We start from the raw sequence: 230,686 nt of genomic DNA on the forward strand, positions 1-230,686 counted from the left end.
TCAACCGATTTCGTACAGCCAAGGAGATCAAAGAAATCATCAGTCAAGTCAAAACCGGGGAAATTGACATTTTGGTAGGCACACACAAGATTGTCAACAAGGAAATTGTCTTCAAGGACTTAGGCCTGTTGATTATTGATGAGGAGCAAAAATTCGGCGTCAAGGTCAAAGATCAATTGAAAAATCTACGGGTCAATGTGGATGTGCTGACCCTGACCGCTACTCCGATCCCGAGGACTCTTCATTTTTCTCTGATGGGTGCAAGGGACCTTTCCGTAATCGCTACTCCCCCTCCCAACAGGCAACCGGTGACCACGGAAGTTCAGACTTTTCAGGAAGAAGTCATCCGCGATGCTGTCGCCTATGAATTGAGAAGAGGAGGCCAGGTATTTTTTGTCCATAATCGGGTAGGAGAAATCGAAAGTATTGCCAATTTGATCATGAAACTCGTCCCTGATGCCCGTGTAGTCGGTGCCCATGGGCAGCTTGACGGGAAAAAGCTGGAAAAAATCATGGTGGACTTCATCAACCATGAATACGATGTCTTGGTCTCCACTAATATCATCGAGTCCGGCCTGGATATCCCTAATGCCAACACGATCATCATCAATCGGGCCCATATGTTTGGGCTGAGTGACCTTCATCAGATGCGGGGCAGAGTAGGCCGAAGTAATAAAAAGGCCTTTTGTTATTTGCTTACCAGCCCAATGTCCGGATTGACCCCGGAAGCCAGAAAAAGACTTCAGACTTTGGAGGAGTTTTCCGACCTGGGAGATGGATTCAAGGTAGCCATGAAAGACTTGGATATTCGGGGGGCTGGTAATCTATTGGGAGCCGAGCAGAGCGGATTCATCACCGATTTGGGTTTTGAGATGTACCATAAAATCTTGGATGAGGCTGTTCAGGAATTGAAGGAAAATGAATTCGCTGCACTTTTTGAAACCGATCTGAAGGAGAAGGTGAAAGTATTGGTACAGGATTGCACAATAGAGACCGATTTGGAGCTGTTGATCCCTGAAGAATATGTAGGAAATATCAGCGAGCGATTGGGACTTTATTCAAAGTTGGATGCAATTAAAAATGAGGCAGAATTAGAGAAATTCAGAGCTATGCTTTCCGATAGATTCGGACCACTGCCGGAAGTAGTGGGAGATCTTTTGGAGACGGTGAAAGTTCGTTGGCAAGCCGAGAAGCTGGGCATTGAAAAACTAGTGCTAAAGGGCCAACAGATGAAATGCCACTTGTTGCCTTCTTCAAGAGATGACTACTATTCCTCAGCAATTTTCGGGAAAATGATGAAATTTGCTCAGCTCCATCCCAAGGTCTGCAAAATAAAAGAATACAAGAATCGTTTAATTTTCACTATCGAAGGAGTCAAAACGATCCAAAAGGCAGAAAAGGTGCTTTTGGAGATGAATTCTTGAATATTTTAAAAAATTTAACTGGCATAAATATTGTGTTTTCGAATATCAATTTTGCAGATTATGCTTGAAATTGACACTTAGGCAAATATTTGCATCCTGTTTTATAAAATAATCCATTGTAAGTCGGTTTCAATGCCACTATATTAGCCCGTTGAAATTAGACCAAAATTTAAAAATATGCGTCTTAACAAAAAATCTTGGGGAATGTGGGCATCAGCTCTATTGATGCTTTCAGCTGGAATTTTGAGCTCTTGTAATAAGACTCCCGGATATGGCAGAAGAACAGCCAACGACCCCGGAAAGAAAAGTGCCACAACCGGTGCTGAATTCTCATTTGATGAACAAGATTCCACTCAATTTTTTGTCGCCAGAAAAGCTGAGCAAATTCCAGGACCCAATTTGAAATTCATTCAAGGTGGTAGAATGGTTTTGGGATCTCAGGAAGATGACGTAATGGCCTTTAGGGACAACTTGGAAAGAACCGTTTCCATCGCAAGCTTTTATATGGACGAAACAGAAATCACGAACAATGACTATCGTGAATTTCTTTTCTACATGAAAAAACAAGTGAGCGCAGACTCCTTAGCCAAGCTGGAGCCTTCAGAGAATGTTTGGTCCGGAGCCATGTCTTTCAACGACCTTTATCAATCCTATTACTTCAGATTCCCTGGTTTTAACTTTTATCCGGTAGCTGGAGTATCTTGGACCCAAGCCAATGCATATACCAAGTGGAGAACCGCATTTGTTCAGGAACTGGTAAGAAAGGAAAGAGGAATTGACTCTACTTTCACGAAAAATCAACTGATCGAGAGAGGTGTTGCGATGGCAGATTTTAGATTGCCAAATGAAGCTGAATGGGAATACGCTGCCAAAGCGATGATTGGTACTCAATATTTGGATGAAAATCAGGAATACGGCAGAATTTATCCATGGGATGGCAGAGGCGTAAGAAATCCATACAACGTGAAAAGAAAAGGAAAGCAGGGTGACTTCCTGGCCAACTTTAAGCGAGGCCGAGGTGACTATGCAGGTATCTCCGGTAATCAGAGAAATGATGGTGAAATTCTTCCAACCAACGTGTATGATATGGCTCCAAATGATTTTGGTCTATATCATATGGCCGGAAACATGAACGAGTGGGTTTATGACGTTTACAGACCCTTGACTTTCCAGGATGCTGATGATCTTAATCCACTTAGAAAAGATGGGGTTTATGATGAAGAAGAAAATTATGAAACCTCAATGTTTACCGATGATTTGAGAGTATACAAAGGCGGATCTTGGAAGGATGTAGCTTATTGGTTGGCTCCTGGTACCAGAAGGTTTATGCATCAGGACTCTGCCACGAACCATATCGGCTTCCGATGCGCGATGATTTCCATTGGAGAACGCGGTAAGTAATACCAAAAGAATAAATGAAGCCCGGTAGAGATGCCGGGCTTTTTTATGGTCAAAAATGGAAAAGGAAAAAGACGGATTTCCTGTATTCTATGCGAATTCAGCCACATCTTGGAGAGAATGGCTGGAACGAAATCATGCCTCCGAATCCTCCGTTTGGTTGGTTATTTTTAAAAAAGGCAGCCAAGTTCCTAGCCTTTCGGTAAGCGAAGCGATTGATGAAGCACTTTGCTTTGGCTGGGTGGACAGTAAGCCCAATAAGCGGGATGAACAAAGTTTCTATCTTTATTTTTCACAGAGAAAGGCAAAAAGCAATTGGAGCAGAATCAACAAGGAAAAAGTTGAACGACTGATTGAGGCAGGCAAAATGGCTCTTCCCGGTTTAGAAATGATTGAATTGGCAAAAGCATCCGGTACTTGGGATGCGCTAAATGAAGTTGATTCATTATTGGAACCTGAAGATCTAGCCAAAGCCTTAGAATCCAATCCAACGGCCAAAGGATATTGGGAAAAATTTCCTCCTTCTGCCAGAAGAGGAATTTTGGAATGGATTCTTAATGCAAAAACATCTCAAACAAGGGAAAAAAGACTACGGGAAACGATTCGGCTGGCTGAAAGAAACATCCGCGCCAATTCTTATCCCAGGCCTAAGCTCTGATAAATCAAAAAAAGCCTCAAGAGTGATCTTGAGGCCTTTTCGCTTTTTATATCTTTGGATGATCCGATGCTTACATCGTATCCACCTTTTTCTGTCTTCCGGTGTAGCCGAAGCTGCTTTTGCCCACTCTCAGCTCGGTCCTTCTGTTCAGCTGGTGCATCGCAGGCGTACAGGTCACACTGTTGCAGTCGTGGATCGGTCTTGTCTCTCCAAACCACTGGTACTCCAGCCTGTTCTCCTCAATCCCCCTGTTGATCAGGTACTCACGCACCACATCCGCTCTGCGCTCGGACAGCTTCTCGTTGTACTCGTCACTGCCCCGCTGGTCGGTATGTCCCTCGATGTACAGCATCAGATTCGGAAGTCTCCTCAGCATCGCTCCCACCTGCTCCAGCTCCTGCTTGGATACCGATCTGAGCATCGACTTGTCAAAGTCAAAGTAGATCGTCGGGATCTCCGCTATCTCCTCCTGAATCTTCTCAAACAGATCCTCCGGCTGGCAGAAGTCCATGTCCTTCAGCTCCTGCGGAATCTCGTAGCTCTTGGTCGGGTCAGGAAACGCCTCCAGCACCAGCTCCGATCTCCTGTTCAGCTGATGGCTGTCCTCCGAGCACGGCTTCCCGTTCCCGCAGTCATTAACCAACTGGCTCTCTCCGAACCATTCCAGACGGATTCGGTCCGAGCTGATTCCCTTCGCCCCCAGGTACTCGGTCACCGCCTTCGCCCGGTTGTTGGACAGACGGATGTTGTACTCGTCACTCGCCCTGGAGTCCGTGTGGCTGGCCACCAGCAGGTCCAGGAAGCTGTATTTCTCCATCAGCTCAGCCAGCTTGTCCAAGGCCGGCCTCGCGTCCTTGCGGATCGCAAACTTGTCCAGGTCGTAGTACACCAGGTCCACGTGCACCGGCAGCTGATACGGGATCGGTACCAGCTGGTACTCCCGCTTCACCGTGTCCCCGGCAAAGCCTTTCGTCGTGATCGTCTCGTCGGTCAGCGGAAAATAGCCCGGCTTGCTGATCGTGATCCCAAAGTCGCTCTCCGGCTCCAGTTGGGCCGTAAGCTCCCCTTTGCCGTTTCTGGCGGTAGGGACCATGATCCCCTGCGTCTTGTCACGGAACGTGGCCAGGTAGCTCTCCGTGATCACGTTGCCGTTGCAGTCCAGCACTCTGGCCAAAAACTGCTTGTACATCTCCCTGGCCATGTAGATATCGTCCAGTCCCTTGCCGCCCTTTCGGTTCGAGGACAGGTACACTGTCTTGTCCTTGTCTTCCCGGTAGGCAAAGTCATCGGCCAGCGAGTTGATCGGATAGCCCATGTTTCGTGTATTGCTGATAGTGGCTTCCGTATAGTCCGCTTCAAACACATCCATCCCCCCGAAGCCTTCATGACCCGTCGAACTGAAGTAAAACTTGTTCCCCTTGCGGAACGGATGCGTCTCGTTGGCCGACGTATTCACACCGGGGCCCAAAGGTACCGCGCTGCCGAACACCAGACTGTCTCCCGATACGCTGTATTCGCTGTAGTACAGGTCATAGCCGCCCAGACCTCCCGGCATATCCGAGGAAAAGTACAGCCTGCCGGCTTCCTCATCCACATACGGGTGCATCACCGAGTACCGCAGTGAGTCGTTCAGCGGAAAGGCTTTCGCTCCTTCCAGCTTCCCTTCTGCATTCACCTTGCTGTAGTAGATCTCCACCTGCACCATCACCGTGTCCTTTCTGGGCTTCACTTTACCCGGGTCACGGGTCACCGTGTAAAACAGCACCTTCTCCTTCACCGAGTAGCTCGGGTCCGAAAAGCTCTTCGTCTTCGGTACGTCGCTCACCAACGCACTGATGTTGCCTTCCCCGTCCTGACGGTACACCGTGAAGTAGCCCCGGTCGGTGTAGTCGCTCTTCTCCTGGCTGAACAGCTTGTTCCGACCGTCGATCCGGATACCCGGCATCTTGTCCGGATAGCTGCCCCCCCGGTCCGAAACAAAGTACTTGTTCCCCTGGCCGTCTTCCACCATCGAAAAGTCCGACTCCGAGCTGTTCAGCTCTTCCACATTCTCCAGCTTCAGCTTCCTCGCACTCTCCGGAATGTCCCGCTTCTCGATCCCCAGGCTGTCCGCTGTCAAGCCCTTCGCCTGGATAATCGATACCGCTTCCTCAAAGTTGTCGGTCAGTATCCCCGCCCGCAGAAGCGCACGGTAGTCTTCTCCCGTCGCCTCTTCGTAGCCCACCGTGGTCTTCCACCAGTCGTAAGATGCCTGGTAATCCCTTATCTTGTCCTGAGCCAGCGCCGTCTTCCGCGCCGTCTCGTAGTTGGGCTTCTTCGCGTACGCTTCCTTGTACACGTCCAGCGCATGCTGGTAGTTCATCAGCTCCATCTGCTCGTCAGCATAGCGTACTCTCGATTTTTGTGCCTCCGCTATACCCGTGGTCCCGATCAGCAAGCCTGCCGTTATTGTCAGTAGTGTCAGTGTCTTTTTCATAATCAGAACCATCTTTGGTTTTTCATCATTGAAGTCCTAGGTATCATATAGAAGCCCAGTGAAAACTCGTGCGAGTTGCTCCGGTAGTCCTGCAGCACGTTCAGGTTGTGGTCATACGCATACCCGATGCGCAACCGGTCCGTGGCAAATATCTCGATGATCGCCGCTATTGCGTTCCGGCTGCTCAGGTTCTCCTCCAGGTTGTCGTTCCAGATCTTCACGTTGCTCCGGTAACTGCCCCCCAACCAGATCCGGTCGTAAAACAGAAACATCGCGTTCAGATCGTAATTCGTCGGCGCTCCCTTCACTTCCTTGATCAGAAAGCTCGGCTTGAACGACACCGTCTCCGACAGCTCCAGCAATGCCCCTGCTGTCAGGTAGTAATGAAAGTCATGATACGCCAACGCCACATCCTCCCGCTCCAAGGCCTTCTTGCCGATCATGTTGTACACACTGAAGCCCGCATAAAACTTCGGCGTGTGGAAAAACAAACCCGAATTCAGGTTCGGTGTGAACAGGTTCACACGTCCCTCCGGAATCTCCACATCGTTCGGATCATTCGGATCCAGCAGGTCCCCATCGATCATGTACTCGGTCACACCCGCACTCACGCCCAAACCCAAATGGCTTTTCCTACCTGTCTGAATCCGGTACGCATACGTCAGCAAGCCCCCGGTCGTACGCGCTGGACCCAGATTGTCCGACAAAATCGAGATCCCAAAGCCCATCCTCCCCTCGTTCGCACTCAGATCCGCCGTCACCGTGAACGTCTCCGGACTCCCCGGAAAACGGATCCACTGGCTCCGGTACGTCGTCTGGATGTACGGCTCCCCCTTGTAACCAGCATACCCCGGGTTCACATGCAGCCCGTTGAATATGTACTGGCTGAACTGTGGCAGCTGCTGGCCAAAACTACCCCCGGTACCCCAAAGGGATACCAAAAGGGTCAGTGCTATCAATTTAAAAGTCGTTTTCATAAGCGAGAGCAAGGATGATTTTCTAATTCATTTTAAAAGCCAGCTGACTTAGATCTTGTCCTCTAAAAGCAATTTTTTGAAATTCAAAACTTATGGACCATTACTTAATTACTTGGATCCAGCCTTTGAATTCATGGGTTCTTCCTTCCTTATCCACTGCTTTTAGAACATAGAAATAGGTTCCGGCTACCTGACCCGAAGCACTCCAGTCATTTTGATAATCGGTAGCTTCCAAGACATGGTCGCCGTAACGGTTAAAGATCACAATCTCATTGCTGATGAATTTACCCAATCCCAGAATTTCGAAGGTATCATTATCCCCATCTACTGTACTAGGAGTAATTACATTCGGAATACGGAATGGAAGGATTTCTCCTAGATTTTCCGCCTGATTGTCCAAAGGATTGATATCTTCTTCCTCTGATTCGACTCGGGCAATGTTTAGAATTTGTCCAGGGTCACCTGCCTTGACTTTTATCCTGAGAACAATCTGACCACCGGAAGGAACAAATGGAACACTCCAAGTCACTGTGGCGCCATTGACTTGAGGATTTCCAACCTGGATCTGAGGACTGCTCACATTCAGCACATTGGAAGAAATGTAGGTCAATCCTGCAGGGAGAATATCTGTGATTACCACATCAGTAGCCGGAGTTTCTCCAACATTCGTGATCGTCAATTGGTATTCAAATTCATCTCCTTCGTAGATTTCATCAGAGAGACGATCCTTCAAAATGGAAAGATCAACTTGGTCATTTTCTATAATGATCGTGATAATCGCAGGGTCCTCATTTTCAGGGAAGTCTGCCTCCTGTAAGCTGTAAGTTATCTGATAAGTACCCGGTGCGTTTAGCCCAGGAATAATCACCAAGTTGCCTTCTTCATCTACAGAAACTCCAAGCATACCGCCTAGGTCAGTAATCTGAATCAGGACGTCCTGAGGAAGAGGCCTTTCACCATCCAATAGATCATTGGCTAGGATGTTTCCTAAGGTTCCTCCAAAGCTGACAGAGATTGGTCCGAATTGATCATCATTTGCGATGATTTCTTTGTCAGATTGCAGCCTACAAGTAATTCCATAATCAAAGTCGACGATGGATTGGGGTTCCAAGATTTTAGTCTGAATCTGAGGGGTAGTAAATTCGCACACTACCTTGAATCTTGGCTCTTGAATTCTTCCTCCCTGATTTGGAAGGATTTTTACCAAACCGGTAGAAACTAAACTCAATCCGTTTTGGGCAAACTGATCATCAGGGTTAAGAGTGATGGTAAATTCACCCAATGGTTGATTCGAAGGCAATAGATGTTTCCAGAATCCAAATGTTCCGATTTCCTCGGTGGCTTGGTATCCGTTTGGCCCTTGAATCTCCAGATTGGCACCTGAAGGGTTACCGAATCCTGCCTTGTTCAATTCACCAAAGTTTTCCAGCCCCTCGTAGCTTCCATCCCCGTTTAGGTCTATCCATTCCCACTGATTCAAATCAATAGAAAGACCAGGACCTACAAGATTTTGGGTCACTTGATCATCCCCATTGGCATCAAACCATTCATTTTGTTCTGCATCCCCATTCAGGTCATACCAGACAAAGCCCTGGATATGGAGAAGGCCATTGGCTTCTGTTCCAAGATTATATTCAAAATTTTGATTTACATATCTGCAAGTCGCAATAGTAACCTCAGCCATATTTCCATTTACTGCAAACAAGTTCTGGGCCTTGTTGAGATTTCGGTCAAATACCTCAATTCGGTAAGCGCCGGTAGGAATATTTCTTAGGAAATATCTTCCATCCGCATCGGTAAGGGTCAATCGCTGAGAGTTATCAGGGTAAGTGATGATCAACGGAACATTGGCCAGACCCGAATTATCCACCAAATTGATCACTCTACCCGTGAGCAAGGTTGAATTGGCACAGACAACCCGTACTTCCGCAGAATCTGTATCCTCAACAGACTGGTTTTGTGGGTCAATTCCCGTTACGGTAGCTATGTTGGTAATTGGAACTTGTGCCAAAATATCATCCCAAGTAACGGTATAGACCGTAGTCAAACTTACCAATTCACCCACCTTCAAGTCACCAAGCAATGAATCAAGTCCTGTCAATGGATCCGTAATTTGGACATTAATCAAATCCACCACTCCGGTGTTTTGTACCTCAAGTGTATAGGTAATTACTTCTCCCTCGCTTTCCACGGATGATTTGTCTGCAGACTTGGTGATGGAAATTTCAGGCCTCAAAGCAGAAAGATCCAAATTCACGATGGCAGTATCCCTAGCCAAAACCAATTCCAAAGAAGGTCCAGAACCTGTCGCAGTCGCAATATTTTCGATCTGTTTTGCGTCCACGTCTTGTTGAGTAACCGTGTATACTGCACTCAAAGTTTGAGACTGATTCGGAGAGAAAATGCCCAGATTACTTGAAATAGAAAGCATCGGATCCTCTAAAATCACATCTCTCAGTGTAGTAATGCCAGTATTTTGAATTACAAAGGTATAGGTGATCAAATCCCCGACTTTTTCATAAGTGTCTGGATTTGCCGTTTTCGTCAATTCAAGTTTGGATCTAATTTCTCCTCCCACGATTCCCTGTACAAATGCCTCAGCCACATCCGATACTTGTGATCCTGAAGAGGAAACTCCTGTCACTGTGGCAATATTCAATACAAAATTTTGATCGATATCTGCCTGATTTATGGTATAGGTAGTATTGACTGTAGAAGTCGATCCAGGCATCAAAGTACCTAGCTGTTGATTCAGCTGAGTCAATGGATCTGTCAATAGAATTCCGGAAAGAGTTTCATTTCCAGTATTTTCTACAATTAAGGTATAGGTAATTATATCCCCCAACTCGTTGAAATTTCCTGGATTCGCTGTCTTGGTCAAGGCAATTCCCGGAGTTTGGTTGGCCGTCACCGTAGCACTTGCCGTGGCAGTTTGTGCGGATTGGTTTGGAGCGGTGCCTGTCGCCGTAGCCGTATTCACCACGCTACCGTTGTCCACGTCCGTCTGGTTGACCGCATAGTTGGTCGTGACGGTGGCAGACTGGCCCGGAAGCAGGTTGCCCATATTGTCATTCGCATTGGTCAATGGATCCGTAACCGTGGTATTGGTCAAGGTCACGTTTCCGGTGTTGGTTACGATCAGTGTATAGGTGATCACATCACCGGCCTGATCATAGGTCGTCGGACTCGCTGTCTTTGTCAAGGCAATTCCAGGAGTTTGGGTGGCCGTCACCGTAGCACTTGCCGTAGCGGTTTGTGGGGCTTGGTTTGGATCCGTGCCCGTGGCGGTAGCCGTATTCACCACGCTGCCGTTGTCCACGTCCGTCTGGTTGACCGCATAGTTGGTGGTGACCGTAGCAGACTGGCCCGGAAGCAGGTTGCCCACAAGGTCATTCGCATTGGTCAATGGATCTGTGATTGTGGTATTGGACAAGGTGACGTTTCCGGTGTTGGTTACAATCAGCGTATAGGTGATCACATCACCGGCCTGATCGTAGGTCGTCGGACTCGCTGTCTTGGTCAAGGCAATGCCAGGAGTTTGGGTGGCCGTCACCGTAGCACTTGCCGTGGCAGTTTGTGCGGATTGGTTTATCTCTGTGCCCGTGGCCGTAGCCGTATTCACCACGCTACCGTTGTCCACGTCCGTCTGGTTAACCGCATAATTGGTCGTGACGGTGGCAGACTGGCCCGGAAGCAGGTTGCCCACATTGTCATTCGCATTGGTCAATGGATCTGTGATTGTGGTATTGGACAAGGTGACGTTTCCGGTGTTGGTTACAATCAGCGTATAGGTGATCACATCACCGGCCTGATCGTAGGTCGTCGGACTCGCTGTCTTGGTCAAGGCAATGCCAGGAGTCTGGATAGCAGTCACCGTAGCACTTGCCGTGGCAGTTTGTGAGGATTGGTTTGGATCTGTGCCCGTGGCCGTAGCCGTATTCACCACGCTACCGTTGTCCACGTCCGTCTGGTTGACCGCATAATTGGTCGTGACGGTGGCAGACTGGCCCGGAAGCAGGTTGCCCACATTGTCATTCGCATTGGTCAATGGATCCGTAACCGTAGTATTGGTCAAGGTCACGTTTCCGGTGTTGGTTACGATCAGAGTATAGGTGATCAAATCACCGGCCTGATCGTAGGTCGTCGGATTCGCTGTCTTGGTCAAGGCAATGCCCGGAGTTTGGGTGGCCGTCACCGTAGCACTTGCCGTGGCAGTTTGTGCGGATTGGTTTGGAGCGGTGCCTGTCGCCATAGCCGTATTCACCACGCTTCCATTGTCCACGTCCGTCTGGTTGACCGCATAGTTGGTCGTGACGGTGGCAGACTGGCCCGGAAGCAGGTTGCCCACATTGTCATTCGCATTGGTCAATGGATCCGTAACCGTGGTATTGGTCAAGGTCACGTTTCCGGTGTTGGTTACGATCAGGGTATAGGTGATCACATCACCGGCCTGATCGTAGGTCGTCGGACTCGCTGTCTTGGTCAAGGCAATGCCCGGAGTCTGGACAGCAGTCACCGTAGCACTTGCCGTGGCAGTTTGTGCGGATTGGTTTGGATCCGTGCCTGTCGCCGTAGCCGTATTCACCACGTTACCATTATCAACATCCGTCTGGTTGACCGCATAATTGGACGTGACGGTGGCAGACTGGCCCGGAAGCAGGTTGCCCACAAGGTCATTCGCATTGGTCAATGGATCTGTGATTGTGGTATTGGACAAGGTGACGTTTCCGGTGTTGGTTACAATCAGCGTATAGGTGATCACATCACCGGCCTGATCGTAGGTCGTCGGACTCGCTGTCTTGGTCAAGGCAATGCCAGGAGTCTGGATGGCAGGTATTTCTAATCTATCCGTGGAGCTCACCACCCGATCACTCAAATCCCTGCCTCTTGCATTGGCGACATTGAGAATGCTACCATTATCCACATCCTGCTGGGTCACTGTGTAGTTTTCCTGAACAAAGACGACTTGGGTAGGCACGAGCTGACCGATATTTCGATTCAAATTGGTCAACGGGTCAACTACCGTAACGTCAAACAGGGTCTCATTTCCAATATTGGTCACTTCGAGAGTATAGCCAATCACTTGACCCGCTCTGTCGTATTCGATCACATTAGCTGTCTTTTGCAATCGCAATGCAGGGTCCTGAATTGCTCTAATCGTTGCAGTGGCAGTTGCAGTTACGGACTGATTATTTGCCCCAAGTCCTGTGGCAGTAGCCACATTCACTACTGTCCCCTTATCGATATCAGATAGAAGGATTGAATAATTCGCATTTATCACTTGAGATTCAGTCGGAGCCAAGTCGCCCACATTTACCGATGTGCTGGTCAAAGGATCCTCCACCACCACGTCTGTGATGGTCAAATTACCTACGTTAGAAACGGTAAGCGTATATGTGATTTGCTCTCCTTCTGCATTGTATGTGGTCGGGTTAGCCACTTTGGTAAGTCTGAGGGCAGGATTAGAACTGGAAGGTGTAACTACCTGAGCCTGATCACTTACAGGTGTCTGATTCTTCGCTACTCCCGTTACTTCGGCATCGTTGGTTATAGAGCCCTTATCCAAATCCGCTTGAGTAACGGTATACGTTGCAGTCACTACTTCTACTTGACCCGGATCCATAGTTCCTATGTCATCAGACAATCCGGTCAATGGATCTGACAAGACCACATTTTCAATGGTCAAGTTCCCAGAGTTAGTGACAGTCAAGGTGTAAGTGATTACCTCATCCACTGCATCATAGATGTTCAAATCCGCATTCTTGGTCAACTCGATGCTAGGTCTTTGGATGGCCAAAATGGTCTCAGTAGCAGTGGTTTCAAAATTCAACTTATTTGGATCTGTTCCTACGGCAGTGGCAATGTTGACTACTTGACCATTATCCACATCATCTTGGGTAATCGTGTAGACGACCACACCCGATCTATCCTGACCTGGAGCGAGGCTTCCGATATTTACATTGAGGCTGGTCAATGGATCTGTAACCGTCACATTATCCAAGGTGACATTTCCGGTGTTGGTTACTTCCAGATTGTAATTGATGATATCCCCTTCCTGATCGTAAGTCTGCGGAGTTGCTACTTTGGTCAATGAAATACCCGGAGTCTGAACAGCCGTCACAGTAGCGGTCGCTCCTGCGAACTGAGTGGATTGATTTGGATCCAATCCGGTCACCGAAGCCACATTTATTACAAATCCGCGATCCAGATCTTGCTGATCGATCACATAGTTTCTGGAAACTGTAATGACGTCTGCAGGAGCAAATGAACCAAGGTCCTGAGCGGAAATACCCACCAATGGATCATCCAGAATCACTGGATTCAATGTCAGATTTCCGGTATTGGTCACAATGAGGTCATAGCTAATGACATCACCTACCTGGTCATAGGTAGTCGGGCTGGCTATCTTTTGAAGTCCGATTCCCGGAGATTGAATGGCCGTAACGGTAGCCGAAGCCCCAGCAGTGATATTTGCATTGATCACGCTAGATCCGGAAGCTGAGGCGATGTTGACAAACTCCCCTGCATCCACATCCGCTTGAGTTATGGTGTAGCTACCTGTCACCACTGCATTTTCAAATGGAAGCAAGGTGCCTACATCCTTATCAGGGCCAAGAATAATCAGTGGATCATCGATGGTCACATTGGTAATGGTCAAGTTACCCACATTGATCACCGTCAACTCATAATCGATCACGTCTCCGGCTTTGGAGTAGGTAGTAGGGGTTGGAACCTTCGAAAGGAGCAACCTTGATCCCTGCACAGCATTGATAGTCTCGGTAGCGTCGTCTTTTACCGATCTTCTAAACGGATCAAATCCTATGGCTCCTGCTGTATTGACAATGAATCCATTGTCGACATCTGCCTGAGTTACCGTGTAGGAAGTAGTATAAGTCACGCTGGCATTTGGTGCAAGGGATGGAATAGTTTCCTGTAATTTGGTGAGATCATCCAGAACGGTAGTGTTGAGCAAGGTCAGATTGCCTACATTTTTCACTACAATCTCGTAATTCACCACCTGACCTCTGAAGATATAAATCTGGGTTTGGGCAGTCTTAGTCACCTGAATTTTTGGTGCTTTAGTCGTAAATACCCTCTCCTCATCTGTATCCGAGACCACAGTTGGAATAGCAGCAGTGGTGGTGCCGGTTACAGTGGCCGTGTTTGGAATAGAAATCTGGGTATCAAAATCATTCTGATCGGTAGTGTAGCTAGTTGGAATTACCGTGCTAGCTCCAGGGGCCAAAGTGCCCAGATTCAAGTTGTTAATTCCTGTCAGCGCATCGTTGAGTGTCAAATTGACCAAGGTGACATTACCTGTATTGGTTACGGTCAATTCGTATGGAATCACATCACCTGCTTGGACTACAGTATTCACCAGAGCATTTTTGTTCAATGTGATCGACGGGTTTCTACTTGCCGTGGCAATGGCCGAATCCTCATCTCTCAAAGGATTGATAGAGCCAATGCCATTCCCTGTTACCGTTGCGGTATTGGTTACAAAACCTTGGTCAAGGTCATCTTGATCTACCGTGTAGCTAACTGTCACCACAGTGGATGACCCCGGTAAAATATTTGACAGGCTTAAGTCAACAGTTCCAGTCAATGGGTCATTCAACAGGAGATTTTCGAGGGTGAAGTTTCCAATATTGACTACCTCCAATTCATAGTTGATGATATCTCCGGGCTTGCTGTAGGTTTTTTCAATTGGAGTTTTGATCAATTCAAGACCAGCGTCATCCACAGAAACTACAATCGCTCTATCAGTAGCTGTTAGGTTAGTACCGTCTACTGCTACTGCAGTAGCAGTAGCCAAATTGATAAATATCCTCTGCTGCAAGGCATCCAGAGTAACAGTTCTCGCGGCCGATGCAGTGAAAGACTCACCTGGGCTTAGATCTCCTACCACTTGGTTGAAATTGATCAGAGGATCATCTATTTCCACATCTTCTACCGTGATGTTACCCACGTTGGTCACTACAAAGGTGAAAGTGACGATTTCACCGGTATTGACAACAACAGTAGGATTGGCTGATTTTTCCAACTCAATGCCAGGATTGGTGAGAGCGTTAATTCTAACATCATCCTGATCCATAACAGGTCCAGCTGAAGAGGTGGCATTTACCTCCGCCAAGTTTTCAATAAATCCTCTGTCCAAATCCACTTGCGTCACGGTATAGGTGGTGGTATAACTAACCGAGGTACCCGAAGCAGGGGCTGGATCTAAAGTAACAGGAGGCGAAATAAAGCCAGTGAGATTATCAGTCACCACTACATCAGTCAAGGTAAGATTTCCGATATTCTCTACTTCCAATGTGTAGGTGATGACTTCATCTACAGCCTGGAAGGAAGTCCTATCTGCAGTTTTGGTGATTTCTACCACAGGATTTTGGGCCGCAGTAATCAATTCGATTGCCGATTCTCCGACCACCGTACCAAATGGATCCGTTCCGGTAACACTTGCCGTATTTTCTATTTGTCCCAAATCAAGATCCGCCTGTGTGACGGTATAAGTGAGCGTCTGAACCTCACTCTGTCCGGGATCCAAATCAGAAATGGCAATTGGTGCGGCAGCAATCAGCGGGTCTTGCAAGGCAATGGAATTCAGGCTGACATTACCCACGTTGGTGACCGTGAGATAGTAAGTGACTACTTCTCCGGCAATGGAATAGAACTGTGGATCGGCCACCTTCACCAATTGAATAGCCGGCAAAACATCCGCCGGAACAATCAATTGATCCGTTGTTTCCAAGTTTTGATTTTGAGGACCGGTAGCGGTCACTGTCGCTGTATTTTCACGCTCCCCAGCATTCAGATCAGCTAGCTGTATGCTATAGCTACCAGTGACTGTCAAGGTTTCGCCAGGAGCAAATGATCCAAGGTTTGAATTTGTAATTCCTGCGATTGGATCATTAAAGGTCACATTATCCAAAGTGACATTCCCCTTGTTGGTAGCCACTAGCTGGTAATTGATCAAATCTCCTTCTGCATCGAAACTTGATACATCTGCAGTTTTCTCAAGAATGATGGAAGGAAGCTGTATAGCCGTCACCGTCGCTGTGGCAGCTGCTTCCAATGGATTTTGATTGGTGTCCACTGCTGTGGCTGTGGCATTATTGATCACCAAGCCGGCATCCAGATCCGTTTGGGTAATCGGATAAATTCCACTGAGGGTTTTACTTTCCGCAGGTGCAAGTGTACCCAAGGATTGTCCGATAATACCGGCCAAAGGATCATTCAAACTAACCTGATCCAGAGTCACATTACCCGAATTCGTGACTACGAATTCATAACGGATGTTATCTCCCACATTTTGATAAGTGGTTGGATTTGCGGTTTTGGTCAAAGTCAAATCAGGAGTCTGAATAGCCGTCACCGTCGCTGTAGCTGTAGCAAGTTGGGCTACCTGATTAGGATCAGTTCCTGTGACTGTAGCTTGATTGATGACTTGACCTTGATCAATATCAATCTGGGTAATAGTATAAGTCGCGGTAATCACCTGACTGTCTCCCGGAGCAAATGAACCCAGAACTTGAGCATTGATTCCACCGATAGGATCATTTAAGGTAACGGGATCGAGGGTTACGTTACCGGTATTCTCCACAGTCAGAGTATAGGTAATCACATTGCCCACCGCATCGAAGGTTAATGGATCGGCTGTTTTCTGAAGTGAAATTCCCGGAGTCTGAATTGCGTTGACTAGGGCATCATCTGTATCCGAAATGATTGCCAATGTAGGATCAGTGGCTTCCACTGTCGCAGTGTTGGTGACGTTACCCGCATCCACATCTGCCTGAGTCACTGTATAAGTGGTGGAAATGGAAGCCGTTTGTCCAGGAGCCAAATCACCTACCGTCACATCCGTACCGGTAAGCGGATCGATGATCTCTGCATTGCTCAGAGTGACATTGCCGGTATTTTCTACCTCGATAGCATATTCGAGGACATCTCCAGGGGCATCATAGTCTGAAGTAAGTGCACTTTTGACGATTTCAATATCCGGATTCTGGATTGCAGGTATGAACAACAAGTCCAAATCAAATACAAAAGTAAATTTGGGATCGAAACCTTCTGCAAAGGCCAAGTTGATCTTTCCTCCTTGATCCACATCATCTTGGGTAGCAGTATAAGTTACTGTTCTGGTCTCAGTTTGTCCAGGAGCCATTTGTCCGATAGGCAATACCAAATTCAGGATAGGATCCTGAATATCCACAGAGAATAAGGTCACATTGCCGATGTTGCTGACCTCAAAAGAATAGGTGATCAAATCTCCAGCCTGAGTGAATTCACTTACATCGGCAGTTTTGATTACGGTGATTTCTCCGATGATGATACCTGTTACGGTCTCAGAATCCTGCAACTGAAGGATTTGACCTTTTGGCTCCGTCGCCACTACAGTAGCGGTATTATTTACCACACCTGCATCCATATCCACCTGATTGGTGGTATAGCTAGTAGTGACCACTTCTACCTGACCTGGGGAAAGAGTTCCCAAGTTTTGATTGGTTCCGGTAAGCGGATCTGTCACCACCACATTGTTCAGGGTAACATTTCCTGCATTGGTCACCGTCAAAGTATAATCAATGACATCTCCAGCCGCATCAAATTGATTGACTAAAGCAACTTTTTGGAATGTCAATCCCGGATTTTGATTGGCTGTAATGGTTAGATTATCTTGATCCTCAACCTGTTGATTACCTGGGTCCTGAGCAGTCGCTGTAGCAATATTATCTATAAACCCAAAGTCGATGTCGGCCTGCTCTACAGTGTAGATACTGGTCACCTGGATGCTCTCGCCCGGTATCAAAGTACCGAGATTTTGATCTAGGCCTGTCAATGGATCCTTCACCACTACATTGGTCAGGGTCACATTGCCGGTGTTGCTGATGTCTAGGGTGTATTCAATTTCCTCTCCCGCCGTGGTGTAGGTGGATTTATTGGCAGTTTTTACCAACTCAATCACCGGATTCTGAATTACTGTCACAGTTACCGTGGACTGTCTTTCCAAGGTGGCGCTCATTGGATCTACCCCTGTTGCTGTGGCGGTATTGATCACAAATCCAGCATCCAATTCCTGCTGAGTGACTGCATGGGTAGTCGTTCTGGCATTTCCAACATTTGGAGCCAGGCTACCTACATTGACAGATAGATTGGTCAAAGGATCAATCACCGTGACATTAGAAAGAGTCACATTTCCGGTATTTCTTACATCTAGTGTGTATTCAATCAGTTCACCCAAGGTGCTTACCTGAGTCTTGTCTGCCGTTTTCTCGAAGAAAAGATCAGGAGATTGAGTGCCGGTAATCGTCAAAGTAGCTTGATCATTGACAGTCCTTCCAAACGGACTTACTCCTGACACCAGTGCAATATTGACAATTTCACCCGCATTCAGATCAGCTTGATCCACAGAATAAATACCTGTGATAGTTTGAATATCCTGAGGAGCCAAATCCCCGAGATTTTGATTGATTCCAAGTAGGTTATCTGCCAAAACCACATTGGAAAGGGTAAGATTTCCGGTATTTTCTACGACCAATGAGTAATTGATCGCATCCCCAACCGCATCAAAATCTGTCACATCTGCAAATTTGATCAGACTGAGGGATGGACTGGCATCAACCAAGGAAACAGCCCGGTCTGTATCACCGTAAACAACCTGATTTGGACCTGTGCCCTCTGCTCTTGCCACATTACGGATGAATCCTCGGTCCAAATCCCCTTGATTTACAAAATAGCTAGATGTAAATGTTGCGGATTGGGTAGGCTGTAGGAGTCCCAGATTGGTAGTGACACCTAGCAACGGATCCTCCAAATTGACCGGATCCAAGGTGAGATTTCCGGTATTGGTGACGATGAAGGTGTATACCAGTTCTTCACCCTCTTGGGCAAATCTGACTTTATCGACGGTTTTGGTCAGCGTCAAATCACCTGCCTGATTTGCCAAGACTCGCAGGGAATCATTTGCAAAAATTGGCTGTCTAAATGGTGTAAAGAAGATACTGCCTGCTGTATTGTCAATGAATCCACGGTTGATATCATCCTGAGAGACAGTGTAAGGCTTAGTAAAGGTAAGGCTCTGCCCCGGTGCAAGATTTAGATTCCTTTCATCCAGGTTGATTTTTGCATCTACTACGAATCCTCCTGTCAAGGTGAGGTTTCCAGGATTAGAAACGACCAACGTGTAGTTGACTACATCCCCGGCATCATTCACCGTGCTGACATCCGCGGATTTATCCAAGGTAAGTCGAGCATTTCTGAGCACCGGAATTCTGAGCGAAGCTTGATCGGATACCTGAACCCCATTGAGATTTTGTGCGGTAGCAGTGGCCGTATTTGGAATGATCAAAAGATCAATATCCGCTTGAGTTACCGTGTAATTTCTGGTATAAATCAATGGTGGGTCCGTAGGTGCCAAAGCCGCTACCGTTTCATCCAGACCTACCAGTAGATCCACCGTATTCACCTGGAATAAGGTTTGATTTCCTACGTTCTCCACCTCAATGGTGTATTGAATTACCTCCCCGGCGGCACCTATTTGGGCTTTATTTGCCGTCTTGGTAATCTGGATAATTGGATTTTGAATTCCCTGAACAATCTCTGTAGCTTCTTGACGTACACTCGCTCCACTGATTCCTCCACCTTCACCTCTTCCGGTGACGGTAGCGATATTCACTACTTCTCCAGCATCTATATCATCCTGATCCACCGTGTAAGTAACCGAACGTACCACAGACTGACCTACAGGAAGGGTACCAATCGTCTCAGTATACCCGGTATTGCTATCTTCCAATACAAGATCTATCAATGTGACATCTCCTGTATTGGTCACAATCAATTCATAAATGATTTGATCGCCAGGATTTGCATATCCGGATTTTTTGCCGATTGCAAACTTATCGAGCTCTACAGCTGGTCTTCCGGTTGAGATGGCAAAGGCAACGTCTTTCGCACTGATGACTGTTTGATCGGGTTCAGTGGCATTAACGGTTACCTCGTTTCGGATGATTCCATTAGGATCGTCCACATCACTTTGCTGTACTGTGTAGGTAAAGGATCGGGTAATGGATGCTCCCGGAGCCATCAATCCCAAGTCTTCGGAATAGCCGATTCGAGGATCGCTGATTTGAACAGGATCCAGGGTTACATTGCCTGTGTTGGTGATAATGAAATCATAAACCAGCAGATCTCCGTCTGCTTGGAAGATTCTTGGGGTAACCAGCTTTCTAACTTGAATTCCTCCCAATTGAATTCCCTGAACGGTCCAACTGTCTTGCAATTGAAGCGGATTACCGGAAGGACTTTCTGCATTGACCGTGGCAGTATTGATAAAATCACCGTTGTCCAAATCTACTTGAGTGAAGTCGTAGGTAACTTGAACTACAGTGCTTGCACCTGGATTTAAAGTAAGAGTTGGGCTGGTATAACTCAGCTTTGGATCATTGATTACTACATTGCTAAGCGTCACATTACCTGTATTGCTGACTTCCAAATCGTAGGTTACTTGTTGATTTGGAGCAAAGAAGAAGAATCGATCTCCTTGTTTGGTAAAGGTCAACTGCTCGATTTGGTTGGCAAGAACCTCAACAGAATCGATGTCAGAAATAAGACGATTTGCGGGAGATACTGCAGTGACTGTGGCTGTATTAACCAAAGAACCATTATCCAAGTCGGTCTGAGTAATGGAATAGATACCTGTAACGGTGGAGCTCGCCCCTACCTGCAGCTCTCCAATGGACACATTAAGGCCTAGTTTACTATCCACCAATTGGGTATTCTCCAAAGTCTGATTACCGGTATTTGTTACAACCAATTCGTAATCAATAACCTCGTCTACCGCAGAATATGGGCCGTTCGGTGTCGTTTTGAGTAGTGCAATTTCAGGATTTTGGATCGCTCTAACGGTAGCCGAACCGACATCACTAACTGAAGTAGCTGATGGATCTCTACTTACTCCAGTTACAGAAGCAGTATTGACAAACAAACCAGCATCCAAATCTGCTTGCTGGATGGTATAACTGGTAGTGTAAACCTCGGTCTGACCCGGGTCAAGTGTTCCCACAATTACAGTCAGATTGGTTTCGTTGTCGACCAATTCCACCTGATCCAGAGTAACATTTCCAGTATTAGTTACTTCGATGTCATAATTAATTATAGTTCCAACTTGGTCATAAATTCCTTGACTTGGTGTCTTCACCACCTCAATACCTGGATTTAGAGCAGCAGGAACAGTAATCTGGTTGGTGATGGCCTCTTGGGGATTGCTATTCACATCTACCCCCGAGGCAGTAGCAGTGTTGGAGTAGCTACCTGCATCCAAATCCACCTGTGCGACCACATGCCTTGCCGGAACATCGACTACCTGACCAGGAGCGAGAGAAGGTATTGGATTAGTTCCAAGAATTTCTGCCTTAGGATCAGTGATATTGATGTTGGAAAGAGTCACATTACCTGTGTTTTCCACAGAGATTACATATTGGATTTCCTGTCCAACTGCACTGTAAGAGGAAGTTGCTGTCGACTTAGAAGCTGCGATTCCAGGAGTTTGAATAGCAGTAATTACCACCTCATTGGACAAATCCTGCACTGCGACAGACTGAGGGGTTTGACCTGTAGCGGTAGCCACATTGCGGTATTCTCCCGCATCTAGGTCTGCCTGAGTTACATCATGGGTAGCTGTTAGGTTTTTGCTTTGTCCGGGAGAAAGCTTAAACTGACCGGTTGAAACTACTGTATTTGGATCGGTAACCACGACTTTACTGATCGTGACATTACCCCTATTCGTCACCACCAAATCATAAGTAATTCGCTCACCAACCCGGTCATAAGTGGATTGTCTTACACTTTTTACAATTTCCAATACCGGATTTTGCAAAGCAGGTATGGTCACTGTATTTGAGTTGCGAGACAGCAGTTTGCTGTTCGGATCCAAGCCTGTACCAGAGGCAGTATTGATATAGCGTCCAGCGTCAAGGTCAGCCTGGACTACAGTGTGCGATGCAGTCACTGTGGCCACCTGACCAGGGAAAAGGATCGGGATTGGTATACCTGAATTGATAACGGCCTTAGGATCCGAAACCGACAAAGCTGTCAGGGTAACATTTCCGGTATTTTGAACCAAAATGGTATAGTTCAAAACATTTCCGACGGCATCATAAGAAGCTGTACTGCTTGATTTGGTTAGGGTGAAATCCGGTCGCTGAACAGCAGGAACAGTGACTCTATTGGTTTTTCTGGAAATCAGTGTTCCATCTAGTTCCTTACCCTCCACATCGGCAATATTTTCGTATTTACCTGCATCTAAATCAGGTTGAGTCACAGTATGGACCGCATTGACGATTACTGATTGCCCCGGAGCCAAAACCGGTATAGGATTGGCAGTCGGGTCAATTTCTGCCTTGGGATCCGTTATGATCACATCAAACAGGGACACATTACCTACGTTCTCAACTAAGAATGTATAATTGATCACATCACCAACAGCATCATAATTTGGTGTAGAGGAGGACTTAGCTACCTTGAGTTTAGGGTTTTGGGTAGCCAACAGTGTCTTACTATCGGTGGCTGTTAGAATGTTGTTGTTTAGGTCACGTCCAGTTGCAGTAGCCACGTTAATCAATTCTCCTACATCCACATCTTGCTGGGTGGTGAGATATTGGACATCAAAGACCAAGAACTCTCCCGGTGACAACAATGGAATCAAGGTATCCAGCCCTACTTTAGGATCTTCTATTCTGAGATCGAAAATGCTTACATTCCCGCTGTTTTGAGCATATAGGTTATAAGTAATAACCTCTCCCGGTTGGAAGTATCCACTTTGCTGGACACCTTTTCCAAAGTTCAATCCCGGAGTCTGAGCCCCATTAATGATTTCGGTATCACTGTCTGAAATAGAACCTCCATCCGGTTTTTTGCCAACTGCCTCAGCGGTATTGACAATGGTGCCAGCATCAATATCATTCTGATTCACCAGATACTGCTCAGTATAGGTGAAACTTTGACCCACTCCCAGGAAGCGGATAAAGTCATTCAGTCCTGTCTTCTGGTCTGTGACTGCGATATCAGTCAGGTTAACATTGCCATCGTTTCGTATCTCAATAGTGTAGGTAAGGGTCTCTCCGACGGCATTATAGCCACTTTGTTGTGCTCTCTTGTTGACCGTAAGGACAGGGTTGACTATAGCAGGGATCGTGTCTCTTCCGATGGCTGGCGCAAGGTTTCCTTGGGTAGGAGTCCCAGTTGCAGTGGCCACATTGACAAATTCTCCATTGTCTACATCTTGCTGTTTGGTCGTATAGTTAGCAGTATAAGACCATACTTCCCTAGGCTCGAGTTTACCATTATTGTTCAGGTCACCACCTCGGAAGGTAGGGCCTGAAGACACTCCCGGATCCACCACATTGATATTGCTGATGGTCACATTCCCAGTATTGGTCAGGAGCAAGGAATAGCTCAGGGCGGCACCAGGTCGATTGTAATTATTCGGAGAAGTAGTACTTACCTTATCCAATTTCCAGCCTGGCAAAACAAGAGCCGGTACATCTTCGGTATCCTTGACATTGGCAAGGTTTCCGGAAGTCAGTTGACCAGAGGCAGTTACTTCATTGATATATCTTCCCCGATCGAGATCTGCCTGAGTCACCGTGTAAGAAGCCGAATAGGTCCAAGTTTCATTTACATCCAGGAGATTGTTGGTATTGGTATCGCCTGATTGAAGGGTAGGCCCCACACTTGCTCCCGGGTCAGAAACCACCACATTTTTAATAGTGACATTGCCTGTATTGGCAAGTACAATTTGATAATTCAATATTTCACCGACAGCCCTAAAGTTCTTGGGGTTATTCGCAGCGGTCTTATTGATCGTCCATCGGGCATTTATGGTCGCATTGACAGTAGCTTTTCCGGTTTCAGAGATAGAAGCCGAACTAGGCAAAGTGCCGGTAGCTGTGGCAGTGTTCTCAAATTTACCATTGTCCACATCGGCTTGGGTAGTGGTGTAGGAGGTAGTATAGGTCCATATTTCCCCAGGAGAAAGAATGCCGTCATTTCCGGTATCTCCGCCGGTAAATTGAGGAGCAGCTGTCTTCGGATCGGATACAGACAGGTTGGTAACCGTGATGTTTCCGGTATTTTCTACCGTGATCGTGTAATTGATGAGGACCCCAGGAGCGGCAAATTGGCTGATGCTAGGGGTCTTGGTGACCTTCAGTTTTGGATTTTGATTGACAGGGGTTCTTACTGTCTGATTTCGGGTGACCTTACTTCCATCTACCTGTGCGACCAACTCTGCATCATTTTCCACATACCCCCGATCCAAATCTACTTGGGTAACCGTGTATTGAGTGGTGTAGATGATGGTTTGGCCCGGATCGAGTCTAGGCTCACTTTCAGACAGATTTGTCAGCGGGTCATCCGTATTGACTACAAAATAGGATAGGTTACCGGTGTTTTCTACTTTCAACAAGTAGCTGATGACGTCACCTACTTGGCTGACACTGGCCGGAGTGGCTGTTTTGGTAAATCGGATACTTGGGTTTTTAGAGGCAATTACAGTAACTGTTTGCTCATCTTTGATAGGTTGACCAAACGGTCCTCTGGCATTGACTTCCGCAGTATTGATCACCCTTCCTGCATTCAGATCGTCTTGGGTGACTGTGTAAGTTTCCGTATAGGTTTGGCTTGAAGAAACAGATAAGACCGGTAGATTGACATCCAATCCAGTAAGAGGATCGGTAATCTGTACAGAATTCAGCGTCACATTCCCGGTATTGAGGACGATGATGGTATAGTTCAGTAGGTCTCCTGCGGAATCATATCCCTTTTCTGCTACTGACTTCAAGATGTCGATTTTTGGATTTTGGGAGCCATTGAGTTCCACCCCGTCGAAGTCTCTGACAGTGGCGGGAAGAAGAGGGGCAGTCCCTTCTACATTGGCGACATTTTGAATTCTACCGACATCCAAGTCTCTCTGGGTAATAGAATAATCCACCGTGAAAACTTGAACCTCACCTGGAGACATGGTTCCAATGGCATTGGTATAGCCGAGGGTTGGATCCTGCAATAGAACATTTTCCAAATCGACATTCCCATTATTTCTGACCCTCAATTCGTAAGGAACGATTTCCCCAACAAAAGAATATCCGAATGCAAGAGCTCTCTTTTCAAGGTCTATGCTTGGATTGGCAGACCCACCGATAAAGTTAGAATCTCCATCACCCACATTTCCACCATCCGGATCTTTTCCGGTGACGGTGACGGTATTGGTTAGGTTACCCCGATCCAAATCAGCTTGAGTAATGGTATATGTCCCTTGATAGGTCCAAATCTCGGTAGGGTCCAATTTGGAATCATTGTCAGTATCCACCCCAAGGAAGGTCAGTGGATTGATCAAAGGATCATCTACCACTAGATCCGAAATGGAAACGTTCCCGGTATTTCGGACAAGGATCGTATAGGTAATCACCTCATCGACAGTGCTAAAGCTGTTAGGCTGAGCAGATTTAACTACATCGATGGATGGATTTTTAGAGCCGGTTACGATGTCCGTATCTGTATCTGTTAGGGTATCATTATCCGGATCGGTACCGGTAACTGTAGCATTGTTGGTGACAGTACCATTATCCACATCATCCTGTGTGACCGTGTAGGCTCCAGTGAAGGTCCATATTTCTCCCGGATCCAAAATATTATTTCTGCCCGGACCGGATGGAGGAGACAAATCCCCGGATATATAGGTAAGGCCGATCAAATCATCAGTCACCTGCACATTATCAACTCGGGTATTTCCTGTGTTCTGGACAAAAATGGTGTAGGTAAGAATATCCCCAGCTAAATCGTACCCTTGTTGATCCGCTAATTTGGTCAAACTGATGGAATTGGTCTTCGACCCATTCACCGTTACCGTATCCGAATCGGTCAAGGTGTTATTATCCGGGTCGGTCAACTCAACTGAAACCACATTTTGAACGCTACCATTATCTATATCATCCTGGGTAATAGTATAAGTTCCTTGGTATACCCAAGTCTCACCCACATCCAATTTCCCGACAGTAGGTCCATCACCGGATACCAAACTCAAATCGCTTCCGGCTATGATGGAATCGTCAACCGAAACATTGTCCAAGGTCACATTTCCTGTGTTTTGGATTTGGATGGAATAAGTAATTACCTGACCCGGACTATTAAAGCCCGTAGAGGTGGTAGTTTTATTGACCTCAAAAGAAGGATTCTTCACCGGAGTGGAGGTTGCAGAATCAGAGTCAGTGACATCTCCTCCCTGAGAATCTTGCCCTTCGACCGTTGCAGTATTGGTTACAGGTCCATTGTCTACGTCATTTTGGGTGACGGTGTAAGTATTGGTATAGGTGAAGGTTTGCCCGGGAGCAAGGTCACTTACCGGGAAAACTCCCGCCCCAAAGAAAGGATCTGTCAATTCCAAATCGGACAGACTGAGGTTCCCATTATTGGTGACAACCAGGGTGTAGGTCAGCACCTCACCTGCCATAGAATAGGTGCTTGGACTCACATTTTTTGTAAGCTCAACCGAAGGATCAAAAATAGCATTGATGGTCTCATCATCAGTGGCATTCGGAAGGGTTCCTCCAGGAGGTGTACCGGAAGCAGTGGCTGAATTGGTGAAGGATCCTGCATCCAAATCTGCCTGCTTGATGGAATAGGTAGCTGTGTAGGTCCAAATCTCGTTGGGATCCAAGTCTCCGTCTGAATCCGTATCGCCGGAAACGAAACTAGGACCGGTGGTAGCTTTAGGGTCGGAAACTGTCGGATTATCAATGGATACATTTCCGGTGTTGTCTACCAACAAGGTATAGGTAATGGTCTGACCTGCCCGATCGTAGGTTGCCGTGCCGGCACTCTTGGTCAGGGTCCAAGAAGGATTAGGTGTAGCCGTGGCGGTAGCATCATCAGAAATTTCAGGTAGGTTTCCTGCAGGGGATTTGGATGTGGCGCTGACAGAATTGGTAAAACTTCCCGCATCCACATCGGCCTGAGTTACGGTGTAGGTGGTGGTGTAAACCCAAGTTTCACCAACATCCAAAGTTCCAGTATTGGATACATCTCCCGAAACCAAGACCGGATTGGCTGTCTTCAGGTCAAAGAGGGAAACATCTGTGATGCTGATATTTCCGGTATTTTCAACCGATATGGTATAGCTAAGGACATCTCCAGCGTTTTCATAGGTGCCTGGACTGTCCACTGTTTTTTGGATAGTCCAATCAGGCATCTGATCTGCTGGAACAAAAATACTGGCATTGTCATCTTGGAGATTCCCCAAAATCGATTCCCCGGAAACGGTGGCTGAATTGGTAACTCCTCCTTGATCAATATCCGACTGAGTAACAGAATAGGAGGCCTGATAGGTCCATACCTCATCCGGGTCGAGTTTGCCATCGGTATTGGTGTCCCCGGAAGTCAAAGTCAGAGGAGAACCTGAGATAAGAGGATCATTGACTTCCACATTTTCCAAAATCAAATTGCCGGTATTCTCTACTAAGATGGTGTAGGCAATCACCTCGCCGGCGGTGGTGATGGTAGTTTTATCGGCTGTTTTGGAGATATCAAATCTTGGTGTCTGGGCAGCATTGATGGTAAGGTTCCCAACCTTGTCTATGGTAGACCCTGGATTTTTGGGGTCATCTGTAGAAACAGAGGCGGTATTGGCTATGCTTCCGTTTTCAATATCTGTCTGAGTGACGGTATAGGTACTGGTCGCTACGACTGTTTGGCTAGGAGTAATGCTAGGAATGGTCGTCATCAAACCGGTCAACGGATCATCGATCTCCACATCTGTCAGTGTGACGTTTCCAGAATTGATAATCACTATTCCATAGGTGATCACTTCACCGGCCTGACTGTATCCAGTCTTATCAGCCCGCTTGATCACGTTGTAATTCGGTACCTGAACTGCCTGAATGGTCTCATCATCAGTAGCATCTGTAAGGATTCCCTGTGAAGGATTACCTGTGGCTGTAGCAATATTGGTATAGCTTCCCGCATCCAAGTCGGCTTGGACTATGGTGTGTTTGGCATTGTACACCCACGTTTCTCCCGGAGCCATCACCTGATCGTTACCCAAATCCCCGGAGGCATAGGCAGGACCAGGGGCATCTGCGCCCGGATCTGAAACGACCAACTGAGTAATGGTTACGTTTCCTGAGTTGGTGACTCGGATGGTGTAATTCAATACCTGACCCAACTGGCTGTAAGGTTGGCTACTGCTGGTTTTCTGGACGGTCAATTCAGGATTAGGAACTGCATCCACGGTGACCGTATTCGAAACTCCCGGGGTCAAGGTCCCACCTGCAGGAGTGCCGTTAGCTGTGGCCGTATTGCTGTAGCTGCCCGCATCGATATCTGCTTGGGTGACCGCATGGGTAGCAGTGTAAGTCCACGTTTCTCCCACGTCCAATGTTCCCGCAGGAACATTATCCCCTTGAATTGTGGCTGAAATAGTCGTATTCGGATCGGTGAGCGTCACCCCAGTGATGCTGACATTTCCTGTATTTTGTATAAGAATTTGATAGCTAATTACATCACCGACTTGGTCATAGTCAGCTGTTATTGTCGATTTGGTGACTGTCCAGGAAGGATTCTGGACTGCATCCACGGTGACCGTATTCGAAACCGCAGGAGTTAAGGTTCCCCCGGCTGGAGTACCGTTGGCTGTGGCCGTATTGCTGTAGCTGCCCGCATCGATGTCTGCTTGGGTGACGGTATATGAGCCTCCATATACCCAAGTCTCTCCCACTTCTAATTTTCCTGCAACTCCTCCATCTCCACTAGTCAATACTGGTGGAGATAACAATAAATTATCAGTCAAACTGACATTGCTTATGCTGACATTTCCTGTATTGGACAATTGGAATTCGTAAAGGATCACCTCTCCTACTTGAGAATAATCCGTAGCCGATGTTGACTTTGTCAAAGTCCAAGCTGGGCTTTGAATGGCATTAACCGTTACAGTATCTGATGCGGGAGTTGGGGCACCAGCAGCTGAGGTTCCTGTCGCAGTTGCAATATTTTGGAACGAACCTGCATCAAGGTTATCTTGGGTTACCTGATAAGTCAAAGAATAGGTCCAAGATTCACCAATTCCCAAAATCTGATCTGATCCTGTATCGGAATTTGGATCTAGAGTTGGTGTTTGGTTGATGGAAAGGTCTTGGAGGTTTACATTGGAAATGGCAACGTTGCCGGTATTCTCCAAAACAAATTTGTAAACTATGGGATTTCCTGCTGCATTAAAGCTTGGAGTACTGGCAGTTTTGGTAAGTGTCCATGAGGGATTACCTGGACCAGTAACTATTGTAAAGACTGCATCATTAGGAAGGTTGACTCCATTAAATACCGCAATAGAATTATTAAAGGAAGAGGCATCCAATACTGATGGGTTTCCATCCGTAAAGTCCCCATTTCCATCGATATCGATAAGTAGCTTAATCTCATTTGTCTGGGTAGCAGTAATCGATATTCCTGATAGATCAACTGTTAACTGAATTGTTCCTGGATCACCGGTTCGCTGTACTTTCCATTCCCTTTTTAAGCGAAAAGAACCCAGATTTGCAGGTATATTGGTAGTTAGAGTCGTCAATGAATCAGCATTGTGCCCAATCATCAAGAAGTCCCCATCATCTAGGGATGAGGCATTCCGGATTACGATATTTCCTTTTCCTGAAATTCCGGTACCATCTCCATTTCCTGTATTCATACTATTGGAGGATGCTTGGAGCAGCCCTCCTTTATCATCTCTTCCGATACCAAAAATATCGTACTGGAAATTAGTTTTTACAGTTCCCGTCCAAACTGGCTGTTGCTGGCTATTGATATAATCGAAAGGATTTAATCGGTTTCCAAGGGTAATCCCATATTTAATAGCCAAGTAAGATTGAACAATTTTCCTTTCCGTATCAGTCAAAACCTTAGGATATACTACTAGTTCCGAAATATCTACTTCATTAAAAGTGTTGCTATATCCCCCGATTACAAAAGCGAGACTATCACCCGGTGAGCTATAAGAACCAGCTTCAGTTTGTCCGGCAATACCATTGGTATTCAGGGAAAGTGATTTGGTACCATTAGAATTAGTAGTGGAAACCATATCAGTAAGGATAATTTGACCATTTCCGGGGCTAGAAGAAGGACTTGCTGAAAAAGTATTCTGATAGGCAACTCCATTATCTTGAATGGAAATTTTGACTTGGCCGGAACCATTATCCATGGAATAAATCGCATCTCCAGACCCTTTGACTCTATAAACGGCAAACTGAGTTGAAGTTTGTGATGAACCCGACAATCCTAATACCTCTGGTAATTTTTGGGTAATCATTCGGTCATCTACCCCATCAAAAGAAACACTCCTGTTGAAATTGATTTGGTTTACACCACTAGTATTAAGTGTTGGTCTTGCATTTCCCGAGGCATTGGCTAAGGTTGTAAATTGGCTACCGATATTGGCCCATTGGTTGACTGATCCTCCAGTGAAATCGACAGCCTTATCCGCAGCATACCATAGAATACTTTGTGAAACACCACCTGCATCCTGTCGAAGTGTCAATAAAGTGAAGACTGCATTATCGGGCAGGTTGATTTGATTAAATTCAACCACATTGGAGTTGAATGAAGATGCAAAAATTCCATCGACCTGACCATTGGTAAAGTCACCATTGCCATCTCGGTCAACCAAGAGAAGGAAATTAACCGCCGTGGTCCCCGAAACAGTCAACCCGGTCAGATCAAACTTAAGAGTGACAGCACCGACATTTCCTGTTTGTTTTACTTTCCATTCTCTACCCAGTCTTTTTCCTCCAGGCAAAAAGATCGGGAGGTCAGTACCTTGTTCTGTTAAAGACCCATTGTCATGACCTACCATCAAAAATTCTTCGTTGTCTAAGTTGGTTGGATCTTGAATAACCAAATTCCCTTTTCCAGCCTGTCCTGTTCCATCTCCACTGCCTGTATTGATGCTGTTGGACTGGGATTGATTCAACCCGCTGCCATCGTCTTTTCCAATGCCAAATACATCGTGCCAGTACGCAGTATTGTTCCAAAGAACTGTACCATCAGAAGCAAGATAATTTGTAATTGAAGGATCTAAGCTGATACCATATTTAATTGCCAAGTAAGATTGAATTCTGTTTCGCTCGGCATCTGTATGAGAGGCTGGATACATAATCAATTCTGCCATTTGACCGTTGTAATAATCGGGTTGTGCAGGATCCGATGAACGACCGATATATGGGAGTGCAGTAAAGGGATTCATGGCCGAACTTCCCAACAAATTTGCAGTTGCATGAAAGGTACCATCGATAAATGTTTTGTGATTTGTCGGAGTTTGACCTGCCACTATCTCGACTACAGATAATCTAGGTTTAGTTATTCCGACAGCACCACTGGATTGAAAATAGGTCCCTTGATTATCCCCGGTTCGTAGATTGTTTCCTTTTGCAATATATCCTCTATTGGCCGTGCTACCATCCGAAGCGAGGGTAGAACTCATAATGGTAGGTTGTCCGCTCGATGTCCCTAGTTTTGAGACAACATATAAGGTTTGAAAAGTAATCGCAGCATCTCCGGTTAGAAAATCGCCTGCTCCATCAAAATCAATGGCATTATTAAAGTTGATGCCTGAGGCTCCTGTCTGAGGATCTCCGGAAACTGTGAAGGTGTTGATGCCTGCCTGGTCAGCCCAGCCGGTCAGGTTGGCACCGCTGTTGGTGGTACCTGCATCGGCTTTAAGCCATAAAGCAGAGCCGCCTATAGCAGGACCCGCAGTTTGTGTGACAAAGGTAAACACGGCATTGTGCGGCAGGGTTACCGTGTTAAAAGTAAGTATATTGGATGCGTAAGATGCCGGCTGAATTACTGTAACGGTTCCGGTGGTAAAATCGCCATCGCCATCGGTATCGATGAGCAGTTTGAAATCGTTATCCGTGGTTCCGGTTACGGTTAAGCCGGAAGTGTTAAATGTTAAGGTAACGGTGCCCGGGTCTCCGATGCGGCTTACTTTCCATTCGCGGCTGATGCGTTTGGCGTTGGGCAGGGTGACAGGCAAATCGGTGCTTTGCTCGGTGATGGAGGTGTTTTTATCTTCATTATGCCCAATGATCAGAAAATCCAGGTTATCCAGGCTGGAAGGATTGCTCAGTACAATGTTCCCTTTGCCGCTCTGGCCGGTACCATCTCCGCTGCCGCTGTTGATGCTGTTGCTTTGCGGCTGATTAAGCCCGGTGCCATCGTCTCTGCTGATGCCGAAGATGTCATTCTTGTACGGTAGTGGCTGGTCCCAGATGGTGCTGCCATCGGAAGCCAGGTAGGTATAGGTTACGCTATTTGCCAGATTAGCGCCTTTGGTAAGGCCATATTTCAGGGCGAGGTAGCTTTCCACCTTGTTGCGCTCGGTAGCCGAAAGCTGCTGCGGGTAGGTAATGAGTTCCGCCAGTTCCCCGTAAAATCCGTACAATAATATTGAGCTATTCGAAAATCCGGGGTCATTATACACGGTACCACCAACCCTTGGTGTAAAGGTCATGGAAGGAAAATCCGGATTCACCGGAGGAAAGCCGTTCTGTAGAAACACCAGAGCACTATTCACATAAACATCCGTAAAAGTCGGAGAAGTAGATGACCCATAGTTATGCGTATTCATCATGAACTCCTGCGCACTTACCTGGTAGTCGTAGTAAGGTGGGGGATCAGTACCAAAATTTAGGCCTTCGGTAAAAGTGCCGTTTGTAAAAGTTCCCACTTGCGGGTCGTTTCCTCCTGAATACCTGGTAAAAATTCCTACCCCGGAGATGGCCCCGGAAATGGCAGGAAACGCTGTGCTGCCCAGTACCGTGCCTACGATAGTGCCTCCCAACTCGGGGTGTGGGGTATATTTATAAACAGCAAAAGCTTCGGCTACGGTAATCTGGGTATTACCATCAAGGCGATTGGCAGGATCTTGTGTGGGCAAGCTATTACCATCCGTTGGGTTGGTAAAGCCCACCGCGGGGTTGAAGTTTACCTGGTTAGTGGCAAAGGAAATGGTACCGGTCTTGGTAAAGGTGTTGTTGCCGGTTTTGTCGGCCCAGGCAGTAAGGTTGCCCCCGCTTTGGGTCACCCCGTCATCGGCCTTCAGCCACATTACAGTGCCAGCCACCCCGCCTGGGTTATTGTTGAGCGCCCCGGCAATCTGGCTGGGCAGCAGGGGTGCATCCCACACTCGTATGCTGCGCACGGTGCCACCGGTGGTATGTTCGGTAGCCGTGGCATCATTCATAAACAAATCAAACACCCGGTTGCCACCCACCAAATGCGGAACCGAAGAACTCGTATTATCATTTACGTTATATACTTCTGTAACAGTTCCATTGGCTTCCACCACATACAGTTTCAGGTCATTGTTAGAAGCCCTGGTGAGGATAAAATCGTAAAATGTATTGGCCGTATAGTTTACCGCAGTATTGGCAGGAAACGGGAACAACACCAAGTGGCCATCGTTGAAATAGAGGCCTTTGTCGTCCGACAAACCCAGGAATGAAATAATCTTTTTATAACCTGTACCGGTCTGATCATATTCAATCCGGAAACCCAGGGAATAACTGGTAGGATCGGGAATTTGATTGGTGGCCAGTGTAAGACCGCCACCTGGAGAACTGGGCTGTGTCCAGGTCCAGCCGTTAGGATTGGTTTGGAACGAAGAGGTGGCTACGTTATACGGCGTCAGAGAGATGCCCGTGGCTTTGGTGTCGTTCAGATTGCCATTGAACTGGAAGTCGTGGATGAGGTTTTGAGCCTTCAAAAAGGATGAATAAAAAGTTATTAAAATAAAAATCCCGTACACCAGGAACCTATAGAAGGTAGAAAATCTCACCAACTTCATTTTCTCTGAATAAAAGTAATTCATAAAGTAACTTTATAAACGTCCTAAAATAATTTTATGTAAAATTTTAACGCTTCGAATTAATTATAATTAATAGCTATACATTTTTAGATTTTCCCAGTCCAACAATTTAGTAAGCTGATCAATGGATTTACTGTAAGTGGTAAGGGTAGAAGGATTTGCAGGATAGCTGGTCCCATCAAATTGGGCCACCCGATTGGCTCCTCCACTGTAGAGAATCAAGTTTTTCCAGCCATTGGAGCTTTCATCATCCAAATAGGCCGGGTATTTTACCACAGAAAAGCGGGTGATCACATCTCCATGGCTGGTAAGCAGCAAAACCGTACAACCTCCTGATCCGCAGAAAAAAGGACCGGTCATTCCGACCAATATTTCCTGATCTCCGTCTCCGTTTAAATCTACCTGATTGTATTTGTAAGTTCGGCTAAGGGAATCGATCAATCCCAAGGCCAGATCCTCCTTGAATTGATCCAGAAGGGTGAGCTGAATCAATCGCTGGATATTGCTTTGATCTTCGGGGGTAAAGTCAACTGAATCAGTCTCAGAGACCAATGAATCTACCGATAGCTCCTCGGTCACAGAATCAGCCTTTGGCTGACATCTCCAACCCAAAAAAGCTAGAAGAAGAGCGGTCAAAAGCTTTTTAGGCATTTCTGATTAATTTAAGGCAAAAAGGAGAGAATAAAATTTTATTCTCTCCCTAAACTACAAAATAATTTAAAATCTCAATCCGGCAGTAATAAAAATTCCTTTGGATTTACCTAAATCTATCTGATCAATGTCTTTTTGCACATTGGAAAGCGACCATTGATAGGATAGATCCAAATAGAAAATAGCAATATCCAAGCCCGCGCCTGCGAATACCCCCCACTGTGGAGATTCTATTTCATCCTTGTCATAAAACTCACTGCTCGTCCCAGTCACTATCAAGCCTGAAGCCCCTCCGAATACTCTCAATCCGGCAAATGAATCCGCATTACCCAAGACATCGAGCCCTACTGCCACGGGTATTCTCAGACCACTGTAAGTCAGATCCGTCACCGGGGAGGAGGTCGATGTAAAATATTCCACGGAACTGGTCTGATAAAACAGGCCCGGTTCTACGTAAAATTTCTCCCCAAAAGCGACGGATCCGCCAATCTGCCAACCCACCTGACCGGAGGCATCTGTGCCTTCACCGTTGATATTGGTCATGTTTACACCGATTCCAGGCTTGATCTGTGTCTGTGCCTGAAGTCCCACTAAGCCTGCCAAAAACAGGGAGGCTGCAAATAGAAATTTTTTCATAGGAATTAAATTTTGGTTTTTATAAAATTTTCCTAGTTCAATTTCACCAATCCTTTGAGCATCCTATTTTTCTTTGGATGAAAAAAAATTACAAACCCCTGTTATTTTATTAAAGCTGTTATTTTTAGCTGTTATATTTCGTAAATCATGCGATTTGTCATCTTTTCTTTCATTTCTCTAGTGATTTCCTTGCCCTCTTTTGGGCAGGACACGCTTTTTATTGCCAAGCATTCCTTTTCCACTCCGGTAAGAAATGTCTTCGAAGCAAACGGAGAAGTGTATGTCAAAACAGGAGATAAACTCTATCAACTGGAAGGAAATGAGTGGGAGGAACTGGAAATAACATTTCAAAAACCCTATGTTTTTTTCAAGGACCAGTTCTATGAATCGGATTTTATTCCCAATTCTGAACTTTTCGACACCAAACCCATTCAGGATTTGATCCCTCAGCGAGGGGTGTTTATTGCCACAGGCGCCCGGAAAGGTGATCGCCTATTTATCTCAATTGGCTCTTCACTTTTTGAATATGAAATCCGACCGCATTACACCAAAACCTATCACAACAAATCCATCCGGGATATTTTTTGGGAACCGGGGCTAAAAGTGGTTTCTACTTATTCCGGCATTTTTGTCAACGATTCCATTTTATTGGATTATCCCACCTATACCAATGGACCCATGGTGAGGATCGAAAATCGATATTTCCTCCCTTGGGATGAACTGAGTGAGTTTTTTCCTCCGGATTCTTCAGTATTAATCCCTGACGGAACTAGCCCTTTCGCAGGAAAAGCCCGAAAAATCCTGAGGTGGAAAGGGGAGATCTATTCTATGAATACACTCTCAGTCAGCAAGGTAGAGGAAGAGTTTACACTCCATCCCATTCATCAAGGAGATGAGTATCTGGACATGGAGATCTATGGTGATAAAGGACTTTTGATCAGTACAATTTCGGGCACCTGTTTATTATGGGATGGAGAGAAAATCTATCCTATTGCACAAATCCCTAGCCGAATTAGGGATATTTATGTGGCTGGGCAGCAAGTTTTTTTGGCTTCGGACCTAGGAGTCTATGTCCTGGATGAACTCAAACAAGAAACCATAAGCTTGGAGTATTCGATCCCGTATTCGGTTGCTTTGCAGATCGATGGGCTTGGAAATCTCTGGATTGCCAGTGAAAATGGTCTTTATGTAGTAGATGAAGAGTTTGGAAAAGATCCTTTTCTCGTAATCCCACAAGTGGAATTTAATCGGGATGCTATTTTTCTCAAAGAAGAAATCCTCTATGCTGGGGCTGTAGATGGGCTCTATCAGGTCAATACCTATGAAATCAAGAAGGAATTTATCCCAGGCATTGCAGCCACTTTGACGATTCTTGATTTTCGCTCCAAAAATGCCTTTTGGGCATTATTGGGAGGAATTTTTATTTTAGGGATGGTCAGTATAGTCCTATGGAGGAAATATTTCGGGCAGAAAGAAACGGGGACGCAAATGCAGCAAAAAAATGAATTGACCTTGGAAGATTTTAGGTTGGCCATTTTGGAAAACAATCTTTCCACGGTCGATTCAATAGCTGAGAAATTTGACACAAATACCGTCCAACTCAACCGCATCTTTAAAAATTTCGACACTACTCCCGGCAAGTATCTCAAAAAAATCAAGCTGGAATTGGCCTCAAAACTTCTCAGTGAGGGAATGGACATCGAAGAAATCTCCAAAAAAACGGGGTACTCTACCGCATTTATCAAGAAAGAACTCATAAAATGAGAAAAAAGCTGAAGGATTTTCCCTCAGCTTTTTGCCAATCTGTCCAAACTCAACTCTTATTTTCTGTAAATCGGCGTTCGTTTCAATAGGTACTGGAGCGTGATTTTATAGGCATCGGTAGTCGGCCAAAAGCCTGTATGGGACTGAGAATAGATGTTTTCTCCTTTGTCCGTGTAAATATTCATGGATATAGCCGTGGAATAGTTCTGTTGGGAAGAAGAGTAAGTACTCGCACTTCCCTTGCTCGATCCGTTGATAGCCCCGATAAAATTATTTTTGGAATCAGATGAAGTTGAACTTTTTTGACTGTAGGAACTGGAACTACTACTTGTGACGGTAGTCCGGTCTTGAGTGATTGTCCCTTGGATCACATATTCCACTCCGAGGATATTGCAGATCTCTCCCATTGTAAAACCTCTCATATTGCCCTCATTTACTCCATTTCGGATCAGCAGAGCATTCGTTTCATTCACATCCTGAAGGGTTAAAGCACCTATATGCTTGTTCAAATAGGAATATGCTTCCATCTGAACCTGATAGGTAATTTCTTCGCTCGCATTTTGCTTATCGATCAAGTAGTGAAAAGGAAGTATGGCCACCTTATTGTGATGATCCTGAGGCTGATTGAACTCTGGGCCGGGCTTAGCTCCGGCAGGGGCATTTCCGGATTCACTGCTCAAGTTAGGCTTATTGAAAAACTCAATTCTTCCTGAAGCAAAGGTGATCTTGATGATGTCTGATTTTGGGACCTCATAGGTCAATTCTTCTCCTGCGTAGGAGAATTTGATTGAACTTGGGCTGATTTCCTTTACTGTGCCCTGTAGCTCATCCCCGTTGATCTTGAGGATGGTATCTACCTTTTTGTCTTGTGCCAATGCAGTAAAACCGGAAATTACCACAAAGACAAAAACAGGAAGCAATAACTTGATATTCATGAGGCTGGAAGGCTATTAATTTCCCCAAAAAAACCTGAATACAGCAGTAAGCCCAAGTTTGGTTCTTTTTATTATGAAACAGGAGATGTGTTTTTTATTACAATCTGTTATTTCGATTGTAATTTCTAAAAGATAAGAGGCTTGAATCCTGCAAAAGAAGTGGGTTTACCTCCTGTGAACAGTCCATCCAAACTTCAACTCTAAAATAAAATCCCGGTTTTCGGTTTCCAGTGGAGGATCACTGTCCGTATTCAATACATAGTGAATCCCGATATTGAAGTGATTGAGAAAAAGGTATTTTAAATCCAGGCTCAGCGTGTTTCTGATCCTTCCTTTTTCTGTCAGGCTGGGAAAAAAACTCCAGTCGGCCATCCCGTCAAAGTTTTCCCCAAACTTCCCATAGAGGTGTGTACTTAGATTTCCTTCCACACTTTTGAAAATCTGCGGATTTTCAAAATACTGCTCCCTGTTTGAAACCAAGCCTCCGCTAAGTGAAAAAACCTTGTCATCCCGATGAACAATATACCTTCCCATACTGAGCGAAAAATTCCTTCTGAGATCCAAATTCTGTTCTGTAGTGGAAAAGAGCAGATACCTGCCATTAAAAAACCATTCTTTGGGTAAAATATAGGACAAGTTGTAGGTAAAGCTGGATCTGCCAATCACGGTAGGCCCGATGACAGCTGCATAATTCTGGAAGTCAAAATTGGTATCCCATCTGCGGGTACGATACCGGGAATACATCCCTGCCGAAAGCGAAAGGGAGTTTTCAGACTTGGCCCGCGTGAATCCCAAGTCGATTCCCAATTTAAACCGGTCCTTAAACCTCTTTTTTTGGTCCTTCCCTAAGGTGTAAATGTCTTTTTGACGGAAAAAATAAACCGAATCGGCCATTCTTATCCCCACCATATCCTGATGGGTGGAATCCAAAATCAGCTGACCTCTCCAGTTTTTATTTCGTATATCATTGAGCAAAAATCCTTCAGGACTGGATACTTTAGCCACTTCACTCAGCTTGATATCTACCGCGGCGCTTCGATAGGCCGTTTTGAAGTAGATTTTCTCAGCCGTGATTTTTTCGATCTTACCCAGCAAAAGATCTCCATACTTAGTGTACAAACTATCCTGAGCTATTGCATTGCCAAATACACCTATCCACAGAAATCCAAAGAAGCCTAGCCCGAAGAATAGTTTATTCATTCTATTTTACCTATTTCCAAAAATAGTCAAAAGAATGAATTCACTCCTTTAGGGAATCCTCAAGCCGTACACCAAGTTTTTTGGGCAGAGTCTATTCTTCTTTTTATTTTCCCAAAAAAATCATTCGAGATATGAACCCATTTTTGAAAAAACTTTCTCTTTTGGTGTATTTGTGCAGTTTCGCCTGGAGCCTGACTGCCCAAACCACCTACCAAACTCCCCCCGCATCCATCGCAGACCTATTCAATGCACCCGCCACTCCCTCCGTCTCTTTCAACAAGGATGGATCGATGATGATGGTTTTGGAACGATCCGAAGCACCTTCCATTGATGATCTGGCTCAGCCCGAACTCCGAATAGGAGGCATTCGGATCAATCCGGCTACCTCGGGGCCCAGCAGATCGGGAAGTTTTTTCAATGTGAAAATCAAAAACACCCGAAGCGGAGAAGAAAAACAAATCACAGGGTTGCCCCAAAATCCCAAAATGAGTGGCTTTTCCCTTTCTTCAGATGAAAAATATTTGGCATTCACGAATACAGAAGCCTCAGGGATCAGCCTTTGGGTAGTGGACTTATCCACATTTGAAGCGAAAAAGCTTACGGAGCCTATTCTCAATCAGGTTTTTGGAAACTCTGTGGCTTGGATGCCGGACAATTCCATCTTGATCAAAGCGGTAAATCCCCAAAGAGGCTCCATGCCCAAAGCTCCAGCAGCACCTGCCGGTCCGGTCATTCAGGAAACTTCCGGAAATGCAGCTCCCAGCCGTACCTATCAGGATTTGCTCAGCAATCCCTACGATGAGGCGCTTTTTGCCTACTTCATGGACTCCCAATTGATGAAAGTTGGATTGGATGGCAGCAAAACTCCTGTCGGAAAACCAGCCATGATCAAATCCATGGATCTGAGCCCTGATGGAAGTTATTTGTTGATCGAATCCATCCAAAAGCCGTTTTCCTATCTCGTCCCCGCCAGCCGATTCCCCTATTCCGTAGAAATCTGGAAATCCAGCGGAGAGATGGTCAAGACTTTGGCCCAGATTCCGCTGGATGAAGTGAGACCAACCGGCTTTGATGCCACGGTGACCGGACCAAGAAGCATCAACTGGAGAGCGGACCAAGCTGCCACCCTGTATTGGGTAGAGGCTCAGGATGGAGGAAATCCACGAACAGAAGTGGCTGAACGGGATATCGTGTATACGTTGTCCGCTCCTTTCTCCCAAGAAAAGCAAAAGCTGGCATCTACCTCCCTGAGATTCGGAGGAATTGCCTGGTCTGATGATTCCTTTGCGATTTTGAATGAAAGATGGTTTGCGAGCCGAACAGAAAAGAGATCTGTGATCAATCCGTCCAATCCATCCCAAGCACCAAAAGTGATCATCGAGCGGTCTTCAGACGATCTGTACAATGATCCCGGAGATCCGATTTACACCGAAAATCAGTTTGGAAGGAGTGTATTGATGCGAAAAGGAGACTTGCTTTACATGCGATCCGAAGGCGGAAGTCCGGAAGGAAGCATGCCGTTCCTCTCCACCTTCAATACCGCTACCAAAGAGCAAAAAATCCTCTGGAGATCTCAGGCCCCTTACTACGAGCGGGTAGTCAAAGTCATGAATGCCGATGCTACTGAATTTGTGACGTTGAAAGAAAGCACCGATATCCAACCCAATTATTGGCTGGTCAATACCCGCAAGCGAATTGCTCCGATGCAGGTGACCAACTTTGCTCATCCCTACGAGTCCATCAAAGGGATCAACAAGCAACTGGTCACATACAAAAGAAAAGACGGACTGAATCTCTCTGCCGTAGTCTATACTCCAGAGGGATATGATCCTGCCAAAGACGGAAGACTGCCTGTCCTGATGTGGGCCTATCCACGTGAGTACAAGTCAGCAGCTGATGCCGCTCAGGTGAGAGGTTCCAAGTACACGTTCACTCGTCTTAGCTGGGGTTCTCCGATCTATTGGGTGACTCGAGGCTATGCCATCATGGACCAAACCGAAATGCCGATCGTAGGCGAAGGAGATCAGGAACCCAATGATTTCTTTATCGAGCAGCTTGTAGCCAATGCAGAGGCTGCGATCGATCATATTGTAGAAATGGGCATCGGAGACCGAAACAAAATCGCTGTGGGAGGCCACTCTTATGGGGCTTTTATGACGGCCAATTTGCTTTCCCATTCCAACTTGTTTGCTGCAGGTATCGCTCGAAGCGGTGCTTACAACCGGACCTTGACTCCGTTTGGATTCCAATATGAGCAAAGGACTTACTGGGAGGCGCCAGAAGTATATTTCAACATGTCGCCGTTCTCTTTCGCCCACCAGGTGAAAACGCCGATTCTATTGATCCACGGAGAGGCGGATAATAATTCAGGGACTTTCCCGATCCAGTCCGAGCGCTACTACAATGCCTTGAAAGGTCACGGTGCCACCACCCGATTGGTTTTTCTCCCGCATGAGAGTCATGGCTATGCAGCCAAAGAGTCCGTACTCCACACCCTTTGGGAGATGGATACTTGGTTGGAAAAATATGTGAAGAATAGGAAGTAAATGGATTTTGAATAAAATGGGCATTTCTCTAAATTATAGAAATGCCCTATTTTTTTTGAAATACTATCTCAGAGGATTTTGCAAGATTTCTTGCTTGCGAATCTGTTAATTCCACGATGCCTTCTGTCCTATGAATCTCAGCATGTTCAGGATTATCAGATAATGGTTTTGGAAAAGGATAGGTTTGAATTTCTCTACAATAGGCTGTTTTAACTTTGACAATAGCCTTTAACTCAAAGCGTTCTTCTATTGCCCCAACGATTTCAAGTTCATTCCTTTCCGCATCTCTATCCACAGATACTCCCAATGAGTCTTTAAATGCGGCAGAACTTGGTCTATTTTCCTTTTCTTTCCACCAATTAGGATACGGCTTTATAGCCCTGTAAAGTAATTCTTCATCTTTGATAAAATCCTTCTCCATAAAATTCATTAACCTTATAAAAAATCCTAGAAAAATCTATTTTGTCCGAAGACTCTATTTCACCAATTACCTGAAAAAACTTTATGAAATCCTCAAAGATTTCGATTTCCAAATAATCTCCATTTCCTTTTTCGTATTCGAATTGAATACTTTTTCTGGCTGTGGGAAATATTTCAGGTTGTACTCTTAATGAAAATAAAACGGACTTAGCTTTTTCAATTAAAGCATCCGAAAAAGGCTCAGCGTTATTTCCATTCCAATTAAATTCCAATTTTTTGAATTCCTCTAACTTTTCAAGATTTGATTTTAAATCCTGACCGACATGGGAGGAGTCATTGGAGTGGATAACAAAAATATATTTGGAATCTAAATTTGGCTGGGCTAAAGATGTCATAGCCCAAATATTTTGACCAGGGATCCTTTGCACATTTTTACTGGATGCAAGACATGGTTCGAAATCGAGTACTTCAGACATTTTTCTTCAGATTAGATTTTAAACTTTTAATATGCTCTCCTAGCCACCTATGGATATCCTCAGCATGAGCAAGGTTGAGGACTATTCCATTTTCAACAAATCTCACAATGCTGGTTTCATGATCTCCTGGTTCCCGTTCTGCAGTGATTTCACTCAGAACCATCCCTTCTTTAACAGAATAAGTTTGAGAACGAGGAAGAGCCACCCTTTCTAAATAAAAATTAACCACAATCTCTCCTTGAGGGCTAATTCCTCCAAACGCTCCATTTACATACTTTGGATTATAGTCATCCTTAAATATGTATTTGAATTTAATTTTATCAGGCTTGTCCATAATATAAAAGTTATGCTTAAGGTAAGCAGAAAATTTTTCTTATCAATACATTAAAAACTGTTCCAATTTCTAGAAGGTTTCCGATTTAACAATATATCACATCTCCCTAATCAACCCTTTGGCTTGATCAAATGAATAGGCTCCAGCCACTTCTCGCTGATCAAAGACCATCATGTAAATAAACTCTTTTCCAGCCAATTCAGCCCATTTTTTACCCAAACGGCACTTGGCTTCGCTGTCGCTATTATCCCGGTCATCTCCTTTTGTTTCCAAGACAATTACTTTTCCTGACTCGGTATAAATAATAAAATCCGGATAATGATTGGACTTAAAGCCATTGATTGCAAAGCCTCGGCCTTTGACTTGGTTGCGGTGCCAAAATCGAACATTGGGCATTCCGGCTATCTCAGAAATAACCCGAACCTCAAATCCGTTCATCGCTCCCTCGATATCATAAAGGGATTTACTGATGGATGGTCCAGGTTTGCCTGGAATCAAACGTTCAGGAAACTTCCACGCCGGAAGAGCCTCGATTTTTCCAACTGTGACCTGCTTTTCAAACTGTTCTTCGGCATACCTATCTGCATGTGATTTGATTTTTGCTTTGATCCGATCCGAATAGGACAGTCTCCTCACCAAAATATCCCTGAGTTGCTCCTGGGTCATACTTTCTAAAATCCGCTGAAGGTAAAGCTTGATTTCCTGCTCGGGAATCGGATACAAATTCCCGATTGTCCCCATTAATTGGTAAGCGATTTCTTTAATCTGCTTATCCTTGGGCTTTGCCAAAATGTAGTCCACTAAAGGCTCACGAACTATCAAATCCTCAATTTTTACGAAACTTGGAGTGTACTCATTCTTTTTGGCTTCCTGAATATCTACTTTGTAGAGGTCAGACTGGATTTGCTCAAAGTCAATCAGTGTGTCGTATTTGCTCAGCTTGAAATCCTTCAATAAGGATTCCTGGTTGAGCAATACCTGCTCTCCAATTCCAAAAAGTGCATTCGCTGTCACTTTTAGGTGAAATTGAGGAAGCTGAAGAGTGGATACATTTCCTAAAAATGCTTCTCTTATCTGGGCGGTTTTGATTTTTTCTCCCATATCTGCCAATAAAGGAAGGTCTGAATACTCTTCTTTAAGTTTTTGAATTTCTTGATCTAAGCGGTCAGTTTCCTCCGTAGCCATTTTTTCAATTTCTTTTATCGAAGGAAAAACTGGTGACTCACTATCATGAACTTCATCTGGAGCAAACTGAATACGATTCGGGTCAATCGCCTCCTCATAAGGCTCTGCTTCTGTTTCCTCCGGAAAAAGAAAGTTTTCCAATGGCTTTTGGATCACCTGTGTTTTCACTGACTCAGGCATTACATCTTGCTTGCGATAATCCTTGTCACTGAAGCCCGAGGCTTGCAGTCCTTTGACGATATTTTGAAGGGTGTCGTGAAACTTTGCCGAAGCAGTCAACACATAGGAAATGTTGAGCAGGGCATGGGCATGCTTCATCACGTAAGGTTGACGTAGGACTCGGCCCAGAATCTGCTCTACATCCACCGCCGAAGACTTGTCTGCAAGAGAAGCCAAAATGTAGGCAAAGGGACAATCCCAACCCTCCTTCAGCGCATTGATCGTAATTATGTAACGAACAGGACAAGTCTCAGACATCAGGTCGATTCCTTTCAATTCGTCCTTTTCAGCAGTTTTGATCTTTATTTCTTCGTCTGGAATTCCCAAACTCACCAACTGCGCTTTCAACTTTTCAAAAGTGGTATTGTCCTCCGAAGTACGGGGTTGTGCTTGAAAGAGCACTATCGGACGGATGTATTTTCCTCCCGCTTTTCGCTGCTCGATGGCCAGGGCTTCCAGTTTCTGTCGGAGATGCAGCGCCGAACTGATCACTTCCGTCTTGTCGGGATGGTTATAGACAATGACCGGCAGCTTGACCATGTGTTCCTTTTTCAGGGAAATGGCAGGTACCAAACTGACAATATTGGAATTATTCTTCGGGGTAGCGGTTAAATCAAGGACAAAGCTGGGATTGAGATTTTTCAGCATGTCCACGCTCAGTTCGGACTCGGCATTGTGGCTTTCGTCCACCACCACTACCGGATTGAGGCTACGGATCACATTGATGAGGGCGGTCTCATCTGTATCTGGCAAAAGGTGAGAATCGTCTTTGTATTGCGCTGCAAACGTGGCCAATTGACCGTTCTCCTGATAGACTTTTCTGTCTTCCTTCTTTTTGGAACGAAGCGAGGAGAAGCTCATCACCACGATGGTCAACTGCTCGGAAACTACCGTGGGATTAAAATTAGAGCCTTGAAGCAAGTCTTTCTTTTCATAGACATGGACCCGATGGTTGAATAGGGCATTAAGCTTCTGCCTATAAGGATGGTCGGGATTACTGAGGTTGTTTACTGTCTGATCGAGAAGATTACTCCAGGGAACAAGCCACACCACCGCTTTGGGATGCAAAGTATCGAAGGCATCAAAGATCGTCCGGAGTGCATTGACGGCGATAAAGGTCTTTCCGCCGGCGGTCGGCACTTTGATGCAAACGTTGGCTGCATGGGGAATGGTATGCTTGTACGAGGGCATTCCTGTCCCGTCCAGCGGATTGTAGAGTCCCCATTTTTCCTCGGTGTAGGTATCAAATGCCTTTCGGATATCCTTGTGCACTTGGATGGAGTCCAAAAAAGACCGAAGATCGGCGATGACTTGCTGTTGGTAGGGCTTGAGTTCCATGCTTAAAAACGGGTAATGTCTCGTGGGATTTTCTTAAAAATGATGCGGTGCTTCTGCATCAGCGCCTCGGGCAGGAGGCAATTGTCCGCATAGCAGATGTACTGCTCTGCCGGCTGAGTGACCCAGCCGGAGAGTGACTCAAAGTCCAGCGTGGTCAGTCTGTCCTGCTCGTAGATGAAGTAGTAAGCGGTATCTTCCAAAGTCCCGAGGTAGTAGCGATCTGGATGATCGACAGGCGGTATCCACTTCGTACGGGTCTCGGAATACCAGATATAGGAGAGGATATCGGAGATTGCGACGGCCTCGTTCAGATTTCCCTCGGTATCGAAGAGGGCCGGGCCGAGGGCATAAAAGCCAAAATCCCCTCCGGTCCCTTCCACCACCTTGCTGCCACTCCCATAGCCCTGGATGACTCGCCGAACTCGCTCCGCAGTGATGGAGTCCGCATAGTCCTCCATCTCGATTAGGATAAACTTTCGATCACCTCCGTCTTCTTTGTTCAGATTCAGAACAGCATGGGCGGTGGTACCCGAACCGGCAAAGGAGTCTAGGATAATGGAGTCTTTTGAGGTTGAGATTTGTAAAATCCTTTTCAATAATTCTTCAGGTTTTGGAGTTGAAAAATCACTTTCAACATCCGAGAAAATTGATCTCAGCAATCTTCTCCCACTTTGATTGTCTCCTGAAAATTCTCTAGACCACCAAGACGATGGTACTACACCTTCATTTAGTTCGTTTTGAAACTGCTTCAATCTTGGAAATGAATTTCCATCTTTTCCAAAGGATATTTTATTTTCTTGTAAAAGCCTATTAAATGTAGAGACTTCATATCTCCAAACCCTTGATTCAGAAGGGAAAATAGCTTTGCCGGTAATAGGATTTTTAATCGAGTAATATAGATTGGGGCGCTCAAATCGGGTCTTATTACTAGTACAATCCCCAGATGCCCAAGGCCCTCTTGGATCATTATCTGGATTTTTATATCTGGCTTTTTGACCCTCAGATTTCGGAATTAAATTTCTATTAAATCCATCTTTATCATTACGATTTGACTTTTTTTGCTTCGCGTATACAAGAATAAAGTCGTGCATATCTGAAAAATTGATGGCATCATTTTGAGGCGACTGCTTTTTTTGCCAACAGATATTCGCTAAAAAATTATTCCCCCCAAAAATCTCATCGCAAATCAGCTTGAGGTTTGCCTGTTCGTTATCATCAATCGAAATAAAGATTGCCCCGTCTTTAGCCAGCAGCTTATGGAGTAGTTTAAGCCGGGGATACATCATACAAAGCCATTTATCGTGGCGGCTGAGGTCTTCGCCTTCCTTGCCTACGGTTTCGCCCAGCCATTTTTTGATTTTGGGATGGTTGACGTTGTCGTTGTAGACCCAGTTTTCATTGCCGGTGTTGTAGGGCGGATCGATGTAGATGCAGTTGACTCGGCCCTCGTACTCGGGCAGGAGGCTTTTGAGGGCTTCGAGGTTGTCGCCTTGGATGATTTTGTTTTCAGATGGACTGGATTCCGTGTTGAACTCGTATTGCTTCTCGAGTACTCGGTAGGGTACTTCCTGATGGTGATTGACTACTTTTTCCTTGCCTATCCAATGCAGCGTGGGCATAAATCTTGAAAAATGGTTTTGGGTAAAAATAGGGGAAAAAATAAAATTTAGGGCTACTTTTCTTTTTTGAAAAGAGGTGATGAATTCAAGAGTTTTTATCAAAGTCGGCAAAATCGATTTGGCCATTCAATGGGTAGAACAGTCGCTTCTACCCGATTTTGCGGAAGAGGTTGATCGGCTAAAGGAACTGGAAAAGATCCAGTTTCGGATTTTGGAGGCTGATCCTTTTGAGTTGACGGTACGAGTGACTCAAGGTAAGCTATCTGAAGGAGGCCAAAAATCAGGAAAAGAACTTTCAGATTTGGCCAAAGCACTTTTCAGAAAGTACTTTCCATTTCATACGATATTTGCACGGCCTATTCCCTACAGAGAAATCCCTGCTGAGGAGTTGACCGGACAGGTGGTGAGTTGGAAGTTGAGCGAAAAAGGAATTTCCCTGGACAAAATCGGTGAAGAAACAGGAATCCCTAAGCAACAGCTTCATGCTTGGGTCAGTGGTGCGGAACCCATGGATGCAGTTGTCCGGGCGATGTTTTATTACCTGCTCAGGTAAGAACTAGGAAGGAGGTTTGCTTTTTCGCTTGGGATTCGCATTAGCTTCGATTTCCCACTTTTTCATTTCATTTTCCTGCTTCTTCCAATCAAGTTTATGATCCAAATGTGCTTTGAAGAATAGGTATAGAAGAAATCCTAGTGAAATAAGGAACGCAAGAAATGGAGGCATGATGTGCCAAGGTGCACCTAACCCCAAGTATTTTAAATAATCCAGAATCTTCATGTCTTTCAAATTTGAATCCAACATAAGCCAAGCGGCTGAGTAAGATTAGGACACATCTTTTCGAGGTCAGAGGAAACTCGAAAATCCGCCTAATTGCCTCATTTAGGTTACTTTGATTTGGTATTCAAAGGAAGAAGAGTAGTCGGAATACGAAAGGACAAAAATGAAGCATGCCTATTTGAGGCAGCTTGAAGCTCTTTTTGTAAAAATCCAGCACACTAATTAAGACAAACTGGATGTGAAAAGAGGACAAATCTGCCCCCTAAAAAAACTCAGCCCTGCCAAGATTCGAAATCCCGGCAGGGCTTTTTAATACAAAAAACCAAAAAGCCAAAGTGGAATTGTGTTCTTAACTCCGATTTCAATATCATCTTTGACCAAAAAGGAATCCGGGAGATCCTTGATCTGATAGCTCGTTTTGTTTTTTCCTCCGACCTCAAAGCTCCATTTTTCATTGATCAAAAAATCTCCCTTCTCGGCAAGATGAACAGTAGAAACAGCCTTGAGCTGATTGGCAAAAAAGCTTTCCCGAATGGTCCCAACACTGACATTTTCCTCTCCCAGAGCATAAAGCAAATTAGGGTTTCCTAGGTATAATTTCTCAGGCTTGGTGAGAGCCCCAACTCCAGAATTCGGTTTATGGAGGATTTGCAGGATTCTGGCACGATCGAGCAACTCAAACGCTCGAAGCAAGCTGGGCCGTGAGATGCCCGCTTTTTGACTGAGTTCAGACACATTTGGGGTAAAAGGAACTGAGGTGGCGATCAGCCGAATTAACTTCTTTAGCTTAAATACGGTTTCATAGTCCATGTTTTCCACTGCCATAAGATCTACTTCCAGAATCAACTGAACTATTTTTCGGAGCTTTTCGGAATAGATTTCAGTTCCTTCTTTAAAAAATGGATAGGCTCCCCATTTCACATATTTCTGAAAAAGCGCTATCGGCTGGATAGAGGAGATTATTTGGGAAGCAAGTCTGACATGTTCCTGAAGAACCTGTTCAAATGAAATCACGGGAAAGGTAACTCCTGTCTCCAATTCGATAAATTCCCGAAAGGAAAGTTCAGGTAAAAGATAGCTGACGGCCCTTCGACTGAGGTCAGACTCTCCCTTGTAAATCTCCAAAATCGAAGAGGAAGTAAATACCACCTTGAGTTCGGGAAAATCATCATAAACCAATTTGAGTTCTCTGGACCAGTTTGGGTACTTATGAATCTCATCCAAAAGCAGCACTTTCCCTCCACTCAGATAAAACTGGTCTGCCAGTTCTACCATTGAATGCTCCATAAAATAGAGATCATCCAAAGAGATATAGAGGTTCGTTCCATCTGGCTTCAGGTACTTTTTGGCATATTGAAGCAACAGGGTGGTCTTTCCGGCTCCTCGGGCACCCGTGACAGCAATCAGCCGCTGCTTCCAATCGATCTTATCCAATAGAAAGCGACTGAAATCCAGTGAAATTCGCTGAATTTTTGCTTGGGAATTGGTCAATAGCTTTTCCATATTGTAAAATAGATTTTACACAAAAATACATTTTTTGTAAATCACATTTTACAAATTTTAAAACAATTTGTAAATTCAATTTTACAAAATTGATCTGAAAATATTTTGGTGGTTAAGCCCTTTGAAATAAATTAGGGTTTTTGTGAAGGAATTTAGCCCAAATCTGCTTCCCACATCAGGATCAAAAACACAATCCCCAACACAATCAGATACCAGCCGAAAGCGGTAAATCCATGATTGGATACGTATTTCAAAAACAGTTTCTCTGTGACCTTCTCTAAAAAACAGCTAGAGGTAAAACAGTCTATTTCTATTTCTCACAGATGTCTCAGATGAACACAGGTAATGTCATCTGTGAAAATCCGTGTAATCTGTGAGCAAAAAACTCATCCCAAATCCGACCCCCACATAAAGATCAAAAACAGGATCCCCAACACAATCCGATACCATCCAAATGCTGTGAATCCATGGCTGGAGACATATTTCAAAAACAACTTTACCGCAAACCAAGCCGAAACAAATGCCATCCCAAATCCGATAGCTAAAAGACTCAGTTGCTCTTGGGTAAAAGCTAAATCGGATTTGATCAAATCATACCCGCCTGCGGCCATCATGGTAGGTACCGCCAAAAGAAAAGAAAACTCAGTTGCCTGCTTTTTGTCGAGGCCATTGAATACCCCACCGATGATCGTGGCAGCCGCGCGGGAAGTCCCTGGCACCATGGAAAGACACTGGCATAGACCGATGAAAAAGGCGTTTTTGTAAGAAATATCCTCGACTTCCTTAAGGGTTGTCTCCTGATTGACCACTTTTTTGTCAATCAAAATCAAAATCACCCCACCAAGGATAAGTGAAACAGAAACCACGATCGGATTGAACAGGTAGCCTTTGATGAAATCATAGGCCAAAAGACCAATGACTGCTGTGGGTAAGAATGCTGCAAAAAGCTTGAAATAGATATTCAGACCCCGGAAAAACCGCTTGATATACATCAGCGCAATAGCCAAAATTGCTCCCAGTTGAATAAAGACCTCGAAGGTTTTGACAAACTCATCCTCGTGAATACCCATTAGCGTAGAGGCCAAAATCATATGGCCGGTAGAAGAAATCGGCAAAAACTCGGTGAGGCCTTCGATGATGGCAATGATGATACTTTGAAAAAGAGACATGTATTGGTGATTATTTGATCCGGCAAAACTAACAATCTCATCCGGAATCTGGGAAATGAAAGAATAGAAATCAATTTTTAATACTTGTTCTGTTGCCTTTTGATGAAAAAATTCGTTCTTTTTAAACTAAAACTAGCCACACATGAAAAGAATTTTTGCCTCACTTATTGCTTTTTCCTTGCTCGCAATCGCTCAGGCCCAAGATATCAAAGAGACAACACTGAACAGCCAAATCAAGGAAGTAACGCTGTTTCTCTCAGGGGCTCAAGTTTTTGAAACAGCCAGCGGGACTATCCCTACGGGCGAATCAGTAATTAGTATCAAGGGCCTTTCTCCTTATATCGATGAAAAAAGCATTCAGGTAAAAGCTCAGGGCAATTTTACCATCCAGGCAGTCAATAAGAGATTGGATTATTTAAGTGAAAAAGAGGTCGGAGAAAAAGTTAAAGACCTTCAAAAACAGATGGAATCCATTGAAAAGTCTATCACATTGGCCCAAAACAGACTTCAGATTCTATCCAACAAAGCAAGCCTGCTTTCTGCCAATAAAGACCTTGGCGGAACTCAGTCTGGACCAACTATGGCTGAATTAAGAACCGCATTAGAATTTTTTGATGCTGAGCTCACCAAAATCACCGCTGAAGAACTGGAAGTAAAATCCAAAATTATCGAAGGAGAAAAGGAGCTTGAGCTCATTCGCAATCAGATTCTAGCCATGCAGGAGAGCCAAAATAAATCAACGTCCGAAATCCGGATACGAGTAAAAGCTCCTGCATCAGGAAACGGCAATTTTCAGATCAACTATCTGGTAGCCAATGCAGGCTGGTACCCGAAATACGATGTGCGGGTCAAGACCATACAAGACCCCCTCATGATCAACTACAAAGCGGAAGTGTACCAAAATACAGGGGTGGACTGGAAAAATGTCAAGCTTCGATTTTCCAATGCCAATCCCAACCAAAGCGGACAGGCTCCCTTCCTCGAAAAGTGGGAACTGAACTATGCCCGCTTTACCACAGTGAATAAGTTTGCTTTGCCACCTGTACCGGGGCAGGTCAGCGGAGTGGTGCTGGATTCCAATGGAGAGCCCATCCCCGGAGCCACTGTCTTGGTCAAAGGAACCACCATCGGAACCTCCACTGACTTGGACGGGAGGTATTCAATCACCATACCCTCGACGGCTCAGAGCCTTGTTTTTTCCTTTGTAGGGTTTTCTACTCAAGAGATTGCTATCCAAGGGCGCTCCACAGTCAGTGTAAGTATGCAAGAAGATGTTTATGCACTCCAAGAGGTAGTGGTAACAGGATATAGCCAAGAAGCAAAAAAAAGCCTTCAAGGGAGAGTTGCAGGAGTTTCGATTACGGGGAGCAATACTAAGGATAGAGAATCCGCTCCACTTTTGACCAGCTTTGTCGAAAACCAAACCACCGTTGAAATCGAAGTAGCCGAACCCTATTCGATCAAAACCAACGGGGAGCGGACTTTGGTGGATTTGAAAAACTACGAAATACCGGCAAATTATCGCTACACCGCTATCCCCAAACTGGACAAAGATGCCTTCCTCTTAGCGGAAATCACCGATTGGAGTCAATACAGCCTGCTCGAGGGAGAAAGCAATCTGTACTTTGAGGAGGGTTTTGTCGGTCGGTCTATTCTCAATGCTGCCGCACTTCAGGATACGCTTCAAATCTCCATGGGCCGGGATCGCTCGATCGTAATGCAGCGGGAAAAAGTGGATCAATTCTCCAAAAAACGAACCATCGGCTCCAATATCACCGAAAGCCGGGGCTATGAGATCAACCTGAAAAACAATAAATCCCAACCCGTCACTCTCCTGTTGAAGGATCAGATTCCTGTATCGGTCAATTCCAACATTACAGTGACCTCTGGGGAACTCAGAGGTGGAAAACTCGATCCACAATCGGGAATAATCACTTGGGAAATAAGCTTGGCTCCGGGAGAACAGCAGAAAGTTTCTTTCCAATATGAAGTCAAGTATCCAAAAAGTGAACGGATAATTTTAGACTAAACCCAAAAAAGCAGCGGCCAAAGACCGCTGCTTTTCTATAGTATAAACCTCTAATTCAATTCAAATCCGCAAGTAAGCCTTTAGCTACCCAGTGGAAGTTAGGCTCAAGCTTCACCGCTTCCGTCCAAATTTCTTTTGCCTTGGCTTCATTTTCCTTCTCCAGATAGATCATTCCCATCCAAGCCATATTGTCCAAATACATCCAATCCTGCTCCTTTCCGGATTTTTCGAAAGCCTGATTTGACTTTTGGAAAAGAGCAAGTGCTTCGTCTTTGTCCCCACCCCAGGTTTCCGGAGTGAAATATTTATTCCCTGCCATCATTTTTAGTACGATCGGAGAATTGGGAGCTTGGGCAAAGGCTTCCTCCAGCAAGCCTGAGCTCTTTGGTCCCAGAAACATTCCTTTCATCGGACTGTAGGCAATTTTGTACCCATAGAGGGAAGAAAGAAGCGCCTTAGCCTCTGCCCCGTAAGTTTTGGATGAACTCAGGGTTTTAAGTCTTTTTTCCAAGCCGTCCACATAGGCATCAAATAGGCGCTCATCCTGATCGACCATCGTAGCATTGATCAGACCATATTCCATCAGGGCCAGGTCAAAAGAAGTCCTTTCATTGGGCTGAGTCTGATGGGCCTGAGTGGCAAGTGCCACATTTTGCTTCCAGGAATTTTTGTCCTGGGTGAGGTAAGCCTGATAGCTGAGTCGTTTGAGGTCTTGAGGAAAACCCATAGCCATCAATGTGACCATCATTAGGAGTGCGAAGATTCTAGAGTTCGTTTTCATGGTGTAAATTGGTTTATATTGTAAACTTAATTTTGAAAATTTTTTAGGGTAAATAGTTTTTCAGATTTTCTACATATTCCTCGAAAGCTTGGATCCCTTTGGGTGTGATTTGGCAAGTAGTGAGAGGTCTCTTGTCCCGAAAAGATTTTTGGATGGTAATGTATCCTGCCTTTTCGAGCTTGTCGAGCTGCACACTGAGATTGCCGGCTGTGGATTCCGTTTTCTCTTTGAGGAATGTAAATTCCGCCTCTTCTAACCCAAGTAAAAGGGACATGATTGCCAGTCTCAGCTGGGAATGAAGAAGGGGATCTAAAGGCTTAAACACGGCTTTTAAATTTGTTTTTTAACACATATCCCGGCATGAGGTATCCTAAAATCATGGCTATTCCGCCTACTAGATATTGCTCTTCCATGGGCATCAAAAATCCGACTATAGAACCTAGGAACAAAACCAGTCCTCCTATTTTGACGGATTTGTCTTTGATTATCGCTCCGGAACAAAACACTCCTATTCCTGCCAAAATGAGGATTACCGGATTATGATTGAAGCCAAGTACTCCCATAAATGACAAAACGATGATCATCCCGGAAAAAACCGTAATCCAAAGCTGCCCCAGCAATTCATCCAAATGAGATTTAATCCTTGCTTTTCTTTTTTCTCGATATTCATGGACAAAGCTCCAAATAGCAGCAGGAATCACCGCCAACCAAACGACATAAGGCATTTCATATCCTGACTTGGCCAAGAAATAATGCCCAAAATTGCACAAGGCAATAACCCAACCCCAGAGCAATAGCTGAAAGCTTCCATCTCCGGCGGCTTCCTTTTTGGCCTTTTTGATCATCTCCGTGATCAGGGCCAAGGATTCCGAACTGCTTAATTGTTTTTCCATAAACTGTTTTTTGTCTTATCAACGGATCAAATATAAATAGGTTTATTTTATAAACTAATTTATTTCAATTTTTTTTCAAAAATCTCCTCGCCTTTAGTCTCATCTGCCTAACTTTTGAATCATAAGAGCTGAAAACCAAAGGATCAGTCCGTATTTCAACTCTATATTTGATCTACCATTTCTTACTCAAACGTCATGAAAAACCTATTCGATCCCGCTGTAACCAAGGAGCTGATTCAGAGAATCAATCAACTCAAACCTGAGTCACCGGCCCTTTGGGGCAAAATGACGGTGGATCAGATGCTTGCCCATTGCTGTGTGGCCTATGAAATGGCCTACACCAACAAGCATCCCAAGCCCAATGCTTTGATGCGGTTTTTGCTGAAAGCTTTTGTAAAAAAAGGAGTGGTCAATGAGGTTCCTTATCCAAAAAATTCACGAACTGCCCCGGTTTTTATTATTGCAGACCGTAGAAACTTTGAGGAAGAAAAAAGTAGATTGATCAAATATCTGGAACATACCCTTTCCTTGGGAGCGGATCACTTCGAAGGAAAAGAATCTCTTTCCTTTGGCCCCATGACTTCCCAAGAGTGGAATAATCTTTTCTACAAGCACCTGGATCATCACCTGACCCAGTTTGGAGTTTAGTCCCTAGGTTCGCGTTTTAAACATTAATTGAATGGTTATGAAAAAATCTGTTTTTTATTTTCCCCTTTTGCTGCTGACTTTGATTTACTCCTGCACTAGAAGCAGCAGTGATAATTCTTCCAACGATGAAGAATCAACCCAAGAAGCAGGAAATTCATCGCTTCCAGTAGGAGACAATTCCCAAACTTCATTGGATTGGCCTGGCACCTACTTTGGAGTATTGCCATGCGCAAGCTGCGAAGGAATTGAAAACTGGGTTACTCTCAATGCCGACGGAACATTTGAACTCAAGACCAATTATCTGGGCCTGAATGATGCCCGTGAGGAGATTTTCACTGGTACTTTCGAATGGGACCCCACGGGATCTATGGTTCAGCTTAAAGGTCTCATCGGGAATGCTCCCGGAAAATATAAGGTCGGAGAAAACCGGATCTGGCATTTGGATCAGGATGGGAACCGAATCGAAGGGGACTTAGCCGAATTTTATATTCTGCAAAAGCAATAGCCACTATTTGAATCTTACGATCTTCCCATGCGCCTTGGAAGTCATGGCAAAAGGAATGGCTTCGGTAATCTCCCGGAACAGAAGTTCGACGAGTTTTTGCTTCAGAAAACTTCGATTGAGGATAATGCTTACCTCACGGATGGGAGCCTGTCCCTCAAATGCCCGAAGTCGGCTTTTCTCTTCCTCACTTAGTTCTAAAGTTGCCAGCTCGGGCAAGAGAGTCACCCCCTGATAGCGATTGACCATGTTGCGGAGACCTTCCAATGACCCGCTTTCATAGTGAAAGTTGGAATGGCCGGCCATAGATTGATCGCAGAAACTGACTACCTGATCCCGAAAACAATGTCCCTGCTGCAGAATCCAGAGTTCATTTGATTTCAACTCTTCCGGACGAACCGTTTTCTTCTGCAGCAGCGGATGATTTTTGGAAAAGTAAGCGTAGAACTTTTCATAGAACATGGGCTTTTCCAAAATCCCGGGCTCATCCAATGGGGTCACCACAATCCCAAGATCCAATTCATCATTTTTCAAATGCCGAATGACTTCCTCCGTGACCATTTCCTGTACTTCCAGCTTTACGTTCGGATATTTTTCCAAAAACTTCCGGATAAAAAGATGCAACAGGTAAGGTGCCAAAGTGGGAATAATGCCGAGTTTGATCGTGCCTGAGATGTCCCCCTTAAGCTGGGCGACCAATTCATAGATCCCTTTACTTTCTGAGACCACCCGCTTGGCTTGAGCGATTATCTGTACGCCGATTTCGGTAGGAATGACGGGCATTTTGCTCCGATCAAAAAGAATAACTTCCAACTCCTTCTCCAATTTGCTCAATTGAGCACTTAATGTAGGCTGGGTGACAAAGCAAGACTCCGCCGCTTGTCCAAAATGTCTGAACTTATCTACTGCAATCAGGTACTCGAGCTGTTGGATCGTCATTTTGATAGAAATTTTCTATCACAAGAAAGTAAAAAGAATCGAAAAGAGTTCGGTCCCAGCCCATAAAGCCTGCACGGACATCCATTTAACTTCAAGTACAGGACGCTTATCAAAATGGGGAAAGGTAATTTTTCTTAACCGCAGAAAAACAGTAATTTATTTCTCCCTGATTAGAAAAAACAAATCCAAAATAGCTCTTATGAACAATTCAAAATTCTCCAGAAGAAAATTCCTTGGCGCCAGTCTTTTGACCACTGCAGGGGCCAGTTTGATACCGGGCCTTTCATTTGCTTCCGTTACTCCGCTTTTCCAAACAGCCCATGAAAGGGTGAGGCTGGGATTCATTGGCTTGGGAAGGCAGTCCCTGGGATTATTGAACAATTTCATGCGAATACCCGGAGTGGAAGTGGTCGCAGGAGCAGATGTATATGCGGTCAAACGAGAACGATTTGCACTACGGGTACAAAAAAACTTAAGTGAGGCAGGCAAATCCCCCTCAGCACCCAAGCTATATGAAGACTACCTCGAGCTACTTCAAAACCAAGAAGTGGATGCAGTGGTCATCGCTTCTCCCGACCATTGGCATGCCCTGATGGCCATCGACTCCTGTAAAGCAAAAAAGGATATCTACCTTGAAAAGCCCCTCACCTTCACAGTGAAAGAGGGCCAAGAACTCGTCAAAGCGGTCCGCGAAAATGGAGTGGTTCTGGCTGTCGGCTCCATGCAGAGGGCTGCGGTTAATTTCCAAACGGCGGCTATGCATGTGCAAAGAGAAAAGCTTGGGAAAATTTCTCAGGTCTTGGTCCATGTGGGCGACAATCCTTTCCCCAAACCATACACGCACCCCGCACAGCCTGTTCCGGAAGGATTGAACTGGGAAAAATGGTTGGGGCCAATTCCAAGTTTAGCTTTCAATGAGGAACTCAATCCGGGGATTTCTTTAAATCCGGAGCAGAATGAAAAGGCCTGGGCCGGCTGGAGATGGTACAAGGAAACAGGGGGCGGTTTGATGACAGACTGGGGCGCACACATGATCGATGTGGCTCAATGGGGACTGGGCATGGACCGAAACGGACCTGTGGAAATCATTCCGGCTTCAGGAGACTCTCCTTTGACTTATAGATTTGCCAATGATGTGGAAATGCTGATCACCAAATTTGATGAAGGAAGGCAGGGAGTGAAATTCCTCGGAGAAAAAGGATGGATTAAAGTATCCCGTGGCAATTACGATACCTCCCTTGCTGAATTACAGCTAGGGAAAGAACCGGAAAACTTCAGCTTTGGAGCTCACCATGTTGATTTTATCGATTGCATTCGCAAAAGGAAAGATCCGATAGTTCCTGTGGAAGTAGGACACAGTACCTGTACGAGTTGCACGATAGGAAATATCACACAGGACCTGGGTAGAAGCCTAAAATGGGATCCGATTCAGCAAGTTTTCCACAATGACTGGGAAGCCAATTCCAAACTGCACTACGTATACCAAAACGGATACAGTCTTACCTAGAATCCTACCCACACCCAATACCCTATGAAGCTTATTATAAATAGATTACATCTTGCCTTTGTATACTTATCCACATTAGGATTACTCACATTTTGCAGTAAACCTAATGTGGATAACTCTGAATTGGAAGAGCAAACCATCAGGAGTTTTGTAGCAAATCCCGTTGCCGTTCAGGAAAAGGCAATTGGTGTATTGAAGATTGGAGATACTGCTCCTACTTTCAATCTTCCGGATATTAATGGAAAATTTCACCAGTTGGATGACTTCGCGGATAAGGAAGTATTGGTGGTCAATTTCACCTGTAACCATTGTCCCACAGCACAGGCCTACGAAGACCGGTTTATTCAATTGGTCAATGACTATGGAGAAAAGTCGGTTGCCTTCGTAGCAATTTCCCCAAACAGCCCCATCGCCATCTTACCGGAAGAGTTGGGCTACACGGACCTAAGCGACTATTATGAGGAGATGAAAATCCGTGCAGAGACCAAGGGATATAATTTTCCTTACCTCTATGACGGAGACACACATGAGTTTTCCACAGCCTATGGACCAACAGCCACACCCCACGTTTTTGTCTTTGACAAGGAAAGAAAACTGACCTACTCTGGCCGAATCGACGCCAAAGAAAAACCGGGAACAGGAAACTCAGAGGATTTGCGAGCTGCCATCGAAGCTACGCTAAAAGGAGAAGCTTTACCGGCCGAATCTGCTCAAACCCCTGCCTTTGGCTGCTCGATCAAGTGGGCCTGGAAAAATGAATATACGATCAAAACCAATGAGGATTGGCAAAAGCTAGAGGTCACCTTGGAAAAACTCAGCCCGACCGGATTGGCTGATTTGTTGAAAAACGAAACCGATAAATTGCTTTTGGTCAACTTCTGGGCTACTTGGTGTGGGCCTTGCATAATTGAATATCCCGAATTTGTCACTATGCAAAGAATGTATGGCGCAAGGGACTTTCAGTTTGTGTCTGTGAGTATGGACTCACCGGATCAGGAAGACAAACCCTTGAAATTCCTCAAATCCAAATATTCCGCTCTTCCCAATTACCTAATGGATACTGAGGACAAATATGAGGTCATCAATGTCTTAGGAAAAGATTGGAACGGAAGTCTTCCCATCACTTTGTTGATCGAACCCGGAGGGAATGTAGCCTATCGGGTCCCGGGCACCATTGATCCTTTGGAACTGAAGCGGGCGATTGTGGACCATCCGATGATTGGAAGATACTATTGATTTCGGATTTGGGAAATCGGATTGATTCGCCAGAAAAATTATTGGAATCAGGATTGAAAACAAGTAGATTGTATTCAATCCTGTTTTTCGGTATGAACAATTCTGAATTTCCATTCCTCCACCTTTCTCAGCTGCTTTACGCCAGTTCCCGATTGATGATTCAGCGGATTCAAGTGACGCTGAATGAACTTGGTTTGACTTATTTGCAATTTTTGGTTTTGTCCATCCTTTGGGAAGAGGATGGGCTAAAAGTACATGAGCTGGGAACCAAGCTCAGGCTCGACTCGGGTACGTTGACACCACTTTTGAAAAAACTGGAAGCCCAAAACTTACTCAAGCGCAAGCGGGGAGAAGAAGATGAGCGGACGGTCAGCATTCACCTGACTTATCCGGGAAAATCACTTCAAAGCAAAACTTTGGCTGCACTTCAGGTGTTGGAAGACCAACTGGCTTCAGACTTGGGGAAATCAACTGAAAAGTTGAACCCTCATCTGGAAGGTCTTTTGGAAAATCTCAAAACACTAAAAAAGTAACATGGAAAAACTGAACATTGATTACACCGCTGTAGCCATCAATACAGGAGGGCGCAAAGGTCATGTACGCACAGACGACGGAAAATTGGATTTTGATGTGTCTATGCCCAAAGAGATCGGAGGAGACGGAGAAAAAACCAATCCTGAACAGCTTTTTGCAGCAGCCTATGCGTCCTGTTTTGGAGGAGCTTTGGGAGCAGTTGCCAAAAAAACCAGCCTGCGAGATTCGGAAATCAAAGCGCTAGTCCATTTGGGACATTATGGCCCAGACAGCTACGGACTTGAAGTGGACATTGAAGTAAAAATCCCCCATGCCGCATCGCTTGAAGAAGCACAACAATTGGTCGAAGCCGCTCATCAAGTTTGCCCTTATTCCAAAGCCACCAGAGGAAGTATGGTGGTAAGAGTAAAGGCGGTAGAATAAAAAGAAGGTGTCTTTAAGGACACCTTTTCTAATTCTACTATTTTAGAAAAATCGATACCCCAATACTGCTGTCATTGAGCGCCTTTGTCCGAATCCTCCTTGTATTGCCAGGTCAAAATGATTAGACAATGGCATATAAAGTCCCGTCATTACATTCCATCGAATGGGTTCAAAGTTCACTTCATAATCGAGTTTGGTTTCAGGGGATAATTGAAGAAACCCCCGAGTAACCGTCTCGTAATATTGTCCTTGGGCTCCAAGCATGATATTCAATCCGAAAGGGGTCATATATCCTATGGTAGGCATGAATACCTGTGCGAGCTTCGTAGTGTTGGCTTCAAGCACTGATGATGCGACAATCTGATAATTAAATGTGAAATTGAAGTTTCCTACACCTCCTGCTAAAGTGACCCCTCCACCGTAGCTCAAGGCAGTGAGTTCAGACACCAAGGGGAGATAATCAGGCACATCATCCGGTTTCAGCCCCACCAAAAACCCTAATTTTTCTAAAGCACTTTTAAATTCATCTGATAAGAAAAGCTGTCCATCTAAATTGTTCCGTCCTCTTCCTACCATTCCAGAGAAATTAAGGAAAGGAAAAAGCCAAACATCTCCCCGAACCATCTCAATTTTAGTCGTCTGAGGAACTGTAGACTGCTCTAAGGAAAATAAATTGTTTAAAGAAACCTTTTCGCCCCCATTGAGCCCAACGGATAAATCGGTAAACTGAAGAGTTTGGAATTGCTGATGGTTGAGCAAACTAATCCCAACTGGCCTAGGCAAATGGTAACCCAATTTTCTTGCTCCTTTACCAAAAATTGGCAAAGCCCCGCCAAGACTTCCTGATACAGTGACTGATTTGCTGCCCAAGCTAATTTGGTCAGGTTGATTAGTCCAGGAAATAGGCACTCCATTTTTGTCCTTATAGGAGGTGGTTTCTGTAAAAATTTCAGATTTAATGGTTTCTTTCTTGGATTGATACTCATACCTCTCATCTGAAGACTTTACGATATAACCTCCGTTTTCAGGGATTTTTTGAAAATAAATTGTACTCTTGAAAACACCCGATTCAACTTTGTGCCCCATAAATTTTAGAGGCTCGGTATTTACTAATTCCACCTTTTCCAATTCATCCCCGACTAGATAAATTAGACCTTTTACTTTTTCCCCAAATTTTAATTCTGGTTCCAATTTGGATGCATCATATAGAAAAGAGAGCACTACATTGGAGCCATCCTGACTGACTAATGTCAAAGTACTTTCATCATACAAATAGGACTTGGACAAGCGGCTAAAAGAATGCATTTCCTCCACAGCCTTGACCAGTTCTTTCTCCTTAATTATTCGAAGGGAGTCCGGATTGTATTCTATTTGGATGTCCAGACCTTCTTTGAAATTAGGGTCATAATTCAGAATAAATTGAACAGAATCTGCTTGTCCATTTTTAATCCTTTTGGCTACTGTGTTTTGGGCATATGCACCCTCCTGCAGGGTGGCACTCAGGGCCGCATCTAGGATTTTGGGTGAAATCCCTCTAGCTATAAGGTAATTGCTGTTGACAGGTATAGAACTTTGGGCAAAACTTATCCCGAGAATTCCAGTAAGTAAAAGTGTGGTAATGAATCTTTTCATGGCAGATTTCTTTTATTGATAAGAAAAAGCGGTTTGATTAGTAGATTATGTGGTTATTCTTTATGTAGTCTTTCTTCAGGAATTGAGGAGTGAAAATCACAATTCCTATCTCAAGACCAGCCCCGTATGCCCCCTTAAATTGGGAACTGTAGGAAATGGCCGGGACAATGAAATCATTGGGTTCATACCGTAGTCCTATCTTATATTCTGCAGGCGATTGAGCCTGACCTTGTGTACCGTACACCTCTGCAACGATGGCTGTTTTTGGAATGACCTTATAAATAGCCAAACGAGAAGACCAAGTAAATCCCCAGGCAGATTCATTTCGGTCCTTTGCATTGAAATCCACCAAAGCCCCCGGCATGATATCCCATGAAATGGCATTATTCAGTAAGGGAATGGTAATAGGGATGGCAGTCCAAACGTTCTTATGGAGTTGTGTAAACTGAGTATCTTGATAATATCCTGGTGATCTTCCAAACCCAAAGAAAACAGCTACTCCTCCGTTATTTTCCTCATTTGCCCAGAACATGTATTTGGCGTACACGGTGGTAGTAAAATGCTGGACGTAGTTTTCAATACGGTAGTCTCGAAATAAATTTCCCTGAACAAAAAATTCAAATCTAGGAACAAGTGCAAAGGAGCTGATCAGATTGGTACTTCTCTGACCAGTGGAAATCACAAAAGTACCCGTACCATGTGGCATGGTCAGGAAATTATCTGTATTGAATTGCTGGGCACTAACATGGTTTGCCAAGCTTTGAAATAGCAAAAGCACCACAAATAATTGGAAGCATCTCGTCAATTTGCTCCTTCTCATAATGCTTAGAATTCAAATTTGGTCATGAATTGCAACCGAGAGGCGCGACCAAAAGCATCGTTGGTGGTACGTTGTGCGCCCCAGATATATTCTAGGCCTGTTGAAATACGTTTAATCGGGTTATATATAAGATTTAAGTGCCCTATACCTCCCCTTTTCAAGGCAAATGGATCCCTATCAGCTGGAGTTTCTAGCCATCCATACGCGTAATGGATATTGGACGCCCATTGATCAGTCCATTTAAAATTCAACCCCAAACTTGAGGATAAGGCAGGGATGGTTTTCAGACCGTTAGCACTTAAAACTGCATTGGCATTACTTCCTGCAAAGGCTATAATATTTTCTCCTGCTCCTTGACCATAAGACATTCCAAAGGTGAAATAGCCTCTTTTGCCGCTATAATATTGTCTACCTGCAATAGCTCCATTAATCTGCAATGCATTTGGGCTAATCCCATTTAATCCTCCATCCCAAGCCAGCTGGGCTACACTTCCACCCATAAATAAAATCCCCGTTTTCCAGCTATAATCCATTCGCAAGGCCAGAAGTGGCATTTTCCGGATTGCCTTACCGACAAGTTCATCTGGATTTTCTATTCCAAGGAAACTGAGCTGTTCCAAACCAACTGCAAGAAGGATGTTTTCATTCACCTTTTTTTGATATCTCACCTGGACGGTACGACCACCATATAAGGCGTCACCAGCGGCAAAATCAATCATATTAGGCATGGCCTCTAAAAACGAAAGAGTAGTCCAGGTTTGTCCAAAAATAAAATTCCCAACTACCATATAGGCATGTCGTAGCCTGAAACGGGTTTCATCATTAAAAAAATCTCCTTCAATAAATAGTTTGAGCGGAACTTTCCCTTGCTCAATTCTCCGTACATCAATGTTGAATCTGGATTCTTTTGCAAAGAAATTTACGTATCCTGAGTTCCCATATTCTGGCTGTCCTTCTACCGGAATAGTGGACATCAGAAATTGAGAATTATCCAAGGTCCCGTTAAAATCTCCTACAAAATCGGCTTTGAAATAACCTCCAACTTTCATTCTGAGGTCCGTGCCAAACATTGGCCATGAACCTACAAATGACTCATCAATCAAATCAGTCCCTGTATTGAGTAAGTTATTCTCTTTTCTGTCTCCCTCCGGAACGATTTTCAAGTTTAGGTTTACAGAATCTTTTCTGACGGTATCTGCAAGCTCACTACTTTGGCCAAAGCAAAATCCACTAACACCAAGCAGCCATAACCATACTAGTGCAATACTTTTGTGCATAATTTCTTTCATTTTACTGTTCTTAATTTCCTTAAAAAGAATCCTTTTTAGGAAGTAGGCTTGGTTCTAGGAAAAGAATTTAAATTGAATTACTTGTCATCATAGTTGATGATTTCTATGCGTTCTCCGTCCGGTCCAAACACAAAAGCTACTTTTAGTTTGGAGATTTTTGTTGATATCGTGGTAGGAGGCATTATTGATTTAGCCCCAGCCTCAAGCGCCTGCTCATAACCAGTTTCCACCTCATTTACACTAATGGCAAAGTGATTAATCGATCGCTGATTCGCTTGTCTGTCCGCGGTATTTTCATCAAGAATTAATTCTATTACGCCACCCGCTTCATCTTCAATCATGGCACCTATACCGGGAATAGTTTTTGCGTTATCACCTTCGCCAATCGTCTGACCTTCCCAGCGTCCTTTTACTGTAAAGCCGAAGGCGTTTTGATAGAACTTAATAGATAAATCTAAATCGACAACGCGAATACAAACATGATCAATACGCCCCTTTAAAACGGAATTAGATTCCTCACTAATGGAACCCGGATTGCTACAGCTCAATTGAGCTAGAACCAAGGGAATAAATAAGAGTTGTAAGGATTTCATAAAAGAGGATTTCTCTAATCAGAATAAATAGAATTAAGGTTAATTGCGGGAACCAAGTACCTGCCAGCGCTTTTTGCTGGCAGGATCCAAAAGCTGTTCTGGTATATTCTTACTTAACCGTATTCTTATAAATCTTCCCATCCTTCATGATGATCACGAAGTTTTTGTCAGGATCAGTTACCAATTCTAAATTGGCTAAAGGATTACCATCTACTAAAAGCAAGTCGGCGAGGGCGCCTTCTTTCACCACGCCCAAATCGCCGGGGTAAGGATTGCGAGGTCCGCTCAGCTGGAGTAACTCCGCATTATCAGCAGTCGCCATTTTCAACGTTTCAAACGGAGTGTACCACTTAAGCATCGCTAAAAGGAACTGACCATGCTTCTTGCCCAATTCCGGGTCGAACAGAATGTCAGTACCAAATGCGGTTTTTACCTTGTACTTCTTGGCACTGGCGACGGCTTGATCGAGTCCCTTAAGTAGTTCGGTGTATTTGGCAGTGCTTATAGGACTTTCAAACTTCAACGCGATTGGGCCGTCATTCTGCATGGGTTCCATACTCCACCACACACCGTTTTTAGCCATTAGTTGTGCCACTTCGTCATCTATAAAAAAACCGTGCTCCATGGACTTGGCTCCGGCCTCAATCCACATTTTCATAGCGTTTTTTGTGTTGATGTGCACCGCTACATAGGTGTTCCATGACTTGGCTACATCAACAATGGCCTTAGCTTCTTCGAAAGTGTATTCGGTTACGTCCAGGGGATCATACAAGGACGTAACTCCTCCGCCGCCCATGGCTTTCACCTGACTGGCCCCCATACGCAATACTTCGCGTGTACGCTGTATCACTTCAGGCACTCCGTTGGCAATGAGTGTGTTACCAACTCGTTGTTGGTAGTCCAATTCACCTCCGAAGGTAGCAGGGACGTCATTTGGCCCACGGAAGTCACCATGGCCTGCAGTCTGACCAATATATCCACCAGATGGATAGATTCTCGGACCGTTTGTAATGCCCATATCGATGGAGTGTTTCACTGCGAAACTATTTCCTCCTACATCGCGAACGGTCGTAAAACCACGCATCAATACCTTCTCGGAGGCATCCGCAGCAAGGATATTCAGCAAACCGAAGTCAATACCGAGAATAGTACTTACTGGGGCAAAGTTGAACATGGTATGCCAGTGCGCATCAATCAGCCCCGGCATCAGTGTTTTGCCATTGGCATCTATGACTGTGGCTCCTTGAGGAACAGGAATGGATTTGGCAATCTTGGAAATCTTGTTTCCCTCTACCAGCACGCTCATGCCTTGGGCCAATGTTTCATTTTGACCGTCAAAAATAGTGGCATTGGTAAAAAGCACAGTGCTAGGGGGAGCTTGCTGCGCAAAGGAAGGGGCAATTAGACCTACTATCCCAAGTAGGGCCAATCCCATAGTCAAGAGTTTGAGTTTAAATGGTCTCATAGTTTTTGGAATTTGATTGGTTAAATCTTAATGCATGGATATTTTAAACAGTCGAATAATTTTCTCCCAGTTTTACTGAAATAAGGACATGCTGCCACTCATAGAGCATATTGAGCAGCCCTATCAGTTCTGCTTGATCACGGATATTGATGGCAAAGTGGGTTATTGAATTACCAGTATCATTCACCTCAACTACAGATTTTTCAATTCCTTGGAAATATTCCAAAAGATCCTTTTGAATTTTTCCACTCACCCGAATAGAATACAGGCCCGGATAGGAAAATTTGGGGATAGAAGTTTCATTAGCCATATCCATATAAAGGTAGGGGGCTAAAAAATGGATAAATAGCCACTAAAGTGGACATTTTAGGAATCAAAAAGTGGAAAAGGTATCTCCAGTATAGCTAGTCTTTGACCGTTTGAATCAGGTCTTTCATTTTCTTAATAGCCCCAACTCTATTGTTTACCCGCAATTTTTGAAAAATGCGATATAAATGTTTTTTCACTGTATCCAGAGATATATAAAGTTTTTCGGCAATTTCATTATTTCGATATCCTTGAACGACCAAATCCATAATTTCAAGTTCACGAACCGATAAAACCTGCTTTGTTTTTGGCCCAAAACCATTGCTTTTTGAGTGAATAGAAGTGCCTTTTCTTTTGATGAATTGGAATAATTCCATCAATCTGTTTTTCTGAGAGTGAATCTTTGGTAAAAAAGAAATCAAACCGTCAATCTCAAGTCCAGCATCCAGAAAAATTCGAGTGTGTTCTTCAACTTGTACTAAATCCAAAACTCCCTCTAACTCCTTAATAGCCTCTCCAAAATTTCCCCCACGTTCAAAATGAACCGCTTTGAGCAACTTAGCCTGGACCAATAAATTTTTATTGTGTCGTTCTTTTCCCATTTCGGTCAAGATCTCAAGTTTTTGGAATCCAAAATCTTCCTGATGGGTTGATAATAAAAGCTTTACCTCGGTTAATTGAGGGATATAATAGAAAAATACCGGAGGATAAGCATTGAATTCAGAAAGTTTAGCTACCTCTTTGGCTTGATCTAGTTCTCCTCTCCGAAGGAGGACCTCAGTTTTGAAAGCATAAACAAGGCCTGTCAGAGGTTCAATAGTAAGCTCTTTGGCAAATTCTTCGAATCCTTCAAGATTCTGTTCAACTTTTTCCCAATTGCCGATGGCCAATTCTGTCAAGCACTCCAAAAACAGCTGATGAGTTATCCAAAAAGGTCTGCAGGTATATTTAAACAGTCTGACTTCTTCTTGGAACCTATTTACGTTTTCAAGTTGATTAGACAAATAAGATGCATAAGTCAGGGAATAAACTCCGATTATCCAAACATCCCTAAACTGTTCCGGTGAACTCTTTTTTACCAAGGCTTCCCCATCGATAGCTAATTGGGATATCTGTCTTTCCAAAAGATGAACCATGCACCTTCCTTGATAAAGCCTTCTCTGATAATAGGGCTCCAATATTCCTTTCTTTTCAAACTCAAGTTCAATTCTCCTCAAGCCTTCTTTTGCATTTCCCGTGGCTTGCTGCGCAAATGCATACCACCCTATGGCATACTCCCTAAAAAAATTTGGTTCATCCGGAGAAAGAAGTTCTAAACACTTTTTCCCATGGAAAAGAGCCTGATTGAATTCTCCTTGAATGGTTAATAAAAAGGTAAATACTGAATGGTACTCCCCAATAATCTGACTTTGACCTTGGTTTTGGCTTATGGAATTTTTAGCAATCCAATCTTCTGCTTTTTTAAGGTAGTAAACCATTCCAGAAAAATTAGCCTTCTGATCCTGCATCATCGCTTTGGTAATGATCAATTCCAGATGATTCAAAATCGTTTCTTCCTCAAAATTTCCTGTCAACCGGTCAAGCCTAAGGTTGTGCTCATTATTCATGAGATGAAGCCGATATCTTAAAAAAAGCTCGACTGCAAAGTCCATATTTTTGGATTTGAGGGCATAATCCAATGCTTCTTCAAGCACACCTTCGCCCTCAAACCATTTGCTGATAGCCACATATAATTCGGATACTTCTGTTTCGGAAAAGCAAGTTTTTACCTTCCTTCTTATTTCACTTTGGAAAAAATGATGATATCTAAACCAAGTATCTTCATCATCCAAAGAGATTAAAAACAAATTTCTTCGCTTAGACTGTATCATAAACTCTCTCACATTCAGACTTTTCAATTCTGAATCTTGAGCAGACTCTATCAAGTATTCTAAAAGTCCTTGAGAAAACCTTTCAGGCAAACAAGAAAGAGCAAGATACTTTAGCTGGACTTTACCCAAGTCTTGTAAAATGACTTCATTAAATAATTCTGAAATGATAGAATTGGGCTTATTTAGCGATTCAATGACTTTAGTTAATTGAATCCCCCTAGCTAATCCCAAGATCCCTGCTGTAAGCCCTGTCACCCATCCATCTGTCTGCTGGGCGAGTTTTAGTATAGCTTCACGCTCCAAATTAGAAGAGATTGATTTGGCAAGTGCCAGTGATTCTGTCTTGGTAAATACCAGGTCTTTCATTCTCAGCTCATTCATTCTAAACTGAGCTCTTAACTTGGTAAGTTTTAAAGGCGGATCTTTTTGACAGATGATAACCAGATGCAGATTTTCTGAAGGATATTTTAATAAGCCGTTCAAAATCTCATGTACTTCATCATTTACGATGGAGTGATAATCATCCAAAACAAGAACATAGGAACCATCCAACTGGTCAAGATCATTTATCATTGAAGAAATGATCACATTGGCAGTCAAATTTCCAGGGTTATTTTGAAGATACTCGGTTTTAAATTTTTTACCGGGAAAGGACCCTCTTATAAGAGTTACAAAATAATTTAAGAATACCCCTACGTCATTGTGCTCCTGATCTAAAGAAAACCATCCATACCGGTGTGAGTAAATGTCAAGCCATTGGCTTATTAGGATACTTTTACCAAAACCAGTAGCTGCAGAGACCAAAGTTAGAGGATGCTTAAGATTAGTTTCCAAATATTCGATCAATGTGTCTCGAACAACAAATTGATCCCTAACCTTAGGTTTTACTAATTTGGATTTGATGATTTCGAACTCTCCAGCCTCTTTTTTCTTGTTTGAAAAATTATTCTCAACTGACTTTTCCATTTAAAGAATAAATAATTTGTCCTGATTTCAGGTCATTTGTATTCCTAGTCAAAATACAAAAATATCCACCTCATTCAATATTTAAAGACTTGGTTTTACGGTTTGTTTTATTTGAAACGACCTGTTTCTTAGATGATATTTCTGCAATTACAACTTTTAAAAAGAGATTGATAATCAACTTTTCCCTTGTCGGTATCAGTCCAAAAATCAAAACCACTTAACTTCCCGCCAATTCCAATCTTTCCCTATGAAAAAGAATTTACTCATTCTGGCCTTAGGCTTATTCACTACATTTTCAACTTTGGCTCAGCTAAAAACCCCTGAGCAATTCCTTGGCTACAAGCCCGGAGACCGATTTACTCCTCATCACCGGATGGTGGATTACTTTGAGTATGTGGCTTCGCAAAATCCCAACATCAAAATCATCCAATACGGAGAGACAAACGAAAAACGCCCGCTTTTCGTGGCGATTCTTTCCAGCCCGGAAAATATGACCCGCCTAGAGCAAATCCGCACCGACAACCTTAAGCGTACCGGCTTGATGGAAGGCTCTCCGAGCACTGAAGTCCCGATCAACTGGATGTCTTTCAATGTGCACGGAAATGAGTCTGTGGGTATGGAAGCGGCGATTTCTACTTTTTATACACTCGCCGATCCAAACAATGCCAAATCTCAGGAATGGCTCAAAAATCAAGTGGTCATTCTCGATCCTTGTATCAACCCTGACGGTCGCGACCGCTATGCGATGTGGTACAACCAAAAGATGAACACTCGCCTCCAGCCTGATCCACAGTCTATGGAGCACAACGAACCTTGGCCAGGCGGAAGGGCTAATCATTACCTTTTTGATCTCAACCGAGACTGGGCTTGGCAAGTACAGGTGGAATCTCAACAGCGGCTGAAGCTTTACCAGCAGTGGATGCCACAGTTGCACCTGGACTTTCATGAGCAAGGGGTAGATAATCCGTTTTATATGGCTCCGGCAGCAGAGCCTTTGCACGAGCAGTTGACCCCATTCCAGCATGAGTTTCAGGATATTTTCGGTAGAAATACCGCTAAATATTTTGACCAGGCAGGCAAATTTTACTTTACCAAAGAGCGATTTGACATCTTGTATCCCTCCTATGGTGACTCTTATCCGATGTACAACGGCGCCATCGGCATGACCATCGAGCAGGGTGGTAGCGGACGTGCCGGTATCGGAGTGTACAATTCGATCGGAGACACCGTGACGCTAAGCGGACGAATCGCCGGACACTACACCGCTGCGATTTCGGCGGTAGAAGTGACCAGCCAAAACGCCAAAAGACTGGTAGATGAGTTTGCCACCTATTTCAAAACCAACTCCAGCAACCCAAAAGGCAAATACAAATCCTTTGTAATCAAAGGAGAAAGCAACCCAGCACAGCTAGCCAAACTGCTTGAATTGATGGATAAAAATGGAATTCGCTATGGAAAAGCCGGTTCCCGCGCAGGTTTGAAAGGATACGAGTACCAAAGTGGAAAACCAGGAGTAGCTTTTTCCACCACGGAAAATGACATCATCATCAATGCTTATCAGCCGAAGGGAGTCTTGGCTCAGGTGCTATTCGAGCCCAATCCAGTTTTGAATGACTCCATCACTTACGACATCACCAGCTGGGCAATGCCTTATGCTTACGGTCTTCAGGCATATGCTTTGGAAACCCGAATCGATGCGGCAGGTCAATACGAAAAACCTACTTTCACTCCAAATACAACTGGAGCAACTCCTGTGGCCTATCTGGCCAAGTGGGAAGGAACCCGTGATGCGGCCTTCCTTGCCGCTTTGCTCAATCAGAAAATCCGCGTGAAGTATGCCGAGTATCCTTTCACGGTAGAGGGCAAAAGCTTCCCTGCTGGGTCTCTCATCATCACCAAAGGAGGTAATGAGTATGTGGGCAACTTTGATCAAAAAGTGGTGGAAACCGCCAACCGATTTGGAGTGACTTTGGCCACTACGCAAACCGGCTATGTGGATAAAGGAAAAGATTTTGGTTCACCCAATATCCGAGTGATCCAAGCTCCAAAAGTGGCCTTAGTCGGCGGTCAGGGTACATCCTCGCTGAATTATGGAGAAGTGTGGCACTTCTTCGAAAAGGACCTGGACTACCCTCTGGTCAATCTGGATGCCGCCAATTTTGGTTCCTATGATCTCAGCAAGTACGATGTGATTATTCTCCCTTCAGTATTTGGCTCGGGTCTGAATGGCAATGCACAAACCAAGCTGATGGATTGGGTGAAAGCCGGAGGAAAGGTCGTGGCTATCGATGCGGCGGTCAATCTTTTTGCAAACAAGGAAGGCTTCAAGCTGAAGACCTATGATACCGATGAGGAGAAAAAAGCTGCTGAAAAAACTTCCCAAGAAATAGCCAAAGAAGAGCGACTTGAGCCTTATACTGAAGGCGAGCGACTTGACATCTCAGGGGGTACAGCCGGTGCCATCTATGAAATCAAAATGGACGAAACCCATCCCCTGGGCTATGGTACTGGAGGTAAATTCTACACCTTGAAAAACAATTCCAACCGATTTGCCTTCATGAGCGGGGGCGTAAATGCCGGAATTATTGCCGGAAATGATTCCTATCGCACTGGCTTCATTGGGTACAAAATCAAGTCTCAAATGGGACAATCTGTAGTCATTGGAGCAGAAAGACAGGGTAGAGGACAGGTCGTTTACTTTGTGGACAACCCGATCTTCCGCGGATTCTGGGAAAGCGGCAAGCTGATTCTCAGCAACGCGATCTTTATGGTGGGGCAGTAAGGATAAAATTCAGGTTCCTTCTCATAAAAACCAGTCTTTCTCGAAAGAATGACTGGTTTTTTCTATTTATACCTTCAAATTCCAAAAAGTGAAAAGCATTTTTTATCCTATATTAATTGTCTATCTTTTAAAAAATTTCGCATCAGTACCCAATTGGATTACCTATTCTATTTCCAATTTGAATCGGTCAAATGAAAAAATTTCTCTGGATTTTTGGATTCCTTTTCCTTAGTTTTTCCTGTAGCCAAGAAGAAAAAGAAAACAGCACATCCGATCAGGAGCCAGTTTTAGCTCCCGGCTTTTTTGATCTGTCTCAGCTTCCTGATTCACTCCTACCTGTCACTAGGCTTCTGGCTGACTTTCCTCCAGCCAGAATGATCTCCGTCCCAAGTCAGAGTGGAGGATCTATGAGCATCAAAAGTGAATCCGGAGAAGACCAGTCCATTGCGCGTCTAGCTCCGGAAAAGAAAAAGCTTCTGGCCCTCACAGGCCCCAATGGCAATCCGATCCAAGATCCGAACGGAAAGCCTTACTTTTTGGGTGAAGGGGGTATTTCCCAATTCAGAACCTATACCACAGACGATGGACTTGCCTTGGATGGGGTCAACTGTGCTATTTTGGATAGCCGTGGGCACTTATGGTTTGGGACCAACGGCGGAGGTATCAGCCGGTACGACGGGAGCTCATTCACCAATTACTCCACCACAGAAGGATTGGTAGGCAATACTATCCGAAGCATCTACGAAGACAAAAACGGAAATATCTGGATCGGCACGATCACTGGACTGAGCAAGTTTGACGGAAGACAATTCTTCAATTTCACCTCAGAAAATGGACTTGTCGATGATTACGTCTTTGGAATCATTGAAGATAATCAGAGCAACCTCTGGTTTGGGACAGGAGGGGGAGTGAACCGCTACGACGGCACATCCTTCCAATCCTATACCACTGAAGAAGGCCTGGCTGGAAACTTCATTATCACTGTGGGTAAGGACTCCGAGGGGAACCTTTATTTCGGAACCAACGGAGAGGGGATGAGTAAGTATGATGGCAGTAGATTCACCACTTTTTCAGAAAAAGACGGTTTGGCAGGTAATCGGGTCCGAAGTATCGCCGCAGCGGCTGACGGCTCTTTGTGGATAGGAACTATCGGGGCAGGGGTAAGCCGGCTCAGGGATGGAAAATTCGAAAATTTCAGTCTTTCTGATGGATTGGCTGACAATATCATCCGATCTATCAAAGAAGACCGAAAAGGTCAAATCTGGTTTGGGACGGAACGAGGTGTGAGCCGATATGACGGGGAAAAGTTTACCACATACACCCGCGACCAAGGCATGCCAGCAAGTAGTGTTTTGGACATTGTCATGGACCGATCCGGCAAGCTTTGGTTTTGCACAGACGGAGGAGGAATCACACGATTTGATGGCAGTGCATTTACGAGCTTCACTGTCAATCAGGGCCTTGGAGGGAATCTTATTTTGAGTGCCTTGGAGGATAGCCAAGGCAATCTTTGGTTTGGAAGTGCGGGAGGAGGAGTCACCCGCTTTGACGGCTCCGAATTCACTAATTTTTCTCTTTCCCAAGGATTGCCGGGAGATGTGGTTCATGCCATTTTTCAGGACAGGGAAGGCTCTATATGGATAGGAACCGGCGGTGGAGGTCTAAGCAAGTTTGATGACAACACCTTTATCAACTATTCCACCGACCAGGGTTTGCCATCAAATGAGGTTTATTCTATTACTGAAGATACTTCAGGAAATCTTTGGATGGGTACCGAAAATGGGGTCAGTAGATTTGATGGGGAAGGTTTTACCAACTACACAATAGACCATGGGCTGGTTGGAAATGTAGTCCTCAGCCTGCTTCCGGATTCATCAGGAGGCCTGTGGATAGGGGCTGTAGATGGAGGAGTCAGTTATTTCAAAGACAACACCTTTCTCAACTTTACCCCGGATCATGGATTGGTGGATTACGGAGTGATACGATTGGTCTTTGATGAGGACAATAATCTTTGGATAGGTACCGAACATGGGTTAAACCTCCTTCCCAATCAGGACTTGGTGGCTTTACTGAATGGAGAAGATTTAAGTAGAAATCCATTTTTGAAATTCACCAAAGATGATGGTCTGCCTGATGAAGTCATTCTTCAGATCGTCCCGATGAAAAACAAAAAGATGGCCATTGGAACCAACCTGGGGATGGTGTTTTTTGATGGACCGGAAGAAAACGTGAGCGATTTCAAAATCAGCAATCCTGAACTATTCAATTCCAATACCGGCTATCCAGTCAAAGACCTTACAGACGGACAAGATGGAATGTTCCAGGACAGCAAAGGGATTCTATGGGCAGGAACTGGAAGCAACAAGACCGCATTGGTCCGCTTTGATTACGATGCTTTGGTCCGTAATCAAACAGCTCCGGGACTTTTCCTTAAGCAAATCAGAATTAACGAGGAACCCATTTCCTGGCAATCTTTATTGGAAAATTCAGATCCTGCTCAAGTGGAATTTGAAGAAACGGGAACTTTGGGCAAAAAACTCAGCCCAACAGAACGAGCCGCCATTCAGGAAAGATTTAAAAATGTAAGTCTGGAGGGAATAACCCCATTTTTCCCCATACCGATTGGTTTGGTCCTGCCTTACAGACATAATCATCTTAACGTCGATTTTGGGACCAATGAGCTGGCAAAGCCCTTTCTCGTGGAATACCAATATATTCTGGAGGGCTATGATGAAGAGTGGAGCCCCGTCCTGAAGAAAACGAGTGCCACCTTTGGCAATATTCAAGAGGGAGATTACACCTTCAAAGTCCGGGCAAGGTTTACCGGTCCAAGCGAAGGGAACGCCTCTGAGTGGACAGATCCTATTGAGTTTTCCTTTGTGGTTCTACCTCCTTGGTATCGAACCTGGTGGGCCTATGTGATTTATTCCTTGCTATTCCTCTCTTTGATTTACCCAATACACCTCTATCAACGAAATCTGACCATCAAAAAGGAGCAGGAAAAAGCTAAGGAAAGAGAGCTTCAGCAAGCTCGGGAAATTGAAAAAGCCTACTCCAAGCTGGAAGCAGCTCATGAAAACCTAAAATCCACCCAAGCCCAACTCATCCAGCAGGAAAAATTGGCATCTCTGGGTCAGCTGACGGCCGGAATAGCCCACGAGATTAAAAACCCGCTAAACTTCGTGAACAATTTCTCCGGCCTGAGTATGGAGTTTTTGGATGAAATTGAAGAAGAACTCGAAAAAATGGAGCCATCGGAAGCCTTGGAAAATGTGCAAGATCTCCTCGGAGACATCCGGATCAATTTGGAAAAAATCAGGCATCATGGGGGAAGGGCAGATGGTATTGTCAAATCCATGCTCATGCACTCCCGAGGAGGAAGCGGAGATTTTGAGCCAACTGACTTGAATGAATTGATTAAGGAATATGTCAACCTATCCTTTCATGGGATGCGGGCAAATAAAAACCCAATCAATGTGGAAATTGACCTTAAGCTTGCCGATTCATTACCGAAGCTCAAACTCAATTCAGAAGACTTTAGCCGAGTCATCCTGAACCTGACCAAAAATGCTTTCGATGCCATGAGGGATAAGCTGAACAAAGTGGGGCAGGAATACAAACCAGTCCTATCCCTTACGACCCAAGACTTGGGAGATCAGGTGCTCTTGGAGGTCCAGGACAATGGACCGGGAGTTCCTGATGAAATCAAAGACAAGCTGTTGATGCCTTTTTTCACAACCAAAAAAGGAACCGAAGGCACAGGCCTTGGACTGAGTATTACCCATGATATTATCAAAGCCCATCGGGGAACTTTGGATATCACCACAGAAGTAGGATCATGGACTAAATTCAGTATCCTTTTACCAAAAAACTGATCAATACAGAACACCGATGAAAATACTTATTGTAGACGATGAGCGGGATATCGAAGATCTTTTCCGCCAAAAATTCAGAAAAGAAATCCGAAATCAGGGGCTAGAGCTGGTATTTGCCTTTTCAGGACGAGAAGCTTTAGATATTCTTGGCAGTAAAAACCCCCCTCGGGTGATGTATGTCTTTTCGGATATCAATATGCCGGGAATGAGCGGCTTGGAGATGCTCAGTATCGCCAAGGAAAAATTTCCGGAGATTCAGATAAGCATGATCTCTGCCTATGGAGATTCGGAAAATTACAAGAAAGCCATGGAATCCGGCGCCAAAGGCTTTTTTACCAAACCAGTTGATTTTGAAGCCTTGAGAAAAGAAATTGGAGATATTCTGGCAAACAATTGATCCCTCACCATTTGACCCAATATTCCAAAAAGTAAAGACGATATGATTCTGATTAATCTGATTTCACTTTTTCTTTTATACTATCTAAAAAAGTCCCGAGGAAATGCGGCTTTTTCCGATCAGTTAAAAAAACTAATCAACTATGGGATGATTGGAGCAGGAGTTCTGATTGTGATCGGAATAGCTCAGCTTCCCCCGGTATTGCTTTTTGATTTGATTTCTTTTCTTCTGGTCGGAGGAATCATATTTATGATTTTGAATTTCCCTGAGTTGGAAAGTCAAAAAAACCTGGCAGTCACTCCCTTGCCCATCCTGGTGGTCAGGTTGGTAAGCTTTTTACTTGAGACTATTTTCCCGACGACCTACGAATACCTTGAAAATTACATCGCTGCAGCAGGATTTTTTGCCCTGATTTGGGCTGTAACTATGTGGCTAAACCATCGGAAAGAGATGAAAGCTCTGGAAATAGAACGTATTATTTCCAAAGAAAAAGAAAGGCAACTTTTCTTGGCACAAGAAAAGAAACAAGAGCTGGAAAGAATGGTGCAGGAAAGAACTTCTGAAATACTCAATCAAAAAAATGAACTTCAGGAAGCACTGGATCACCTCAGGTCTACCCAAGAACAGCTTGTGCAGCAGGAAAAGCTGGCTTCTTTGGGCCAACTCACCGCAGGGATTGCACATGAGATCAAAAACCCACTGAACTTCATCAACAATTTTTCGGAGCTAAGTGAGGATTTCCTGATAGAAATGGAAGAGGAGCTGGACAAAACTCCGGATAGTGCAGAAAAATCCCTAATCCAGGAACTTCTCGTGGATGTAAAATCCAACCTGAAAAAAATCAGACATCATGGCATGCGTGCCGATAGCATTGTCAAGTCCATGCTGATGCATTCCAGAGGCGAAAAAGGCGAAGTCAAAGAAACGGATCTGAATGAGTTGATACGAGAGTACAGCAACTTGGCCTTTCATGGAATGAGGGCAAATAAAAATCCTATAAACGTGGATGTTCAGCTGGAACTGGATGAAAAAATTACAGCGGTAAAAATCAACGCCGAGGACTTTAGCCGAGTCATCCTCAATCTTGCCAAAAACGCTTTTGATGCTATGCGCGACAAAATAAATATGGCAAATTCAGAATATAAAGCTAAATTGGTAATCAGAACCAAAGACTTGAAAAACAGTCTATTGATTGAAGTAGAGGATAATGGGCCCGGTGTTCCGGAAGAAATAAGAGAAAAGCTTTTAATGCCCTTCTTCACTACAAAAAAAGGGACAGAAGGTACCGGATTGGGGCTCAGTATCACCCACGATATTGTCAAATCTCACGGCGGAAAGCTCGAAATCGAGTCCGAAGTCAATCAATTCACCAGATTTAAAATTTTATTACCCAAGTCTTCCATTTAAATTTTTATACCATGAAAATCATGATCGTAGACGATGAGCAGGACGTAGAAATCCTTTTTGTTCAGAAGTTCAGAAAAGAAATCAAAAGCAAACAGCTAGAGGTCGAGTTTGCATTTTCGGGAGAGGAAGCCCTGGAAAAATTGGGTTCTCCTGAGTCTCCAAATGTGGTTTATGTTTTTTCCGATATTAATATGCCGGGTATGAGTGGCTTGGAACTTTTGGAAAACATCAAGACAAGATTCCCAAAAATTGAGGTAAGTATGATCTCAGCCTACGGAGACAAAGACAACTATAACAAAGCCATAAAATCAGGCGCGAAAGGATTTTTTACCAAACCGGTTGACTTTGATTCTCTGAAAAAGGAAATCAAGGAAATTCTCAATAAAAACTAAGGCTGAGCCATGGCGAAAATCCTCGTAGTGGATGACGAAGAAGATTTGGAGATCCTATTCCGGCAGAAATACCGGCAAAAAATCCGATCCGGTGAGTATGAAATGCTTTTTGCTCTCAATGGCCAACAAGCCTTGGATATCCTAAAAGATCATGGGGATGTGGACATGATTCTCAGTGATATCAATATGCCGGTCATGGACGGGCTGACCTTGCTCTCCAACACCAAAGAAAAAAACCCTCTCCTCAAAACCATCATCATCTCTGCCTACGGAGATATGGAAAATATCCGAAAGGCAATGAATCTGGGTGCTTTTGACTTTGTGACCAAACCGGTGGATTTCCAGGACTTGGAAATCACCATGGAGAAAACTCTCGGATACATCAATCAGCTGAAATCTACTCTTCAGGCCTTAAGGGAAAACAACATCCTGAAAATGTATGTGGACGAAACCGTCCTCAATTTCATGGGAGGCAAAGAGATTGAAACTGCTCTGATGGAAAATAATACCATTGAGGCTACAGTTGCTTTCATCGATTTGGTGGGTTTCACCAAAATATCGGAAAATGAGGATCCCAATACCGTAGTGGGACTGCTAAATGAATTTTTTGACCTGATGGTCAAGGAGATTATCGAAGAAAAAGGCAGTGTGGATAAATTCATCGGAGATGCAGTCATGGCGGTATTCCAAGGGCCTGATCATCTCAGCCGAGCAATAAAAGCCTGCATCGCCATTCGGGACAAAATGGATGCGATTCCGGAATATTCCGAAGCCTCCCATTTCAAACCCCAGGTGTCCATTGGAATCAATTCAGGTGAAATGGTCTCGGGAAATATCGGCTCCAAATCACTCAAACGATTGGATTATACAGTGGTTGGAGATACGGTAAATGTGGCTTCTCGGCTTCAAAATGCTGCTTCCGCAAGTCAAATCTTGGTCCTAGACCGATGTGCAGAGGCTCTTGGTGATGGATTCAAAGTAAACGAAGTAGGAGAACTCAAACTGAAAAACAAAAGCAATCCTGTTAAGGTATTTGAAGTCCTTTCTTAACCAAGTTAAGCACCAGTTATCCTAACAATTTAAAGTATCTAATCCGCTCAATCCCTTCTAATCATCCTAAAATCAAGCACTTCACTTTCGATCAAAGACAGATTTCTTAGCATTTCCCTTAAAATCATCCTTTGGTAAATTCCTTTTACCAAAATCGAAGTGTTTGGATTAGCTTGTTCGCCCAAACCCAATCTGTATGAAAAAACTAACCCAACCGGCTGTATTACTAGCCTTGGGGCTGACAGTCAGTACGGCAGCTATTTTGCCAAAAACCGCTGAATTGTTGTCCCCTCTGGAAGAAAGCAAGGCAATTGCTGCTGACAGTACCGCTAAAGACTCGCTGGACTACCCCAAGTTCAAAGACCTTCCCCTAAAACCCGAGCGCGAAGTCAAATTCACCACTCAAGAAGGAACTTGGATGAGTGTGGATGTCAGCCCCGACGGCAAGACGATCGCCTTCGATCTCATGGGGGATATCTATACCATTCCTTTGGAAGGGGGAAAAGCAACCCCAATTACCACAGGGATGGCCTATGAGACCCATCCCAGATATTCTCCTGACGGAAAGAAAATCCTTTTCACCTCTGACCGTGCCGGAAATGACAATCTTTGGTACATCGACCTAGAAAAAAAGGACACCATTCAGGTCACTAAAGATAAAAACGGCGATGTCCCCGGAGCGCACTGGACTCCGGACGGGAAATATATCGTGGTGGCCAAAGGTCGACGAATCACCAAACTATGGATGTACCATGTTGATGGAGGAGGTGGAATCCAACTCAATGAGAATCCGGCTTCCATGAAGACCATCGACCCATTTGTAAGTCCGGATGGAGAGAAAATCTATTTTTCATGGAGAACTGGGGCATGGAATTACAATGCCATGCTTCCCCAGTATCAAATCGGAACATACGATTTGGACAAAGGAGATATTACCAGCATCACCTCCCGATATGGTTCAGCTTTCACCCCTACCCTGAGCAAAGACGGCAAATGGATGGTATATGGATCCAGATGGCAGGATAAAACCGGCTTGGTGATCCGAGACCTGAGCACTGGAGATGAAAAATGGCTCGCCTACCCGGTGCAGCGGGACGAGCAGGAATCCATAGCTCCACAGGGAGTGCTTCCAGCCATGGCATTCACTCCCGACAGCAAATTTGTTATCGCTTCCTATGGCGGTAAGCTTTGGAAGCTCCCTGTAGACGGGAGTGCAGCCACTGAGATTCCATTCGAAGCGGATGTAAAACTGGCCATGGGCCCTCGCTTGTACTTCAACTACGCCATCAAAGACACCACTCACAAGCTAGCCACTCAGATCCGCGATGCTGTCCCTTCTCCTGATGGGAAAAAATTAGCCTTTACTGCGCTAAACAGACTCTACGTCATGGACTATCCAAATGGTACTCCAAAGCGGATAACCAAAAATGAGTTTGTAGAAGCAATGCCTTCCTGGAGCCCTGATGGTACCCAACTGGTCTTTGTCACTTGGGAAGAAAAGAACGGTGGAAGCATCTACAAGGCAGCCATTTCGGGCAACATGACCACGACAAAGATTTCCTCCGAAGCCGCCTTGTATTCTGGTCCGGTTTGGGGTCCAAAAAACAGAATCGTAGTCTTCAAAGGACCAAAGCGAGCATTGGAAGAGGCAGAAGGGCCTGGTGTCGACGGTTCCGAAGCTGAATTGGTTTGGATTCCTGCTAATGGTGGTCCTGAACGAAAAATCCTTGATGCAGGAAATTATGGAAATGCCCATTTTACTCAGGATACCAGCAGAATCTATCTGAACAGCCCGGGAGGCACACTTCTGAGCATCAAATGGGATGGGACAGACCCTCAGGAACATGCCAAAATCACAGGTATCACTCCTTTTGGATCAGCCTTGGATGACCACTCAGATCACGGCCACATCACTCAGGATGTCCGGTATGTCATGGGAAAAGCTTTCTCCAATGCTGATGCAGTAAATTACTGCATGCTACCTGAAGGAGTCAGCGCTAGGGAACCTCAAATGAGACCTGCCAGCGCCAGCACCATTTTGATGGCCCCGGTAGGAGATAAGGCTTTGGCACAAGTAAATAATAATGTCTACGTCATCACCATTCCTAAAGCTGGAAAAACCCCTAGTATCAATGTGGCAGATCCTAGCTCAAGTAATTTCCCTTCCCGGCAGCTGACCGAGATCGGTGGAGAATGGCCTGCCTGGGAATCCAATGGAAAGAAAGTCCACTGGTCCCTTGGAAACGGGCACTGGGTGTATGATCTGGATCGCGCTGAATATGTCGAGGATTCGGTCAAATCTGCGAAAAAATCCAAAACTCTGGCAGATGCAGACAGCGTAGCTTCGCTTAAGGCGAAAGGCGAAGACGCAGTGAAACTGGCGGATTCCTTGGCAAAAGCTGAGAAAAAGAGAATCGATTCGTTATTCAAAGCAGACAAAGCCTTGGCAAAAGCAGATAGCCTTCACAAAGCACAGCTGAAGGAAAAAGAAACCTACAAGCCAAGCGAAAATCAGGTAAAAGTCTATTTTGCGAAGGACACTCCTAAAGGAAGCATCCTTTTGAAAAATGCACGAATCGTGACCATGAACGGTTCTGAAGTCATTGAAAATGGGGACATCCTGATCGAAAACAACCGAATCAAGGCCGTTGGCCAAACAGGAACTCTTGATGCAGGTTCGGCCAAAGTGGTCGATGTCTCCGGCAAAACCATCACCCCAGGCTTCATCGATACCCATGCCCACATGTGGCCCACCTGGGGCTTGCACAAAAACTCCGTTTGGATCTACGCAGCCAACTTGGCTTATGGGGTGACCACTACCCGAGATCCTCAAACAGCCACTACCGACGTGCTCACCTACGGCGATATGGTGGAAGCAGGGATGGTCCCTGGACCACGGGTATATTCCACAGGACCGGGTGTGGGCTACTGGATGTACAACCTTAAGTCTCTCGAGCAGACCAAGAACGTCCTCAAGCAGTATAGCAAGTACTTCAATACCCAATACATCAAAATGTATCTGGTCGGAAATCGACAACACCGTCAGTGGGTAATCATGGCTGCAAAAGAGCAGGAATTGATGCCGACCACCGAAGGCGGCTTGGATTACAAACTCAATATGACCCAGCTCTTTGATGGCTATCCAGGGCATGAGCACTCCATTCCGGTCTTCCCGCTATACAGCGATGTCACCCGCACTATTGCAGAAAGCAAAATGGCCTACACCCCAACCCTATTGGTGTCCTATGGCGGACCTTGGGCAGAAAACTATTTCTACACAACCGAAAGCCCACTCCATGATCCAAAGCTGAATCGCTTTACCCCATACAATGAGATCAATGAAAAGGCAAGAAGAAGAGTAGGCGGATTGGGTGGTTGGTTTGCTCCAGAGGATCATGTATTCCAAAAGCATGCTCAGGGGGTGAATTCCGTCGTGAAGCAAGGCGGATTGGCCGGTGTGGGTTCACACGGTCAGCTTCAGGGATTAGGCTACCATTGGGAGCTTTGGTCTGTAGCCAGTGGAGATATGAGTAATCTGGATGCCCTACGAGTGGCTACCATTTTAGGCGCAGAGGCACTTGGCTTGGATAAAGAACTCGGAAGTATCGAAGCTGGAAAACTGGCAGACTTGGTCATCATGGATCAGAATCCTTTGGAAAACATCCGAAACACCAATACCATCACCCATGTAGTGAAGGATGGCAGAGTATACGATGGAAATACACTTGATGAAATTCTTCCTACTCCTCGGAAGCTTGACGTGAGTCCTTGGACTAAAGAGGCACCGAAGGTGACGACTTCGGTAAAGGAATAATTGGCACTTTGAAAAATGCAGGCCAGCTAATTTGATGTTAGCTGGCCTTTTTTTTTAATTCAACCACCAAATGGCAGCATTCAATGCTGTCGCAAAAGACACCCAAAGAAGGTAAGGAACCATCAATCCTGAAGCCCAATTGCTGACTTTCTTAAACTGAATGACACAAATCAAAATCATCACCCAAAGCGGAATGATCACCACCAAACCCAATATTGGACTTTCAGCTCCAAAAAAAGCCGGAGACCAAAGTGCATTGAGCCCCAGTTGGACAAAATAAAGCGTCAAAAGCTGCTTTTTCTGAGGATGCTCGCTTTTCCAAATCAGATAGCAAGCGATTCCCATCAACACATACAGCGTAGTCCACATCGGACCAAAAATCCAATTGGGAGGATTCCAACTCGGCCTGTTGATGGTCAGGTACCAGTCTCTCACCGATGAAAAGGTAAAAAAGGCACCCAAGCCACCTGCTAGTTGAGGCAAAGCTAAGCTTACTATCAATTTCAGAGCCTTGGACATCAGATCGTCTCTAGTAACGTACGAAAAGCCACAGCTTTGTCCCTATACCTCTCCTGAGTTTTGGTGCGAAGGATAGCGGCATGCTTTTTCTCATACTCCATCATCTGCTCCATACTGTCTGTGAAGTATTGGATGCAATAATTGGTAGAACCGTCTTCAGACTCATGGAGCAGTCTAAAAAACTTATGGTCATGGAAAATTCCAGTTTCCAAAACCTCAGGAATATGGGTGGACTTCATCCAGGACAAAAAGTCCTCTTCGATGTCCTGAGTTACATTTATCGTGATATTGTACAGGATCATATCCGGAAAATAGGGTTTTATTTACATTTGTTGCCAACAAATACAGCTTTGCAAAGTTAGGAATCCCAAACAGATTCCTTTGCCATCCCCGACATATATGCACAAATACGTACCCTCGAGAGGAGAAAACAGGGTTTCCAGAGAGCTGATTGCAAAAATTGTGATCGTTGTTTTACACCTCGTAGGGCTGATCGGATTGAGTATTCCTGAGTACAGGCCGATGTTTCAGTCTCTTACCCCTGCCCAACTTTTGACTACCCTTTTTATCATTCTTTTTTTCCATCGAGGCTGGAATGATGCATTTCCCATCTTTGCAGCTGCAGCGTTTTGGATTGGATTTGGGTCCGAATTGATCGGAATCCACACGGGCTATTTATTTGGAGACTACGTATACGGACCCGTTTTGGGCCCAAAGCTTTGGGATGTCCCTTTGGTGATTGGGGTGAATTGGTTTATTCTCAGCTATCTCACAGGATCCGTATTCCGAAATATTCCCAACGACTATTATGCTGCCTTTTTAGGTGCAAGTGCCATGACTGCACTCGATTACATTCTGGAACCGGTGGCAGTAGCTTTGGACTTTTGGGCTTGGAAGTGGGAGATCATTCCGATCAGTAATTTTGTTGGCTGGTTTATCATCGCATTTCTGATCCACCTGATTTGGAGAAAAGCCAACTTTGAGAAATCCAATCCTATTTCGGCATTTCTGTTAATCACTTGGATTATATTCTTCACCGTATTGAATTTTACACTCGATATTTGATAGAAAGCTGAAAAAGCAAAATCTTTGTTTTAAAAGGCTAAAAATTCTTTTCTTTAACAAAACTCTCTAAATCTGGTTGTTCTGATAATGATAAAAGCAATTGGTTTCGTCGCTTTAGGTTTTGGATTAATGGAGTTTTCCGGTTGGTTTATTCATAAGTACATTATGCATGGGCCACTCTGGATGATCCACAAGACACATCATGAGCCTTCAAAGTCTTTCTTTGAGCTGAATGATTTGTTTTCCTTACTGTTTGGGGGGATTGCTGTACTATTAATTGTACTCGGTGCGGAGGAATTGGACTATCGGTTTTGGATGGGTGTCGGCATCAGTGTCTACGGGATTTTATATTTCATACTGCATGATGTGATGGTCCATCGTAGACTGAAGTGGTTGGAAAGGCCAAAGAAGGGATTTTTGAAGGGAATCTTCAAAGCCCATCAGGCTCATCACAAAACCAATGCGAAGGAAGATGCCGTTTCATTCGGCTTATTTGTTGTACCCAGAGAATTCTTTAAAGAAGAAGAAAAGTGAGCACGTATTCAATAAAAGATCTAGAACAGCTATCCGGAATCAAGGCGCATACCTTGAGAATCTGGGAGCAACGATACAATCTCCTCTCTCCCAAGAGAACGGAGACCAATATTCGTTTTTATGACGATGATGATCTCAAGCTGATCCTCAATGTAGCCTTGTTGAATGACAATGGCATCAAAATCTCCAAAATCGCCTCGATGAATATGGAGGATATTAGTGAGGAGGTAATGAAACTCACCGAGCGATCCCTCACCCACGATGATCAGATTCATGCGCTGACAATCTGTATGATCGAAATGGACGAAGAGCGATTCGAAAAAGTACTTTCCACCAATATCATCAAACTGGGATTTGAGCAAACCATGCTCAATATCATTTATCCTTTCATGTCCAAGATCGGTGTCCTATGGCAAACAGGAGCGATCAATCCTGCACAGGAGCATTTCATATCCAACTTAGTGAGGCAGAAACTGATCGTGGCGATTGATGGACAGGTGAGCAACGGCACAGGGAAAAAATTTCTTCTTTTCCTTCCAGAGGGAGAGTTGCACGAGATCTCTCTGCTCTTTGCCAGCTATTTGATCAAATCCAAAGGGCATAAGGTGATTTATCTCGGTCAAAGTACTCCTAATGAAGACTTACTTTCTGTCTATAAAGTCCATAGCCCAGAGTACTTACTCACTGTCATCACCACTTCGCCTTCTTCGGAATATGCACAGGATTACATCAATGCCTTGGCAGACCGGTTTTCCCAATCCCAGATTCTGGTCACTGGATATCAGGTGATAGGACAAGACTTGGTTTTCCCTGCCAATGTTAAGCAAATGAACTACATCCGGGATATCAAAGAACTGTTGGAAGAGATAGAACAGGTCCCTCAAGAGAAGTAAGTGGAACAAAATTAAACAAAGCTTAAACAAAGGCATTTTTCTAAAAAGTGCCTTTTTTCATTATTCAGGGGCAATTCAGATCAGTTTTTGGCCATTCCTCCTATTTTGTTTAATATTTTTTAAAATTAATTCCACAAAATGTTTGGTATTTGTTTAATCATTACTAGATTTGATTAAACAAAAACCAAAAGCCATGACGACTCTAGAATTTAGCTACTCTCTCCACAAGCTTTCAAGTTCGTTGAAGCCTTTTGCCCTCAAGTTGACCCGAGATGTCGACGATGCAAATGATCTTCTTCAGGATACCATGGTGAAAGCTTTCACCAATCGTGAAAAATTCACTGAAGGTACCAACCTCAAAGCATGGCTCTATACGATCATGAAGAATACCTTCATCACCAACTATCAGCGAATGGTGAGAAGAGGAACTTTTGTAGATACAACAGATAATCTTCACTACATCAACTCCAGTAATGTGCAGATCGAAAACGGAGTTTTCGGCAATTTCACAATGGATGACATCTACGAGGCCATTGGCAAACTGGATGACGTATACAAGACTCCATTCATGATGCACTATCGAGGTTTCAAATACCATGAGATTGCCGATAAGTTGCAGATTCCGATTGGAACTGTAAAAAATAGAATCCATATTGCCCGCAAGCTTCTCAAAGAAGATTTAATGGTCTACAAGCACAAAAACTAATTTCATGGCACAAAAGCATGTGGTTGTCATCGGGTCTGGATTTGCAGGCCTGTCTGCAGCTACCCATCTGGCCCATCACACTAGTTGTTCAATCACCCTTTTAGAAAAAAACGATTCCCCCGGTGGGAGAGCTAGAAAGTTCGAACACCAGGGGTTTGTTTTTGATATGGGTCCCAGCTGGTATTGGATGCCCGATGTATTTGAAAACTACTTTGCCCATTTTGGTAAAAAGCCAGCTGATTATTACGAGCTCCTCCGACTTGACCCTTCCTATGCGGTAATCTACGGGGAAAACGATATTCTCGACATACCGGCAGATTTGGATGAATTCAAATCCATGCTGGAAAAAATCGAACCGGGGGCCGGGAAAAATCTTGACAAATTCCTAGCACAGGCCAAATACAAATACGAAGTAGGGATTCATGATTTGGTAAAAAAGCCAAGCCGATCCCTTTTGGAATTTGCTTCCCCTGGTCTTTTGGTTGATATGGTAAGGATGGATATCTTTCAGTCCATGTCAAAGCATGTGAGAAAATATTTTTCCCATGACAAAATCATTCGACTGATGGAGTTCCCGGTTTTATTTCTTGGAGAAACAGCCGAAAATATTCCTGCACTTTATAGTCTGATGAACTATGCAGATATAGCTTTGGGAACCTGGTATCCAAAAAAGGGCATGCACGAGATCATCAAAGGCATGGTAGCCTTGGCGGAAGAAAAGGGTGTAAAAATCAGGTATTCCGCCGAGGTCGAAGAAATCGAAATCGAGAAAGGAATTGCCAAAAGAGTACGGCTGAAGTCCGGAGAAAAAATAGATGCAGATGTAGTCGTAGCCGGGGCTGATTACCACCATGTGGACAAGCACTTGGTCAATCCCAAATACAGCAACTACACAGAAGACTATTGGGATAAGCGGGTCATGGCTCCTTCCAGTCTTCTATTCTATTTGGGAATAGACAAAAAACTCAAAAACCTCAGACATCACAATCTCTTCTTTGACGAGCCGCTGGGGCCGCATGCAGATGCGATATACAAAAATCCAAGGTGGCCGGAAAGACCTCTATTTTATGCTTCAGTCCCTTCCATTACCGATCCGACTGTCGCTCCTGAAGGAAAGGAAAATCTGTTCCTGTTGATCCCTCTGGCTCCTGATTTGGAAGATTCAGAAGAGATGCGGGAAAAGTATTTTACTATTATTTTAGACCGCTTGGAAAAAATAACCGGGCAGGACATTCGATCTCATATCGTCTACAAACGCTCCTATGCGCACAGCGATTTCAAGGCAGATTACCATGCGTATAAAGGAAATGCCTATGGATTGGCGAATACGCTCCTTCAAACGGCGATTTTGAAGCCTGGACTGAAAAACAAAAAGGTCCGCAATATGTATTATACAGGACAGTTGACCGTACCGGGACCGGGGGTACCTCCCTCACTCATCTCGGGTCAGGTAGTGGCAGATGAGGTGATGAAAGAAAACAATTTGTAAACAAAATGGTATATTAAAGCAATGGACGCTATCGAGCTTTTTGATCATACCACGCTGGAGTGCAGCAAGCTGATCACCCAACGTTACAGCACCAGCTTTACGCTGGGGATCAAAACGCTGGACAAAAAATACCATTTACCCATCTACGCTATCTATGGATTTGTGCGCTATGCGGATGAAATTGTCGACACTTTTCATGACAAAGACAAGCAGGCGCTATTAGACCGCTTCAAAAAGGACACCTATGAAGCCATAGAATCTCGAATATCTCTCAACCCTGTGCTGCATGCCTTTCAGCTGATGGTCAACAAGTACCAAATCCCTTTGGACTTGATTGAGGCCTTTTTGCACAGCATGGAGATGGATTTGGATTTCAAAACTTACAACGACTCCAAATACCATGAATATATCTATGGATCGGCCGAAGTCGTCGGACTGATGTGTCTGAAGGTTTTTTGTGAAGGAGATGAGCAGATGTACCAAAGACTCAGAGAGCCGGCATGCAAGCTGGGAGCAGCCTTTCAAAAAGTCAACTTCCTCCGGGATATCAAAAGTGACTTTGAAGAGCGGGGAAGAGTATACTTCCCGGGAGTGGATTTTACCCGCTTTGACAAATCGGCCAAGACCTTGATAGAAGAGGATATTCAAAAGGATTTTGACGATTCACTTATCGGAATTGAAAATCTGCCTTCCGGGGCCAAACTGGGAGTGAGGGTAGCCTATCTCTATTACCAAAAGCTATTTGACAAAATCAAAGGGCTTCCGGCAGAGACAATAACCCAACATCGGGTCAGAATCCCCAACTCCAAAAAACTTTCCCTATTAGTCGGAACCTATTTTGAAACCAAACTAGGCTTGCTCTGATGGAAAAATATCTCTATTTCGGCGTATTGCTTTTTGCGATATCCTATCCATTGGCTCAATCATTTGAGCACAGGATACGCTATGCGACCAAATTGGGGGCCTTATTTCCTGGGATGGTCCTTACAGCTCTATTCTTTATCGTTTGGGACGTATGGTTTACCAGGATCGGGGTATGGGAATTCAATCCACGATACATTCTCGGAAGCTACATTTTCAATCTTCCGATTGAAGAATGGTTATTTTTCTTCATCATTCCCTTCGCATGCGTCTTTATCTACGAGGTGCTGATTTATTTTTTTCCCAAAGACTACTTCAAGCCTCTTGGAAAACCTTTTGTATTTGTCCTGATACCGGTTTTATTGCTGTTAGGTATACTCAATTTAGACAAATGGTATACTTCAGTGAATTTTATTATCGGCGCACTCACCCTTCTCATTCACTACCTGATCTTTAAAGATCAGTATTTGGGAAGATTTATATTTGCCTATTTGATTCATCTGATTCCTCTGATGTTATGCAATGGCATATTGACCGGAGGATTGACCGAAGAACCTGTCGTGATTTACAACAATGCAGAAAACTTAGGAATCAGAATTTGGACGGTGCCAATAGAGGATACCATCTATTCCATGACTCTTTTCCTTATGAATATCAGCTTCTTCGAGAAGTTTAGAAGTCAAAAAACAATTGCCAATCTGGAAAGTTTGAAATCCAATGAAGAATCTCCAAGTACATATTGACAATCACTCAGGCTTCTGCTTTGGGGTAGTCTACGCCATAGAAATGGCTGAAGAAATTCTCGACGAACAAGGATACCTGTATTGTCTGGGAGATATTGTTCACAATGACGAGGAGGTCAACCGCCTGACGAGAAAAGGGCTGAAAATCATTGATCATTCGGACCTGCACAAGTTGTATGATGAAAAGGTATTGATCCGTGCCCACGGCGAGCCTCCTTCTACTTATGAATTAGCGATCAAAAACAACCTGACCCTAATCGATGCGAGTTGTCCTGTAGTGCTAAAGCTTCAAAACCGAATCAAAAACTCCTTTGACAAGGACGAGACCATTTACATTTACGGCAAGCATGGACATGCTGAAGTAATTGGTCTTCTAGGTCAAACCAACAACAAAGCAGTCGTTTTTCAGGACATTTCAGAGTTGGATATTCCTTCTCTTCCAAAAAATCTGACACTCTACAGTCAGACTACCAAAAGCACCGACAAATTCTATGAAATCAACGAAATCCTGACCAGCAATGGGATTTCGGTGAATACGAATGATACCATCTGCCGTCAAGTGTCCAATAGAGACAAGGAACTTCGGGATTTTGCCGACAAATTCGACAAAGTAATCTTTGTCAGTGGAACCAAATCCTCCAATGGAAAGGTTTTGTTCAACGTCTGCAAAGAGCGAAATCCAAACACCTATTTCGTGTCCAATCCTGATCAAATAGAAATGGAATGGTTTGCAGATAATGACCGAGTTGGGATTTGCGGAGCTACTTCCACCCCTATGTGGCTGATGGAAGAAGTCAAGGCCAAAATCCTGACCTTCTGATTTAAAATACACCATGAACAGCTCTAAAAGCAGCCAAATCATCGATCCCAAAGGTCTTTTGATTGGGTGGTCGATCATTGGATTGTGGTTTATTTCCTTGGTTTTCTTGCTTACTTGGAAATTTTCCTGGGCCAATCCTCTCACTTATATCGCCATTTTGGTCCAAACTCACCTCTACACAGGACTGTTTATCACCGCGCATGATGCTATGCACGGAATCGTATCTTCTGATAAAAAATGGAACCACTTCACCGGCTGGATTGCTGCTATTTTGTTTTCCTATAATTTCTATTGGAAGCTCTTCCCAAAGCATCATGAGCACCACCGCTATGTAGCTACGGATCAAGACCCGGATTATCATCCTTCGGGGAAATTTTTTATTTGGTACCTGAGCTTTATAAGACAGTATGTGACTATCTGGCAGATTCTACTCATGGCCATTACTTTCAATATTTTGAAGCTTTTTTTACCCACAGAAAATCTGATCGTATTCTGGATGCTTCCAGCGGTTCTTTCTACCCTACAGCTCTTCTATTTCGGGACTTTCCTTCCTCATATGGGAGAAAGCGAAAATAAGCACCATTCAAGATCCCAGTCCAAAAATCACCTTTGGGCTTTTGTCAGCTGCTACTTCTTTGGTTATCACTTCGAGCATCACGACTCACCGGGTACTCCCTGGTGGAGACTTTGGAGGGTAAAAGAGCAACAAACAGCCTAATTCAGTCAATTTTTGATCAAAAATCGGAAATAAGAAAACTTTTTCTCTGAATTCAACTTGTAGCAATAAACCAACTATCCAATGAAATACTGGTATTCTCTTCTCCTATTCAGTATCGTATCATTTCAGGCAATTTCCCAGGGTACGATTCGGGGAAAAATCACCAATCCTGTCAATAATGAGCCTGTAGCATTTGCCAATGTGCTCATCCTGGAGACTGATCTCGGGGCAATCACCGATGAGAATGGAAACTATGAAATCACCAATATCCCTCCCGGACTGTACAATGTCCGGGCAAGCTTTGTGGGTTACAAGACCTCCACTCAATACGAAATCCAAGTTACCCTGGCCCGAGCTGTCCAGTTGGACTTTTCCTTGGAAGAGGATGCCTCTGAACTCTCCGAAGTAGTGGTAGCTAGTGAGTTTACCCGCTCGGATGAGACTCCGATTTCGGTGCGAAAAATCAACTCCAATGAAATCGAACGCTATCCCGGGGGAAACCGGGACATCTCCCGGGTCATTCAGGCATTGCCAGGCGTGGCAAGTACTCCAAGCTTTAGAAATGATATCATCATCAGAGGGGGCGCGCCAAACGAGAACAAGTTTTTCGTAGATGAAATAGAAATTCCTGTGATCAATCACTTTGCTACCCAAGGCTCCTCCGGAGGTCCTACCGGTATTCTGAATGTGAATCTGATCAAAAGTGTAGATGTGATTACCGGAGGGTTCCCTGCAGACCGAATGAACAGCTTAAGTTCCTTCTTCGAGTTTCAATTGAAGGAAGGAAGAAATGATAAAATGTTTACCCAACTCACCTTGGGTGCCAGTGAGTTTACTTTTTCCAATGAAGGTCCTATCGGAAAAAACACCACCTATCTCATCTCAGCAAGGAGGTCTTACCTTCAGTTTCTCTTTTCCGCTTTAGGCCTTCCCTTTTTGCCTACATTCAATGATTTCCAAGTGAAAACCACCACCAAAATCAATGAAAAGACCGAATTGACATTTATCGGAGTTGGGGCTATCGACAACTCGGTACTCAACTTCGATGTTCCGGACGATGAAACCGAGGACGAAAAAGACGCCAGACTTTATCTTTTGGATAATCTGCCCTACACTTCCCAATGGAACTACGCCACGGGCTTGAAATTGAAAAAATTTAGAGACAACGGTTTCTGGACTTTTATCCTGAGCCGAAACATGCTCAATAACAGGTCATATAAGTATTTTGAAAACAACGAGAGCAATCCTGATAACCTGATCTACGATTACACTTCTCAGGAGAGCGAAAACAAATTCAGAGCAGAAAATTCAGTTTTCAAAAAGACCTTTACCCTAAAATACGGGGTGAATTATGAGTATTCCCGCTTTCTGGTAGATACCTATGACGAGTTTACCTTTGCCAGTCAGGGAATCATTCTCAATGTGAATGACAAAACCAATTTTAACTCCTATGGAGCTTTTATTTCGGCAAGCAAAAACTTCAATCAGGAGCGTCTGCTAGTCACAGGCGGTGTCCGTGTGGATGGAAGCGACTTTGGCCAAACGGCCCAAAACCCGCTTAATCAGCTTAGTCCGAGGGTTTCCATTTCCTATCAGCTGAAGCCCAATCTCTACCTCACGGCTAATTCAGGTATCTATTACCAAAAACCACCCTACACCGCACTCGGATTCCGAAACAACGAGGGAGTTTTACTTAATCAGGAAAATGATATCCGATTTATCCGATCCACTCATTTTATTGGTGGTATTGAGCGGGTGATTCCCGAAAAAAACAGGAGATTCTCCATAGAAGGCTTCTACAAGCTCTATGACAATTATCCTTCTTCCATCGTCAACGGTATCTCATTGGCCAATCTCGGTGCTGACTTTGGGGTCATTGGCAACGAGCCCCTACGTTCAGACTCCAGAGGAAGAGCATATGGGCTGGAGTTTCTTGCCCAACAGCGATTGTTTAAAGGATTCTATGGAATCGCTGCGGTAACTTTGGTCAGGAGCGAATTTACCAATCCCAATACGGAAGGTTTTGTTCCTTCATCTTGGGACAACGGAATCATTATCAGCATGACTGCCGGAAAACGTTTCCAGAAAAATTGGGAACTGGGGGCCAGATGGAGATACCTTGGCGGAGTGCCCTATACGCCAATCGATATTGCTACTTCCTCCCAAATCCCCATTTATGACAGCAGACCTCAGGGCGTCTTGGATTTCAATCAAATCAATACGCTTCGGCTGGACGCCTTCCATCAATTGGACTTGCGCGTAGACAAAAAATACTTCTACGAAAAGTGGAACCTCAACTGGTATATTGATATCCAAAACCTGTACAATTTTGAAGCCGAACAGCCCCCGCTTTTAGTTCCTACCCGGGACGCAAATGGAAGGCCCATGGTAGACCCAAACAATCCGGGTAGCTATCAGACCCGTTTGGTAGCGAATACAGCCGGCCGAATTCTACCTACCGTGGGGATTATTGTGGAATTTTAACGTGTTCAATAAACGGAGAAAACAGGAGGTATTTTCTGGGAAAGGTAAGGAGCCAAAGCATCTTTACCTCCCCAAGTTCCTTCCGAATACCAAGGAAAAAATCTGGTAAACATTTGTTCTTTGAAGCCATTAAGCCGGTAGACTTCCCGAACTGCCTCCCCATGAAAAGTCTGCCGTGCAAAGGTTTCCATATACCTGACACTTTCCCAGACCGTAAATGTAGCCTGTTCAACCAAGGGGAGTTCTCCTATCCCCTGAGAAAAAATCAATCCTTGATAGTCCTTTTGTTCCAAACTGATCGGATTGACCATTTTCCAAAATCGGTATAAAAACTCAGGCTTCAAAGTAGCTCGGGTAAGGCTACAAACCAGACCGGAACTATCCAATTCCTGATTTAGCTCCCAATCATTAAACCCACTCCAAGCCCCCCTAGAAGAGGTTGGAGTCATGAAAATGCAATAATTTTCCCCAGATTTTTCCAGAAATTTCATGAACTCAGATCTTGCTCTGAATGCCTTCGCCGCTTCAGCGCTTTCGAAAACCATAAAGAACCCGGAAGCCTCCCATTTGGGCCAAGCTCTATAGCCATGTCCACTCCCTATACCTAGTGGCTTGATAAATTGCAGTCCGGGAAAACTTGGAGTAAAAACTCGGGAAAGAATCATCTGATAAGCTCCCCAAGTTCTTGCCATCGCTCCTTCAAACCTGAAAAGCTGCAAGACAGCGCATTGCCCGGAAGGAAATAGGAGAGAATCCATTCAATTTCAGTTTTTGATACAATGAAAACCCGCTTCAAAATTGTTGGTTTTTTAAGATTTCAAAAATCTGGTGAACTGTCGAAATTGTCCCTCGAACTGAAAAAAATGATCTTCAAACAAAAAAGCCATCCGAATGAAGGATGGCTTTGAAAAAAGGGAAAGGAAATTATTTAAATCTCCAGCGGATATTCAATCCAAATCCACCAGCATCAAAGGTCGTCTCCTCCACCAGAATGAAATACGGTCTCCAATCCAGCCCCAAAGTGATTGGTACATCGGTGAAAAGATATTCTGCTCCAATCTCTCCAGCTACTCCAAATCTGAAATCATCAGCCAAGAAAAGGGAAGGACCAAAACCCGCGTACCATTTAAAATCTGAATCTGCTATATTATCATAAACAGGATTCCAAAGTGCATCTATTCCAACACCATCGTTTCCAAAACTCAAATTGGCATGGACTCGGCTGAAATCGCCCAAGGCGAAGACTCCATCCAAGGCAACGTTATTTCCATTCACATTGCCAAAGCGAAGACCTAATTCTTGGGCTTGGCTTTGAATGGTGAGAGCTACTCCGAAAAACAGGGTCAGAGATACTAATTTCAAGAATTTCATAAGTGCAAAAGAGTTTGATAAATACGGTTTAAATGAGATTTATTCCTTTTCAGGAGAAAGATTTTTGTAAATAATCCCAGCTAAAACCGCACCAATTATTGGGGCCACCCAGAAAAGCCAAACTTGCTGCAAATAAATTCCTCCGGCAAAAATCGCCTGGGAAGTACTTCTGGCTGGGTTCACGGAAGTATTGGTAACAGGAATACTGATTAAATGAATCAACACCAATGCTAAACCAATCGCCAAACCAGCAAAACCGGCTGGTGCTTTGGGATGTGTTGACCCTAAAATCACTACCAAAAAGAAAAAAGTCATTACCACTTCAGTCACAAAGGCAGAAGTCATCGAATATCCTCCGGGTGAGGCCTCTCCAAAGCCGTTGGATGCAAATCCCCCCAAATCCACGCCCGGCTTTCCAGTAGCTATAACGTACAGGATACCAGCTCCAACTATCCCGCCTAGGACTTGAGCTATAATATACGGAACCAACTCCTTGGATTCGAACCTTCCTCCAATCCATAGGCCAATTGAAACGGCAGGATTGAGATGACAGCCTGAGATATGCCCAATCGCATACGCCATCGTAACTACCGTAAGGCCAAAAGCAATAGAAACCCCAACAAACCCAATTCCCAACTCAGGGAAACCTGCTGCCAAAACAGCACTACCGCACCCTCCTAGGACAAGCCAAAGGGTGCCAAAAAACTCGGCTACATACTTTTTCATTTGATTTTTTGATTAGTTGAAAATAAAGCATGTAATAATTTAAGAAAATTATAATCGAATACTTATAAAGTGGTTAGACACAGAATTTAATTTTGCATTGATTAAGCGAAATTTTACCTTTTCCCAATCAATTACTTTCAGGAAGTCACCTCCCTCCCTATTCTCAAAACTTCTCTTACCAAAAGATCCATATCCTCCATTCGAGTTCGTTGATTGACATTGGCTACACGCAAGGTGTATTTTCCATTTAAAATGGTGCTGCTTGGAGAAGCAATGCCTTCCTCCTGCATGCGAAGAAGGATTTCTCGATTAAGTTCTCTAAGCTGATTCTCAGAAAGACCTGGCTTTACCATTCGAAAACAAGTAATGCTCATGGAAACAGGAGCCATTAATTCAAGATTGGGATGGCTTTCCACCAAACTTGCCAAATATTCCGCCTGCCGACTGTTCTGGGCTATCATCTGGGCATATTTTTCCCGACCGTGTTCCTTGAGCGACATCCAGATTTTAAGGGCTTTAAATCCCCGGGAAAGCTCAAAACCATAATTGTTGATCGATTCCAAACCTCCTGACAAACCTCTGGATTCCTGGAGTAGATAATTGGGAGTAATGGCGAACGCCTCACGGTGCTTTTTGGCATCCCGAATCAGCGTACAACCCACTTCATAGGGTACATATAGCCACTTATGCAGGTCAAAAGCCAAGGAATCAGCCTCTTCAATTGCCTTTAAACGCTCAGAATAAACAGGATCTAATTTGGCCAAAGCCCCATAGGCTCCATCCACGTGAAACCAAAGTCCATATTTCCTGGAGATCTCTAGCAAATCATCCAAAGGATCGATTGCTCCGGTATTCACAGTGCCGGAGGTGCCGACTACAGCAAAAGGAAGCAATCCCTCTTGAATATCTTGATGGATTTGCTGTTCCAGTTCGTCGGCATTCATTTCATATTTGGCATTCACTCCGATTTTTCTGACCGAATCCGTCCCCAAGCCAATGATTTCAGCTGCTTTCTGAATGCAGGAATGGGTTTCCACCGAACAATACAGCACCAACTGTGCTGAAGCGGCTTTCAATCCTTTTTTTCGAATCTGCTCTTCTCCAAATGAATTACGGGCTACGGTCAATGCAGTGATATTGGCCATGGAGCCTCCACTGACTAGGATTCCTGATGCCTCAGCTGGGAAATTCATCATTTCCTTACACCAATTGACCACCTGCCGATCCACGTACATGGCTGAATGCTCTCCGATTGTAGTGTTTGGATTCATTCCTGAAGCTAATAGGTCAGCCAAGACACCCATGGGAGTTCCTGTCCCCTGGATCCAAGCAAAAAATCGGGGATGTACATTGCCCTTGTTGTATGGGAAAATGTACTTTTTGAACTCTTCGTAAATCTCCTGAGGATCTTGTCCTTTTTCAGGAATCGGTTGATCTAAAAATTCCTTGACCTCATCGGGCATAGGTTTCCAGATTTTCTGATCTCGAATGGATTGCCAATAATCGAAGAGGTCATCGATCATCTGATGGCCAAGCTGCCGCATTTGATCCCAGTCTTCCGGATCAAGCGTGAGGTCTTTTTGGGGTGTATTATTCATGGTATTTATTTATTCTTTGGCAAAAGACGAACGCTAAATACATCTCCCAATCCCTCAGAAGGGATCTTTTTTGCCGAGATGGTTAATCTTTCTTTGCCAGCTGCAAGTTGAATCTGACCCAACAGAATCTTATTCCAGATTTGCTCTGGAGCTTCTTTTCGGGGGACTCGATCAGGACTTGGGATTGGAATGGATTCAAGGCCTTGATCCAAAGTCTGAGTCAAGTTGGTTGAAGAAGTCGAAAGGTTCAATTCAGCACCTACCTGATTTGGAGCTGCTGAATACTCCAACCAAACCTCAAATTCCCCCGAATCGATCACATTCAAATTCCAAACAAGACTGTCCGAATCATTTTTCCAGTTAGTCACCCAATCTTGAGCCCATCCATGTCCCTCAAAGAATTTCAAATCACCTTTGAGTTCTGCTTCATAGGTAGGGAGGGCAATTTCGGGTGCCAAATCACTGATAGGAATCTGTCGATCCATTTCTATTTCTTCAGTCACCTCTTGCCACCAATCCCGGTATTCTTTCTCCAAAGAGCTAACTAATTCCAACTTACCCGGTGCCAAATTCACCAACTGGTTTGGATCATTTTTTAAATCATAAAGTTCGGAGCCATTGGGTAAAAGAGTCAAAAGCAGAGAATCCTTTCGTATCGCTCCCGGTCTATCTTTTAGTTCTTTATCCAGTTGGGCTACATGAGAAAAAATACTTCGATACGGTATTTCTCCTCCTTCAAAAAGAGGAACTAAAGAAACCCCATCCCATGGTTTTCCTTCCTTTTTCTCCAATCCAAAAAGATCCGTCAAAGTCGGCATCACATCGATGTGAGCGGCAGCAGTAGAAATCTCCTGCGGCTGGATTTTACCTTTCCATCTCCAAAAACTCGGAACTCGAACCCCTCCTTCATGGACAGAACCTTTCACACCCTTCATTTCTGCATTGAACCGCTGCCCATTGGGACCATTGTCGGTAAGGAAAATGACCAAGGTATTTTCCTCCAAACCCAGTTCATTAAGCAAATTCATGACTCGGCCTACATTCCAATCAATATTTTCCACCATGCCATAGATCGCCGCCAATTCATCGCTCAAACCTACCGCTTTGTACGGGTCAAAAAATCGATCTGGAACCTGGTGAGGGCTGTGGGGAGTGTTTAGCGGAAGGTAGGTGAAGAAGGGCTGGTCTTCATTTTTGCGGATAAAATCCAAAGCCTCATCCGTCAGGACATCCGGTAAATAGCCTTCAAACACCTTTTCCTCCCCGTTTTTCTCCAAATGGGTATCAAAATAATTGGACCAATGCCCAGCTGAAAACCCGGTAAACTCCTCAAATCCCTGGGCTAGGGGATGATTGGGGTAGTGCTGCCCATTATGCCACTTGCCAAAGATTCCGGTTCGATAGCCATTGTCACGGAAAAGCTCTGCCAAGGTATATTCATCGGCATCCATCGTTTCCAAACCCTTAGAAACCGAAACCACACCTGTGCGAAGATGATATCGACCTGTCAATAAACTTGCACGAGTGGGAGCACAGAGCGGACTGACGTAAAATCGCTCAAAACGGGCTGATTCCCCAGCCAAGCGATCCAAATTGGGAGTTTTGACTACTACATTTCCATGGATTCCAAGATCCCCATATCCCTGATCATCTGTCAAAATCAGGACAATATTCGGAGGAATAGTCTTTTCTTCTTTACAGGAAGAAAAAAGCAACATGGCAATCAGGAAAATAAAAATTGAAAAGCGCATGGGCTGCTGGCTACTTTTTGAAAATAAAATAGACAGCCAAAATAAGAAAAATAGCTCCGATGAGGTGATTTAGCCTTAAGGTTTCATTTTTAAACGCAATCAAGGTGAAAATCATAAACACCGCCAGCGTAATTACTTCTTGAAGAACTTTCAACTGTACCAGGGAAAAAGGGCCTCCATTTCCGGAAAATCCAATTTTATTGGCTGGTACCTGAAAGCAGTATTCAAAGAGCGCTATTCCCCAACTGATCAGAATCACCGAAACCAAACCGAGCTTACTAAACCATTTCCATTCGGCAAACTTCAAATGACCATACCAAGCCAAGGTCATAAAGGTGTTGGAAAGGACAAGGAGTCCTATGGTGAGGAGAGCTTTCATTCTTTTTTGGAGATTTAGATTACAAATCTAGAATAGAAATAGAGCGCTTGATGTCAAAAGGATTTGGAGATTCAGCTTCTTTAACAAAATAAAACTCAGATGTTCGTTTTCCGTTTTTTATCTTGTCTAAAATTTATATTGATCTATGAAAGTAAAGCTGATCTCTTTTTGCCTTCTTTTTAGCTTGGCAGTCTTTCCGGCCATTTCACAGGAGGCAACTCTCAAACCAGAACTTCAAAGTTGGTACTCCACGGATGGAAGCAATGAACTCATTTTGGCAACCGGGGAGGATTTTGCCCTATACGATGGTCAGCTTTGGAACCTGAAAGCTAGTGAAGATGGCAATTTTACACTTCTCCAAGGTTCTGAAACTCGAACCCTAACAATCAAAAATTCTGATGGAAAAACCGTCTTAGCGGAAGCTTACAAAGAGATACCGGTTCGCTCCTCGAAATCTACCGATCTCAAAAATCGTAAGGTCGGCCAAACCGACGTTTCGAATGATTTTTTCAAAGCGGATCAAGTGCTGCTTCAGGGTGTTTTCCTTCCTAAAAAGGAGATGCCCTCCACGATTACCATAATCTACAACCACGCCTTCAGTGATGATCAACTTCAATTCACAGGCGATGTGGATGAAAAGGGCCGTTTCAAAGTCATTTTCCCACTTGACTATCCTCAGGAAGTGATGGTCCGAATCGGAAATGCATTTTTCACCTATTTCACCAAGCCCGGTGCCAAGCAAGCCATGATCGTGGACGAAAGCTCATTTGGAAGCGGCATTGACTCATGGACTCAGGTGAAAAGCATTGACTTCATGGGAGATCTAGCCATTGAAAATGAGGAAAAAAGGTTGCTGGATCCCGAGTTTATGAAAATCAGGGATTATTTCATGACTGACAGCATGCAAAAAGCACTGGATCCTGAGGCTTTTTTGGATTACCGATTAGGTTTGATGAAAAAACACGAGGCTTTTTACAAGAATTACTTTGACTCGATTCCAGTCAGTCCGTTGATGCAGGAGGTTCATCTCAGAGATGCCCGAATCTATGCTGGCGACGAACTGATGCGGTACATTTGGCTCCATTCGGGTATTCAGGAAGGGAGGCTAACCCCAGTGGATGTTCCGGACGAATACCTGGAAGCGGTTAAGAATTTGATATCAAATGATTTAGAGGATCTCATGGCCTCGGAATATGCAGGTCTGATGCGTGAATTTACCATGCCGATGCAGCCTTCTGAATCCGAAAAGCTTAACCAGCTGGTGAATGAAAAAAGGTATGAGTTCTTAATGCAACAGCAATTAAGCAAAACTGAATTGGAAGCCGTGAAGGCTTGGTATGAGCAAATTAAAGCCGGGACTCCGAGAGAAAAATTAGTCCTCACTGATGAGTTTAAAAACTTATCCAAAACCTATCAGGGCAAATTCACAGAGCTATACCAAGAGGTTCAATGGCCATTTTTTTTGGCGAAAATCGAAGGGATGGAATCCATACCTCGCTCGAGCATTATCTCCACCTACCTCGACCTCAACTTCCAATCTTCTGGCAAAGAAATTCCACAGGATATCCTAGAGGAATTAAAAACGCTTAATCTCGATCCAAACATTCTGGCAATCATCGAAAATAAGATCGAGAACTTCGAGCGAAGCAAAAACGCAAAATTTGTGGAGGGTGTGGCTATCGCTGAATCTGCAGATAATGTCCTTGCACAGCTGAAGGAAAAACATCCCGGCAAAGTGATTTACATCGATGTATGGGCTACCTGGTGCGGGCCTTGCATCAGCGAATTCAAAAATGCTGACATTTTGAAAAAAGAGGCACCCGAAGGCGTAGTTTTCGCTTATATTTGCGGTCAATCCGAGCGTGAAACTTTTGAAAATCAAATCAAAAAATTCCAATTGGCTGGAGAGCATTTCTTCCTAGACCAAGAAGCATTTCAACAGTTTGACAAAGAGTTAAACATCACCGGATTTCCTACCTACATGCTGATCACCAAAGAAGGAAAATTGATCCGGGAAGGAGTCCATCGGCCTAGTTCAGGAGATCAATTACTTGAGCAGCTCAAGGAATTTGTCTCCAGATAATCGGAAATACATTTCTCAAAATATCAACTTATACATCTCCTCCAGCTTACTCACCTGGAGGATTTGTATTTTGAATTTGTTGAAATCCAATCCCTTCACCGCATACTTAGAAACTACGATCTTTTTGAAACCCAATTTTTCGGCTTCGGCGATTCGGTTTTCGATTCGGGATACGGCACGAATCTCCCCTCCCAAACCGACTTCTCCGGCAAAGCAAATCTGCTCCGATACAGGCGTATCCTCATAGCTGGAAATCAACGAGGCACAAACCGCCAAATCCAATCCTGGATCATCCACTCTCAGCCCGCCTGCTACATTCAAAAACACATCCTGCTGCCCCAAGCGCATCCCTCCACGCTTTTCCAAAACGGCCAAAAGCATATTCAATCGCTTGGCATCATGTCCGGTACTGCTACGCTGCGGAGTACCGTAGGTGGCGGTACTGACCAAAGACTGGATCTCAATCAATAGCGGGCGATTCCCTTCCATCATTGCACCAATAGCCACGCCGTTTAGAACCTCTTCCCGCTGGGTCAGGAGAATTTCGGATGGATTGGCCACAGACCTCAATCCTTCGGCCCGCATTTCATAGATTCCCAATTCGTGGGTGGAGCCAAAGCGGTTTTTAGAGGTGCGAAGAATCCGGTAAGTCAGGTGTCTGTCACCCTCAAACTGCAATACCGTATCCACCATGTGTTCTAGGACTTTGGGTCCGGCGATGGAACCATCTTTGGTGATGTGACCGATCAGGAAGACAGGCGTACCGGTCTCCTTGGCAAACTTCATCAGCTCGGCTGTACACTCTCTGACTTGAGAGACCGATCCAGCAGCGGATTCCACATATTGACTATTCAGTGTCTGAATGGAGTCAATGATCAAAAAGTCAGGTTTTAAGATTTCGATCTGCTGGAAGATCTGTTGGGTGTTGGTCTCCGAAAGGACGTAGCAATCCGGATTCTTGGCAGTCATGCGATCTGCCCGCATTTTGATTTGGGCTTCGCTTTCCTCGCCTGAGACATACAGTACTTTTTTCCCTTTCAGAGTCAAGGCAATCTGTAGCATAAGCGTGGATTTCCCGATTCCGGGTTCGCCCCCGATCAAAACCAAAGAACCCGAAACGATCCCTCCCCCAAGCACGCGGTCCAGTTCCGGGTCGGAAGTGATCCAGCGGGGTTGCTCTTCGTAATTGACCTCGGCGATTTTCTTGGGGACACTGGCTTTTTTGAGTCCGGAGCCTTGCGGTTTCCAACTCCCTTTCCCACTTTCTTCCTTTTGGACTATCTCTTCCACATAGGTGTTCCATTCCCCGCAGGCGGGGCATTTGCCCAGCCACTTGGGGCTTTGTGCTCCGCAGTTTTGACAGAAAAAGGTGGTTTTTACTTTAGCCATAAAGAGGTACGAATTACGATTTTTGATTTACGACACTCTTGAAATATTTGCCTTTATCCTTGATTTTAGGCTCTTATTTAATTTTTTCATTTTAACACCAAGATACTTGGCTGAAAAATCGGCATCGTCTACACTTAGGCTCACACCTTTCCCAAATCTTGCATCTTGTGTCTAAATTCTTACCTCTACTTAATGCGCCTGCAGCCAATCTATCCCTACACCCACTTCCACTTCGATAGGCACAGGGAGCTTGATGGCATTGGACATCCATCCGGGAATATGCTTTTTGAGCAAGTCCACCTCGTCTTTGTGCGCATCAAAGACCAATTCATCGTGCACCTGAAGGATCATTTTGGACTTCAGCTTCTCCTTCTTCATCCAGTCATGCACATGGATCATGGCCACTTTGATCAGATCCGCTGCTGAGCCCTGAAGCGGAGCATTGATGGCGTTGCGCTCGGCAAAGCCGCGCATGGTCATATTTCGGCTGTTGATGTCGCGGAGATAGCGGCGGCGGCCAAGGATGGTTTCCACGTATTCGTCTTTTCGGGCTTTCTCGATAGCTCCGTCCATGTACTCTTTCACTGCAGGAAACTCGGTGAAGTAGGCATCGATGATCTCCTTGGCTTCTCCTCTTGGGATAGATAGTCGCTGTGCTAAACCAAAAGCCGAAATCCCGTAAATAATCCCAAAATTAGCCGTTTTGGCTTTTCTCCTCATATCCGAGGTCACTTCTTCCAAAGGCACTTTGAAAATCTTGGCAGCAGTCGTGGCATGGATATCCCGACCATTGCGGAAGGCCTCGAGCATGGACTCATCCTGAGAAAAAGCCGCCATCAGACGCAATTCAATCTGAGAGTAATCCGCTGACAGCAAGACATGATTTTCATCCCTTGGGACAAAAGCCTTCCGGATTTCCCGACCTCGGGAGGTTCGGATCGGAATATTTTGGAGGTTGGGATTGATGGAAGAAAGTCTGCCCGTGGCTGCGACAAACTGGTTATAAGTCGTGTGGATCCTTCCGGTTTTGGAATTGATCATAGTCGGCAAAGCATCCACATAGGTGGATTTGAGCTTGACCATTTGCCGGAAGTCCAAAATCGCCTGTGCGATTTCATGCTCGTCTGCCAGCTTGCTAAGGATCTCTTCACCCGTGGCATATTGCCCGGTTTTGGTCTTTTTGGCTTTGGGATCGAGCTTGAGCTTTTCAAAAAGTACTTCACCCAGTTGCTTTGGGGAAGCTAGATTAAACCTGACCCCAGCCAACTCATACACCCGCTTCTCAATTTCTTTGCTCTCCTCATCCAAGGCCACTGAAAGCTCCGCCAAGCTTTCTGTATCAATTCGTACTCCTTCAAACTCCATGTCGGTCAAGACTCGAATCAGGGGATTTTCGACTTCATCAAAGAGCTTTTTCAAACCGTTGGATTGGATAATCGGGTCAAGCTTCCCTTTTAGCCTCAATGTAATGTCCGCATCTTCTGCAGCATAGGCCGTGACCTCGTCCTCATCCACATCCCGCATATTGCCTTGATTTTTCCCTTTTTTCCCAATCAATTCGGTTATCGAAACCGGTCTGTAATTGAGGTATTGCTGGGCTAGCCAGTCCATGCTGTGCTTGCCTTCAGGCTCGATGAGGTAATGCGCGAGCATGGTATCATATAGCGTGCCTTTGACTTCGATCCCATAGTTTTTCAGTACCAGCATATCGTACTTGATATTCTGCCCAATTTTTAGAATTTCTTCATTTTCCAAAACAGGACGCAGTTGCTCAAGGATAGCCTGGGTTTCTTTTTGGTCTGAAGGAACTGGAATATAAAAAGCCTCTACTTCCAAGTATGCAAAGGAAAGCCCTACCAACTCAGCCTTCATCGCATCGAGATCGGTCGTTTCAGTATCAAAGCATATTTCTTTTTGCAATAGTAGAAACTCAACCAACTCTTCAATGGCTTCTTTTCCTTTGATTTTATGGTAGCGATGAGCATTGGAATGAATCGTTTCCAGGATTTGGGGTGCTGAGGGGACAGCCAGCTCTTCTCCTTCAGGCTGGGAAGCAGGACTGACCGCTGCGGCTGTGCTGAAAAGATCCATTTGAGCCGGAGCAGCGATTCCTGCTTTTTTGGAACCCGCATCTTTAAATATCCTGCTCGCAAGGGTTCTAAACTCCAATTCAGAAAAGATCGCTCTTAGTTTTTCTTCATCAAATCCATCATAACGAAGGTCTTCTTCATCAAAGTCTATCGGAACATCGATTTTGATCGTAGCCAGTTCTTTGGATAAAAGGCCCTGCTGGGCAAAATTTTCCACGTTTTCTTTTTGCTTGCCTTTCAGCTTATCCACATTGGCAATAAGTCCCTCCACTGAGCCGTATTCTTTAAGTAGCTTGACAGCTGTCTTTTCACCAATCCCGGGAATCCCCGGAATATTGTCGACTGCATCTCCCATCAGCCCAAGAATATCCCGAACTTGATCTACATTTTCGATATCCCATTTGGCACAGACTTGCTTTGGCCCCATGACATCGACTCCATTGCCCATAAAGGCCGGTTTGTAGAGAAAAATATGGTCATCTACAATCTGCCCGTAATCCTTATCCGGAGTCATCATGTACACGGTAAAATTATCTCTTTCGGCTTTTTTTGCCAGTGTGCCAATGATATCATCCGCTTCAAATCCATCCATTTCCAAAACAGGAATTTTGAACGCCTTCACAATTTCCTTCACCCAAGGAATGGAGGTAGTGATATCCTCCGGTTGATCTTGCCGGTTGGCTTTGTACAATTCATATTGGGTATGGCGAAAAGTCGGAGCCTTGGTGTCAAAGGCGACGGCAATATGGCTGGGTTTCTCTTTTTCCAATACTTCCAAAAGTGTATTGGTAAACCCGAGCATTACTCCGGTATTCAGGCCTTTGGAATTGATTCGTGGATTTTTGCTAAAAGCAAAATGAGCTCTGTAAATCAGAGCCATAGCATCCAAAAGAAAAAGTTTATGAGATTGATTTTGCGACATACGTAAGGCTTATTTCTTTTTTGACCCTCCAAGTTACAAATTTCAAGGCCGAGAGACCTCATATAATCCCTCAGCCTGGGCCTATTATTGGAATCAATTTTAAAAATCTTTAATATGATTATCCGCAATGATACCAGTAGATCAAAATGGCCTCGACTTCGCTCGGCCTCCAGATTTGGAGTAATTATGGGAGGGGAGAAAAAAGGGGCGCGGCCCTTTTTTCTCCCTTCCCCAACCTAGAAAACAAACGGTCACCGAGCGAAGTCGAGGTGAAACCATATAAAATTCGGTAACTGGCAGAATTGCGGATAATCAGAATCTTTAATTTCCTCTTGTATCAAATCCACCAATTCCATGAAAAAACTATTAACCGTTCTGATTTTGATCGCTTCAATGGGACTACTTGAAGCAGCACCTATCAAAAAGCCTAAAAAAGACCTAACAGAAGAGCAACTTGAATATCTGGAAAAAATGGAGGCTCGTATCGATGAGATTAAGGCTATGGACTTCAAAGCAATGAGCAAAGAAGAAGTGAAAGCTGTGAAGGAAGAACTTCGTGAAATGAAAAAGGAAGCGGAAGGCAAGGGGATCTATCTATCTGTAGGAGCAATCATTATCATCATCCTTCTATTGATTTTGATTCTTTAATTGTGGATTAAGAAAATGGGCAAAAGGATAGGTGATTCTTTTGCTCATTTCTCTTCTTGCTCCAGAAGATAATTTTTAACCTGTAGGCTCCGCAGGAATATCAAAATCAAGGGGATCAACCATATCAATTCATTGAATACCAGATGGAAAATGCTACGCTTATTCCATCCCAAATCAGGAATAAATCCGAGAGAAAACCAGATGGCCATAATTATTTTTCCGGTGATTCCAGCCAAAATCAACCAAACCCAGCTTATCGGGTAAAACGCAGACACAAATAAAATCAGTCCAATCAGCAAGCCAAAAGTCCCGAAATAATTGAAAGGGGGGAATTGGGTAAGCTCTGCATCCATCGCCAACCATCTCAAAAGAGTCTCCCCGTACCACTTATAAAATGCCGACCAGCATACCGTGTAGATACCCGCCAAAAGGAGCAAACCTCGGAAATGCATCGGGAAAACTGGAAAGGGTGAATTTTGCTCCATGAGTGGTTTGATTTTTCTGCTCTAATTAAACACCTTGGCGGTTGTCTAGTTTGGACTGAACACAAAACTATCCAATGAAAACAAAAAACCACACAACCATACCTGCATTTATCATTTTGGGTGCCTTCAGCTTTTTGGCTTTGGGATTTACTTTGGGAAAAAAAGCCGGGGAAATCACTCCAGCTACCATCGATGCCGCTGCCGACTTAATAGGGCTTTCTTTTTCACCAGAGGAAAAAGACAGTATGCTCACCAATCTGAATAATCAGCGAAATAATCTGGAGGCCCTTCGCAAAACCAAACTGGACAATTCAGTCTCTCCCTCCCTGATTTTTAATCCATTGCCAAAGGGTTTCACCCCCTCTCAAGACCAAAATGAATACGATTGGGGTCTTCCGGACCAAGTAGAGCTACCAAAGGCAGACCACGACATCGCTTACCTACCTGTGAGTCATCTTTCGGTATTGATCAAAACCAAAAAAATAACATCCGAACGACTTACCAAAATCTATCTCGCCCGGATCAAAACCTATTCCGATACCCTTCAATGTCTGATTACCTTAATGGAAGGCACGGCTTTGGAAAAAGCTAAAGCAATGGACCGGGAATTAGCAGCTGGAACCTACCGAGGACCTCTTCACGGCATTCCCTATGGAATCAAAGATCTTTTAGCTGTAAAAGGCACTAAAACAACCTGGGGCGCTATGCCCTACAAAGATCAGGTCATCGATGAGACCGCTACGGTTGTCCAGAAATTGAATGAGGCCGGGGGAGTCTTGGTAGGTAAATTTACCTTGGGAGCTTTAGCCATGGGAGACATATGGTATGGAGGTGTGACCAAAAATCCATGGAATCTAGCCCAGGGCTCCAGCGGCTCCTCGGCCGGTTCGGCCTCTGCCGTGAGTGCGGGATTGGTCCCTTTTGCAATCGGGACAGAAACCCTCGGGTCAATCGTATCTCCTTCCACCCGAAACGGAGTCACCGGACTCAGACCGACTTACGGCAGAGTCAGTAAGCATGGAGCCATGGCCCTGAGCTGGTCTATGGACAAAATCGGCCCCATCTCCCGATCTACTTTGGATAACGCCATCGTCCTTTCCATCATAAATGGTGCAGACCCAGGGGATCCTTCGACGATTTCTGCTGCATTCAATTACTCCTCGAAAGCGGATGTCAAAAAACTCAAGGTAGGTTATTTCAAACCCTTCTTCGAAGGTGAGAGAGTAAGTGAAAATGACCGTCAAGTGCTGGAAGTGCTGAAAAATCTTGGAATTGAGCTTCAACCTTTAGAACTCAAAACGACAATCGATCCTGCGCCAATCGTCAGTATGCTGATGGTAGAAGGAGCCGCGGCTTTTGACGAACTCACCCGCCTGAATCTGGATGATCAGCTGGTCGCACAGCGAAGAAACGCATGGCCCAATCTTTTCCGTGCCACCCGATTCATCCCTGCAGTAGAATACGTACAGATGAGTCGGCAGCGCAGTTTGTTGATCCAGGAAATGCACGAGCTGATGAAGGATTATGATGTGATTGTCACGCCTTCTTTTGCAGGGCAGCAACTGCAGATTACCAATCTGACAGGTCATCCGGCCTTGTGCCTTCCCAATGGATTCACCAACGGCGGAAGCCCAACCTCCATCACTTTGCTGGCTAATCTTTTCGAAGAAGAAAAATTGATTATGCTGGGAAGATTGATTCAGGAAAATACAGATTGGCAAGCGAAGAGACCTCCTTTGTTTAACCAGTAAAAAAGGATTCTCAGGAGTGGAATCTTACCGGACTACTCCTGAGATTTTGATATTGGTCGGCTCCATGAAGACCACCTTTTGTGTAGTCTCGATGGTGTAGTGATCGAGTTTTTGGGTGAGTTGATTGAGGTAAAACTCTCCAGAGGTAGCTGTGGAAAAAAACATGTTTTCATCCTTCATCCTAAATGTGATCGAAGAAGGATAGTCTTTGTTGTATTTGATCTTGATCTCTTTGACTTTTCCCTTTTCTCCGGGAAGTAGTTCATGAATGAGGTATTCGTAGTAGGCATTGGTCGAGTAGGAAAGGGCTAGGGATGGTTTATTGATATCCGCCTCATAGAAAGCCTGGAATTCTTCCTTCCATTCTTGACTGGAAAGTGTAACCTCAGCTGATTTTTCATTTCCGTTGATTCGGGAGACTTTTGAAACAGATACTCCATCCAACTTGGCTACTTCCAAATCCATAAATCCTTTGAGGTCAAAATAAGGAAGCTTCTCCATCTTGACTTCTTTTCTTGCCGAATCACAAGAGAGGAAAACCAAAACTAAGAGGATTGATAAAGTTGAAAATCTTACTTTCATGCTACTATCAGGATTTCCCCGGTCATTTCGGAAGGGATATCCAGCCCCATTAGTTTGAGGATAGTTGGAGCCAAATCCCCCAATTTTCCATCCTTGACCGGAAATTGTTGGTTTTTATCCACTACTATAAAAGGCACCAAATTGGTAGTATGGGCTGTATTGGGCGAGCCGTCCTCGTTGATCATCATGTCTGAGTTGCCATGGTCAGCGATGACCAAAACGGTATAGTCATTTTCCAATGCTGTAGTGATCACCCGGTTTGCACATTCATCCACAGCTTCGCAGGCTCTGACAGCGGCGTCAAAGTCCCCCGTGTGCCCTACCATATCAGCATTGGCAAAATTGAGGCAAATAAAGTCTGCTTTTTTCTTCTTGAGTTCCGGTGAAATTTTGGAAGCAATCTCAAAAGCGCTCATTTCCGGCTTTAGATCATAAGTAGCCACTTTGGGAGAAGGGCAAAGTATTCTGCTTTCTCCTTCAAACTCTGTCTCCCTGCCTCCTGAGAAAAAGAAGGTCACATGAGGATATTTCTCAGTTTCTGCGATTCGGATCTGGCTTTTACCAGCCTGAGCTAGAACTTGGCCTAGGGTATTATTTAAATTATCCTTTTCAAACAAAACCTTCACCCCTTTGAACGTATCGTCGTAATTGGTAAAAGTGATGTAGTCCAAGTTGAGTTTTTTCATGTGATAATCCTCAAAGTCTTTTTGGGTAAGAACTTGAGTGATCTCCCGGCCACGGTCCGTGCGGAAGTTGAAACATATCACCAAATCTCCATCTTGAATAGTAGCAAGAGGCTTGTTTTCATTTCCCACAGCGATAATTGGGCGAATAAACTCATCTGTGACGTTATTGTCATAAGACTTTCGAATCGCTGCCAGAATATCTTTTGATTTTTCGCCCTCGCCATGTACCAAAGCGTCATAGGCAAGCTTCACACGCTCCCAACGATTGTCCCGGTCCATCGCGTAGTACCTGCCTACTACAGAGGCTATTTGTCCGACAGAATTCTTCAAGTGATCCTGAAGATCGGACAAGTAGCGTACTCCTCCTTTAGGATCGGTATCCCTTCCGTCGGTGAATGCATGGATAAATACTTGCTCCAATCCATTGGCTTTTGCCGCGTCACATAACCCTTTCAGGTGATCGATATGCGCATGGACCCCCCCATCTGATACTAGTCCGATGAAGTGAACTTTTTTATTTCCCTCTTTAGCTTTCGCGAATGCGGAGACCAAAACAGGATGTTCATCCAGTTCTTTGTTTTTGACTGCCTGATTGATTTTTACCAGATCCTGGTAGACCACCCGACCGGCACCGATATTCATGTGACCGACTTCTGAATTGCCCATTTGTCCTTCCGGAAGGCCTACTGCCAGACCAGAAGCTTCCAGCTTGGAGTGGGGGTATTTTTCGTAAAGGCTATCTACAAAAGGGGTCTTTGCTTTGTCAATTGCAGAGACCGCAGGATTGGTAGCCAATCCCCAGCCATCCAAAATCATCAATAAAACTTTCCTGTCCATGCCGCAAATATATTACTTTTCACTCCAAAGTAGCCCAAGGGAATGTTTTTGACAAAGATTGACTTGATCTCTTTTTTTAGCCAAACAAATGAATTTCAAACTGATTTTTTTGGCTTGGATTTTGCCCAATTGGGTCGATGCTTATTATCAAATTTCTTTTTTCCTTGCTCATGTTTATTTCTCCTTTTTCAGAAGAGAAGGAAACAGTACCTTCCATAGACCCTATCATCTCTGCTTTGGAAAGTGGATCCAGCAATGACCTAGCCCGGTTTTTTGAAAACAGCATCACTTTGAATATCAACGGGCAGCAGGGTGACTATTCCAGAAACCAAGCTGAATTGGTGCTAAAAGACTTTTTCAAAAAAAACCCTTCCCAAGGCTTTAGCATTTTGTATCAAAAAGAATCTCCCGGAAGTATCAGTACCTACATTGGTGAATATACCAGTAGCACAAGCATTTATCGGGTTTTTATAAAAGTATCCGATTCCAACAACAGCTTTAGAATTTACAGTCTCGATTTTGTAAAAAACTGACTACCTCAAGCGAACGGATAGTTTTGACTATTTTTGAGGGATGAAACCACCCTATCTAACCCCGGAAGCCCTCCAATCCTTTATTACAGCAGCTTTGCAAGAGGATATTGGCCCCGGGGATTATTCTTCCTTAGCCGCTATCCCTGATGGGAAAAAAGGACAAGCCAGACTGCTTATCAAAGAACCAGGAATTTTGGCAGGGGTGGAACTGGCTACTTACATTTTCCAAGCTGTAGATCCGCAGCTACGGGTTGAGCTTTTGAAAAAAGACGGAGACCCTGTGGAAGCAGGAGATATCGGATTTCTTGTCTTTGGGCCATCCGCTTCAATTTTATCTGCCGAGCGTCTGGTCTTGAATTGCATGCAGCGAATGAGTGCCGTAGCTACCAAGACCCATCGACTCACCCAGCTGATTTCCCATACCAAAGCACGACTCATGGATACGAGGAAAACCACCCCAAATTTCAGGCTGATGGAAAAATGGGCCGTACTCATCGGGGGAGGGGTGAACCATCGTTTTGCACTTTACGATATGATTATGCTGAAGGATAATCACGTGGACTTTGCAGGAGGTATCAGACAAGCCATCGAGCGAACCAAGAAATATCTGGAAGAAAATCAGCTTAAGCTCAAAATCGAGGTGGAAACCAGAAATTTGGAAGAGGTGGAAGAAGTGCTTCAAGTGGGTGGGGTAGATTACATCATGCTGGACAATATGGACCTCGACACCATGAAGGAAGCTGTAAAGCGGATCAATGGAAGAATGGGGACGGAAGCTTCAGGAGGAATCACCGAATCCAATCTGGTGGAGGTAGCCGAATGCGGTGTCGATTACATTTCCATGGGTGCCCTTACGCATTCGGTAAGTAGCCTGGATATTAGCTTGAAAGCTTTTTAAGTCCAATATTTGAACGCCGAAAAAAAAACCTATTCAGGATTAATCAGCTTATACTATAGAAATCAAACCAACTAAACAACCATGAGTACAAGATCATTCCTTTTTGTTTTAATGTCCTTTCTTGCTTTTTCTTCCTGCAGATCTTCCATGCCGGATGCCAGCTGGACCGATAAGCAATGGACTGTAGTGGAAATGTTGGGTGTGCCGGTACAAACTTCCAATTCCCCTCAGGATGCCCATTTATATTTTAATGCTTCTGACAAAACAGTAACTGGAAATGGTAGCTGCAATCGCATTTTTGGCCCTTATGTGTTGGAGAAAAAGAACAGAATTTCCTTCGGAAATCTGGGCGTTACAATGATGGCTTGCCAAAATCAGGCTTTCGAAAACAAATTTCTCGAAACGCTCAAGTCTGTAGAACGCTATCAGGTCACCGGCGGACAACTGTGGCTGAAAGACAGCAAAAAACGAGTCATCCTCAAGCTTCAATAAGCTAAAGCCATTTTTTGGAGCGAAAGTAAAAGAGCATCCCCAAGGCCGCAAAGCCCATCCCTCCCAGAACGTAGAAATACCCGTTTTTGAATTGGAGTTCAGGCATATTTTCGAAATTCATCCCATATACACCTGCTACAAAGCTGAGGGGAATAAAAATGGTAGAAATAATGGTCAGGACCTTCATCACGTTGTTCATTCGGTTGGAAAGACTGTTCATGTACAGGTCCAATACACCGGAGGACATGTCCCGGAATACCTCCATGGTCTCGATGACCTGAATGGTATTTTCATACAAATCCCGAATAAATGGCCGCACTTCGGGAGAAATCCTGTGTTCGGCATACTTGTCAAAAGACCCAATTACCTCCCGGAGTGGATATACCGAACGCCTGAGGTCCATCATCTCTCTGCGTTGCAGGTAGAGGGTTTGTAAGGTCTCATTTCCAGGGTCCAGCATGGCTTGAGATTCGAGATTTTCGATTCTAAGGCCGATGTTTTCCATCACCGTGAAATAATTATCGATCACTGCATCCAAAAGAGCATAGAGCAAATAGTCGGTGCCCCGATGCCGAATAGCCCGCTTGGGATCTTGTAGTCTATCCCGTACAAATTGAAAGACATCTCCTTCTTTTTCCTGAAAAGTGATCAAAATCTCCTTTTCCATCAGGAAACTTACCTGCTCTTCGTGAATGGGTGATTCCGGGCTGGGACATTGGATCATTTTTAGTGTTGCAAAAAGATATTCCTGAAACACCTCCATTTTGGGACGCTGATCCACATCCAGAATATCTTCCAGGGTGAGTTTGTGAATGCCAAAAAGCTGACCTATTTCTTCCAAAAGAGAAATATCATGCAAGCCTACGACATCTATCCAAACTACTTTCTTTTTTTGCTCCAGATGCTTTCGAAGTTGGTCCAGAGTGACCCGCTCCTGAAAAAAATCCAATTCATCATACCCAATCAGGTTGATAAAGACCTCCTCCTGTTTTTTGTCTCCAGTGAAAACCAAGGCTGCAGGAGGTAGGCCTACTTTGTGAGCTGGCCTTTTCTTATGCTGAGTTTTAAATAGCTTCTGAAATTGCTTTAAAGGAGACTTTTGAAGCATGACTTAGGAGTTGTTTACTCCTATAAAATCGATATTTCTTTTCAGTCCGGCAAATTTGGTCCGCTTGACGGCAGATTTTGAAAATACCCGTTTGAAGGTTTCTTCAGTCATTTCGACCCATTCCTTATTGGAAAAATTAGCCAATTCATCACTGGGTCGAAAAGCCGGTTCGTGATGAGGTTTGGAAAAGCGATTCCAAGGACATACATCCTGACAGATATCGCAGCCAAATACCCAATTTTCCATCTTTCCGGCAAATTCATCAGGAATGGCTTCTTTGAGTTCGATAGTCAAATAGGAGATACACTTCGAGGCATCAATCACCTCATGCTGTACGATTGCATCGGTTGGGCAGGCGTCGATGCAGGCCGTGCAAGTGCCGCAGTAGTCTTTAACCAAAGGCGTATCGGGAGTTGCCTCCAAATCGATGATCAGTTCGGCCAAAAAGAAAAAACTGCCCATCTGCCGATTGAGAAGCAAGCTGTTTTTGCCAATCCAACCCAATCCGGCCCGTTGTGCCCATTGCCGCTCCATCACGGGTGCCGAATCCACAAAAGAGCGCCCGTTGATTTCGCCGATTTCTTCCCGCAGCTCTTCCAAAAACTCGGTGAGCTTAGCCCGAATCACGTCATGGTAATCAGCTCCATAAGCGTATTTGGCGATTTTGATGTCTCCAGACTGATGAGGAAGCTGCTTTTCCGGATAGTAGTTATAGATCAGGGAAACTACTGTTTTGGCATCTTCGACCAGTTTGGAGGGATCGAGACGCTTGTCAAAATGATTGGCCAAGTAGGCCATTTTCCCTTGATAGTTTCGATTCAGCCAATCTTCCAATCTGGGAGCTTCTGACTCCAAAAACTCCGCCTTGGCAATCCCGCAAAAGTCAAAACCCAATCGCTTGGCAGTGGATTTGAGGATTTGGGCGTGTTTTTCGGCGGGGGACATAAGATTCGAAAAGTAGGTTAAAACATTATAATGTGGAAATTTAAAACCTTTAGAAAAAGACACGTATATTTCATATAAACACGTGTGATCATGAAGACAAAACTAACCTTGACCATTAAAAAAGAAGTGGTGGAAAAAGCCAAGAGAAGGGCAGCAAGCCAAGGAATTTCTCTTTCCAAGATGATTGAGGATATTTTTGAAAAGGAGGATCCTTCTGTTCAATACTCAGAATCACAACTTGCTGCTAAAAAACTCTTGGAAAGATTAGAGGAAATGGATTCTACCAAGGTACCACTAGAGTCCGACAAAGTAGCTTTGACTAAATATTTGAAAGAAAAATATGGTTAAGATTTTTTTGGATACCAATGTAGTCTTAGACATCATTGGCAAAAGAGAGCCATTTTACAAGGAAGCAAAATTATTTTTGGAATTGCATGCCAACGGCCTAGCCAAACTTCAAATAGCTGAAAGCAGTATTGGAAATCTCTATTACTTGGCCTTTAATGTGTACAAATTGCCTTACTCTGAATTTACAATGAGTCTCTTTTTTAAAGCTTGCGATATACTTTCAGCAGGCAAAGATTTGATATATAAGTCTTTAGAGTCCGATTTTAAAGACAAAGAAGACGCCTTGCAGTACTATACGGCTTTAATGAATAGATGTGATTTTTTGGTCACAAGGGATAAAAAGGACTTTAAATATGCCAGAGAAATCCGTGTCCTTTCGCCAAAGGAATTTTTCTCAAACTGAATAGTCCTAACCCCTCCTCAAATCCTCACGATCCTGATACCATTGCTCCTCAAAAGTCTCCTGAATCTCAACCGGTGCAGCTAGTACAGCCCACACCATCCATAAAATCAAAAACGGCCCAGCCAAGAAAATCGCCCAGATTAATAGATGGGCAATATCCAATTGAATCAAAGTGACAAAAACGATCAATACCGCCGTCACTATTCCTACTGCACTGTGATAGTTTTTCATTTTTTTATAGAATTTCAGTCCCTTATTAAACTCAGCAGGGCCCCGCTTTGTTAAACCCTCAACAAACTCAATTATTTAAATACTTGATACTAGATACCAGCTACTTGGTACCAAAATCTTGTCTCTTGTATCTAATTTCTAGCGTCTTCCAATGAAAGGCTTCCGATTTACTCAATACGTACCACCTCAAGACCCGGAGAAAAACACCTTCGAGAATTTGCTGAACATCTTTCTGCAGCTCGTGACCATGACCGGAGGAGATGTCGCCGAAGCCCTGAGTTGGCTCACCAATCTGGACAAACGATACAATCTCACCAATCCCAACTACGGCATCGGTGACTTTATCGAAGACCTTAAATCCAAAGGTTATCTGACCGAGGAAAACCAAAAAGGAGACTTCAAAATCACTGGAAAAGCCGAACAAACAATTAGAAAATCGGCTTTGGAAGAAATCTTCGGTAAACTCAAGCGCGGCAAATCCGGTCAGCACAAGACCACCCATTCGGGCCAAGGCGAGGAGCGGGGCACTGACCGACGGGCCTATGAATTCGGGGACAATCTGGACCAAATCGCCCTGACTGACTCCCTTCGAAATGCCCAAGCCAATCATGGGCTTTCTGGGGATTACCTGCTGACAGAGGACGATCTGGAAGTGGTAGAGACTGAATATCGCTCCCAAACCTCCACGGTATTGATGATCGATATTTCCCACTCCATGATTTTGTATGGGGAAGATCGAATCACTCCTGCAAAAAAAGTGGCAATGGCTTTGGCTGAACTGATCAAAACCCGCTATCCCAAAGATACCTTGGATATCATTGTCTTTGGAAATGATGCCTGGCAGATCGAGATCAAGGATTTGCCTTACCTACAAGTCGGTCCATATCATACCAACACCGTCGCCGGACTAGAGCTTGCGATGGATTTGCTTCGCCGAAGAAAAAATCCCAACAAGCAAATCTTTATGATCACCGACGGCAAGCCCACTTGTCTCAAAGTCGGGATCAAGTACTACAAAAATGCCTTTGGCATAGACAGCAAAATCCTTAGCGAAACATTGAAACTTGCTGCCCAATGCCGAAAACTGAAAATCCCCGTGACGACCTTCATGATCGCCTCGGACCCCTACCTCAAAGAATTTGTAAAGGAGTTTACCAAAGTCAACAACGGCAATGCCTACTACAGCAGCCTGAAGGGACTCGGTGACCTCATTTTTGAAGATTATAGACGCAACCGAACCAAACGATTTTAATCCACATGGACTACCAAAGACTAACTGGAAAAGAGCTCACCCAAATCAAGACCCTTGGCCAACTTAAGGCTTCAGGCTATCAACCCAAATCCATCAAAGAAGAACTAAGAGACAACCTGATCCTAAAAATCAAGCGGAAAGAAAATGTATTTGAAGGAATTTGGGGATACGAGGACACGGTGATTCCTGACATTGAGCGGGCGATTCTTTCCCGTCACAACATCAACCTTCTTGGCCTCCGCGGTCAGGCTAAGACCCGTATCGCTCGGATGATGACTCACCTCTTGGATGAATATGTGCCAGTGGTCTTCGGTTCGGAGCTCAACGATAACCCGATGCACCCGCTCTCCTCTTTTGCAAAAAATCTGATAGAGGAAAAGGGGGATGATACGCCAGTCACTTGGCTATATAGGGAAGATCGCTACGCTGAAAAGCTGGCCACTCCGGATGTCTCTGTGGCAGACCTTATTGGGGATGTAGACCCGATCAAAGCCGCTACTATGAAGCTCAGCTACAACGATGAACGGGTAATTCACTACGGTCTAGTGCCACGTTCTCACCGATGTATATTCGTAATCAATGAATTGCCGGACTTGCAGGCGAGAATTCAAGTGGCGCTATTTAACATTCTCCAAGAAGGCGATATCCAAATCCGTGGCTTTAAGCTGAGATTGCCCTTGGATATTCAGTTTGTCTTCACGGCTAACCCAGAGGACTATACCAACCGAGGCAGCATCGTGACTCCGCTCAAGGACCGAATCGAAAGTCAGATCATCACTCACTATCCAAAATCCATCGAAATCGGCAAGAAAATCACCGCCCAAGAGGCCAATTTGGCTGGAAAGCCGGTGAACCAGATCCATGTGCCCGAACTGATGAAAGACCTCATCGAGCAGATTGCGATCGAAGCAAGAGGTTCAGAGTTTGTGGATGAAAAAAGCGGGGTGTCGGCTCGATTGACCATTTCGGCTTACGAAAACCTGATTTCCGCTGCAGAAAGGAGACTTTATCTCAATGGAGAAACAAACACAGTAGTGAGAATTGCCGATCTCATTGGAGTGATTCCGGCAATTACCGGAAAGGTAGAGCTAGTCTATGAAGGAGAGCAGGAAGGCGCCGGACTCGTGGCTTACAACCTGATTGGAAAAGCGATCCGTACCCAGTTTGTGAATTATTTCCCTTCCCCAGAACAGAAGAAAAAAGACAAGTCGGGCAATCCTTATGTCATTCCTTTGGCTTGGTTCGGGGAAGGAAATGAGTTGGATATTTTGGCTTCCCAGTCCGACAAAGAATACAAAACGCTGCTTCATTCCGTTCCGGGACTGGAGGAAGTGGTCACCCAGATGGTAAAAACCTTGCCCGAAAAGGAAAAGGAGTTTTTTATGGAATTTGCGCTACATGGCTTAGCTGAATATTCTCAACTCAGCAAAAAGCTATTGGACACCGGGCTTCAGTTCAAGGATCTGTTCAGTTCCATGTTTGACATGGGAACTGGGGACGAGGATGACTTCGATGAAGATGACAATTAAGAAAAGGGGCGAAAGCCTCTTTTTCTATTCTAATAATATCAACACAATCCCCACCAAAGCAGGCAAGCCCTGCACATAAAAGATCTTTTTGCTGGCAGTAATCGCCCCAAAAATCCCCGCAATAAGCACACAGGTCAGAAAAAACAAGGCTACTTTATCTGCCCAAACCGGATCTGTAATAACCCTTGACCAAACCAGCCCCGCGACCAAAAATCCATTATACAAGCCCTGATTGGCGGCAAGAACTTTGGTTTTGGGGAACATTTCCTTGGGCATTTGCCTAAAAATCTTTCTCCCCGTCGTCTCCCAGGCAAACATTTCAAACCAGAGGAAATACAGATGAAGCGCGGCGATCAGGCCGATAACAAGGTTGGTGAGGAGGTCCATAGATTCGCTAGTTTATCATCAAGATAAGAAATTTTGGAGTTAGCAGTAGACAGTAGGCAGTAGGCAAAATTCGGTATAATGCATACTGCCCATTGATCCCTATCTTTGCCGTATGTCCGACTTCCAACTGCCCAAAGACTTTCAATCCCAAATGCAAGCCCTTTTGGGAGCACAAGAATTCGAACTTTTTAAATCTGCAATCAACCAAACTCCACGAACCTCAATCCGACTAAACTCGGAAAAACAATTTTCCCCTACTTGGCCCAAAAGCCCGATTCCTTGGTCATCTGAGGGCTACTTTTTGGAAGAAAGACCCAGCTTTACCCTCGACCCCGCTTTCCATGCTGGAGCCTATTACGTGCAGGAAGCTTCCTCCATGTTTATCGAGCATATCTTGAAAAGTTTGGAAATTCCCAGAGGGATTTACCTCGATTTGGCAGCAGCACCCGGGGGGAAAAGTACCCTTCTGTCTAGCTATTTGGGAAATTCGGGGCTGCTTGTCGCCAATGAAGTCATTCAATCCCGTGCCCAAATCCTTAAGGAAAACGCCATCAAATGGGGTTTGGGAAATACAGTTGTGACCAATAATGATCCTGATCATTTTGAACCCTTGGAAGGTTTCTTTGACTTGGTCCTGGTAGATGCACCGTGTTCGGGCGAAGGTATGTTTCGCAAGGATCCTCAAGCCCGTGAAGAATGGTCCCTAGACCATGTCTTACTCTGCTCTTCCCGCCAAAAGCGAATCATGGACAAGGCGGGTGCATTGGTCAAAGGAGGGGGTTATCTGATTTATTCCACCTGCACCTTCAACGAGCAGGAAAATGAGGAAATGATCCGATTTCTCACCGAAGAGTTTGCCTTTGAGCCTGTTCGCATTCCTCGGGAAGAAAGTTGGGGAATTGTAGAGACTGAAGTAAAAACCGTGGATGGAACTTTCTTCGGCTACCGCTTTTTCCCGCACAAAGTAGAGGGCGAAGGTTTTTTCATCACGGTACTGAAACGACCGGATTCGGCTTCTACTCAAGAACCCGGACGAATCAAAGACTTCAAGCATCCAGTCCTGAAGGGACTTGGTGGTCGGGAAGGAGAAGCTTTGGAGCAGGAATTGGGATTTGATGGGACGGGAAAATACTACTCGCTCAAGGACTCTTTTTTTCGGATCAACCGGGAATTTTACCGGCACTTTGAGAAAATCGCTCAGGCCTTGAGTCTACGCTACTTTGGCGTGGAGTTGGGGAAAAAGCAGAAAAACGAATGGATTCCAAGTCACGAATGGGCACTTTCTACCTTACCTAAAAAAGGTTTTTCGCAAGTTGAACTCAGCCATGAGCAGGCACTGGAGTTTCTGAGAAAAAACGACCAATCCTTTGACGATCTGCCTAAGGGATGGGTCCTTTTCACTTACCAAAACTTGCCCTTAGGCTGGGGAAAAAATCTCGGAAACCGAATGAACAATTATTTCCCGAAAGAGTGGAGAATCCGGATGTAGGTTTTATTCTTTGATAAATTCAAACCGAGCCCATTTATCTCGGTGGCGAAGTTCATTCCCTACTCCCAAAAACGGAGATAAATAGACCAACTTCTCTACACGAACTTCATGGATTCCTTTTTCCAAGTGAGCGATTGGGAATTGCCCAAAAATAGCTTTTTGTCCACTATGACCTGATTTAACGGCCCTCCACTTTTCAGGACGAATGAGCGAATCGTTCAGGTAAATCCTAAATTGATCAGAATAAGATTTCAGATTTTCCCATGAAATACTGTCTGTCTCCAACAAAACATTCATTTGGGAAATGGCTTTACTTTCTCTCACATAATAGGGCAAGTAAATGTCGAGATCTTCTTTACTTACTCGTTTTCTTGGTGTCCATGCACGGGGAAATCTTTTCTTCTCAGGATTGAATTCCTCATAGTAGACCTGTTCGTTTGGCCATTGGTAATCTTCCTCATCAAGATTTGTTTGGACTTGATAGCCAGAAAATCCTTTCAAGTCTTGTATAGTGAATGGCACAGAAACTAAAATCAATACAAAGGAAAAAATTAAAAAGGACCATTTTCCCAAGTTGCTTTGATAGACAGCCCCTATAGTCCCGCTCATACTTTTGCCAACCATCTCCTTTACTCGGGTATTTTTCCTGACCAAACCGCTGATGGCAAGTCCCATCACCGTAAGCATAAATATCAGATAGACTACTTCAAAATTCAGATTGAATATCAAATAAATACCAATGAGGAATATTAGATAAAGGGTGATACTGAAAATGGGAATGGCTACCGTGATGGGAAATCCATATAACATGCTGCACCATCTTTCCAACTTCAGAAGGTAATGAACGGGATGAAAGTAGTCTATATTTTGAGAGTACTTAAAAAGGTTTTCTTTGATTACTCCGTTGGGAAATGCATAGGAAATTCCCAGTAAACCCGCCCAGATAAACCTCATGATGAGGTGAATAATCAGAAATAGTTTAAATACGGTAATAATCAGGGAAAAATAGACCAAGATCAATTGTGCCGGAATCTGCTCCAGTCCATAATCCTGAATAAGAATGACCGAAAATTCAAATAGGCGTGAAGGAATCACAAACAAAAACGCCAGCGAAATACCCGAAATGATCACCTCCGGCTCCCAGCTGTTTTTTTGCAGATGCTCCAGCCAAGTCAAATCTTTTTGTTTTTCCATATCCTCCATTTCCATCTTTATTTCTTTTAACCCATTAAAAATCAACAGAAAATTTTGATATTTTTCCAGTAAATGGCAATTACTTTTCCTTCAGGACACCTCTCCTTCCAGAATAAATTCCAATAATCTTCTATTCAATGGAAAAAGCCCCAACCGAAAGCCAGGACGCCATACAAGATTCCAAAAAAGGCAAAAAGGATCTTCAAATGGAGCGTACTCGGGCAGCCTTTGAGCGGCTTCAGCTCGCTTGGGTGAGAACTTCACTCACTATCTTGGCCATCGGAATAGGAGCCTATGAGTTTTTTTATAATCGACTGGAATCGGGCAAAAAGCTTCTCTTTGAAGAATTCACCGGAAGAGAATTGGCCTTGATTCTCTATGTAGTAGCGATCGTCATGATGATACTTTCTCTGATCCAGCACAGGCAGAGCATGGAAAAACTTAAAAAAAGCTATGATGGAAGCCGGTATTCCATCGCCACTATCCTTTCCTATTTAATGCTGCTTTTAGGAATATTTCTTCTCGGGATGCTGCTTTGGAAATCCTTTATTTCCTGATTCACTTGGAAATAACCCATTCCAAAACTTTTTCTTTGGGCAAAGCCTCCACGGTTCTTCCTCCCTTTCCCTCCAATGTATCTGCCGCAAAAAGTGAGTTGATTATTGCTTCTTCAGTAGCCTCAATCACAGCCATAAAAAGTGCCGTCATATCATCGTTTGCCAAAAATTCCGCCTTTTGAAGCTGCTGAGAAGGTATCGAATAGGGGATCCGCAAGCCTTCATTTGTAGAAAAAGCAACCACATAATCTCCCGAACCATTCGACGCAATTCCTCCTGTTTTGGCTAGGCCCATCATGGCTCGCCGAGCCATTCTCTCCAGATTTCTCTCCAAAACAGGCGCATCGGTAGCAATCACGATCATGCAGCTCCCGTCTGATTTTTCCAGGGCATCTTTAAATGGATATTTGCCTAAGTTTTCTCCCACCGGAACCCCAGCGATTTGCAGATTACCTCCAAAATTGGTCTGGACCAAAACTCCCACTGTATAGCCTCCCAGACTTTCGGGCAACTTTCTTGAGGAAGTCCCGATACCTCCCTTCCAGCCAAAGCAAACGGTGCCCGTACCCGCACCCACATTTCCCTCATTTACTGCTCCGGAATTAGCTGATTCGATTGCGTGGATTACTTCTTCAGGAGAAATATGCATACCCCGGATATCGTTCAGATAGCCATCGTTGGTCTCTCCGACCAAAGCATTGACAGATTGTACGGCCTCATTTCCCTGCTGGGATAGGGAATAGCGGACGACCCCTTCAATCCCTGCTGCCACACTCAGCGTATTGGTCAAAATGATGGGAGATTCCAGATTGCCAAGCTCTTGAACCTGTGTGACTCCTGCCAATTTCCCAAAGCCATTCCCTACAAAAATCGCCGCAGGCACCTTATCCTGAAAAAGATTTCCCCCATGGGGCAAAATCGCAGTCACCCCGGTTCGAACATCACTTCCCTCAATTTTGGTCAGATGACCGACCTTCACTCCGGGTACATCGGTAATGGCATTGAGTGCTCCTGAGGGCAAAATTCCAAAGGGAATACCCAATTCTCTGGGTCTCGATTGGGCAAAACCCAATTGTATCACAAATGAAATCAGAAATAGGAAAAAAAGGTTTTTCATTGAATCAGGGGAAATAACGATAAATTTCTTTTCGGTGTAATATCCGGACAAAAATCAAAATCTCCCCATCCAACTCCAGTCCGATTCGAAAATCCCCAAGGCGGATCCTAAAAAAATGATTACTCCCAGCCAATTTCTTTATTTGGGGCAATTCCGAAAGCTGACTTGCCTTTTGAGCCTTTTCCAGGAGTTCAATCAACTTCTGATTTAGGTCCTTATCCTTGATTTTCTTCCAATCTTTCTGAAAAGTCTTATCGACCAGAATTTTCATTCTTCAGTTCATTTAAAAAATCCTCAGAAGAAATGTAGTCTTTGGACTTTCCGGTTTCGATGGCATTTGCCATTGAAATATCCTCTAAAACCTCTTCATTAATCACAGAAAATTCTATTCCCAGCTTTTTAGCAAACTCTTTTATAAGGCTAATTTGCTCCTCTGTCTTGCTTTTTAATAGGATGGCTTCCATGACTTTTTTCTTTAAATATATCCAAATTCAGGATTAAAACTTGAATTCAAGAGTAACAGTTCATTAGTCTTAATCTCTTAAAAGTAAAGATTCCTTATCTTACCCTCCCGATTAATTGATCCAATCAGAAATGCTCAAAAAACAACGCTACGAGGCTATTATCCATCACTTTTCTGAAAATATGCCGGTCGCCGAGACTGAGCTGGAATACGACAACCCCTTCCAGCTTTTGGTGGCGGTGGTGCTCTCTGCCCAGTGTACTGACAAGCGCGTCAATATTGTGACCCGAGAGCTATTCAAGCATTTTCCCACTGCCGCCCATTTGGCTGCGACTCATTTCGACGAGCTTTTTCCCTATATCCGATCCATTTCCTACCCCAACAACAAGACCAAGCACCTCATCGGGCTGGGCAAAATGCTGATCGATGACTTTGGCGGGGAAGTTCCCTCGACGGTAGAGGAACTGGTCAAACTTCCCGGAGTAGGAAGAAAAACAGCCAATGTCATCACCTCCGTGGTCTGGCAACAGCCCAATATGGCGGTAGACACCCATGTTTTCCGCGTTTCCCGGCGCTTGGGCTTAGTCCCAATGACAGCAAAAACCCCTCTGGAAGTCGAAAAACAATTGGTCAAACATATCCCCAAGCAGTACATCCACAAAGCCCATCATTGGCTGATTCTCCATGGGCGCTACACGTGCCTGGCCAGGAAGCCTAAGTGCGAAGAGTGCCAAATCACTCATCTTTGCAGGTATTTTGAGAAAAACCTGAAGCAAATCCAAAAGCAGGAAGGAGAAGGCTGATGTGCGGAATTCATCTGATTTGGGGAAAGGATGCCAATGAAGTCGCCATCCAGACCATGGTCTCTGATTCCCATCACCGGGGTCCTGATCAGCAGGCCGTTTATTCACCTTGGCCAGGCTTGTGGATTGGGGTAAACCGTCTGAAGATCCTCCATCCCGGACCGGATGCGGACCAGCCTTTTTGGGCTCCTGACGGCAACAGCCTACTGATTTGGAATGGGGAGATCTATAATTTTTTGGAATTGAAAAAGCTCCTGACCCGCATGGGGGTCGAGTTTCTCACCCAATCAGATACCGAGGTTTTATTGCATTACCTCAGATACTTTGGGGTAGATGGACTAAAAAATCTGGAGGGCATGTTTTCCCTTCTTTTTGTGAATCTGATCGATCAGTCTGTCGTGGTAGCCAGAGACCGAAACGGGGAAAAACCTCTGTATTTCTCCCAAAATCCAGACACGCTGGCAATTTCTTCAGAAACCAGAAGTCTTTCCAGACTTACTCAAGCTGAACTGGATACCCATCAAATCCAACCCTATTTCTACCTCCGAAGTCCTATCCCTGAAAAGACTTTTTTCAAAGGAATAAGACCCTGGAAACCGGGTAGATTCAGTAAAATTTCCCAGCATAGCACTTTTAGATGGGATACCTTGCCCGATCCAGAACCACAACAGGCTGCACCTGACCAGAAGTCCTTTATCCAATGCCTGAGTGGAGCAGTTCAGCGGCAGTTTCACGCAGATGTCCCACACGGGATCCTACTTAGCGGAGGAGCGGATAGTTCTTTGATTTATTCGCTGTGGTATAAGGAGACAGGAATTCCCCTGCCGGCCTATACGATCGAGGTGGAGAAAAAGTACCGGAAAAAATATTCGGACGCCACTTTTGCCAAACAATTGGTTCGGCAAGTCCCTGCCGAGCATCATTTGGTAGCGGTCTCCCAGCAAATTTTTCTTGATCGCTGGGATGAATACCTTCAAGGTGTGGATCAGCCCATTGGGGATTCGGCTGGCTTCCTTACTTGGTTGATCGGGGACCAAGCCAAAAACCAAGTGAAAGTCCTCGCCTCGGGCGCTGGGGCAGACGAGCTTTGGGGTGGATATCAGCGCCATCAAGCCTTTTTTCAGTATTTGAAATATCCAAGTTTTTGGGGCCAAATAGCACCATTTCTGAGCAAATGGCCCTTGGGAAGGACTTGGAAAAAATTTATGCAAGGTATCGATGCTGACCCAAGGATCACTTTTATGAATTTCGCAGCCCTTCAAAATCCGCCCAAAGAACTTCTGGAGGACTATCTCCGGATTTTTGATTCCCATCTCAGCCCTTACAAGCAGGCTTTGGATTTTGACCGGAAAGTCTATTTGGTACAGGACGTATTGAAAATACAGGACAATGCCCTGATGGCCCATGGAATAGAAGGAAGATCTCCCTATTTGGATTCATCAATGATCTCGATTTGGAGAAGTGTGGAAGATCCAAAAGCCCTTTTGGGCAAACCATGGATCAAACAAAGCCTTGAGGACCTCAACTTGGGTTGGATCGCCTCCAGGCGAAAGTTTGGTTTTGGGTTGCCTTTGGCTGAATGGCTAGGGGAAAACGGACCCTTTGCCCAAAGGGTATTTGCTTCCATTCGGGATTTCGCTCCCATTGCGGCAAAAGAGCTTCCCCCTGACGTGGCAGATTTTTGCAGGAATCCGGAGAAACAGGTGAAAGTCCATTTTTTAACCCTTTATAACCTGTTTCTTTTAGCAGAATGGATGAAATTGCACCGAGCATGAGAATCATCTACATCCACCAGTATTTTCGCACCCCGGAAGAAGGCGGGGCCGTGCGGTCCTACCACCTTGCCAAAGGCTTGGTGGATGCGGGTTTTGAGGTGGAAATGATCACTGCTCATGATTTGCCTCACTACGATCAGCGATGGATTGACGGGATCAAAGTCCATTATTTGTCTGCTCCCTATGATCAGAAGTTTGGTTTTGCCAAACGGACGCTTGCCTTTTTCAGCTTCGTTTGGAAGGCTAAAAAACTGCTTCAAAAGCTTTCCAGGCCAGATTTGCTCTACATCACCTCGACTCCTTTGACTACCGGACTGATTGGCCTTTGGGCTAAAAAAACACTTGCTCTTCCTTATCTCTTTGAGGTCAGGGACCTTTGGCCGGAAGCTCCGATTCAGGTGGGCGCTATCAGAAATTATTTTCTGAAAAAAGCCCTCTATCGGCTGGAAAAAAGAATCTATGATCAGTCCATGGGCCTAATTGCCTTGTCTCCGGGTATCGCCGCACACCTGAAAAATATCAGTCCCGCAAAATCAGTTGCCCTAATTCCCAATTTTTCATCATTGGAAACCTTTTTTCCTCAGGAAAAAGACGGGCACCTCTTGAAGGAATTCCGACTTTCGGATGGCCTTACCATCAGCTATACAGGCGCTTTGGGTCAAGTCAATGCCGTAGAGGAGCTCCTCCTACTTGCAGAGATGGCAAAAAATGAGGGTAAAAACTGGAATTTTCTCATCATGGGTAAAGGTAGCCATGAGCAAATTCTCAAAAAGAAAGCACAGGAAATAGGATTGGATCAGGTACACTTTATTCCTTTTGGGCCCAAGGAAAAAGTCAATCAGATCCTTTCTGTCTCTGATTTGGCTTGGATTTCTTTTGCGCATCTCCCTGTGCTGAAGACGAATAGCCCAAACAAGTTTTTCGATGCCCTCGCAGCAGGAAAGCCGATTTTAGTCAATCACAAAGGCTGGGTCTATGATTTGGTCAAAACACACCAAATCGGGATTTCCTGCCTTCCGGGAAAAATGGAAAAAGCTTTCGCCAAACTGGAGAATCTGGAGCAGAACAAGGAGGAATTGAAATCCATGGGAATCCGCAGCCGAAAGTTGGCCGAGACCTATTTTTCCAGAGAATTGGCGGTATCCAGACTTATCGAGGTAATCCGCCCCAAGAAAGCCAATCTTACTCAGGGCGACGAGGTCGATATTCGGACTGCCTGAATATTTTCTCCGCGTCGGGTTCACCCATAAGGACGGCTAAATCGATCTGCTGATTCATGCGGTAGTCATCCACGATATTCCAGCCCATCCATCTCCCCAACCTACCCGGAGCTTTTGTGCTGATCGCGTCAGTGAATGGAGCTTCTCCTATGTACTTGCGGATTTCGAATGGATTGGTCTCATACAAGAGTTCATTTTCTACAAAATGAGACCAGATATACTCCTCATTGGCCCAGCATTCTTCGATCTCCTCAGGGGTGTAACCAATGATAAACTGATCTGAAGTGCAGGGAAGGATGGATTTGACAAAGTGATAGGACTTGCCGTAATAGATCATCTCTGAGAGCAGAGTCTTGTCCTGAGGATTGGTCTGATTGTATCGCGAGGAAATGGCCAAAACAATCATCGGAACCAAATATTCCCTTTGATATCGCTCAGCGATGTAAATGGGCAAATCCGGCTGAAAGCTGTGATCTGAAGGAAGAAAATAATCCAAACCGATCACCAACATATACTCTGAAACCAACAGGTCAGAACCAAAGCCCGACACGAAAGTATAGACCTTTGGAGCTTTGAAATCCGGGAAGTAAAATCGGATGTATCGAAAGGCATTTTCCAAATCGGTCTCCAACCAGGAAAGGTCTTCAAACTCCACTTTGACCGAATCATAAAGGGATCTGAGCCCTGGGTCTCCGTGAACCTGAACTAGATTGGAAATCAAGGAATCCTGAGATAAATAGAGGTCTTGCTCCAAAAACTGATCTGCAAACTCAGGATACTTTTCCAGCAAATAGGCAAAATCCAAGGGCGTCTTAGCCTGAAAAAACTCATCCTCCAGCCGCGTTATTTCCAATTCCAACGGTTCACCAAGCAGTTCTGCGTCAATGGCGCATTCCTCGGTTTTCTTTTGACAGGAACCCATCCAAACCATCAAAAAAGCAATTATGCCAAGTCGGATTTTATTCATGAAGACGATTTTTTTGACAAAGTAAACAAAGCCTGACGAAACCAACGAAGATTCTCCCGGCAGGTTAAGCGTCTTTCGTTTTAACCTCCCGGCAATTCGGTGTATTTTTCAGCGTGAAAAACCGATGGATTACCGCGAAGGCCTTTTTTTCTTTTTTGAGCTTTTCCAAAGTTGCCAATTTCCTGCAACTCTACTTTTCCTTTCACCTCAGCCGATGGCTGGGCAAACCCATCCTTTGGGGTCAGCCGACCACTTTAAGCATTGAGCCCACCACCAGCTGCAATCTCCGCTGTCCAGAATGCCCATCAGGCCTGCGTTCCTTTACTCGACCTACAGGCATGCTGCAGGATGGGCTATTTGAACGGATCATCACTCAGACCAGAAATCGGCTTACCTGGCTTCACTTGTACTTTCAGGGAGAGCCTTTCCTGAATCCAAGGTTTTTGGAAATGGTCTCCTTCGCAAATTCCGCCGGAATTTTCACCTCCACTTCTACCAACGCTCATTACCTCAGCGAAAGTACGGTGCAAAAAATACTTTCTTCCGGACTTCGTCAGCTGATCGTATCCATGGACGGCGTCACTCAGGTAGTCTATGAAAAATACCGGGTAGGAGGGAATCTGGAGAAAGTAGAAAAGGGCTTGAGACTTTTGCTGAAAGAAAGGAAGGCTCAAGGGAAAATGTTTCCAAGAGTCATTCTTCAATTTTTGGTCACCGGACAAAATGAGCACCAAATCCCCGAACTCAAAGCCTGGTCTCAAGAAGTGGGGGTAGACGAGCTTCAGCTGAAAAACACCCAAATCTATGATTATGAAGAGGGCTCGGAGTTGATTCCATCCGACTTAGGGTATTCCCGCTACATTCCAGACGGAAAAGGGAAATGGAAGCTTAAGAAAAAGATCGAAAATAAGTGTTGGCGAATGTGGCAAGGGGCTGTAGTCACTTGGGACGGGAAGGTGGTACCCTGCTGTTTTGACAAAGATGCCCGGCATGTCATGGGAAATCTTCAAGACCAAAGCATGCAGGAAATCTGGGAATCCCCCTCCTATTTTTCATTTCGTGACCAACTGCTTCAGGACCGGAGTCAGATCGAAATCTGCCGGAATTGCACCGAGTAACAAGTGGAGTGATGGGGGTTTTTAGCATCAAATTTGGTAGAATTAAGAAATTGATGGATTTTTAGTGGTTGATTTGCCCTTAATTCACCTGCAACAGTCTTTTGCCCATGACTTTATTCAAAAGAATCTGGTACTTTTTTGCCTTGGTTTCCTTGCCGGTTTTCCTTAGTCCTCAAGCTTTTTCCCAGCAGTCTATGGATATTTCCACCATTCAGGTGGATGAGCTCAGTGACGCACAAATCGAGGAATTGATCCAAAGAGCAAATGCGGCCGGATTGAGTACAGTAGAGTTTTTGCAGATGGCCCAAATGCGAGGCATGCCTCCTGCAGAAGTGGAAAAACTGAGAAGAAGAATAGAATCCTTGGACACCACTGGCTCTGCTACCCGGATGGGTTCGGTCTCCAAAAGAGAGCCTAGACAGCAGGTTGATCTCAACGAAATCACCCAAGGAATCGCCCAATACCAAGAAATTCCCGATAGTTCGGGGGGCGAGACCATTTTTGGTTCCTCACTTTTCTACCAAAAAAACAGAAGACTCAGCTTTGAGCCCAGTCTGAATCAGGCTACTCCAAAAAGCTATGTTTTGGGTCCCGGAGATTTGGTCTATGTGGATATCTACGGACAGTCTGAGAAATACTACGAAGCCACAGTAAACCCTGAAGGCTTTATCCTTCTGGACAATATCGGTCCGGTATCGGTATCAGGCAAAAGCCTCGAAGAAGCCACCGCATTGATCAAAAACCGGGTGAGCCGATTCTATCCCGGTCTCAGCGGGAGCAGTCCAAATACCTTCCTCCAAGTCACTTTGGGCAATGTCCGAACCATCAAAGTCCATATTCTAAATGAGGTGAGGCTGCCGGGTACCTTCACGCTTAGTGCTTTTTCCACAGTATTCAATGCACTTTATGCAGCAGGCGGGCCCAACGAAAACGGGACTCTTCGAGCCATCGAACTGATCCGGAATAACAAAAAAGTGGCTGAAATCGATGTGTACGAGCTCCTGACCAAAGGAACTGCCAATCTGGATATTCAGCTTCAGGATCAGGATGTGATCTTGGTCAAGCCCTACCTTGCCCGGGTGAAAGTATCCGGAGAGGTGAAGCGCCCCATGACTTTTGAAGCCAAGCCCGGTGACAATCTTGAGGATTTACTGGGTTATGCGGGAGGTTTTACGGATTTGGCTTTCCGTGACCGGATCGGGATTTCCCGAATTACCGGAAATCAGCGCTCGGTATCGGATATCTATCAGAATCAATTTGGCCTGTTTCTCCTCCAAGGGGGAGACGAAATCACTGTGGGTCGAATATTGGACCGATACGCCAACCGGGTACAGATCAAAGGGGCTGTCTTCAGACAGGGCACTTTCTCCTTGACTGAAGGACTTACACTGACCCAACTCCTCAAAAATGCGGAAGGCCTCAAAGGTGATGCTTATACCCAAAGAGCCAGTATCTTGAGAACACGGGACAATCTGAGCTCGGAAATCATCGAGGTAAACCTGAAAGCGATTCTAGACGGCACTCAACCGGATATCATCCTTCAGCGGGAAGATGTGGTTCGCATTTACTCCATTTACGATATCCAAAATGAGCGTTATGTTCAGATTTTGGGAGAGGTAAAAAGACCGGGCACCTATCCCTACTCAGCTGGAATGACTCCTGAGGAATTGATTCTATTGGCGGGAGGCCTTCAGGAATCTGCGAACACCCAGGATATCGAAATCGCCAGAAGGCTGGAAGATGCGGATTTGGGCACTTTGGCGGACATTATTCCCACTGCTGTCAATCCTGATTTGTCTTTCCGCTCAGATGCCCCTGAGCTTCAGCCCTTCGATCAGGTGATTGTAAGAAAAAGGGCCAATTTCAATATGCAGAAACTGGTGGCGGTAGAGGGTCAGGTAAATTCACCGGGAATTTTTGCCATCGAAACCAGCCTGGAACGGGTCTCTGACCTAGTCAACCGGGCGGGTGGTCTGAACCAATTTGCCTATGCCAAAGGGGCTACCTTGATTCGAAGGACCGAATTTTTCAATACCGAATCCGAGCAAATCCGCCGACAGAGAAATCTGGAGGCGCTCCGACTCAAACTTTTGGAAGACCCCAACAACTCGGAAGCCCAGGAAGAATTGTTGCAGCGCCTATTCAGGGATTTGCCCAAGGAAAAAACCAATCCCGTGGATTCCTTGCTTTCCAATGCAAAAAGAGAATCTTTGGATCAGATCGCAGTCAGTACTCCGGGATTTGCAGTGAAATTGAAAGAGTCTGAAGCAGTCGCCATCAATCTGGAAAAAATCCTCCAAAATCCGGGCTCTGCTGAAGATCTGCTTCTGGAAGAAGGAGACATTTTGGCTGTGCCCAAGCTATTGCAGACAGTCCGAATGAGAGGAGACGTAGTCTATCCGACTACCCTGAGACATGAAAGCGGCAGAGGACTAAAATACTACATCAACGGGGCAGGAGGATTTGAGCGAAGAGCCAATCGAAAGCAGACCTATGTGGTCTATGCCAACGGAGCGGTGAAGCGGACCAAAGGCTTTTTGGGAATTCGAAATTATCCGACAGTCGAGCCTGGAGCAGAAGTGATCGTACCTACCAAAGGGCCGAGAGTTCCGCTTCGTTTGGGAGATGTAGTGGGTATTACGACCGGCTTGGCCACTCTGGCTTTGGTACTTTCGCAAATCAACTGGAACCAGCCATGACAGAGAATAAGCACTTTTCCGATAGCCAATTTACCCTTCGCGAAGTTGTCCAGAATATTCGCGATTGGTTTGCTTTTTTTCTTTCCCAATGGAAAATCTTATTCGCAGCAGGGATAATTGGTCTGGCCTTAGGTGCCTTGGTATCTATTTTCAAAAAACCTGTTTTTCATGCTGAAACCTCTTTTGTTTTGGAAGAGGGAGATGCCGGAGGGATCAGTCAGATGTCCGGACTGGCTTCTTTGGTGGGAGTGAACTTGGGCTCTTTAGGAAGTACCAGCGGGCTTTTCCAGGGGGACAATATCATGGAACTGTACAAGTCTGACCGAATGCTCGGGGAGACTTTGCTCAGTCCCTTTGATGGGGAAAAACTCCTGATCGATCGCTTTGTAGAGTTTGAGGAACTGGATAAGAAATGGGCTTCCAAAGTGGATATCCCCTCGATGGACTTTTCTATCTCCAGGGGGCAGTTTTCCGTAGCACAGGACTCGGTCGTCAAAGAGGTGGCCAAGCTGATCCGGGAGCGGCAATTGTCCGTGACCAAGCCTGACCGAAAGCTCAGCATCATTCAGGTGAGCATTTCTTCAAAAGACGAACCTTTCGCCAAGGTCTTCAATGAAACGCTGGTGAACAAGGTGAATACCTTTTACTTCGAGACCAAAACCAAAAAAACCGGAGAAAATCTCTCCATCCTTCAGTCTCAGGCCGATTCCGTTCGGGCTATTTTGGACGAAAGTATAGGGGCTTATGCCACGGCTCAGGACCGCGTTCCCAATGCTAATCCCCTGCTCAACAGTGCCACTGTGGAAAGCCGGAAGCGACAGATCGATGTGCAAGCGACGGGAGCCGTCTATCAGGAAATCGTCAAAAACTTGGAAATCGCGAAAGTCAATCACCGCAATAATTCGCCTTTGATCCAGATCATCGACTCCCCGAGATTTCCCCTGAAGCGGTCCGAGATCCGACTCGTCAAGGGAATGGTATTGGGGGCGGTCATTACAGGTCTCCTCGTTCTTTTTGGTCTCTACTTCCGCAGACTGTATCAAAAACATGTGCAGGAAAGCTAAACCCAAGCTGCCATGTTTGAAAAACTCACCTTACTTCCGCTCAGTAATTTTATCCGAAACAAGTCGATTCAGAACTTTTTGTTTCTGGCGATCATCCAGTCCTCCAATGTGCTGATTTCCATCATTACCATGCCTCTGCTCATCCAAAGCATCGGGGTGGATCAGTTTGGACTGGTCAATTTGGCGCTTTCAGTGATCATTCTGCTGAATATCCTGGTCGGTTTTGGGTACAATCTCAGTGCCCCGAGAGAAGTGGCCATCAATCAGGAGGACAAAGATTCCTTATCCCACTTGGTATCCAATGTTTTCTCAGGCAAAATCATCCTGGCTTTGCTTGCGACTTTGGTCATTTTCATCGGGGCTTTTGGATTCAATCTATTTCAGGAATATCGGCTTATTCTGGTTTATTCTTCCCTACTCCTGTTTTCTGAAGCGACCTTGCCGCTGTGGTTTTTTCAGGGGATGGAAAAAATGAAACTCGTCTCTATCGCCAATATTTTCTCTAAACTCCTCTTTTTGATGGGCATTGTGCTCTTTATCCACAGTCCGGAGCAAAGCCAGTGGGTGAACTTTATGTTGGGATTTTTTGGACTTTCTATCAATCTGATGCTCCTTTTTTACATCCATACATTTATGGGTATCAGGTTTTATCGACCTGAGTTTTCGGCCATTTACCAAAGCCTGAAGGAAAACATCCTGCTTTTCTTTTCCAATCTGGCCAGTCATATTTCTATTAATGGAGGACTGATTATTCTGAGCTTCTTCTCTGCTGCTGAGACCTTGGGCATGTATAGCTTGGCGGAGCGAGTGGTGATGGTTTTGAGACTATTTCCTGCTTTGATCATTCAGGCCATTTTTCCCAATGCGTCCAAACTTCACAAGGAAGATCCGGTACGCTTTTTCCGCTTTCTAAAAAATGTCTATCTGCGGGTGCTTTTGGCTGGAATGGTAATTTCGGCAGGGGCACATTTTACAGCGCCTTGGATCATCAGGGTTCTTTCCCGAACAGACTTGCAGGAGTCGGTGATTTATCTGAAAATCCTCGCGGCAGTTCCTTTTTTAGCCTGCCTGAATGTGGGAAATGTAACTCTGCTTTTGGTAGCAGACCTGAAGGAGTTGCTGTTTAAAGCCAGCTGGATGATGTGTGTTTACATGATCGTTGTTTCGGCGATTCTGACCAGCTATTTGGGAGGCCTTGGCCTTTGTATCGGAATTATCTCCACCGAGATCGTCGTGTTTTTGATTTGTCTCACGCTGCTGTATCGGCACAAAAAAGAGCTAATCCGTGGCTTTTACACCTGACTCTTCGGTAGCGATCATTTTGGTCAATTGGAATGGGCAGGAATTTACCCGGGCCTGCCTAAGCTCTTTGGAAAAAGTAGACTATCCCGATTTTCAGGTGATTTTGGTGGATAATGACTCCAAAAAACCCGAAGGACAGGTGCTGAAGAAGGAATTTCCAAAGCTTGTGCTTTTGGAGAATGAGCAAAATCTGGGTTTTGCGGGAGGAAACAATGTAGGCATCAGAAAAGCCTTAGAAATGGGTTTTTCTCACCTCATGCTCCTAAATAATGATACCCTGGTGGAGCAGGATTTTTTGGGAAAAATGATGCTTTCCTTTTCAAAAAATCCCAAACTAGGCCTGCTGCAGCCAATGATTTGCTTTTTGGATGAACCCGAAAAAATCTGGTCGGCCGGTGGAAAATTCATCTCCCTGCTCGGTCGTGCCAAAACCCTAGGGGACCGAAAAACCTTAAAAAATTATCAGCCATTTTCGAAAAAACTAGACTGGGCGACTGGCTGCTGCATGTTGCTTACTCGAGAAGCCATTCTACAATCAGGACTCCTCAATGAGCAGTATTTTGCCTATTTCGAAGATGTGGAATGGTCCCTGAGAATTCGGAATCAGGGCTTTGAAATCGGGTTGGTTCCTGAAGCAAAAATCTACCATGAAGCCGGAGCTTCCTCCAAAAAGTCACACTCTGAAGGAACCTTGAGTGCAAAGGTGTTTTATTTCCATGTGCGCAATCAATTATTCTTAATTCGAAATCAGAATATTCCTTTAGGATTCATCTATAATTTGGGGAGATTTACGCTTTGGATGGGATATTTCCTGCTTCGAGGCCGTTTTCAAAAGCTCAAAGCTGTGGCCAAAGGAATCAAAGATGGCCTTTTTACCCCGATTAAACCCGCTCCAAAATGGCCCTGATCGTCTTTCTATTGATCGCATTGGCGGTAGGGGTAGGATTCCTCTGGACACTGGAAAAGATGGTTTTTCAGGGAAAATGGACTTATGCCATCTTCTTTCTTGCCGCATTTCTTCCATTTTACATTACCAGCTTGAGTGTGGTGTACCTAGCCACTCAATCGGCTGCCGTGGTGAGTATATTTCAAATCCTCAAGGAGCTGGTGGTCTTGGTAGGGCTGCTGGTATTTGTCCTTTATCATCGGAAAATCGCCGAGTATCCCTTCCGGTTGCAGTCTACGGATTGGTTCTTCTTGGCATTGCTGAGTTTGGCCTTTGGCTATCTCTTGCTTCCCATCGGGCAGGCCTCGTTTTTGAATAAGGCGCTGTATTTCAAAAGCATGCTGATTCCCGGCTTGGTTTATTTTCTGGGGAGAAATACTACCTTTTCAGACTTCGAAATTCAGCGGGTTTTCAAGATTATCTTTTTTGTAGCTATTGGGGCTTTTCTGGTCAATCTGGTAGAAAATTTCCTGCTCAATGCCCACTTGCAGCAGTTTACGGGCTATGCACTCTACAATTTTGCGATCAATGACATTGAGCCCACAGGGAACTTTGGTCTGACCTGGACCTTTGAAACCCAAGCGGTGACCAAGCGATTGGCGAGTTTCTTTTCGGATCCTCTGGAAATGGCCAGTTCGGTTTTGATGGGCTTTGCGGCAGGATTGATCTGGTTTTTGACCAGCAAAAGAGAATACAACTGGCTCTACCTCCTGGTGATGGCCTGTTCTTTGGGCAGTTTGGTTTTTTCCGCTTCGAGAGCAGCCTTTGGAGCCTTTTTCGTGATGATTTTCTTTATCGCCTTGGTTTTTCGACTCTACAAACTGATCGGTGCGGGCTTTTTGGCCTTATTGGCATTTGGTATTTATGTGGTCTTTTTTGCCTCTGAGGACTTTTACTTTTTCGTGATCGATACACTCACATTCGAAAATACCTCCAGCATCGGTCACGTGGTGGAGTGGCTTTTGGCTTTAGATTCTATGGTTGCCAATCCCTTGGGGATAGGCTTGGCCATGAGTGGCAATGCCGGAAGTGTCACGGATGAACTTCGGGTAGGGGGAGAAAACCAGTTTCTGATCTACGGGGTGCAGTTGGGCTGGATTGGGATGCTATTGTATATCCTGATACTAGCTTCTGGGGTGGTACTAAGCCTGCGGGTTTTTTACGGAACAGATTCTACACCCAAGGCTCGGATTGCCTTTGTCGGAGCAGCTACAAAGGTTGGCTTACTTTTGCCCCTATTCACGGCCAATGCCGAAATGTACACTTATGTAGCTTGGGTAAGCTGGTGGATGATTGGCTTTTCGGTGAGGGAGTATGGGAGAATTCCCACTAAGGAATAGAAACAGGCTTGATGTTCTAACGGCCCTGGCTATGGCAAGTGCTGGATTTTGAAACCAAATCTTTGTCCACTAGCCCGAATGTTATTTAGTTGAAATGCCTTCATTAATTAAGCAGTAAGCACGCATTTGCTATACCCGATTTGGTGCTTAGTCTTGTTCTTTATTTTTCAATTACGATCATACGATAATCTGTTTCAGATTTATTTCCGCTGTCTTTATCTTCAAAAACATACTTGAAGTCCTTGTCGATAAATCGTTTTTGTTTTCTTTCAAAGTCAATTGCTTTGTTGAGAGTTTGGACTTTATTTCCTGTGTCCTGAATGCAAAAGACAACATGGCATCCGTTTCTCATATCCGAAACGATTTTTTTAATCAGTTCTATTTCTTGTTCTCTGTCCTTCTTGGCGAAATGAAACATACTATCCAATAGAACAAAGTCAAACTCACCAAAACGGTCAAAAGTGTAAATGTCTCCGACTTGCCCATCCAAATCCAATTTTTCATTTTGTCCGATTTCCTTCATTTGATTGATACCGATTTTTGAGTTGTCAATTCCTGTCACAGAGTAGCCAAGTCTCGCCAAAGCAATTGCATCTCTTCCTTGTCCGCAACCTAGGTCCAGTACTTTCCCTTTCGTTGGAAATCCACTAAAAAACTCGATCAATTCAGGATAAGGCTCTCCGAATAAGTTTTCTGTCTGATAGTATTTGTCATAGGTTACTGTCATTGCCGTCTTTTAGCATTAGGCATAACGTTTTGTGTTTAAGGAGTTGCCGGAGTAGGAGGGTTTAAAAATGAAGTGAAACGGAATGTTAAACCCGACCTGCAGCGCAACTCTCCCCCGATAAGTACGAAATTAAGAAAGCGATTTGAATAGGGACACAACACCCGGCAATTACTTAAACACGGTGTTGCACTAAACCTGCGGTAGTTTCTCCGATAAGCAGCCGGAAAGAGGTAACTTTTTGATTCAATCTTAACCGTTTTCAATCATGAAAAAAAAGAAAACCTCCTCCAGACCGCTTGCTCCAAGATAGCTGGATTTGCTGAACTACTGGCCAAGTTTGAGCAAAAAGTTACCGTGGCCGGCAAAAGTCAAAGTACAGTCACCAACTATGGCCGTCATCTGGCCAAACTTGCCCTTCATTTCAATGAATTGCCCACTGAGGTCGATCCCGACCGGGTCAATGATTACCTGCATCTGGTCAAGCGGGGACACAACACCCCCTCGGATTCCTACTTCAAGTTTACCGTCTATGCCCTTCGCTTCGCCTATCGGATCGAGGGTATGAAAGACAAGCGGATTGAGCTTCCCACGATTAAGCGGAGCAAAAAGCTTCCCGTAGTCCTGAGCCAGGAGGAAGTTCGCAAACTGCTCAAAGCTCCCAATCTGCTCAAGCACCGCGTGCTGATCGGCCTGCTGTACGGCTGTGGGCTTCGCTGCTTTGAAGTCCGGAATCTGAAAATTGCCGACTTGGATTTTGACCGGAAAGTACTTCACGTGAAGGATGGCAAAGGCAAGAAAGACCGCTACGTCCCCTTGGCGGATATCCTGATCCGGGGGCTGAAAGCCTATCTGGAGGCTGAGCAGCCTCATATCTGGGTGTTCAACAGTGCCGATCGGGAGATCAAAGGCCGTGCGGGCGGGGATTTCGACTCCCGCTATTCCCAGCGGGGTGTACAGTGGGCGGTGAATGAAGCCAAAAAGAAAGCCGGGATCCAAAAGCCGATGAATGTGCATACGCTCAGACACACCTTTGCCACGCATCTGCTGGAAGAGGGGCTGGACATTCTGACGATCAAAGATCTGTTGGGTCATGAGTCCATCGATACCACGATGATCTACCTTCATGTAGCCCAGACCGACAAGTGCCGTGCCTTCAGTCCATTGGACCGACTGTATCTGTCCCGTCGTTGAGAGCCAATCACGAAGTGGCTCAGGTGCTCCGACAGCATTGGGCCGAGGTGGAGCATCATCCCCAGATCAACCGCTGGCAGTTGCGGACGCTTTCTGCATTAAAACGCTGCAGGACTTCCGATCTGGGCGGCCATGTGGATGCCTGTACCGACTGCGGGAATACCCGGATCAGCTACAATAGTTGTAGGAACAGGCACTGCCCGAAGTGTCAGGGTAAGAACCGGGAGGAATGGATATCCAAGCGGGAAGCCGAACTGCTTCCTGTGCCCTACTTCCATGTCGTGTTCACGCTGCCTGACACGCTGAATCAGCTGGCGATGTATGAGCCCAAGGCCGTCTATGACAGTCTGTTTGAAGCAGCATGGCAGACGGTCCGCTGCTTTGCCAAAGACCCCAAACACTTAGCGGCAAAAGCCGGAATGATTGCTATTCTGCACACTTGGGCCTGCCTGCCGGCAAAGGCAGGGCCAAACCATGACGCTGCATCCGCATCTGCACTGCATCGTACCGGGAGGAGGGCTGACTAAAAGCGGAAGGTGGAAGACAGCCAAAACTCAGGGCAAATACCTGTTTCCGGTCAAGGCGATGAGCAAAGTCTTTCGCGCCAAGTATGTCAAAGCACTCAAGTCCCGAGTCATACCGGAGAAGGAATTGATCGATCAGCTCTTCAAAAAAGAGTGGGTAGTCTATGCCAAGCGGCCCTTTGGACATCCCAAAGCAGTCCTCGAATACCTGGGCAGGTATACCCACAAAGTAGCGATCTCCAATCACCGGATTCTGGACATTGGTCCAGCACAGACTAGGTTCAGCTACAAAGACTATCGTCAGGGAGCCCAAAAGTTGGAGATGAGTCTGGACAATCTGGAGTTTATCCGGCGATTCTCCATGCATATTCTGCCCAAAGGACTGGTTCGGATCCGACACTTTGGAATATTGGGAAGTTCGGCAAAGCAGCTCACCATTCCGCTAATCCATCGGGAACTTGGAATTTCGATTCCGGAACCCGAACCCAGAATTCTGGAAAGCTTCAACCCGCGATATTGTCCTTGCTGTCAGAAGGAAAGCATGGTGAGCATCCAGCGCCTGCCCAAGCGTGGCCCGCCAAAGGCAGTGTTTTCTACTGTACTAACCCAATTTTAATTCCTGATTTTTGTCGGCAGCCTGCCCGCCTCAGGAGGGGCGAAGCTATGCCAACCCGTTGGTCAGGCAGGCCCATGACACAAAGAAGCCCTTCCAAAACAAGTCTGGAGGGGCTACAAAACTTATAATTGAGAGGCTATTGGAACTTACTCAACAACTCTAAGAGGACTTTTTGAGCTATCTAACCCTACAAATCCAACTGAAATTCCGACTCAATCCCCATAGGCACCTCACCGGTTTCGTGCAACAGCGCTTTCATTGTTCGTGCTACGCACGCAACGAAAGCTTAGTTGTTGGCAATAGTTTTTCTTTTTCGAAATGAGACCTCACATTAATCTAATTTCTTTCGATTTGAGGGAATGTCAAATTTTCAACGGGATTATATACTCTAAAAACACCGTAAAAATCTACACCTGCCGTTGGAATTGCATTTTCACCATCACCCTCTGGGTTTATTCTTAAGGTAAATGTTCCATCGCTGTTGGGTTTTGCCTCATATGAAGTGAATGAATAGCGATTTTTGGAGTTTGGGATTAAGTACCGGTCTTCCATCGAATATATAGTAAGTGACCAATAACCATTTGAGTCTTTAACTAAACCATTGGCAGGAACAGTAATTTCATAGGTACCTGTTCCTTTTACCGGTTCACCATTTTGGTCTTTTACATACTGTGTATATTGCACGTATCTTGCCTGTGTTCCCAACTGGCCAAGAAATACACCTGCCGCACGATCCATATCCCCAACACCTTCAAATTGAGAACCGAAAAGTCTTGTCCCGTCTTTTTGTTGAAGTCCGTATGCTTTGATCAACTCCAGTCCGGCTGCTGTCTCTTCTTCAGTAAACTCAGGAATTGTAAATGGAAAATCGCCACCACCTCCGGTAATGGTAATATTTTTCGCCAGATCCATAACCTCGGGTTCATTACCCACAATCACCTGCCTGGTAAACGCTAAACCCTGGTAGGTATTTATAACGATCTCCAAAGCATCTTTAATTGGAGATGTTTGGCTAGGCAAGCGAATGACAATCGGCTTTTTGGGCATTACTTTTACCTCTACAAAGTGATTCATGTCGAAAACTGATAAGGAATAATACTTGTCGTACTCTGGCATGGTGACAACAACGGGCTCATTCGAGATATTAAACCACGAGTAACCATAGTTTACATCGGCTTGTGGGGTAATTACTGTTCGGTCATCTGCGGTAACCATGCCGCTAAATGTCCACGCTCCATATTGATTCTCGCTAAGCCAGGCATCCCTCATTTTCGCTTGTTCAATTGCTGGATACCAATGGATAAATTCAGCTATGCGCACTGATGATGGGTCACTTGCTGGCTTTGATTGGTTCTCATTTGGTTTATTTTGACTTCCATTTTGCTCACATCCAACGAGTATAATAATGCTCAAGCACAAAAAAAGGGCACGATTTAATTTTGATTTCATTTTGATGATTATTTATTGTGTTTTTATTCTACTACTTCAAATTGACCAATTTTCCAGGTTTTATCAAAGAACGCCTGTTGGGTACCGTAGGTTCTGAATAAAGGAAACCATCCTTCCCCGGGTATCGTTTGCAGCCAATTGGATTCTTTTCCTTCAGGTGATTTTGGTCCAATATACAGGTCAACACTTCCGTCCGAATTCACTACCAGGTTTTTGTCTCTCGAATCTATACTAGTAGCACGCAACTTGTCCTTAGCATCTTTATTGTCAATAAAACATCGGGTATCTTCACTATAAAGAACTAAAGACCAAAAATTAGAGGCTGGGATTCCGGCAGGCAAATGTAATTTGTAAGTTTTTGAACCACTTAAAAAATTACCCATTGCATCCTCTTTTGTAGTCAGATAGCTTGTAGTTCCTGGTCCTGGTTCGTTAGATTGCATCCCTCTGGTTATGGTCACTGCTTCATATAGATATTCATTGCTTTCATCTAAAAAGTATATATCCGGTGTGGTTTTAGTAACCGGAAAATTTGAAAGCAATCTATACCATCTACTGCCTTTGTAAAAAGGCTTGTTCTGTCTTGGCATAATCTGGTTTGCTCTGCACATTAGTTCGCCTAAATTGGCAGCTTCCGTAAACAACTGCTTTTGTGTGTCATTGGGATTAAATGGTTTTCCATCTTCTATGCCTAAATATTTCATATACGTATTAAAGATTTTATCCTCCTCTGCTACGGGTTCATTTTGAATGACCTCATGCACCAATTCAAAATACTTCAGGCCGCGAAAAGGATGTCCCCTAAATCTTTTATCTGTTTTTGTAATAAACCGCGCAGGCCTAAGTTCCTCCCCGTACTTGCCTACGAGGAATTGAGCTTTCATTTGATCATTGAGCTCTTGGTCTGGTGAAAGAAAGCGGGTGCCGATAAAAAGTTTATTGGTTGAGGCATTGATTACATATACACCTTTTATATCCAGAATGGAGGCGTCATACTTGGGTGGGATAATAAGATACTTTCCACCTTTACCTTTATCAGGGCCGGTAAAACCTAAATCAGCTATAGAAAGTTGGAAGAAGTTCATGATAGAACCGGCAGATGGGCCCGCAGGATAGTCGATAACAACAGGTCCGGTTCGTGAAAGATCAAGCCAGGTAACAATGTAGGGAGTGCTTGAGTTAGAGGTAACAATACCTACTTTTTCGTTAAACGATTCATACTCCACAAAATCCAAATCATCAGCTTCGTAAACGTCAAAATGGGCTTTATACCACATACCAAAGGTGGTTATTGGCAGTGACCATTGATAAACTTCTATAGCTCTTTGTAAAGCCAATTGGTCATTTAAAGTCTGGATGGATGATTTTGTAATGTAGGTTTCGTTGAGTTGAATGTCACCAAAATCCGTTTCAATAATTTCATTTCCAACGAGCTGAGCATCAGACAAGGGGATTTTAGTGTCGATTTTAACCTCTTGATTGCATGAAATAAATACAATCAAAAATAATAAAGATAATTCTCTAATTAATTTCATGTTTATTGTTTTAAATTATTGCCAACGGTTTGGTGTATGAGCAGTAGCGGATTTAACCCACTAAACTGTCAGATAGCACCGAGCTTTGATTTATGATTTTGTGTTTCAAAATAGCACTAAACCCGCTATTGCTTATACACAATGTTACCATGCGTTATTCCTTTCAAAATTTATATCCAATTCCAAGTCCCATCCATAAATGAATTGTAGTTCCGTTGATTACCATTGGGTCGTACAATTCAAAATATCCACTTTCTTCAGTAAGTGATCTTGTACCATAAAAAGGCGTGAACGAAGCAGAAAAAAACATATTTTTCTTTGTATAATACTTGTACGAGGCTATTAGACTAGGGTTGATAAACACATCAGTCCTTTTTCTGAAGGAGGATATATTTCCACTACCGATAAGCAACTGAACTCCAACGCCCAATTCGAAGCCATGACGTTCATTTTTTGATTTCCATTCGTGACGTATATCTAATGGTATCGACCAAAAATTAAGGTATTTGTCGGTTTCATTTTCTATCACTCTCAAGAAACCAATTCCTCCACGTCCATTCCAGTTCCCTTTTATCTGTCTTTGGTAGTTAATGGAGTAAATTAATCCGTGACCACCAATTTCAAAAAACACATTTTGTGACCTTCGTTCAATTTCTTGAGCGGTCAGGTTGTGAGAAAAAAAGGCAAATATCAAAAATAAAATGAAGTATTTAAGCATAGTTTTCAATTAATAAATTGGCTAATAAATTGTTCTACCTGACTGCCATTTTCGTGGTCTTCATTTCTGCTTGTGGCGTTATTCCAAAGAAAACTGGGGGCTGAATTAGATGTATTTTTCATCAATACTGTAACCGTTCCTTTTTCTTTGTTCAAGATGATAAATTGTCCCCCAAAACCACTTGCCCACCAAGTATCTGTGTCCAAATCGTACCACCATAATAAACCATATCCTTCAAAGAAGTCATCGTCATCCAAATCTTTATCAGTTCCATCTTTAGAATAGGCGAAAAGCATTTGGTCTATCCAAGATTGTGATACTATTTCTTGATTGCCCCAAAATCCATTATTCAAAACTATTGACCCAATTCGTGCTAAGTCTTCGGAAGATATATATAATCGAGAATGTGGATGTTCCGTATTGTCCTGCGATTCATAGATAATATTTACTGAGTTGTAGTTTAACATTCCCAAAGGTTCTGCCAGCCATTGTTCAATCAAATCTTCTACAGGTTGTCCTGTCTGCTGTTTCAGAATCTGGGGAAGAGCATTAAAGTCCCAATTATTGTAGTAAAAATGCTCGTTTGGCAGGAATGTACCCCTTTGAGGCTTTCTTTCTTTCATTAAAGCTGTCTCTCCACCAGCATTTAGATAAATACCTGACCTTGCCTTCAATAAATCTGATATTCTTGCCGACTTCTCCGTTTGAGTCAAAGGCTGTTTATTATCATCAAATGAAATAGATTGCAAGGTGGAAGTAGTATCTATTATTCCCTGCTCCTGAGCTATACCATATAGAATACTGTAAATACTTTTTCTGACAGAGGCACAATTCATTGGTAGCTGGTAGTCTCCGTAGGCGTAAACTAGCTTTTCATCTTTCAAGACAATGGCAGCATCAAAAAAGGTATTATCTTCAATGAATTTGTTTATCTCTGAGACTTCAGAGCTTGTAAGTAAATTAGCACTTTCCAAAGGCTCGTAACTTTGCCTAGTTTCAAGCTCAAAAAAAGGGTCAACCTTTATACAAGATTGAGTGATACATAAAATCAAAATTAGATACGTTATTTTTTTCATTTCCATTTTATTTGTTTTAATGCTTGGTAACGGTTAGTATATGAAAAGTAGGTGATTTCGAAGCACTAAACTTTCGGCTAAGAACAAAGTTTGATACGAGCCAAAAGCCTTGGTTTTACTACTATTTCGCCTATTTTTTATATACATTGTTACCTGCTGGGCTTTTTTCGGTCTTACTACTTCGTCCACTCTGTCCAAGGAATAACAAAAGGCAAAACTAAAACCCAAATTAAAAAGAATAAAGCCATTCCTGTCGGATAAGGTTGGTTGTGTTTAATTGCTGGTAAAGCAACTACCAAAAGCCAAGTTCCTTTATAAATAAATTGAACTAAAAGTATTGGCGAAAATGAGATAGGTCGCCAAAGCCCCAAAATTGATAAAATTGCTATGGCTAACCACAAACAACCAACAAGTCGTATAACTTCTGTCGGTTGGTAGGCATTTTGAAATACCGTTAATGCTGATTTGTTTGGATTGCAAACAGAAGTTATACTTATCCAACCTGCTACAATGATGTTTGCTATGTAAACTATTTTTAGTGCTATCACTTTTTACTTTTTAAAAGGTTCGTCCAATACCTGACTTTAATACAGGAAGAATTAAGTTATTATCTGCATTTATTGTTCGGCCTATGCCTAAACGGCTGTCAAAGGTCCAAGCCTTTGATTTCCCAAATCGGTAAGCATAGCCATAACCTGCATAAGGTAGGAATGTTACGTTTTTGTCTTTTCGCAAATAATCGCTTTCTAGAAATGCTGTTCCTACAAATACAAAATGTCCGTTCATTCTCTCGTTTATAAAATACTTCAAATTGATGCCGTGTGTGTTGATAAAATTTGTTTCCAATTGAACCGTTAATTTGTCAAATGTTCGCATTTCCAATGTCAACAATGGGGTAAATGGAGGAAAAATCAAAAAACTTAACCTGATATTTCCAATAGGCAATTTAGGTTCAGTTGTTTGTGCTTGTAATTTTGAAAAAAAGGAAAACAAGCATACGAAAATTACTGTTTTCATTTATTTTCTGCTATTCGTTTGAAGTTATTCATTACTTCTGGCAATACTTTTCTGAATTGTCCGCCAAGCATAATTCCAAAGACATATTTTAAGAAACCTGTAAACGCAATATCGTCCGTAAAATGAACTTCGTTGTTTGTTTCTGTCAAACTACGCATAATTACAAGTTCGCCAACTGGCATAATTGTATTGATGGTGTATGATTGATTAGGGATTAGTTCTGAAATGTAAAATTTCAATTTTGGTCCCGTTTTAGGTATCATAGTTCCTTTTGCACCTTTTTCAAAAATGCCTTCAAGGTTTGCTTCAATAAGTTCAGTGTCCCACTCGTGCCAATTTTGAACGTCAATAAGTGTCTGCCAAACTTTGGTCTTTGTGGTTTTTACAGAAATTGTAAAACTAAAGTGATGATTGCTCTGCTTCATTTTCAGGTATTTTATTAAAACTTTTTGCAAAGTTCTGTCTGAAAAATCAAAAACTACTGCACCTATGTTAAGTTGCCAATTTTTTTCTAATTCTGCTCAAAGACTGTGGTGCAATACCCAAATAAGAAGCCAAAATTTTTAATGGTATTCGTTTCAAAAGTTCAGGTTCGTTTACAAGCATTTTTTTGTAACGAAATTCTGCTGTTTCTGTTTGCAGTTCTTCTAAAATCTCTTCTGTAAAAAACTGTACTTCTTGGATTATTTTTCTCGCAAAGTCTGTCCAACTTTTCAGTTTATACAAATCATTAGTATGCCGATATGAAATTTGCCAAACAATTGATTTTTCTATGGATTGAATATTTTCGTTTGCTGGTTTTTGAGAATTAAAACTTGCTTGAGAAGTAAAAAAATAAGGTGCTTCGGTAAAAAACTTTGTTATGTTATTTCCTTCTTTGTTGATGTAAAAATGAAGTAGTCCGCTTTCCAAAAAGTAGAGGTGTCGGCAGACTTTACCTTCTTGTAAAATAATTTCGTCTTTCTCCATTACCCGTTTCTCAAAGCAAATAGAAATTTGCTTCCATTCGTCTGTCGGAAGTGAAGTATATTTTTCTATGAATTGTCTTAACTCGTTCAAATTTTACAGTCAATTTTTTTTGGTGTTCGGTCTTTAGCCTTGCAGGTAACGGGTTCGGGCTTTGCGTTCGGGCGGGTTTCGGAGCACAAAGCTTCAATTTATTACTAAAGTTAAATAGAAGCACAAAGCTCCAAGTTTGCACGTCACCCCGCCTGACGCAAAACCCGTGTTGCACTAAACCTGCGGTAGTTTCTCCGATAAGCAGCCGGAAAAGGGGAACTTTGTGTTTCAATCTTAACCGTTTTCAAGCATAAAAAAAAAGAAAACCTCCTCCAGACCGCTTGCTCCAAGGTAGCTGGATTTGCTGAACTACTGGCCAAGTTTGAGCAAAAAGTTACCGTTGCCGGCAAAAGTCAAAGTACAGTCACCAACTATGGCCGTCATCTGGCCAAACTTGCCCTTCATTTCAATGAATTGCCCACTGAGGTCGATCCCGACCGGGTCAATGATTACCTGCATCTGGTCAAGCGGGGACACAACACCCCCTCGGATTCCTACTTCAAGTTTACCGTCTATGCCCTTCGCTTCGCCTATCGGATCGAGGGTATGAAAGACAAGCGGATTGAGCTTCCCACGATTAAGCGGAGCAAAAAGCTTCCCGTAGTCCTGAGCCAGGAGGAAGTTCGCAAACTGCTCAAAGCTCCCAATCTGCTCAAGCACCGCGTGCTGATCGGCCTGCTGTACGGCTGTGGGCTTCGCTGCTTTGAAGTCCGGAATCTGAAAATTGCCGACTTGGATTTTGACCGGAAAGTACTTCACGTGAAGGATGGCAAAGGCAAGAAAGACCGCTACGTCCCCTTGGCGGATATCCTGATCCGGGGGCTGAAAGCCTATCTGGAGGCTGAGCAGCCTCATATCTGGGTGTTCAACAGTGCCGATCGGGAGATCAAAGGCCGTGCGGGCGGGGATTTCGACTCCCGCTATTCCCAGCGGGGTGTACAGTGGGCGGTGAATGAAGCCAAAAAGAAAGCCGGGATCCAAAAGCCGATGAATGTGCATACGCTCAGACACACCTTTGCCACGCATCTGCTGGAAGAGGGGCTGGACATTCTGACGATCAAAGATCTGTTGGGTCATGAGTCCATCGATACCACGATGATCTACCTTCATGTAGCCCAGACCGACAAGTGCCGTGCCTTCAGTCCATTGGACCGACTGTATCTGTCCCGTCGTTGAGAGCCAATCACGAAGTGGCTCAGGTGCTCCGACAGCATTGGGCCGAGGTGGAGCATCATCCCCAGATCAACCGCTGGCAGTTGCGGACGCTTTCTGCATTAAAACGCTGCAGGACTTCCGATCTGGGCGGCCATGTGGATGCCTGTACCGACTGCGGGAATACCCGGATCAGCTACAATAGTTGTAGGAACAGGCACTGCCCGAAGTGTCAGGGTAAGAACCGGGAGGAATGGATATCCAAGCGGGAAGCCGAACTGCTTCCTGTGCCCTACTTCCATGTCGTGTTCACGCTGCCTGACACGCTGAATCAGCTGGGGATGTATGAGCCCAAGGCCGTCTATGACAGTCTGTTTGAAGCAGCATGGCAGACGGTCCGCTGCTTTGCCAAAGACCCCAAACACTTAGCGGCAAAAGCCGGAATGATTGCTATTCTGCACACTTGGGGCCAAACCATGACGCTGCATCCGCATCTGCACTGCATCGTACCGGGAGGAGGGCTGACTAAAAGCGGAAGGTGGAAGACAGCCAAAACTCAGGGCAAATACCTGTTTCCGGTCAAGGCGATGAGCAAAGTCTTTCGCGCCAAGTATGTCAAAGCACTCAAGTCCCGAGTCATACCGGAGAAGGAATTGATCGATCAGCTCTTCAAAAAAGAGTGGGTAGTCTATGCCAAGCGGCCCTTTGGACATCCCAAAGCAGTCCTCGAATACCTGGGCAGGTATACCCACAAAGTAGCGATCTCCAATCACCGGATTCTGGACATTGGTCCAGCACAGACTAGGTTCAGCTACAAAGACTATCGTCAGGGAGCCCAAAAGTTGGAGATGAGTCTGGACAATCTGGAGTTTATCCGGCGATTCTCCATGCATATTCTGCCCAAAGGACTGGTTCGGATCCGACACTTTGGAATATTGGGAAGTTCGGCAAAGCAGCTCACCATTCCGCTAATCCATCGGGAACTTGGAATTTCGATTCCGGAACCCGAACCCAGAATTCTGGAAAGCTTCAACCCGCGATATTGTCCTTGCTGTCAGAAGGAAAGCATGGTCAGCATCCAGCGCCTGCCCAAGCGTGGCCCGCCAAAGGCGGTCTTGCCCTCAGTATCAACCCAATTTTAATTCCTGATTTTTGTCGGCAGCCTGCCCGCCTCAGGAGGGGCGAAGCTATGCCAACCCGTTGGTCAGGCAGGCCCATGACACAAAGAAGCCCTTCCAAAACAAGTCTGGAGGGGCTGCAAAACTTATAATTGAGAGGCTATTGGAACTTACTCAACAACTCTAAGAGGACTTTTTGAGCTATCTAACCCTACAAATCCAACTGAAATTCCGACTCAATCCCCATAGGCACCTCACCGGTTTCGTGCAACAGCGCTTTCATTGTTCGTGCTACGCACGCAACGAAAGCTTAGTTGTTATGGGCTGCCGTTCTATTCTTCGTCATCAGTTTCAAGTTTGTGTCTTGTCCATTGTCCACCAATAAAATCTCTCTCGGCCTCTTCTCCATATTCAAGGTCAAACAATTGGTTTAATGTTTTGTCCTGTTTAATTAGTTCTTCCAACGCAACTATTCTTATATCTTCAGGTAGTTGGTCTCCTGTCAAAAATTGCCAGTCACCGTCAATGTCGTGAACCACTCTTAAAATTGGTTTCTTCTCGTCAATCCATTGTCGGGTTGTGAATGTTGTCAAGTTTTTAGGTTCGTAAAATTTAAAGTCTGCGTTCCTGTCAAGAAGTGGTTGCTTATACAAATATTTTTCTTCAAAACTTTCTTCCCAAGGAAGTTTGTCATTGCGGTCTGTCCAAACAACTTGCAATGCGTCAAAACCCTTGTCTCCATAGTAGTTTAAGGCTGCACCAAAATAATCGTCTATGTTTCTTTTGTCAACTTTTATAAATGCTGCTCTGCTGTCCTTGAATATTTCAGTAGAAATTTTCTCGGCTTCAAATTTCTCTCCGTTTTTAATCAATTCAGCAATGTCGTTTATGATTGCGTGTCCGAGGTCATTAGAAAGTCCGAAACATATAATTTCTGGATGATTATAAGTCTCTGTCAAACCAATACTGTAAGCAAACGAAGGGCAATAACTTGTCGAACTAACCATAATAACTTGAAGTCCAAATTTGTCAATATTTAATTTGGTGTTATGCAGTAAGTCGTCCTTGTCTATGCAATTATGTTCGTTTTCTCCTGTCATTTTGTTTTATCTGTTACGTGTCGTTTTACGGTTGCCCATAACGGTCTCGTGTATGAGCAGTAGCGGATTTTAAGCCACTAAACTGTCTGATAGCACCGACCTTTGATTTATAGTTTTATGTTTCAAATTAGCACTGAACCCGCTATTGCTTATACACAATGTTGTATGCCCGTGCTTTTTCATTTTCTTTTCTGTCAGCGTTGGGGCAGCCATACTCTTTGGCAAGTTTTGGCTTGTGCGGCTGCTCTGAGCGACTTGCCAATGTGTATGGATGCGTAGGGTTGGGAATTAAAGTGAATCAATAAATTCTTTGATATTATCCCAAGTCCAAACTCTTGTGTAAACTCCTTCCAAGTTTGTTCTGTCATCAGAATAAGCCCAAATACCTCTAACTTTTTTTCCTTCTTCTCTGGCACATTGAATTTCCCATTTCTGACCGCTTGAAGTCAATGAATTTTTGCTGACCAAGGCAATTACTCCATCAGAGCGTTTAATCCTTGTTCTTACACGTTCTTTCCATTCTTTGTCATAGGGTTGTTTTACCGACATGTCAATGTATTCGAATGGTGATTTAGTGTTTAAAGATTGACCTTTTAATAGGTCTCTTTGTTTCTCGTCTTCAATTGCAAATGCAATAAAAACTACTTTTTTATCTGCCATGATATTTTAATTTAAGGTTTAAATTCTTTTGTCTTTTACAAGTCGCCAATAATGATAACCCAATGCTGTAAGTCGGCAAGTTTTTGAATGCATTGCTGCGAAATACATATGTTGTTCATCAACTGGAACAACTAATCCAACACTTGCTAGCTTTTGTAAATCTTTGAAGACAGAAACATTTTTCTCATTCGCATAAGGTTCTGTAAACTCATGTTCGATAGCCGGGTCATTTGTGAACTCAAATGATGGGTCAAGCTGAAACTGTTCTTCAGGTGATGTAAAGTATTGATTTAATCTTCTAAGAATTTCAGGCGAAACTTGGGGTGAAACTGTTCTTAATGATGTAAAGCGAGTGATGTTCGTTTTAAATACTGGTCTTTGATCCCATGGACCCAAAGCTTGGTCAATGTAGGAGTAAATACTGCCTGGCGTAATATGTCCTCTCAAATCTGCTGCTCCACCTTGCAATGCATCCAGCAAAAGATTCGTAAAAACACCGTGTCCATTAACTTCCATAGAAGGTTCGTCTTCCTTACTCGCTGTTAGAATTGAGACGCCTTCTCCGATTTGAGCGTTTTGATTACCACCTAATTTCGGTGTGCCAAATGCTCCTGAATGGCAACAGTCAAGTATGATTACACGGTTTTTGGATTTTGATTCATTTGCAATGTTCAAAATTTCATCCATTGAAATTCCCTCATCATTTGCTTTGAAGTCAGGAGTAACGATTATTCCTCCTCCAGTATCATCAAAAAAGCCATGACCAGAGAAATAGAATAGAGCCGTTTCACAATCTCCAGCGAACAGTTCTTTGATGTGTCCTTTTAATTCTCCTTTTGTTGGAACATCAGTTAGTATTCGAACATCAAAATTTGGAGAGCCATCTCCATTGGTTTCCAAGGTATTTCCAAAAGCAGAAGCATCATTGATGCAGCCAAATAATTCAGCTTTCGGGTAGTTGTTGATACCGACAACAAGTGCTTTTCTCATATTATATCTTTTTAATGACCTTGGCTAAATTGTCCCAAGACCAAGTGATTACTTTTTTCCCTTTGAGCTCTGGTGGAATTGCACCTTGGTCATTCTTCTTTATGTGCATTCCGATAACAGGTATTCCTTCTTCTCTGGCACATTTGATTTCCCAACGTGCACCGCTTGAATGCCAAGTGTTTTTACTTAGCAGAACAATCATTCCATCACAAGATTTTATTTTGGTTCTGCATTTTTGCTTCCACACTTTTTCATTCCAAGGTTGTTTAACTGACATATCAACAAAAGTGAATGGCGACCTTTCATTTTTTGCCTGAGAAACTAAAAAGTCTCTGTATTGCTCATCCTCAATAGCAAAGCTGATAAAGATGCGTTTCTTTATTTCCTTGCCTGTGTCTTCCTCATCCTCAAAAAGAGCTTTCAGAAGTAAGGCAACTGCTCCAGCACCAAGAATTACTGGCCACATACTCGATTTGTTATTTGTCTTTTCATGCATTAACTATTTCCTTTTTACTCTCAAATGCCTCTTTCAATACTGACTGCATTAATCTTTGAGAATACTTTTCTCCTTTACTTATTTCAGTTTCTAAAACTTTGCATTTTTCCATCAGCGAGGAAACCTTTTTAATAATAAACCGCTGTTCTTTAAGAGGTGGTAGTGCGAAAACAAAGTTTTTCAAATAGGTTTGACTTATATTCGGCTGTGACATTCCCCAAGATTCTGAAATCATTTTTGGTCTATTAGCCATTAAAAAATCAAATAGATATTCAGTTTCTATGAATTGATTTTCGTAAAACCCACAAACAGCTTGATTAGTGGTTGCTTCTCGCTCTAGTATTGCCAATTTACCCGCAGTTGCACCATACATAGCAATTAATAAGGTGCCTGTTGGGAATAAAGTAGCTGACGATTCCTTTAAGCCTAAATCTGTTATCATTTCTTCAGAATCCTTAGATAAAAAAGAATCATTCAACTCACCCGATTTATACCAAGTAATGTCTCCAAACCAATATTTAGAATTATTTCGATTTGGAGTTCCACCGGATGTGGTTTGAAAAACTTCTCCTAGTCGACACCATGCCCAACCACTTGGTAAATCAAATAGGAGTTCCTTTTTTTCTATTGGTGGAAGTGGTTTAGATTTTCTAATCTTTTTCTCCTTCTCAAGTTTGGCTTTTTCGACTTCAATTTCTTTTAGTAAATCAATTGCTGATTCATCAATTGAGTTTTCGTTACGCCAACTTTCACTCAATCTACCTTGAATGGCTTCTTGTAAGATTGCAAGCTTTAGGAGTTTAACTGCTTCTTTCGATTTGAATAAATATGAATAGTCTGATAATATATTATTCAGAATGGGGTTCTGATGTAGTTGTAAATCTCCTGAAATTTCAACTAAGGTTTTTTGGAACTGTTTTTCTGAAGAATTGAATTTTTCATAATGAATAGACGGGTCGCCTAAATCTGTTGATTCATTGAACGGGTTTTTGATATCTAAATCAAATTCTTTCAAATCCTTGATGTTTACTTTCCAAGCTTGATCATTTTCTTCACGATTATTCCACCATTTAATAATTGGGTCAAATTCATCAAATTGAATGGGTTTTGTTTTGGAATAGCTTTTTTGTCCTTCGGGCAATTTGTGTTCGTAGTACCAAATTTCTTCAGTTGGACTTCCTTTTTCAAAAAACAACAAGTTCGTACTTACTGCAGCAGGAAAAAAAGTGCTTTGTGGCATTCTAATAATTGTATGCAGGTTAGTATCAGACAAAAGTTTTTCACGGATTCGGGATTTTACGCCATCCCCAGTGATTGAGCCATCAGGTAAAACAATTGCACAACGTCCGTTTGGTTTAAGCAATTGAAGCATTAAAATCACAAATAAATCGGCAGATTCCTTACAACGATAGGTTGCAGGAAAGTTGGTTTCCACTCCGTCAGCTATACTCGCTCCAAAAGGTGGATTGGCAAGAATTACATCAACTTGGTCTTTTTTACCAATGCTGTTATACTCTTTCTTTAAACTGTCAATGTAGTGATAGTCAGGCACGTCCATTTCATGTAAAATCAAGTTTGTCAAGCCCAAAACATAAGCCACAGGTTTTAATTCCCAACCTGTAATGCTGTTTTGTAAAATGTGCTCGTCATCAACTGTTTTTACAAAATGCTCTCGAACATGGTCAATGGCAGCCGTCAAGAAACCACCCGTTCCAGCAGCAGGGTCAAGCACTTTTTCACCCAATTTTGGATTGGTCATTTGGGTCATCAATTGCGTTACGGCTCTAGGCGTGTAGTATTCGCCTTTGTTTCCTGCATCACGCAATTCCTGTAAAATGCTTTCGTAGATGTTTCCGAAAATGTGTTTGTCTTCCGAGTTATTGAAGTCAATCTCATTGAGCTTGTTGATGACTTTCCGCATTTCATAGCCCGACTTCATGTAGTTGTTTGAGCCTTCAAACACTTCACGAACAATCGCAGCACGTTTGGGATGATTAGGAACATTCAATTCTCTTAGAGAAGCGAAAAGTCCTTTGTTGCTTTGTGCGTTGCTGTCAATAAACTCAAGTAATTCATCACCAGTCATTCCCTCTGGGTCTGATGCCCAATTTCTCCATTGAAATTTTTCAGGAATTACAGAAACATAATTGTCTTTGATAATTTCTAATTCCTGGTCTTTGTCGTCAATTATTTTTAGGAATAGCATCCAACCCAACTGCTCCAATCTTTGTGCATCACCAGAGATTCCTCTGTCTTGACGCATGATGTTGCGGATGCTACTTACTACTGCTCCTACGTTTGCCATTTATGCCGTTTTGTATAATTCGTTTTCTAATTCTTTTAATGCTTTGATGTATTCTGCCTTACTGCCAAAAGCTTTGATAAGTTCTAAAGGTGTTCCCAATTTGTTGAGAGGGTCGAGCTTCAAAACTTCTGTGCTTTCAATGGTTACCAACCCATCATCTGAGTATTTGTCCAATAGAGCATTGATTACCGCTTGGGCTTTGTCTCCGTATTTTGTGAAGTAGTTACGCTTCTTCACATTTTCTGCCCGTTCTTTTCTAGTCAACGGTTTTGCCTCAAAAGCCACATGACAAATCAAATCGAAAGGGTCAAAGTCTTTTCCGACTTCTTCTTTGAGCGGTTCAAAGAAAATGCCTTGGTCTTCCAATTCTTCAATGATTGCTTTCTTCTGTTCAGAAGAATTCCAGCGATTCAGGAAATCGTCAAGGCTTTTGAATTTCTCGCCAACGCTTTTCTTGGTATAGTCCCGTATGCTTTCGGTTATGATTTTACCGTCTGCACCCAAATATTGAACTCGTTCATTAACCACTTTAACCTGAACGCCATCAACCCGAATTTTTACTCTCGGTTCTTCAACAATATCTCCTCCGCCTTCAATTTCTGGATATTCAGGAAATTCAATTTTTTCTCCATCTACAATGTCAGTGATTACTTCTTCGGTGGTTTCGTTTTCAGTTCCTGTGAGGTCGTCATTTTCGCCCACTTGCTTTATCATTACAGGATCACCGTCAAAATCAGGGTCGGCAAAATGATTGGTAACGTTTCTAAAATCAATGATTGTGAAATAGGTCTTGCCATATTCTTCATTGATTCTTGTTCCTCTACCAATAATCTGTTTGAATTCAGTTGAAGAACCAATATTGCTATCGAGAACAATCAATTTGCATGTTTGAGCATCAACGCCAGTAGTCATCAATTTTGAAGTGGTGGCAATCACTGGGTATTTTTCAGAAGGATTAATGAAGCTGTCTAACTCACGTTTTCCTTCTTCATTGTCGCCTGTAATTTGCATAACGTACTTACTGTTTTTGACAACTTCATCCGAATTGGCGTTAGCCAATGCAGTTCGCATGCCTTCGGCATGCTCAATGTCAATACAGAAAACTATCGTCTTTGCAAAGCGGTCATTTCCTTTTAGAAATTCTGTGATTTTATCTGCAACCAATTTTCTTCTTTCTTCTACAATGATGTTTCGGTCAAAGTCTGTTCGGTTGTAGATTCTGTCTTCTACTGGATTTCCGTCTTTGTCCAAATATCCTTTTGGTGGTCGCCAACCTTCTGCATCAATATCCAAAGTGATTTTAACCACTTTGTAAGGTGCAAGGAAACCGTCATCAATTCCTTGTTTCAAAGAATAGGTGTAAATCGGGTCTCCGAAATATTCAATGTTTGAAACTTCTGTTGTTTCCTTTGGTGTAGCTGTTAAACCAATATGAGTAGCCTTGTTAAAGTAGGCAAGTATTTCACGCCATTTGCTGTCTTCTTTTGCACTTCCTCTGTGGCACTCGTCAATGATTACCAAGTCGAAAAAGTCAGGACTAAATTGTTTGTATGCGTCTTCAGATTTGCTGTCGGACAAACCCTGATACAAAGCCAAATAAATATTGTATGCAGTATCTATTTGCTTATGCTTAATAATTGTCATTGCATCTTTGAAATGCCTGAAATCACCTCTTGCGGTTTGGTCAATTAAAGCGGTACGGTCAGCAAGAAAGAGGATTCTTTTCTTGGCTCCACTTTTCCAAAGTCTGTAAATGATTTGAAAAGCAGTATATGTTTTACCCGTTCCAGTCGCCATGACCAAAAGAATTCGGTCTTGCTTTTTTGCAACTGCCTCAACAGTTCTGTTTATCGCAATTTGCTGGTAATATCTTGGTGACCTACCAGAATCATCTTGAAAATATTCTTGTGAGGCAATTTCTTCAACGTCATTGCTTTCAATGCCTTTGTATTGTTTGTATTTCTCCCAAAGTGTTTCAGGACTTGGAAATTCATCCAATGAAAGTTCTTTTTCTATTTGTCCGTCCGTTGCGGTCTTGTCATGGAAGTAGAAACCGTCTCCATTGCTACTGAAAACGCAAGGAATGTCAAGCGTATTTGCATATCCAAGTGCTTGTTGGATTCCTCCTTTTACAGAGTGTTTGTTGTCCTTTGCCTCAATGATGGCAATTGGCACATTCGGTTTGTAGAAAAGAATGTAGTCAGCAAATTTTCTTTTTCCTCTTGCGGTCAGTTTTCCCTTCACGTAGATACGTCCATCCGTGAAATATATCTCACGTCCAAGCTGAGTCAGTTCGTCCCAACCTGCATTCAGTATCGCAGGCGTGATAAACTTTGCTTTTATGTCCGATTCTGATAAGTCCTTTTTATTCATTCACTTTAATTTCTTGTCGAGCGTTGGCAAAAAAACAGCTCTTTTGGTTTTTTAAGCGTTGGCTTTGGTGTCGGCAAAAACCAAATGTGCTGTTTGTGCGGTGGCTCTTTTTTCAGCATGGCATACAACATCCCTATAAACGCCATTCCTCCCGATTAATTTCGTGTATTTCCATTATGGGCGAAGGGGTTTTTCTTTTCAATAGGGCTAATTTTGATTGATTTCATTAATTAAGCGCTTCTTCGCCTGAATTCCCAGGTTAAAAGTCATATTTCCTACTTGCCCCGTTTTATTGCCTCCTCAAGGATTTCAGCCATGGTCTTGGTGGAAAGACCGCTTTTTTCTCCTTTGATCAATTCGCTCTTGCTGGGATATTCATTTTCTTCAATTTTCTGTTTGAGCCATCGATCATTTGGCTCAGTTACTGTAATCCTTTGAGCCCTATGATTGTGTAGTAATAGTATAAATATACACCGATTGTTGAGCCATTTTTGTTGGTTTATGAATTTAAGGTTTTTCAGAAATTCCATTTTTCAAAAAAGGCTTTTTCGGCCCAGGATAAGCGTGTAGTTGCATATTTTAACTCCCTTCCATTCATTCTTTAGCAATCAAGTCTTCCAAATTCAAAAAATAACGGGTTCCTTTCAACTCCCCTGTTTTTCGAAAAGCTCCCAAATCAACCAAGGCTATCAGATCTCTTGTCGCCGTAGCTCTACTGGTTTTTGTGATACTCAGATAGTTACTCAAGCTAAGCCCGCCTTGAAACCCATCAGGCCCTTCTTTGAATATTCGCTCACAAACTTTCTTTTGACGTTCATTCATGACCTGCTGAAACTTGTCATAAAATCTGGTTTTGGCTAGGATAAAGCTTGCTAGATTCAAACTCCGTTGGATTGCCAACAGGATGGTTTCTGAGAAAAATTCCAACCAATCCGTGATTTCCATTGATTTATTGTTCCTTTCCAAAGCCTCGTAGTATTGTCTTTTATACTTCTCTACGGTATAAGAAAGAGCGATCAAACTAGGCTGTCCTAGTCTCTCAGAAAGTATTTTCTCAGCAATTGCACGACCGATTCGACCATTTCCATCTTCAAATGGGTGGATGCAAACAAAATACAGATGTGCAATCCCTGCCTGAACTACCGGATGGAGCTTTCTAGACTCGGTATTGTACCATTCTAAAAATCGCTCCATTTCCGAATAAACTCGATCAGAAGGAGGTCCTTCAAAGTGGACCCGCTCTTTTCCCAAAGGACCTGATACGACCTGCATCGATTCGGGACTCGTTCTATACCGGCCAATATCATCCAAATCCCTTCTTCCATTGGTCAGCATTCGATGCCAGCTGAATAACTTGTCGTGGTTTAGGGGTACCTGCGAAGATTGGTATAAGTCCACCATCATCTCGGCTATTCCATATTCGGCAGCACTGGGTCTCCGGGAAGTCGCTTTCAGTCCAAATTGTTTCTGAATAGAGGACTGAACGCTTTCTCGATTAAAATATTCCCCCTCGATTTCAGAGGTTTTTAAGGCCTCATCGGTAATTATTTCAAGTCTCAAATTTTGGTTACTCTCCTTTGAAATTAATTGGCTTACACCCAATAGTTTTCCAGAATGAAAATAAAAGTCATTCAGTTTGGACTCAACTGATTCTAAATTATAGGTGAATTTTGGCCATTTTTTTGATTCCCAATTCCAAGTCATGAGGTATAAATTTACTTTTATACCTCATAAATATAGAAAAAATGAGTTATATTCATCAGGTTATAACTCACCCTGATCAAAAATCACCTTCCTGATCCTTTACCCACCCAAACTGGAAAATTGCCGGGATGATATTTTTATTCCTAACTTTAAGCATTACCCGATCCGTTTTTTCGGAAGCTTTATCCATTCAAAACAGCCCGCCTTTTGAAAGTCCTCCTCGATCTTCAATACCTCAACGTCGCCAGCACCGGGATCAAAACCTATATGGTGGAACTGGCAAAAGCGGCAAGGAAATACCCCCATCCGGAGATTGAGTGGATTTTTACCCACGAACCCGACAAACAGGCGGAGGATCAGACTTACAAAGACCTCACATCCAAAATTCAAAAGCTGAACTATCACTTGGATTATTTCCGGTGGAAAGAATTTCAGCTGCCGGATATGGTGAAAAAATACAAACCGGATGTTTTGATATGTCCGGACTTTGTCTCACCCGCAGCCTCCCTTCCCTGCCGAAGAATGACCGTGATCCACGATGCTTTCTTCTGGCAAATGCCCGAAAACTACCCCAAATGGTGGCGAAAATACTTCCTCAACCTGATCAAAAAAGGCCTAAAAGAGGATACTACACTCATCACGACTACCCGATATTCCAAAACCTCCCTTTTGGAACATTTGGGAGATTCCCTCCCCATCGAAGTGATCTATCAGGCTCCCAAGGGGATGACAGCGGCCTTGGATCAAAAGTTTCAGGGAAAATTAGGTTTGAACATCCAGGATTATTTTCTCCACATCGGAACCTTCGATAAGCGAAAGAATCTGCCTCTTCTGGTGGAGTCCTATGCAGCCTATCTTAAAAAAACCCAATCTCCCAAAAAACTCGTCCTGGCCGGTGGACCCGGACAGAGTAAACAGATGAATGACTTTCCGGTAGTTCAAAAATTGGTGGAAAAGCTACAGCTTCAAGATCAGGTCCTGATTCCGGGATACCTTACCGACGGTCAGGTCAAATCCTTGTACAACGGGGCTTTCGCCTATATTTTTCCTTCCCAAAATGAAGGATTTGGCATTCCCATCCTCGAGTCTATGGGCTTTGGTGTGCCGGTAATCCACTCAGACCAGCCTGCTCTTCTCGAAGTGGCTCATGGTGCAGGACTTTCTTTTCAAACCGGAAATTCGGAAGATTTGACCGAAAAAATGATACTTTTGGAGACTGAAAATGACTTGAGAGAACAGCTTATCCATCTAGGGAAAGCCCGCTCCAAGGACTTTTCTTCCAAAAAATTTATCGAGGCTTTTTACGAGCTTATTTTGAAACCCGCTCCTTGATCCATGCGGCAAGTATCCTGTCCGGTCTGTCACACTGCCCCTACTTTTTCTCCAGCTCCTCATTTTCTTTGCGATTGTCCCCGATGTGGGATTCAGTGGACCTTCATTCCGGAGGATCTTCAATGGGAGGAATTGTACCGGGATGAGATCTATGCCGTGGTGGATAACCGAGCCTCCATTTTTGAAAAAATCATCTTCTCCGAAGCCCGAAAAGTGCTCCGCAAGGCATCCAAGCTAGTTCCTGAGAGAAAAAAACTTTTGGACTTTGGTTCGGGAAAAGGACAATTCCTGAAAGTAGCCAAAGACTTGGGCTGGAAGGGTATGGGGATAGAGACAGAGCCTGAGAGAGCCCGATTTGCTCAGGAAAACTATGGAGTCCAAGTTTTGACTTCCCTTTATTCTCAAGGAAAAATCGAATCCGGAAACTTTGATTTGATCACACTCAACCATGTACTTGAGCACCTTCCTGAGCCCATGAGTCTTTTGAAGGAGTTGGTTCAGCAAAACCTGGCGGTAGACGGAATTCTTTACTTGGAAGTTCCCAGAGCTGATTCATGGCAGGCAAAAATTGGTAGAGCAAATTGGATGCATTGGGATATTCCCAAGCATTTGACTCATTGGAATTTCAAAAGCCTTGAAAAAGAACTCCAAAAAATAGGGGTTTCTCCCATCGGTCAGCGGGGTTTTTCCGTACATCTCGGCATCTTGGGGATGCTTCAGGCACTGATGAGCAGATTTGGATTTCGGGAAAACCTCATCTATCGGCTCAAACGTAAAAAAACACTTGGCTTAATCTTGGGAATTGGGTTGCTTTTACCTTTTGCTACAGGCTTGGAAGCCCTTTCTGTTCTTTTTGGAAAATCCGGAATTTTGGGAATTTATGGGAAAAAGAATGGCTAAAACCCGACATATCCTTTTTTTGCAAAGCAGCTCTGAGGGCTATGGGTCAGGAAAAATCATCCTTCAAGTCCTCCGCTTTTACCAAAATCAGGGACTAGCTCCAGTCGTGGTCCTCACCAATGAAGGTCCGATTCAGTCCGACTTGCAGGCAATGGATATTCCTGTTTATGTCCAAAACCTGGGGATTCTGAGGAGAAAGTACGTGAATCCGGGAGGCATTTTTAACCGGGTCCAAAAGAATCTGAAAGCCTATCGCTTCCTGAACCAGCTTCACCGGAAATATTCCTTTGAACTGGTTTATTCCAATACCTTGGCGGTGGTCATAGGCTCCATTTGGGCCAAGCGAAATCATCTTCCCCACATTTGGCATATCCACGAGATCCTTCCGGGCCCCGCACCTTTGGTCAAGCTTTTGGCCAAAATGCTGGACAGCAGCACCCCTCACCCCATCGCAGTCTCCCAGGCCGTTGCCGATCATTGGCAGACAGAGCTCCAAAAAGCACAAGTGCAGGTAATCCCCAACGGAATTCCCTATGACGCATTTTTGGAAGCAGAAGGATCATTAAAATCTGAACTGAAGCTTAGTCCGGACACCCAATTGATCGGAATGATCGGTCGCATCAACCCGGGAAAAGGACAGCTCTTCTTCTTGGAAATGGCTGAAAAGGTGGCCAAAAAATATCCCAAAGCCCATTTCGTATTAGTCGGGGACCCTTTTCCTGGCTATGAATCCATTTTGGAAGAAATCCAAAAAGAGATTAGAAACAAGAAGTTAGCGTCTAGAGTCAGCTATTTAGGCTTTCGAAAAGATATCCCCGAGGTGATGGCATCCTTGGATATCTTTGTCCTGCCATCGGTCCTTCCTGATTCTTTCCCAACAGTGATTTTGGAAGCCATGGCTGCCGGGAAGCCTGTAATTGCAACAAAATCAGGGGGAGCCTCCGAGATGGTTTTGGAAGGGGAAACCGGATTCCTGATTCCAATCCATGATGTAAGTGCTGGAACTGAGGCTATTTCCCAATTGATTGACAACCCCTCGCTTAGAAAAACCCTGGGAGAGTCCGGGAGAAAAAGAGTCTTAGAGTCCTTCAGCCTGGAGTCCTTCGAACAAAAAATCATCAAGCACCTATGGCAGCACCTGAAAAGAAACTGAAAGTAGCCATCATGGGTGCCAAAGGCTATCCCTACGTATACGGGGGATACGATACGATGATCAAAGAACTTGGAGAGCGCTTGGTACAAAAGGGAGTGCACGTCCGAGTGTACAATCACCGGGCCTTATTCAAGGAAAGACCAAGATTTGTCAATGGCATAGAATGCATCTATACACCAGCAATCGAGTCCAAAAGTCTGACCCAATTGACCCATACCTTTTTCTCGATGCTTCACGCCTGCTTTTCGGATGTGGATGTGATTTTTGTAGTGAATTCGGGTAATGGTCCTTTTGGAATTATTTCCAGAATCTTCCGGAAACCCACCGCTATCAATGTGGATGGACTGGAATGGCTCAGGCCGAAATGGAAAGGCTTTGGCGCTAAGTATTTTTTCTGGGCTTCAAAAATGGCGACTAAATTCTATGATCAACTCATCAATGATTCGGATGAGATGCGGCGGGTGTATCTGGAGCTTTTCCAAAAAGACTCCCAAGTCATTGCCTATGGAGCAAATCCAAGAGAACATGTGGGGCCCGAACCACTGGAAAAATGGAATCTGGAGAGCAGAGGCTATTTTTTGATTGTAGGCAGGCTCGTGCCGGACAACAATGCGGATTTGATTATCGAAGGGTTTTTGAAGTCAAATTCAGAGAGAAAACTGGTGATCGTAGGAGATGTGCCATTTTCAGATCCTTGGGCCAATCGGCTGAAAAACATTCAGGATCCGAGGTTGCTATTTACGGGTTATGTGACCGATCCAGAGGAGTTGGCATCCTTGTATTCTCATTGTTTTGCCTATTTCCATGGACATGAGTATGGAGGCACGAATCCGGCCATGTTGAAAGCCTTGGGCTATGCCTGTGCGATTTTGGCTTTGGATACGCCTTTCAATCAAGAAATGCTACAAAACGGCAAACATGGATGGTATTTTGAGAAAAATGTCGAAGCGGTGAAAAAAGTGGTGGAAAAAGCAGAGGAAGAGGAGGAACAAATGGACCATCTTCGAAATTCGGCAAGGTCTGGACTGACTCAAAAATACAATTGGGATTATGTGACAAAACAGTACCTGGAGGTGTTCCTCAGGCTGAAAAAAAAAGCATAGCTATTCCACAAGAGTTTAAAATGGATTTCTCACAGATTCCACAGAATCTCACAGATAAAAAGATCTGTGGACATCAGTGAATTCTGTGAGAAAATTTTCCTTTCTATTCGAATGAAATAAACTCTCCGATTTTAAAATATCCTCGAAAAATTAATCTCAAGAAACTTTAACCTCTAAAATTTCCTTTACTCTGTATCTTTTCACCATAAAAACTCTTTAATCCCATGATCAGAAAAGCAACCGCCGTTTGGAAAGGAAGTGGCAAAGAAGGCTCCGGCCACTTGACCACCGACAGTACAGTTCTTAAGGATACTCAATATTCTTTCAACACCCGATTTGAAGACGGAGTAGGCACCAATCCAGAGGAATTGATCGCAGCAGCCCATGCAGGCTGTTTTGCCATGAAGCTCAGTTTCAACCTCAGCGGGGTCAACTTCCCTCCACAATCCCTGGAAGTCACCTCAAAAATTACTTTTGAGGAGGGTACTTTGAAAAAATCCCACTTGGTCCTCAAGGCCCAGGTAGATGGAATCTCCGAAGAGGAATTTGCCAAGCAAGTCAAAGATGCTGAGGAAAATTGCCCGATATCCAAAGCCTTAAACATGGAAATCAGCTCCGAATACACGCTGAATGGCTAATCAGAGGAAGTAGAAAAAAGGTCTGGAATTCTGAATTTCAGGCCTTTTTCATTTAAAACCTCCACTTGATCCCCAAGCCGGGGACCGGCGGAGAACTGGCAGAGGTCATTGGGTGATTACCTAAAGGAACAAATCCTACCTGCGCCTCCAGTGCTCTCGCAGCTTTAAAATTTTTATTGGCTGAAATTATGGTCACCGTTCCCAAGGCCGCCAAAACTACACTTGCCCCAAAAAGGGCCCCGTAGCTATCCAAATCTGCATTGCCTGTGGACATGTAGGAAACGAAGCCAATCGTGGCAGCAAAAGCCACCAAACTGACCACAAGCTCTCCGTTACCACTTTTTCTGTACTCCTTCGCTGTCTTTGGAGCAGATTCCTGAGCCAACAATCCAAAACTCAGCAAAACCAGCAAGCTGATCATTCCTATCTTTTTCATAATCATCTAAATTTTGTTGACCAAAAATTAAGATGGATTAAGTTTACGACCCCTGGCCATTTGGCTAATTCAAGAATGACTTTTGGTAAAAATCAATAGCTGGAAAGAGGTATAAGTGGTTTTATCTCAGAAAAACCTAAAAGTCCAAAATAGACTTGGAAATCAACTAAATGAATTAAAAGTCCAAGCCACAAATCGGCTTTTTTTATTCCCTTGAGCCATTTCTATGATTTTCTGCTCCGCTACCCTGACCTTTTCGAGCTGATTTTGGATGGGTTTGAGATTTTCGGATTTTGATACCAGGGTAGTAAACCAGCAGACCTGATTTTTGAATTGCACACTTTCTTGGATCATTTTTAGGACGAAGGCCAGTTCTCCACCCTCAGTCCAAAGTTCGGAGGCTTGTCCCCCAAAGTTCAATTCAGCCTTGGCAACCGGTTTTCCAGTCAGATTTCGGACTTTCCGCTGACTGCCTTCCTGAGCGGCTTTAGCCGATTCGTGAAAAGGAGGATTGCAAAGCGTAAGGTCAAAGAACTCCCCGGGTTGAATGATTGTGGAAAAAATTTTGGAAGGATCAGGCTGAAGCCTTAGCTCAATTTTACCCTGAAGCTGAGGGTTCTTCGCCAAGATTTGTTTGGCGGATTCGACGGCTTTGGGATTCAATTCTGAGCCCACAAAACTCCAATCATAAATTGCATTCCCAAGAATAGGATAGATCAAATTAGCGCCTGTACCGATATCCAGAACTTTGAATTTGGTCCCTTTTGGGCTTTTCTCCGCATTATTTTGCGCCAGCAAATCAGCCAAATGATGAATGTAATCTGCTCGGCCGGGAATGGGCGGGCAAAGAAATCCATCGGGAATATCCCAAAAGCCCACTTGGTAAAAATGCTTCAAAAGCGCCCTATTCAGAGATTTGACAGCTTTTGGATTGGCAAAATCCAAAGTCAGGTTTCCATAATCATTGGTGAAAAGAAAGGCTTTGAGCTCAGGAAGGGTAGCCGAAAGGGCTTCGAGGTCGTAGCGTCCTTGGTGCAGATTGCGGGGATGAAGTATGTTTTCAATTTTCACGATTACCCTCAATATTCCTGAACCAATACATCCGTGGGAATATTCAGATTGACATGAAGTTTCCGGATCATGTCCAAAGTAAGCTTACGCTTTCGGTTCAGAATTTCGCTTACCCGGCTTTTGTATCCGATCAAATCGGCCAAATCCTTGGGTTTCATCTGGAGCTGTTCCATTCTGAACTTGATGGCTTCGATAGGATCAGGGAGATCAATCGGGAAATGGTCTTTTTCATACTTGTCGATCAGAATCAACAGCAACTCCAATTCGTCACCTTCAGGTGTGCCTTTTTTGGAATCAAAGAGCTCCTCAGCCCGCTGAAGGGCAATTTTATATTCTTCCTCGGTATGAATCGGTTTCATGGTTAGATGATATTGGCGTTGATTTTATCGTATTCAGCATGCGTTCCTATAAATCTTATCCAGCCAGTCTGATAGTCTAGGTTGAACTTGACGATCAACCGATAATGATTCCCTTTGATATTAAATACCACACGATTGTCCTTCAGAATACTGGCAGAGGGATAATCTACTTTAAGCTCATTATAAGTTCTCCAACTTCCCAACTCGAATTCACGAAACCATGACTTGAGAGCCTGTTCAGAATCAGGATGTCGTTCCCAAAACTCTCGAAGGGTACTTTTGGCAATGATTCTCATTCTGAAAAAGTAAAGGTAAACAAAAAGTTCCCAAAACGGTAACTCAATCCACTTCAAACACCAACTTCATCGTGATCGATGCAGTTTTGTTTTTGGAAGAAGTGTTGAAAGCTCCTCCCCAAGAATAGTCTTCTCCTGAGTTTTGCCCGGTAATCTGGAATACACCCATATTGGCAGTGATCAGGTCGCCTAACTTGGCTTTGGAGTTTTCTGCAATCCGCTCGGCGCGGATTCTTCCATCTTCAGTGGCTTTGGCAACCATTTCCAGCTTGAGCGATTCCAATTGGGTATAGTAGTACCGTGGAGATTGAGAATAGAAGGTAATCCCCTGATTGAGCAATTCGGTCACTTCGCGGCTGATTTTCTCCACTTTTTCCACTTCTTTGGATTCGATGACCAAAGTCTGACTCAGTTGATAGCCTGTAAAGGTCTGACCCAAATAGCGTCCGTCGTTGGAATAATTCTGCTCGTAAAGGGGATTGGTGGAGACGGCATTGAATACGAGCTGATCTTCGGGAATTCCTTTGGATTTTAGGTATTGGGTGACGGCATTTCGGTCTTTTTCCAGACTGGAATAGGCCGACTGAAGGTCCCTGCTTTCCCGGGTGAAATTTCCCTCCCAAACAATCAAGTCTGATGTAAAATTCTGCTCTCCCAAACCCGTGACATTGACCGTGCCTTGAGGACGGTTTCTATTGATTACGGCATTTCCCAAGACAAAAGCGGCTATGATTATAGCAATTGCAAAGACGATGGCGGAGGTGTTGTTTTTCATTTTTCCCAGATTTTGCTGTGATCAATATACTGAAATTTGACAAGGATATAAATGCAAAAAACCCGCCTAATCGACGGGTTTTCAAAGCCTTTTACCAGAATTAACAATTATAAGATTCGATTCTTGAAAAGCTGGGGTTTTGGGTTTTCCAGGTCAATCAAATATCCATTTATCACAGCATAGTTCAGCTTTCCCTCTTTTCCCAAAAAGAAATTGGGTGCCAAACTTGTCGTCCATCCTCCGGAAAGTTTCTCCGTTGATTTCAATACTTGGATAGGCAAGCCGTGAAGTTCTCTAGCCGAGCCATTATCAACTTTTACAGCCATAAATCCCTGCCGAAGCAATTCTAGGGCTTTCTCTTCTGAAAGATCGTTTATCGATCCAAAGGCAGTAGGGTATACTTTCCCTTCTACATACTCCAATCCAGTAGCGTCTATTTCCTCAAACCCAAAATACACCTGCATGTCTCCCAAGTCATCAATGGATCCAGAAACGAAATAGGAGCCATTGGCCTCAGACTCTCTTCTTCTGATCACCAAGTCTATCGGATATTTTTTGCCATTTACCTCCACAAGCATCTCATTGATCTTCAGGTCTACCAACTGAAGCCCATTGTCAGGAATGGAAAAATACTGCTCCGTAGTGTATTGCTCGTAGCCTCTTGTGGCAATTTGATGCAGCGCATTCAGAATGATGACGAAGTTGATTTTGCGAATGACCTGCTTCTCCGGGTCATCAGGATAGCCCCCGGACTCAATGAGAATGGTGCTGGTCCCCCATTTTTGAATATTGTCCCCAAAGGCTCTCGGTTCGAAGGCATCATCGTATTTGCCCACTCCTCCGGGAATTATCTGCTGAAGCAGTTCGTTCATGCCCGAAATGGTCTTCATTGCTCTTTCCCTTACCTCATTGATTTCGGTTTCGTAATTGTAGGCTGGTGCCAAAAGCGAAATAGTGGCCTGCTTCGGCGTATTGACCACATTGTAATAGATCTGCTGGTCATGAAGATTAAATCCGAATTCGGGTTCGAAATCATCCCTAGCCGACTTCAAAATCACGGCCTCGGGCGAAATCTGAGAAATGGCATCCCGGTTGAGATCAATGTCGAGTGAGTTTCTACGCTTGAACGCGTCAGCTCCATCCGGATTGATCATGGGGATAAACTTCAGATTCAATTCAGCATTGAAAAGTGCTCTCAATTCATCAAAACCGTCATTTTTCCCTTCAAGGAAATTAAACAGATCGAAAAGGGCCATCGTAGCCGTGCTTTCATTGCCGTGCATTTGGGACCAAAGCATCACTTTGGTTTTTCCTTCTCCCCATTTCATAGAAGAGATACTTTTACCTTCAATAGATTCTCCCAATTGCTCCACTTGGAATGCTCCCGAGTGCTTTTGGATCAAAGGCTGAAGATCGGCATGCTTAAATCGCCGATGGGTGATTGCAGGCTCCTTATATTGCTCAAAAGCGGCCTCCATTTTCTCTAGAGGAATTCGCTCATAAGAGATTTGAGAGAAAACCGTCAGAGATATGCTCATCAAAAAGAGTGTGGACAAAAAGGATCTTAAATTCTTCATAAATGGGAGTTTTTCTTTCTTTTAGGATTAAAACTAGGCATTCGGGAGAAATAAATTGGTTTATTTTTGCCCAAACTCAAAAATCCCACCATGAAGTTAAGCTACCAAGTTTTTGACCTACCACTAAAGCACACATTTACCATCGCCCATCAAAGTCGAGACGTGCAGGATACCTTGATTGTCAAGCTTGAGGGAGAGGGATTTTATGGACTGGGAGAATCCACCACCAATCCATTTTACGGGATGACTATCGAAAACATGAGTGCCTGCCTGGAAGAAGCAAGACCTCTGGTAGAGGGTGGAAAATGGACAACACCCGAAGAGCTTTGGGCGCTGGGCAAAGCGATTTTTGAGGAGAATCCCTTCGCCCAATGCGCATTGGATTTGGCAGCATGGGATTGGTTTGCTAAAAAGCAGGGGAAAAAACTGTACGAATACCTCCGCCTTGATCCTAAAAATATCCCCTTGACCAATTTCACTATCGGCATAGATACCGTGGAAAAAATGGTCGCCAAAATGAAAGAGGTGGATTGGCCGATTTACAAAATCAAGCTAGGCACAGATCGAGATTTGGAGATCGTAAAAGAACTTCGAAAGCATACAAATGCGGTTTTTCGCATCGATGCCAACTGTGCTTGGACTGCCGAGCAAGCCATCCGCTATTCGGAAAAATTGGCCCGACTCGGCGTGGAATTTATGGAGCAACCACTGGGTAAAGACGATCTGGAAGGAATGAAAGAAGTCTTCAAACACTCCAAACTACCGGTGATGGCTGACGAAAGCTGCATCGTGGAGAGTGATGTCAAAAAATGCCATGGGCTATTCCATGCCATCAATGTAAAACTTGTCAAAGCAGGTGGTATCACGCCGGGATTGCGAATGATCCATGAAGCCAAATCACTCGGCATGAAAACGATGGTAGGCTGTATGACAGAATCCTCCGTCGGAATCACCGCCATTGCCCACATTGCTCCGCTTCTGGACTATGTGGATATGGATGGGGCGATGCTCCTGGCCAAAGACCCGGCAAGAGGCGTGGTGATTACTCCTGAAAAAGTGACCTTTCCAGTTGGTCCCGGGATTGGGGCGGAGTTGGTTTGAAGGCCTTGAAATAAAGTTTGTCCTTGGAATTGTATTTTTAGAAACTTTTAAAAGTCTGATATTCGTTAAATTATAATAAAATTTGAACAATGGACGCGGCGGCACTCAAACTGGATCTAATAAAATGGCTCACCCAACTTCAGGACGAAGGGGTATTGAAAAAAATCAATGCGCTAAAAGAAGCCGATGAAAAAGAATTTGGATTATCGGCTGATCAAATCGAGGAACTTGAAAGAAGGCTAGAAAAATATCATCGTGGTGAGATGGAATTTTTTTCTTGGGATTCGGTCAAAGAACGAATAAAGGCCACTGAAAAAAATGAAGGTTAAAGTTCAGCTTTCCAAAGAAGCTGAAAAGGATGTGCTTGAATCATTCAGATGGTATGAAAGCGAAAAAAAGGGTCTAGGGGATGAATTTTTAAAGAGTTTAGATTTTTCACTTAATGTGATTGGAGAAAATCCAATTGCCTATTCTTTTAGATACAAAAAGCTGGTTAGGGCATATCCCATGAACCGATTCCCGTTTCTGATTTTATACCTGGTAAAAGAAGGATTCGTGGATGTTGTCTCGGTCTTTCATACGAGTCAAAATCCAAAAGCCTGGAAAAAAAGAATCTAAACCAAAAGCCCCGAATTGATTCAATTCAGGGCTTTTTTCTTGATACTAACGTCTAGATACTAGATACTCCAATCATCCTTCTCCCACAATCAGCTTAAATCCCTCTCCATGCACGGTGATGATCTGAACTTTGGGATCGTCTTTAAGGATTTTTCGGATTTTGCTCAGATACACATCCATTGAGCGTGCATTGAAATAGCTGTCGTCACCCCAGATTTGCTTCAGCGCATGACTTCTGTTGACCAGCTTATTGATCTCTGAGGCAAGCAAGCGAATCAGCTCATTTTCTTTGGAGGTCAATTTGTTTTTTCCGGAAGGGCCTTCAATAAATTGCTCGTCGTAATGCAATACAAAATCACCGAAAGTATAGGTTTTCAATGGAGCTACCTCAGTGGACTTTTGGGTTCTGCGGAGAATTGCAGTGATTCTCAGAAGCAGTTCCTCCATGCTGAAGGGCTTGGTGAGGTAATCATCCGCACCGATTTTGAGTCCTTCGATGATGTCGTCTTTTTGGTTTTTGGCTGTAAGGAAAAGGATTGGAAGGTCTTCCTGCACTTTTTTGATTTCTTTGGCCAGGGTAAACCCGTCCTTTTTGGGCATCATGATATCCAAAAGACAGAGATCGTATTTGTCTTTTTTGAATTTATTCCATCCTTCCTCTCCATCTCGGCAGAGGGTGGTATCGTACCCTTTCATCTGAAGGTATTCCTGAAGGATGTCACCCAGATTAGGATCGTCTTCGACTACTAATAGCTTGGCTTTGCTCATTGTCTTTTGGGTAGGTTTATCGTGAATGTACTTCCTTTACCGAGTTCGGATTGTACAAAAATCCCGCCGTGATGAGCTTCCAACATGGTCTTGACATAGGATAACCCCAAGCCAAAGCCCTTCACGTCGTGTACATTTCCGGTAGGAACCCGGTAAAATTTATCAAAAATCTTCTTTTGGGCTTCTTTACTCATCCCAATTCCATTGTCTTTGATAATAACCAAAATCTGATCTCCGTCTTCCTTGGCTTCCAAAAATACTTTGGGAGATTCAGTGGAATACTTATTGGCATTATCCAAAAGATTATTGAAAATATGGGTCAGATGAAAAGCATCCCCTTCCAGAATCGGGTTCTTGAGATTGTCTTTAAGCTCAATCTTTCCGCCTTTCTTTTCTACTTGTAAGCTGATGTGATCAATGGTACTTTGAAGCAGTTCAGAGAGATCAATAGGCTCAATCTTGAGTTTGAAATCTCCTTTTTCCAAGGCGGCCGCTTGAAGAACTTTTTCCACTTGGGAAACCAACCTTTTGTTTTCATCCTTAATAATCCCCAGATATCGGCTTCGGAAGGTATCCTGATTGGAGAGTTCCGGGTCCTGAAGTGCCTCTACGGCAAGACTTACTGTAGCCAGAGGAGTTTTAAACTCATGGGTCATGTTGTTGATAAAATCATTTTTGGTGTCTGAAAGGGCTTTTTGCCTCAAAATGACTTGAATAGCATAGACAAAACACCAGATGATTACCAGAATAAATACGACCGAACTGGAAATTGGAAGCCAAACCTGACGGATTACGTGCGTATTTTTCTCCGGAAAGTAAATGTGAAGGTAATTGTCCCGCCCCAGAATATCATTTGGAAAAAGCTTAGCCTGGACACCAGACTGAAGTACTACTTTGGGGTCATTTACTTTTCCGATAGGAATCAGATTCCCTTTGTCTCCGGTCAAGCCCAATTCAAATTCTTCTCCGATTCCTTTTATCGACAATTGATTTTTGAGGAGCTTTCTAACCTCTGCCGTATCCAAGCGATCTAAAATCGCCTGCTGTCCCTCTGCCAACTCCGCATAAGCTTTATTGAGAAGATCAATTTTCAAGTTGGTCCTTTTTATTTTGTCCAGTACATCCTCAGCAATATTAACCTCTGCCATGACTTCCGGAACTTGTGTAAAAGTCTGACTCCTTGAGTAAAAGACAGGCTGATTATTCAAAAAGGCGAGCTGTCTTTCTTTTTCCTCCAGCAAAACCTGCATCTCATCCGGAGTGAATATCGTGGAAGCAATTTCTGGAGTCATATAAGTGAAAAAATTCTCCAATTCTGACAAGAGAGTGATATCTAATCCCCGGGTCATGAGAATTCTCCGGAAGGTAGGACTGACCTGCGGCATAGCTCCTGCGAGCATAGTGTCCACTACCGAAGGCCGGGAGTAATTGGGGGTAGTGCGGATTTGTTGGAGATCGATGGGATCAATTTTTTTAAAAAGTGACTCCTGAAGTGCAGAATCCCTAATCAGCTGACTGAGGATTACTCCGCTGGCTTCTCCCTTTTCCAACTCCTCGATAGTACCGGAAAGTGCCTGAAGAACATTTTGGTCAAATCGCTCCTGATTGATCCGGATGGCGTTTCTCACCCAGTAATATTGGAAGCCCATCAGACCAAAGCTGGCCATGGACATCAATACAATGATCAGGGTGATACTACGTTTAGACATGGTACAAATTTAGTCCTTATGGCTCGGGGCTTTAATTGGTTAACATGTTTTAACGCAAGGATAAAAGGAGAAATGTCAAAAAGACTTTTCAAAACAAGGAAGCAGATTGGTCTTGGGTTCCGTTTTCAGCTGGTATTGGGTACCTTTGTGCCTTCTTTGTGAAAATACATTCCATGCAAAACCCACAACAAATCCAGGGAGTCTCTTTTGAATCCATAGCAAATGAATTTGGCACACCGGTGTATGTCTATGACGGCGAAAAGATCGTAGAACAGATCGAAACTTTACAGAAGGCATTCCGAAGCGTGCCCTTCAAAATCAAGTATGCCACAAAAGCACTTTCCAACCTTTCGGTCTTGAAGCTGATCAAAAATGCAGGAGCCGGAATAGATGCCGTGTCCATAGAGGAAGTCAAGCTGGGTATGATGGCAGGATTCGAGGCTCCTGAGATCATGTACACACCAAGTGGAGTGCCTTTTGAAGAAATCAGGGAAGCAGTGGACCTGGGAGTAATGGTCAACTTGGACAGTATTCCCTTGATTCGGGAATTTGGTAAAACCTATGGGGGAACTGTGCCAGCTTGTATCCGGATCAATCCTCACATCATGGCCGGGGGAAATCACAAGATTTCTGTGGGTCATATCGAGAGTAAGTTTGGAATCTCCATAGACTTGCTGCCTGAGATAGTAGAGGCCGTAGGTGAGTATGGATTAAAAATCTGGGGTCTTCATATCCACACCGGTTCAGACATTTATGATGCTGAGGTGTTTTTGAGAGGAGGCAATGTCCTTTTTGAAGCAGCCATGCAGTTTCCTGACTTGAAGTTTTTGGATTTTGGAGGAGGATTCAAAGTAGCATACAAGGAAGGTGATCCGTCTACAGATGTATTGGAGGTAGGAAAAATTGTGAGCAAAGCATTTGAAGAGTTTTGCCAAAAATATGGGCGTCCACTAGAGCTTTGGATAGAGCCCGGAAAGTTTTTGGTAAGTGAGGCAGGCTATCTTCTTGTCAAAACAACGGTGGTAAAAAGCGCTCCCACTATCACCTTTGCGGGTGTTGATTCTGGGCTGAATCACCTGATTCGACCCATGATGTATGAGGCCTACCATGATATCTACAATCTCAGCAATCCAGACGGAAAAAAGGAAAAATACAATATTGTCGGCTACATATGTGAGACTGATACCCTTGCTGCCCACCGTCAGCTTCCAGAAATTCGACAAAACGACCTGCTAGTCATCAAAAATGCAGGAGCGTATGGGTATAGCATGGCTTCCAATTACAATAGTCGCCTAAGACCGGCAGAAGTATTGATTTGGAAAGGAAAAGCACATCTCATCCGAAAGCGTGAGGAGTTTGAAGATCTGACCAGAAATCAGGTCTTGATAGAATTTTAATTGCAAGGGAGCCTGTTTGGCTCCTTTGGTATAATTATTGAACCGAGTTTAAAAATGTCTCGGTTACAATTCGATACTCAGGTTCGATAACTGATCGGGACCGATTGCTCACCCAATCCTAAGCCCTAGTTGTTCATTCCATTTAAGTGGAAAGAATCTGATCATTTGAATGTATTGATATTAACTTTGCCCATGAGGGCTAGAGCTATGGTGAGGAAAATTATCGGAAGTATTGCTATGTGTGTTTCGCTATTGTTAGCGGGATATTCCTATGCGCAAGATGTCCAATACTCCCAATTCTACGCCGCCCCTCTTTATCTCAACCCTGCCCTGACAGGAGCCAGTGAATTGACCCGAGTAGGTGTAAATTATCGAAATCAATGGCCTGGACTGGACCATAGTTTTAATTCCTATTCTGCCTATATCGATCATTACATTTTTGACTACAACAGTGGAATTGGCCTTATTTTCAATGGAAATCAGGAAACTCTCGCCAATCTTTCTACCAATGAAATCGGCCTAAGCTACTCCTACAGACTTAGAATCAGCGAAAACTTCTTTTTCCGAATAGGTGCTCAGGTGAGTTACATGCAGCGGGATGCATTCTTTTCCGATCTCGTTTTTGGTTCGATGATCGATATTGTAAATGGTACCGTAGGTGGAATTACGGATGAATTGAATGGCATCCCTTTAGACAGCAGACATTCCTTCTTTGACTATGCCGTAGGCGGGATGTTTTACAATGACAAATTCTGGCTGGGAGGTTCTGCCCATCACTTAACCGAACCGAATATTTCTTTTGTAGACGACCAGACTAGCGTACTTCCCATGAAGGTATCTCTTCAAGGAGGGTATAGAGTCGACTTGGCTCCAGGAGGAAGAGATTATTTCACTCATATCGGTCAGGAAAGAAGTGTTTCTTTTGCTTTCAATTACAAACAGCAAGATCCATTTAATCAATTGGACGTGGGAACACAGCTTTTTCTGGAACCTTTGGTATTGGGCGTTTGGTATAGAGGGCTTCCTACGAAAAATAATTTGCCAAACAACGAAGCCATCATTGGTCTCATCGGAATTTCTTTACCAAGTGGATTGGATATCGGCTATTCCTATGATGTCACTGTTTCCAAATTGGGACAAAAAAACAGTGGAGGAGCCCATGAAGTCTCGTTAAGATATACTTTTCTATGGGGAGATCCCAGATCAAGAAACCAAAGATCAAGGGTAATTCCTTGTTTTAGGTATTAATTTCGCTCCAACGGCGATTCGTGAAAAAAATTTGAAATTTTTTTTCAAGGCCTGATTTTCAGGCCTTTTTCATTTCATATAATCAAAAAAGCAGATTCAAGCCAGTTTTTTATTTTATAAGACAATTTCAAGAAAAATTACACTTTTCCAAGTCACTGCTTTTCCCAATTGTCTTTACCAAGACTATTGCATATAAAAATTTTTTCTCTCTATTTAAGCAAATCTGTGTGTTTTATAGAATATCATTTTGCAGTATATGATTTACAAAAAATATTATTCTAAAAAATAAAATACACAAAATAGATATTATACAGCAAAAATAACGAGTGAAAATAGGGGAATAAATACCCACCGATCCTATGAAAAAAGGAATAGGTTTAATTCTAAAGAGCTTCTTGATGATGTCAATTTTGACATTCATCTCCTCTCTTGCTTATTCCCAATTCGCTTTTAATATCCCGGATCGATCCAATCAGCGAGTACATAACTATTCCGATATGGGCGTGGAAGTAAGCGGAAAACTCGCTCTTTGTTCTCATTCCGAAAAAGGAAACATCAACCTGGATGTATATGGTGGAAGAGCTCCCTATACATTCAAATGGAATAACAATGAAACCACCCAAAACCGCACTAATCTAAACGCTGGAACATATACTGTTTGGATCACAGATTCTGATGGGAGGACTTTGGAAAAAAGCATTGTCATTCAGCCTCCTTTTCCTCTTCTTCTAAATCCAGTGGAAAAAAGAGATGCTTCCTGTGGATCAGGAAATGACGGATATGCCAAAATCAGCGTGAAAATCGGCCGTAATGATTATGAAGCCGATAGCCCTCCTTACGATGTCACCTGGAGCAATGGCTTAAAAAATGTGTGGGAAGCCTCTAATCTGGCCCCTGGAGTTTATACCGTAAAAGTCGGAGACAAATACTATTGCGAAACCACCATTTCCTTTGAAATCAAGGCTGCCTCCGAAGGTCTTACTTTGACCGAATCCATCCAAAATATAAGCTGCAGCTCTGATCAAAACGGAAAAATCAGTCTGAATGTAACCGGAGGACAAGGTCCGTACACCTACAAATGGAGTCATGGACCTACCACTTCCAGCCTCGAAAGCCTCGGTGCGGGAACTTATGACGTGCTGGTTCAGGACAGCAAAGGTTGTTCTATTCAGTCCTCCTATCAAATCAGTGCTCCAAGTTCCCTTCTTCTTTCTGAGAGTATTTCAGAGCCTTCCTGTGCTGGAACTGCGGATGGAAAAATTCAGCTTCAAGTCCAAGGTGGTAAAGCCCCCTATACTTATCAATGGAATACAGGATCTAGCTCCCCGCTGATCTCCAACCTTTCTTCTGGGACCTATTCCGTTCTGGTGACGGATGCATCCGGCTGCCAAACTCAAAAACAATTCAACCTTTCCAATTCATCTAATCTTCAGGTAGAAGTTTTGGAGAAAAAGCCTGTATCCTGCTCAGGAGAACCTGATGGATCTGTAGCCTTGGGAATTAAAGGCACCTTTGGAAATGCCTCAATTAAATGGTCAGACGGCAAAACAGGCGGCGAGAAGAGAAATGATTTAGCCCCAGGAACCTACACTGCTCAAGTCACTGATGAATCAGGCTGCATAGTTGAAGTCTCCTTTTCCATCGATCAAAACCAAAGTTTAACCGCAAAAATCGAAACTGCTCTTGAGGTGAATTGCGAAGAAGGAAGTGTGACGGGCGTAGCCTGGGTATCTATTGAAGGAGGGGTAGAACCCTACCAGATATCCTGGTCTTCCTCAGAAAATTCACGGGAAATTTCCTTTAAAGAATCCGGAAGACTTAAGGTGGAAATAGTAGATGCGCTAGGATGTAAGACTTCTACCGAAACCAATGTAGAAATTCCAAAGAACTCAACTTTAGGTTCCAGAATAGAATTCGGCTATAGAAAACTGGCTATCAGCAGTGAACCTGAAGTGCAAGTCAAAGAGGAAATTCTCTTTGAAAGCGAAATCGCACCGGAAATAATCTCCTGGTCCTGGGAATTTGGAGACGGAACCTACTCTACTGAAAAGGACCCCATTCACATCTTCCAAAAAGAAGGAACCTACGAAGTTACCTTGACCGGATATGATGTTTTTGGTTGCACAGCCGTAGAAACCAACACCATTCAGGTCATTGCGCCTCAAGAAATGGTCGTCATCCCCAATGCCTTCTCACCCAATGGTGATGGGTTGAATGATACCTTCTTACCAAAGCTTAAAGGAGTCTCATCTTTCACACTCGAGGTATTTAATACCTGGGGTGAAAAACTCTTCGTCACCCAATCACTTGAATCGGCCGGATGGGATGGCACCTATCGGGGTCAGCTAGTCCCTCCGGGAAATTACCTCTATCGTATCACCTACACTCTCTTCTCGAGCGAAATCACCCAAAACCGCTCGGGAGGAATCACCCTAATCAGATAAGTTTATGAAAAAAACTTTTACCCTGATCACCCTTGCGTCCTTATGCCTCTTCACCTGTATGGTTCAGGCACAGGATATTCAGTACTCCCAGTTTTACGCCAATCCTCTATACCTCAATCCGGCCATGACCGGAGCCTCGGAGGGCACAAGCTTCGGAGTAAACTACCGAAACCAATGGCCGGGACTGGATCAAAGCTTTGTTTCCTATTCTGCCCATGTTGACCATTATTTCTTTGGTGCGAAAAGCGGAGTGGGGCTTATTTTCAATCGCTCAGAGCAAAGTATGGCCAACCTGAGTGTGTCTGAAATCGGGCTCACTTACTCCTATCGCGCAAGACTTGGATTCCGGTCCTTTCTTCGAGTGGGAGGACAGGTCAGCTTTATGGACAGAGATGCCTACTTTGGAAATTTGGTGTTCGGAAGCCAAATCGACGATCAGACAGGAGCTATTGGGGACTTTTCAGGAGAAAATCTCGGTGAGGATTTTCGTCACCAATTCGCAGATTACAGCGTAGGAATGATGTTTAATAATGAAAACCTTTGGTTTGGATTTTCAGCCCATCACATCACCCAACCCAATATTTCATTTATCGACAATGAGCTGACCCAGCTTCCTGTGAAATTCTCTGCCCATGGTGGATACAAAATTGACCTCTCCGGAGGAGCAGCAAAAAATTTCCTAAATAGATCTACTGGAAACAGAGAATTGACCTTCGCCTTCAATTACAAAAACCAAGGCCCATTTCAGCAATTAGACTTAGGCACACAAGTGAATCTGCAGCCTTTGGTCCTAGGCGTTTGGTATAGAGGAATCCCGGTTTCAGAGGCAAACCAAACTACCCATGAATCTATCATTGCACTGGTAGGAATATCCGTCTCATCCGGTCTGAGCATTGGCTACAGTCATGACTTTACACTATCTTCTTTGGGAAATGCCAACACCGGAGGAGCACATGAGGTCAGCCTTCGATACAGCTTTTTGGCCACTTCCAGTAAAGGCGCCGGAAGAAAATCCTCCATGCCTTGCTTCAAATACTAATTCATAAAACAATCACCCCACCAAAGGGCTTTATCGAAGTAAAGCCCTTTTTTTATGTCCAAAACGCTACGATTGATTCTCGGTGATCAACTCAACTCCAAGCATTCCTGGTTTACCAAGACTGACTCATCAGTCACCTACTTGATGATGGAAGTCAGGCAGGAGACAGACTACGTTCGGCATCATATCCAAAAAGTGGTCGCTTTCTTTTTAGCCATGAGAACCTTTGCCGACCAACTCAAAAAAGAGGGACATCAGGTGCTCTACTTCAATCTGAACGATCCGGAAAACAAACAGGATTTCGACAAGCAAATATCCCTTTTGGTAGAAAAAGAGAATTATACCCGCTTCGAATACCAGCACCCGGATGAATACCGACTGGATCAGCAGCTGAAAAACTTGGGGCAAGCTTTATCCATTGAAACACAGGCTGTGGATTCCGAGCATTTTTTGACTTCACGGGAATTCTTGAAAGACTTTTTTAAAGGAAAAAAAACCTACCTCATGGAGACCTTCTATAGGGAAATGCGAAAGAAGTACGATATCCTGATGGAAGGCAAGGAACCATTGACCGGTCAGTGGAACTATGACCATGACAACCGACAGGCCCTAAAAGACAAAAAGCTGCTGAAAAAGCCGCTGATTCATCCCAAAAATGTTCAGGAAATCGTCCAAATGATTGAAAAATCAGGGGTAAGGACAATGGGTAAATTGGATGAAGTGAATTTTCCCTGGCCAGTATCCCGGGAGGAAAGCTTGGAGCTACTTGACCACTTTTGCGAAAAGCTTTTGCCCAATTTCGGTGCTTATCAAGATGCACTTACTACTTGGGACCCTTACCTTTTCCATTCCCGCCTGAGTTTTTCCATGAACTCCAAATTGGTTTCTCCCTTGGAAGTCGTGAAAAAAGTGGAAGAGTATTGGCAGGATCATCAAAATCAAATCTCCATTGCTCAGGTGGAAGGTTTTATCCGACAGATCATCGGTTGGAGGGAATACATGCGGGGGATCTATTGGGCCAAAATGCCTGAGTTTGCCGAGATGAACTTCTTTGACCACGACCGAAAACTGCCAGAATGGTTTTGGACCGGCAAGACCAAAATGAACTGCCTAAAGGAATCAATCGGTCAATCCTTGGATTTGGCCTATGCCCATCATATTCAGCGATTGATGGTCACAGGAAATTTCGCTCTGCTTGCAGGAATACATCCGGATGAGGTAGACCAATGGTATCTTGGCATCTACATCGACGCCATCGAATGGGTAGAAATCACCAATACCCGCGGAATGAGCCAGTTTGCCGATGGGGGAATCGTGGGCACCAAACCCTATGTCTCCTCGGCCAATTACATCAAGAAACAGGGAAATTACTGCGATCATTGTGCCTATGATTCCAAAGAAAAAGTGGGAGAAAAGGCCTGTCCCTTTAATTCACTGTATTGGCACTTTTATGCCCGAAACCGGGAAAAACTGGAGAAAAATCCCAGAATTGGAATGATGTATCGCACTTGGGATAAAATGGGGAATAAGCAAGAAATCCTCGATCAAGCAGAGGCCTATCTGGCTAACATCGAGGACCTATAGAAAATCATAGGAGTTCCTCAGTTGCCTGATCAAAAAAGGAGAAACCTCTTCCAAACGACTGATTCTAAAGTGATTTTGGTACTTTTTAGCAACCTTTTTTGATTTAAAAAATGGAGGGCAAGGCAATTCCTCCTTTGAGTAAAACTGCAGATCCAAAAACTTGGACATAGGCCTGATCACCAAAAAAGTCTGTCTATGGACAAATAAGACGCATTTTTGGGTATTGCTCACAATGACACCGTCCCACTCCACCACCTCGGCCAATAGCTTATCAAAAATGTATTCCAGTTCTTTAGGCTTGCCCTCAAACAGCGAGTCCAAATCCGCTTTTACGCAGACATGCCATTGGTTTTCCCGTAGCAAATCTCTCTCACACCTAGGGCAGGTCCACATGGTAGGGCTGTGTTTCCATTTTAAGACGAACTAGACACAGGCACGGTCTGTTTTGAGCCGGAAAAAATTCTTAAAAAATCAATTACTTCCAGTCCAAAAAAATGCCCAGGAAACCAAAAAGAAGAAATTTTCTGATTCTGCTGGAGAAAAACCCTGCTCGAGAGGAACCTGAGAATCCAACCATCTTCCTTCGGCTCTCAGAAGGCTCCATTGGCCGATTTGCTTATCCAAATTGAGAGAAAATCCGCTGGTTTCTACTCCAAGATTTCCTCCCGAGTCTGCTATCGCCTGAAATGGATCTCCAAAATATTCATAGCGAATTGCCCCCATAAACCCATCTGAAAAGCGATATCGGGCAATTGCCGATAGGCCCCACCAGTTGCGGTCGGCTGCATCTGCCTGAGTACGCTTGCCCACATCAACTCCTGCCACCAGTTTCCACCGATTTCCAAGCGAGAAGTCTGCATACATATTGCTAAAGTAGAGGTAGGTACCTGCCTCCAGAGGCTGATCTGTTCCCAAAAAAGTAGACCAATTTAGTGTCAAGTTGGAGTTGGGTTTAAAATTAGCCTGAGTGCCAAATGAAGGGACATTTTTCCCAGGTATAGCCCGGATGCGTTGCCAGCCGTTCAGGTACAGTAAAGCAAAATACCAAGTCTCGCTTTTCTGCCAGCCCAGTTTAACTCCTGTCTCAAAGTAGGGGCTGTTTTCGGCAATAAGGGATCGGGAAAGCGTGAGGTTGTCCTTGGAAATCGCCGACTCAAATCCAATACGGGAGGGAAGTACTCCGGCATCCAACCAAACTTTTTGATCCTGATCCAGAGCCACCCCGAAATTTGCCTGGGAAATCCATCGAAGGGCTGCCGGTTCGTCTGCATAATTATCAGATGCATAGTTGCCCTGCTGAAGGCCCAAATTAGCCCGGAATCGGTCTTTTTGAAATGACCCAGAAATCAGCGCGAGGTTGACAGCTGGCTGATCGTGCCGGGTATGATTGTAGAGAAATGGAAGTCGTTTTTTGGAAAGTGGCTCATTAAAATCATAGCCATAGTACAGATCCAAAAAGGCAGAAAAAGAAAAAAATTGAGGTTTATCCTCCGCCTCCTGAGAAAAGGACCACTGGGATAAAGTGATCAAAGCGAACACAAGGATTCTTTTGCGCATTGGATACTAATTACCTATCTGATCTAGGGTGACCCGCGATTTGGGGAGGCTTTCCGGATAGTTTTTCTGGAGAAACTCAATCATCTTTTCCCGCACGTAGACTCGCAAATCCCAAGCTGTGGGGGAATTTTTGGCTGAAACCAAAATTCGGCTTTCCACCGTTCTTTCTTTTGCTTCAGTCACTTGGAGGACCTTCACCTTTTTATCCCAAAGCGGAGTTGATTCCAAAATCCGGTCCAGTTCTTTTCTCATTTCTTCAAAAGATACTGTGTAATCCGTGTGAATAAAAACACTGCCGATGATATCCGCTGAGGTTCGGGTCCAGTTTTGAAAAGGTTTTTCCAAGAAATAGGTGGTGGGCAAAACCAGTCTTCGTTGATCCCAAAGCCGAACTACCACATAGGTCAAATTAATTTCCTCGATCCAGCCCCATTCTCCCTCCACGACGACCGCATCATCGAGACGAAACGGCTGAGCAAAAGCAATCTGAATCCCGGCAATCAAGGTTCCTATGGCTTTTTGAGCGGAAAAGCCGATGATGATTCCGGCCACTCCCGCTGAAGCAAACAACCCCACTCCGATCTGCCTGATCGATTCAAAAGAGATCAAAATCAGCCCTACACCAAATAGCAAAATGATGCAATTGGCCACTTTCTGAAGGATATTCAGCTGGGTATAGATCTTCCTGGCCTTGAGATTATCCTCCTGATTGATGTCGTAATTTTTCAAAAACTCACGCTTCGCAATGCCTGTTCCTACCAGAAGAGTCCATACGACCCCGATGATGATCAAGACCGTATTGGCAGGAGAGAGGTATTTAAATGGACCTGTCCAGCTTTGGGCTTCTTCGTGTAGATAAAACTTGGCTAGAAGTAGGACCGTCGTGGTTAAAAGGGGTAAAATAAGTCGCTTGTTGATATTCATAGAAAAATGTTGGTGAACGAAGCCAGAAGATAAAAAAGGATAGGCCCTGAACCAAAAAAAACCGCCTTTTGGCGGTTTTCGAGATTCGTTCAGCCTGGGCTTAATCCCCAATCCATTCAGCCACGAAGAGATTGGTATCCCTTGTGCCTCCGTTGTTTCGGTTGGAGGCAAAAACCAAATATTTTCCATCATTGGAGAAAACCGGAAAAGCATCAAAGGTGCCGTCGTGTGTGATTCGGGTCAAGCCAGTGCCGTCAAGATTGATCATAAACAGGTTGAAAGGAAATCCCCGCTCGGTCTGATGGTTGGAGGCGAAAATCAACTTTTCTCCTGAAGGATGGAAAAACGGTGCCCAGTTGGCTTTGCCGAGGCTGGTGATTTTCCGGATATCCGTTCCATCTGCATTGGCTACATAAAGCTCCATATCGGTAGGCTTCACCAAGCCTTCTTTCAATAAATCCTTGTATTCCTTGATTTCTTCTTCTGTCTGTGGTCTGGATGCTCTCCACACCAGTTTGCTTCCATCCGGGGAGAAAAATGCACCCCCGTCATACCCCAAGTCTGAGGTAATTTGCTTGACGTCTGTGCCGTCAATATTCATGGTGTAGAGTTCCAAATCACCGGTGCGCATGGAAGTGAAGACAATTTTATCACCTTTAGGCGAAACGGTCGCCTCAGCATCATAACCTGGCTCATTCGTAAGTTGGGAAAGGATATTTCCCTGCAAATCCGCGGTGAAAATGTCAAAAGAATCATAAATCGGCCACACATATTTGCCATCCGCTCTTCGCTCAGGTACCGGAGGGCAAGCCGGGTCCACCAAGTGGGTGGATGCATAGACGATCGTCTGATCTCCCGGAAGGAAATAAGAACAAGTCGTCCTTCCCAAGCCGGTACTGACTCGCTGCGGTTGATTGTTTTTTAAGTCATCTTCTCTCCAATTGAGATAAAACATCTGATCACACTCATTTCCCCAACCGGCATAATCCGACTGGAAAACCAGCATAGAATCATTGAATGACCAATACGCTTCAGCATTGTTGCCACCGAAGGTGAGTTGCTTGATATTTTTGAGATACTTCATCTCCTCAGGATGAAGGAGAAGGGAATCCGAGGCCGAGTGGGCTTCAGGTTCAGATACTGTTTCGGTCTTGGGTGAGCAAGCCACCGCAAGGAAAGCCAGTGAATAGAGGAGTTTCTTCATTTTTAACTTTGAAAGTAAAAGAATTAAGGCCCGAAGATACCAATTATTATCTTTGGACTAAATCGACACAACTCATGAAGAATATTCTTTTCAAATCCAGCTATATTTTAGCTTCAGCCCTACTCATCGCCTCATGTGACGGGCCTCCCACGGACGAAAAACTATTGACCACCTTACAGGAAGATGTGGTTTTTCTGGCAGCAGATGAGCTCGGAGGAAGGGCTATCGGAACAGATGGAGAACAAAAAGCGGCGGAATATCTCGCCAAAGAATTTGAAAAGCTCGGGCTTCAGCCCAAGGGAACCGAAGGGTTTTTCCAGCCTTTCACCGTATCGAAACCTTCCAATCCACATGAAGAGGCGGTAATCGGCACAGACGGAGAAGGAATCACCGGACGAAACGTAGTCGCCCTCTTGGATAAAAAAGCAGACAAAACCATTGTGATCGGTGCACACTTTGACCACTTGGGAATGGGCGGTCAGGGTTCTCTGCACCGCGGAGATTCCGCAATTCACAACGGGGCCGATGACAATGCATCCGGAACTGCGGCGCTTTTGGCTTTGGCAGAAATCCTGAAACATGAAGAACTGAAAAACAACATCCTATTCATCGCTTTCTCCGGTGAGGAAAACGGCCTTTGGGGGTCCAATTATTTTGTCAAAAACCCAACCATCGATCTCCAGACAGTCAATTACATGATCAACATGGACATGGTGGGCAGATTGAAAGAAGACAATTCCTTAGCTATTAACGGGGTCGGCACCAGCCCAAGCTTTGTCCCAGTTTTTGATCAAATCAATACAGACAGTCTGAAGCTCGTCACTTCCGAATCCGGCGTAGGTCCTTCTGACCACACCTCGTTTTACCTGCAGGATTTACCGGTATTGCATTTTTTCACCGGTCAACATGAAGACTATCACAAGCCCAGTGATGATTCGGACAAGATCAATTATGAAGGATTGGTGAAGGTAGTCCGCTACATTTCCCGCCTCGTCACGTCTCTGGATGCTGAGCCCAAATTGGCTTTCACCAAGACCAAAGATTCCAGCGATTCTCCGCGATTCACCGTGTCTATGGGTGTGGTGCCTGACTACATGTTTGACGGAAAAGGCATGCGTGTCGATGGGGTATCCGAAGGCAAGCCCGCCCAAATGGCAGGAATCCAAAAAGGTGATGTGGTCGTACAGCTGGGAGACTCCACCGTTTACGACATGATGAGCTACATGCGGGCTTTGAGTGCTTTCCAAAAAGGAGACTCTACCAAAGTGGTGATCGAACGGTCCGGACAAAAAGTGGAATCGGTGGTGAGGTTTTGATTTGAGAGTCAAGAAACTCTTTTTTTCTCTAGTATAGAAAACGCCTCTGGTAAGTCTCAGAGGCGTTTTTGTTTTCAATGAAAATTTTGCCTTGCCTTTATTTTACCTTTTTATATAAAGGTAAAATAGCAAAAATCTTATTTTACTTTCGCTCAATCAGTGCTCAAAAGCTTTCAAATAGTCTACAAAGACAAAAATTCGATTTCTAGCCTGTCCGGTCTGCTCTTCCAAGATTCCTTTTTCCCGAAACAAAACAACCAAGTCATTGGCCGCTTTGAAGCTCAAACCGGTAATTTGAGCTGCTTTCTCTACTGTAATGGTCGGTTCTTGGAATAGGCCATGAAGGAGTTTTTTCCCCATAGCACTGCGCCTCCCAAAAGCTTCCTCGATCTGGACTTCCAGACTTTTCTTCAAATCCAGAACTGAAGACAAGGTCGAAGCACCGATACTTGCCGTTTCTTCGATCCCTTCGAGAAAATAGCAAACCCATTCTTCGAGTGCATTTTTGCTTCGGACAGCAGAAAGCTGATCATAGTACAGGCTGCGGTTTTTCTCAAAAAACATAGAAAGGTAGAGCAGCGGTTTGTCCAACATTCCCTCACTGACCAAATACAGCGTGATCAACAGTCTTCCTACCCGACCGTTTCCGTCTAGGAAAGGGTGGATGGTCTCAAACTGATAATGGGCCAAGGCAACCCGGATCAGGCTTGGAACAAAGATTTCTTGGTTGTGGAGAAACTGCTCCAAATCACTCATCAGATCAGGAACCAACTCGTGGCTGGGCGGTACAAATACCGCTGTGGCGAGCGAATTCCCACCAATCCAGTTTTGGCTTTGCCGAAATGAACCCGGCTGCTTGTTTTCGCCCCGCACACCCTGCATAAGCAGCTGATGTGTATTGCGAAGGAGTTGGGAGGAAAGTGGCAGCGTATTCAACTCCGAAATCGCTGAATTAAGCGCCTGGATATAGTTATTCACCTCCTGCCAATCATCCCTTCTCTCAGGGTCAATGCTTTCTATTGGCAGCAAAGCCTCCTCGATTCGGGTTTGTGTTCCTTCGATTTTACTGGAAATAACGGCCTCTTTGGCCACATGGAGCTGAATGAACAGATCGATATTGGGCACCATTCGGGCAAATGAGTTCAACTCACCTAACTTTATGGAAGCTCGCTCCAAAAGATGGTTGATCTTGGGACTGGTCCATATCCATTCCTGATTGACCTTTTCGGGGAAAAAATACCGATACTGATATCCGGAAATGTAACGGCCAGAAACAAAATCTTCGATTCGCATCATGAACTGAAGATAATTATTTTACTTTAATGATAAAAGATAAAATAAGAATTCTCTTATTTTACTTTTTGAATGCTATAATTTATGAATCTAGTTAATCGGATTCGCCTCCACACCCTCAAAAGTCATCTTAATCGGCTTGATCGTCCCGTCTTCGTTAAATTCCATTACATCGATGCAAGTCACCCGATGATCTCTTCCTTCATTGGGAATCGGACGTCGATGGTAGACCATATACCAATCGTCGGTTCCGGGTTTTTGGATCACAGAATTGTGTCCCGCTCCTGTGGCAATCGTAGTATCTGCCTCGAGAATGGTACCGATTCGGCGGTAGGGTCCGGTAGGTTTGTCTGCCATAGCGTAAGCGACTTTATAGGAATCATTGGTCCAGCCACCTTCGGACCACATGAGATAGTATGTGCCCTTTCGAAGAAACATAAAGGGTCCCTCCACATAGCCTTCGGGAGTGATTTCGTGGAAAAGTTCTCCGTCTTCCCAAGGTTCGAAGCCGGTAAAATCCGCATTCAGTTTGCCGATATTGCAGTGGCTCCAGCCTCCGTAGAAAAAGTAATGGGTGCAGTCAATATCCTTAAACACAAACTGATCGATCGGCTGAGCGCCATGGTGGAAGTCAGACAGAAGTGGTTTTCCTAGCAAATCCCTGAATGGTCCGGCAGGTGAATCTGCCACAGCGACCCCGATTCCGCCAAAATGATTGATGTCATTGTGGGGATCGTAGCCCGGACGCTCAGGAGTGAGCGGGTCATTTGCTGCGAAAAAGAGGTAGTATTTTCCGTCTCTTTCGATCGCTGCAGGAGCCCACATCGCCTGACGAGCCCAGGTGATCGCTTTATTATCGAGGATGCGCTCGTGCTTTTTCCAAGTCACCAAATCTTTGGTAGAAAAGGCATCAAAGTGCAACTGATCCTCAAAAGCCGCTGAAAACGTCGGATAAATCCAGTATTCATCTCCAAATACAATCCCTTCCGGATCGGCATACCAACCTTCAAGGATAGGGTTTCCGGAGAGCTTGGACTCTTCTCGGGTTTCGGATTGAGGTGAAGAACAAGAAATCGCTAGCGAAAGGAGAAGAAATGAGAATCTTTTTTGCATAGGAACTTGAATTAGAGAGTGACCAAGTTACTATTCTAACCAAAAACATTTTGAATGAAGCTTAAATGCAATCAAAAGCCTCGAGAAAAAGGAAAGTCAAAGTCTAATAAAAGAAAAACGCTCTAGGCCAGAACTTTTTGTAATACAATTGTATTACATTGACAATAAATTACATCAACATGCTCAATATCAGACTTGATGAGGAGATGGAGCGCAAGCTTGATCTTATCCGAAAGAAAAAAGGGGTTTCCAAGACCGCCCTGGTTAAAGAGGCTTTGGATCAATACATCCAAGAGGAAATTCAGTTGCTTTCTGCCTATGAATTAGGAAAGGACTTGTTTGGCGCTGAGGAGGGCGGGGACCCCGATGGTTCTGTGAATTATAAAAAGGAAATCAAAGCCAAACTTCATGGAAAATTCCCTCATTGATGCAGGACCGCTTATCGCTTTATTTAATAAACGGGATCGATATCACTTACCCATCCTCAACTTTTTGAAAGGATATAATTCATTTTTTTGGACCACTTGGCCAGTTTTGACGGAGGCTTCTCATATGTTGGATTTCAGTCTCAAGGCTCAAATGAATCTTTTGGAATGGGTGAATAGAGGAGGTATCCAGATTGTACCTCTAACTGAAAAGCATCTGAATTCCATAATTTCCTACTCTGAAAAATTCGCTGATGTACCCATGGACTTGGCAGATGCAAGTTTGATGGTGGCCTCAGAAATCATCCAAACCAACAAAATAGTAAATATCGATTCTGATTTTTACATCTACAGGAATTTCAGAAATCAATATCTTACCAATGTCTTTTTGAACTCATAGGCTTTCATTAAATCTGAAGTAAAAAAGCAAGCTATTCCACCAGTAACCTTTCGAAATACTCATTGATAAATGGTTTCATAGATTTAGTGAGATTATCTGAGTAAAAATTGAACAGAAGTCCCTGTGGTTTTTTAAGCAGTTTCATATAGCTCATCAATTGCGCTGAATGAACAGGGAGAAGTTCCTGGACTGCTTTGAGCTCAACAATGATGGTATCTTCCACAAGCAAATCCAGCTTCAATTCAGAATCGATCAAGTTGCCCTCATAATTGATCGTAATGGGAACTTGCTGAAGGACGTGAAAACCTTGCTTTTCCAATTCAAATACAAGGCATTTTTCATAGACGCTTTCCAAAAGACCGGGACCAAGGGCTTTGTGAACCGTTATCGCACAGCCCGTTACCAGATAAGACAATTTGGTCACGGATGATTTCGAGATGTATTTCATGGGTTCTAAAAATTGTTTTTCAAAATGGTGATTTTTTTACCATTAAGGAAATTTAGAAAATTAAGGGTTTCTTTTCCCGATGTGAAAAAACAGTAATGGTGCATTCAATTTTCAAAACTCTTCTTTTCCTTAATGTCCTTAATTTCTTAATGGTTTTTAGCCTTTTATGAAAGACCAGTTTTGAACCATTAAGGAAGTTGAGAAAATTAAGAATTTCTCTCCCGAGGGGAAAGGTGCATTCAATTTTCAAAACTCTTTTTCCTTAATACCCATAATTTACCAATGGTTTAAAATCCCACACTTCAGTCGCGGATTTTGACACTTCAGTCAGGTTCAATTTTCCAGGTGATCGAGAGCCGCCATTTTTGGATCAAAGCTGAACCAAAAATGAATCCCAAACTTCTTCTTTTCTTTCTTCTTTTTCTCCTGCAGACCAGAAGCATTGCGCAGGTTCTCCTATCGGGAAGGGTATTGGACGAAAAAAACCAAGCTCTTCCAGGGGTAAATGTCTACATCAAAGGAAGCTTTGACGGATCCAGCACCGATACTGAAGGAAAATTTTCATTTACCACTTCGGAAAAAGGAACCCAGCTGATTGTGTTCAGCATGATGGGGTTTTCGAGTCTGGAGCAGGTCATTACTTTGGGGGAAAAAGAAGTCAGCCTTCCAGATGTCTTTTTGGGTGAAGAATTCAACGAGCTGAATGCCGTGACCATTTCAGCAGGAGCCATAGAAGCTTCCGACGAAAAGAAATCAGTAATCCTTCGGCCCTTGGATATTGTCACAACGCCTTCAGCCATGGGCGATATCGTGGGGGCTTTTCAGACTTTGCCGGGGACTTCCACCGTTGGCAATGACGGCCGCCTCTTCGTCCGCGGAGGAGATGCCAGCGAAGTCGGCATCTACATCGACGGCATGCGGGTGGGCAATGCTTATGGAACTACCGCAGGAAATGTTCCGACCCGCACCCGCTTCAATCCCAACTTATTCAAAGGCACCTTCTTTTCCACCGGAGGCTACTCTGCTGAATACGGACAGGCGCTTTCCTCTGCTTTGGCTTTGAACACCAAGGATTTGGCGATCCGGAGCCAGGGTGACCTCTCGGTCATGTCGGTGGGAGGAGGCTATTCACACACACTCGCCAATGAGAAGCGAAGCCTGACGGTCAGCGGAAACATTTTTGATCTCAAGCCTTACCAAAATCTGGTCAAGCAGGACTTTGACTGGGAACGGGCTCCCTACGGAGTAGATCTGGAGGTGGCTGCCCAGCAAAAAACAGCCAAAGGAGGCCTTTGGAAAGTATTGGCCCGTACTGAAAAAGGAGGAATGGAACTCTGGCAGGCCCAACCCGGGATAGAGGGCAGAGGCGTTTTGATCGATCTGACCAATACCTACTCCTATGCGCAAACCAACTGGAGAAAAGCCTACCAAAGCGGCTGGTCTCTCTTCGCCGGACTCTCTTATTCTCACAATACCGATCTGATCAATCTGGACGGAGTCAATTTGAAAAGAACCAACCAGCTAATCCATGGCAAATTCAGTGCAGTGTATGATTTCACGGAAAAAATCTCAGCCAACAACGGCGTCGAGTACTTCAGAAATGACTACCAAGAGGCTCTTGTTTTGGAAGGATTCGAAAGAAACTTTGGAGAAAATCAGCTGTACCTCTACTCCGAATGGGATCTTTACTTGAGTCAAAATCTGGTTTTCCGAGGCGGTTTTCGGGCCGGAACCTCTACTTTGGCTGACCAAAACTGGCTGGATCCCAGAGCTTCCTTGGCCTATAAAATTTCAGAAAATGGGACCCTTTCCCTTGCCACAGGAAGATTCCAACAAATGCCGACAGAAAACTTTCGCGTACTGAATCCAGCCTTGCAAAACACGGTTTCAGAGCACTTGATTTTGAACTATCTCTACCAAAAAGAAGGAAGAACTTTCCGGGCCGAGGCTTTTCACAAAAGCTACGACAAGCTGGTTCGATTTGAGGGAATTCCTCAAAATCCCCAGAATCTGAGAAATGAAGGTGAGGGTTTTGCCCGGGGATTTGATGTGTTTTTCCGGGATCGGGAAACCCTCAAAAACACCGATTACTGGGTCACGTACAGCTTTGTGGACAGCAAAAGGAGCTTCAATCAATTCGAAACCCAAGTACAGCCGGACTTTGCTCCGAGACATAATCTAAGCGTGGTGGTCAAGCACTTTGTAGTGCCCATGAAATCCCAGTTGGGCCTTTCCTGGTCCTTCAACGACGGACTTACCTACACCGACCCCAATCTTCCGGGAGAGATGAACTCCAAAACAGGGGCATTCCAGAACCTGAGTCTTAGCTGGAGCTACTTGCCCCGCCCCAATCTGATCATTCACGGCGCCGTGACCAACGTGCTCGGACATGAAAACATCTTCGGGTATTCCTTTGCCCAAAATCCAAACGAACAGGGACAGTTTGAATCCCTTCCCATCGGGCAGGGGGCTCCCCGCTTCCTCTTTTTGGGCATTTTCTTCACCATTTCCAAAGACAAAAACGCAAATCAATTAAACAACCTCTAATTCTAACAACAATGAAAACTGTATTCACACTTTTGCTCTCTTATCTTCTCGTCCTTCCGGCTATGGCTCAAAACTCCTATGAGAATGCCATGAAAACGCAAATCCAAGCCATGCAGCAAATCCGGACTTTGGAAGAGTCACAAGCCGTATCGAATGCATTTCTCCGCATCGCTGAGGTAAAAAAGGAAGAATGGCTTCCCCTCTATTATGCTGCCTACGTGCAGACCAATGCGGCATTCCGATTTGAGGTGAATAAAGACCAATACCTCGATCAGGCGATGGGATTGGCCAAAAAAGCAGGTGGGCTCTCTCCAAACAACTCTGAAATCACGGCTTTGGAAGGATTTATCCTCATGGGAAAAGTCTCCGTGGATCCTGCCAATCGGGGACAGTCTCTCAGTCCTCAAGTCATGCAGCTGTATGGAAAAGCCATTGCCCTAAACAGAGAGAATCCAAGAGCCACCACCCTGATGGCTCAAATGGAGTTTGGAATGGCTCAATTCTTTGGCTCAGGACCAGAAAAAGCCTGTGGACTTGCCCGAGTAGGTCTTGAGCTGTTTGCAAAAGAAGAAGCCCAAGTTGATGAAAACTACCTGATGCCTACTTGGGGTAAAAATCAGGCCGAGCAAGTGGCTTCCCAATGCCAATAAGCATCCCAAGCAGAAAACTAAACCATCTTTTACCTTCGCCGGGAATTCATTCCGGCGGAGGTTTTATTACCGAAACGTGTGCTGAGCCTGTAGATGCATCCCAAATTAATTCCCTTTTTCCTATCTTCCCCCATGACCTCCACCACTGCTGACTGTCAAGAACAAAAAGGACTTTGGAATGACCTTCGCAAATTCCTTTTGATCAACTTGGGAATTGCATTCGCCCTGCAAGTGTATTTCTGTGCTTCCTGCCTAGTCAGCCTGGAAGGAATCATCAGCATCATCCCAGAGTTTATTTTCTCCTTTGTGGTATCCATGGCCCTGAGCTTTGGAGGCAGTAGGGTGGAGGATTTTTGGGACCCGAGGCTCTCTTGGATTCATCATCCGGTCAAGCGCCTATTTGCCACGGTAATCACCTATATGGCTTATTCATTTGTGGCAAGTTTTGTGATCGTTTTCCTGTACACCTGGATAGATGGGCAGTTTACCTTGGCTCGAATACCTTGGGACGGAATCTTGGAGTTTACCTTTGTCCCCATGCGAATTGCCCTGATCTTCATGGCGATTTTCACTACTCGGTCCTGGCTGATGGAATGGCGAAAATCCGCCATCGAAGCCGAGCAGCTCCGCTCCGAAAAGCTCGCCAGCCAATACCAAAGTCTCAAGGACCAGCTCAACCCACATTTCCTGTTCAACTCGCTGAATGCCCTCTCCAACCTGGTCTATGAAGATGCCGATCGCTCGGCGGCATTCATCCAAAAGCTAAGCAAAATCTACCGCTATGTGCTCGATGTACAGCAGGAGGAATTGGTCGAACTGGACAGAGAGTTGGATTTTGCCCGCAATTTCCTGGAGCTTCAGAAAATTCGGTTTGAGGAAAACCTCAACTTCAAATTGGATGTGGCTCAATCCAAAGGGTTCTTTTTGCCCCCGCTTTCCCTGCAACTTCTGCTGGAAAATGCCATCAAGCACAACATCGCTTCTCAGGAAAACCCTCTTTTCATTTCTATCCTGCAAAAGGGAGAGGAGCTTTGGATAAGCAATACCTTTCAACCCAAAACGAGCCAAACTGAGCCCTCCACTGGAGTGGGCTTGGAAAATATCCGATCCCGGTATCGCATTTTGAGTGATCGGATTCCGGAAATCTTTCAAACAGAACATGAATTTTTGGTCAAACTTCCTCTTTTGAAAATCACGGCATGAAATCGAGCATGACCCTTTCAAAGTCATACAAAGAAATGATTAACCGTCATGCGAAGATTCCATGTGACCTTAAAAAATCAAATTAAAATCACATGAATATTCTGATCATCGAAGACGAAAAGCCCGCTGCAAATCGGCTAATCCGGATGCTCAGGGAGTATTTTCCCTCAGCTACGCTGATTGGAGATTTGGACACCGTCAGCAGAGCCGTGCGTTGGTTGGAGGAAAATCCGGCACCTGAGCTGATTTTCTGCGACATCCAGCTTGCTGACGGGATCAGCTTTGAGATTTTTGAGAAAGTAAAAGTAAGCTCACCAGTCATTTTTACCACGGCATTTGACCAGTATGCCATCCGGGCGTTTCAGGTAAATGCCATCGACTACCTGCTCAAGCCCATCGATCCCAAAGATCTGGAACGGGCAGTGGAAAAGTTTCGCTCCCAAAACCTGAGACCAAACTTGGATCTGGAGGTAATTAAAAGCCTGCTTCAACCTAAAGAAAAACTCTATAAAAGCAGGTTTTTGGTCAAATTCGGAGAGAAGATTCAAAGTATTCCCGTAGAGGAAGTCGCTTTCTTTTTCAGCGAAGAGCGGGTGACCTTTTTGCAGACCTTTTCAGGAAAAAAATACGTGTTGGACTCGACTCTGGAGCAGGTGGAGTCCCAAGTGGATCCGGAGACCTTTTTTCGTCTCAACAGAAAATACATCTCCCATATCGACGCCATCGAAGAAGTCCTGACCTACTCCAACAGCCGGCTGAAAATCAAGCTTATCCACAGCGCGGATTCGGATATTCTGGTCAGTCGGGAAAAGGTGGCCGAACTGAAAGCTTGGATGGATCGATAGACGTTAAATTTTCTTCAAAATAGAGCAGAAATAGCCATGGCTTCGTTTGTATCTTAGAGCAAACCCCCACGCTATGAAGCTTCTACTCACCAAACTGCCCCTTCTTTTCGGCTTTATTGTAGCCGCCTGTGGCACACAGGATACCCTGAACTTGGCAAACACAGACTCTTCGTCCGTCTCCTATGAGAAAGTCGCTGATGCTCCCGATATCGATCAGGATGGATCCCAATCCAATTTTTCTGAGCGAAAAATCATCCGGGAGGGCGACATCTATTTCGAGTGCCGGGACATTCAAGAAACCGATGCTTTTCTCAAAGCCGAAGTCAAAGCAGCGAAGGGCTTTATCTCCAATGAATCGGAAAACAGCTACGGAGAGCGAAGTGAGAAACGCCTGACGATCCGCATTCCTTCCGATCAATTGGACCCTCTTTTGGAGAAAATCCAATCCCATGCAGTCAAAATCGAAAATTCCAATATCCGGTCCGAGGACGTCACCGAGCAATTTATCGACGTCGAGGCCAGACTGAAAACCAAAAAAGAGCTCGAAAATCGATACACCGAGCTTCTGAAACTAGCCCGAAATGTGGATGAAATCCTCCAGCTCGAGCGGGAACTGGCCAATGTCCGGGGAGAGATCGAATCCATGCAGGGTCGACTCAATTACCTCAGCAATCGGGTTTCGCTCAGCACATTGAATGTGTCTTTCTTTGTGGAAAAGGAAACGGAGTTTGGCTTTTTCGGCAAAGCCATCGACAGCCTGAAAAACGGATGGACCAATCTTCAGTGGTTTTTTATTTTCATCCTGAACCTATGGCCCTTCTTCCTGATTATCACGGGGCTGTTGTTTTGGCTATTGAAAAGGAAAAAAACACCCCCTCCGCCGATGAGGTGATCGAGTCAAGGATTTTACTTTTCTAAGCTTACTGGAAAATGCCCTTTTTGAAAGCTATATTCCCCCATGAATAGAATCTTAGCTTTCTTACTCTTGGGCTTGGTTTGGGCATGCCAGACATCCGAAAAAAAGACGATCCATCTCGAGGAATTGACCATTTCCCAGATTCATCAGGCTTATCAAAATGGGGAATATTCTGCGGAAGAACTCACCCAGGCTTACCTGGATCGAATTCAATCTTGGGATTCCCTGACCAATTCTATTTCCTTTATTCATCCCGAAGCGCTTGCACAGGCCAAGGCTTTGGATGAGGAGTTTGCTCAAACGGGAAAGCTCAGGCCCCTTCATGGCATTCCCCTGATCGTCAAAGACAACATCAACACGCTTGGACTTCCGACCACCGCCGGAGCTTTGGCTTTGGCTGACTTCTATCCCGAGACGGACGCTTTCATCATCCAAAAGCTCAAGGATGCAGGAGCAATAATCTTGGCCAAATCCAACATGGCCGAATGGGCTTTCAGCCCCATGCACTCGGAAAGTTCTACCCTTGGCACCACCCGAAATCCCTACCATCTCGATCACGTACCTGCGGGTTCGAGCGGAGGCACGGGTGCCGCAGTTGCAGCCAATTTTGGAACCATCGGGTTGGGTACTGATACTGGAAACTCCATCCGCGGACCCTCTTCTCACAATGCTTTGGTGGGCTTTCGCACCACCTTGGGCTTGGTCAGTCGGGAAGGAATCGTGCCGCTTTACCTGAGAAATGATGTAGTCGGGCCGATGTGCCGGACTGTCGAGGATGCCGTTAGAATACTTCAGATGATTGCAGGCACCGATCCCAAGGACCCCATCACTGCAAATTCTCAGGGTAAAATTCCGGCTGACTATCTTCAATCGCTTCAAAAAGACGGTTTGAAGGGCGCGCAAATCGGCGTTTTCCGCACGCTGAGTGAAGCAGATCCAGATCCGGAGATATCTGGCCTATTCGAAAAAGCCATTGCCGACTTGAAATCTCTTGGAGCGACTCTGATTGACTCTGTGGAAGTGGAAAACTTTGATTCACTTCGCAGAAATCAATGGTGCCCTGTTTTCCGTGAGGATCTGGAAAAGTTTCTGGCAGACTATGTCAAACGGGACACGATGAGTACTTTGGAAGATGTGATCCGAGTGGGCACTAAGTCAGACTATGCGCGAAATGGGCTGCAGAGGTTTTTGGAGCCCAACTTACCCGAAAATATGGATCAGGACTGTGGAGACCCATTTACCGACCTGAAGCGGATTGCCTTTCGCGAAGCGATTGAAAAAGTCATGGACTCGCTCCAGTTGGATGCTTTGATCTATCCCAGCTGGAATCATCCTCCTGCCCTGATCGAACGGTTTCAGGAAGAGTATAAGGGTGATAATTCCCAGATTATTTCCCCTCATACCGGGCAGCCTGCGTTTACCGTTCCGATGGGATTCACTTCCAAGGGACTTCCGGCTGGTCTCCAATTCCTGGGGAAAATGTGGACAGAACCGACCTTGATTCGTCTGACGTATGCATACGAACAGGGGACCTTACACCGGAAGCCTCCTGCTTTAACTCAATAATCCCAAAGAAGTATGGGGCATCATCATCACCACGGAGATACCTCGGAGAAAAACCTCCGGACCGCTTTTTTCCTGAATCTGGCCTTCACCGTTTTGGAATTCTTTGGGGGAATCTGGGTGAATAGTGTAGCAATCATTTCGGATGCCATTCATGACTTGGGAGATTCTATTTCCTTGGGGACTTCATGGTACCTGCAGCGCTATTCGAAAAAAAGCCCTTCGAAGACTTTTTCTTTTGGCTACCGCAGATTTTCCCTTTTGGGCGCGTTGATCAATGCGCTGATTCTTATCCTGGGTTCGGTCTTTGTGATCCGGGAAGCCATTTTAAGGATCCTTTCTCCTGAGGCTTCAAATGCTCAGGGCATGTTCTTTTTTGCCTTGCTTGGAGTGGCTGTCAACGGATACGCAGCCTGGAAACTACACGGAGGAAAAACCCTGAATGAAAAAGTGATTACCTGGCATCTTTTGGAAGATGTCCTGGGATGGGCGGCGGTTCTGCTGGTATCAGTGATTTTGCTTTTCTTCCCCAACCCTTACTTGGATCCGGCTTTGTCCTTGCTGATTACAAGCTATATTCTCTGGAACGTGGGAAAAAGACTCAAGGAAACCCTCTTTCTTTTCCTTCAGGGTCATCCTTTGGATATTGATCAATCAGAAATCGAGCAGAAAATCCTTCAAATTCCACAAGTGCAATCCATTCACCATACCCATATCTGGTCCCTGGATGGAGAGCACCATGTCTTTACCACCCATGTGAGACTCCGTGCCATCTCCGAAATAGACAAGATTCAGAAGGTAAAAAGCGATTTGAAAAGAATCATGAAGCAGTATCCTTTTGAGCACTACACGATAGAAACCGAACTGGAGAATGAAGAGTGTCTATTGATTAATCAAAAAGGAAAAGCCTAGGACATTCATTTCCTTACTTGATAAATCCGGTGTAGGACATGGAGTCTTTGCTGTTGCTGATGATGCGCAGGCTGGCATTTCCGTTTTTCTGGATGGTAAGATAGACCGACCTTACATCACTCTGTTCCTTGGGAGAAATAGTAATATCCCAACCTCCTTTTTTCCGGTCTTTTACTTCATACTCAAACTCAGAAAAATCAAACTTCAGTCCTGTATCTGCTCCGGGTGTACTCTGATAGGCCCTTCCAAAAAACGGCAAGTCACCGATGACCTTTTTGGAACTCACATCCAAAGTGTATCCCGGGTCAAGCTGAATCATTCTCCCCCTTGCACCTGAGGCCTGACGGGCTTCAAACACGAAGGTTTTGGAATCAACTCCTTCTTTTAGCTTTTCGGTATCAGTCTGCTGGGCAATTGAAAATGCACTAAAAAGAAGGAAGAATAGGAAAGTAAATGTTTGTCTTTTCATTTCAGTTACTAAGTCTGTTGGCTTCAAGTTACCTAGAAGAAAAGGAATAAAAAACAGTCCTTTTGAAAGAATAGCATCCATTTTCCAATTTAGGATAAGCCATATAGATTTCTAAGTTCAACCGCTTACTGATTTTTTACCCTTTTGACGTAGATTTTCAATAGGATTAGTAGAAAAGTCCAATTTAAACGCTAACTTATAGAGTAGGAAAGAGATACATATCAGATTCTGCTATATTAGATTGTTTTAAATTTTCATTTTTATCCAATGACTAAAAAATCTCTCATTCTGCTTCTTTTTTGCCTTTCGACACTTCCTTCTTGGGGCCAATCTGTAGGACAGGTAAAAAACGCCACTTTAGCCTTTGTAGAAACGCTTGAAGAAGAGCAAAAAAGCTCGGTTCTTATTTCGTTTACTGATAGTGCAAGGACAAATTGGACCAATCTGCCTCTTGGGCTTGCCCCACGATCGGGACTGGCTTATGGTGAACTTTCAGAAAAAAGTAAAATCGCTTTCCACAAGATTTTGAGCGCTCTGCTCAGTTCCCAAGGATACTTGAAAACTTTCGCCATCATGCAGGTGGACGACATACTTCATGAGCTATTCGAGATCCAATATTCCCGGGGACAAATCAATGATAATGCAATCAAAATGATCCGAGGTCTAAACTGGGATTATGGAAATTACTTTGTAGCTATCGCCGGCAATCCGGCCCAAGATGATGCTTGGGGCCTGAAGTTTGAAGGCCATCACCTCTCGCTCAACCTTACAGTAGCCGGAGATCAATTTTCCATGACTCCTCTGTTTTTAGGCTCTGATCCTGCCGTGGTGGAAGACACCCAATATGCTGGGCTTCGCCCACTGAGCAAGGAAGAAGATTATGGCTTTTGGCTGATCAATGCCTTGGATGAGGGCCAAAAAGCCAAGGCTACCCTCCAAGACAAAGTCCCTGAAGACATCATCACGAGTCCAGACCGGCCTCAATGGCTGGAAAGCTATCAAGGCATCAAAGGGTCTGAACTAAATGAAGGCCAGCAAAAAATCCTTCACTACCTGATTGAAGAATACATCGGGAATTTGGAAAAAGAAAAGGCAGAGGAATACTTGGCCAAACTTCATGCACGTGGGATGGGAGAAGTCTATTTCGCGTGGATAGGTAGCTATGAGCCGATGAAGGCTCACTACTATGTCATTCACAGTCCGGACTTCCTCATCGAATACGACAACGTAGGCTTTCTTGACAATGCCAATCACATCCACACTATCCTCAGGGAAAATGGAAATGACTTTGGAGAGGATATTTTGAAAAAGCATAGGCTGGAACATAATCATAACTGACCATGAGATCATTACTGTTGATTTTTGGACTACTCTTGACTTTTTCTTGTAGTCAAAAACAAGGGAAAGCAGAAGAAGAAAACCAACTTCCCAATATTGTCTTCATTTTCACGGATGACTTGGGCTATGGGGATTTGGGATGCTTTGGAGCAACCGACATCGCTACACCGAATATTGACCGGATAGCAGCTGAAGGCATCAAGTTCACTTCTTTCCTATCCGCCTCTCCTGTGTGCAGTCCCTCAAGGGCTGGACTCTTGACCGGAAGAATGCCGCAACGAATGGGAATCAATGCTGTTTTTTTCCCGGAAAGCCTGACCGGAATGGCCCCCGAGGAAATCACCTTTGCCGAAATCCTGAAAGAGAAAGGGTACCAAACCGCCCATGTTGGAAAATGGCATTTGGGCCACATGGAAAAATACCTACCCCTCAATCAAGGCTTTGATTCTTACTATGGTATCCCATACAGCAATGACATGACTTCGGTGGTCTATCTGAAGGATAACGAGATCGATTCTATTTCCGTGAATCAGCGGTTTACTACCAAGACCTACACCCAAAAATCTCTGGAATTTATCGATCAGGCAGCGGATGGGCCTTTTTTACTCTATCTGGCGCACAATATGCCCCACGTGCCGATCTATGCTTCCCCGGAGTTTGAAGGGACTTCGCAAAGAGGGCTTTATGGAGATGTGATCCAGGAAATCGACTGGAGTGTGGGACAAATCCTCAAGAAACTGGAAGAGAAAGGGCTGATGGAAAATACGATGATTGTCTTCTCTTCAGACAACGGCCCTTGGCTGGTCATGGAAGACCATGGGGGCTCGGCAGGACCGCTGCGGGAGGGAAAGCAGTTTACCTTTGAAGGGGGAGTGCGGGTACCGACTGTAGCCATGTGGAAGGGGAAAATCGATCCCGGACAGGTATATGAGGACTTGGCAACTCAGATGGATTGGTTCCCTACCTTTTGCAAACTGGTCGGTGCGGAAATTCCTCAAGATCGGGCCATCGACGGCAAAGATCTGAGTGCTGTTCTTTTCGAAAACGGCATGCGGGAAGGCGATGAGTTTATCTACTACATGCTTTCTGATCAGAGAGGGTACCGATTGGGGGACTGGAAGGTGAAAAGACCCTTTGCTGGATTTGCAGGGAGTAGGGGCATGAAGGCCGTAGCTGCTCATGACACCCTGCTTTTCAATCTCAAATCTGACCCCGGAGAAACCACCAATCTGGCCAAGGAAAATCCTGAAAAGTTGGCTCAGATGATGCGGACCATGGATTTGGCTGTACAGCAATTGGGGTCCTTGCCTCCTAGCCTGGTGGTCAGGGGACCACAGGACAACAGTCATTATATCTATTTGGAAGAGAAAAGGAAAAAGGAATGAGAACTCACCAAATTTTCCCAAAATCCCGCTTTTTCTTGACTTTTTTTAGCCTTTTATTTAGGTACAAGTTCCTAACTATTATCCTGTTTGGGCTTTCTTTTTCCGGTTTCAGCCAGGAAAAGGAAAGACTTGCTATTCTTGCCCAAAGGCAAGCTTCCAATCAGGCATTAAGAGACTTTGACGAGAAAAAGAACAATACCTTCATGACGGAAGATGCCTTGATTACCACCGGTACAGGCACTTTGATTTCCGGTAAAAAAAAACTTACCAAATATATCCAAAACTTGAAGGGTCCCAAGATGTATTGGGTAAGATCTCCCGATGAGGTGATCATTAATCCAGAAACTCAACTGGCTTGGGAAACTGGAACATGGAAAGGCTATGTGGAAGGGGCTGAGAAGCCTGTGGTGGGAGGTAAGTATTCAGCTCAATGGACCAAGAAATCCGGCACTTGGCTACTCCAATCCCAATTGTTTGTGGCTTTACCTTCTCAAAAATGATTTCACTTTTCCGCAAAATCCGCCAACAACTTCTTCGGGAAAACCGGATCACCCGGTATTTGCTCTATGCATTGGGAGAAATTTTCCTAGTAGTCATAGGAATCCTGATCGCATTGGGAGTAAATAGTCTTAATGAACAGAGAAAGCTTGAAGGAGCCGAACGGGTACTTCTCCAACAGGTGAAAACAGAAAACGAGTACAACTTGGATATTTTTCGCCAAAACGTCGGGTATTTTCAAAATGTGGAAAAAAATCTTTTGGAGATGGTCAATGCTTTGACTGATTCTTCAGTTCCTAATCGGGACTCAATAGTTAAATCTCAGTTGAATTCACTATTGGACATTTCCAAAGTCGACTTCTCCGAGGAATACCTCATCCGATACCTCAATGCGTCGCAGCTGGGGGAGAATGAGTTAATTCCAGATTTCATAGAAATGAAAGACCTTTATCAAGCGCTGGAACTGGCCTCAAAAACCTCTTTTGATTACAAATTTGCCTCTATTCTTAGTTGGCTCGAAGGAGCCATGGACCTGAGTACAGGTGAAATTGTAAGTATGGAAAAGCTCGAAAACGGAGTTTTCATCAATCGGATCATTATTCTAGGCGCCATAGAACTGGATATGGCTCAAAAAATGCAATTAGGCATGGACCAAGCAGAAAAAATCGATTCATTGCTTACGACGAGGCTAATCGAATAAATTCTTACTGCAGTCAACAAAACCGAAGGGATAAAAAATGGACAATACCCCCCAAAAACTTAACCTCACCCATCTGGTTATTTTCATAAATTGATATTTATTGCCTTATGCCAAAAATCACCCTATCCATCAATCAACAAGACTATCAAGTCGAAGCACCTTCCGGAATGCCTCTGCTTTGGGTGATCCGCGAGCAATGTGAACTGACCGGAACGAAATTTGGCTGTGGAATAGCGCAGTGCGGAGCCTGCACCGTCCATGTGGACGGCAAACCTGTCCGGTCTTGCATCACTCCTGCTGCTTCAGTAGAAGGAAAAAGCATCACCACGATCGAAGGAATCGCTCCCAAGCCGGACGTTCTTCATGAAGTACAAAAAGCCTGGATCGAGCTTCAAACTCCGCAATGCGGGTATTGCCAATCGGGTCAGATCATGTCAGCAGTAGCTTTGCTCAATGAAAACCCTAACCCAAGCGACAGCGATATAGACGAAGCCATGTCTGGAAATATCTGCCGCTGTGGGATGTACGGCAGGATCCGCGCAGCCATCAAACAGGCATCTGCAGCTATTCAACAAAAGACCATCCTTTAATTTTTGAGCTATGAAAAAGTGGACTAGACGCGCATTTATAGGAGCAGGAGTATTGGCAGGAGGTGCAGTCATTTTTGGAATTGCCATCCGTCCGGGCAACCGAGCCTCCAAAGTCGCCGGCATGGTAGCCAAAGAAGGGGAAACACTGATAACGATTTGGATAAAAATCGCCCCTGATAATACCATTACAGCCATCATTCCTCATGCGGAAATGGGTCAGGGAGTACATACTGCCTTGGCAATGATGTTAGCTGAGGAATTGGAGGCTGATTGGTCTACCATCAGATTTGAAGAAGCCCCTGCCGCTAAGGAATATGCAAACTATGCAGTAGCTAAAGGTTTTGTTGCCGGAAACAAAGATTTTCCAAAGTTTCTGGACCAAACCATCGAAGGAGTATTTCTGACTGCCGTCAAATCCATGAATTTCCAGATTACAGGAGGTTCGGCCTCAGTTAGATTCACAGGTCAAATCGCCATGCGAATTGCTGGAGCTGCAGCCAAATCCATGCTGCTAGAAGCTGCAGCAGCTAAGTGGAAAGTCCCTGTGGACGAACTCTTGGCGGTAAATAGTGAAATCACTCACGCGTCCTCTGGCCAAAAAATCACATATGGTGCACTAGCCCCTGAGGCCGCCAAGGTAAAAATGCCTTCCCATCCCAAGCTTAAAGAAGCAAAGGATTTTACACTCATTGGCACTTCAAAGCCCCGATTTGACATTCCTGCGAAAGTCACCGGTGAGGCCAAATTTGCCATCGACGTGAATATTCCCGGAATGAAATACGCCACAGTAGCCGCAAGTCCGGTTTTTGGAAATCGGATCAAATCAGTAAATACCTCTGTCGAAGGCAAAAACGGAGTGATCAAAATTGTCAATTTGGGAAATGCTGTCGCAGTGATTGCAGATGGGTACTGGCAAGCCAAAATGGCGCTCAATTCCCTCAATATCACCTATGAATCCGGTGAGAATGAGCTCATCAGCCAAGAAGATATTTTAGCTCGCTACCGGGCTGAGATGGATCAAGCATTGGAAAAAGGCGAATTGGAAATACACAATCAAGCCGGTAAAGTCGGACCTGCCTTTGATCAGGCGGCGCAAATCATAGAAGCGGAATACCAGGTTCCTTTTTTAGCACATGCGACCATGGAGCCTATGAACTGCACCGTTTGGGTGAAAAACGGAGAGGCTGAAATTTGGTGCGGAAGCCAAAATCCCTTGGGATTTGCAGCAGCAGTCGCAGAAGAATTACAACTGGATCAGGAAAAAGTCACCGTCCACAACCAACTGTTGGGAGGAGGATTTGGAAGAAGATCCGAAACCGATGTAGTCCTTCAAGCTACCCGAATTGCCAAAGAGGTAGACTTCCCGGTAAAATTGATTTGGTCACGCGAAGAAGATACCCAACATGATGTCTACCGTGAAGCAGGAATCAGCCGGATGAAGGCCGCCTTGGATGGCTCCGGAAATCCCATAGCCTACCAAAATCAATTTATTTTTAAACATCATCCGCCGGAGGCAGCTGACATTCCCTACGAAGTAGAAAACCAATTAATTCACTTCTCCAGTCCCAAGACCTTTGTGCCTTGGGGGAATTGGCGCTCTGTGGATCACTCCACACATGCTTTTTATTCGGAATCCTTTATCGATGAGTTGGCTCATGCAGCCCAGATGGATCCTTTGCAGTATCGAAAAAAGCTGACAGGTTCCAAGCCTCGATTTCAAAAGGTCCTGGATACGGTATATGAAAAATCAGGTTGGGATTTACCCCTTCCTCCAAATTGGGGACGAGGTGTGGCCATCCATTATTCCTTCGGATCCCTTGTGGCAGAAGTTGCGGAGGTAGAGATCAAAACCAATGGAGAAGTGAAAGTGCATCGGGTAGTATGCGTGGCCGATCCGGGAATCGCTGTGAATCCGGATGGGTTTGTCGCCCAGATGGAAAGCGGGATTATCTATGGCCTGGCAGCAGCTATGTCGGGCGAGATTACCATCAAAAACGGAGCCGTTGCGCAAAGCAATTTTCATGATTATCCAGTGACCCGAATGAATGAGGCACCCAAAATCGAAACCTATATCCTGACCAGCAACCATCCTCCGGGTGGAGCCGGTGAACCCGGAACTCCTGCAATAGCTCCGGCAGTGACCAATGCAATTTTTGCTGCAACGAGTATTAGAATCCGTCAATTGCCGATTTCAAAAACCGACTTGCTTGTTTCAGTCAAGCAGACGACCTAGAAGAAAAATGATCTCTCTCTTCCGCAAAAAACTCCTCTCCCAAAATCAGGCACCAAATACGAAATCATTTTGGCCATAATCAGAATTGCAATCTAAATCAACAACTACAACGAGTTCAAGCGGCTAAAGATCCTAGACCAAAAAATCGACCCACCTCAGTAGGAGAAAAAGAGTTAGGCCTTCATCAAGGCCCAAATCGTATAACCTGCCGATTCGTATAGATATAACTCAATCTTGAGCGTCCTAAGTCCCTTCCTTCCAGGTAACTATTTTATCCCTTTCGGACATTAAAAAAGAGGTTTTATCCTGAGTGGTTTTCTGTTTTTTTCTCTTGGAGGTAGCTTTTCATTAGGGCTGATCCATCTTGGATAAAAAGCCTTACAAAAAGAGACTATTCTAAATTTTTAATCCATTTATTATGAAAAGGGTACTGATCACTGGAAGTAGCAGAGGCATTGGTTTTGAAACAGCCTTGGCCTTTGGAAGAGCGGGATATCAAGTATTTGCCACCCTAAGAAATCCAGAAACAGCAGTCGAATTGTTGGAAAAAACAGAAGAAGAAGCCCTGATGATCTCTCTTCACGCCATGGACGTCAATTCGGATGGATCGGTTCATTCCTGCATTGAAGGAATTTTGAAAAAATTTGGCCCCATCGATGTCTTGGTTAACAATGCGGGAATTGCCTTGAAGGGCTCGATTGAAGAAATGCCTGTTGGCGATTTCAAGGCGGTCATGGAAACCAATTTTTTGGGAGCTATCCGGTGTATTCAGGCAGTACTTCCTGCGATGCGGCAGAATAAAAGCGGTTGCATTATCAATGTGACCTCTGTCTCAGGGCGATTGACCTCCAGCCCCTTGGGATGCTACTCGGCAAGCAAATTCGCCTTGGAAGCTGTCAGCGAGGCTTTAGCTCAGGAAGTCAGGCCATTTAATATCCGGGTGGGAATCATCGAACCCGGAATCATCGACACAGATATGGCTCATGAAATCGAAGATTTTGCTCCTTCGATCTATCCCAGTAGCAAGCGGATGTCAGACCTTTTCTTTGCATCACTGAAAAATCCCACACCGGCTTCCTTGGTGGGTGAAAAAATACTGGATTTTGCCGAAAGCGATTCTTGGATTCTCCGTCATCCTGTAGGTCCCGATGCCCTGCCATTTATCCTATGGAGAAATTCCATGACCGATGAACAATGGGTAGAATGGAATTCACTTCCTGAAGAGGAATGGTACGATGCTGTTGAGCGGGATTTCGGACTTAGTGCCAGAAGGTAGATGGACTTTCCCTTGATTTTTATTCCTCTGATTTCATTCAATGAATGAAGAAAAGCCCTTGATGCCCTAAAAAATATTCACTTCGGATTTGCTCATATTCAATTGATTATGAAATGAATTCCCTATCTTCTTATTCATTAGTATAAACGCTGTATCCACTTTCCCTCCACCATGAAACCTTACTTTCTCCCCCTTCTCCTTGGATTAGTTTTGATCGCAAGCTGCACCTCCAAAAGCCCCGAAAAGGCAGACTATCTTTTGCTTCAGGGCGCCACAGCCTTGGATGGGAATGGAAACTCCATTCCAGAAAGCAAAATCCTCATTCGCGATGGAAAAATTGAAGCCATTGGAGGAAAAGACCTGGCCGTGCCAGAGGGAGCAGAGATTTTGGACTTGACCGGAAAATTTATCACGCCTGGTCTGGTCGATGCCCACGTTCATTTTGGACAAACGGGTTTTTTTGACGGCCGTCCGGACGCACTGGATATTCGGGATTCTTTGCCTTTCGAGGAAGTTCAGGCAAGGCAAAAACAACAGCCCAATAGATACTTTGAAACCTACTTGAGGTCTGGGGTGACCGCAGTGTATGATGTAGGAGGATTTGAATGGATTATCGACTTATCCAAATCGGCGGAATCGGATCTCGACGCACCCCATGTTGCTGCTGCAGGGCCACTTTTGACCCCTTTTCCCCAGGACCGCCTGGATATCTTCAATATCCCTCCCGACCGGCAAATGCTGGCTTTGACCTCTTCTGAATTTGGAAAGGAAATGGTTCAAAAGCTGACGGCTCTTGGCTCCACAGGAATCAAAATCTGGAGTCTCAATCTGAAAGACTCGGTTTTTATGACCAGTCTCAGGACAGTTTCAGAAGAAGTCGAATCGCAAGGAAACCAACTGATCGTCCATTCCACGAATCTGGATGAAGCCAAGGAAGGTCTTCGATTGGGAGCCAAAGTGCTTGTCCATAGCGTGGATGATCAGCCGATCGATGAGGAATTCATCCAATTGGCCCGACAAACCGGAGCAGTATATTGCCCGACTTTAGTGGTCGTACCCGGGTATTCGGTAGCCTACCAATCCCTCCGGGATGGTTTTCCCTTAAATGATCCCAATCAGGTCTTGGACCCGGACACCCGATCGCTATTGGGAGCTTCCCAGTCCTTTTTTAAGTATCATCCCAATCCTGAAAAGTATCAGGAAGAAATCCAAAATAGCTTTGCCCAAGACGAACAACTCAAGGCTAGAATGTATGCCAACCTCCGTGCAGTCTATGAAGCGGGAATTCCGATTGCCCTGTCCACGGATGCGGGAAACCCGGGGACGCTCCATGGCTTGTCCATCTACGACGAACTGGAAGCCATGCAGACTGCCGGCATTCCTGCTAAAGACATTATCCCCATGGCCACACGAAACGGGGCAAAAGCAATGCGGAGAGAGCAGGATTTTGGGACCTTGGAAGCAGGAAAAATGGCTGACTTGATTGTATTGGAAAAAGACCCTTCGGTAGATATAAGGCATTTCCGATCCATCACCCATGTGATGCGTGGAGGGCTATTGCGACCGGTCAACGTCCCCTTTGAAAAGTAAGGAGGTATGATTGCTTTTTTCCGCAAAATCCGCCAAAAACTACTCACTGAAAGTCGGGTAACCCGGTATCTAGCCTATGCTATTGGTGAGATTATTTTGGTAACCATAGGAATTCTTATCGCACTAAGCATCAATACTTGGAATGAAAATCGAAAAAAAATCGAAAGAGAACGAGAATTGATGATTTCGCTGAAAAAAGAACTCAGCCTAAATAGTGCGCTACTTGATTCTGCCCTAAATGTGAACAAGAAATATGGCATCTATGCCGATCAGCTGGTAGAAAAACTCGAAAAAGATAGCCTCTACTATTCCATCGGTGAAATAACAGCTGCATTTGATTATTATCCAAGCTACTTTCACGCCCCTGTATTGAGTGAAATCGTCTCAAAAAATTCGGAGATTTTAGTTACACATAGAGGCTTTATTGATGATTTCAGAAGATTACTACAAGACTATGAGGGGATAAAAAAGGCTGAAACTTTTCTGGATGAACTTTGGAGTTCCCGGATCACTGATTTTATCGTGGATAGTGGAATACCCTTTGATCCTGAGGTTGATTTTTTGACAAGGAAGATAATGCTTTCTGATTTTACCAACTCCAGCTTTTCCAAAGATCAGTTGATTTCCCTTATCCGGCTTAAGTCAACCTTACTCCTCACCCGGGAATTCCAAGCCCAAAAATCTCTCCAAAGCACCCGAGACTTGGAGGAAAAACTCTCTAACCTTAAATAAGACTAATGATCTCCCTCTTCCGCAAAATCCGACAAACACTTCTTCAACAAAATCGGGTAACCCGGTATCTAGCCTATGCCCTGGGAGAGATCTTTTTGGTGGTGGTCGGGATATTAATTGCCCTTCAATTGAATATTGTAAAAGAGGATTCGGATCATAAAAAAGCAACCAACCAACTGTTAATAGGGATTCAATCCGATTTGCAACTTGAAGTAGAGCGAATAGATTTTTTGATTTCATATTACAGCCATATTACCGATGGGATTCAGCAGATAATTTTAACCCATCAAGGGAAAGCGAATCCCTCCAATGAGGAACTAGGGCAATACTTTTTGAATGCCTTTGAATTCCGAAAATTTTCCAAGTTCAATACCAACTACCAAACCGTCTATGGTAGTGGTTTGCTCCAGGAAATAGACGACAAAGAGGTGTCCGAAGAAATCATCACCTATTATTCCAAGCAATTTTTGGAGTGGTCTCTGGAAATATATCAGGAGCAAGCCGGTGCCTTCGACTTCAAAAACAGCCCTCAATTTGACCCTTTGGACAAGCTTAGGAAAACAGAACCCTATAAATCCATTCCTAATTATCAACTGGAAGTAAATCAGACTTATTCAACTGATTTTTATGAATTTATCCAAGACCCACAAGTGCTCAACTATCTTGTAGATTTACTGGATCAGAGTGAGCTCGTTTATACAAACCTTAATTCATATCGAGAGACAAATCGCGCATTATTTGATCAAATTACCAACTATTTAAAGCCATGATTTCCCTCTTCCGCAAAATCCGTCAAAAACTTCTTCAGCAAAACCGGGTAACCCGATATCTAGCCTATGCTGTGGGGGAAATAGTATTAGTGGTCATCGGAATTTTGATCGCACTTCAGATAAATACCTGGAATGAACAGCGAAAGGATAAAGAAAAGGAAAATTCCATTCTCCTTGGCCTCTATACCGAATCTCTTGGAAATAGGGAAAATCTCAAGACTACCATTCAGCATCATGAAGCGCTCTTGGAAACGACTAAGAGCCTGATGGGTCTGTTTTATCTTTCGGATTATGAATTGAAAAATTACAATTTGGACAGTCTGATTGAACGAACGATAGATTTCAGAGACTTTAATCCTTCCCTATCTGTCATCCAGGATTTGATCTCATCCGGAAACTTGGGTTTAATCTCTTCGGAAAACTTAAGGGTTTTGATTTTCGATTGGGGAAGGGAAACCGAAGAACTAAAAGAAAGCTATGAGACCCTGGATGAGTCTGCCGCTCAGTTAATGCTTCCGTACTTGACAAAAAACGCCTCCATGAAAAACATTGACCGATATGGTTTTTTGAAATGGGAGGAAAAATCAAGGTTCAATGTTTCCACACATCTGTTGTTTCAGGAATTGGAATTTGAAAATAACCTGGACAACCAAGCTTGGGGGCTAGCCAATTACCTAAAGGCTTTATATGTTTTAGAGGAAATTATTGAAAAGATCATATCAGAAACCAGCCCCAATAGAATTCCTGCAGAATGATTTCCTTCCCCTGAAAAATCCGCCAAACAGGGCACTACCTCCCAGACCCAGAAAAAATATCTCCCATTTCCGGGAAATTTTCTTGATCAGTCGTCCACGACCATCCTCACAAACAAATTTATCCTAACATCTTAAAACTAGATGATTGAAAAATTTCACCAGGAGATGAGGAAGATTTCAAACTTAAATCACCAAAGAGGAAAATCCTTCAATGAGTAGAGGTTGAACAAATCAAAGTATGATTAAAAGTTTCAAATTCAATTTATTGATAATGAGGGGAGTTTTTGTATTTTAAAAAGAGGAATTGTAATTAACCACTCCTGCAAGAGTTTTCTTGAATGGTAGTTCTCAGATAGGGGCGGTTAATTGATCATTTCGATTCGTTTTCTGGGAAATCCTAATTGGGGATTTTGATCTGGTTTCTTTTGAGTTTAGATCTAAGTATCACTGAGTTTTTATCATCCAAACGTCCAGCTAAAAAGGACAAAAGCCTATTTACGACTAGGTTGAATTTATTGACTTTAGAACCCATCCCCAAAATGGTCCAGTATTATCCTTTTTTACCCCTTTCCCTGATACAATCCTCCACTATCAAATCATACACTAAATGAAAAATCAAATGACTAACCGTTTTTGGATTGGACTCTATTTTTCTTCCTTTTTGATAATTCTGATCAGCTTTTCCACTTCTGCTCAAGTCAATTCTTCCAAAGGGGTACCTAGCTACACCAATTATGTGATCGGGGGCAATTCTATGGCAGGACAACAAGTCTGGAATGTCAATCAAAATAAGGAGGGCTTCCTTTTTGTAGGAACCAGCTCAGGTTTACAAAAATTTGACGGTAGAAATTGGAATCTTTTAGCCTCTCCGACCACTGAGTTCAATACCAATGTCCGGTCCACCTTACTAGCCTCGGACGGTACGTTTTACTACGGTTCATTGGGAGATTTTGGGATAGTCACATCTGATTCCACCGGCAAAACGATTGAAAAATCAATTTTAGATGGCTTTCCATCAGACTTTGTATTCAATGACATCTGGTCCATTCGTGAGAGTAAAGGGAAAATCTATTTTCAGGCGCGGGAGGCTATTTTCATTTATACTCCCGGTACAGCCTCTCAGTCTGGAAATATCAAGATTTGGAAACCGGATACCGAGTTTATGTACGGCTTCAGCTTGGAGGATACCTACTATGCTCATCAGATGAATCTGGGCCTTTTCAAAGAAATCGGAGGCGTTTTAGAGCTGATCCCCGAAAGTGAATTTTTGGGAAAAGACCGAGTCCAAGTGCTGCTTTCTTATGATAAAGGAGAGTTTTTGGTAGGTGCTTTTGCAGGTGGACTCTACCGCTATGATGGACAGCATTTTACTCCCTTTCCTACAGCCATAGATTCCTTGCTCCAGCAGAGAAGTCTTTACAAGGCTTTAGCGCTTCCTGATAGCACCTATGCTTTGAGTGTTTTGGGTCAAGGATTTTTTGTTATTGATAGAAAGGGAGCAATCAAGGCCCATTTCAATACCAAAAACTCCATACCGGATCAAAGTGTCTACGCCTTCCATTTGGACAATACCAATAATCTCTGGGTAGGGACGAATAGTGGGCTTTCCAAAATCGAGATATTCTCGCCCCTGACCCGGTTTGATTCGGATATTTACGAAATCGGAAATGCACTTTCCCTCTCTGCTTTTGACAATACACTCTATATCGGTACCTCCACCACAGTACTGTACATCGACAAGTCAGACGGCATTGTCAAAAAAGTGAGAGGAATCCCCAATACACAGGTTTTTGACCTGTACACTGATGCCAATGGAATATTGAGTACAGGCGTAGGACTATATGAAGTGAGCGGAGATCGGGCGAAAATCATTCCCGAGACAGCGCCTTTTCAAACCCTAAGAATATTGGTGTCTGAGCTTCACAAGGGATATGTATTTATCAGTGGGAATTTCGGAATTCAGGTATTCAGAAGGGAACTGGGAAGCAACGGGGAATATCAATATGAAGACATCGGACCCATAACAGGCGTCACAAGAGCAGTTTACTCCATGGCTGAAAATGCTGAGGGGGAGATTTGGGGTGGAACTCAAGCGGGAATTTTGTACCGAATTACCTTGCCAGAGACAGCTTCTGGAAGATTGGATATCCCTAATGCCCGGGTGCAGGAGTTCAGTGAAAATGATGGAATCAGAGGACTATCCGGGCTAGCAGTAGGGCCGATTGAGGGAAAAGTATATACCTCCGGCATAGATGGCTTTTACTATTTCGATACTTCCACTCAAAGCTTTGAGCGGGACCCTGTGTTTAACTTTTCCGATGAAGTAGCAGACATCAATTTAGACACCTATGGCCTGGGAGTGGGAGAAACAGGCAATGTATTCCTAGACTTCAAAGGAGAAAAAAGATATGCTGTCAAGCAGCCTGACGGAAGTTTTGTTCTGGAAACTTATCCCGTAAATCTAATCACAGCCAGTGGAATAGCCTCAGGATACACAGAACCCAACGGGGTCATTTGGATAGGAACTGACGAAGGATTGATGAGGCTGGATCCCAACAAACAATACAAAACAGACTATCCCGTACCGCTATTTTTCACCTCCATTTCAGGACCAAATAGCCCTCTTTTGCTTGGCGATTACTTAGAAGGAAAGACCCCCGAAATAGAGTACAAAGGGAATAAAATAGCTTTTGAATATGCCTCTCCCTTTTTTGTCAGAGAAAATAAAATCCAGTTTCAAACCTTCCTCGAAGGCTATGACGAGGATTGGAGCAAATGGGAAGACAAAGTCACGCGTGATTTCTCCAATCTTCCATTTGGAGACTATACTTTTCGAGTCAGAGCAAAAAATACCTTCAATACCTTATCGGAAGAAATTGCCTATGAATTCACCATTCTTCCTCCTTGGTATGCGACATGGTGGGCCTACATTCTGTATGTAATTGCATTTTCCTTTTTGGTCTATGCCCTAGTGAAAATTCAAACCAATCGGGTTTTGGCTCGGGAGAAAGAAAAAAACCGCGAAAAAGAACTGGCCCATGCCCGGGAAATAGAGAAGGCCTACAGGGAATTAAAGTCCACCCAAAATCAGCTTATCCAATCCGAGAAAATGGCCTCCCTCGGTGAACTCACCGCTGGAATCGCCCATGAGATCCAAAACCCGCTGAATTTTGTCAACAACTTCTCTGAAGTCAGTGAGGAATTGATTGATGAAATGAATGAGGAGCTGGAGAGTAAAAACTTCGAAGGCGTAAAATCCATCAGCCAAGACCTAAAGGAGAATTTGCGAAAAATAAAACATCATGGCAGGAGAGCCGACTCCATTGTCAAGGGTATGCTCGAACATAGCCGGGGAGGAACTTCGGAGAAAAAACCGACAAATCTCAATACCCTGGCTGATGAGTTTTTACGCCTCAGTTACCATGGATTGAGAGCAAAGGACAAAGAATTTTCTTGCGACTTTGACGCTGAGCTCGATCCGGGTATCCCGGAGGTAAATGTGGTCTCCCAAGATATCGGACGGGTATTTCTCAACCTAATCAACAATGCCTTCTACGCCTGTGCTGAGCGAAGTCGAAGTGCCTGTGCTGAGCGAAGTCGAGGTGCCAATGCTGAGCGAAGTCGAAAGACCGTTGAGAAAAAAGAAGATACAACCGCGTACAAACCCAAAGTAACTCTACAATCCCGCTTGGTGGATTTGGCTGGATCAGGAGGGGTGGAGTTTTGTGTAAAAGACAACGGGGGAGGAATTCCCAAAAACATCATCGACAAAATCTTTCAGCCTTTCTTTACCACCAAACCGACCGGATCAGGAACGGGACTCGGACTGAGTCTGAGCTATGATATCATCAAGGCCCATGGAGGAGATCTACGAGTAAAAAGTGTAGAGGGAGAAGGCACCGAGATGATTGTCTACCTGCCGATTGAATAAGAGGAAAATGAAGGATTTGAAAACCCGCGAAAAGAACGCCTACGAGCTGTATAATGTCTATTGGGACAGTTATATCAAGGGAGACTTGGAAACTTTCGCCTCCACACTTGACGAAGCCTTTGAATTGATAGGGACTTCGGAAAGTGAAGTTGCTCACAATAAATCCGAGGGGATTGAATTTTTGAAAGCCCAACTGCAGGAGGTAGTTGGAAAATTGGAGATGCGAAACAGGCAAATCAACTTGGTTCCGATAGAAACCCTCATGCTGGTCAATGAGCAATGCGGTATTTATGTGCGGACAGGCTCTGAATGGAATTTTTATTCCAAAATCAGGATATCGACGCTACTACGAGAAACCAAAGGGGGTTGGAAAGTGACACAGCAGCACGGGTCACTTCCAGACATACGGGTGCAGGAAGGGGAAACCCTTGCCATTCAAAAAATCAACCGGGAAAACTTGGAGCTTCGGGATGCCATTAAGCGAAGGACTATCGAGCTGGAGCAGAAAAACCGGGAGCTGGAAATAGAGGCTGCTTTGGAACGGGTCCGTGCGATAGCCATGGGAATGAAAAAGCCTGAAGACTTGCTTGATGTTTGTCAGGTGATTTCGAATCAGTTAGAAGAGTTCGGGATAGACCAAATCCGAAACATTCAGATTGCCATCATCGACGAAAAGTCGGGCCTTTACAGCTGCTATCAGTTTTTTCCAGCGTATAAGCAGACCACCATTGAAGAAACCGAATATCTCAAAAATCCTGTGGAGCAGGAAATGGTCCATCAGATGCTTGCCTCGCGGGATGGTCACTTTATGGGTCATATGGAAGGAGAAGCCCTGAGGGAGTTTGAGGCCCATCGAAAAGAGGAAAATCATTTCCCCGATCCTTTGATAGAAAACAGCTCCGAATTGGGGTATTGCTTTCTTTCTATCGGTGAAGGTGGGCTGGGGATCACTCGATATAAGGCGATTAAAGAAGAGGAATTAAACCTATTCAAGCGATTCCATCAGGTCTTTTCCTTGGCCTATCAGCGATTCAGGGACATCCAAAAAGCCGAAGCGCAGACCAGAGAGGCACAAATTGAAGCAGCCTTGGAAAGAGTGAGAAGTCGATCCATGGCCATGCATTCCAGTTCGGAGTTAGCTGATCTTTCCATGGAATTAGTCAAGCAAGTTCAAAATCTGGGAATGGACAATTGGTTTTGTGCCTTTAACATCGACGATGGAGATCCTCAAGGATCCTTGGAATGGGGAAGTAATGGAAACATGGTTTTTCAGGCCTACCGAACTCCGAGAGAAGGGGTGTTTTTAAACTATTACGAGGCTGGAAAGAGAGGAGAAACCTTATTGGTCAACGAAATAACTGAAGAGGAATGCCCTGCTCACTATGACTATTTATGTTCATTGCCTGGAGTAGGCGATCAACTGCTCCAAATGAAATCTGCAGGAATCCCTTTCCCTACTTATCAAATTGACCATGTTGCCTATTTCAAATATGGGTACCTCCTGTTCATTACTTATGAACCGGTACCGGAGTCTCATGAGATTTTCATACGCTTCGCAAAAGTATTCGAGCAGACTTACACCCGATTCCTTGATCTCCAAAAAGCAGAAGAGCAAGCTAGAGAAGCCCAATTGGAACTCAGCTTGGAACGAATACGAGCTCAGGTCACTGCGATGAGAGAGTCTTCTGACCTATTCGACATAGTGGTTGGCATGCGAAAAGAATTCATCTCACTAGGTCATGAGGCAGACTATTTCTGGCATATGAGCTGGCTGCCGGATTCCTATGAAATGTCTATGACGTCTGAGGATGGAAACCGGATCGGAATGGTCATTTCACTGCCCAAATCCGTCCATGAAGAATATCCTGATTTAATGCGATGGGAGAAAAGCAAAAAACCCAGCTATGTCATGGCTTTAGATGCCAAAGAAGCCTGGGCCTACTTGGAGAGCATGAACACCTATGGGCATTACGAGCTTGCAGACCCCAACGCCCCCACTGAGGCGGATATTCATCAGCTGGGAGGACTTACTTTTATCCTCGCCCGCACCTCTCACGGAGAGATTGGATTTAGTCTGGCGGGAAAAATCACTGAGCCTCCTCAGGCATCCATTGACATCTTGGTTCGGTTTGCAGGAGTATTTGATTTGGCTTATAAGCGTTTCGAAGATCTGAAAAAAGCCGAAGCCCGAATCAGAGAAGAGAAAGTAAAGACTTCATTGGAGAGGGTGCGATCGAGGTCTCTTGCCATGCATCAGTCCAGTGAACTGCAGGATGTGATCAAAACCGTAAGCGATCAGTTCAAAGAATTGGAAATAGACATTTCCGGTGGAGCCTTTATCGTAATCAACAAAGACCTGGAGGAGGGATTCTACTGTTGGGGTGCAGGAGGTGTGGGAAACTACATCCGGAAAGTCAAGGTGCCCTTTATTGATCTGCCGATCTATACTACGCTTTCGGATGGTATAAAAAGCCGAAATCCTTTCTTTACTGAGTTTTACGGTGTAGAAGAAAAACATACTTTCTTTAGGCATCTCTTTAATCACGAGCCCTTTATAAATACACCTGCCCAAAGGCGAGAGTACCTGCTTTCCCTTTTTTCCGGTTACTCCCGATCCTGTGTGGTATCTGACAATACCAGTATTTTTATCATCAATCACGAGGGAAGGCCTTTTTCAAACGAAGAAAATGAGTTTCTAAAGCAAATGGGGAGGGTATTTGAGCAGGCATATACCCGTTTTGTTGATTTGGAAAAAGCCGAGCTTCAGGCTCGCCTGATCAGTGAAGAACGAGACCGATTGGAGATTGCCCTAAATGAGCTTAAGACCACACAGGCCCAATTGATCCAACAAGAAAAACTGGCTTCACTTGGTCAACTTACGGCAGGCATCGCCCATGAAATCAAAAATCCGCTCAACTTCGTCAACAACTTCTCAGATCTGAGCCGTGAATTGATTGAGGAAGCCTTTGGGGAGCTGGAAAAAGTGGAAAGTTCAGATGCTAAAGAAGAAATCATTGCTATCCTGGAAGATGTGCGTAGCAATCTCACCAAGGTATACGAGCACGGCAGTCGTGCCGACCGCATCGTCAAGTCCATGCTGCAGCATAGCCGGGCCTCCGAAAGCAAACGCACACCTCAACCCTTTAACTCTCTGGTAAAAGAATTTGTCAACCTTTCTTACCACGGCATGCGGGCTAGCAAATCACCAATCAATGTAGATATCTCACTGGAATTGGATCCCGAAATCGGAGAAGTCAGTTTGATTTCAGAGGATTTTTCCCGGGTAATCCTGAATCTCTGCAATAATGCTTTTGATGCGATGAGGGAGAAAATCCAAACTTCCTCTCCTGACTTTCACCCTTTGCTTACAGCAAGCTCGACCCTAGAAAATGGAAAGATTTTACTCAGCATTGGAGATAATGGCCCCGGTATCCCAGAGGAGATCAAGGATAAAATACTTCAGCCCTTTTTCACCACAAAAAAGGGTACCGAGGGAACCGGTTTGGGACTGAGCATTACCCATGATATTATCAAGGCTCACGGGGGAGATCTGTCTTTCAAAACTGAGATAGGAAAGGGAACTGAATTTATCATCCAATTGCCATCCTCTTAATCACTTGTCCATGGATCAGAAAAAAAAGATTTTACTTAACCAAGCCTATCAAGAGTTTGTGGAAATCGGACTGAATATCCGGCCAATCCTTGATGAGCTGAAGCACTTAATTGATCCAAACATCATGGGTTTTGGTACGACAGAGGATGAGCGGATTTTTTCCCGTCAGGATTTTATTGACCTGATCAAAAGACAAGAGGACCAGGCAGCAGGAATCAAATTAGAACACCAGATAAAGCCTGTGCACCAAAGAGTCCTTAGCGGTGAGAATTCTGCTGTCTATGTCGATGACTTGATCATGAGGATTACCACTGATTCGGGTCAATTTGAAATGAAAATGCGCTTTTCGACAGTCCTCGACTATCTGGAAGAAAAATGGGTCGTGGTACACTGGCATGGCTCCAAACCGGAAGAGGTAAAAAGCGAAGAGGATACCTGGGGAATAGCTATTTGGAAGAAAAAAACAGAAGAACTGGAGCGCCTAGTCGCTGAAAAAACAGCGGATTTGGTCAAAAAAAACCGGGAACTCGAGATCGAATCAGCCCTCGAACGGGTGCGTGCGATGACCATGGCCATGCATTCGAGTGCGGATATTGGGGGCTGTATTTTAAAAATGTTTGAAGAACTCACCGGGTTGGGGGTAGATGAGCGGACAAGGTTTGGTATTGGGATTCTGAACCACGAAAACGAAAACAACCAGCTCTGGACAGCCCGCAAATACGGGGACCAAGTGAAAATGCATATCGGTACTATCGAAATGTCCTGGCACCCCTTATTAAAAAGAGCTCGTGAGGCTTGGCTAGAACAAATTCCATATCACCACTATGTATTGGAAGGAGAAGACTTACTGAATTATTATCGGATGCTCAATACGGCACCTGATTATAAAATCACGATCCCACTGGAAACACTACCCAAACGGGAAATCCAACACTGTTTCATTTTTGAGCATGGATTCTTCTATGCATTTAGTCCCGAAGAATTTGATCCCGAAATCATCCGCATTGCGCAGCGCTTTTGTTCCCAGTTTGAACAAACCTATCGAAGATATCTGGACCTGCAAAAGGCTGAAACCCAAGCGCGGGAAGGAGAAATCGAGTTAGCTCTCGAACGGGTAAGGGCAAGAACCATGGCGATGCAAGAGAGTAATGAATTGGCGGAAGTCTCCTCACTCCTATTCCGACAAATGAAAGAGCTTGGAGTCAGCACCTTTGGCAGCGGATTCACAATTTGGGATGAAGATCAGGATAAACTCATCTCCTGGGTGTGCAATGCTGATGGTTCATTAAATCCACCATTTTACCTTCCAATGACAGAAGAGCCCTGGCATAGGGAACAGTACGAAAGCTGGAAAAAGGGAGAGGATTTTATCGTCAAAGACCTTGCTGGTGAGGATTGGCAGGCATATTTCCAATATTTGCGCACTTTCCCTTTATTAGATAAAGCTTTTGCAATTTCGGAGGCAGCCGGTCATCCAGCACCAATAAGGCAGGTGCATCACGCAGCTAATTTTTCTCATGGCAACCTGCTGTTCATTACCCTTGAACCCAAGCCGGAGGCTCATGAACTATTCAAGCGATTTGCCAAAGTCTTTGAGCAGACCTACACCCGCTTCCTCGACCTAAAAAAAGCAGAGGCACAAGCGAGAGAAGCACAGATCGAAGCAGCACTTGAGCGAGTTCGGGCTAGAGCTATGGCCATGCACTCTTCAAAAGAATTGGAAGAGGTAGCCTTAGAACTAAGAGTTCAAATGGGCAAATTAGGTCAAGAAGACTTGGAAGTCTGTGCTATTCATTTATATGAAGAAGATGAAGACTATTTCGAATCTTGGGGAGCTGTTCGTGCACCTGGAATGGAGGAAAAGCTTTTTCAGGGAATGGCAAAATTTCCAAAATCCGGGATAAAGATCGTAGAGGAAATGATGGCCCATTACTATGCTGGAGACAAGGATTATGTCTTGGTAAATGATGGAGAGAAAGGCCAGGAATGGCTACTCGCTATGAAAAAGTATTCTCCTCAGGCCTATGTTATGCTTTCCAAAAAGATCGAATCTACCCCACCGGAAGAAATAATAGCCTATTGGTCAATCTCAGATTTTAAGGGTGGAGCGCTCGTAATGGTAACCTATACCAAGCCTGATGAGACCTCTCTAAACCTTCTCCGAAGGGCTGCAAATGTCTTTCAACTCGCCTATCGCCGATACTTGGATCTTCAAAAAGCCGAAGATCAGGCCAGAGAGGCGCAGATAGAGGCGGCTTTGGAGAAAGTACGTTCCCGATCCCTGGCTATGCACAAGAGTGAGGAATTCCCTGAAGTAATTCAGGTAGTTTTTGAGCAGTTCCGCCAACTCAATTTCAACATTGATTCTGCCCAGTTTGATTTGTCTTTTAGAGATACGGATGACTTTAATCTTTGGACCGCAGTCCCAGGCAGGCTTTATCCTGTTCTTCTGCACATTCCATATAGGAATAATGCCGTGTTCAATTCTATAAAAAATGCCAAGAAGGCCGGTCTTAATTTCATTTCCGACCAATTCAGCAAAGAGGAAAAGAATGATTTTTTTGAGCTTTTCTTTCTTCATTACCCTGAAGTACCGGAAGAAAGAAAGCGATTCATTTTTTCAAGCCCGGGATTTTCACGTTCTGCTGTTTTATTGAGTGATGTCTTGCTGGGAATTCAGAATTATTCAGGGATTCCCTTCACGGATTCAGAGAATGAGATTTTGAAGCGATTTGCCAAAGTCTTTGAGCAGACCTACACCCGCTTCCTCGACCTCCAAAAAGCCGAAGCACAGGCTCGAGAAGCACAGATCGAAGCAGCTCTAGAAAAGGTACGATCACGGTCCCTGGCTATGCATAAAAGTGATGAGCTAACCGAGGTGGTTTCAGTGCTTTTTGAAAAATTAAAAGAACTCCAAGTCCCTTTTACGGCAGTGGGTATCGCAGTAGGTATTGAGGGTTCAAAGGATATGAACGCCTTTGTTTGCGGAGAAAATGAAGACGGATTGGTAATCACAAATTATCGCCTACCTTATTTTAACAACCCTGTTCCAAAGGACTTAAACCGCGCCTTAGAACAACAATTAGAATTTTTTGAGGGCAACTATTCCAAAAAAGACAAGGATGATTTTTATCACTATATAATTGATAATACTGCTGAATTCAAGTTTTTGCCTGAGGATGTCAAGCTAATGATTTTTGATAGCCAAGCCTACTCCATTTCCATGGTGGCTGTGAAAAATGCAGTATTCAATATCAATGATTTTGAAGGCAAGTCTTTAAAAGAAAGTGATATTGACATTATCAAGCGATTTGCTCGAGTATTTGATCAAGCATACACCCGCTTCCTCGACTTGAAAAAAGCCGAAGCACAAGCTCGGGAAGCACAGATTGAGACAGCCCTTGAACGAGTACGATCCAGAACCATGGCCATGCAATCCAGCGATGAGTTGTCCGAGGCAGCCACAGAGATGTTCAGTCAAATCAGGGGGCTTGGACTGAACCCTTGGAGCTGTGGTTTTAATATTTTTAATGAGGATAAAACGGTCATTTCTCAATGGGTAAGTACAGGAGACGGGAGACCCATTGAGCCGTTTGATACCCCTACCACTGAGGGTATTTTTAGACGAATTATCGAGGATTCTGAGAAAAAAGAGGTTCTACGAATAGAAAAGATGGAGGGCAAGAAATTGGAGGACACGTATAAGTACATGGCCTCCCTGCCTACCCTTGATAAGATATTTGAAGAATTGGATGCAGCGGGCATAGCGCTTCCCAAGAGCCAAGTGGATCATGCCGCTTATTTTAAGCACGGATATTTGATGTTTATCACTTTTGATGAAGTCCCTGAGTTTCATTCCATCTTCAAGCGTTTTGCAAAAGTCTTTGAGCAAACTTACACTCGCTTCCTAGACCTACAAAAAGCGGAAGAACAAGCTAGAGAAGCTCAAATTGAAGCTGCCTTGGAACGCGTCAGATCTCGAACCATGGGCATGCAAAAGGCATCAGAACTTGGAGACGTTGCTCAACTATTGTTTGGTGAATTGAATACTCTGGTGGATGACCTGTGGACCTGTGGCTTTGTACTTTGTGAAAAAGATCGGAAAGAAGACGAATGGTGGCTCAGTCTAGACAATGGACTGATTCAACCGTTCTCCCTCCCAAATATTGGGGACTTTGCTCATGAAAGTCTTTACGAAGGATGGGTAATGGGCGAAACTTACAGAACCGTCACTCTAGAAAACGAGCAGCTCCAAGCGCATTATGATTGGCTGATGGATATTCCGATTGCCAAGCAGATTTTTCATGATATGGAAGCCTCCGGAATCCCCCGCCCAAACTGGCAACGCTTGCATGCCGCCTATTTCAAAACAGGATACTTGGTCATCATCACCGAAGTCCCTTGTGATGGAGATGAAATCTTCAAGCGTTTTGCCCAGGTTTTTGATCAGACTTACACCCGCTTCCTTGACCTCCAAAGAGCAGAAGCTCAGGCTCGAGAAGCAGAAATTCAATTGGCTTTGGAGCGTGTCAGGGCTCGGTCTATGGCTATGCAGAGTTCGGATGAATTGCATGATGTACTAAGCGTCTTATTTCGACAGTTTGACCATCTTGGAATTCATCCCATGAATGTATACTTAAGTCTTTTTGACCGGGAAAATAGGACACTCACCTATAGGGCTTCTGGCAAATCAAGACATAGGCAGCCCCAAAAACAGGTAGTCAATGTAGATAGTATGGCAGAATTAAAGGCCATTTATGACAAATTCATTAATGATCAATCCAACTCTGTAGAAGTAATTTTTTATTCTAGAGAAATCCTGCCTCAGGTATTTGAAATTTTCTCTGAAACCTTTGATGCTTTGCCGGAGGATGAAAGAATGAAAATGGAGTATTTTCCTGAAGGCGGCTATTCAATGGCTGGCTACACGCCATTTGGATACCTCGGATACGACCATCACCGTCCTGCCAATGAAGAGGAAAAAGAAATTCTATCTCGCTTTTGTCACGAGTTCACAAGGGTATACCAACGCTTTCTGGACATTCAAAAGGCCGAAGCACAGGCGAGGGAAGCACAGATCGAGGCAGCCTTGGAAAGAGTACGAAGCCGTACTTTAGCCATGCAGAAGTCGGATGAATTGGCAGAAACGGCAGCAATCCTTTTCCAGCAATTGATCCAATTAGGAATAGAACCCAATCGACTTTATATCGGAATCATCCAGGACAATTCCAGCGAAACCGAATTCTGGACGACAGAGGAAGATGGAAGCAAAATAAGCACTGCCTACACCACTGACCTGCTGAATAATCCCAGCTTCAAAAAAATGTACGAGGGCTGGAAAAGAAAGGAAAAATCTACTGTGGTAGATATTCAGGGAGAAGAACTCAGGGAATACATTGACTACTTGACCAGCCTTAATATTCCATTTAAAGATGGAAAAAAGCAGACCCGCAGAATCCAATACCTCGCCTACTTTGCCAAAGGGTTTATCGGCATGGCTTCCCCGGATGAGCAGCCTCAGGAATCTATGGAAATTCTGGAGCGATTTGCCTATGCTTTCAACCTGACATTTACCCGTTTCAATGACCTTAAGGTAGCAGAAGCTCAGGCAAGACAGGCCCAGATTGAGGTAGCCTTAGAAAGGGTGCGTGCCCGGGCTTTGGCCATGCAAGAACCTGAAGAATTGAAAGAAGTGGCGACCGTTCTACGTCAGGAAATGGGGGCTTTGGGAGTTGAAGAACTGGAAACCAGCAGCATTTACATCCATGATCCCGGATCGGACTTATCGGAATGCTGGTATGCGATCAAGGATATCCGAAAAGGAAAAACCAAATTGGTGTCCGATCACTTTGCGCTCAATTTGCCTGAAACCTGGGTAGGTCAGCAGATGCTGAAGTTTTTTGAATCCTCACAAACTACCACCTCCATTGTCATGACCGGCAACAATCGAGTCGAGTGGATTCGGTTTTGTGAGAAAAATTCCAAACCCCTTCAAGGGTATTATGGGCAGGAAATTCCTGACCGAACTTACCATTTATACAAGTTTTCCCATGGCGCCATCGGGGCCGCATCGGCAGGAGATATTTCCAAAGAAAGCTGGGATTTGCTGAAACGGGCAGCTACTGCCTTCTCTTTGGCCTATTCACGGTTCAAGGATTTGACCCAAGCAAGAATTGATTTGATTCGATTGAAAGAAGCGAAACAAAAGGCTGAAGAAGCGCTAGCCGAACTGAAATCTGCTCAATCCCAGTTGATTCAGGCAGAAAAAATGGCCTCCTTGGGAGAGCTGACCGCCGGCATCGCCCATGAGATCCAGAACCCACTCAACTTTGTCAACAACTTTTCCGAAGTCAGCGGTGAACTGATCGATGAAGCGCAAGAGGAAATCGAAAAAGGAGACCTCGAGGAAATCAAGTTTATCCTTCAAGACCTGAAAGACAATCTCAGCAAAATCAACCACCACGGCAAGCGGGCAGGATCCATTGTCAAAGGCATGCTGGAACACAGCCGAAAATCCGAAGGCAAAAAAGAACTCACCGACCTGAATCAACTAGCCGATGAATGCCTGAGACTGAGCTTCCACGGGCTTCGGGCAAAAGACAAAACCTTCTCTGCAGACTTCAAAACGGATTTTGATCCCGATTTGCCCAAACTGGAAGTGGTCTCCCAAGATATGGGCAGGGTCCTACTAAACCTGATCAATAATGCGTTTTATGCGGTAAACGAAAAGGCGAAAGGGAACATCGAGGGGTATAAGCCCGAAGTGATTGTTTCCACCAAAAAGACCAATTCTGGAATAGAAATATCCGTCTCGGATAATGGTGCGGGAATCCCCGATTCGATTAAAGAAAAGATCTTCCAGCCTTTCTTCACGACCAAGCCGACGGGTTCTGGAACTGGGCTTGGTTTGAGTTTAAGCTATGATATTGTGAAGGCTCATGGGGGAGAGTTGAGAGTAAGTAGCAAAGAAGGGAAAGGGACTGAGTTTATCATCAAAACCCCATTTCATTAACAAATTATGACTAGAAGCTTAATTTTTTCTATTACAATTGGCACTGTTTTATTTTCAAGCTGCCAAAGGCAGGAAAGTCGATTTTCATTCGATGAAGAGGCGGAGTCCTATTCTTACTCTTTTAATCTTTTACCAGATAGTATTAAGCCTCCAGAAGTTAAAATACTTAGTGATTTACCTCCTCCTAGGAAGCTCGACAATTTAAAAAGCAAAACCGAAGTACTTATCTCGGAATACGGACTTCAGATACCTGAGCCAATTAAATATTCCGTGGAGAGTGGTTTGCCTAGTAAACAGTTATCTGGTTTGGCAGTGGATAACCAAGGTTATTTATGGATAAATGGTCCTGGGTTTATTAGCCGATTTGATGGCGAAAACTTTGAAAATTATTATCCTCGAAATTTAGACAACAGTTTAATTAACTCAAAAATCTTTGTTGACTCCAAAAATACTCTATGGGTATTAACTGGAAAAGAAATTCAACTTTTTGATGGTCAATCATTTAAAAAAATTCATCTACCTGAAGTAGATGATCCCTTTGCCTTTTTAGGCATCTTAGAAGATAAACAAGGAAGTATTTGGATAAACGGTGCAAAAGGAGTTTTTCGAATTATTAATGAAAAAGTAACTTACTATAGTTCTATAACTAAAAATGAATCCGACAAAGATTTTTTTGTCTTCAAAGAGCTAGTGGAGGATAAGAAGGGTAGAATAATTGTAAAACTTGATAATGGATTTTTCTTTTTCAATGGAGAAACTCTAGAAGCTCTTGAAGTTTTCCCCGGGGAATCAATTTTTGATTCTAACCTTCTAATGGCAGATAGTCAAGATAGACTTTGGGTAGTTAGGTTGAAAGATAATCTCAATGAAATTGGATTCATCATTGATGGAGAGTTTAATCCCATTATTTATTCCTCATCGCAGAATATCAAAATAATTGAGAATGATAAAGGCGGTTTATGGATTTATTCAGGCGATCTTCTTTCAAGTTATTATTCTGGAACCTTAACTTCTTACAGTACAGCGAGCCTTGGTGTTGACCGTATTGATGATATGGTTATTGACAATTCAAATAGTCTATGGTTCGCTTCAAATGATGGGTTAACAAGAATTAATCCGGAACTTTTACAGGTTTTAAAAGGAATTGAAGAAGATCAATTTTTCTACCCTTCAATTAGCTTAGATAGTTCAGGAACACTTTTTATTACCGATAATTTATACAATACCATTAGAGTAAAAGATCATGTAAGAGAAAGCTTAAAGATCTATGAAAAAATAAATTCATCTAGGAATCATTATATAATGACTGATTCAAAGGAGAACACTTGGATTGGTACTGCATCGACAGACTACGATAATAATGACCTAAATCTCATCAAATACGATGGGGAAGATTTTTACGCGTTCGGGCACACTTTAATTCCTTCACTAAGAGGAATTCTAGGAATCCAAGAAGATAAATCTGGGCGAATGATCTTTTATGGAAACGGAGTTTCCATCTTTGATGGGAATCAGATAATCGAATTTGGAATCGAGCAAGGGATTCCAGGACTAATCGTATCAGCAATATTTGATTCCCAAGGAAAACTTTGGTTAGGGACCAGAGATGAGGGTGTTTTTGCCTATTCGGGAGATAGCATTCTCCATATTAATGTGAAAAATGGTCTCCCTAATAATTATATTAACGATATCCTTGAAGACCCTAATCAAAACATTTGGTTAGCCACAGATGGAGGTTTATGCAGATTTAATGGAAAGGGATTGTCATGTTTCAATCAAACTAATGGACTGGAAAGCAATATTGTAACTGGGATTTCTCTTGATAGAAAAAATCAATTGTTGTGGGTGAATACTGGAGCAGGTATTTCTGCCCTCCCATTTGAGATGTTGGATTCAAAAAATATCCAATTCAAATCTTTTTCCGGAAAAAATGGATTCAAAGGAATTGAGGGAGCAAGTTCTAGAACAGTTATTAGGTTTGATTCTGGAGGTGGCATTTGGACAAATTCTTCATTCGGCCTATCTCGATTGGACTATGAAAAATTAAAGGACCTGAAAATTCCACAATTACAACTAAAAAATATAAGGCTAAATAATCAGGATGTCTACTGGAGTCTTTTTGATCAAATGGTTGACAGTATGGCATTAGTGAATGAAATTACTCTTAAATCAGGAGAAAAAATAGATCAAGAGCTTGTCGAAGGTCAGTTCAATTTATTTAAAAATATAAGCTTTACAGGATTAGGGAAAGGCGGTTTTATTCCTCAAAATTTAGAACTGCCATATAAAAATAATAGTATCACCTTTGAGTTCTCTAGTATTTCTCCATCTTTTGGGGAATTCACGGAATACCGATATAAGCTTGAAGGTTATGAAGAAAATTGGAGCCCTTTGGGCCAGCAAAATGAAGCCTACTTCGGAAATATTTCAGAAGGTGAGTATACATTTCTCTTAGAGGCTTTCAGTCCTTTCGGGGTTAAAAATGAATTGAGCTATTCTTTTAAAGTATTGCCGCCATGGTACAGAACCTGGTGGGCTTATATTGGATACTTGATAATTCTGGGTTTTGTAGGGTATCGCTTCCACCTTTTTCAGAAAGCCAAGACTATTGAAAAAGCACAAAAAGAGGCAAGGGAAAAAGAACTAGCTCAAGCCAAGGAAATTGAAAAGGCATATAAAGAACTCAAATCCACCCAAGCCCAACTGATTCAATCCGAAAAGATGGCCAGTCTGGGTGAACTCACCGCCGGAATCGCCCATGAAATCCAGAACCCGCTCAATTTTGTCAACAACTTTTCCGAAGTCAGTGGGGAACTGATCGACGAAGCCCAAGGAGAAATCGAAAAAGGAGACCTCGAGGAAATCAAGTTCATCCTTCAAGACCTGAAAGACAATCTCAGCAAAATCAACCACCATGGCAAGCGGGCAGGATCCATTGTCAAAGGCATGCTGGAGCACAGCCGAAAATCCGAAGGCAAAAAAGAACTCACCGACCTGAATCAACTAGCCGACGAATGCCTGAGACTGAGCTTCCACGGGCTTCGGGCAAAAGACAAAACCTTCTCAGCAGACTTCAAAACGGATTTTGATTCCGATTTGCCCAAACTGGAAGTGGTCTCCCAAGATATGGGCAGGGTCCTACTAAACCTGATCAATAATGCGTTTTATGCGGTAAACGAAAAGGCGAAAGGGAACATCGAGGGGTATAAGCCCGAAGTGATTGTTTCCACCAAAAAGACCAATTCTGGAATAGAAATATCCGTCTCGGATAATGGTTCGGGAATCCCCGATTCGATCAAAGACAAGATCTTCCAGCCTTTCTTTACGACCAAACCGACGGGGTCAGGGACAGGATTAGGCTTGTCTTTGAGTTATGATATTGTGAAGGCGCATGGGGGAACTCTTGAAGTAGAATCCGAAGAGGGCAAAGGCACTGTTTTAACAATAAAACTTACGAATTGATCATGGGACTATTCTGGAACCTAATCCAACAAAGCCAAATCTCCAGTCAGGACTCAAGAGCTTCCTCTTTGGAAGCGCGAGTGGCCTACCTAGAGAGCGAATTGCGAAAAACACAGGAATTATTGATCAAAACGCTAAAGGTCTTGGAAGAGCAGAGCGGAAAAGACATCAATGGGGATGGAAAAGTCGGCTAAGCTCAGACTTTCCGAATGCTCCGCATCAAATCCTCCTTGTACATCTTACTGATCGGGATGACCTTTCGCTTGATCTCCAAGTGCGAATCCGCCACGGCATCCAGTTTTCTGATATTGACCACATAGGAGCGGTGAACCCGCAAAAAATCCTTGCTTTCCATTTTTTGACAAAAGGTATTTAGCGGGCTTACAATCAGGTAATTCTGATTAGTGGTGATGATATTGCAATAGTTCCGGTCTGCTTCGATGTATAGGATATCATCGAGCATCAGCTTGATCAGTTTGCCGTTGTTTCGGATAAAAATCCGGTCATCCAGGCTTTCGATCAAGGAATTGGAGTTTTTCTCCTCATCGGAATCCTCTTTGATTTTTTCAACCACGAGCTCAATGGTCCGCTCCAGATTTAGTTTGGTAAAGGGCTTGGAAATAAAAGCGTAGGGTTTGGTTTCCTTGGCTTTTTGAAAAGAGGCGTCATCCGAGTTGGCGGTCAGGTAGATTAATGGAATGGAAGCTTTTTCCTGAATTTCTTTGGCCGCTTCTATCCCGTTTATTCCCCCTTTGAGTTGGATATCCATGAGAATGATATCGGGCCGGTTCTGTAATGCATGATTGATCGCATCTTCACCTCTGGATTCAATTCCTGTGACTTCATACCCAAGCTTCGACAGCTGCAGGGATATATTCGCAGCGATAATCATATCATCCTCCACAATCAAAATTCTCGTCTTCTCACTCATGCTGCTTTTCTATTTTTAAATTCAAAGTAAACTTCAGTTCCATGCTGGGTGCTCAGGGTCATCTTTCCGTCAAGCTGCTTGGTCAGGAGCCCTACCAGCTGAGTACCAAACCCTGTTCCTTGTACAGATTCTTTTTTGTTTATACCCTTGCCGTCGTCTGCTACTTTCAAGTACAAATGATCCTGATCTTCCTTCAGGCTGATGGTAATTTCTCCTATTCTATTATCCGGGAAGGCATATTTCAGCGAATTGGTAATCAGCTCATTGACGATCAGACCGATGGGAATAGCGCGATCCACATCCAGCTCAAAAGTGTCCATACGAACGTCCAGACTGATTCGATTCGAAGCATCGAAAGAATCAATAATATAAGAACCCAGATTGATAAAGTAATTTTTCATCTCGATCGCAGCCAGATTTTCCCCTTGATAGAGATTTTGATGGATCATCCCCATGCTCTGAACCCGGTTTTGGCTTTCGATCATGATATCTTGAAGCTCCTCATTTTCGATTTGGGCAGTCTGCAAAGCCAAAAGGCTTGATATCGTTTCCAGATTGTTTTTGACCCGGTGATGGATTTCCTTGAGCAGAAATTCCTTTTCCTGATTCTGTTTTTCCAGGAGCTGACTGTACTTTTTCTTTTTGGAAAAGATCCGATATAGGAAAAAAAGAAAGAACACCATCAAAGCGGTAAGAAGAAGGGTAAAAACCTGAATGATATTTTGCCGCTTGAGGGCTTCCTCCTGTAGGGAAATGATGCTTTCTTTTTGATTCACATCCATCTCAGTTTGCAGCTGAGCGATCCGCTGATCCGCTTCAGCATTGAAGACGGACTGATCAAGCTCATGATAGTGCTTAAATGCCTGATAGGAATTGGAAATTTCGCCTGCTCCCTCGTAGGCTTCCGCCAATTCCCTATAGATCAGACTGAGAAAATAACGGTCTCCAAAGTCCTCGGTAGCCGTCCGGATACTTCGGTTGAGGTAGGTGATGGCATCCTGATAGAATCCCTGCTGTTTTTTTACTTTACCCAAAGAAAGCAGGGATCGCACGACCATAAATTCATTTTGAAGGAGCTCCGCGTACTTTAGTGCTTCTTTTCCTGAGGCCTCTGCATTTGCAAAATCCTCCAAGGCCAAATACAGATCCGTCAAGGCGATGTAAGTATCGCTAAGATTATTGTAGAAGCCGTATTGCTTTCCGATCTGTGTAGAGCGCTGAAAGTAGGGAAGAGCTTCCTGATATCTCCCAAGGGCCACCAGGTTGTTTCCAGTGACATGGAGCGTAAAATCAAAATCCAAGTCCTTGATCCCACGCTTCTCAAATAGACCAAGTGACTTCAGTCCATACTCCAATCCTTCCTCGGACTTTCCCTGCTTCCAAAACAAGTTGCTGATATCGGAGTAGGCCATGGCCATGGCTTTGGTATCTCCGTATTTTTCTCCGAGTTGGAGCGTCTGATTGGCAAACTCAAAGGCCATCCCTAAATCTCCCCTTCGCTCATGAACATAGCCCAAATTGGTCATCAAAAGCCAAGTCTCAGATTCAGGCAACTTTTCCAGGGCACTGGTCAAGACTAGCTCGGCTTGATCTAGCTTTTCCATTCTTAGCAAAATAGCTCCCTGAGCCACCTCCATCCTTCCTTCCCAAATTTTACTTTC

The 230,686-nt window shown here is 44.2% G+C and carries 175 protein-coding genes and 1 pseudogene (2 of these 176 only partly in view); 94 read left to right on the forward strand and 82 right to left on the reverse strand.

Features of this window, described 5'->3' with window-relative positions:
* The 3 genes from mfd to AAA942_RS09855 form a co-directional block, all read left to right on the forward strand.
* Positions 1-1,424: the final stretch of a transcription-repair coupling factor gene (gene mfd / locus AAA942_RS09845; RefSeq protein ID WP_338220091.1), read on the forward strand. The gene continues 1,927 nt to the left of window position 1, outside the view; 1,424 of the gene's 3,351 nt are visible here — the last part of the coding sequence; the start codon falls outside the window, past its left edge; it ends in the stop codon at positions 1,422-1,424.
* A gap of 177 nt (positions 1,425-1,601) precedes the next feature.
* On the forward strand, positions 1,602-2,825 hold the full coding sequence (gene gldJ, locus AAA942_RS09850; RefSeq protein ID WP_338220092.1) for a gliding motility lipoprotein GldJ: 1,224 nt from the start codon (positions 1,602-1,604) through the stop codon (positions 2,823-2,825).
* Between the two features lie 55 nt (positions 2,826-2,880).
* Entirely contained in the window at positions 2,881-3,480 is a 600-nt protein-coding gene (locus AAA942_RS09855; RefSeq protein ID WP_338220093.1) for a YdeI/OmpD-associated family protein, read from the forward strand.
* A 70-nt stretch (positions 3,481-3,550) separates the two neighbouring features.
* Here the strand turns inward: AAA942_RS09855 and AAA942_RS09860 are convergent, their stop codons facing one another.
* The 5 genes from AAA942_RS09860 to AAA942_RS09880 all read right to left on the reverse strand — a co-directional run bounded on the left by AAA942_RS09860 (position 3,551) and on the right by AAA942_RS09880 (position 35,119).
* Entirely contained in the window at positions 3,551-5,956 is a 2,406-nt protein-coding gene (locus AAA942_RS09860) for an OmpA family protein (RefSeq protein WP_338220094.1), read from the reverse strand.
* Between the two features lie 2 nt (positions 5,957-5,958).
* Positions 5,959-6,933, reverse strand: a complete 975-nt coding sequence (locus AAA942_RS09865; RefSeq protein WP_338220095.1) for a PorP/SprF family type IX secretion system membrane protein — start codon at positions 6,931-6,933, stop codon at positions 5,959-5,961.
* Between the two features lie 100 nt (positions 6,934-7,033).
* Positions 7,034-33,730 (reverse strand): DUF7507 domain-containing protein, encoded by a 26,697-nt coding sequence (locus AAA942_RS09870; protein WP_338220096.1) that lies wholly within the window; start codon positions 33,728-33,730, stop codon positions 7,034-7,036.
* A 171-nt stretch (positions 33,731-33,901) separates the two neighbouring features.
* Positions 33,902-34,483: a hypothetical protein gene (locus tag AAA942_RS09875; RefSeq protein ID WP_338220097.1), complete on the reverse strand. Its 582-nt coding sequence runs from the start codon at positions 34,481-34,483 to the stop codon at positions 33,902-33,904.
* 66 nt (positions 34,484-34,549) lie between these two features.
* Positions 34,550-35,119, reverse strand: coding sequence for an outer membrane beta-barrel protein (locus tag AAA942_RS09880; protein WP_338220098.1), 570 nt, complete (start codon positions 35,117-35,119; stop codon positions 34,550-34,552).
* Between the two features lie 147 nt (positions 35,120-35,266).
* Between AAA942_RS09880 and AAA942_RS09885 the strand changes: the two genes are divergently transcribed.
* Positions 35,267-36,883, forward strand: a complete 1,617-nt coding sequence (locus tag AAA942_RS09885) for a helix-turn-helix domain-containing protein (protein ID WP_338220099.1) — start codon at positions 35,267-35,269, stop codon at positions 36,881-36,883.
* A 56-nt stretch (positions 36,884-36,939) separates the two neighbouring features.
* On the opposite strand, the gene AAA942_RS09890 is transcribed toward AAA942_RS09885, so the two are convergent.
* Both AAA942_RS09890 and AAA942_RS09895 read right to left on the reverse strand, forming a co-directional pair.
* Positions 36,940-37,818, reverse strand: coding sequence for a hypothetical protein (locus AAA942_RS09890; protein WP_338220100.1), 879 nt, complete (start codon positions 37,816-37,818; stop codon positions 36,940-36,942).
* Between the two features lie 165 nt (positions 37,819-37,983).
* Positions 37,984-39,018 (reverse strand): DUF481 domain-containing protein, encoded by a 1,035-nt coding sequence (locus tag AAA942_RS09895; protein WP_338220101.1) that lies wholly within the window; start codon positions 39,016-39,018, stop codon positions 37,984-37,986.
* A gap of 131 nt (positions 39,019-39,149) precedes the next feature.
* Between AAA942_RS09895 and AAA942_RS09900 the strand changes: the two genes are divergently transcribed.
* Entirely contained in the window at positions 39,150-41,564 is a 2,415-nt protein-coding gene (locus AAA942_RS09900) for a S9 family peptidase (protein ID WP_338220102.1), read from the forward strand.
* Between the two features lie 46 nt (positions 41,565-41,610).
* Here AAA942_RS09900 and AAA942_RS09905 read toward each other — a convergent pair whose 3' ends face one another.
* From AAA942_RS09905 to AAA942_RS09925, 5 genes are all read right to left on the reverse strand, one after another.
* Positions 41,611-41,985 (reverse strand): hypothetical protein, encoded by a 375-nt coding sequence (locus AAA942_RS09905; protein WP_338220103.1) that lies wholly within the window; start codon positions 41,983-41,985, stop codon positions 41,611-41,613.
* A complete protein-coding gene (locus AAA942_RS09910; RefSeq protein ID WP_338220104.1) occupies positions 41,960-42,460 on the reverse strand; it encodes a hypothetical protein in 501 nt (166 codons plus the stop codon). The genes AAA942_RS09905 and AAA942_RS09910 overlap by 26 nt, the downstream gene beginning before the upstream one ends.
* Complete coding sequence (locus AAA942_RS09915) at positions 42,453-42,794, reverse strand: hypothetical protein (protein ID WP_338220105.1); 342 nt, start codon at positions 42,792-42,794, stop codon at positions 42,453-42,455. The genes AAA942_RS09910 and AAA942_RS09915 overlap by 8 nt, the downstream gene beginning before the upstream one ends.
* Before the next feature lie 96 nt (positions 42,795-42,890).
* Complete coding sequence (locus AAA942_RS09920; protein WP_338220106.1) at positions 42,891-45,536, reverse strand: DEAD/DEAH box helicase; 2,646 nt, start codon at positions 45,534-45,536, stop codon at positions 42,891-42,893.
* Between the two features lie 2 nt (positions 45,537-45,538).
* Complete coding sequence (locus tag AAA942_RS09925) at positions 45,539-47,155, reverse strand: site-specific DNA-methyltransferase (protein ID WP_338220107.1); 1,617 nt, start codon at positions 47,153-47,155, stop codon at positions 45,539-45,541.
* A 79-nt stretch (positions 47,156-47,234) separates the two neighbouring features.
* Here AAA942_RS09925 and AAA942_RS09930 point away from each other — a divergent pair, with 79 nt between their 5' ends.
* Complete coding sequence (locus tag AAA942_RS09930) at positions 47,235-47,708, forward strand: hypothetical protein (protein ID WP_338220108.1); 474 nt, start codon at positions 47,235-47,237, stop codon at positions 47,706-47,708.
* A gap of 3 nt (positions 47,709-47,711) precedes the next feature.
* Here AAA942_RS09930 and AAA942_RS09935 read toward each other — a convergent pair whose 3' ends face one another.
* From AAA942_RS09935 to AAA942_RS09945, 3 genes are all read right to left on the reverse strand, one after another.
* The gene (locus AAA942_RS09935; RefSeq protein WP_338220109.1) at positions 47,712-47,933 is read right to left on the reverse strand and encodes a hypothetical protein; all 222 of its coding nucleotides are present in this window, start codon (positions 47,931-47,933) and stop codon (positions 47,712-47,714) included.
* 309 nt (positions 47,934-48,242) lie between these two features.
* A complete protein-coding gene (locus tag AAA942_RS09940; RefSeq protein WP_338220110.1) occupies positions 48,243-49,436 on the reverse strand; it encodes an ATP-binding protein in 1,194 nt (397 codons plus the stop codon).
* Positions 49,437-49,822: 386 nt separating this feature from the next.
* Complete coding sequence (locus tag AAA942_RS09945; RefSeq protein WP_338220111.1) at positions 49,823-50,605, reverse strand: undecaprenyl-diphosphate phosphatase; 783 nt, start codon at positions 50,603-50,605, stop codon at positions 49,823-49,825.
* A 142-nt stretch (positions 50,606-50,747) separates the two neighbouring features.
* On the opposite strand from AAA942_RS09945, the gene AAA942_RS09950 reads away from it, so the two are divergent.
* Positions 50,748-52,634, forward strand: coding sequence for a DUF4139 domain-containing protein (locus AAA942_RS09950; protein WP_338220112.1), 1,887 nt, complete (start codon positions 50,748-50,750; stop codon positions 52,632-52,634).
* A gap of 55 nt (positions 52,635-52,689) precedes the next feature.
* Here AAA942_RS09950 and AAA942_RS09955 read toward each other — a convergent pair whose 3' ends face one another.
* The 3 genes from AAA942_RS09955 to AAA942_RS09965 are packed head-to-tail and all read right to left on the reverse strand — an operon-like array spanning position 52,690 to position 54,308.
* On the reverse strand, positions 52,690-53,415 hold the full coding sequence (locus AAA942_RS09955) for a tetratricopeptide repeat protein (protein ID WP_338220113.1): 726 nt from the start codon (positions 53,413-53,415) through the stop codon (positions 52,690-52,692).
* Positions 53,416-53,458: 43 nt separating this feature from the next.
* Complete coding sequence (locus AAA942_RS09960) at positions 53,459-53,740, reverse strand: winged helix-turn-helix domain-containing protein (protein ID WP_338220114.1); 282 nt, start codon at positions 53,738-53,740, stop codon at positions 53,459-53,461.
* A complete protein-coding gene (locus AAA942_RS09965; RefSeq protein ID WP_338220115.1) occupies positions 53,733-54,308 on the reverse strand; it encodes a hypothetical protein in 576 nt (191 codons plus the stop codon). The genes AAA942_RS09960 and AAA942_RS09965 overlap by 8 nt, the downstream gene beginning before the upstream one ends.
* 195 nt (positions 54,309-54,503) lie before the next feature.
* On the opposite strand from AAA942_RS09965, the gene AAA942_RS09970 reads away from it, so the two are divergent.
* Together AAA942_RS09970 and AAA942_RS09975 are read left to right on the forward strand one after the other, a co-directional pair.
* Positions 54,504-54,956: a hypothetical protein gene (locus tag AAA942_RS09970; RefSeq protein WP_338220116.1), complete on the forward strand. Its 453-nt coding sequence runs from the start codon at positions 54,504-54,506 to the stop codon at positions 54,954-54,956.
* Between the two features lie 37 nt (positions 54,957-54,993).
* A complete protein-coding gene (locus AAA942_RS09975) occupies positions 54,994-55,461 on the forward strand; it encodes a copper resistance protein NlpE (RefSeq protein ID WP_338220117.1) in 468 nt (155 codons plus the stop codon).
* A gap of 3 nt (positions 55,462-55,464) precedes the next feature.
* Here the strand turns inward: AAA942_RS09975 and AAA942_RS09980 are convergent, their stop codons facing one another.
* A complete protein-coding gene (locus tag AAA942_RS09980) occupies positions 55,465-56,397 on the reverse strand; it encodes a hydrogen peroxide-inducible genes activator (protein ID WP_338220119.1) in 933 nt (310 codons plus the stop codon).
* A gap of 199 nt (positions 56,398-56,596) precedes the next feature.
* On the opposite strand from AAA942_RS09980, the gene AAA942_RS09985 reads away from it, so the two are divergent.
* From AAA942_RS09985 to AAA942_RS10000, 4 genes are all read left to right on the forward strand, one after another.
* A complete protein-coding gene (locus AAA942_RS09985; RefSeq protein ID WP_338220120.1) occupies positions 56,597-57,904 on the forward strand; it encodes a Gfo/Idh/MocA family protein in 1,308 nt (435 codons plus the stop codon).
* 108 nt (positions 57,905-58,012) lie between these two features.
* Positions 58,013-59,140, forward strand: coding sequence for a redoxin domain-containing protein (locus AAA942_RS09990; RefSeq protein WP_338220121.1), 1,128 nt, complete (start codon positions 58,013-58,015; stop codon positions 59,138-59,140).
* 92 nt (positions 59,141-59,232) lie between these two features.
* Positions 59,233-59,673 carry a MarR family winged helix-turn-helix transcriptional regulator gene (locus AAA942_RS09995; RefSeq protein WP_338220123.1) on the forward strand — a complete coding sequence of 147 codons (441 nt, stop codon included), beginning with the start codon at positions 59,233-59,235 and terminating at the stop codon, positions 59,671-59,673.
* 1 nt (position 59,674) lies between these two features.
* Positions 59,675-60,097 (forward strand): organic hydroperoxide resistance protein, encoded by a 423-nt coding sequence (locus AAA942_RS10000; RefSeq protein WP_338220124.1) that lies wholly within the window; start codon positions 59,675-59,677, stop codon positions 60,095-60,097.
* A gap of 42 nt (positions 60,098-60,139) precedes the next feature.
* Here the strand turns inward: AAA942_RS10000 and AAA942_RS10005 are convergent, their stop codons facing one another.
* The 7 genes from AAA942_RS10005 to AAA942_RS10035 form a co-directional block, all read right to left on the reverse strand.
* Positions 60,140-61,729, reverse strand: a complete 1,590-nt coding sequence (locus AAA942_RS10005) for a hypothetical protein (protein WP_338220125.1) — start codon at positions 61,727-61,729, stop codon at positions 60,140-60,142.
* Between the two features lie 37 nt (positions 61,730-61,766).
* Positions 61,767-62,486: a hypothetical protein gene (locus AAA942_RS10010; RefSeq protein WP_338220126.1), complete on the reverse strand. Its 720-nt coding sequence runs from the start codon at positions 62,484-62,486 to the stop codon at positions 61,767-61,769.
* Positions 62,487-62,554: 68 nt separating this feature from the next.
* A complete protein-coding gene (locus AAA942_RS10015) occupies positions 62,555-63,838 on the reverse strand; it encodes a DcaP family trimeric outer membrane transporter (protein WP_338220127.1) in 1,284 nt (427 codons plus the stop codon).
* A gap of 77 nt (positions 63,839-63,915) precedes the next feature.
* Positions 63,916-64,431: a VOC family protein gene (locus tag AAA942_RS10020; protein WP_338220128.1), complete on the reverse strand. Its 516-nt coding sequence runs from the start codon at positions 64,429-64,431 to the stop codon at positions 63,916-63,918.
* 109 nt (positions 64,432-64,540) lie between these two features.
* Positions 64,541-65,896, reverse strand: a complete 1,356-nt coding sequence (locus AAA942_RS10025) for a metal-dependent hydrolase family protein (RefSeq protein ID WP_338220129.1) — start codon at positions 65,894-65,896, stop codon at positions 64,541-64,543.
* A gap of 43 nt (positions 65,897-65,939) precedes the next feature.
* Entirely contained in the window at positions 65,940-66,206 is a 267-nt protein-coding gene (locus AAA942_RS10030; protein ID WP_338220130.1) for a hypothetical protein, read from the reverse strand.
* Positions 66,207-66,300: 94 nt separating this feature from the next.
* On the reverse strand, positions 66,301-68,646 hold the full coding sequence (locus AAA942_RS10035) for a LuxR C-terminal-related transcriptional regulator (protein WP_338220131.1): 2,346 nt from the start codon (positions 68,644-68,646) through the stop codon (positions 66,301-66,303).
* A gap of 640 nt (positions 68,647-69,286) precedes the next feature.
* On the opposite strand from AAA942_RS10035, the gene AAA942_RS10040 reads away from it, so the two are divergent.
* The 7 genes from AAA942_RS10040 (at position 69,287) to AAA942_RS10070 (ending at position 82,756) form a co-directional block, all read left to right on the forward strand.
* Positions 69,287-71,821: a M14 family metallopeptidase gene (locus AAA942_RS10040; protein ID WP_338220132.1), complete on the forward strand. Its 2,535-nt coding sequence runs from the start codon at positions 69,287-69,289 to the stop codon at positions 71,819-71,821.
* A gap of 191 nt (positions 71,822-72,012) precedes the next feature.
* A complete protein-coding gene (locus AAA942_RS10045) occupies positions 72,013-75,696 on the forward strand; it encodes a two-component regulator propeller domain-containing protein (RefSeq protein ID WP_338220133.1) in 3,684 nt (1,227 codons plus the stop codon).
* Positions 75,697-75,712: 16 nt separating this feature from the next.
* The gene (locus AAA942_RS10050; protein ID WP_338220134.1) at positions 75,713-76,093 is read left to right on the forward strand and encodes a response regulator; all 381 of its coding nucleotides are present in this window, start codon (positions 75,713-75,715) and stop codon (positions 76,091-76,093) included.
* Between the two features lie 42 nt (positions 76,094-76,135).
* The gene (locus AAA942_RS10055; protein WP_338220135.1) at positions 76,136-77,500 is read left to right on the forward strand and encodes a sensor histidine kinase; all 1,365 of its coding nucleotides are present in this window, start codon (positions 76,136-76,138) and stop codon (positions 77,498-77,500) included.
* A gap of 11 nt (positions 77,501-77,511) precedes the next feature.
* Positions 77,512-77,892, forward strand: a complete 381-nt coding sequence (locus AAA942_RS10060; RefSeq protein ID WP_338220136.1) for a response regulator — start codon at positions 77,512-77,514, stop codon at positions 77,890-77,892.
* Positions 77,893-77,901: 9 nt separating this feature from the next.
* The gene (locus AAA942_RS10065) at positions 77,902-78,942 is read left to right on the forward strand and encodes an adenylate/guanylate cyclase domain-containing protein (RefSeq protein ID WP_338220137.1); all 1,041 of its coding nucleotides are present in this window, start codon (positions 77,902-77,904) and stop codon (positions 78,940-78,942) included.
* 196 nt (positions 78,943-79,138) lie between these two features.
* Positions 79,139-82,756 (forward strand): amidohydrolase family protein, encoded by a 3,618-nt coding sequence (locus AAA942_RS10070; RefSeq protein ID WP_338220138.1) that lies wholly within the window; start codon positions 79,139-79,141, stop codon positions 82,754-82,756.
* 54 nt (positions 82,757-82,810) lie between these two features.
* Here AAA942_RS10070 and AAA942_RS10075 read toward each other — a convergent pair whose 3' ends face one another.
* Both AAA942_RS10075 and AAA942_RS10080 read right to left on the reverse strand, forming a co-directional pair.
* On the reverse strand, positions 82,811-83,275 hold the full coding sequence (locus tag AAA942_RS10075; RefSeq protein WP_338220139.1) for a TspO/MBR family protein: 465 nt from the start codon (positions 83,273-83,275) through the stop codon (positions 82,811-82,813).
* Positions 83,275-83,577, reverse strand: coding sequence for a DUF4286 family protein (locus AAA942_RS10080; protein ID WP_338220140.1), 303 nt, complete (start codon positions 83,575-83,577; stop codon positions 83,275-83,277). The genes AAA942_RS10075 and AAA942_RS10080 overlap by 1 nt, the downstream gene beginning before the upstream one ends.
* A 97-nt stretch (positions 83,578-83,674) precedes the next feature.
* Here AAA942_RS10080 and AAA942_RS10085 point away from each other — a divergent pair, with 97 nt between their 5' ends.
* The 10 genes from AAA942_RS10085 to AAA942_RS10130 all read left to right on the forward strand — a co-directional run bounded on the left by AAA942_RS10085 (position 83,675) and on the right by AAA942_RS10130 (position 93,588).
* Complete coding sequence (locus AAA942_RS10085) at positions 83,675-84,340, forward strand: carotenoid biosynthesis protein (protein WP_338220141.1); 666 nt, start codon at positions 83,675-83,677, stop codon at positions 84,338-84,340.
* 87 nt (positions 84,341-84,427) lie between these two features.
* Entirely contained in the window at positions 84,428-84,874 is a 447-nt protein-coding gene (locus AAA942_RS10090; RefSeq protein WP_338220142.1) for a sterol desaturase family protein, read from the forward strand.
* Positions 84,871-85,767 carry a MerR family transcriptional regulator gene (locus AAA942_RS10095; RefSeq protein WP_338220143.1) on the forward strand — a complete coding sequence of 299 codons (897 nt, stop codon included), beginning with the start codon at positions 84,871-84,873 and terminating at the stop codon, positions 85,765-85,767. Before AAA942_RS10090 ends, AAA942_RS10095 begins: the two co-directional genes overlap by 4 nt.
* Before the next feature lie 193 nt (positions 85,768-85,960).
* Positions 85,961-86,473, forward strand: coding sequence for an RNA polymerase sigma factor (locus tag AAA942_RS10100; RefSeq protein WP_338220144.1), 513 nt, complete (start codon positions 85,961-85,963; stop codon positions 86,471-86,473).
* Positions 86,474-86,477: 4 nt separating this feature from the next.
* Positions 86,478-87,962, forward strand: a complete 1,485-nt coding sequence (locus AAA942_RS10105) for a phytoene desaturase family protein (protein ID WP_338220145.1) — start codon at positions 86,478-86,480, stop codon at positions 87,960-87,962.
* 21 nt (positions 87,963-87,983) lie between these two features.
* Positions 87,984-88,826, forward strand: a complete 843-nt coding sequence (locus AAA942_RS10110; protein ID WP_338220146.1) for a phytoene/squalene synthase family protein — start codon at positions 87,984-87,986, stop codon at positions 88,824-88,826.
* Positions 88,826-89,566 carry a lycopene cyclase domain-containing protein gene (locus AAA942_RS10115; RefSeq protein WP_338220147.1) on the forward strand — a complete coding sequence of 247 codons (741 nt, stop codon included), beginning with the start codon at positions 88,826-88,828 and terminating at the stop codon, positions 89,564-89,566. The genes AAA942_RS10110 and AAA942_RS10115 overlap by 1 nt, the downstream gene beginning before the upstream one ends.
* On the forward strand, positions 89,541-90,386 hold the full coding sequence (locus AAA942_RS10120; protein WP_338220148.1) for a 4-hydroxy-3-methylbut-2-enyl diphosphate reductase: 846 nt from the start codon (positions 89,541-89,543) through the stop codon (positions 90,384-90,386). Before AAA942_RS10115 ends, AAA942_RS10120 begins: the two co-directional genes overlap by 26 nt.
* Positions 90,387-90,399: 13 nt before the next feature.
* On the forward strand, positions 90,400-91,104 hold the full coding sequence (locus AAA942_RS10125; RefSeq protein WP_338220149.1) for a fatty acid desaturase: 705 nt from the start codon (positions 90,400-90,402) through the stop codon (positions 91,102-91,104).
* Between the two features lie 81 nt (positions 91,105-91,185).
* Positions 91,186-93,588 carry a TonB-dependent receptor gene (locus AAA942_RS10130; protein WP_338220150.1) on the forward strand — a complete coding sequence of 801 codons (2,403 nt, stop codon included), beginning with the start codon at positions 91,186-91,188 and terminating at the stop codon, positions 93,586-93,588.
* A 5-nt stretch (positions 93,589-93,593) separates the two neighbouring features.
* Here AAA942_RS10130 and AAA942_RS10135 read toward each other — a convergent pair whose 3' ends face one another.
* From AAA942_RS10135 to AAA942_RS10160, 6 genes are all read right to left on the reverse strand, one after another.
* The gene (locus AAA942_RS10135; protein ID WP_338220151.1) at positions 93,594-94,346 is read right to left on the reverse strand and encodes a spheroidene monooxygenase; all 753 of its coding nucleotides are present in this window, start codon (positions 94,344-94,346) and stop codon (positions 93,594-93,596) included.
* 166 nt (positions 94,347-94,512) lie between these two features.
* Positions 94,513-94,959, reverse strand: a complete 447-nt coding sequence (locus tag AAA942_RS10140) for an outer membrane insertion C- signal (RefSeq protein ID WP_338220152.1) — start codon at positions 94,957-94,959, stop codon at positions 94,513-94,515.
* Between the two features lie 39 nt (positions 94,960-94,998).
* The gene (aqpZ, locus tag AAA942_RS10145; RefSeq protein WP_338220153.1) at positions 94,999-95,685 is read right to left on the reverse strand and encodes an aquaporin Z; all 687 of its coding nucleotides are present in this window, start codon (positions 95,683-95,685) and stop codon (positions 94,999-95,001) included.
* A gap of 137 nt (positions 95,686-95,822) precedes the next feature.
* Positions 95,823-97,283, reverse strand: coding sequence for a pyridoxal phosphate-dependent decarboxylase family protein (locus AAA942_RS10150; protein WP_338220154.1), 1,461 nt, complete (start codon positions 97,281-97,283; stop codon positions 95,823-95,825).
* A gap of 5 nt (positions 97,284-97,288) precedes the next feature.
* A complete protein-coding gene (locus AAA942_RS10155) occupies positions 97,289-99,034 on the reverse strand; it encodes an arylsulfatase (RefSeq protein WP_338220155.1) in 1,746 nt (581 codons plus the stop codon).
* A 10-nt stretch (positions 99,035-99,044) separates the two neighbouring features.
* On the reverse strand, positions 99,045-99,413 hold the full coding sequence (locus tag AAA942_RS10160) for a DMT family protein (RefSeq protein WP_338220156.1): 369 nt from the start codon (positions 99,411-99,413) through the stop codon (positions 99,045-99,047).
* Positions 99,414-99,558: 145 nt separating this feature from the next.
* Between AAA942_RS10160 and AAA942_RS10165 the strand changes: the two genes are divergently transcribed.
* Positions 99,559-101,496, forward strand: coding sequence for a TlpA family protein disulfide reductase (locus AAA942_RS10165; RefSeq protein ID WP_338220157.1), 1,938 nt, complete (start codon positions 99,559-99,561; stop codon positions 101,494-101,496).
* A 15-nt stretch (positions 101,497-101,511) separates the two neighbouring features.
* On the opposite strand, the gene radA is transcribed toward AAA942_RS10165, so the two are convergent.
* Together radA and polA are read right to left on the reverse strand one after the other, a co-directional pair.
* Positions 101,512-102,885, reverse strand: a complete 1,374-nt coding sequence (gene radA, locus AAA942_RS10170) for a DNA repair protein RadA (protein WP_338220158.1) — start codon at positions 102,883-102,885, stop codon at positions 101,512-101,514.
* Between the two features lie 189 nt (positions 102,886-103,074).
* Complete coding sequence (gene polA, locus AAA942_RS10175) at positions 103,075-105,897, reverse strand: DNA polymerase I (RefSeq protein WP_338220159.1); 2,823 nt, start codon at positions 105,895-105,897, stop codon at positions 103,075-103,077.
* A gap of 354 nt (positions 105,898-106,251) precedes the next feature.
* On the opposite strand from polA, the gene AAA942_RS10180 reads away from it, so the two are divergent.
* Positions 106,252-106,545, forward strand: coding sequence for a hypothetical protein (locus AAA942_RS10180; RefSeq protein ID WP_338220160.1), 294 nt, complete (start codon positions 106,252-106,254; stop codon positions 106,543-106,545).
* Positions 106,546-106,589: 44 nt separating this feature from the next.
* On the opposite strand, the gene AAA942_RS10185 is transcribed toward AAA942_RS10180, so the two are convergent.
* A complete protein-coding gene (locus AAA942_RS10185; RefSeq protein ID WP_338220161.1) occupies positions 106,590-107,030 on the reverse strand; it encodes a hypothetical protein in 441 nt (146 codons plus the stop codon).
* A gap of 74 nt (positions 107,031-107,104) precedes the next feature.
* Between AAA942_RS10185 and AAA942_RS10190 the strand changes: the two genes are divergently transcribed.
* Positions 107,105-108,781, forward strand: coding sequence for an amidase (locus AAA942_RS10190; protein WP_338220162.1), 1,677 nt, complete (start codon positions 107,105-107,107; stop codon positions 108,779-108,781).
* Positions 108,782-108,805: 24 nt separating this feature from the next.
* Here the strand turns inward: AAA942_RS10190 and AAA942_RS10195 are convergent, their stop codons facing one another.
* Both AAA942_RS10195 and gpmI read right to left on the reverse strand, forming a co-directional pair.
* Positions 108,806-109,363 (reverse strand): hypothetical protein, encoded by a 558-nt coding sequence (locus AAA942_RS10195; protein WP_338220163.1) that lies wholly within the window; start codon positions 109,361-109,363, stop codon positions 108,806-108,808.
* Positions 109,360-110,886 (reverse strand): 2,3-bisphosphoglycerate-independent phosphoglycerate mutase, encoded by a 1,527-nt coding sequence (gene gpmI / locus AAA942_RS10200; protein WP_338220164.1) that lies wholly within the window; start codon positions 110,884-110,886, stop codon positions 109,360-109,362. The genes AAA942_RS10195 and gpmI overlap by 4 nt, the downstream gene beginning before the upstream one ends.
* A 137-nt stretch (positions 110,887-111,023) precedes the next feature.
* On the opposite strand from gpmI, the gene AAA942_RS10205 reads away from it, so the two are divergent.
* The 3 genes from AAA942_RS10205 to AAA942_RS10215 all read left to right on the forward strand — a co-directional run bounded on the left by AAA942_RS10205 (position 111,024) and on the right by AAA942_RS10215 (position 112,809).
* Complete coding sequence (locus AAA942_RS10205) at positions 111,024-111,419, forward strand: DUF4783 domain-containing protein (RefSeq protein ID WP_338220165.1); 396 nt, start codon at positions 111,024-111,026, stop codon at positions 111,417-111,419.
* A gap of 40 nt (positions 111,420-111,459) precedes the next feature.
* On the forward strand, positions 111,460-112,317 hold the full coding sequence (nadC, locus tag AAA942_RS10210) for a carboxylating nicotinate-nucleotide diphosphorylase (RefSeq protein WP_338220166.1): 858 nt from the start codon (positions 111,460-111,462) through the stop codon (positions 112,315-112,317).
* An 81-nt stretch (positions 112,318-112,398) separates the two neighbouring features.
* The gene (locus tag AAA942_RS10215) at positions 112,399-112,809 is read left to right on the forward strand and encodes an META domain-containing protein (RefSeq protein ID WP_338220167.1); all 411 of its coding nucleotides are present in this window, start codon (positions 112,399-112,401) and stop codon (positions 112,807-112,809) included.
* 1 nt (position 112,810) lies between these two features.
* On the opposite strand, the gene corA is transcribed toward AAA942_RS10215, so the two are convergent.
* Positions 112,811-113,917 (reverse strand): magnesium/cobalt transporter CorA, encoded by a 1,107-nt coding sequence (gene corA, locus AAA942_RS10220; RefSeq protein ID WP_338220168.1) that lies wholly within the window; start codon positions 113,915-113,917, stop codon positions 112,811-112,813.
* A gap of 3 nt (positions 113,918-113,920) precedes the next feature.
* Positions 113,921-114,862, reverse strand: coding sequence for a tRNA epoxyqueuosine(34) reductase QueG (gene queG / locus AAA942_RS10225; RefSeq protein WP_338220169.1), 942 nt, complete (start codon positions 114,860-114,862; stop codon positions 113,921-113,923).
* Positions 114,863-114,952: 90 nt separating this feature from the next.
* Between queG and AAA942_RS10230 the strand changes: the two genes are divergently transcribed.
* Together AAA942_RS10230 and AAA942_RS10235 are read left to right on the forward strand one after the other, a co-directional pair.
* Complete coding sequence (locus AAA942_RS10230; RefSeq protein ID WP_338220170.1) at positions 114,953-115,210, forward strand: DUF6364 family protein; 258 nt, start codon at positions 114,953-114,955, stop codon at positions 115,208-115,210.
* A complete protein-coding gene (locus AAA942_RS10235; protein ID WP_338220171.1) occupies positions 115,203-115,613 on the forward strand; it encodes a type II toxin-antitoxin system VapC family toxin in 411 nt (136 codons plus the stop codon). Before AAA942_RS10230 ends, AAA942_RS10235 begins: the two co-directional genes overlap by 8 nt.
* Positions 115,614-115,619: 6 nt before the next feature.
* Here AAA942_RS10235 and AAA942_RS10240 read toward each other — a convergent pair whose 3' ends face one another.
* Positions 115,620-115,844 carry a hypothetical protein gene (locus AAA942_RS10240; RefSeq protein WP_338220172.1) on the reverse strand — a complete coding sequence of 75 codons (225 nt, stop codon included), beginning with the start codon at positions 115,842-115,844 and terminating at the stop codon, positions 115,620-115,622.
* Between the two features lie 151 nt (positions 115,845-115,995).
* Between AAA942_RS10240 and AAA942_RS10245 the strand changes: the two genes are divergently transcribed.
* Both AAA942_RS10245 and AAA942_RS10250 read left to right on the forward strand, forming a co-directional pair.
* Positions 115,996-117,096, forward strand: coding sequence for a vWA domain-containing protein (locus tag AAA942_RS10245; RefSeq protein ID WP_338220173.1), 1,101 nt, complete (start codon positions 115,996-115,998; stop codon positions 117,094-117,096).
* Positions 117,097-117,101: 5 nt separating this feature from the next.
* Positions 117,102-118,625 carry a magnesium chelatase gene (locus AAA942_RS10250; protein ID WP_338220174.1) on the forward strand — a complete coding sequence of 508 codons (1,524 nt, stop codon included), beginning with the start codon at positions 117,102-117,104 and terminating at the stop codon, positions 118,623-118,625.
* A 24-nt stretch (positions 118,626-118,649) separates the two neighbouring features.
* Here the strand turns inward: AAA942_RS10250 and AAA942_RS10255 are convergent, their stop codons facing one another.
* Entirely contained in the window at positions 118,650-119,012 is a 363-nt protein-coding gene (locus AAA942_RS10255) for a DUF1304 domain-containing protein (protein WP_338220175.1), read from the reverse strand.
* 112 nt (positions 119,013-119,124) lie between these two features.
* Here AAA942_RS10255 and AAA942_RS10260 point away from each other — a divergent pair, with 112 nt between their 5' ends.
* Positions 119,125-120,501, forward strand: a complete 1,377-nt coding sequence (locus tag AAA942_RS10260; protein WP_338220176.1) for a methyltransferase RsmF C-terminal domain-like protein — start codon at positions 119,125-119,127, stop codon at positions 120,499-120,501.
* A gap of 3 nt (positions 120,502-120,504) precedes the next feature.
* Here the strand turns inward: AAA942_RS10260 and AAA942_RS10265 are convergent, their stop codons facing one another.
* Positions 120,505-121,695 (reverse strand): hypothetical protein, encoded by a 1,191-nt coding sequence (locus tag AAA942_RS10265; RefSeq protein WP_338220177.1) that lies wholly within the window; start codon positions 121,693-121,695, stop codon positions 120,505-120,507.
* Positions 121,696-121,832: 137 nt separating this feature from the next.
* Between AAA942_RS10265 and AAA942_RS10270 the strand changes: the two genes are divergently transcribed.
* Positions 121,833-122,252: a YidH family protein gene (locus AAA942_RS10270; RefSeq protein WP_338220178.1), complete on the forward strand. Its 420-nt coding sequence runs from the start codon at positions 121,833-121,835 to the stop codon at positions 122,250-122,252.
* A 1-nt stretch (position 122,253) separates the two neighbouring features.
* Here AAA942_RS10270 and AAA942_RS10275 read toward each other — a convergent pair whose 3' ends face one another.
* Genes AAA942_RS10275 through AAA942_RS10285 form a run of 3 tightly spaced genes read right to left on the reverse strand, consistent with a single transcriptional unit; the run spans position 122,254 to position 123,833 of the window.
* Positions 122,254-123,369 carry a DmpA family aminopeptidase gene (locus tag AAA942_RS10275; RefSeq protein WP_338220179.1) on the reverse strand — a complete coding sequence of 372 codons (1,116 nt, stop codon included), beginning with the start codon at positions 123,367-123,369 and terminating at the stop codon, positions 122,254-122,256.
* 4 nt (positions 123,370-123,373) lie between these two features.
* Positions 123,374-123,640 carry a type II toxin-antitoxin system RelE family toxin gene (locus AAA942_RS10280; RefSeq protein WP_338220180.1) on the reverse strand — a complete coding sequence of 89 codons (267 nt, stop codon included), beginning with the start codon at positions 123,638-123,640 and terminating at the stop codon, positions 123,374-123,376.
* The gene (locus AAA942_RS10285) at positions 123,621-123,833 is read right to left on the reverse strand and encodes a hypothetical protein (RefSeq protein WP_338220181.1); all 213 of its coding nucleotides are present in this window, start codon (positions 123,831-123,833) and stop codon (positions 123,621-123,623) included. Before AAA942_RS10285 ends, AAA942_RS10280 begins: the two co-directional genes overlap by 20 nt.
* A 130-nt stretch (positions 123,834-123,963) precedes the next feature.
* Here AAA942_RS10285 and nth point away from each other — a divergent pair, with 130 nt between their 5' ends.
* The 3 genes from nth to AAA942_RS10300 are packed head-to-tail and all read left to right on the forward strand — an operon-like array spanning position 123,964 to position 127,630.
* Positions 123,964-124,635, forward strand: a complete 672-nt coding sequence (gene nth / locus AAA942_RS10290; protein ID WP_338220182.1) for an endonuclease III — start codon at positions 123,964-123,966, stop codon at positions 124,633-124,635.
* Positions 124,635-126,410, forward strand: a complete 1,776-nt coding sequence (asnB, locus tag AAA942_RS10295) for an asparagine synthase (glutamine-hydrolyzing) (RefSeq protein WP_338220183.1) — start codon at positions 124,635-124,637, stop codon at positions 126,408-126,410. Before nth ends, asnB begins: the two co-directional genes overlap by 1 nt.
* A complete protein-coding gene (locus AAA942_RS10300; protein ID WP_338220184.1) occupies positions 126,407-127,630 on the forward strand; it encodes a glycosyltransferase family 4 protein in 1,224 nt (407 codons plus the stop codon). Before asnB ends, AAA942_RS10300 begins: the two co-directional genes overlap by 4 nt.
* On the opposite strand, the gene gldB is transcribed toward AAA942_RS10300, so the two are convergent.
* Positions 127,593-128,597 (reverse strand): gliding motility lipoprotein GldB, encoded by a 1,005-nt coding sequence (gene gldB, locus AAA942_RS10305; protein WP_338220185.1) that lies wholly within the window; start codon positions 128,595-128,597, stop codon positions 127,593-127,595. The two genes, AAA942_RS10300 and gldB, sit on opposite strands and share 38 nt — an antisense overlap.
* A 113-nt stretch (positions 128,598-128,710) precedes the next feature.
* On the opposite strand from gldB, the gene AAA942_RS10310 reads away from it, so the two are divergent.
* The 6 genes from AAA942_RS10310 (at position 128,711) to AAA942_RS10335 (ending at position 137,066) form a co-directional block, all read left to right on the forward strand.
* On the forward strand, positions 128,711-129,715 hold the full coding sequence (locus tag AAA942_RS10310) for a radical SAM/SPASM domain-containing protein (protein WP_338220186.1): 1,005 nt from the start codon (positions 128,711-128,713) through the stop codon (positions 129,713-129,715).
* Positions 129,716-129,822: 107 nt separating this feature from the next.
* Positions 129,823-132,414: an SLBB domain-containing protein gene (locus AAA942_RS10315; RefSeq protein WP_338220187.1), complete on the forward strand. Its 2,592-nt coding sequence runs from the start codon at positions 129,823-129,825 to the stop codon at positions 132,412-132,414.
* The gene (locus AAA942_RS10320) at positions 132,411-133,478 is read left to right on the forward strand and encodes an exopolysaccharide biosynthesis protein (protein WP_338220188.1); all 1,068 of its coding nucleotides are present in this window, start codon (positions 132,411-132,413) and stop codon (positions 133,476-133,478) included. Before AAA942_RS10315 ends, AAA942_RS10320 begins: the two co-directional genes overlap by 4 nt.
* 12 nt (positions 133,479-133,490) lie before the next feature.
* Positions 133,491-134,780 carry an oligosaccharide flippase family protein gene (locus AAA942_RS10325; protein ID WP_338220189.1) on the forward strand — a complete coding sequence of 430 codons (1,290 nt, stop codon included), beginning with the start codon at positions 133,491-133,493 and terminating at the stop codon, positions 134,778-134,780.
* Complete coding sequence (locus AAA942_RS10330) at positions 134,764-135,687, forward strand: glycosyltransferase family 2 protein (protein WP_338220190.1); 924 nt, start codon at positions 134,764-134,766, stop codon at positions 135,685-135,687. Before AAA942_RS10325 ends, AAA942_RS10330 begins: the two co-directional genes overlap by 17 nt.
* Positions 135,678-137,066 (forward strand): O-antigen ligase family protein, encoded by a 1,389-nt coding sequence (locus AAA942_RS10335; RefSeq protein WP_338220191.1) that lies wholly within the window; start codon positions 135,678-135,680, stop codon positions 137,064-137,066. The genes AAA942_RS10330 and AAA942_RS10335 overlap by 10 nt, the downstream gene beginning before the upstream one ends.
* Positions 137,067-137,226: 160 nt before the next feature.
* Here the strand turns inward: AAA942_RS10335 and AAA942_RS10340 are convergent, their stop codons facing one another.
* Positions 137,227-137,793: a class I SAM-dependent methyltransferase gene (locus tag AAA942_RS10340; protein WP_338220192.1), complete on the reverse strand. Its 567-nt coding sequence runs from the start codon at positions 137,791-137,793 to the stop codon at positions 137,227-137,229.
* A gap of 354 nt (positions 137,794-138,147) precedes the next feature.
* On the opposite strand from AAA942_RS10340, the gene AAA942_RS10345 reads away from it, so the two are divergent.
* Positions 138,148-138,984 (forward strand): tyrosine-type recombinase/integrase, encoded by an 837-nt coding sequence (locus AAA942_RS10345; RefSeq protein ID WP_338220193.1) that lies wholly within the window; start codon positions 138,148-138,150, stop codon positions 138,982-138,984.
* Positions 138,981-140,124 (forward strand): annotated as a pseudogene (locus AAA942_RS20320) (IS91 family transposase). The gene AAA942_RS10345 and the pseudogene AAA942_RS20320 overlap by 4 nt, the downstream one beginning before the upstream one ends.
* 336 nt (positions 140,125-140,460) lie before the next feature.
* On the opposite strand, the gene AAA942_RS10360 reads toward AAA942_RS20320, so the two are convergent.
* The 8 genes from AAA942_RS10360 to AAA942_RS10395 form a co-directional block, all read right to left on the reverse strand.
* Positions 140,461-141,573: a DUF1214 domain-containing protein gene (locus AAA942_RS10360; RefSeq protein WP_338220196.1), complete on the reverse strand. Its 1,113-nt coding sequence runs from the start codon at positions 141,571-141,573 to the stop codon at positions 140,461-140,463.
* A 23-nt stretch (positions 141,574-141,596) separates the two neighbouring features.
* Entirely contained in the window at positions 141,597-143,108 is a 1,512-nt protein-coding gene (locus AAA942_RS10365) for a DUF1254 domain-containing protein (protein ID WP_338220197.1), read from the reverse strand.
* A gap of 163 nt (positions 143,109-143,271) precedes the next feature.
* The gene (locus tag AAA942_RS10370) at positions 143,272-143,826 is read right to left on the reverse strand and encodes a hypothetical protein (protein ID WP_338220198.1); all 555 of its coding nucleotides are present in this window, start codon (positions 143,824-143,826) and stop codon (positions 143,272-143,274) included.
* A 5-nt stretch (positions 143,827-143,831) separates the two neighbouring features.
* The gene (locus AAA942_RS10375) at positions 143,832-144,902 is read right to left on the reverse strand and encodes a serine hydrolase domain-containing protein (protein WP_338220199.1); all 1,071 of its coding nucleotides are present in this window, start codon (positions 144,900-144,902) and stop codon (positions 143,832-143,834) included.
* A gap of 176 nt (positions 144,903-145,078) precedes the next feature.
* A complete protein-coding gene (locus AAA942_RS10380) occupies positions 145,079-145,450 on the reverse strand; it encodes a hypothetical protein (protein WP_338220200.1) in 372 nt (123 codons plus the stop codon).
* A 10-nt stretch (positions 145,451-145,460) separates the two neighbouring features.
* Positions 145,461-145,919, reverse strand: coding sequence for a hypothetical protein (locus tag AAA942_RS10385; RefSeq protein ID WP_338220201.1), 459 nt, complete (start codon positions 145,917-145,919; stop codon positions 145,461-145,463).
* Entirely contained in the window at positions 145,916-146,344 is a 429-nt protein-coding gene (locus AAA942_RS10390; RefSeq protein WP_338220202.1) for a polyketide cyclase, read from the reverse strand. Before AAA942_RS10390 ends, AAA942_RS10385 begins: the two co-directional genes overlap by 4 nt.
* A gap of 67 nt (positions 146,345-146,411) precedes the next feature.
* The gene (locus AAA942_RS10395) at positions 146,412-146,978 is read right to left on the reverse strand and encodes a Crp/Fnr family transcriptional regulator (RefSeq protein WP_338220203.1); all 567 of its coding nucleotides are present in this window, start codon (positions 146,976-146,978) and stop codon (positions 146,412-146,414) included.
* Positions 146,979-147,392: 414 nt separating this feature from the next.
* Between AAA942_RS10395 and AAA942_RS10400 the strand changes: the two genes are divergently transcribed.
* Both AAA942_RS10400 and AAA942_RS10405 read left to right on the forward strand, forming a co-directional pair.
* Positions 147,393-148,154, forward strand: coding sequence for a tyrosine-type recombinase/integrase (locus AAA942_RS10400; protein ID WP_338220204.1), 762 nt, complete (start codon positions 147,393-147,395; stop codon positions 148,152-148,154).
* A complete protein-coding gene (locus AAA942_RS10405) occupies positions 148,151-149,272 on the forward strand; it encodes an IS91 family transposase (RefSeq protein ID WP_338220205.1) in 1,122 nt (373 codons plus the stop codon). The genes AAA942_RS10400 and AAA942_RS10405 overlap by 4 nt, the downstream gene beginning before the upstream one ends.
* A 308-nt stretch (positions 149,273-149,580) precedes the next feature.
* Here AAA942_RS10405 and AAA942_RS10410 read toward each other — a convergent pair whose 3' ends face one another.
* The 7 genes from AAA942_RS10410 to AAA942_RS10440 form a co-directional block, all read right to left on the reverse strand.
* Positions 149,581-150,348, reverse strand: coding sequence for a DUF4262 domain-containing protein (locus AAA942_RS10410; protein ID WP_338220206.1), 768 nt, complete (start codon positions 150,346-150,348; stop codon positions 149,581-149,583).
* Positions 150,349-150,636: 288 nt separating this feature from the next.
* A complete protein-coding gene (locus AAA942_RS10415; protein ID WP_338220207.1) occupies positions 150,637-151,008 on the reverse strand; it encodes a TIR domain-containing protein in 372 nt (123 codons plus the stop codon).
* An 18-nt stretch (positions 151,009-151,026) separates the two neighbouring features.
* Positions 151,027-151,998: a caspase family protein gene (locus AAA942_RS10420; RefSeq protein ID WP_338220208.1), complete on the reverse strand. Its 972-nt coding sequence runs from the start codon at positions 151,996-151,998 to the stop codon at positions 151,027-151,029.
* Position 151,999: 1 nt separating this feature from the next.
* A complete protein-coding gene (locus AAA942_RS10425; RefSeq protein WP_338220209.1) occupies positions 152,000-152,464 on the reverse strand; it encodes a TIR domain-containing protein in 465 nt (154 codons plus the stop codon).
* A gap of 22 nt (positions 152,465-152,486) precedes the next feature.
* Entirely contained in the window at positions 152,487-154,799 is a 2,313-nt protein-coding gene (locus AAA942_RS10430) for an N-6 DNA methylase (RefSeq protein ID WP_338220210.1), read from the reverse strand.
* Positions 154,800-157,172: an EcoAI/FtnUII family type I restriction enzme subunit R gene (gene hsdR, locus AAA942_RS10435; RefSeq protein WP_338220211.1), complete on the reverse strand. Its 2,373-nt coding sequence runs from the start codon at positions 157,170-157,172 to the stop codon at positions 154,800-154,802.
* 594 nt (positions 157,173-157,766) lie between these two features.
* Complete coding sequence (locus tag AAA942_RS10440; protein ID WP_338220212.1) at positions 157,767-158,876, reverse strand: Fic family protein; 1,110 nt, start codon at positions 158,874-158,876, stop codon at positions 157,767-157,769.
* A 207-nt stretch (positions 158,877-159,083) separates the two neighbouring features.
* Here AAA942_RS10440 and AAA942_RS10445 point away from each other — a divergent pair, with 207 nt between their 5' ends.
* The 5 genes from AAA942_RS10445 (at position 159,084) to AAA942_RS10465 (ending at position 164,002) form a co-directional block, all read left to right on the forward strand.
* The gene (locus tag AAA942_RS10445; RefSeq protein WP_338220213.1) at positions 159,084-160,208 is read left to right on the forward strand and encodes a glycosyltransferase family 4 protein; all 1,125 of its coding nucleotides are present in this window, start codon (positions 159,084-159,086) and stop codon (positions 160,206-160,208) included.
* A gap of 3 nt (positions 160,209-160,211) precedes the next feature.
* A complete protein-coding gene (locus tag AAA942_RS10450) occupies positions 160,212-161,108 on the forward strand; it encodes a class I SAM-dependent methyltransferase (RefSeq protein ID WP_338220214.1) in 897 nt (298 codons plus the stop codon).
* A complete protein-coding gene (locus AAA942_RS10455) occupies positions 161,101-162,261 on the forward strand; it encodes a glycosyltransferase family 4 protein (RefSeq protein WP_338220215.1) in 1,161 nt (386 codons plus the stop codon). The genes AAA942_RS10450 and AAA942_RS10455 overlap by 8 nt, the downstream gene beginning before the upstream one ends.
* The gene (locus AAA942_RS10460; protein ID WP_338220216.1) at positions 162,237-163,364 is read left to right on the forward strand and encodes a glycosyltransferase; all 1,128 of its coding nucleotides are present in this window, start codon (positions 162,237-162,239) and stop codon (positions 163,362-163,364) included. Before AAA942_RS10455 ends, AAA942_RS10460 begins: the two co-directional genes overlap by 25 nt.
* 224 nt (positions 163,365-163,588) lie before the next feature.
* Complete coding sequence (locus AAA942_RS10465; RefSeq protein ID WP_338220217.1) at positions 163,589-164,002, forward strand: OsmC family protein; 414 nt, start codon at positions 163,589-163,591, stop codon at positions 164,000-164,002.
* 52 nt (positions 164,003-164,054) lie between these two features.
* On the opposite strand, the gene AAA942_RS10470 is transcribed toward AAA942_RS10465, so the two are convergent.
* From AAA942_RS10470 to AAA942_RS10495, 6 genes are all read right to left on the reverse strand, one after another.
* Positions 164,055-164,438, reverse strand: coding sequence for a hypothetical protein (locus AAA942_RS10470; RefSeq protein WP_338220218.1), 384 nt, complete (start codon positions 164,436-164,438; stop codon positions 164,055-164,057).
* Between the two features lie 162 nt (positions 164,439-164,600).
* Positions 164,601-165,509 carry a 23S rRNA (adenine(1618)-N(6))-methyltransferase RlmF gene (rlmF, locus tag AAA942_RS10475; RefSeq protein WP_338220219.1) on the reverse strand — a complete coding sequence of 303 codons (909 nt, stop codon included), beginning with the start codon at positions 165,507-165,509 and terminating at the stop codon, positions 164,601-164,603.
* Positions 165,510-165,517: 8 nt separating this feature from the next.
* Positions 165,518-165,868, reverse strand: coding sequence for a helix-turn-helix domain-containing protein (locus AAA942_RS10480; RefSeq protein ID WP_111391512.1), 351 nt, complete (start codon positions 165,866-165,868; stop codon positions 165,518-165,520).
* 2 nt (positions 165,869-165,870) lie between these two features.
* Positions 165,871-166,164 carry a type II toxin-antitoxin system HigB family toxin gene (locus tag AAA942_RS10485; protein ID WP_338220220.1) on the reverse strand — a complete coding sequence of 98 codons (294 nt, stop codon included), beginning with the start codon at positions 166,162-166,164 and terminating at the stop codon, positions 165,871-165,873.
* Positions 166,165-166,207: 43 nt separating this feature from the next.
* Complete coding sequence (locus tag AAA942_RS10490; protein ID WP_338220221.1) at positions 166,208-166,939, reverse strand: SIMPL domain-containing protein; 732 nt, start codon at positions 166,937-166,939, stop codon at positions 166,208-166,210.
* A gap of 107 nt (positions 166,940-167,046) precedes the next feature.
* On the reverse strand, positions 167,047-168,516 hold the full coding sequence (locus tag AAA942_RS10495; protein WP_338220222.1) for a M14 family zinc carboxypeptidase: 1,470 nt from the start codon (positions 168,514-168,516) through the stop codon (positions 167,047-167,049).
* Between the two features lie 90 nt (positions 168,517-168,606).
* On the opposite strand from AAA942_RS10495, the gene AAA942_RS10500 reads away from it, so the two are divergent.
* The 3 genes from AAA942_RS10500 to AAA942_RS10510 all read left to right on the forward strand — a co-directional run bounded on the left by AAA942_RS10500 (position 168,607) and on the right by AAA942_RS10510 (position 170,235).
* Positions 168,607-169,617: a dipeptide epimerase gene (locus AAA942_RS10500; protein WP_338220223.1), complete on the forward strand. Its 1,011-nt coding sequence runs from the start codon at positions 168,607-168,609 to the stop codon at positions 169,615-169,617.
* Positions 169,618-169,772: 155 nt separating this feature from the next.
* A complete protein-coding gene (locus tag AAA942_RS10505) occupies positions 169,773-169,946 on the forward strand; it encodes an addiction module protein (RefSeq protein ID WP_338220224.1) in 174 nt (57 codons plus the stop codon).
* Positions 169,936-170,235, forward strand: a complete 300-nt coding sequence (locus AAA942_RS10510; protein WP_338220225.1) for a type II toxin-antitoxin system RelE/ParE family toxin — start codon at positions 169,936-169,938, stop codon at positions 170,233-170,235. The genes AAA942_RS10505 and AAA942_RS10510 overlap by 11 nt, the downstream gene beginning before the upstream one ends.
* A gap of 72 nt (positions 170,236-170,307) precedes the next feature.
* Here the strand turns inward: AAA942_RS10510 and AAA942_RS10515 are convergent, their stop codons facing one another.
* Together AAA942_RS10515 and AAA942_RS10520 are read right to left on the reverse strand one after the other, a co-directional pair.
* Positions 170,308-171,003, reverse strand: a complete 696-nt coding sequence (locus AAA942_RS10515; protein WP_338220226.1) for a response regulator transcription factor — start codon at positions 171,001-171,003, stop codon at positions 170,308-170,310.
* Positions 171,000-172,712 carry a sensor histidine kinase gene (locus tag AAA942_RS10520; protein ID WP_338220227.1) on the reverse strand — a complete coding sequence of 571 codons (1,713 nt, stop codon included), beginning with the start codon at positions 172,710-172,712 and terminating at the stop codon, positions 171,000-171,002. The genes AAA942_RS10515 and AAA942_RS10520 overlap by 4 nt, the downstream gene beginning before the upstream one ends.
* 173 nt (positions 172,713-172,885) lie before the next feature.
* Here AAA942_RS10520 and lysA point away from each other — a divergent pair, with 173 nt between their 5' ends.
* The 5 genes from lysA (at position 172,886) to AAA942_RS10545 (ending at position 180,424) form a co-directional block, all read left to right on the forward strand.
* Complete coding sequence (lysA, locus tag AAA942_RS10525; protein WP_338220228.1) at positions 172,886-174,109, forward strand: diaminopimelate decarboxylase; 1,224 nt, start codon at positions 172,886-172,888, stop codon at positions 174,107-174,109.
* Between the two features lie 192 nt (positions 174,110-174,301).
* On the forward strand, positions 174,302-175,357 hold the full coding sequence (locus AAA942_RS10530) for a PorP/SprF family type IX secretion system membrane protein (RefSeq protein WP_338220229.1): 1,056 nt from the start codon (positions 174,302-174,304) through the stop codon (positions 175,355-175,357).
* Positions 175,358-175,716: 359 nt separating this feature from the next.
* On the forward strand, positions 175,717-177,801 hold the full coding sequence (locus AAA942_RS10535; RefSeq protein WP_338220230.1) for a T9SS type B sorting domain-containing protein: 2,085 nt from the start codon (positions 175,717-175,719) through the stop codon (positions 177,799-177,801).
* A gap of 4 nt (positions 177,802-177,805) precedes the next feature.
* Positions 177,806-178,840 (forward strand): PorP/SprF family type IX secretion system membrane protein, encoded by a 1,035-nt coding sequence (locus tag AAA942_RS10540; RefSeq protein WP_338220231.1) that lies wholly within the window; start codon positions 177,806-177,808, stop codon positions 178,838-178,840.
* Between the two features lie 54 nt (positions 178,841-178,894).
* Complete coding sequence (locus AAA942_RS10545) at positions 178,895-180,424, forward strand: cryptochrome/photolyase family protein (protein ID WP_338220232.1); 1,530 nt, start codon at positions 178,895-178,897, stop codon at positions 180,422-180,424.
* On the opposite strand, the gene AAA942_RS10550 is transcribed toward AAA942_RS10545, so the two are convergent.
* The 4 genes from AAA942_RS10550 to AAA942_RS10565 all read right to left on the reverse strand — a co-directional run bounded on the left by AAA942_RS10550 (position 180,419) and on the right by AAA942_RS10565 (position 184,109).
* Complete coding sequence (locus AAA942_RS10550; protein WP_338220233.1) at positions 180,419-180,817, reverse strand: DUF5655 domain-containing protein; 399 nt, start codon at positions 180,815-180,817, stop codon at positions 180,419-180,421. The two genes, AAA942_RS10545 and AAA942_RS10550, sit on opposite strands and share 6 nt — an antisense overlap.
* A gap of 78 nt (positions 180,818-180,895) precedes the next feature.
* A complete protein-coding gene (locus AAA942_RS10555) occupies positions 180,896-181,981 on the reverse strand; it encodes a porin (RefSeq protein WP_338220234.1) in 1,086 nt (361 codons plus the stop codon).
* A gap of 6 nt (positions 181,982-181,987) precedes the next feature.
* A complete protein-coding gene (locus AAA942_RS10560; RefSeq protein ID WP_338220235.1) occupies positions 181,988-182,905 on the reverse strand; it encodes a mechanosensitive ion channel family protein in 918 nt (305 codons plus the stop codon).
* Between the two features lie 100 nt (positions 182,906-183,005).
* A complete protein-coding gene (locus AAA942_RS10565; RefSeq protein WP_338220236.1) occupies positions 183,006-184,109 on the reverse strand; it encodes a TolB family protein in 1,104 nt (367 codons plus the stop codon).
* Positions 184,110-184,183: 74 nt separating this feature from the next.
* On the opposite strand from AAA942_RS10565, the gene AAA942_RS10570 reads away from it, so the two are divergent.
* Positions 184,184-185,425 (forward strand): M20/M25/M40 family metallo-hydrolase, encoded by a 1,242-nt coding sequence (locus tag AAA942_RS10570; RefSeq protein WP_338220237.1) that lies wholly within the window; start codon positions 184,184-184,186, stop codon positions 185,423-185,425.
* Between the two features lie 156 nt (positions 185,426-185,581).
* Here AAA942_RS10570 and AAA942_RS10575 read toward each other — a convergent pair whose 3' ends face one another.
* Both AAA942_RS10575 and AAA942_RS10580 read right to left on the reverse strand, forming a co-directional pair.
* Positions 185,582-186,721: a Fic family protein gene (locus tag AAA942_RS10575; RefSeq protein WP_338220238.1), complete on the reverse strand. Its 1,140-nt coding sequence runs from the start codon at positions 186,719-186,721 to the stop codon at positions 185,582-185,584.
* Positions 186,722-186,808: 87 nt separating this feature from the next.
* Entirely contained in the window at positions 186,809-187,831 is a 1,023-nt protein-coding gene (locus tag AAA942_RS10580; RefSeq protein ID WP_338220239.1) for a glycoside hydrolase family 43 protein, read from the reverse strand.
* A gap of 179 nt (positions 187,832-188,010) precedes the next feature.
* Between AAA942_RS10580 and AAA942_RS10585 the strand changes: the two genes are divergently transcribed.
* Both AAA942_RS10585 and AAA942_RS10590 read left to right on the forward strand, forming a co-directional pair.
* Positions 188,011-188,259 (forward strand): ribbon-helix-helix protein, CopG family, encoded by a 249-nt coding sequence (locus AAA942_RS10585; protein WP_338220240.1) that lies wholly within the window; start codon positions 188,011-188,013, stop codon positions 188,257-188,259.
* Positions 188,240-188,656, forward strand: coding sequence for a type II toxin-antitoxin system VapC family toxin (locus tag AAA942_RS10590; RefSeq protein ID WP_338220241.1), 417 nt, complete (start codon positions 188,240-188,242; stop codon positions 188,654-188,656). Before AAA942_RS10585 ends, AAA942_RS10590 begins: the two co-directional genes overlap by 20 nt.
* Positions 188,657-188,687: 31 nt before the next feature.
* On the opposite strand, the gene AAA942_RS10595 is transcribed toward AAA942_RS10590, so the two are convergent.
* Complete coding sequence (locus AAA942_RS10595; RefSeq protein ID WP_338220242.1) at positions 188,688-189,104, reverse strand: GxxExxY protein; 417 nt, start codon at positions 189,102-189,104, stop codon at positions 188,688-188,690.
* 387 nt (positions 189,105-189,491) lie between these two features.
* Between AAA942_RS10595 and AAA942_RS10600 the strand changes: the two genes are divergently transcribed.
* The 7 genes from AAA942_RS10600 to AAA942_RS10630 all read left to right on the forward strand — a co-directional run bounded on the left by AAA942_RS10600 (position 189,492) and on the right by AAA942_RS10630 (position 197,740).
* Positions 189,492-191,651 carry a TonB-dependent receptor gene (locus AAA942_RS10600; protein WP_338220243.1) on the forward strand — a complete coding sequence of 720 codons (2,160 nt, stop codon included), beginning with the start codon at positions 189,492-189,494 and terminating at the stop codon, positions 191,649-191,651.
* An 11-nt stretch (positions 191,652-191,662) separates the two neighbouring features.
* The gene (locus tag AAA942_RS10605) at positions 191,663-192,301 is read left to right on the forward strand and encodes a hypothetical protein (protein WP_338220244.1); all 639 of its coding nucleotides are present in this window, start codon (positions 191,663-191,665) and stop codon (positions 192,299-192,301) included.
* Between the two features lie 132 nt (positions 192,302-192,433).
* Entirely contained in the window at positions 192,434-193,504 is a 1,071-nt protein-coding gene (locus AAA942_RS10610; RefSeq protein WP_338220245.1) for a sensor histidine kinase, read from the forward strand.
* A gap of 92 nt (positions 193,505-193,596) precedes the next feature.
* Entirely contained in the window at positions 193,597-194,349 is a 753-nt protein-coding gene (locus AAA942_RS10615; RefSeq protein WP_338220246.1) for a LytR/AlgR family response regulator transcription factor, read from the forward strand.
* Between the two features lie 73 nt (positions 194,350-194,422).
* Positions 194,423-195,241, forward strand: coding sequence for a DUF4349 domain-containing protein (locus AAA942_RS10620; protein ID WP_338220247.1), 819 nt, complete (start codon positions 194,423-194,425; stop codon positions 195,239-195,241).
* 66 nt (positions 195,242-195,307) lie between these two features.
* Positions 195,308-196,831, forward strand: a complete 1,524-nt coding sequence (locus tag AAA942_RS10625) for an amidase (protein WP_338220248.1) — start codon at positions 195,308-195,310, stop codon at positions 196,829-196,831.
* Positions 196,832-196,843: 12 nt separating this feature from the next.
* On the forward strand, positions 196,844-197,740 hold the full coding sequence (locus AAA942_RS10630; protein WP_338220249.1) for a cation diffusion facilitator family transporter: 897 nt from the start codon (positions 196,844-196,846) through the stop codon (positions 197,738-197,740).
* A gap of 13 nt (positions 197,741-197,753) precedes the next feature.
* Here AAA942_RS10630 and AAA942_RS10635 read toward each other — a convergent pair whose 3' ends face one another.
* A complete protein-coding gene (locus AAA942_RS10635) occupies positions 197,754-198,209 on the reverse strand; it encodes a DUF4251 domain-containing protein (RefSeq protein ID WP_338220250.1) in 456 nt (151 codons plus the stop codon).
* 267 nt (positions 198,210-198,476) lie between these two features.
* Between AAA942_RS10635 and AAA942_RS10640 the strand changes: the two genes are divergently transcribed.
* The 16 genes from AAA942_RS10640 (at position 198,477) to AAA942_RS10715 (ending at position 228,288) form a co-directional block, all read left to right on the forward strand.
* On the forward strand, positions 198,477-199,547 hold the full coding sequence (locus AAA942_RS10640; RefSeq protein WP_338220251.1) for a DUF3500 domain-containing protein: 1,071 nt from the start codon (positions 198,477-198,479) through the stop codon (positions 199,545-199,547).
* 2 nt (positions 199,548-199,549) lie between these two features.
* Complete coding sequence (locus AAA942_RS10645; RefSeq protein WP_338220252.1) at positions 199,550-200,932, forward strand: sulfatase family protein; 1,383 nt, start codon at positions 199,550-199,552, stop codon at positions 200,930-200,932.
* A gap of 35 nt (positions 200,933-200,967) precedes the next feature.
* Complete coding sequence (locus AAA942_RS10650) at positions 200,968-201,432, forward strand: nuclear transport factor 2 family protein (RefSeq protein WP_338220253.1); 465 nt, start codon at positions 200,968-200,970, stop codon at positions 201,430-201,432.
* A complete protein-coding gene (locus AAA942_RS10655; RefSeq protein WP_338220254.1) occupies positions 201,429-202,130 on the forward strand; it encodes a hypothetical protein in 702 nt (233 codons plus the stop codon). Before AAA942_RS10650 ends, AAA942_RS10655 begins: the two co-directional genes overlap by 4 nt.
* Before the next feature lie 107 nt (positions 202,131-202,237).
* A complete protein-coding gene (locus AAA942_RS10660; RefSeq protein ID WP_338220255.1) occupies positions 202,238-202,720 on the forward strand; it encodes a (2Fe-2S)-binding protein in 483 nt (160 codons plus the stop codon).
* Between the two features lie 10 nt (positions 202,721-202,730).
* The gene (locus AAA942_RS10665; RefSeq protein WP_338220256.1) at positions 202,731-204,953 is read left to right on the forward strand and encodes a xanthine dehydrogenase family protein molybdopterin-binding subunit; all 2,223 of its coding nucleotides are present in this window, start codon (positions 202,731-202,733) and stop codon (positions 204,951-204,953) included.
* Positions 204,954-205,371: 418 nt separating this feature from the next.
* Positions 205,372-206,229, forward strand: coding sequence for an SDR family oxidoreductase (locus AAA942_RS10670; RefSeq protein ID WP_338220257.1), 858 nt, complete (start codon positions 205,372-205,374; stop codon positions 206,227-206,229).
* A gap of 171 nt (positions 206,230-206,400) precedes the next feature.
* On the forward strand, positions 206,401-207,819 hold the full coding sequence (locus tag AAA942_RS10675; RefSeq protein ID WP_338220258.1) for an amidohydrolase family protein: 1,419 nt from the start codon (positions 206,401-206,403) through the stop codon (positions 207,817-207,819).
* Positions 207,820-207,825: 6 nt separating this feature from the next.
* Positions 207,826-208,551: a DUF6090 family protein gene (locus AAA942_RS10680; protein WP_338220259.1), complete on the forward strand. Its 726-nt coding sequence runs from the start codon at positions 207,826-207,828 to the stop codon at positions 208,549-208,551.
* A gap of 5 nt (positions 208,552-208,556) precedes the next feature.
* The gene (locus AAA942_RS10685) at positions 208,557-209,321 is read left to right on the forward strand and encodes a hypothetical protein (protein ID WP_338220260.1); all 765 of its coding nucleotides are present in this window, start codon (positions 208,557-208,559) and stop codon (positions 209,319-209,321) included.
* Positions 209,318-210,076 carry a DUF6090 family protein gene (locus AAA942_RS10690; protein ID WP_338220261.1) on the forward strand — a complete coding sequence of 253 codons (759 nt, stop codon included), beginning with the start codon at positions 209,318-209,320 and terminating at the stop codon, positions 210,074-210,076. Before AAA942_RS10685 ends, AAA942_RS10690 begins: the two co-directional genes overlap by 4 nt.
* A 607-nt stretch (positions 210,077-210,683) precedes the next feature.
* A complete protein-coding gene (locus tag AAA942_RS10695; protein ID WP_338220262.1) occupies positions 210,684-214,007 on the forward strand; it encodes an ATP-binding protein in 3,324 nt (1,107 codons plus the stop codon).
* Between the two features lie 7 nt (positions 214,008-214,014).
* On the forward strand, positions 214,015-217,620 hold the full coding sequence (locus AAA942_RS10700) for an ATP-binding protein (protein WP_338220263.1): 3,606 nt from the start codon (positions 214,015-214,017) through the stop codon (positions 217,618-217,620).
* Positions 217,621-217,630: 10 nt separating this feature from the next.
* Positions 217,631-224,632 (forward strand): ATP-binding protein, encoded by a 7,002-nt coding sequence (locus AAA942_RS10705; RefSeq protein ID WP_338220264.1) that lies wholly within the window; start codon positions 217,631-217,633, stop codon positions 224,630-224,632.
* Between the two features lie 6 nt (positions 224,633-224,638).
* Positions 224,639-228,094, forward strand: a complete 3,456-nt coding sequence (locus AAA942_RS10710; RefSeq protein ID WP_338220265.1) for an ATP-binding protein — start codon at positions 224,639-224,641, stop codon at positions 228,092-228,094.
* A gap of 2 nt (positions 228,095-228,096) precedes the next feature.
* Entirely contained in the window at positions 228,097-228,288 is a 192-nt protein-coding gene (locus tag AAA942_RS10715; protein WP_338220266.1) for a hypothetical protein, read from the forward strand.
* A 2-nt stretch (positions 228,289-228,290) separates the two neighbouring features.
* Here the strand turns inward: AAA942_RS10715 and AAA942_RS10720 are convergent, their stop codons facing one another.
* Positions 228,291-229,025 (reverse strand): LytR/AlgR family response regulator transcription factor, encoded by a 735-nt coding sequence (locus AAA942_RS10720; RefSeq protein WP_338220267.1) that lies wholly within the window; start codon positions 229,023-229,025, stop codon positions 228,291-228,293.
* Positions 229,022-230,686 carry the 3' portion of a tetratricopeptide repeat-containing sensor histidine kinase gene (locus AAA942_RS10725; RefSeq protein ID WP_338220268.1) on the reverse strand. The gene runs 279 nt beyond the window's last position, so only the last 1,665 of its 1,944 coding nucleotides appear in the window; its start codon lies off the right edge, out of view — the gene reads right to left on this strand; the stop codon is at positions 229,022-229,024. The genes AAA942_RS10720 and AAA942_RS10725 overlap by 4 nt, the downstream gene beginning before the upstream one ends.

It is taken from the genome of Algoriphagus sp. oki45 (assembly GCF_036245605.1).
Taxonomy (GTDB): Bacteria; Bacteroidota; Bacteroidia; order Cytophagales; family Cyclobacteriaceae; genus Algoriphagus.

Bases quoted from the DNA above. Each gene is read 5' to 3' on its own strand.
- AAA942_RS10470 (WP_338220218.1), bottom strand. From the start codon at position 164,438: ATGAAAAAGATAGGAATGATCAGCTTGCTGGTTTTGCTGAGTTTTGGA.
- AAA942_RS09980 (WP_338220119.1), bottom strand. From the start codon at position 56,397: ATGACGATCCAACAGCTCGAGTACCTGATTGCAGTAGATAAGTTCAGA.
- AAA942_RS10180 (WP_338220160.1), top strand. From the start codon at position 106,252: ATGAAAAAACTATTAACCGTTCTGATTTTGATCGCTTCAATGGGACTA.
- AAA942_RS10560 (WP_338220235.1), bottom strand. From the start codon at position 182,905: ATGAATATCAACAAGCGACTTATTTTACCCCTTTTAACCACGACGGTC.
- AAA942_RS09880 (WP_338220098.1), bottom strand. From the start codon at position 35,119: ATGAAAAAATTTCTATTTGCAGCCTCCCTGTTTTTGGCAGGCTTAGTG.
- AAA942_RS10165 (WP_338220157.1), top strand. From the start codon at position 99,559: ATGAAAGTAAAGCTGATCTCTTTTTGCCTTCTTTTTAGCTTGGCAGTC.
- AAA942_RS10630 (WP_338220249.1), top strand. From the start codon at position 196,844: ATGGGGCATCATCATCACCACGGAGATACCTCGGAGAAAAACCTCCGG.
- AAA942_RS10440 (WP_338220212.1), bottom strand. From the start codon at position 158,876: ATGACTTGGAATTGGGAATCAAAAAAATGGCCAAAATTCACCTATAAT.
- AAA942_RS10375 (WP_338220199.1), bottom strand. From the start codon at position 144,902: ATGAAAAAAATAACGTATCTAATTTTGATTTTATGTATCACTCAATCT.
- AAA942_RS10130 (WP_338220150.1), top strand. From the start codon at position 91,186: ATGAAATACTGGTATTCTCTTCTCCTATTCAGTATCGTATCATTTCAG.
- AAA942_RS10115 (WP_338220147.1), top strand. From the start codon at position 88,826: ATGGAAAAATATCTCTATTTCGGCGTATTGCTTTTTGCGATATCCTAT.
- AAA942_RS10645 (WP_338220252.1), top strand. From the start codon at position 199,550: ATGAGATCATTACTGTTGATTTTTGGACTACTCTTGACTTTTTCTTGT.
- AAA942_RS09945 (WP_338220111.1), bottom strand. From the start codon at position 50,605: ATGTCTCTTTTTCAAAGTATCATCATTGCCATCATCGAAGGCCTCACC.
- lysA (WP_338220228.1), top strand. From the start codon at position 172,886: ATGCAAAACCCACAACAAATCCAGGGAGTCTCTTTTGAATCCATAGCA.
- AAA942_RS10695 (WP_338220262.1), top strand. From the start codon at position 210,684: ATGAAAAATCAAATGACTAACCGTTTTTGGATTGGACTCTATTTTTCT.
- AAA942_RS10260 (WP_338220176.1), top strand. From the start codon at position 119,125: ATGTCCGACTTCCAACTGCCCAAAGACTTTCAATCCCAAATGCAAGCC.
- AAA942_RS10555 (WP_338220234.1), bottom strand. From the start codon at position 181,981: ATGCGCAAAAGAATCCTTGTGTTCGCTTTGATCACTTTATCCCAGTGG.
- AAA942_RS10575 (WP_338220238.1), bottom strand. From the start codon at position 186,721: ATGATGCGAATCGAAGATTTTGTTTCTGGCCGTTACATTTCCGGATAT.
- AAA942_RS10365 (WP_338220197.1), bottom strand. From the start codon at position 143,108: ATGAAATTAATTAGAGAATTATCTTTATTATTTTTGATTGTATTTATT.
- AAA942_RS10255 (WP_338220175.1), bottom strand. From the start codon at position 119,012: ATGGACCTCCTCACCAACCTTGTTATCGGCCTGATCGCCGCGCTTCAT.
- AAA942_RS09920 (WP_338220106.1), bottom strand. From the start codon at position 45,536: ATGGAACTCAAGCCCTACCAACAGCAAGTCATCGCCGATCTTCGGTCT.
- AAA942_RS10045 (WP_338220133.1), top strand. From the start codon at position 72,013: ATGAAAAAATTTCTCTGGATTTTTGGATTCCTTTTCCTTAGTTTTTCC.
- AAA942_RS10550 (WP_338220233.1), bottom strand. From the start codon at position 180,817: ATGTGGACCTGCCCTAGGTGTGAGAGAGATTTGCTACGGGAAAACCAA.
- AAA942_RS10245 (WP_338220173.1), top strand. From the start codon at position 115,996: ATGAAAGGCTTCCGATTTACTCAATACGTACCACCTCAAGACCCGGAG.
- AAA942_RS10455 (WP_338220215.1), top strand. From the start codon at position 161,101: ATGGCTAAAACCCGACATATCCTTTTTTTGCAAAGCAGCTCTGAGGGC.
- AAA942_RS10460 (WP_338220216.1), top strand. From the start codon at position 162,237: ATGGCAGCACCTGAAAAGAAACTGAAAGTAGCCATCATGGGTGCCAAA.
- AAA942_RS10005 (WP_338220125.1), bottom strand. From the start codon at position 61,729: ATGAAAAGATTCATTACCACACTTTTACTTACTGGAATTCTCGGGATA.
- AAA942_RS10085 (WP_338220141.1), top strand. From the start codon at position 83,675: ATGCACAAATACGTACCCTCGAGAGGAGAAAACAGGGTTTCCAGAGAG.
- AAA942_RS10100 (WP_338220144.1), top strand. From the start codon at position 85,961: ATGACGACTCTAGAATTTAGCTACTCTCTCCACAAGCTTTCAAGTTCG.
- AAA942_RS10080 (WP_338220140.1), bottom strand. From the start codon at position 83,577: ATGATCCTGTACAATATCACGATAAATGTAACTCAGGACATCGAAGAG.
- AAA942_RS10490 (WP_338220221.1), bottom strand. From the start codon at position 166,939: ATGAAAAACAACACCTCCGCCATCGTCTTTGCAATTGCTATAATCATA.
- AAA942_RS10675 (WP_338220258.1), top strand. From the start codon at position 206,401: ATGAAACCTTACTTTCTCCCCCTTCTCCTTGGATTAGTTTTGATCGCA.
- AAA942_RS10535 (WP_338220230.1), top strand. From the start codon at position 175,717: ATGAAAAAAGGAATAGGTTTAATTCTAAAGAGCTTCTTGATGATGTCA.
- AAA942_RS10665 (WP_338220256.1), top strand. From the start codon at position 202,731: ATGAAAAAGTGGACTAGACGCGCATTTATAGGAGCAGGAGTATTGGCA.
- AAA942_RS10710 (WP_338220265.1), top strand. From the start codon at position 224,639: ATGACTAGAAGCTTAATTTTTTCTATTACAATTGGCACTGTTTTATTT.
- AAA942_RS10075 (WP_338220139.1), bottom strand. From the start codon at position 83,275: ATGTCCAAGGCTCTGAAATTGATAGTAAGCTTAGCTTTGCCTCAACTA.
- AAA942_RS10715 (WP_338220266.1), top strand. From the start codon at position 228,097: ATGGGACTATTCTGGAACCTAATCCAACAAAGCCAAATCTCCAGTCAG.
- AAA942_RS10065 (WP_338220137.1), top strand. From the start codon at position 77,902: ATGGCGAAAATCCTCGTAGTGGATGACGAAGAAGATTTGGAGATCCTA.
- AAA942_RS10070 (WP_338220138.1), top strand. From the start codon at position 79,139: ATGAAAAAACTAACCCAACCGGCTGTATTACTAGCCTTGGGGCTGACA.
- AAA942_RS09925 (WP_338220107.1), bottom strand. From the start codon at position 47,155: ATGCCCACGCTGCATTGGATAGGCAAGGAAAAAGTAGTCAATCACCAT.
- AAA942_RS10265 (WP_338220177.1), bottom strand. From the start codon at position 121,695: ATGGAAAAACAAAAAGATTTGACTTGGCTGGAGCATCTGCAAAAAAAC.
- AAA942_RS09900 (WP_338220102.1), top strand. From the start codon at position 39,150: ATGAACCCATTTTTGAAAAAACTTTCTCTTTTGGTGTATTTGTGCAGT.
- AAA942_RS10030 (WP_338220130.1), bottom strand. From the start codon at position 66,206: ATGGCTAATGAAACTTCTATCCCCAAATTTTCCTATCCGGGCCTGTAT.
- AAA942_RS10105 (WP_338220145.1), top strand. From the start codon at position 86,478: ATGGCACAAAAGCATGTGGTTGTCATCGGGTCTGGATTTGCAGGCCTG.
- AAA942_RS10495 (WP_338220222.1), bottom strand. From the start codon at position 168,516: ATGAAGAATTTAAGATCCTTTTTGTCCACACTCTTTTTGATGAGCATA.
- AAA942_RS10185 (WP_338220161.1), bottom strand. From the start codon at position 107,030: ATGGAGCAAAATTCACCCTTTCCAGTTTTCCCGATGCATTTCCGAGGT.
- AAA942_RS10600 (WP_338220243.1), top strand. From the start codon at position 189,492: ATGAATCCCAAACTTCTTCTTTTCTTTCTTCTTTTTCTCCTGCAGACC.
- AAA942_RS09905 (WP_338220103.1), bottom strand. From the start codon at position 41,985: ATGGAGAAGGATTTTATCAAAGATGAAGAATTACTTTACAGGGCTATA.
- AAA942_RS10215 (WP_338220167.1), top strand. From the start codon at position 112,399: ATGAGTACAAGATCATTCCTTTTTGTTTTAATGTCCTTTCTTGCTTTT.
- AAA942_RS10655 (WP_338220254.1), top strand. From the start codon at position 201,429: ATGATTTCACTTTTCCGCAAAATCCGCCAACAACTTCTTCGGGAAAAC.
- AAA942_RS10670 (WP_338220257.1), top strand. From the start codon at position 205,372: ATGAAAAGGGTACTGATCACTGGAAGTAGCAGAGGCATTGGTTTTGAA.
- AAA942_RS10270 (WP_338220178.1), top strand. From the start codon at position 121,833: ATGGAAAAAGCCCCAACCGAAAGCCAGGACGCCATACAAGATTCCAAA.
- nadC (WP_338220166.1), top strand. From the start codon at position 111,460: ATGAAACCACCCTATCTAACCCCGGAAGCCCTCCAATCCTTTATTACA.
- AAA942_RS10390 (WP_338220202.1), bottom strand. From the start codon at position 146,344: ATGAAGCAGAGCAATCATCACTTTAGTTTTACAATTTCTGTAAAAACC.
- AAA942_RS10640 (WP_338220251.1), top strand. From the start codon at position 198,477: ATGACTAAAAAATCTCTCATTCTGCTTCTTTTTTGCCTTTCGACACTT.
- gldB (WP_338220185.1), bottom strand. From the start codon at position 128,597: ATGAATAAAATCCGACTTGGCATAATTGCTTTTTTGATGGTTTGGATG.
- AAA942_RS10685 (WP_338220260.1), top strand. From the start codon at position 208,557: ATGATCTCCCTCTTCCGCAAAATCCGACAAACACTTCTTCAACAAAAT.
- AAA942_RS10135 (WP_338220151.1), bottom strand. From the start codon at position 94,346: ATGGATTCTCTCCTATTTCCTTCCGGGCAATGCGCTGTCTTGCAGCTT.
- AAA942_RS10720 (WP_338220267.1), bottom strand. From the start codon at position 229,025: ATGAGTGAGAAGACGAGAATTTTGATTGTGGAGGATGATATGATTATC.
- AAA942_RS10520 (WP_338220227.1), bottom strand. From the start codon at position 172,712: ATGTCTAAACGTAGTATCACCCTGATCATTGTATTGATGTCCATGGCC.
- AAA942_RS10235 (WP_338220171.1), top strand. From the start codon at position 115,203: ATGGTTAAGATTTTTTTGGATACCAATGTAGTCTTAGACATCATTGGC.
- queG (WP_338220169.1), bottom strand. From the start codon at position 114,862: ATGTCCCCCGCCGAAAAACACGCCCAAATCCTCAAATCCACTGCCAAG.
- AAA942_RS10595 (WP_338220242.1), bottom strand. From the start codon at position 189,104: ATGAAATACATCTCGAAATCATCCGTGACCAAATTGTCTTATCTGGTA.
- AAA942_RS09985 (WP_338220120.1), top strand. From the start codon at position 56,597: ATGAACAATTCAAAATTCTCCAGAAGAAAATTCCTTGGCGCCAGTCTT.
- AAA942_RS10015 (WP_338220127.1), bottom strand. From the start codon at position 63,838: ATGAAAGAAATTATGCACAAAAGTATTGCACTAGTATGGTTATGGCTG.
- AAA942_RS10090 (WP_338220142.1), top strand. From the start codon at position 84,428: ATGATAAAAGCAATTGGTTTCGTCGCTTTAGGTTTTGGATTAATGGAG.
- AAA942_RS10025 (WP_338220129.1), bottom strand. From the start codon at position 65,896: ATGAGACCATTTAAACTCAAACTCTTGACTATGGGATTGGCCCTACTT.
- gldJ (WP_338220092.1), top strand. From the start codon at position 1,602: ATGCGTCTTAACAAAAAATCTTGGGGAATGTGGGCATCAGCTCTATTG.
- AAA942_RS10360 (WP_338220196.1), bottom strand. From the start codon at position 141,573: ATGAAATCAAAATTAAATCGTGCCCTTTTTTTGTGCTTGAGCATTATT.
- nth (WP_338220182.1), top strand. From the start codon at position 123,964: ATGCTCAAAAAACAACGCTACGAGGCTATTATCCATCACTTTTCTGAA.
- AAA942_RS10155 (WP_338220155.1), bottom strand. From the start codon at position 99,034: ATGCGCTTTTCAATTTTTATTTTCCTGATTGCCATGTTGCTTTTTTCT.
- aqpZ (WP_338220153.1), bottom strand. From the start codon at position 95,685: ATGAAAAAGTATGTAGCCGAGTTTTTTGGCACCCTTTGGCTTGTCCTA.
- hsdR (WP_338220211.1), bottom strand. From the start codon at position 157,172: ATGAATAAAAAGGACTTATCAGAATCGGACATAAAAGCAAAGTTTATC.
- AAA942_RS09915 (WP_338220105.1), bottom strand. From the start codon at position 42,794: ATGGACAAGCCTGATAAAATTAAATTCAAATACATATTTAAGGATGAC.
- AAA942_RS10240 (WP_338220172.1), bottom strand. From the start codon at position 115,844: ATGAAAAACTATCACAGTGCAGTAGGAATAGTGACGGCGGTATTGATC.
- AAA942_RS09910 (WP_338220104.1), bottom strand. From the start codon at position 42,460: ATGTCTGAAGTACTCGATTTCGAACCATGTCTTGCATCCAGTAAAAAT.
- AAA942_RS10515 (WP_338220226.1), bottom strand. From the start codon at position 171,003: ATGAGCAAAGCCAAGCTATTAGTAGTCGAAGACGATCCTAATCTGGGT.
- AAA942_RS10150 (WP_338220154.1), bottom strand. From the start codon at position 97,283: ATGAATAATACACCCCAAAAAGACCTCACGCTTGATCCGGAAGACTGG.
- AAA942_RS09895 (WP_338220101.1), bottom strand. From the start codon at position 39,018: ATGAATAAACTATTCTTCGGGCTAGGCTTCTTTGGATTTCTGTGGATA.
- AAA942_RS10410 (WP_338220206.1), bottom strand. From the start codon at position 150,348: ATGACAGGAGAAAACGAACATAATTGCATAGACAAGGACGACTTACTG.
- AAA942_RS09955 (WP_338220113.1), bottom strand. From the start codon at position 53,415: ATGAAAACGAACTCTAGAATCTTCGCACTCCTAATGATGGTCACATTG.
- AAA942_RS10040 (WP_338220132.1), top strand. From the start codon at position 69,287: ATGAAAAAGAATTTACTCATTCTGGCCTTAGGCTTATTCACTACATTT.
- AAA942_RS10125 (WP_338220149.1), top strand. From the start codon at position 90,400: ATGAACAGCTCTAAAAGCAGCCAAATCATCGATCCCAAAGGTCTTTTG.
- AAA942_RS09875 (WP_338220097.1), bottom strand. From the start codon at position 34,483: ATGCCTAAAAAGCTTTTGACCGCTCTTCTTCTAGCTTTTTTGGGTTGG.
- AAA942_RS09965 (WP_338220115.1), bottom strand. From the start codon at position 54,308: ATGGAAAAACAATTAAGCAGTTCGGAATCCTTGGCCCTGATCACGGAG.
- AAA942_RS10615 (WP_338220246.1), top strand. From the start codon at position 193,597: ATGAATATTCTGATCATCGAAGACGAAAAGCCCGCTGCAAATCGGCTA.
- AAA942_RS10660 (WP_338220255.1), top strand. From the start codon at position 202,238: ATGCCAAAAATCACCCTATCCATCAATCAACAAGACTATCAAGTCGAA.
- AAA942_RS10230 (WP_338220170.1), top strand. From the start codon at position 114,953: ATGAAGACAAAACTAACCTTGACCATTAAAAAAGAAGTGGTGGAAAAA.
- AAA942_RS10280 (WP_338220180.1), bottom strand. From the start codon at position 123,640: ATGAAAATTCTGGTCGATAAGACTTTTCAGAAAGATTGGAAGAAAATC.
- AAA942_RS10620 (WP_338220247.1), top strand. From the start codon at position 194,423: ATGAAGCTTCTACTCACCAAACTGCCCCTTCTTTTCGGCTTTATTGTA.
- AAA942_RS10340 (WP_338220192.1), bottom strand. From the start codon at position 137,793: ATGACAGTAACCTATGACAAATACTATCAGACAGAAAACTTATTCGGA.
- AAA942_RS09940 (WP_338220110.1), bottom strand. From the start codon at position 49,436: ATGGAAAAGCTATTGACCAATTCCCAAGCAAAAATTCAGCGAATTTCA.
- AAA942_RS10385 (WP_338220201.1), bottom strand. From the start codon at position 145,919: ATGAAAACAGTAATTTTCGTATGCTTGTTTTCCTTTTTTTCAAAATTA.
- AAA942_RS09860 (WP_338220094.1), bottom strand. From the start codon at position 5,956: ATGAAAAAGACACTGACACTACTGACAATAACGGCAGGCTTGCTGATC.
- AAA942_RS10000 (WP_338220124.1), top strand. From the start codon at position 59,675: ATGGAAAAACTGAACATTGATTACACCGCTGTAGCCATCAATACAGGA.
- AAA942_RS09995 (WP_338220123.1), top strand. From the start codon at position 59,233: ATGAACAATTCTGAATTTCCATTCCTCCACCTTTCTCAGCTGCTTTAC.
- AAA942_RS10420 (WP_338220208.1), bottom strand. From the start codon at position 151,998: ATGAGAAAAGCACTTGTTGTCGGTATCAACAACTACCCGAAAGCTGAA.
- AAA942_RS10585 (WP_338220240.1), top strand. From the start codon at position 188,011: ATGCTCAATATCAGACTTGATGAGGAGATGGAGCGCAAGCTTGATCTT.
- AAA942_RS10500 (WP_338220223.1), top strand. From the start codon at position 168,607: ATGAAGTTAAGCTACCAAGTTTTTGACCTACCACTAAAGCACACATTT.
- AAA942_RS10035 (WP_338220131.1), bottom strand. From the start codon at position 68,646: ATGATAAATGATCTTGACCAGTTGGATGGTTCCTATGTTCTTGTTTTG.
- AAA942_RS09885 (WP_338220099.1), top strand. From the start codon at position 35,267: ATGCGATTTGTCATCTTTTCTTTCATTTCTCTAGTGATTTCCTTGCCC.
- polA (WP_338220159.1), bottom strand. From the start codon at position 105,897: ATGTCGCAAAATCAATCTCATAAACTTTTTCTTTTGGATGCTATGGCT.
- AAA942_RS10590 (WP_338220241.1), top strand. From the start codon at position 188,240: ATGGAAAATTCCCTCATTGATGCAGGACCGCTTATCGCTTTATTTAAT.
- AAA942_RS10450 (WP_338220214.1), top strand. From the start codon at position 160,212: ATGCGGCAAGTATCCTGTCCGGTCTGTCACACTGCCCCTACTTTTTCT.
- AAA942_RS10510 (WP_338220225.1), top strand. From the start codon at position 169,936: ATGAAGGTTAAAGTTCAGCTTTCCAAAGAAGCTGAAAAGGATGTGCTT.
- AAA942_RS10425 (WP_338220209.1), bottom strand. From the start codon at position 152,464: ATGTGGCCAGTAATTCTTGGTGCTGGAGCAGTTGCCTTACTTCTGAAA.
- AAA942_RS10540 (WP_338220231.1), top strand. From the start codon at position 177,806: ATGAAAAAAACTTTTACCCTGATCACCCTTGCGTCCTTATGCCTCTTC.
- AAA942_RS10120 (WP_338220148.1), top strand. From the start codon at position 89,541: ATGAAGAATCTCCAAGTACATATTGACAATCACTCAGGCTTCTGCTTT.
- AAA942_RS10705 (WP_338220264.1), top strand. From the start codon at position 217,631: ATGGATCAGAAAAAAAAGATTTTACTTAACCAAGCCTATCAAGAGTTT.
- AAA942_RS09975 (WP_338220117.1), top strand. From the start codon at position 54,994: ATGAAAAAATCTGTTTTTTATTTTCCCCTTTTGCTGCTGACTTTGATT.
- AAA942_RS10370 (WP_338220198.1), bottom strand. From the start codon at position 143,826: ATGCTTAAATACTTCATTTTATTTTTGATATTTGCCTTTTTTTCTCAC.
- AAA942_RS10300 (WP_338220184.1), top strand. From the start codon at position 126,407: ATGAGAATCATCTACATCCACCAGTATTTTCGCACCCCGGAAGAAGGC.
- AAA942_RS10315 (WP_338220187.1), top strand. From the start codon at position 129,823: ATGACTTTATTCAAAAGAATCTGGTACTTTTTTGCCTTGGTTTCCTTG.
- AAA942_RS10690 (WP_338220261.1), top strand. From the start codon at position 209,318: ATGATTTCCCTCTTCCGCAAAATCCGTCAAAAACTTCTTCAGCAAAAC.
- AAA942_RS10635 (WP_338220250.1), bottom strand. From the start codon at position 198,209: ATGAAAAGACAAACATTTACTTTCCTATTCTTCCTTCTTTTTAGTGCA.
- AAA942_RS09865 (WP_338220095.1), bottom strand. From the start codon at position 6,933: ATGAAAACGACTTTTAAATTGATAGCACTGACCCTTTTGGTATCCCTT.
- AAA942_RS10700 (WP_338220263.1), top strand. From the start codon at position 214,015: ATGAAGGATTTGAAAACCCGCGAAAAGAACGCCTACGAGCTGTATAAT.
- AAA942_RS10610 (WP_338220245.1), top strand. From the start codon at position 192,434: ATGACCTCCACCACTGCTGACTGTCAAGAACAAAAAGGACTTTGGAAT.
- AAA942_RS09890 (WP_338220100.1), bottom strand. From the start codon at position 37,818: ATGAATATCAAGTTATTGCTTCCTGTTTTTGTCTTTGTGGTAATTTCC.
- AAA942_RS10060 (WP_338220136.1), top strand. From the start codon at position 77,512: ATGAAAATCATGATCGTAGACGATGAGCAGGACGTAGAAATCCTTTTT.
- AAA942_RS10320 (WP_338220188.1), top strand. From the start codon at position 132,411: ATGACAGAGAATAAGCACTTTTCCGATAGCCAATTTACCCTTCGCGAA.
- AAA942_RS10250 (WP_338220174.1), top strand. From the start codon at position 117,102: ATGGACTACCAAAGACTAACTGGAAAAGAGCTCACCCAAATCAAGACC.
- AAA942_RS10055 (WP_338220135.1), top strand. From the start codon at position 76,136: ATGATTCTGATTAATCTGATTTCACTTTTTCTTTTATACTATCTAAAA.
- AAA942_RS10480 (WP_111391512.1), bottom strand. From the start codon at position 165,868: ATGAAACCGATTCATACCGAGGAAGAATATAAAATTGCCCTTCAGCGG.
- AAA942_RS10415 (WP_338220207.1), bottom strand. From the start codon at position 151,008: ATGGCAGATAAAAAAGTAGTTTTTATTGCATTTGCAATTGAAGACGAG.
- AAA942_RS10565 (WP_338220236.1), bottom strand. From the start codon at position 184,109: ATGAAGAAACTCCTCTATTCACTGGCTTTCCTTGCGGTGGCTTGCTCA.
- AAA942_RS10335 (WP_338220191.1), top strand. From the start codon at position 135,678: ATGGCCCTGATCGTCTTTCTATTGATCGCATTGGCGGTAGGGGTAGGA.
- AAA942_RS10205 (WP_338220165.1), top strand. From the start codon at position 111,024: ATGCTTATTATCAAATTTCTTTTTTCCTTGCTCATGTTTATTTCTCCT.
- AAA942_RS09935 (WP_338220109.1), bottom strand. From the start codon at position 47,933: ATGAAGATTCTGGATTATTTAAAATACTTGGGGTTAGGTGCACCTTGG.
- AAA942_RS10570 (WP_338220237.1), top strand. From the start codon at position 184,184: ATGAAGAATATTCTTTTCAAATCCAGCTATATTTTAGCTTCAGCCCTA.
- AAA942_RS09970 (WP_338220116.1), top strand. From the start codon at position 54,504: ATGAAAAACCTATTCGATCCCGCTGTAACCAAGGAGCTGATTCAGAGA.
- AAA942_RS10190 (WP_338220162.1), top strand. From the start codon at position 107,105: ATGAAAACAAAAAACCACACAACCATACCTGCATTTATCATTTTGGGT.
- AAA942_RS10020 (WP_338220128.1), bottom strand. From the start codon at position 64,431: ATGAAATCCTTACAACTCTTATTTATTCCCTTGGTTCTAGCTCAATTG.
- AAA942_RS10285 (WP_338220181.1), bottom strand. From the start codon at position 123,833: ATGGAAGCCATCCTATTAAAAAGCAAGACAGAGGAGCAAATTAGCCTT.
- AAA942_RS10325 (WP_338220189.1), top strand. From the start codon at position 133,491: ATGTTTGAAAAACTCACCTTACTTCCGCTCAGTAATTTTATCCGAAAC.
- AAA942_RS10530 (WP_338220229.1), top strand. From the start codon at position 174,302: ATGAGGGCTAGAGCTATGGTGAGGAAAATTATCGGAAGTATTGCTATG.
- asnB (WP_338220183.1), top strand. From the start codon at position 124,635: ATGTGCGGAATTCATCTGATTTGGGGAAAGGATGCCAATGAAGTCGCC.
- AAA942_RS10275 (WP_338220179.1), bottom strand. From the start codon at position 123,369: ATGAAAAACCTTTTTTTCCTATTTCTGATTTCATTTGTGATACAATTG.
- AAA942_RS10680 (WP_338220259.1), top strand. From the start codon at position 207,826: ATGATTGCTTTTTTCCGCAAAATCCGCCAAAAACTACTCACTGAAAGT.
- AAA942_RS10605 (WP_338220244.1), top strand. From the start codon at position 191,663: ATGAAAACTGTATTCACACTTTTGCTCTCTTATCTTCTCGTCCTTCCG.
- AAA942_RS09930 (WP_338220108.1), top strand. From the start codon at position 47,235: ATGAATTCAAGAGTTTTTATCAAAGTCGGCAAAATCGATTTGGCCATT.
- AAA942_RS09855 (WP_338220093.1), top strand. From the start codon at position 2,881: ATGGAAAAGGAAAAAGACGGATTTCCTGTATTCTATGCGAATTCAGCC.
- AAA942_RS10485 (WP_338220220.1), bottom strand. From the start codon at position 166,164: ATGAGAATCATTGCCAAAAGTACCCTTCGAGAGTTTTGGGAACGACAT.
- AAA942_RS10625 (WP_338220248.1), top strand. From the start codon at position 195,308: ATGAATAGAATCTTAGCTTTCTTACTCTTGGGCTTGGTTTGGGCATGC.
- gpmI (WP_338220164.1), bottom strand. From the start codon at position 110,886: ATGGACAGGAAAGTTTTATTGATGATTTTGGATGGCTGGGGATTGGCT.
- AAA942_RS10545 (WP_338220232.1), top strand. From the start codon at position 178,895: ATGTCCAAAACGCTACGATTGATTCTCGGTGATCAACTCAACTCCAAG.
- AAA942_RS09950 (WP_338220112.1), top strand. From the start codon at position 50,748: ATGAAAAGAATTTTTGCCTCACTTATTGCTTTTTCCTTGCTCGCAATC.
- AAA942_RS10160 (WP_338220156.1), bottom strand. From the start codon at position 99,413: ATGAAAGCTCTCCTCACCATAGGACTCCTTGTCCTTTCCAACACCTTT.
- AAA942_RS10580 (WP_338220239.1), bottom strand. From the start codon at position 187,831: ATGCAAAAAAGATTCTCATTTCTTCTCCTTTCGCTAGCGATTTCTTGT.
- AAA942_RS10110 (WP_338220146.1), top strand. From the start codon at position 87,984: ATGGACGCTATCGAGCTTTTTGATCATACCACGCTGGAGTGCAGCAAG.
- corA (WP_338220168.1), bottom strand. From the start codon at position 113,917: ATGCTTCAAAAGTCTCCTTTAAAGCAATTTCAGAAGCTATTTAAAACT.
- AAA942_RS10050 (WP_338220134.1), top strand. From the start codon at position 75,713: ATGAAAATACTTATTGTAGACGATGAGCGGGATATCGAAGATCTTTTC.
- radA (WP_338220158.1), bottom strand. From the start codon at position 102,885: ATGGCTAAAGTAAAAACCACCTTTTTCTGTCAAAACTGCGGAGCACAA.
- AAA942_RS10430 (WP_338220210.1), bottom strand. From the start codon at position 154,799: ATGGCAAACGTAGGAGCAGTAGTAAGTAGCATCCGCAACATCATGCGT.
- AAA942_RS10195 (WP_338220163.1), bottom strand. From the start codon at position 109,363: ATGAAAGTAAGATTTTCAACTTTATCAATCCTCTTAGTTTTGGTTTTC.
- AAA942_RS10140 (WP_338220152.1), bottom strand. From the start codon at position 94,959: ATGAAATTCTTGAAATTAGTATCTCTGACCCTGTTTTTCGGAGTAGCT.
- AAA942_RS10465 (WP_338220217.1), top strand. From the start codon at position 163,589: ATGATCAGAAAAGCAACCGCCGTTTGGAAAGGAAGTGGCAAAGAAGGC.